The 230,686-nt window shown below is 45.2% G+C and carries 232 protein-coding genes, 16 tRNA genes, 4 rRNA genes, 1 other RNA gene and 1 riboswitch (2 of these 254 running past the window's edge); of the genes, 124 read left to right on the forward strand and 129 right to left on the reverse strand.

Annotated features, from left to right (window positions below; translation table 11 throughout):
• The 3 genes in view from OCU36_RS11565 to OCU36_RS11575 are tightly spaced (at most 24 nt apart) and all read right to left on the reverse strand, a layout consistent with a single transcriptional unit that may run on beyond the window.
• Positions 1 to 184, reverse strand: partial view of an FAD-dependent 2-octaprenylphenol hydroxylase gene (locus OCU36_RS11565; RefSeq protein WP_261838126.1) — the 5' end (the start) only. It extends 1,040 nt beyond the left edge of the window; only the first 184 of its 1,224 coding nucleotides appear in the window; it begins with the start codon at positions 182 to 184; its stop codon lies off the left edge, out of view.
• A gap of 11 nt (positions 185 to 195) precedes the next feature.
• Positions 196 to 1,374 carry a 2-octaprenyl-6-methoxyphenyl hydroxylase gene (ubiH, locus tag OCU36_RS11570; protein ID WP_261839734.1) on the reverse strand — a complete coding sequence of 393 codons (1,179 nt, stop codon included), beginning with the start codon at positions 1,372 to 1,374 and terminating at the stop codon, positions 196 to 198.
• A gap of 24 nt (positions 1,375 to 1,398) precedes the next feature.
• Entirely contained in the window at positions 1,399 to 1,974 is a 576-nt protein-coding gene (locus tag OCU36_RS11575) for a YecA/YgfB family protein (RefSeq protein WP_261838127.1), read from the reverse strand.
• Between the two features lie 306 nt (positions 1,975 to 2,280).
• Between OCU36_RS11575 and zapA the strand changes: the two genes are divergently transcribed.
• The 5 genes from zapA (at position 2,281) to serA (ending at position 5,636) form a co-directional block, all read left to right on the forward strand.
• The gene (zapA, locus tag OCU36_RS11580) at positions 2,281 to 2,589 is read left to right on the forward strand and encodes a cell division protein ZapA (RefSeq protein ID WP_261838128.1); all 309 of its coding nucleotides are present in this window, start codon (positions 2,281 to 2,283) and stop codon (positions 2,587 to 2,589) included.
• An 11-nt stretch (positions 2,590 to 2,600) separates the two neighbouring features.
• Positions 2,601 to 2,784: non-coding RNA, 6S RNA (gene ssrS, locus OCU36_RS11585), on the forward strand.
• A gap of 6 nt (positions 2,785 to 2,790) precedes the next feature.
• On the forward strand, positions 2,791 to 3,390 hold the full coding sequence (locus OCU36_RS11590) for a 5-formyltetrahydrofolate cyclo-ligase (RefSeq protein WP_261838129.1): 600 nt from the start codon (positions 2,791 to 2,793) through the stop codon (positions 3,388 to 3,390).
• Between the two features lie 102 nt (positions 3,391 to 3,492).
• Positions 3,493 to 4,149, forward strand: coding sequence for a ribose-5-phosphate isomerase RpiA (gene rpiA / locus OCU36_RS11595; protein WP_261838130.1), 657 nt, complete (start codon positions 3,493 to 3,495; stop codon positions 4,147 to 4,149).
• Between the two features lie 257 nt (positions 4,150 to 4,406).
• The gene (serA, locus tag OCU36_RS11600; RefSeq protein ID WP_261838131.1) at positions 4,407 to 5,636 is read left to right on the forward strand and encodes a phosphoglycerate dehydrogenase; all 1,230 of its coding nucleotides are present in this window, start codon (positions 4,407 to 4,409) and stop codon (positions 5,634 to 5,636) included.
• A gap of 111 nt (positions 5,637 to 5,747) precedes the next feature.
• Here serA and OCU36_RS11605 read toward each other — a convergent pair whose 3' ends face one another.
• Positions 5,748 to 6,461, reverse strand: coding sequence for an oxidative stress defense protein (locus OCU36_RS11605; RefSeq protein ID WP_261838132.1), 714 nt, complete (start codon positions 6,459 to 6,461; stop codon positions 5,748 to 5,750).
• Positions 6,462 to 6,570: 109 nt separating this feature from the next.
• Positions 6,571 to 7,467: a LysR family transcriptional regulator ArgP gene (locus OCU36_RS11610; protein WP_261838133.1), complete on the reverse strand. Its 897-nt coding sequence runs from the start codon at positions 7,465 to 7,467 to the stop codon at positions 6,571 to 6,573.
• Between the two features lie 142 nt (positions 7,468 to 7,609).
• On the opposite strand from OCU36_RS11610, the gene OCU36_RS11615 reads away from it, so the two are divergent.
• On the forward strand, positions 7,610 to 8,239 hold the full coding sequence (locus tag OCU36_RS11615; RefSeq protein ID WP_261838134.1) for a LysE/ArgO family amino acid transporter: 630 nt from the start codon (positions 7,610 to 7,612) through the stop codon (positions 8,237 to 8,239).
• A 10-nt stretch (positions 8,240 to 8,249) separates the two neighbouring features.
• Positions 8,250 to 8,732, forward strand: coding sequence for a YbaK/EbsC family protein (locus tag OCU36_RS11620; RefSeq protein WP_261838135.1), 483 nt, complete (start codon positions 8,250 to 8,252; stop codon positions 8,730 to 8,732).
• A gap of 54 nt (positions 8,733 to 8,786) precedes the next feature.
• Here the strand turns inward: OCU36_RS11620 and mscS are convergent, their stop codons facing one another.
• From mscS to epd, 4 genes are all read right to left on the reverse strand, one after another.
• Positions 8,787 to 9,653 (reverse strand): small-conductance mechanosensitive channel MscS, encoded by an 867-nt coding sequence (gene mscS, locus OCU36_RS11625; protein ID WP_261838136.1) that lies wholly within the window; start codon positions 9,651 to 9,653, stop codon positions 8,787 to 8,789.
• Between the two features lie 376 nt (positions 9,654 to 10,029).
• A complete protein-coding gene (gene fbaA, locus OCU36_RS11630; RefSeq protein WP_261838137.1) occupies positions 10,030 to 11,106 on the reverse strand; it encodes a class II fructose-bisphosphate aldolase in 1,077 nt (358 codons plus the stop codon).
• A gap of 155 nt (positions 11,107 to 11,261) precedes the next feature.
• On the reverse strand, positions 11,262 to 12,425 hold the full coding sequence (locus OCU36_RS11635) for a phosphoglycerate kinase (protein WP_261838138.1): 1,164 nt from the start codon (positions 12,423 to 12,425) through the stop codon (positions 11,262 to 11,264).
• A 165-nt stretch (positions 12,426 to 12,590) separates the two neighbouring features.
• Positions 12,591 to 13,640, reverse strand: coding sequence for an erythrose-4-phosphate dehydrogenase (gene epd / locus OCU36_RS11640; protein ID WP_261838139.1), 1,050 nt, complete (start codon positions 13,638 to 13,640; stop codon positions 12,591 to 12,593).
• Between the two features lie 200 nt (positions 13,641 to 13,840).
• Between epd and OCU36_RS11645 the strand changes: the two genes are divergently transcribed.
• Positions 13,841 to 14,077 (forward strand): hypothetical protein, encoded by a 237-nt coding sequence (locus OCU36_RS11645; protein ID WP_261838140.1) that lies wholly within the window; start codon positions 13,841 to 13,843, stop codon positions 14,075 to 14,077.
• 86 nt (positions 14,078 to 14,163) lie between these two features.
• On the opposite strand, the gene tkt is transcribed toward OCU36_RS11645, so the two are convergent.
• On the reverse strand, positions 14,164 to 16,158 hold the full coding sequence (tkt, locus tag OCU36_RS11650; protein WP_261838141.1) for a transketolase: 1,995 nt from the start codon (positions 16,156 to 16,158) through the stop codon (positions 14,164 to 14,166).
• A gap of 387 nt (positions 16,159 to 16,545) precedes the next feature.
• Between tkt and metK the strand changes: the two genes are divergently transcribed.
• The 9 genes from metK to OCU36_RS11695 all read left to right on the forward strand — a co-directional run bounded on the left by metK (position 16,546) and on the right by OCU36_RS11695 (position 23,541).
• Positions 16,546 to 17,700: a methionine adenosyltransferase gene (gene metK, locus OCU36_RS11655; RefSeq protein ID WP_065102940.1), complete on the forward strand. Its 1,155-nt coding sequence runs from the start codon at positions 16,546 to 16,548 to the stop codon at positions 17,698 to 17,700.
• Between the two features lie 367 nt (positions 17,701 to 18,067).
• Positions 18,068 to 18,865, forward strand: coding sequence for a DUF2189 domain-containing protein (locus OCU36_RS11660; RefSeq protein WP_261838142.1), 798 nt, complete (start codon positions 18,068 to 18,070; stop codon positions 18,863 to 18,865).
• A gap of 80 nt (positions 18,866 to 18,945) precedes the next feature.
• Positions 18,946 to 19,449 carry a SprT family zinc-dependent metalloprotease gene (locus OCU36_RS11665; RefSeq protein WP_261838143.1) on the forward strand — a complete coding sequence of 168 codons (504 nt, stop codon included), beginning with the start codon at positions 18,946 to 18,948 and terminating at the stop codon, positions 19,447 to 19,449.
• A 93-nt stretch (positions 19,450 to 19,542) separates the two neighbouring features.
• Positions 19,543 to 20,274, forward strand: coding sequence for an endonuclease (locus OCU36_RS11670; protein WP_261838144.1), 732 nt, complete (start codon positions 19,543 to 19,545; stop codon positions 20,272 to 20,274).
• Positions 20,275 to 20,426: 152 nt separating this feature from the next.
• Positions 20,427 to 21,158: a 16S rRNA (uracil(1498)-N(3))-methyltransferase gene (gene rsmE / locus OCU36_RS11675; RefSeq protein WP_261838145.1), complete on the forward strand. Its 732-nt coding sequence runs from the start codon at positions 20,427 to 20,429 to the stop codon at positions 21,156 to 21,158.
• Positions 21,159 to 21,167: 9 nt separating this feature from the next.
• Positions 21,168 to 22,118, forward strand: coding sequence for a glutathione synthase (gene gshB / locus OCU36_RS11680; RefSeq protein WP_261838146.1), 951 nt, complete (start codon positions 21,168 to 21,170; stop codon positions 22,116 to 22,118).
• 116 nt (positions 22,119 to 22,234) lie between these two features.
• A complete protein-coding gene (locus tag OCU36_RS11685) occupies positions 22,235 to 22,798 on the forward strand; it encodes a YqgE/AlgH family protein (protein ID WP_261838147.1) in 564 nt (187 codons plus the stop codon).
• Positions 22,799 to 22,858: 60 nt separating this feature from the next.
• Entirely contained in the window at positions 22,859 to 23,281 is a 423-nt protein-coding gene (gene ruvX / locus OCU36_RS11690; RefSeq protein WP_261838148.1) for a Holliday junction resolvase RuvX, read from the forward strand.
• A gap of 98 nt (positions 23,282 to 23,379) precedes the next feature.
• Positions 23,380 to 23,541, forward strand: coding sequence for a hypothetical protein (locus tag OCU36_RS11695; protein ID WP_261838149.1), 162 nt, complete (start codon positions 23,380 to 23,382; stop codon positions 23,539 to 23,541).
• Positions 23,542 to 23,606: 65 nt separating this feature from the next.
• Here OCU36_RS11695 and OCU36_RS11700 read toward each other — a convergent pair whose 3' ends face one another.
• Both OCU36_RS11700 and OCU36_RS11705 read right to left on the reverse strand, forming a co-directional pair.
• Complete coding sequence (locus OCU36_RS11700; protein WP_261838150.1) at positions 23,607 to 24,716, reverse strand: PilT/PilU family type 4a pilus ATPase; 1,110 nt, start codon at positions 24,714 to 24,716, stop codon at positions 23,607 to 23,609.
• A 14-nt stretch (positions 24,717 to 24,730) separates the two neighbouring features.
• Positions 24,731 to 25,768, reverse strand: a complete 1,038-nt coding sequence (locus tag OCU36_RS11705) for a type IV pilus twitching motility protein PilT (RefSeq protein ID WP_261838151.1) — start codon at positions 25,766 to 25,768, stop codon at positions 24,731 to 24,733.
• Positions 25,769 to 25,794: 26 nt separating this feature from the next.
• On the opposite strand from OCU36_RS11705, the gene OCU36_RS11710 reads away from it, so the two are divergent.
• From OCU36_RS11710 to hemW, 7 genes are all read left to right on the forward strand, one after another.
• Entirely contained in the window at positions 25,795 to 26,499 is a 705-nt protein-coding gene (locus OCU36_RS11710) for a YggS family pyridoxal phosphate-dependent enzyme (RefSeq protein ID WP_261838152.1), read from the forward strand.
• An 81-nt stretch (positions 26,500 to 26,580) separates the two neighbouring features.
• Complete coding sequence (proC, locus tag OCU36_RS11715) at positions 26,581 to 27,399, forward strand: pyrroline-5-carboxylate reductase (protein WP_261838153.1); 819 nt, start codon at positions 26,581 to 26,583, stop codon at positions 27,397 to 27,399.
• A gap of 75 nt (positions 27,400 to 27,474) precedes the next feature.
• Positions 27,475 to 28,032, forward strand: a complete 558-nt coding sequence (locus tag OCU36_RS11720) for a YggT family protein (RefSeq protein WP_261838154.1) — start codon at positions 27,475 to 27,477, stop codon at positions 28,030 to 28,032.
• 29 nt (positions 28,033 to 28,061) lie between these two features.
• Complete coding sequence (yggU, locus tag OCU36_RS11725) at positions 28,062 to 28,352, forward strand: DUF167 family protein YggU (RefSeq protein WP_009847703.1); 291 nt, start codon at positions 28,062 to 28,064, stop codon at positions 28,350 to 28,352.
• A gap of 28 nt (positions 28,353 to 28,380) precedes the next feature.
• A complete protein-coding gene (locus tag OCU36_RS11730) occupies positions 28,381 to 28,812 on the forward strand; it encodes a DUF4426 domain-containing protein (RefSeq protein ID WP_261838155.1) in 432 nt (143 codons plus the stop codon).
• A gap of 46 nt (positions 28,813 to 28,858) precedes the next feature.
• Positions 28,859 to 29,458 carry an XTP/dITP diphosphatase gene (locus tag OCU36_RS11735; RefSeq protein WP_261838156.1) on the forward strand — a complete coding sequence of 200 codons (600 nt, stop codon included), beginning with the start codon at positions 28,859 to 28,861 and terminating at the stop codon, positions 29,456 to 29,458.
• Positions 29,458 to 30,645, forward strand: a complete 1,188-nt coding sequence (gene hemW / locus OCU36_RS11740; protein ID WP_261838157.1) for a radical SAM family heme chaperone HemW — start codon at positions 29,458 to 29,460, stop codon at positions 30,643 to 30,645. The genes OCU36_RS11735 and hemW overlap by 1 nt, the downstream gene beginning before the upstream one ends.
• A 298-nt stretch (positions 30,646 to 30,943) precedes the next feature.
• On the opposite strand, the gene glsB is transcribed toward hemW, so the two are convergent.
• Positions 30,944 to 31,864 (reverse strand): glutaminase B, encoded by a 921-nt coding sequence (glsB, locus tag OCU36_RS11745; RefSeq protein WP_048605849.1) that lies wholly within the window; start codon positions 31,862 to 31,864, stop codon positions 30,944 to 30,946.
• Positions 31,865 to 32,212: 348 nt separating this feature from the next.
• Positions 32,213 to 32,932 carry a tRNA (guanosine(46)-N7)-methyltransferase TrmB gene (gene trmB / locus OCU36_RS11750; protein ID WP_261838158.1) on the reverse strand — a complete coding sequence of 240 codons (720 nt, stop codon included), beginning with the start codon at positions 32,930 to 32,932 and terminating at the stop codon, positions 32,213 to 32,215.
• 165 nt (positions 32,933 to 33,097) lie between these two features.
• Between trmB and mutY the strand changes: the two genes are divergently transcribed.
• The 17 genes from mutY to OCU36_RS11835 all read left to right on the forward strand — a co-directional run bounded on the left by mutY (position 33,098) and on the right by OCU36_RS11835 (position 39,362).
• The gene (mutY, locus tag OCU36_RS11755) at positions 33,098 to 34,159 is read left to right on the forward strand and encodes an A/G-specific adenine glycosylase (protein ID WP_261838159.1); all 1,062 of its coding nucleotides are present in this window, start codon (positions 33,098 to 33,100) and stop codon (positions 34,157 to 34,159) included.
• Between the two features lie 28 nt (positions 34,160 to 34,187).
• Positions 34,188 to 34,460 (forward strand): oxidative damage protection protein, encoded by a 273-nt coding sequence (locus OCU36_RS11760; RefSeq protein ID WP_010435637.1) that lies wholly within the window; start codon positions 34,188 to 34,190, stop codon positions 34,458 to 34,460.
• A 69-nt stretch (positions 34,461 to 34,529) separates the two neighbouring features.
• On the forward strand, positions 34,530 to 35,663 hold the full coding sequence (gene mltC, locus OCU36_RS11765) for a membrane-bound lytic murein transglycosylase MltC (RefSeq protein WP_261838160.1): 1,134 nt from the start codon (positions 34,530 to 34,532) through the stop codon (positions 35,661 to 35,663).
• Positions 35,664 to 35,766: 103 nt separating this feature from the next.
• Positions 35,767 to 35,842, forward strand: a tRNA-Phe gene (locus OCU36_RS11770).
• A gap of 73 nt (positions 35,843 to 35,915) precedes the next feature.
• A tRNA-Thr gene (locus OCU36_RS11775) sits at positions 35,916 to 35,991 on the forward strand.
• 7 nt (positions 35,992 to 35,998) lie between these two features.
• Positions 35,999 to 36,074: transfer RNA gene (locus OCU36_RS11780), tRNA-Phe, on the forward strand.
• Positions 36,075 to 36,097: 23 nt separating this feature from the next.
• Positions 36,098 to 36,173, forward strand: a tRNA-Asn gene (locus OCU36_RS11785).
• 70 nt (positions 36,174 to 36,243) lie between these two features.
• A tRNA-Thr gene (locus OCU36_RS11790) sits at positions 36,244 to 36,319 on the forward strand.
• Positions 36,320 to 36,326: 7 nt separating this feature from the next.
• Positions 36,327 to 36,402, forward strand: a tRNA-Phe gene (locus tag OCU36_RS11795).
• 57 nt (positions 36,403 to 36,459) lie between these two features.
• A tRNA-Asn gene (locus OCU36_RS11800) sits at positions 36,460 to 36,535 on the forward strand.
• A gap of 290 nt (positions 36,536 to 36,825) precedes the next feature.
• Positions 36,826 to 38,451 carry a methyl-accepting chemotaxis protein gene (locus tag OCU36_RS11805; RefSeq protein ID WP_261838161.1) on the forward strand — a complete coding sequence of 542 codons (1,626 nt, stop codon included), beginning with the start codon at positions 36,826 to 36,828 and terminating at the stop codon, positions 38,449 to 38,451.
• A gap of 235 nt (positions 38,452 to 38,686) precedes the next feature.
• Positions 38,687 to 38,762: transfer RNA gene (locus tag OCU36_RS11810), tRNA-Phe, on the forward strand.
• 56 nt (positions 38,763 to 38,818) lie between these two features.
• Positions 38,819 to 38,894, forward strand: a tRNA-Thr gene (locus tag OCU36_RS11815).
• 24 nt (positions 38,895 to 38,918) lie between these two features.
• A tRNA-Asn gene (locus tag OCU36_RS11820) sits at positions 38,919 to 38,994 on the forward strand.
• 36 nt (positions 38,995 to 39,030) lie between these two features.
• Positions 39,031 to 39,106 (forward strand) — tRNA-Thr (locus OCU36_RS11825).
• Between the two features lie 30 nt (positions 39,107 to 39,136).
• Positions 39,137 to 39,212: transfer RNA gene (locus OCU36_RS11830), tRNA-Asn, on the forward strand.
• Complete coding sequence (locus OCU36_RS11835) at positions 39,180 to 39,362, forward strand: hypothetical protein (protein ID WP_261838162.1); 183 nt, start codon at positions 39,180 to 39,182, stop codon at positions 39,360 to 39,362. The genes OCU36_RS11830 and OCU36_RS11835 overlap by 33 nt, the downstream gene beginning before the upstream one ends.
• 195 nt (positions 39,363 to 39,557) lie before the next feature.
• Here the strand turns inward: OCU36_RS11835 and OCU36_RS11840 are convergent, their stop codons facing one another.
• From OCU36_RS11840 to OCU36_RS11880, 9 genes are all read right to left on the reverse strand, one after another.
• Positions 39,558 to 39,953 (reverse strand): DUF2391 family protein, encoded by a 396-nt coding sequence (locus OCU36_RS11840; protein ID WP_261838163.1) that lies wholly within the window; start codon positions 39,951 to 39,953, stop codon positions 39,558 to 39,560.
• Positions 39,954 to 40,749: 796 nt separating this feature from the next.
• Positions 40,750 to 40,826, reverse strand: a tRNA-Asp gene (locus tag OCU36_RS11845).
• Between the two features lie 30 nt (positions 40,827 to 40,856).
• A 5S ribosomal RNA gene (gene rrf, locus OCU36_RS11850) occupies positions 40,857 to 40,972 on the reverse strand.
• A 42-nt stretch (positions 40,973 to 41,014) separates the two neighbouring features.
• Positions 41,015 to 41,091: transfer RNA gene (locus OCU36_RS11855), tRNA-Thr, on the reverse strand.
• A gap of 75 nt (positions 41,092 to 41,166) precedes the next feature.
• Positions 41,167 to 41,282 (reverse strand): 5S ribosomal RNA (gene rrf, locus OCU36_RS11860).
• Positions 41,283 to 41,400: 118 nt separating this feature from the next.
• A 23S ribosomal RNA gene (locus tag OCU36_RS11865) occupies positions 41,401 to 44,294 on the reverse strand.
• 333 nt (positions 44,295 to 44,627) lie between these two features.
• Positions 44,628 to 44,703: transfer RNA gene (locus OCU36_RS11870), tRNA-Ala, on the reverse strand.
• Between the two features lie 67 nt (positions 44,704 to 44,770).
• A 16S ribosomal RNA gene (locus OCU36_RS11875) occupies positions 44,771 to 46,325 on the reverse strand.
• The 16S, 23S and 5S rRNA genes sit together here with 3 tRNA genes alongside, the layout of an rRNA operon.
• Positions 46,326 to 47,436: 1,111 nt before the next feature.
• Positions 47,437 to 47,521, reverse strand: a tRNA-Leu gene (locus tag OCU36_RS11880).
• A gap of 195 nt (positions 47,522 to 47,716) precedes the next feature.
• Between OCU36_RS11880 and OCU36_RS11885 the strand changes: the two genes are divergently transcribed.
• Complete coding sequence (locus OCU36_RS11885; RefSeq protein ID WP_261838164.1) at positions 47,717 to 48,193, forward strand: RDD family protein; 477 nt, start codon at positions 47,717 to 47,719, stop codon at positions 48,191 to 48,193.
• Positions 48,194 to 48,257: 64 nt separating this feature from the next.
• Here the strand turns inward: OCU36_RS11885 and lptG are convergent, their stop codons facing one another.
• Both lptG and lptF read right to left on the reverse strand, forming a co-directional pair.
• Positions 48,258 to 49,328, reverse strand: a complete 1,071-nt coding sequence (gene lptG / locus OCU36_RS11890) for an LPS export ABC transporter permease LptG (RefSeq protein WP_261838165.1) — start codon at positions 49,326 to 49,328, stop codon at positions 48,258 to 48,260.
• Positions 49,329 to 49,331: 3 nt separating this feature from the next.
• Positions 49,332 to 50,432, reverse strand: a complete 1,101-nt coding sequence (lptF, locus tag OCU36_RS11895; RefSeq protein ID WP_261838166.1) for an LPS export ABC transporter permease LptF — start codon at positions 50,430 to 50,432, stop codon at positions 49,332 to 49,334.
• A 191-nt stretch (positions 50,433 to 50,623) separates the two neighbouring features.
• Between lptF and pepA the strand changes: the two genes are divergently transcribed.
• The 5 genes from pepA to OCU36_RS11920 all read left to right on the forward strand — a co-directional run bounded on the left by pepA (position 50,624) and on the right by OCU36_RS11920 (position 57,334).
• Positions 50,624 to 52,144: a leucyl aminopeptidase gene (pepA, locus tag OCU36_RS11900; RefSeq protein ID WP_261838167.1), complete on the forward strand. Its 1,521-nt coding sequence runs from the start codon at positions 50,624 to 50,626 to the stop codon at positions 52,142 to 52,144.
• A gap of 84 nt (positions 52,145 to 52,228) precedes the next feature.
• The gene (locus tag OCU36_RS11905) at positions 52,229 to 52,678 is read left to right on the forward strand and encodes a DNA polymerase III subunit chi (RefSeq protein ID WP_261838168.1); all 450 of its coding nucleotides are present in this window, start codon (positions 52,229 to 52,231) and stop codon (positions 52,676 to 52,678) included.
• Between the two features lie 103 nt (positions 52,679 to 52,781).
• On the forward strand, positions 52,782 to 55,655 hold the full coding sequence (locus OCU36_RS11910) for a valine--tRNA ligase (RefSeq protein WP_261838169.1): 2,874 nt from the start codon (positions 52,782 to 52,784) through the stop codon (positions 55,653 to 55,655).
• Between the two features lie 235 nt (positions 55,656 to 55,890).
• On the forward strand, positions 55,891 to 56,295 hold the full coding sequence (locus OCU36_RS11915; protein ID WP_261838170.1) for a DUF2061 domain-containing protein: 405 nt from the start codon (positions 55,891 to 55,893) through the stop codon (positions 56,293 to 56,295).
• Between the two features lie 133 nt (positions 56,296 to 56,428).
• On the forward strand, positions 56,429 to 57,334 hold the full coding sequence (locus tag OCU36_RS11920) for a bifunctional helix-turn-helix transcriptional regulator/GNAT family N-acetyltransferase (protein ID WP_261838171.1): 906 nt from the start codon (positions 56,429 to 56,431) through the stop codon (positions 57,332 to 57,334).
• Between the two features lie 61 nt (positions 57,335 to 57,395).
• Here the strand turns inward: OCU36_RS11920 and OCU36_RS11925 are convergent, their stop codons facing one another.
• The gene (locus tag OCU36_RS11925; protein ID WP_261838172.1) at positions 57,396 to 58,193 is read right to left on the reverse strand and encodes a glycosyl hydrolase 2 galactose-binding domain-containing protein; all 798 of its coding nucleotides are present in this window, start codon (positions 58,191 to 58,193) and stop codon (positions 57,396 to 57,398) included.
• A 126-nt stretch (positions 58,194 to 58,319) separates the two neighbouring features.
• The gene (rraB, locus tag OCU36_RS11930; protein ID WP_261838173.1) at positions 58,320 to 58,736 is read right to left on the reverse strand and encodes a ribonuclease E inhibitor RraB; all 417 of its coding nucleotides are present in this window, start codon (positions 58,734 to 58,736) and stop codon (positions 58,320 to 58,322) included.
• A gap of 576 nt (positions 58,737 to 59,312) precedes the next feature.
• On the opposite strand from rraB, the gene arcA (OCU36_RS11935) reads away from it, so the two are divergent.
• From arcA (OCU36_RS11935) to OCU36_RS11955, 5 genes are all read left to right on the forward strand, one after another.
• Entirely contained in the window at positions 59,313 to 60,533 is a 1,221-nt protein-coding gene (arcA, locus tag OCU36_RS11935; protein ID WP_261838174.1) for an arginine deiminase, read from the forward strand.
• 156 nt (positions 60,534 to 60,689) lie between these two features.
• Positions 60,690 to 61,694 (forward strand): ornithine carbamoyltransferase, encoded by a 1,005-nt coding sequence (locus tag OCU36_RS11940; protein ID WP_261838175.1) that lies wholly within the window; start codon positions 60,690 to 60,692, stop codon positions 61,692 to 61,694.
• Between the two features lie 266 nt (positions 61,695 to 61,960).
• On the forward strand, positions 61,961 to 62,890 hold the full coding sequence (pyrB, locus tag OCU36_RS11945; protein WP_261838176.1) for an aspartate carbamoyltransferase: 930 nt from the start codon (positions 61,961 to 61,963) through the stop codon (positions 62,888 to 62,890).
• Between the two features lie 12 nt (positions 62,891 to 62,902).
• Positions 62,903 to 63,364: an aspartate carbamoyltransferase regulatory subunit gene (pyrI, locus tag OCU36_RS11950; protein WP_004735320.1), complete on the forward strand. Its 462-nt coding sequence runs from the start codon at positions 62,903 to 62,905 to the stop codon at positions 63,362 to 63,364.
• Between the two features lie 136 nt (positions 63,365 to 63,500).
• Entirely contained in the window at positions 63,501 to 63,890 is a 390-nt protein-coding gene (locus tag OCU36_RS11955; protein ID WP_004735319.1) for a RidA family protein, read from the forward strand.
• A 124-nt stretch (positions 63,891 to 64,014) separates the two neighbouring features.
• Here the strand turns inward: OCU36_RS11955 and OCU36_RS11960 are convergent, their stop codons facing one another.
• The 8 genes from OCU36_RS11960 to mlaF all read right to left on the reverse strand — a co-directional run bounded on the left by OCU36_RS11960 (position 64,015) and on the right by mlaF (position 69,493).
• Positions 64,015 to 64,740 (reverse strand): 1-acylglycerol-3-phosphate O-acyltransferase, encoded by a 726-nt coding sequence (locus tag OCU36_RS11960; protein ID WP_261838177.1) that lies wholly within the window; start codon positions 64,738 to 64,740, stop codon positions 64,015 to 64,017.
• A 150-nt stretch (positions 64,741 to 64,890) separates the two neighbouring features.
• Positions 64,891 to 66,156 (reverse strand): UDP-N-acetylglucosamine 1-carboxyvinyltransferase, encoded by a 1,266-nt coding sequence (gene murA / locus OCU36_RS11965; RefSeq protein WP_261838178.1) that lies wholly within the window; start codon positions 66,154 to 66,156, stop codon positions 64,891 to 64,893.
• A gap of 8 nt (positions 66,157 to 66,164) precedes the next feature.
• Entirely contained in the window at positions 66,165 to 66,419 is a 255-nt protein-coding gene (gene ibaG, locus OCU36_RS11970; protein WP_261838179.1) for a BolA family iron metabolism protein IbaG, read from the reverse strand.
• Positions 66,420 to 66,432: 13 nt separating this feature from the next.
• Positions 66,433 to 66,741 (reverse strand): STAS domain-containing protein, encoded by a 309-nt coding sequence (locus tag OCU36_RS11975; protein WP_261838180.1) that lies wholly within the window; start codon positions 66,739 to 66,741, stop codon positions 66,433 to 66,435.
• Positions 66,742 to 67,401 (reverse strand): MlaC/ttg2D family ABC transporter substrate-binding protein, encoded by a 660-nt coding sequence (locus tag OCU36_RS11980; RefSeq protein WP_261839735.1) that lies wholly within the window; start codon positions 67,399 to 67,401, stop codon positions 66,742 to 66,744.
• Between the two features lie 22 nt (positions 67,402 to 67,423).
• Positions 67,424 to 67,915, reverse strand: coding sequence for an outer membrane lipid asymmetry maintenance protein MlaD (gene mlaD / locus OCU36_RS11985; protein WP_261838181.1), 492 nt, complete (start codon positions 67,913 to 67,915; stop codon positions 67,424 to 67,426).
• 2 nt (positions 67,916 to 67,917) lie between these two features.
• Entirely contained in the window at positions 67,918 to 68,697 is a 780-nt protein-coding gene (gene mlaE, locus OCU36_RS11990) for a lipid asymmetry maintenance ABC transporter permease subunit MlaE (protein ID WP_261838182.1), read from the reverse strand.
• 1 nt (position 68,698) lies between these two features.
• Positions 68,699 to 69,493, reverse strand: coding sequence for a phospholipid ABC transporter ATP-binding protein MlaF (gene mlaF / locus OCU36_RS11995; RefSeq protein WP_261838183.1), 795 nt, complete (start codon positions 69,491 to 69,493; stop codon positions 68,699 to 68,701).
• A 264-nt stretch (positions 69,494 to 69,757) separates the two neighbouring features.
• Between mlaF and OCU36_RS12000 the strand changes: the two genes are divergently transcribed.
• From OCU36_RS12000 to mgtE, 12 genes are all read left to right on the forward strand, one after another.
• Positions 69,758 to 70,726, forward strand: a complete 969-nt coding sequence (locus OCU36_RS12000) for a calcium/sodium antiporter (protein WP_261838184.1) — start codon at positions 69,758 to 69,760, stop codon at positions 70,724 to 70,726.
• Between the two features lie 34 nt (positions 70,727 to 70,760).
• Entirely contained in the window at positions 70,761 to 71,732 is a 972-nt protein-coding gene (kdsD, locus tag OCU36_RS12005) for an arabinose-5-phosphate isomerase KdsD (RefSeq protein ID WP_261838185.1), read from the forward strand.
• Positions 71,732 to 72,289, forward strand: a complete 558-nt coding sequence (gene kdsC / locus OCU36_RS12010) for a 3-deoxy-manno-octulosonate-8-phosphatase KdsC (protein ID WP_261838186.1) — start codon at positions 71,732 to 71,734, stop codon at positions 72,287 to 72,289. The genes kdsD and kdsC overlap by 1 nt, the downstream gene beginning before the upstream one ends.
• A complete protein-coding gene (gene lptC, locus OCU36_RS12015) occupies positions 72,286 to 72,849 on the forward strand; it encodes an LPS export ABC transporter periplasmic protein LptC (RefSeq protein ID WP_261838187.1) in 564 nt (187 codons plus the stop codon). Before kdsC ends, lptC begins: the two co-directional genes overlap by 4 nt.
• Positions 72,830 to 73,324: a lipopolysaccharide transport periplasmic protein LptA gene (lptA, locus tag OCU36_RS12020; protein ID WP_261838188.1), complete on the forward strand. Its 495-nt coding sequence runs from the start codon at positions 72,830 to 72,832 to the stop codon at positions 73,322 to 73,324. The genes lptC and lptA overlap by 20 nt, the downstream gene beginning before the upstream one ends.
• A 2-nt stretch (positions 73,325 to 73,326) precedes the next feature.
• Positions 73,327 to 74,052: an LPS export ABC transporter ATP-binding protein gene (gene lptB, locus OCU36_RS12025; RefSeq protein WP_261838189.1), complete on the forward strand. Its 726-nt coding sequence runs from the start codon at positions 73,327 to 73,329 to the stop codon at positions 74,050 to 74,052.
• A 54-nt stretch (positions 74,053 to 74,106) separates the two neighbouring features.
• Positions 74,107 to 75,567, forward strand: coding sequence for an RNA polymerase factor sigma-54 (locus OCU36_RS12030; RefSeq protein WP_261838190.1), 1,461 nt, complete (start codon positions 74,107 to 74,109; stop codon positions 75,565 to 75,567).
• Positions 75,568 to 75,639: 72 nt separating this feature from the next.
• Positions 75,640 to 75,927, forward strand: a complete 288-nt coding sequence (gene hpf, locus OCU36_RS12035; RefSeq protein ID WP_261838191.1) for a ribosome hibernation promoting factor — start codon at positions 75,640 to 75,642, stop codon at positions 75,925 to 75,927.
• A gap of 1 nt (position 75,928) precedes the next feature.
• Positions 75,929 to 76,390 carry a PTS IIA-like nitrogen regulatory protein PtsN gene (ptsN, locus tag OCU36_RS12040; protein WP_261838192.1) on the forward strand — a complete coding sequence of 154 codons (462 nt, stop codon included), beginning with the start codon at positions 75,929 to 75,931 and terminating at the stop codon, positions 76,388 to 76,390.
• 1 nt (position 76,391) lies between these two features.
• Positions 76,392 to 77,252, forward strand: a complete 861-nt coding sequence (gene rapZ / locus OCU36_RS12045) for an RNase adapter RapZ (RefSeq protein WP_261838193.1) — start codon at positions 76,392 to 76,394, stop codon at positions 77,250 to 77,252.
• Positions 77,253 to 77,263: 11 nt separating this feature from the next.
• Positions 77,264 to 77,539 (forward strand): HPr family phosphocarrier protein, encoded by a 276-nt coding sequence (locus OCU36_RS12050; RefSeq protein WP_261838194.1) that lies wholly within the window; start codon positions 77,264 to 77,266, stop codon positions 77,537 to 77,539.
• Positions 77,540 to 77,687: 148 nt separating this feature from the next.
• Positions 77,688 to 79,043, forward strand: coding sequence for a magnesium transporter (mgtE, locus tag OCU36_RS12055; RefSeq protein WP_261838195.1), 1,356 nt, complete (start codon positions 77,688 to 77,690; stop codon positions 79,041 to 79,043).
• 97 nt (positions 79,044 to 79,140) lie between these two features.
• Here the strand turns inward: mgtE and pmbA are convergent, their stop codons facing one another.
• Positions 79,141 to 80,484, reverse strand: a complete 1,344-nt coding sequence (pmbA, locus tag OCU36_RS12060) for a metalloprotease PmbA (protein WP_261838196.1) — start codon at positions 80,482 to 80,484, stop codon at positions 79,141 to 79,143.
• A 118-nt stretch (positions 80,485 to 80,602) separates the two neighbouring features.
• Between pmbA and yjgA the strand changes: the two genes are divergently transcribed.
• Positions 80,603 to 81,127, forward strand: a complete 525-nt coding sequence (yjgA, locus tag OCU36_RS12065; RefSeq protein ID WP_261838197.1) for a ribosome biogenesis factor YjgA — start codon at positions 80,603 to 80,605, stop codon at positions 81,125 to 81,127.
• Between the two features lie 125 nt (positions 81,128 to 81,252).
• On the opposite strand, the gene thiQ is transcribed toward yjgA, so the two are convergent.
• The 5 genes from thiQ to mpl form a co-directional block, all read right to left on the reverse strand.
• Positions 81,253 to 81,957: a thiamine ABC transporter ATP-binding protein gene (thiQ, locus tag OCU36_RS12070; protein WP_261839736.1), complete on the reverse strand. Its 705-nt coding sequence runs from the start codon at positions 81,955 to 81,957 to the stop codon at positions 81,253 to 81,255.
• Entirely contained in the window at positions 81,957 to 83,570 is a 1,614-nt protein-coding gene (gene thiP / locus OCU36_RS12075) for a thiamine/thiamine pyrophosphate ABC transporter permease ThiP (RefSeq protein ID WP_261838198.1), read from the reverse strand. The genes thiQ and thiP overlap by 1 nt, the downstream gene beginning before the upstream one ends.
• A gap of 119 nt (positions 83,571 to 83,689) precedes the next feature.
• Positions 83,690 to 84,682, reverse strand: a complete 993-nt coding sequence (gene thiB, locus OCU36_RS12080) for a thiamine ABC transporter substrate binding subunit (protein ID WP_261838199.1) — start codon at positions 84,680 to 84,682, stop codon at positions 83,690 to 83,692.
• Positions 84,683 to 84,735: 53 nt separating this feature from the next.
• A riboswitch (TPP riboswitch) is annotated at positions 84,736 to 84,855 on the reverse strand.
• A 43-nt stretch (positions 84,856 to 84,898) separates the two neighbouring features.
• On the reverse strand, positions 84,899 to 85,522 hold the full coding sequence (locus OCU36_RS12085) for a flavin prenyltransferase UbiX (protein WP_261838200.1): 624 nt from the start codon (positions 85,520 to 85,522) through the stop codon (positions 84,899 to 84,901).
• A gap of 37 nt (positions 85,523 to 85,559) precedes the next feature.
• On the reverse strand, positions 85,560 to 86,918 hold the full coding sequence (gene mpl / locus OCU36_RS12090) for a UDP-N-acetylmuramate:L-alanyl-gamma-D-glutamyl-meso-diaminopimelate ligase (protein ID WP_261838201.1): 1,359 nt from the start codon (positions 86,916 to 86,918) through the stop codon (positions 85,560 to 85,562).
• Positions 86,919 to 87,189: 271 nt separating this feature from the next.
• Between mpl and fbp the strand changes: the two genes are divergently transcribed.
• Complete coding sequence (fbp, locus tag OCU36_RS12095) at positions 87,190 to 88,200, forward strand: class 1 fructose-bisphosphatase (protein WP_261838202.1); 1,011 nt, start codon at positions 87,190 to 87,192, stop codon at positions 88,198 to 88,200.
• Between the two features lie 98 nt (positions 88,201 to 88,298).
• On the opposite strand, the gene OCU36_RS12100 is transcribed toward fbp, so the two are convergent.
• The 4 genes from OCU36_RS12100 to tamA form a co-directional block, all read right to left on the reverse strand.
• Complete coding sequence (locus OCU36_RS12100; RefSeq protein ID WP_261838203.1) at positions 88,299 to 88,655, reverse strand: DUF2799 domain-containing protein; 357 nt, start codon at positions 88,653 to 88,655, stop codon at positions 88,299 to 88,301.
• Positions 88,656 to 88,732: 77 nt separating this feature from the next.
• Positions 88,733 to 89,092: a gamma-glutamylcyclotransferase family protein gene (locus OCU36_RS12105; RefSeq protein WP_261838204.1), complete on the reverse strand. Its 360-nt coding sequence runs from the start codon at positions 89,090 to 89,092 to the stop codon at positions 88,733 to 88,735.
• Between the two features lie 53 nt (positions 89,093 to 89,145).
• Positions 89,146 to 92,898: an autotransporter assembly complex protein TamB gene (gene tamB / locus OCU36_RS12110; protein WP_261838205.1), complete on the reverse strand. Its 3,753-nt coding sequence runs from the start codon at positions 92,896 to 92,898 to the stop codon at positions 89,146 to 89,148.
• Complete coding sequence (gene tamA, locus OCU36_RS12115; RefSeq protein WP_261838206.1) at positions 92,895 to 94,607, reverse strand: autotransporter assembly complex protein TamA; 1,713 nt, start codon at positions 94,605 to 94,607, stop codon at positions 92,895 to 92,897. The genes tamB and tamA overlap by 4 nt, the downstream gene beginning before the upstream one ends.
• A gap of 195 nt (positions 94,608 to 94,802) precedes the next feature.
• Between tamA and msrA the strand changes: the two genes are divergently transcribed.
• Positions 94,803 to 95,432, forward strand: coding sequence for a peptide-methionine (S)-S-oxide reductase MsrA (msrA, locus tag OCU36_RS12120; protein WP_261838207.1), 630 nt, complete (start codon positions 94,803 to 94,805; stop codon positions 95,430 to 95,432).
• Between the two features lie 108 nt (positions 95,433 to 95,540).
• Here msrA and OCU36_RS12125 read toward each other — a convergent pair whose 3' ends face one another.
• Complete coding sequence (locus tag OCU36_RS12125; RefSeq protein ID WP_019821424.1) at positions 95,541 to 95,741, reverse strand: DUF1107 family protein; 201 nt, start codon at positions 95,739 to 95,741, stop codon at positions 95,541 to 95,543.
• Between the two features lie 252 nt (positions 95,742 to 95,993).
• On the opposite strand from OCU36_RS12125, the gene OCU36_RS12130 reads away from it, so the two are divergent.
• From OCU36_RS12130 to OCU36_RS12160, 7 genes are all read left to right on the forward strand, one after another.
• Positions 95,994 to 96,545: a YtfJ family protein gene (locus tag OCU36_RS12130; RefSeq protein ID WP_261838208.1), complete on the forward strand. Its 552-nt coding sequence runs from the start codon at positions 95,994 to 95,996 to the stop codon at positions 96,543 to 96,545.
• A 90-nt stretch (positions 96,546 to 96,635) separates the two neighbouring features.
• Positions 96,636 to 96,926 carry a DUF2607 domain-containing protein gene (locus OCU36_RS12135; RefSeq protein ID WP_261838209.1) on the forward strand — a complete coding sequence of 97 codons (291 nt, stop codon included), beginning with the start codon at positions 96,636 to 96,638 and terminating at the stop codon, positions 96,924 to 96,926.
• 42 nt (positions 96,927 to 96,968) lie between these two features.
• Positions 96,969 to 97,589, forward strand: a complete 621-nt coding sequence (gene zrgA, locus OCU36_RS12140) for a zinc uptake protein ZrgA (protein WP_261838210.1) — start codon at positions 96,969 to 96,971, stop codon at positions 97,587 to 97,589.
• 139 nt (positions 97,590 to 97,728) lie between these two features.
• Positions 97,729 to 98,445: an ABC transporter ATP-binding protein gene (locus OCU36_RS12145; RefSeq protein WP_261838211.1), complete on the forward strand. Its 717-nt coding sequence runs from the start codon at positions 97,729 to 97,731 to the stop codon at positions 98,443 to 98,445.
• Positions 98,442 to 99,701, forward strand: coding sequence for an ABC transporter permease (locus OCU36_RS12150; protein WP_261838212.1), 1,260 nt, complete (start codon positions 98,442 to 98,444; stop codon positions 99,699 to 99,701). Before OCU36_RS12145 ends, OCU36_RS12150 begins: the two co-directional genes overlap by 4 nt.
• Before the next feature lie 14 nt (positions 99,702 to 99,715).
• Positions 99,716 to 100,231, forward strand: coding sequence for a DUF3299 domain-containing protein (locus tag OCU36_RS12155; protein WP_261838213.1), 516 nt, complete (start codon positions 99,716 to 99,718; stop codon positions 100,229 to 100,231).
• Positions 100,232 to 100,581: 350 nt separating this feature from the next.
• Entirely contained in the window at positions 100,582 to 101,490 is a 909-nt protein-coding gene (locus tag OCU36_RS12160; RefSeq protein WP_261838214.1) for a TIGR03899 family protein, read from the forward strand.
• Positions 101,491 to 101,654: 164 nt separating this feature from the next.
• Here the strand turns inward: OCU36_RS12160 and cysC are convergent, their stop codons facing one another.
• From cysC to cysD, 4 genes are all read right to left on the reverse strand, one after another.
• Positions 101,655 to 102,275: an adenylyl-sulfate kinase gene (cysC, locus tag OCU36_RS12165; protein ID WP_261838215.1), complete on the reverse strand. Its 621-nt coding sequence runs from the start codon at positions 102,273 to 102,275 to the stop codon at positions 101,655 to 101,657.
• Positions 102,276 to 102,299: 24 nt separating this feature from the next.
• Positions 102,300 to 104,024 (reverse strand): SLC13 family permease, encoded by a 1,725-nt coding sequence (locus OCU36_RS12170; protein ID WP_261838216.1) that lies wholly within the window; start codon positions 104,022 to 104,024, stop codon positions 102,300 to 102,302.
• Between the two features lie 65 nt (positions 104,025 to 104,089).
• Positions 104,090 to 105,520 (reverse strand): sulfate adenylyltransferase subunit CysN, encoded by a 1,431-nt coding sequence (gene cysN, locus OCU36_RS12175; protein WP_261838217.1) that lies wholly within the window; start codon positions 105,518 to 105,520, stop codon positions 104,090 to 104,092.
• 18 nt (positions 105,521 to 105,538) lie between these two features.
• Complete coding sequence (cysD, locus tag OCU36_RS12180; RefSeq protein WP_261838218.1) at positions 105,539 to 106,447, reverse strand: sulfate adenylyltransferase subunit CysD; 909 nt, start codon at positions 106,445 to 106,447, stop codon at positions 105,539 to 105,541.
• A gap of 449 nt (positions 106,448 to 106,896) precedes the next feature.
• Here cysD and OCU36_RS12185 point away from each other — a divergent pair, with 449 nt between their 5' ends.
• The 4 genes from OCU36_RS12185 to OCU36_RS12200 all read left to right on the forward strand — a co-directional run bounded on the left by OCU36_RS12185 (position 106,897) and on the right by OCU36_RS12200 (position 111,124).
• Positions 106,897 to 108,873 carry a bifunctional 2',3'-cyclic-nucleotide 2'-phosphodiesterase/3'-nucleotidase gene (locus tag OCU36_RS12185; RefSeq protein ID WP_261838219.1) on the forward strand — a complete coding sequence of 659 codons (1,977 nt, stop codon included), beginning with the start codon at positions 106,897 to 106,899 and terminating at the stop codon, positions 108,871 to 108,873.
• Positions 108,874 to 109,199: 326 nt separating this feature from the next.
• A complete protein-coding gene (locus OCU36_RS12190) occupies positions 109,200 to 109,766 on the forward strand; it encodes a Crp/Fnr family transcriptional regulator (protein WP_261838220.1) in 567 nt (188 codons plus the stop codon).
• 57 nt (positions 109,767 to 109,823) lie between these two features.
• Positions 109,824 to 110,276: a GNAT family N-acetyltransferase gene (locus OCU36_RS12195; protein ID WP_261838221.1), complete on the forward strand. Its 453-nt coding sequence runs from the start codon at positions 109,824 to 109,826 to the stop codon at positions 110,274 to 110,276.
• On the forward strand, positions 110,276 to 111,124 hold the full coding sequence (locus OCU36_RS12200) for a DMT family transporter (RefSeq protein WP_261838222.1): 849 nt from the start codon (positions 110,276 to 110,278) through the stop codon (positions 111,122 to 111,124). The genes OCU36_RS12195 and OCU36_RS12200 overlap by 1 nt, the downstream gene beginning before the upstream one ends.
• Before the next feature lie 30 nt (positions 111,125 to 111,154).
• Here the strand turns inward: OCU36_RS12200 and OCU36_RS12205 are convergent, their stop codons facing one another.
• Complete coding sequence (locus OCU36_RS12205; protein WP_261838223.1) at positions 111,155 to 111,739, reverse strand: LysM-like peptidoglycan-binding domain-containing protein; 585 nt, start codon at positions 111,737 to 111,739, stop codon at positions 111,155 to 111,157.
• Positions 111,740 to 111,952: 213 nt separating this feature from the next.
• Between OCU36_RS12205 and OCU36_RS12210 the strand changes: the two genes are divergently transcribed.
• Positions 111,953 to 112,573, forward strand: coding sequence for an FKBP-type peptidyl-prolyl cis-trans isomerase (locus tag OCU36_RS12210; RefSeq protein WP_008220519.1), 621 nt, complete (start codon positions 111,953 to 111,955; stop codon positions 112,571 to 112,573).
• Positions 112,574 to 112,706: 133 nt separating this feature from the next.
• Complete coding sequence (locus tag OCU36_RS12215; RefSeq protein ID WP_261838224.1) at positions 112,707 to 113,201, forward strand: DUF2780 domain-containing protein; 495 nt, start codon at positions 112,707 to 112,709, stop codon at positions 113,199 to 113,201.
• A gap of 307 nt (positions 113,202 to 113,508) precedes the next feature.
• Here OCU36_RS12215 and rplQ read toward each other — a convergent pair whose 3' ends face one another.
• The 37 genes from rplQ to fkpA form a co-directional block, all read right to left on the reverse strand.
• Positions 113,509 to 113,889 carry a 50S ribosomal protein L17 gene (gene rplQ, locus OCU36_RS12220; RefSeq protein WP_004729812.1) on the reverse strand — a complete coding sequence of 127 codons (381 nt, stop codon included), beginning with the start codon at positions 113,887 to 113,889 and terminating at the stop codon, positions 113,509 to 113,511.
• Positions 113,890 to 113,913: 24 nt separating this feature from the next.
• A complete protein-coding gene (locus OCU36_RS12225) occupies positions 113,914 to 114,906 on the reverse strand; it encodes a DNA-directed RNA polymerase subunit alpha (protein WP_004729813.1) in 993 nt (330 codons plus the stop codon).
• A gap of 22 nt (positions 114,907 to 114,928) precedes the next feature.
• Complete coding sequence (rpsD, locus tag OCU36_RS12230) at positions 114,929 to 115,549, reverse strand: 30S ribosomal protein S4 (RefSeq protein WP_017076303.1); 621 nt, start codon at positions 115,547 to 115,549, stop codon at positions 114,929 to 114,931.
• A 31-nt stretch (positions 115,550 to 115,580) separates the two neighbouring features.
• Positions 115,581 to 115,970 (reverse strand): 30S ribosomal protein S11, encoded by a 390-nt coding sequence (gene rpsK / locus OCU36_RS12235; protein WP_004738778.1) that lies wholly within the window; start codon positions 115,968 to 115,970, stop codon positions 115,581 to 115,583.
• Between the two features lie 19 nt (positions 115,971 to 115,989).
• Entirely contained in the window at positions 115,990 to 116,346 is a 357-nt protein-coding gene (gene rpsM / locus OCU36_RS12240) for a 30S ribosomal protein S13 (RefSeq protein WP_261838225.1), read from the reverse strand.
• A gap of 148 nt (positions 116,347 to 116,494) precedes the next feature.
• Positions 116,495 to 116,608: a 50S ribosomal protein L36 gene (rpmJ, locus tag OCU36_RS12245; protein WP_000868186.1), complete on the reverse strand. Its 114-nt coding sequence runs from the start codon at positions 116,606 to 116,608 to the stop codon at positions 116,495 to 116,497.
• Between the two features lie 41 nt (positions 116,609 to 116,649).
• Positions 116,650 to 117,984 (reverse strand): preprotein translocase subunit SecY, encoded by a 1,335-nt coding sequence (gene secY, locus OCU36_RS12250; RefSeq protein WP_261838226.1) that lies wholly within the window; start codon positions 117,982 to 117,984, stop codon positions 116,650 to 116,652.
• Positions 117,985 to 118,004: 20 nt separating this feature from the next.
• On the reverse strand, positions 118,005 to 118,439 hold the full coding sequence (rplO, locus tag OCU36_RS12255) for a 50S ribosomal protein L15 (RefSeq protein WP_004736758.1): 435 nt from the start codon (positions 118,437 to 118,439) through the stop codon (positions 118,005 to 118,007).
• 5 nt (positions 118,440 to 118,444) lie between these two features.
• The gene (rpmD, locus tag OCU36_RS12260) at positions 118,445 to 118,621 is read right to left on the reverse strand and encodes a 50S ribosomal protein L30 (protein ID WP_004736756.1); all 177 of its coding nucleotides are present in this window, start codon (positions 118,619 to 118,621) and stop codon (positions 118,445 to 118,447) included.
• A 7-nt stretch (positions 118,622 to 118,628) separates the two neighbouring features.
• Positions 118,629 to 119,129 (reverse strand): 30S ribosomal protein S5, encoded by a 501-nt coding sequence (rpsE, locus tag OCU36_RS12265; protein WP_004738783.1) that lies wholly within the window; start codon positions 119,127 to 119,129, stop codon positions 118,629 to 118,631.
• Positions 119,130 to 119,143: 14 nt separating this feature from the next.
• The gene (gene rplR, locus OCU36_RS12270) at positions 119,144 to 119,497 is read right to left on the reverse strand and encodes a 50S ribosomal protein L18 (RefSeq protein WP_004738784.1); all 354 of its coding nucleotides are present in this window, start codon (positions 119,495 to 119,497) and stop codon (positions 119,144 to 119,146) included.
• A gap of 9 nt (positions 119,498 to 119,506) precedes the next feature.
• On the reverse strand, positions 119,507 to 120,040 hold the full coding sequence (gene rplF, locus OCU36_RS12275) for a 50S ribosomal protein L6 (RefSeq protein WP_261838227.1): 534 nt from the start codon (positions 120,038 to 120,040) through the stop codon (positions 119,507 to 119,509).
• Between the two features lie 10 nt (positions 120,041 to 120,050).
• Positions 120,051 to 120,443, reverse strand: coding sequence for a 30S ribosomal protein S8 (gene rpsH, locus OCU36_RS12280; RefSeq protein ID WP_004738788.1), 393 nt, complete (start codon positions 120,441 to 120,443; stop codon positions 120,051 to 120,053).
• Between the two features lie 29 nt (positions 120,444 to 120,472).
• Positions 120,473 to 120,778 carry a 30S ribosomal protein S14 gene (gene rpsN, locus OCU36_RS12285; protein WP_004738789.1) on the reverse strand — a complete coding sequence of 102 codons (306 nt, stop codon included), beginning with the start codon at positions 120,776 to 120,778 and terminating at the stop codon, positions 120,473 to 120,475.
• Between the two features lie 16 nt (positions 120,779 to 120,794).
• The gene (gene rplE / locus OCU36_RS12290; protein ID WP_004736744.1) at positions 120,795 to 121,334 is read right to left on the reverse strand and encodes a 50S ribosomal protein L5; all 540 of its coding nucleotides are present in this window, start codon (positions 121,332 to 121,334) and stop codon (positions 120,795 to 120,797) included.
• Positions 121,335 to 121,358: 24 nt separating this feature from the next.
• Positions 121,359 to 121,676 carry a 50S ribosomal protein L24 gene (gene rplX, locus OCU36_RS12295; RefSeq protein WP_004738792.1) on the reverse strand — a complete coding sequence of 106 codons (318 nt, stop codon included), beginning with the start codon at positions 121,674 to 121,676 and terminating at the stop codon, positions 121,359 to 121,361.
• Positions 121,677 to 121,687: 11 nt separating this feature from the next.
• Positions 121,688 to 122,059 (reverse strand): 50S ribosomal protein L14, encoded by a 372-nt coding sequence (gene rplN / locus OCU36_RS12300; protein WP_004736740.1) that lies wholly within the window; start codon positions 122,057 to 122,059, stop codon positions 121,688 to 121,690.
• Positions 122,060 to 122,220: 161 nt separating this feature from the next.
• Positions 122,221 to 122,475: a 30S ribosomal protein S17 gene (gene rpsQ, locus OCU36_RS12305; RefSeq protein ID WP_261838228.1), complete on the reverse strand. Its 255-nt coding sequence runs from the start codon at positions 122,473 to 122,475 to the stop codon at positions 122,221 to 122,223.
• Positions 122,475 to 122,666: a 50S ribosomal protein L29 gene (gene rpmC, locus OCU36_RS12310; RefSeq protein ID WP_005597119.1), complete on the reverse strand. Its 192-nt coding sequence runs from the start codon at positions 122,664 to 122,666 to the stop codon at positions 122,475 to 122,477. The genes rpsQ and rpmC overlap by 1 nt, the downstream gene beginning before the upstream one ends.
• Positions 122,666 to 123,076, reverse strand: a complete 411-nt coding sequence (gene rplP, locus OCU36_RS12315) for a 50S ribosomal protein L16 (RefSeq protein WP_004736736.1) — start codon at positions 123,074 to 123,076, stop codon at positions 122,666 to 122,668. The genes rpmC and rplP overlap by 1 nt, the downstream gene beginning before the upstream one ends.
• A gap of 11 nt (positions 123,077 to 123,087) precedes the next feature.
• Positions 123,088 to 123,786 carry a 30S ribosomal protein S3 gene (gene rpsC, locus OCU36_RS12320; RefSeq protein WP_004736734.1) on the reverse strand — a complete coding sequence of 233 codons (699 nt, stop codon included), beginning with the start codon at positions 123,784 to 123,786 and terminating at the stop codon, positions 123,088 to 123,090.
• A gap of 18 nt (positions 123,787 to 123,804) precedes the next feature.
• Positions 123,805 to 124,137: a 50S ribosomal protein L22 gene (rplV, locus tag OCU36_RS12325; RefSeq protein ID WP_004736732.1), complete on the reverse strand. Its 333-nt coding sequence runs from the start codon at positions 124,135 to 124,137 to the stop codon at positions 123,805 to 123,807.
• Positions 124,138 to 124,147: 10 nt separating this feature from the next.
• Positions 124,148 to 124,426, reverse strand: coding sequence for a 30S ribosomal protein S19 (gene rpsS, locus OCU36_RS12330; RefSeq protein ID WP_004736729.1), 279 nt, complete (start codon positions 124,424 to 124,426; stop codon positions 124,148 to 124,150).
• Between the two features lie 19 nt (positions 124,427 to 124,445).
• Positions 124,446 to 125,270: a 50S ribosomal protein L2 gene (gene rplB / locus OCU36_RS12335; protein ID WP_010435149.1), complete on the reverse strand. Its 825-nt coding sequence runs from the start codon at positions 125,268 to 125,270 to the stop codon at positions 124,446 to 124,448.
• Positions 125,271 to 125,284: 14 nt separating this feature from the next.
• The gene (rplW, locus tag OCU36_RS12340; RefSeq protein ID WP_004736765.1) at positions 125,285 to 125,587 is read right to left on the reverse strand and encodes a 50S ribosomal protein L23; all 303 of its coding nucleotides are present in this window, start codon (positions 125,585 to 125,587) and stop codon (positions 125,285 to 125,287) included.
• Positions 125,584 to 126,186 carry a 50S ribosomal protein L4 gene (rplD, locus tag OCU36_RS12345; protein WP_261838229.1) on the reverse strand — a complete coding sequence of 201 codons (603 nt, stop codon included), beginning with the start codon at positions 126,184 to 126,186 and terminating at the stop codon, positions 125,584 to 125,586. Before rplD ends, rplW begins: the two co-directional genes overlap by 4 nt.
• A 16-nt stretch (positions 126,187 to 126,202) precedes the next feature.
• Positions 126,203 to 126,832: a 50S ribosomal protein L3 gene (rplC, locus tag OCU36_RS12350; protein ID WP_261838230.1), complete on the reverse strand. Its 630-nt coding sequence runs from the start codon at positions 126,830 to 126,832 to the stop codon at positions 126,203 to 126,205.
• A gap of 14 nt (positions 126,833 to 126,846) precedes the next feature.
• Positions 126,847 to 127,158 (reverse strand): 30S ribosomal protein S10, encoded by a 312-nt coding sequence (gene rpsJ / locus OCU36_RS12355; protein ID WP_261838231.1) that lies wholly within the window; start codon positions 127,156 to 127,158, stop codon positions 126,847 to 126,849.
• 446 nt (positions 127,159 to 127,604) lie between these two features.
• On the reverse strand, positions 127,605 to 128,789 hold the full coding sequence (gene tuf, locus OCU36_RS12360; protein WP_261838232.1) for an elongation factor Tu: 1,185 nt from the start codon (positions 128,787 to 128,789) through the stop codon (positions 127,605 to 127,607).
• A gap of 147 nt (positions 128,790 to 128,936) precedes the next feature.
• Positions 128,937 to 131,033: an elongation factor G gene (gene fusA, locus OCU36_RS12365; RefSeq protein WP_261838233.1), complete on the reverse strand. Its 2,097-nt coding sequence runs from the start codon at positions 131,031 to 131,033 to the stop codon at positions 128,937 to 128,939.
• 167 nt (positions 131,034 to 131,200) lie between these two features.
• Complete coding sequence (gene rpsG, locus OCU36_RS12370; RefSeq protein ID WP_010435163.1) at positions 131,201 to 131,671, reverse strand: 30S ribosomal protein S7; 471 nt, start codon at positions 131,669 to 131,671, stop codon at positions 131,201 to 131,203.
• 106 nt (positions 131,672 to 131,777) lie between these two features.
• The gene (gene rpsL, locus OCU36_RS12375; protein WP_004737194.1) at positions 131,778 to 132,152 is read right to left on the reverse strand and encodes a 30S ribosomal protein S12; all 375 of its coding nucleotides are present in this window, start codon (positions 132,150 to 132,152) and stop codon (positions 131,778 to 131,780) included.
• Positions 132,153 to 132,334: 182 nt separating this feature from the next.
• Positions 132,335 to 132,610, reverse strand: a complete 276-nt coding sequence (gene tusB, locus OCU36_RS12380) for a sulfurtransferase complex subunit TusB (RefSeq protein WP_261838234.1) — start codon at positions 132,608 to 132,610, stop codon at positions 132,335 to 132,337.
• A gap of 8 nt (positions 132,611 to 132,618) precedes the next feature.
• A complete protein-coding gene (tusC, locus tag OCU36_RS12385) occupies positions 132,619 to 132,975 on the reverse strand; it encodes a sulfurtransferase complex subunit TusC (protein ID WP_261838235.1) in 357 nt (118 codons plus the stop codon).
• A complete protein-coding gene (gene tusD, locus OCU36_RS12390) occupies positions 132,972 to 133,361 on the reverse strand; it encodes a sulfurtransferase complex subunit TusD (protein ID WP_261838236.1) in 390 nt (129 codons plus the stop codon). The genes tusC and tusD overlap by 4 nt, the downstream gene beginning before the upstream one ends.
• A complete protein-coding gene (locus OCU36_RS12395; protein ID WP_261838237.1) occupies positions 133,355 to 134,080 on the reverse strand; it encodes a helix-turn-helix transcriptional regulator in 726 nt (241 codons plus the stop codon). The genes tusD and OCU36_RS12395 overlap by 7 nt, the downstream gene beginning before the upstream one ends.
• A gap of 205 nt (positions 134,081 to 134,285) precedes the next feature.
• Entirely contained in the window at positions 134,286 to 135,068 is a 783-nt protein-coding gene (fkpA, locus tag OCU36_RS12400; RefSeq protein ID WP_261838238.1) for an FKBP-type peptidyl-prolyl cis-trans isomerase, read from the reverse strand.
• Between the two features lie 131 nt (positions 135,069 to 135,199).
• Between fkpA and OCU36_RS12405 the strand changes: the two genes are divergently transcribed.
• Positions 135,200 to 136,177: a WD40 repeat domain-containing protein gene (locus OCU36_RS12405; protein ID WP_261838239.1), complete on the forward strand. Its 978-nt coding sequence runs from the start codon at positions 135,200 to 135,202 to the stop codon at positions 136,175 to 136,177.
• Between the two features lie 5 nt (positions 136,178 to 136,182).
• The gene (locus tag OCU36_RS12410) at positions 136,183 to 136,410 is read left to right on the forward strand and encodes a SlyX family protein (protein WP_017100010.1); all 228 of its coding nucleotides are present in this window, start codon (positions 136,183 to 136,185) and stop codon (positions 136,408 to 136,410) included.
• A gap of 128 nt (positions 136,411 to 136,538) precedes the next feature.
• Here OCU36_RS12410 and OCU36_RS12415 read toward each other — a convergent pair whose 3' ends face one another.
• The 5 genes from OCU36_RS12415 to kefG all read right to left on the reverse strand — a co-directional run bounded on the left by OCU36_RS12415 (position 136,539) and on the right by kefG (position 141,108).
• Positions 136,539 to 137,504 carry an isoaspartyl peptidase/L-asparaginase family protein gene (locus OCU36_RS12415; RefSeq protein WP_261838240.1) on the reverse strand — a complete coding sequence of 322 codons (966 nt, stop codon included), beginning with the start codon at positions 137,502 to 137,504 and terminating at the stop codon, positions 136,539 to 136,541.
• Positions 137,505 to 137,706: 202 nt separating this feature from the next.
• Positions 137,707 to 138,288, reverse strand: a complete 582-nt coding sequence (gene slyD, locus OCU36_RS12420) for a peptidylprolyl isomerase (RefSeq protein WP_261838241.1) — start codon at positions 138,286 to 138,288, stop codon at positions 137,707 to 137,709.
• A 96-nt stretch (positions 138,289 to 138,384) separates the two neighbouring features.
• Complete coding sequence (locus OCU36_RS12425; RefSeq protein WP_261838242.1) at positions 138,385 to 138,585, reverse strand: YheV family putative zinc ribbon protein; 201 nt, start codon at positions 138,583 to 138,585, stop codon at positions 138,385 to 138,387.
• 155 nt (positions 138,586 to 138,740) lie between these two features.
• Entirely contained in the window at positions 138,741 to 140,537 is a 1,797-nt protein-coding gene (gene kefB / locus OCU36_RS12430) for a glutathione-regulated potassium-efflux system protein KefB (protein WP_261839737.1), read from the reverse strand.
• Positions 140,524 to 141,108, reverse strand: a complete 585-nt coding sequence (gene kefG, locus OCU36_RS12435) for a glutathione-regulated potassium-efflux system ancillary protein KefG (RefSeq protein WP_261838243.1) — start codon at positions 141,106 to 141,108, stop codon at positions 140,524 to 140,526. The genes kefB and kefG overlap by 14 nt, the downstream gene beginning before the upstream one ends.
• Before the next feature lie 171 nt (positions 141,109 to 141,279).
• Between kefG and OCU36_RS12440 the strand changes: the two genes are divergently transcribed.
• The 6 genes from OCU36_RS12440 to crp all read left to right on the forward strand — a co-directional run bounded on the left by OCU36_RS12440 (position 141,280) and on the right by crp (position 147,031).
• Positions 141,280 to 143,202: an ABC transporter ATP-binding protein gene (locus OCU36_RS12440; protein ID WP_261838244.1), complete on the forward strand. Its 1,923-nt coding sequence runs from the start codon at positions 141,280 to 141,282 to the stop codon at positions 143,200 to 143,202.
• Positions 143,199 to 143,669, forward strand: coding sequence for a TIGR02444 family protein (locus OCU36_RS12445; protein ID WP_261838245.1), 471 nt, complete (start codon positions 143,199 to 143,201; stop codon positions 143,667 to 143,669). The genes OCU36_RS12440 and OCU36_RS12445 overlap by 4 nt, the downstream gene beginning before the upstream one ends.
• Positions 143,670 to 143,911: 242 nt before the next feature.
• On the forward strand, positions 143,912 to 144,904 hold the full coding sequence (locus tag OCU36_RS12450) for a hydrolase (RefSeq protein ID WP_261838246.1): 993 nt from the start codon (positions 143,912 to 143,914) through the stop codon (positions 144,902 to 144,904).
• A 95-nt stretch (positions 144,905 to 144,999) separates the two neighbouring features.
• Positions 145,000 to 145,212: a YheU family protein gene (locus OCU36_RS12455; protein WP_261838247.1), complete on the forward strand. Its 213-nt coding sequence runs from the start codon at positions 145,000 to 145,002 to the stop codon at positions 145,210 to 145,212.
• 77 nt (positions 145,213 to 145,289) lie between these two features.
• Positions 145,290 to 146,159: a phosphoribulokinase gene (locus OCU36_RS12460; RefSeq protein WP_261838248.1), complete on the forward strand. Its 870-nt coding sequence runs from the start codon at positions 145,290 to 145,292 to the stop codon at positions 146,157 to 146,159.
• 239 nt (positions 146,160 to 146,398) lie between these two features.
• Positions 146,399 to 147,031: a cAMP-activated global transcriptional regulator CRP gene (crp, locus tag OCU36_RS12465; protein WP_017036097.1), complete on the forward strand. Its 633-nt coding sequence runs from the start codon at positions 146,399 to 146,401 to the stop codon at positions 147,029 to 147,031.
• 210 nt (positions 147,032 to 147,241) lie between these two features.
• Here crp and OCU36_RS12470 read toward each other — a convergent pair whose 3' ends face one another.
• The 18 genes from OCU36_RS12470 to pilM all read right to left on the reverse strand — a co-directional run bounded on the left by OCU36_RS12470 (position 147,242) and on the right by pilM (position 167,835).
• The gene (locus OCU36_RS12470) at positions 147,242 to 148,033 is read right to left on the reverse strand and encodes a DUF1338 domain-containing protein (RefSeq protein WP_261838249.1); all 792 of its coding nucleotides are present in this window, start codon (positions 148,031 to 148,033) and stop codon (positions 147,242 to 147,244) included.
• 123 nt (positions 148,034 to 148,156) lie between these two features.
• The gene (gene astD, locus OCU36_RS12475; protein ID WP_261838250.1) at positions 148,157 to 149,614 is read right to left on the reverse strand and encodes a succinylglutamate-semialdehyde dehydrogenase; all 1,458 of its coding nucleotides are present in this window, start codon (positions 149,612 to 149,614) and stop codon (positions 148,157 to 148,159) included.
• 39 nt (positions 149,615 to 149,653) lie between these two features.
• The gene (gene astA, locus OCU36_RS12480; RefSeq protein ID WP_261838251.1) at positions 149,654 to 150,673 is read right to left on the reverse strand and encodes an arginine N-succinyltransferase; all 1,020 of its coding nucleotides are present in this window, start codon (positions 150,671 to 150,673) and stop codon (positions 149,654 to 149,656) included.
• Between the two features lie 105 nt (positions 150,674 to 150,778).
• Entirely contained in the window at positions 150,779 to 151,990 is a 1,212-nt protein-coding gene (locus tag OCU36_RS12485; RefSeq protein WP_261838252.1) for an aspartate aminotransferase family protein, read from the reverse strand.
• A gap of 464 nt (positions 151,991 to 152,454) precedes the next feature.
• Positions 152,455 to 153,033, reverse strand: a complete 579-nt coding sequence (locus OCU36_RS12490; protein WP_009848915.1) for an aminodeoxychorismate/anthranilate synthase component II — start codon at positions 153,031 to 153,033, stop codon at positions 152,455 to 152,457.
• Positions 153,034 to 153,241: 208 nt separating this feature from the next.
• The gene (locus tag OCU36_RS12495) at positions 153,242 to 155,836 is read right to left on the reverse strand and encodes an ExeM/NucH family extracellular endonuclease (protein WP_261838253.1); all 2,595 of its coding nucleotides are present in this window, start codon (positions 155,834 to 155,836) and stop codon (positions 153,242 to 153,244) included.
• Positions 155,837 to 156,221: 385 nt separating this feature from the next.
• Positions 156,222 to 157,238, reverse strand: a complete 1,017-nt coding sequence (trpS, locus tag OCU36_RS12500) for a tryptophan--tRNA ligase (RefSeq protein WP_261838254.1) — start codon at positions 157,236 to 157,238, stop codon at positions 156,222 to 156,224.
• A gap of 151 nt (positions 157,239 to 157,389) precedes the next feature.
• On the reverse strand, positions 157,390 to 158,076 hold the full coding sequence (locus tag OCU36_RS12505) for a phosphoglycolate phosphatase (RefSeq protein ID WP_261838255.1): 687 nt from the start codon (positions 158,074 to 158,076) through the stop codon (positions 157,390 to 157,392).
• A gap of 98 nt (positions 158,077 to 158,174) precedes the next feature.
• Positions 158,175 to 158,849 (reverse strand): ribulose-phosphate 3-epimerase, encoded by a 675-nt coding sequence (gene rpe, locus OCU36_RS12510; RefSeq protein ID WP_261838256.1) that lies wholly within the window; start codon positions 158,847 to 158,849, stop codon positions 158,175 to 158,177.
• 201 nt (positions 158,850 to 159,050) lie between these two features.
• A complete protein-coding gene (locus tag OCU36_RS12515; protein ID WP_261838257.1) occupies positions 159,051 to 159,899 on the reverse strand; it encodes a Dam family site-specific DNA-(adenine-N6)-methyltransferase in 849 nt (282 codons plus the stop codon).
• A gap of 69 nt (positions 159,900 to 159,968) precedes the next feature.
• A complete protein-coding gene (locus OCU36_RS12520) occupies positions 159,969 to 161,486 on the reverse strand; it encodes an SPOR domain-containing protein (protein ID WP_261838258.1) in 1,518 nt (505 codons plus the stop codon).
• Between the two features lie 79 nt (positions 161,487 to 161,565).
• On the reverse strand, positions 161,566 to 162,654 hold the full coding sequence (aroB, locus tag OCU36_RS12525) for a 3-dehydroquinate synthase (RefSeq protein WP_261838259.1): 1,089 nt from the start codon (positions 162,652 to 162,654) through the stop codon (positions 161,566 to 161,568).
• Between the two features lie 25 nt (positions 162,655 to 162,679).
• The gene (gene aroK / locus OCU36_RS12530; RefSeq protein WP_017061125.1) at positions 162,680 to 163,198 is read right to left on the reverse strand and encodes a shikimate kinase AroK; all 519 of its coding nucleotides are present in this window, start codon (positions 163,196 to 163,198) and stop codon (positions 162,680 to 162,682) included.
• Positions 163,199 to 163,374: 176 nt separating this feature from the next.
• Complete coding sequence (locus tag OCU36_RS12535) at positions 163,375 to 165,057, reverse strand: type IV pilus secretin PilQ (RefSeq protein ID WP_261838260.1); 1,683 nt, start codon at positions 165,055 to 165,057, stop codon at positions 163,375 to 163,377.
• Positions 165,058 to 165,117: 60 nt separating this feature from the next.
• Entirely contained in the window at positions 165,118 to 165,636 is a 519-nt protein-coding gene (locus OCU36_RS12540) for a pilus assembly protein PilP (protein ID WP_261839738.1), read from the reverse strand.
• Complete coding sequence (gene pilO / locus OCU36_RS12545) at positions 165,623 to 166,234, reverse strand: type IV pilus inner membrane component PilO (RefSeq protein WP_261838261.1); 612 nt, start codon at positions 166,232 to 166,234, stop codon at positions 165,623 to 165,625. Before pilO ends, OCU36_RS12540 begins: the two co-directional genes overlap by 14 nt.
• Positions 166,227 to 166,826, reverse strand: coding sequence for a PilN domain-containing protein (locus OCU36_RS12550; RefSeq protein WP_261838262.1), 600 nt, complete (start codon positions 166,824 to 166,826; stop codon positions 166,227 to 166,229). Before OCU36_RS12550 ends, pilO begins: the two co-directional genes overlap by 8 nt.
• Positions 166,810 to 167,835 carry a type IV pilus assembly protein PilM gene (gene pilM, locus OCU36_RS12555; protein ID WP_261838263.1) on the reverse strand — a complete coding sequence of 342 codons (1,026 nt, stop codon included), beginning with the start codon at positions 167,833 to 167,835 and terminating at the stop codon, positions 166,810 to 166,812. The genes OCU36_RS12550 and pilM overlap by 17 nt, the downstream gene beginning before the upstream one ends.
• Before the next feature lie 151 nt (positions 167,836 to 167,986).
• Here pilM and OCU36_RS12560 point away from each other — a divergent pair, with 151 nt between their 5' ends.
• Positions 167,987 to 170,548: a penicillin-binding protein 1A gene (locus tag OCU36_RS12560; protein WP_261838264.1), complete on the forward strand. Its 2,562-nt coding sequence runs from the start codon at positions 167,987 to 167,989 to the stop codon at positions 170,546 to 170,548.
• A gap of 137 nt (positions 170,549 to 170,685) precedes the next feature.
• Here OCU36_RS12560 and oxyR read toward each other — a convergent pair whose 3' ends face one another.
• Positions 170,686 to 171,579, reverse strand: coding sequence for a DNA-binding transcriptional regulator OxyR (gene oxyR, locus OCU36_RS12565; protein ID WP_261838265.1), 894 nt, complete (start codon positions 171,577 to 171,579; stop codon positions 170,686 to 170,688).
• Positions 171,580 to 171,781: 202 nt separating this feature from the next.
• Between oxyR and OCU36_RS12570 the strand changes: the two genes are divergently transcribed.
• Together OCU36_RS12570 and OCU36_RS12575 are read left to right on the forward strand one after the other, a co-directional pair.
• Positions 171,782 to 172,510 (forward strand): glutathione peroxidase, encoded by a 729-nt coding sequence (locus OCU36_RS12570; protein WP_261838266.1) that lies wholly within the window; start codon positions 171,782 to 171,784, stop codon positions 172,508 to 172,510.
• Between the two features lie 259 nt (positions 172,511 to 172,769).
• Positions 172,770 to 174,236, forward strand: coding sequence for a dihydrolipoyl dehydrogenase (locus tag OCU36_RS12575; RefSeq protein WP_261838267.1), 1,467 nt, complete (start codon positions 172,770 to 172,772; stop codon positions 174,234 to 174,236).
• Positions 174,237 to 174,412: 176 nt separating this feature from the next.
• On the opposite strand, the gene OCU36_RS12580 is transcribed toward OCU36_RS12575, so the two are convergent.
• The gene (locus OCU36_RS12580; protein WP_261838268.1) at positions 174,413 to 174,760 is read right to left on the reverse strand and encodes a RidA family protein; all 348 of its coding nucleotides are present in this window, start codon (positions 174,758 to 174,760) and stop codon (positions 174,413 to 174,415) included.
• A gap of 87 nt (positions 174,761 to 174,847) precedes the next feature.
• Here OCU36_RS12580 and OCU36_RS12585 point away from each other — a divergent pair, with 87 nt between their 5' ends.
• Entirely contained in the window at positions 174,848 to 175,096 is a 249-nt protein-coding gene (locus tag OCU36_RS12585) for a DUF3624 domain-containing protein (RefSeq protein WP_261838269.1), read from the forward strand.
• 242 nt (positions 175,097 to 175,338) lie between these two features.
• Here OCU36_RS12585 and argH read toward each other — a convergent pair whose 3' ends face one another.
• The 4 genes from argH to argC all read right to left on the reverse strand — a co-directional run bounded on the left by argH (position 175,339) and on the right by argC (position 180,692).
• The gene (gene argH / locus OCU36_RS12590) at positions 175,339 to 177,213 is read right to left on the reverse strand and encodes an argininosuccinate lyase (RefSeq protein WP_261838270.1); all 1,875 of its coding nucleotides are present in this window, start codon (positions 177,211 to 177,213) and stop codon (positions 175,339 to 175,341) included.
• A 348-nt stretch (positions 177,214 to 177,561) separates the two neighbouring features.
• A complete protein-coding gene (locus OCU36_RS12595; protein ID WP_261838271.1) occupies positions 177,562 to 178,773 on the reverse strand; it encodes an argininosuccinate synthase in 1,212 nt (403 codons plus the stop codon).
• Between the two features lie 113 nt (positions 178,774 to 178,886).
• Positions 178,887 to 179,675, reverse strand: coding sequence for an acetylglutamate kinase (gene argB, locus OCU36_RS12600; protein ID WP_261838272.1), 789 nt, complete (start codon positions 179,673 to 179,675; stop codon positions 178,887 to 178,889).
• Between the two features lie 12 nt (positions 179,676 to 179,687).
• Positions 179,688 to 180,692 carry an N-acetyl-gamma-glutamyl-phosphate reductase gene (gene argC / locus OCU36_RS12605; RefSeq protein WP_261838273.1) on the reverse strand — a complete coding sequence of 335 codons (1,005 nt, stop codon included), beginning with the start codon at positions 180,690 to 180,692 and terminating at the stop codon, positions 179,688 to 179,690.
• Between the two features lie 153 nt (positions 180,693 to 180,845).
• Between argC and argE the strand changes: the two genes are divergently transcribed.
• The 3 genes from argE to OCU36_RS12620 all read left to right on the forward strand — a co-directional run bounded on the left by argE (position 180,846) and on the right by OCU36_RS12620 (position 185,757).
• The gene (gene argE / locus OCU36_RS12610; RefSeq protein ID WP_261838274.1) at positions 180,846 to 181,982 is read left to right on the forward strand and encodes an acetylornithine deacetylase; all 1,137 of its coding nucleotides are present in this window, start codon (positions 180,846 to 180,848) and stop codon (positions 181,980 to 181,982) included.
• A 249-nt stretch (positions 181,983 to 182,231) separates the two neighbouring features.
• A complete protein-coding gene (gene ppc / locus OCU36_RS12615; protein ID WP_261838275.1) occupies positions 182,232 to 184,868 on the forward strand; it encodes a phosphoenolpyruvate carboxylase in 2,637 nt (878 codons plus the stop codon).
• A 349-nt stretch (positions 184,869 to 185,217) separates the two neighbouring features.
• Positions 185,218 to 185,757 (forward strand): PadR family transcriptional regulator, encoded by a 540-nt coding sequence (locus tag OCU36_RS12620; protein WP_261838276.1) that lies wholly within the window; start codon positions 185,218 to 185,220, stop codon positions 185,755 to 185,757.
• Between the two features lie 287 nt (positions 185,758 to 186,044).
• On the opposite strand, the gene metF is transcribed toward OCU36_RS12620, so the two are convergent.
• The 3 genes from metF to OCU36_RS12635 all read right to left on the reverse strand — a co-directional run bounded on the left by metF (position 186,045) and on the right by OCU36_RS12635 (position 190,800).
• Complete coding sequence (gene metF, locus OCU36_RS12625; RefSeq protein ID WP_261838277.1) at positions 186,045 to 186,944, reverse strand: methylenetetrahydrofolate reductase; 900 nt, start codon at positions 186,942 to 186,944, stop codon at positions 186,045 to 186,047.
• Between the two features lie 260 nt (positions 186,945 to 187,204).
• Positions 187,205 to 189,616 carry a bifunctional aspartate kinase/homoserine dehydrogenase II gene (locus OCU36_RS12630; protein ID WP_261838278.1) on the reverse strand — a complete coding sequence of 804 codons (2,412 nt, stop codon included), beginning with the start codon at positions 189,614 to 189,616 and terminating at the stop codon, positions 187,205 to 187,207.
• Between the two features lie 2 nt (positions 189,617 to 189,618).
• On the reverse strand, positions 189,619 to 190,800 hold the full coding sequence (locus OCU36_RS12635; protein ID WP_261838279.1) for an O-succinylhomoserine (thiol)-lyase: 1,182 nt from the start codon (positions 190,798 to 190,800) through the stop codon (positions 189,619 to 189,621).
• Between the two features lie 208 nt (positions 190,801 to 191,008).
• Here OCU36_RS12635 and metJ point away from each other — a divergent pair, with 208 nt between their 5' ends.
• Complete coding sequence (gene metJ, locus OCU36_RS12640) at positions 191,009 to 191,329, forward strand: met regulon transcriptional regulator MetJ (protein ID WP_004415993.1); 321 nt, start codon at positions 191,009 to 191,011, stop codon at positions 191,327 to 191,329.
• A 207-nt stretch (positions 191,330 to 191,536) separates the two neighbouring features.
• Here the strand turns inward: metJ and OCU36_RS12645 are convergent, their stop codons facing one another.
• A complete protein-coding gene (locus tag OCU36_RS12645; RefSeq protein ID WP_261838280.1) occupies positions 191,537 to 192,826 on the reverse strand; it encodes a malic enzyme-like NAD(P)-binding protein in 1,290 nt (429 codons plus the stop codon).
• A gap of 333 nt (positions 192,827 to 193,159) precedes the next feature.
• Positions 193,160 to 193,378, reverse strand: a complete 219-nt coding sequence (gene rpmE, locus OCU36_RS12650) for a 50S ribosomal protein L31 (RefSeq protein WP_004737142.1) — start codon at positions 193,376 to 193,378, stop codon at positions 193,160 to 193,162.
• A 343-nt stretch (positions 193,379 to 193,721) separates the two neighbouring features.
• Between rpmE and priA the strand changes: the two genes are divergently transcribed.
• From priA to rraA, 7 genes are all read left to right on the forward strand, one after another.
• A complete protein-coding gene (gene priA / locus OCU36_RS12655; RefSeq protein ID WP_261838281.1) occupies positions 193,722 to 195,923 on the forward strand; it encodes a primosomal protein N' in 2,202 nt (733 codons plus the stop codon).
• 240 nt (positions 195,924 to 196,163) lie between these two features.
• Positions 196,164 to 197,168 (forward strand): DNA-binding transcriptional regulator CytR, encoded by a 1,005-nt coding sequence (gene cytR, locus OCU36_RS12660; RefSeq protein WP_261838282.1) that lies wholly within the window; start codon positions 196,164 to 196,166, stop codon positions 197,166 to 197,168.
• Positions 197,169 to 197,290: 122 nt separating this feature from the next.
• Entirely contained in the window at positions 197,291 to 197,830 is a 540-nt protein-coding gene (locus tag OCU36_RS12665) for an SPOR domain-containing protein (protein WP_261838283.1), read from the forward strand.
• Between the two features lie 217 nt (positions 197,831 to 198,047).
• The gene (gene hslV, locus OCU36_RS12670) at positions 198,048 to 198,596 is read left to right on the forward strand and encodes an ATP-dependent protease subunit HslV (protein ID WP_076656768.1); all 549 of its coding nucleotides are present in this window, start codon (positions 198,048 to 198,050) and stop codon (positions 198,594 to 198,596) included.
• Between the two features lie 58 nt (positions 198,597 to 198,654).
• Positions 198,655 to 199,995, forward strand: a complete 1,341-nt coding sequence (gene hslU, locus OCU36_RS12675) for an HslU--HslV peptidase ATPase subunit (RefSeq protein ID WP_261838284.1) — start codon at positions 198,655 to 198,657, stop codon at positions 199,993 to 199,995.
• Positions 199,996 to 200,151: 156 nt separating this feature from the next.
• On the forward strand, positions 200,152 to 201,069 hold the full coding sequence (locus OCU36_RS12680; RefSeq protein ID WP_261838285.1) for a 1,4-dihydroxy-2-naphthoate polyprenyltransferase: 918 nt from the start codon (positions 200,152 to 200,154) through the stop codon (positions 201,067 to 201,069).
• Between the two features lie 73 nt (positions 201,070 to 201,142).
• A complete protein-coding gene (gene rraA / locus OCU36_RS12685; protein ID WP_261838286.1) occupies positions 201,143 to 201,658 on the forward strand; it encodes a ribonuclease E activity regulator RraA in 516 nt (171 codons plus the stop codon).
• 92 nt (positions 201,659 to 201,750) lie between these two features.
• On the opposite strand, the gene zapB is transcribed toward rraA, so the two are convergent.
• Positions 201,751 to 201,993 (reverse strand): cell division protein ZapB, encoded by a 243-nt coding sequence (zapB, locus tag OCU36_RS12690; RefSeq protein WP_261838287.1) that lies wholly within the window; start codon positions 201,991 to 201,993, stop codon positions 201,751 to 201,753.
• Positions 201,994 to 202,321: 328 nt separating this feature from the next.
• Here zapB and glpX point away from each other — a divergent pair, with 328 nt between their 5' ends.
• The 3 genes from glpX to OCU36_RS12705 all read left to right on the forward strand — a co-directional run bounded on the left by glpX (position 202,322) and on the right by OCU36_RS12705 (position 204,592).
• Complete coding sequence (gene glpX / locus OCU36_RS12695; RefSeq protein ID WP_261838288.1) at positions 202,322 to 203,329, forward strand: class II fructose-bisphosphatase; 1,008 nt, start codon at positions 202,322 to 202,324, stop codon at positions 203,327 to 203,329.
• A 179-nt stretch (positions 203,330 to 203,508) separates the two neighbouring features.
• The gene (locus OCU36_RS12700; protein WP_261838289.1) at positions 203,509 to 204,129 is read left to right on the forward strand and encodes a helix-turn-helix transcriptional regulator; all 621 of its coding nucleotides are present in this window, start codon (positions 203,509 to 203,511) and stop codon (positions 204,127 to 204,129) included.
• A 115-nt stretch (positions 204,130 to 204,244) separates the two neighbouring features.
• Positions 204,245 to 204,592 (forward strand): DUF3135 domain-containing protein, encoded by a 348-nt coding sequence (locus OCU36_RS12705; RefSeq protein WP_261839739.1) that lies wholly within the window; start codon positions 204,245 to 204,247, stop codon positions 204,590 to 204,592.
• Positions 204,593 to 204,674: 82 nt separating this feature from the next.
• On the opposite strand, the gene OCU36_RS12710 is transcribed toward OCU36_RS12705, so the two are convergent.
• Both OCU36_RS12710 and OCU36_RS12715 read right to left on the reverse strand, forming a co-directional pair.
• Complete coding sequence (locus OCU36_RS12710) at positions 204,675 to 205,097, reverse strand: DUF805 domain-containing protein (protein WP_261838290.1); 423 nt, start codon at positions 205,095 to 205,097, stop codon at positions 204,675 to 204,677.
• Positions 205,098 to 205,142: 45 nt separating this feature from the next.
• Positions 205,143 to 205,490, reverse strand: coding sequence for a 5-carboxymethyl-2-hydroxymuconate Delta-isomerase (locus OCU36_RS12715; RefSeq protein ID WP_261838291.1), 348 nt, complete (start codon positions 205,488 to 205,490; stop codon positions 205,143 to 205,145).
• 249 nt (positions 205,491 to 205,739) lie between these two features.
• Between OCU36_RS12715 and tpiA the strand changes: the two genes are divergently transcribed.
• Entirely contained in the window at positions 205,740 to 206,510 is a 771-nt protein-coding gene (tpiA, locus tag OCU36_RS12720; protein ID WP_146492416.1) for a triose-phosphate isomerase, read from the forward strand.
• Positions 206,511 to 206,661: 151 nt separating this feature from the next.
• Here the strand turns inward: tpiA and pfkA are convergent, their stop codons facing one another.
• From pfkA to OCU36_RS12735, 3 genes are all read right to left on the reverse strand, one after another.
• Positions 206,662 to 207,624, reverse strand: coding sequence for a 6-phosphofructokinase (pfkA, locus tag OCU36_RS12725; RefSeq protein ID WP_261838292.1), 963 nt, complete (start codon positions 207,622 to 207,624; stop codon positions 206,662 to 206,664).
• A 312-nt stretch (positions 207,625 to 207,936) separates the two neighbouring features.
• The gene (fieF, locus tag OCU36_RS12730; protein ID WP_261838293.1) at positions 207,937 to 208,845 is read right to left on the reverse strand and encodes a CDF family cation-efflux transporter FieF; all 909 of its coding nucleotides are present in this window, start codon (positions 208,843 to 208,845) and stop codon (positions 207,937 to 207,939) included.
• A gap of 161 nt (positions 208,846 to 209,006) precedes the next feature.
• Positions 209,007 to 209,525: a CpxP family protein gene (locus OCU36_RS12735; protein WP_261838294.1), complete on the reverse strand. Its 519-nt coding sequence runs from the start codon at positions 209,523 to 209,525 to the stop codon at positions 209,007 to 209,009.
• A 178-nt stretch (positions 209,526 to 209,703) separates the two neighbouring features.
• On the opposite strand from OCU36_RS12735, the gene OCU36_RS12740 reads away from it, so the two are divergent.
• From OCU36_RS12740 to OCU36_RS12750, 3 genes are all read left to right on the forward strand, one after another.
• Positions 209,704 to 210,393, forward strand: coding sequence for a response regulator (locus tag OCU36_RS12740; protein WP_261838295.1), 690 nt, complete (start codon positions 209,704 to 209,706; stop codon positions 210,391 to 210,393).
• Entirely contained in the window at positions 210,393 to 211,772 is a 1,380-nt protein-coding gene (gene cpxA, locus OCU36_RS12745; protein WP_261838296.1) for an envelope stress sensor histidine kinase CpxA, read from the forward strand. The genes OCU36_RS12740 and cpxA overlap by 1 nt, the downstream gene beginning before the upstream one ends.
• A 170-nt stretch (positions 211,773 to 211,942) precedes the next feature.
• A complete protein-coding gene (locus OCU36_RS12750) occupies positions 211,943 to 212,422 on the forward strand; it encodes a tRNA (cytidine(34)-2'-O)-methyltransferase (protein ID WP_261838297.1) in 480 nt (159 codons plus the stop codon).
• A 165-nt stretch (positions 212,423 to 212,587) separates the two neighbouring features.
• Here the strand turns inward: OCU36_RS12750 and OCU36_RS12755 are convergent, their stop codons facing one another.
• Entirely contained in the window at positions 212,588 to 213,112 is a 525-nt protein-coding gene (locus OCU36_RS12755; RefSeq protein WP_261838298.1) for an FxsA family protein, read from the reverse strand.
• A gap of 284 nt (positions 213,113 to 213,396) precedes the next feature.
• Between OCU36_RS12755 and aspA the strand changes: the two genes are divergently transcribed.
• The 14 genes from aspA to OCU36_RS12825 form a co-directional block, all read left to right on the forward strand.
• A complete protein-coding gene (gene aspA / locus OCU36_RS12760; protein WP_261838299.1) occupies positions 213,397 to 214,848 on the forward strand; it encodes an aspartate ammonia-lyase in 1,452 nt (483 codons plus the stop codon).
• A gap of 179 nt (positions 214,849 to 215,027) precedes the next feature.
• Entirely contained in the window at positions 215,028 to 216,335 is a 1,308-nt protein-coding gene (locus OCU36_RS12765) for an anaerobic C4-dicarboxylate transporter (RefSeq protein WP_261838300.1), read from the forward strand.
• Between the two features lie 499 nt (positions 216,336 to 216,834).
• Positions 216,835 to 218,283 carry a YfcC family protein gene (locus OCU36_RS12770; RefSeq protein ID WP_261838301.1) on the forward strand — a complete coding sequence of 483 codons (1,449 nt, stop codon included), beginning with the start codon at positions 216,835 to 216,837 and terminating at the stop codon, positions 218,281 to 218,283.
• A gap of 797 nt (positions 218,284 to 219,080) precedes the next feature.
• Positions 219,081 to 220,304 (forward strand): arginine deiminase, encoded by a 1,224-nt coding sequence (arcA, locus tag OCU36_RS12775; protein ID WP_261838302.1) that lies wholly within the window; start codon positions 219,081 to 219,083, stop codon positions 220,302 to 220,304.
• A 72-nt stretch (positions 220,305 to 220,376) separates the two neighbouring features.
• Positions 220,377 to 221,288, forward strand: coding sequence for a carbamate kinase (gene arcC / locus OCU36_RS12780; RefSeq protein WP_261838303.1), 912 nt, complete (start codon positions 220,377 to 220,379; stop codon positions 221,286 to 221,288).
• Between the two features lie 140 nt (positions 221,289 to 221,428).
• Positions 221,429 to 222,439, forward strand: coding sequence for an ornithine carbamoyltransferase (locus OCU36_RS12785; RefSeq protein WP_004729719.1), 1,011 nt, complete (start codon positions 221,429 to 221,431; stop codon positions 222,437 to 222,439).
• Positions 222,440 to 222,898: 459 nt separating this feature from the next.
• Positions 222,899 to 223,828, forward strand: a complete 930-nt coding sequence (gene pyrB / locus OCU36_RS12790; RefSeq protein WP_261838304.1) for an aspartate carbamoyltransferase — start codon at positions 222,899 to 222,901, stop codon at positions 223,826 to 223,828.
• A gap of 15 nt (positions 223,829 to 223,843) precedes the next feature.
• Complete coding sequence (pyrI, locus tag OCU36_RS12795) at positions 223,844 to 224,308, forward strand: aspartate carbamoyltransferase regulatory subunit (protein WP_261838305.1); 465 nt, start codon at positions 223,844 to 223,846, stop codon at positions 224,306 to 224,308.
• A gap of 319 nt (positions 224,309 to 224,627) precedes the next feature.
• Positions 224,628 to 225,116: an arginine repressor gene (locus tag OCU36_RS12800; protein ID WP_261838306.1), complete on the forward strand. Its 489-nt coding sequence runs from the start codon at positions 224,628 to 224,630 to the stop codon at positions 225,114 to 225,116.
• A 170-nt stretch (positions 225,117 to 225,286) separates the two neighbouring features.
• A complete protein-coding gene (locus tag OCU36_RS12805; protein WP_261838307.1) occupies positions 225,287 to 227,134 on the forward strand; it encodes a protein-disulfide reductase DsbD in 1,848 nt (615 codons plus the stop codon).
• 212 nt (positions 227,135 to 227,346) lie between these two features.
• Positions 227,347 to 227,982, forward strand: a complete 636-nt coding sequence (locus OCU36_RS12810) for a response regulator (RefSeq protein WP_261838308.1) — start codon at positions 227,347 to 227,349, stop codon at positions 227,980 to 227,982.
• Between the two features lie 189 nt (positions 227,983 to 228,171).
• On the forward strand, positions 228,172 to 228,798 hold the full coding sequence (locus OCU36_RS12815; RefSeq protein ID WP_261838309.1) for a MarC family protein: 627 nt from the start codon (positions 228,172 to 228,174) through the stop codon (positions 228,796 to 228,798).
• 355 nt (positions 228,799 to 229,153) lie between these two features.
• The gene (locus OCU36_RS12820; protein WP_261838310.1) at positions 229,154 to 229,420 is read left to right on the forward strand and encodes a DUF4212 domain-containing protein; all 267 of its coding nucleotides are present in this window, start codon (positions 229,154 to 229,156) and stop codon (positions 229,418 to 229,420) included.
• A gap of 10 nt (positions 229,421 to 229,430) precedes the next feature.
• Positions 229,431 to 230,686, forward strand: partial view of a sodium:solute symporter family protein gene (locus OCU36_RS12825; protein WP_261838311.1) — the 5' portion only. 448 nt of this gene lie beyond the right edge of the window; only the first 1,256 of its 1,704 coding nucleotides appear in the window; its start codon is at positions 229,431 to 229,433; the stop codon falls past the right edge of the window.

A 230,686-nucleotide genomic window follows, 5' to 3' on the forward strand; every position in this document is an offset into this window, starting at 1 on the left:
GTAAAATGACTTCACTAGAACGACTCAATGCAGACACTCGAACATCCGGCAGTTCACTCAGCCCTTCATTGGGTGCTCTGCCCTCTATGACGGCGACTCTTAAGTCACTGTCTTTCAGAGCAACAGCAAGCGCTAGGCCAACCATGCCACCACCAACAATCGCGATATCAACACTTTGCATCATTATTTTCTACCTTATCTTTTTACTAGGCCAAGCGTATGACGCAAAAGTGGACCTTTAAGTGGTGGAAGGTTATCGATTACCGCTAACCCAAGATTACGCCCAATGCGAGCGGTCAAAAAATTGTTTGAGAACAGATGAACTAGGCTTGAAGTCAGCGTGATCGTTGTGTCTCTATCTTGTTCTCTACGTTTTCTAAAGTTAACAAGACCACGGTAACGCCCCACATCATCTAACTGAGTACATAACTCTTCCGCTAAGGATGCCACATCTCGGATGCCGAGATTAAAGCCTTGACCCGCAATCGGGTGAAGCGTTTGAGCGGCATTTCCGACAATCGCAAAGCGATGAGAAATATTCTGCTGGCGGTGACGAAGAATCAGTGGGTAACTGGCACGCTTGCCGACTTTCTCTAGTCGACCAAGTCGCCAACCAAAGTCGCTCTGCAACCGTTCAAGAAATTCGTCGTCAGTTAAGGTCATCACTTTTTGTGCTTGCTCTGGGGGCAAACACCAAACCAGCGACAAACGGTTGTCACTCATCGGCAATAGAGCAACAGGTCCATGCTCAGTAAAGCGCTCAAAGGCGCGACCTTGATGGGGTTCACTCGCCATAATATTGGCGATCACAGCGACTTGCTCAAAGTCATGCTCATTCAATGAGATATTAAGTTGCTGACAACAGGTTGAGATAGCACCATCCGCTGCAACCAGCAACTGAGTTGTTACCGTTTGTCCACTTGTCATCTCAATCGTTATGAACGATTGCTCACGTTCAACTTTATTGACAGACTCAGGGCAAAGTATCGTAATTGCGGGTTCAGCCTCAAGCTTCTGCTGATAGATTCGTCCCACATCCGCCAATTCCACCACGTAGCCAAGCGCATCAACAGCCAGATTGTCACTGTAGATGTCCGTCATCCCGGCATGTCCTCGATCCGATACATGGATATCTTTAATCGGGGTTGCGACCGGAGCGATCGATTGCCACAAGTGTAAAGAATCAAGGATCTGCACCGTGCCATAAGACAAAGCGATCGAACGAGAATCAAAACCGGGGTGAGCTTGATGATCAACCTGATAAGGCTCCACTACTGCTATCGATAGTGAACCTTGGCTTAGGTGATTCAGAGCAAGGGCTAAGGTTGCCCCCGCCATTGCGCCACCAGCAATTACAACATCATACTGAGCCATCATAACCTCAAACAATCAAGCGAATTAGTGAATGGTTGGCGCCGAATCTTCAGATGGGCGAGCACCAAACTCAGCATGAATCGTTAATGCGCACGCTTTTACATGCTCAATCACGTGCTCTAGAAGCTGCGCTTGTTCTTCCATGTCATCATCTTCGTCAATGCCTAGCTTTGCCATCTCTTCAAGATCAGCTAACGCTTCTTTGGTATCGTCAGACGCTTTATTCAATTGAGCGCCAACCAGACCTAAACCTGAAATGAAATGGTTAATCCAATCTGATACACCGTCCGCAAGATCAAACAAGCTTGCACTTGCGTCTTCGTCTGGCAGTAACATAGACAATTCCATGCCTGAACCGGTGATTTCACTGCTCGTGACTTTGAGTGTCGCTTCCGCTAGCGTTAATGCGCGATCGGGCCAACCCATGCCTTCATTGGTGTAATCAAAGATCAGGGGTTGCCAGCTTTTATCTGCCAGGTTTAAGCCTCCGCTCAACATACCCGTTAACAGACCATGCATCTCAGCTGGGTTTACGGCTAGGCTCGCCGATTGAAGTTCAGTCGCAACCGTTAGATAATCAGGTAAAGTCGTTTCACTCATCAGTAGTTCGCTCAGTTATTCTTGATATCGATAATATAATCGTACCACTTCACCCCAATTCTGGTAAGCGTCGATACCAAGCAATTGAAGAGTGACTGACTACCAATTGTTCAATTTGCTGAATTACTGTGTGCTCAAGCTCTCATTTACAAACAGTCACTCTGAAAAGCTTGAATCTTAATAGCGGTTTACCTATAGTTTCTCCCTCAGAGGAGATTGCTTCCTCATCGGTACTTGCGCTTTTTCTTTTAAAAAAAAGATAAAGAGCAGAAGCCTTAAAATAGCGCGTTAAAGAGTTCATCCATCATGAGTAATCAAGCGGTAGACGTTGAAATATTAGGAAAACTGACTCGAGTGAATTGTCCTCCAGGGCAAGAAGAGTCATTGATTGCAGCTGCGGCCGATCTTGATAATCGATTGAAAGAGATGGCTGAACGTACTAAGGTAACTAATGAAGTGAAGCTGCTAACGATTGCAGCTCTGAATATTTGCTATGAATTACAAACGAAAAAGTTTGAAGCAAATGATGAACAAAACGCACTGACCGAGCGTATGGAATTGCTCACGACATCACTGTCAGATGTCCTCAGTAAAGTTAAGCACGGACAGCAATAGCGTACACAAAATTTACCCTGGAGTGTTTGTCAGAGGATTTACGTCCCCGAGCCGATAAGCAATCCCTAAGGGTTAGTACTTGAGTGCTATTGAGCATGCTCGGCCCGACCGAGAAGCCTACGGTAATCATTGCTGATCCGCCTTGAACTCGCTGGTTCAAGGGCCATCTATTCTCAACGGCACTTTGGGGTATCCCTTCTTATGCAGACGCTCACACGCAGCGAATTTCGCAAACAGATCCGCATCAAACGCAATGCCTTGTCTGGCGAACAGCAAACTCAATCCGCTTTAGATTTAGTCCAGCAGTGCGCTCAACTGACTGAGATCCAGTCAGCTCAGCATATAGCGCTCTATATCTCTATTGATGGCGAACTCGATACCCAACCTTTAATCGAGTGGTTATGGTCGCAAGGTAAACAAACGTATTTACCAGTATTGCACCCCTTCTCTAGCGGGCACTTATTGTTTCTGCACTACTCTCCAACCACTCCCACGGTATTAAATAAATATGGCATCGTAGAGCCTCAACTGAATCAAATGCTGGTTAAGCCTTGCCATCAACTCGACCTTATCTTCGCCCCCCTTGTTGGTTTTGACTCTCGAGGGCATCGCTTAGGCATGGGCGGCGGATATTATGATCGCACTCTGGCGAAGTGGTTTGAGACAGGCAGTGGCGCAACGCCAATTGGTTTGGCTCATGATTGCCAACATGTCGATACCTTACCGACAAAAGAGTGGGACATTCCGTTACCTAAAATAGTGACTCCGAGTAAAACTTGGCAATGGGAAAACAACCATTAAAGCGCTATAATCCCGCCGCAAACGTTAACCTCAATATAGAAACGTTAACTTCAATACGCGAACGATTAATTCAAAGCACAATACCTTATTCAGGAGAATGGCATGACTCAAGATGAAATGAAAAAAGCAGCGGGCTGGGCAGCACTTCAATATGTTGAAGAAGGCAGCATTGTCGGCGTTGGCACTGGTTCTACAGTAAATCACTTCATCGACGCGCTTGGCACAATGAAAGAGAAAATCAAAGGTGCGGTTTCAAGCTCTGTCGCTTCTACTGAAAAACTGGAAGCACTAGGCATCAAAGTTTTTGAGTGCAACGACGTTTTCAAACTGGATGTTTATGTTGATGGCGCAGATGAGATTAATGCTTCACGCGACATGATCAAAGGCGGCGGCGCTGCTCTCACTCGTGAAAAAATCGTCGCGGCTATCTCTGATAAGTTTGTGTGTATTGTTGACGGAACTAAAGCTGTTGATGTGCTGGGTAAATTCCCACTGCCTGTTGAAGTGATTCCAATGGCACGTTCATACGTTGCACGTGAACTGGTGAAACTGGGTGGTGACCCCGTTTACCGTGAAGGCTGCACCACGGATAACGGTAACATGATCTTAGATGTTTACGGTATGGCGATCGAAAATCCAAAACAGTTAGAAGACATCATCAATGGTATTGCTGGTGTTGTTACTGTCGGTCTATTCGCTCACCGTGGCGCTGATGTAGTGATCACTGGCACACCTGAAGGTGCAAAAATTGAGGAATAAATAAAAAATATTCATTTTTTGTTGTTTCATTACATACGGCGCCCAAGGGCGCCGTTATTTTTGCTTTTTCCCATAGAATTATGTCTTATTCCGTAATTTTCTTACCCAAAACATTTTTTTTTTGTTACTTTATTGTTCAGAAGACGCACAAGGAAACGTTTGTCTCCCAACAAAATGGTGAATTTGCTTCCCCTTTCTGCCATTTTGCAGCACGTGCGCCGCATTTGCCCAACCTTCCCATTTTAAGGACGAGAATAATGGCTAAAGTTTCACTGGAAAAAGAAAAGATTAAGATTCTACTTCTGGAAGGTCTTCACCCTTCTTCTGTAGAAGTATTGCAAGCCGCAGGTTACACAAACATTGAGTACCATAAAGGCTCTCTACCTGAAGAAGAGCTTCTTGAAGCGGTTAAAGATGCTCATTTCATCGGTATTCGTTCTCGCACGAACCTTTCCCAAAACGTTATTGATGCTGCTGAAAAATTGGTTGCTATCGGCTGTTTCTGTATTGGTACTAACCAAGTTAACCTTAAAGCGGCAGCAAAGCGCGGTGTCCCTGTGTTCAATGCCCCATTCTCAAACACTCGAAGTGTTGCAGAACTTGTTCTTGGTCAGATTCTATTGCTACTTCGTGGCATTCCAGAAAAGAACGCGCTTGCTCACCGTGGCATCTGGAAAAAAAGTGCCGACAACTCTAACGAAGCTCGTGGTAAGCGTCTAGGTATTATTGGTTACGGCCATATCGGTACTCAACTGAGTATTATTGCGGAAAACCTTGGTATGCGCGTTTACTTCTTCGATATTGAAAACAAACTGTCGCTAGGTAACGCAACTCAAGTTCACACCATGACTGAATTGCTGAACAAGTGTGACGTGATCTCTTTGCACGTACCCGAAACCAACGAAACGAAAAACATGATGGGTAAAGAAGAGTTCGAGCGCATGAAGCCTGGATCTATCTTTATTAATGCAGCACGCGGCACGGTCGTCGATATTCCTGCTCTATGTGGTGCTCTGGAATCTGGCCACCTTTCTGGTGCGGCGATCGATGTTTTTCCAACAGAACCAAAAACCAATGCAGACCCATTCGAGTCTCCATTAATACAATTCGACAATGTTATCCTAACGCCTCACGTGGGTGGTTCAACTCAAGAAGCGCAAGAGAATATTGGTGTCGAAGTGGCAGGTAAACTCGCAAAATACTCTGATAACGGCTCTACGCTATCGAGTGTTAACTTCCCTGAAGTATCGCTACCACTGCATACTGGCACATCTCGCTTGCTACACATCCACGAAAACCGCCCTGGTATTCTGACTCAAATCAATACCATCTTCGCTGAAGAAGGGATCAACATTGCAGGTCAATACTTGCAAACAACTGCTGATATGGGATACGTGGTTATTGATGTAGAAGCCGATCGATCAGAAGAAGCTCTGCTTAAACTGAAAGAGATCGAAGGCACCATTCGAGCACGCTTACTGCATTAATCATCGAATTCAATAGGCATAAAAAAGGCTCTCATCATGAGAGCCTTTTAGCATTTAGCCTATCGTAGGTAATGAGATCATCATGATCTAAAAACTGCGATAATGACCTCGTCACTCTTCTATATGGTAAATCACATCCACACGATCGCGAATCGTGATCGTTGAATCTTCATAAGAGTTTGATTCTGTTCTTGCATCCATTGCCATTGAACGCATAAGTACTGGCTGAGAAGGTTGTGCGTTGTAGTCTATACGCCATACGTCGCCGAGCTTACGCTCAAAACCACTCGCTAATGATTTCGCTTTTGATGTTGCATCTTTAATGGCTGCTAAGCGCGCTTGCTCTTGATACTTAGCTTGGTCGCGAACTTGAAGCTGGATGTTATCAATCTGATTAATACCCTCTCCAATGGCGATATCCATGTACTCATTGAGATTCGCGAGCTTAGTCACTTGAACCGTCACATTACGTGAGGCTCGGTAGCCAACTAATTCAGGTTTGCCACCTTTCGGGTAGTGGTATTGAGGCGACAAATACAAGTTCGAACTATGGACGCTCGCTTCTTCTACCCCCGCTTTATGAAGCTTATTTAAGAAACCCGTCACCACTTTATCAACGGTATTTTTCGCCTGTTCAGCGGTCATTGTCGATTCAACAACTCTCACAGAGAATGTCGCCATATCGGGTTTCGCGATCACTTCACCATAACCGGTCGTTGAAATATGCGGAAAGGATGGAGAGCCCGCTAAGGATGGAAAACTCACAACGCTCAATATTGCAGTGAAAGTAAGAGACGTTGCTAACATCTTTGGTACAAACTTCATGAGATAGACCTATGCTAAACAAATATACTTTCATCATAGAGCAATTTGCAGTTTAGCCAATTCAGATACGCACTTCTAACAGAACTTTGACGCTTGAAAAAGCAACGATTTACTGAGGTAAGTGATTGTGAGCAAAACTCAATATCGCTTGAGATATCTCTTTTAGGACTCCACTCTCTAGCTGCCAATGGTGCCAATAGATGCGATAAGACAACAGAAAGCCAGGGGTAATATCAATAAGAGCTCCTGATTCTAGCTCATCGATGATCTGTAATCGAGGAATCAGACAGTAGGCAACGCCCGACAACGCTAAACGTACGAACGCTTCCGAGCTACCGACCGTATGGTTAATGACACTGTCTCTTGGCACATTAAAATGATCATGCAGAAACTTTTTATGCAGATCATCGTACTGATCATACGAAACCGCCGGGGCTTTACTGAGTGTTGTGTAACTCACTCCCTCGGAGAAATAGCGGTCATAAAAATCAGAACTAGCCACACAGACATAGTCCATCCTACCAAGATAGTCGGCACTACAACCCGGAAGAGCTTGAGACTCCAAACTGATCGCCCCAGCAACCTCACCACTTTTGATCTTATCAAGGGTTCTAGACTCACCATGAATCGCGAGGTTCAACTCAACGTTACGAGACTTCATCACATCAGATAGAGCTGGCAGTAACCATGTCGCCAAGCTATCAGCATTAGTAGCAATGGAGATCGATAGTGGCTGAGTAACGTCTTCATTCATTAACTCAGGCACAAGCTCGTGCTCTAATAATCGAACCCGCCGGTACAAGCCCAGCAACTTTCTTCCGGCCGGTGTTGGCCTTGGTGGGCTTTCTCTCACGAGAGCCGGCTGAGCTAACCACTTTTCTAGCTGCTTGATACGCTGAGACACTGCTGACTGGGAGATATATAACTGCTCAGCAGCTCTCTCAAAGCTACGTTGTTTCACAACGGCATCCAGAGCTTCTATCCATTTATAATCCAATCCACGCATCAATTTGCTTCCTTTTTAAGCTAACTCACCATTACATTAGCAACTCTAATAATGGATTAAAATCATTAATTATACTTATTTAAATAGTCGGGGTATCTTCGCCCCATAGTCTGTGAATATCGTTAAATAAGTGGAGATTAAAATGAGTTTTTGGGTTTTATTACAAGGTTTTGGTCTAGGGGCAAGCATGATTATCCCGATTGGTGCACAGAATGCGTACGTCCTAAATCAAGGGATAAAACGTAACCATCACTTAACGACTGCGACAATCTGTAGCCTACTCGATACCCTGTTTATCTCATTAGGTATTTTTGGTGGTGGTGCTATCTTATCGAAAAATGAAGTACTGTTAACTTCAGTAACATTAGGTGGTATTGCCTTTCTAACAATGTATGGCTTGTTATCGCTTAGAAGTGCTTTCAGAGGGCATACCGGTGATGAATCAAAGAGGGAGATCGTGGCTCGTGGTAAACGAACCGTCATCTTAGGTGCTTTGGCGGTAACCGTATTAAACCCACACTTATATCTGGATACCGTGGTAATTCTTGGATCCATTGGCGGACAGTTTGAAGGCAATGACAGACTTGCCTTTGCGGTTGGGACGATCTTAGCTTCATTCGTCTGGTTTTACTCGTTATCATTAGGAGCTGCGAAGCTAGGCCCAACACTCTCGCAACCGAATGTTAAGAAAAGCATTGATATTGTGGTTGCGATCATGATGTTTGTTATCGCTTTTTTACTCACACAAGAATTGGCCGAAAAATACTGGTAAGGAACTCATCATGACCACGTTAGACAACATCTATCAGCACAACATTTCCCTATTAAAAAATGCAGGTATTGAGTTCAATGAATGGCAACACGAACCCATTTTAGATTTCGAAACCGATCTGATCGTTGCAAAACGACTAGGGTGGACAGGAACACACAGTAAGAGTTTGTTTTTAAAATTAAAGGGGGGCGGTTTTGCACTGTATCTTACCGATAAAGATAAACGCTTAGACAGTAAAAGGCTAAAGCAGGTGTTAGGAAAACGTCCATCCGTTTGTAGCGATGAAGAAATGATAAGTCAAACGCATTGTGTGCCAGGAGCGGTATGCCCATTTGTGATACCAAGTGATATTCCAATCGTCGTCGACCAGCAACTCTATCAATGTGAAGAAATACTTTATACCCCCGGAGAGCCAACCATCACTATCGGCTTTGCAGGATCATCATTACCCATTTTACTCAGCAAACTGGACAACACTATTATTCAAATATAAAAAAACGAGGCTCAAGCCTCGTTTTTTATTAATAGTATCAAAGAGAACCTTAATTTAAGATTCTACTTTATTCATATGTACATCCATTTGCGGGAATGGGATTTCGATACCTTCATTATCCAAGCCTTCTTTGATGGCTTGCATAAGATCGAAATAGACACTCCAGTAATCAGCAGTGTTCACCCATGGGCGAACCACAAAGTTAACCGAAGAGTCAGCAAGTGTATGAACACCAACTAGCACACCAGGCTCTTTCAACACACGTTCATCAGACTCACAGATCTTAGTCAGCAACGCTTTTGTTTTCTGAAGATCGGCCTTGTAAGAGACGCCTATCATCAAATCAATTCGACGCGTTGTGTGACGTGAGTAGTTGGTAATTGGGCTACCGATAACACTACCGTTAGGTACTACGACCATTTTATTATCAGGTGTTGTAAGGACGGTTTGGAAGATTTGAATCGAATCAACCGACCCCGCTACACCACCAATTTCCACATAGTCACCTGACTTAAATGGACGGAAGGCAACAATAAGGACACCTGCCGCAAAGTTAGACAGTGAACCTTGCAGTGCAAGACCTACCGCTAAACCAGCAGCACCAATAACCGCTACCACAGATGCTGTTTGAACCCCTAAGCGACCAAGTGCAGCAATAAGAACAATAACAAACAATAAGTAACGAACTAAACCATGGATAAACTCTATAACGGCTCTATCCATATCCTTTTTCTCTAGAACCTTAGAGATACTATTGGCTACCGCTTTCACAATCAGGTTACCAATAAATAGGATAACCAATGCTGAAATGATATTTACGCCGTATTGGATAAAGAGATCTGAATTATTTGTTAACCACTGATTTGCAAGAGACAAACCATCCACCATTGGGGTATCAGTCGCTGTCGAACTATCAGCCATAATGTGTATCCTCTATATAATATACTTTAAACTAAACTGCCTTAAGCCAAACCTGCTCAACAAAAAAACAGTTCGAATCCTGTTAAGTTACTGTGTTAAAAGCAAATTAAAGCCTAGTCCTTTTTTAGAAACTAAACCAAGTTTAGTTTTTCGGCACGATATCCTATCTTTGACAGATTGCAAAGCCATATTTATGTAAGCATTTGAATTAATAACACTTACCAATAAACACAAATACCGATAACTAAAAGACTACGAAATTTATTTACCGTAGGCTAGGTTTTTCACATATTTAATACAAGTTTTTGTCACGCATAAAAAAACCCGCTCAATGAGCGGGTTTTTTAAAACTTAAAGAGTACTTAAATTCAAAGAATTATAGTACGTCGATAGCGTTAAGGTCAGCAAATGCTTTCTCAAGACGAGCAACCATTGAAGCTTGACCAGCACGTAGCCATACGCGTGGATCGTAGTACTTCTTGTTTGGCGCAGCTTCGCCAGTTGGGTTACCGATTTGACCTTGTAGGAAATCAAAGTTTTCAGCAGAGTAAGTACGGATACCATCCCAAGTAGCCCACTGTGTATCAGTATCGATGTTCATTTTGATAACACCGTAACCGATAGACTCTTGAATTTCTGCTTCAGAAGAACCAGAACCACCGTGGAATACGAAGTTTAGAGCGTTAGGTGCGATACCAAACTTCTCTGCACAGTATGCTTGAGAGTCACGTAGGATAGTAGGAGTCAGTACAACGTTACCCGCTTGGTAAACACCGTGTACGTTACCGAAAGATGCAGCGATAGTGAAACGTGGGCTGATAGCTGTTAGTTTCTCGTATGCGTATGCAACATCTTCAGGAGAAGTGTAAAGCTCAGATGCGTCCATATCAGAGTTATCAACGCCGTCTTCTTCACCACCAGTACAACCTAGTTCGATTTCTAGAGTCATGTTCATCTTAGCCATACGCGCAAGGTATTGGCCAGAGATTTCGATGTTTTCTTCTAGAGACTCTTCAGAAAGGTCGATCATGTGAGAAGAGAATAGAGGCTTACCAGTTTGAGCGAAGAACTCTTCACCAGCGTCTAGTAGACCGTCGATCCATGGAAGAAGTTTCTTCGCAGCGTGGTCAGTGTGAAGAATAACTGGAACACCGTAAGATTCAGCAACAGCGTGTACGTATTTTGCACCCGCTACAGCACCAAGGATTTGTGCACCTTGACCTTCAAGTTTAACGCCTTTACCAGCGAAGAAACCAGCACCGCCGTTAGAGAACTGAACAACAACAGGAGCTTTAACTTTAGCCGCTGCTTCTAGAACACCGTTGATTGAATCTGTGTTAACAACGTTTACAGCAGGAAGTGCAAATTTGTTTTCTTTTGCTACTTCAAATACTTTCTGTACGTCATCGCCAGAAATTACACCAGGTTTTACAAAATCGAAGATCTTAGACATGGAAATAGTCCTATTTATTCTATCGTTTTAAGATTAAAAAACTTAAGTTCAAAAACTTGCAATCGTTTGCTCACAACTTGTGCCATTCTAGCAAAAAAGTGTGATACGCAGCAAACGATAAAAGGCGAGATTCACATCTCGCCTTTCTAAATCAATTATGCTTTAGCGCGCTCTTCAAGCATTGCTACTGCAGGAAGTACTTTACCTTCAACAAACTCAAGGAAAGCGCCACCACCAGTAGAGATGTAAGAAACGTCAGCTTTGATACCGAACTTGTCGATAGCTGCTAGCGTATCACCACCACCAGCTACAGAGAAACCTGCAGAGTCAGCGATTGCTTTAGAAATACCCGCTGTACCCGCTTCGAAGTTCTTAAATTCGAATACGCCTACAGGACCATTCCAAAGAATAGTTTTTGCGTTGCCGATGATTTCAGCTAGTGCCGCAGTTGAATCTGGACCAAGGTCGAAGATCATGTCGTCGTCTTGAACTTCAGAAACGAGCTTGATTTCAGCTTCTGCGTTTTCGTCAAACGCTTTAGCACATGCAACGTCTGTTGCTACTGGGATAGCACACTCTTTCATTAGCTTTTGAGCCGTTTCAACTAGGTCAGCTTCGTATAGAGACTTACCGACGTTGTGGCCTTCAGCAGCGATGAATGTGTTCGCGATACCACCACCAACAACAAGTTGGTCAGCAATTTTAGAAAGAGATTCTAGAACCGTTAGTTTAGTAGAAACTTTAGAACCACCAACGATAGCCACTAGTGGACGCTCAGGGTTATCCATTGCTTTACCTAGTGCTTCAAGTTCAGCCGCTAGTAGAGGACCAGCACACGCGACAGGAGCGTAAGTACCCACACCGTGTGTAGACGCTTGAGCACGGTGAGCAGTACCAAATGCGTCCATCACGAAGATGTCACATAGTGCAGCGTATTGCTTAGAAAGTGCTTCTTCGTTCTTCTTCTCGCCTTTGTTAAAGCGAACGTTTTCAAGAACCGTTAGTTCACCCGCGTTTAGCTCTAGGCCGTTTACGTAATCTTTCGCTAGTTTAACGTCGCAGTCTAGTGCGTCGTTTAGGTAGTTAACTACAGGAGCTAGAGAGAACTCTTCGTTGTATTCGCCTTCAGTAGGACGACCAAGGTGAGAAGTAACCATTACCTTTGCGCCAGCTTCTAGACAAAGTTTGATAGTTGGTAGTGATGCTAGGATACGTGCATCTGAAGTTACTTTACCGTCTTTTACTGGTACGTTTAGGTCAGCACGGATGAATACGCGTTTACCTGCAAGTTCCAGGTCAGTCATCTTGATCACAGACATGATTTGTCCTCTCAAATTTAAATAAATATAAAGTTTTGGAAACTCAGCAACCCTGCTAAGTCTATAAATTATTCAACTGGTAATACTTTAGCTGCTTATAATATGTGGATACTTTGCATTTATTTCAAGCTAAAAATAAATAATCCGCATATTTGCTTCTAGGCCTTACTTCTTACCTTCAGAAGCTTGCATTGCAAGAACCGTATCCAGCATTCGGTTCGCAAAGCCCCATTCATTGTCACACCACACGAGCATTTTCACTAGGTGGCCATTACTCACTCGAGTTTGTGAACCATCAACGATTGCGCTATGGGGATCGTGATTAAAGTCGATGGAAACGAGCGGCGCTTCAGTATAGTCAACTATATTGTGTAATGTACACTGGGAGGCATTAACAATGGTTTGATTTACGTCATTAACTTTCACATTTGCATTAATTGTGACACTTAAATCCATCGCTGTGACGTTTACCGTCGGCACGCGCACAGATATCGCTTCAAATTTGTTAGAAAATTTCGGGAAAATTCTTTCAATACCTTTATGCAATTTGGTATCAACAGGAATGATAGATTGGCTTGCCGCTCGAGTACGGCGCAAATCACTGTGGTACGCATCGATAACTTGTTGATCATTCATTGAAGAGTGAATGGTTGTGATGGTACCGGACTCAATGCCAAAGGCGTCATCAAGTACCTTAATGATCGGGACAATACAGTTGGTAGTACATGAACCGTTAGAAACGATTCTGTGGTCAGCTTCGATAGTATCGTGATTGACACCGTAGATAATGGTGTTGTCTAGGTCATTAGCACCTGGGTGTGAAAACAACACCTTTTTAGCACCAGCAGCAATGTGCGCTAGACCATCATCTCTACAGCCATAAACACCTGTACAATCGAGAACAATATCCACCTCAAGGTCACGCCACGGCAACAGCTCGATATCAGCAAGGTGCAAAATACGAATCGTATCGAACTCACCTTTATCTTCCACACCGATGCCATGGTGAACATAGATGTGTTCTTGGTCGTTGGAGATCTTCTTACCGAAGCGGCCGTGACTGGTGTCGTACTGCAATAGGTGAGCCATAGCGTCCGGCTGAGCAAGCTCATTGACCGCTACTACTTTGATTTGTTGGCTTTTGCCACTTTCATAAACAGCACGCAATACATTACGCCCTATTCTTCCAAATCCGTTTATCGCGACTTTTAGCATGATTCCATCGCCCTACATGATTTTCATGCCACAAATAGTAACCGATAGCCATCTAAAGCGCATTAAATTCGTGATATGTATCGAAGCATTACCTCTATAAAACTTGATTAATATTTCAATGATATGCATTTTAGCTGAAAGATAAATTATTTTTCTGTTGGCTATTTCTTTTCTCGTTTCATCACCCAAAGGAAATGACTATGTCAGGTTACCCAGCGACCCACTTTTGTAAGCAATGTTCACAAGAAACGCCTCATAGCGAAATCTTAGTGAGAAAAACGAGCAGCTACGACAGGGATCGTTCGTTACTTGGAAGAGTTAAGCTAATGGCTCACACCTTTATCAATGGTGGGCATTACTACGACATGGATCGATACGTGACGTGTAAAATCTGTGGCCGCAAAGAAAAAGATAACCGGGGTAATGAGTTTGAGTAAATCTTAAACTCATAGAATCCAAAATAAAAAACCGAGCAACATGGCTCGGTTTTCTCTTTTCTATACTCAAAATAATTTAAAGAGTATTAAGCTAAAAGCTCTTTCGCTGTGTTTACAACGTTTTCAGTCGTGAAACCGAACATTTTGAACAGCTCGTCTGCTGGTGCAGATTCGCCGAACGTTGTCATACCGATGATCTTGCCACCAAAACCAACGTACTTGTACCAGAAGTCAGCGATGCCCGCTTCAACAGCGATACGTGCCGTTACGTCAGATGGAAGTACAGATTCACGGTACTGCGCATCTTGCTTGTCAAATGCGTCAGTGGCAGGCATAGAGACTACGCGTACTTTCTTACCTTCAGCCGTTAGCTCAGCAGCAGCGTTAACCGCAAGCTCAACTTCAGAACCCGTTGCAATGATGATTAGCTCTGGCTTACCAGCACAATCTTTCAGGATGTAACCACCCTTAGCGATGTTAGCCACTTGCTCAGCGTCACGATCTTGTTGTGCCAGGTTTTGACGAGAGAAGATAAGTGCAGAAGGACCCTCTTTACGTTCGATTGCCAGTTTCCAAGCCACGGCAGACTCAACTTGGTCACATGGGCGCCATGTGCTCATGTTTGGAGTCAAACGTAGAGAAGCGATCTGCTCCACCGGTTGGTGAGTCGGACCATCTTCGCCTAGGCCGATAGAATCGTGTGTGTAAACTTGGATGTTCTGAACTTTCATCAGAGCCGCCATACGCATTGCGTTACGTGCGTATTCCATGAACATTAGGAACGTTGCGCCGTAGGGTACGAAACCACCGTGAAGGGCGATACCGTTCATGATCGCTGTCATACCGAATTCACGTACACCGTAGTGGATGTAGTTACCAGAGAAGTCAGTTGCTTCAAGCGACTTAGAACCCGACCACATAGTCAGGTTAGAAGGCGCAAGGTCAGCAGAGCCACCCATGAATTCAGGTAGCATAGCACCAAACGCTTCTAGTGCATTTTGAGAGGCTTTACGTGAAGCGATGTTTGCTGGGTTAGCTTGAAGATCAGCAATGATTGCCGATGCTTTCTCTTCCCACTCAGCGGGTAGTTCGCCGTTAGTACGACGTTTGAATTCTGCTGCTAGTTCTGGGTAAGCCGCTGCGTATGCGTCAAATTTAGCATTCCACGCCGCTTCTTTTGCTGCGCCTGCTTCTTTTGCATTCCACTCTGCTGCGATATCCGCTGGGATTTCAAAAGGACCGTGTTCCCAACCCAGTGCTGCTTTCGTTGCTGTGATTTCATCAGCGCCTAGTGGAGCACCGTGACAGTCGTGCGTACCGGCTTTGTTTGGCGAACCAAAACCGATGATCGTTTTAGTACAGATAAGAGTTGGACGAGGGTCCGCTTTCGCCGCTTCAATCGCTGCGTTGATAGCGTCAGAGTCGTGACCATCTACCGCTGGGATTACATGCCAACCGTAAGCTTCAAAACGCTTAGGTGTATCGTCAGAGAACCAACCTTCCACTTCACCATCGATAGAGATGCCGTTGTCATCCCAGAAAGCGACTAGCTTACCAAGACCAAGCGTACCGGCTAGAGAACAGGCTTCGTGAGAGATACCTTCCATCAGACAGCCATCACCCATGAACACGTAAGTGAAATGATCGACGATGTCGTGGCCTTCTTTATTGAACTGTGCCGCCAGTGCTTTCTCTGCCATCGCCATACCAACAGCGTTAGTGATGCCTTGACCTAGTGGACCCGTCGTTGTTTCGATGCCCGGTGCGTAACCATACTCTGGGTGACCTGGAGTCTTAGAGTGCAGTTGACGGAAATTTTTCAGGTCTTCAATTGAAAGCTCGTAACCTGCAAGGTGAAGCAGAGAATAAATCAACATTGAACCATGACCGTTAGATAGGATAAAACGGTCGCGGTCAGCCCACTCTGGGTTTGCTGGGTTGTGGTTCAAGTGGCCACGCCAAAGCACTTCAGCGATGTCAGCCATACCCATAGGTGCGCCTGGGTGGCCTGAATTTGCTTGTTGAACACCGTCCATGCTGAGTGCGCGGATTGCATTGGCTAGATCTTTACGAGAAGGCATGTCTGCTCCTGAGTACATAAGCGAATTAAAAAAGAGATAGATGCTAAACTTTTCATTTTTATTAGCGCGGGTATTCTCTCAAACGACTTTAGCGACTGCAAACGTTTTACTGGCATTTTAATGTTCATTTTTCGCAACTTTCGAACATTTATGTCAGCCAACAACAATAAACCTCAACGCCACGCAAACGTTTAGTTATGGCATATCATAAAAAAGAGCTTGTAATTCAACCGCTGGAATTTAGAATAGCCGTCTAGATGTAGAAACACCTACAGAACATACTGTATTGAGTGGCAGCGCTTCCTAGCTTGCGACGCCTAAAATTATTTGCATATCACTGTTTGCAACCAAAACTATTTGCAACCAAAAACTAAAAGTGGAGCTCTCATGGCTAAGCACCTATTCACTTCTGAATCTGTTTCAGAAGGTCATCCAGATAAAATTGCAGACCAAATCTCTGATGCTGTTCTTGATGCCATCTTGGAACAAGATCCGAAAGCACGCGTTGCTTGTGAGACTTACGTAAAAACCGGCATGGTTATGGTTGGCGGTGAAGTAACAACATCGGCATGGGTTGATATCGAAGAAATCACTCGTGAAACAGTACGTGAAATTGGTTACGTTCACTCTGATATGGGCTTTGATGCTGACTCTTGTGCAGTACTAAACACCATTGGTAAGCAGTCTCCAGACATCAACCAAGGTGTTGATAAAGCTGACCCTAAAGATCAAGGCGCGGGCGACCAAGGTATCATGTTTGGTTATGCGACCAACGAAACACCAATCCTAATGCCTGCACCAATTACTTACTCTCACCTTCTGGTTAAGAAGCAGGCTGAAGTACGTAAGAGCGGCAAGCTTGATTTCCTTCGCCCAGATGCGAAATCACAAGTAACATTCCAGTACGACCAAGGTAAAATCGTTGGTATCGATGCGGTTGTTCTTTCGACTCAACACTGTGATTCGGTAACCACACCAGACCTACGTGAAGCGGTTATGGAAGAGATCATCAAGCCAGTACTTCCTGCTGAGTGGATCAACAAAGACACGAACTTCTTTATCAACCCAACCGGTCGTTTCGTTATCGGTGGCCCAATGGGTGACTGTGGTCTAACCGGTCGTAAGATCATTGTTGATACCTACGGCGGCGCGGCTCGTCACGGCGGCGGTGCATTCTCTGGTAAAGATCCATCAAAAGTTGACCGTTCTGCAGCTTACGCAGCGCGTTACGTTGCAAAAAACATCGTAGCGGCTGGCATGGCTGACCGTTGTGAGATTCAACTGTCTTACGCTATCGGTGTTGCAGATCCAACATCTATCATGGTTGAAACGTTTGGTACTGAAAAAGTAGCGCACGAGATCATCATTGAAGCCGTTCGTCAAAACTTCGACCTACGTCCATACGGTCTTCAAGAGATGCTGAACCTGCTTCAACCTATCTACAAACAGACAGCTGCATACGGTCACTTTGGTCGTGAAGAGTTCCCTTGGGAAGCGACAGACAAAGCCGCAATCCTTGCGGATTTCGCAGGCCTAAAATAATTTAGCGACTGCAATTTGTTTCTTTAAAGCCCTGACTTCTGAGTAAGGGCTTTATTTTTATGCACTTACCAGCTCTTTCTCGGTATCCCCGACTCTACCGACCTCTTTTACCGTTAACCACTTAGTATAAAAAAACGCCGATAATTTGTATTTTCCATCACTACTGACAATAGTTAAGGTAACTCCTAAGCGATCAAGCTCACATTTAACTTAAATTAATTCAGTCTGATAACGCTCGTTAAATGCACGCTAGAACAATAACTGGGATGACAAAGAGCCATTGAGCTCAACACCATAGCTCTCACACAAGCCACATCGGTGAGCCTTATGGAATTATAACTAGGACGTTATTTAACTAGGGGGATCTATGCCTCGTACCGCTCACACATCCGAACTCAACGAGAAAAAAGACAAGGTCAGCGACCAAGATTACGCTCGAACTATTCCTTGCAACCAAATCAGTATTTCCGCGCCCTTCCATTGGTTGTCGCTTGCTCTGCATGACTTAGTAAAAATGCCGTTAATCAGCGCATTTTACGGACTGTGCTTTATGGTGGCCGCTATCGCCATTGTTCAACTGGTTCAATGGCAAGGAACGCACCTTGTTGTGATGCCAAGCCTGATCGTCTACATGCTGATAGGCCCATTTCTTGCTCTGGGTTTGTATGATGCCGCTTGGGAAAGAGAAAAAGGGCACAACACCAACCTACTGCACTCGATGAAAGCCATCACTCGCAACTCTACCCATCAATGGGCCTTTGCAGTGGTATTGATGGTCGCGATGATATTTTGGATGCGTATCGCGGCGTTATTGCACGCACTTTACCCTTCAGTGCAAGGTGCGCCATTGACTGAGTTTGCTCCCTTCTTAATCACCGGTTCAGTGATTGGTTTTGTTATCGCAAGCCTGATATTCAGCATATCGGCATTTTCAATTCCATTAATGATGGAAAGACGCGTTGATGTAATGAGTGCCATTTTCACTAGCTTTAATGCGGTAAGGTCAAACATCCCTGCGATGGTGGTGTGGGCGAGCATTATTTGCGCTGGAATTTTAGTGGGGTTTGCGACTTACGGAATAGGTATGATTGTCACGATGCCGCTGCTTGGTTATGGTACATGGCATGCTTATCACGCGATCATCAAGAAGAATCACCATCTATAAATAATCGCCATAGTAACGAGCAATGTTATGATGAGGCCTTAGCTTAAACGCTGAGGCCTTTTATTTGGAGTTAACAACGTTTGTCTTACACCCCGCAACAACATCGAGCAAATAAGAAATTGGCCGAGTGCCTAGCTATCGCAAATCAACATTTCTCTCGTGAATTTCCACACCCAATTATCACCTATAAGTTAAGAGGTAAGGCGGCGGGAAAGGCCTACCTTCAGCTCAACGAAATTAAGCTCAACCCTGTGCTATTTACCGAGAATGAAGAAGCCTTCATCAATGAGGTTGTGCCTCATGAGCTTGCACACTTAATTACTCATCAGGTATTTGGCCGAGTGAGACCTCACGGCAATGAGTGGAAATACGTCATGGAAAAGGTATTCAACGTACCGGCCAGAACAACTCACCGTTTTGAAATCACTTCAGTTCAAGGAAAAACCTTTGAATATCGATGTGAGTGCGCCACTTACCCATTATCAATCCGACGACACAACAAAGTACTTCGAAATCAATCGACCTATCGCTGCCAACGGTGCCAGCAAACCTTAGCTTTTACTGGAACTCAACTAAGCGAATAACCGATTGATTGGCTCGTTAGAATAAATCTAATAGAGCGACCTGATATTTGAGTGATAGACTTACGTTTATCATACTTTTATCAGTCTTTTTCTATGCAAAAACTCACCTTCAAAGCATTTGGCCTATCAGTGTCTTATTTCTTATCAATAGTATTGGGCCTACTGGTAACCCAAAGCGTTTTCGCCGCTCCGCCGAGCTCATTTTCCAAAGCAAAAAAAGAAGCGGTGAAAATTTATCTCGACCATCCAACCTCTTTTTATTGTGGTTGTGACATCACTTGGAAAGACAAAAAGAAAGGTATCCCAGATCTGAACAGCTGTGGCTATCAAGTTCGAAAGCAACTAAAACGAGCAAGTCGAATTGAGTGGGAACACGTGGTTCCAGCTTGGCAATTCGGTCACCAGCGTCAGTGCTGGCAAGACGGTGGGCGCAAGAACTGCACTCGCCATGATAAGGTATTCAAGTCCATGGAGGCCGACCTTCACAACTTGACTCCCGCGATTGGAGAGGTGAACGGAGATCGATCCAATTACAACTTCAGCCAGTGGAATGGCGTGAATGGCGTGAGCTACGGTCAGTGTGAAATGCAAGTTAACTTCAAGCAGCGTAAGGTTATGCCGCCAGACAGAGCAAAAGGCTCTATCGCTCGCACTTATCTTTACATGAGCCAAGAGTATGGTTTCAAGCTCTCTAAGCAACAAACCAACCTAATGATGGCGTGGAACAAGCAATTTCCTGTCGACAAGTGGGAATGTACTCGTGATCAGAAAATCTATGCCATCCAAGGTAATCACAACCCATTTGTTTACCCTGCTTGTCAATAACCCCTTTCGTTGCAGCACTATTCCTGACTGTCTCAAAAAAGAGTTTCAGAATTGCCCTGAAACTCTTGCTCTCCCCTTGTTTTTTCAACGAAAAGCATCCATGTTAGGCAGAGACAAAATACCCAAATGAACATATTTATAGGTTTACCAGCATGAGAATCCCTCGTATCCATCACCCAGAACGCATCCATCAGTTAGGTTCACTCGCTTTAGGCGAAGATGCCGCGGGTCATGTTGGTCGCGTCCTTCGCATGAAAGAAGGCCAAGAAGTTATTCTATTTGATGGCAGTGGTGCTGAATTCCCTGCGACGATAGCTGAAGTATCAAAGAAAAATGTCACCGTTAATGTTTCTGAACGCATCGAGCACAGCAGCGAGTCTCCGTTAGACTTACATTTAGGCCAAGTGATTTCACGTGGTGACAAAATGGAGTTCACGATTCAGAAATCGGTTGAGCTTGGTGTGAACACCATTACCCCTCTAATTTCAGAGCGCTGTGGCGTTAAGCTGGATACAAAACGCTTCGAGAAAAAACTCGCACAGTGGCAAAAGATTGCTATCGCGGCGTGTGAACAGTGTGGCCGCAATACGGTTCCTGTCATTCGTCCAATTATGCAACTTGAAGAGTGGTGCAGCGAACCAAGCGAAGCATTAAAGTTAAACCTGCACCCTCGTGCAAAGTACTCAATTAACACCCTTCCAGAACCCATCAGTAAGGTGCGCTTACTGATTGGCCCTGAAGGTGGCTTGTCAGCTGAAGAAATCGGCATGACAGAACAATACAAATTTGAAGAGACGCTACTCGGCCCACGTGTACTTCGTACCGAGACAGCTGCTCTAACCGCAATTACTGCCTTACAAGTCCGTTTTGGCGATCTAGGCTAGGAGAAAAAAATGATCAAACTTGGCATCGTAATGGATCCAATTTCATCCATTAACATCAAAAAAGACTCTAGCTTTGCCATGATGCTTGAAGCTCAGCGTCGTGGTTACGAAATCCATTACATGGAAATGGATGATCTACATTTAGATCAAGGCGTAGCCATTGCTGACACTAAGGTGGTAGAACTCAAAGAAGATCCAAACGGTTGGTACGAATTTAAGTCAGAGCAAACTATTGCACTATCAGATTTAGATGCGGTACTGATGCGTAAAGATCCTCCGTTTGATACAGAGTACATCTACGCAACTTACATTCTTGAGCGCGCTGAGGAAAACGGTGCACTGATCGTCAACAAACCGCAAAGCCTGCGCGACTGTAACGAAAAACTGTTCACTGCTTGGTTCCCAGAACTGACCCCAACGACCATCGTGACTCGTAAAGCAGAAAAGATTAAAGAATTCCGCGAGAAGCATGGGGACGTGATTCTAAAACCCCTTGATGGCATGGGTGGCGCGTCTATCTTCCGCGTGAAGGAAGGCGATCCAAACGTATCGGTGATCATTGAAACCTTGACCAACCACGGTCAGAACTACGCAATGGCACAAACCTTTGTTCCAGACATCAGCAATGGTGATAAGCGTATTCTTGTGGTTGACGGTGAGCCAATGCCTTACTGTCTCGCTCGTATCCCAGCAAAAGGGGAAACTCGAGGTAACCTTGCCGCTGGCGGTACCGGTGAAGCTCGTCCGCTAAGTGACACCGATTGGGCTATCGCAAGAGCCGTGGCTCCTGCACTAAAAGAGAAAGGCTTAATCTTTGTAGGCCTGGATGTTATTGGCGACAAGCTGACAGAAATTAACGTGACTAGCCCTACTTGTATCCGTGAAATTGAAGCCGCTTTTGATATTTCAATTACGGGTAAATTAATGGATGCAATCGAGCGTCGCGTTAACACTAAATAGCCTAAACTAAAGAAAGCCTTTGCTATTGCAAGCACAGACGTCATTAGGCACAGAATTGATGAGCGGCTCTACGCCGCTCTTTTTCCTTTACTGGGAACACACTGGCAGGAGGCTCTATGAATTTAACGAACCACTTTCTGGTCGCTATGCCCGGAATGAAAGACCCTTACTTTCAAAATTCGGTGATCTACCTTTGTGAACACAACGATGAAGGTGCGATGGGCTTAATGATCAACGCCCCTATCGACGTCACTGTTGGTAGCATGCTTAAACAAGTTGAGGTTGATTCTGAGCAACCGAAATCCAATCAAGCAAGTCTTGAGAAACCGGTATTGAATGGTGGACCAGTCGCAGAAGACCGTGGGTTTATTTTGCACAAACCTAAAGGCAACTACCAATCCAGCATCAAGATGACTGATCAAATCTCGGTAACCACCTCAAAAGATATCTTGATGGTGTTAGGGACAGAAGATGAGCCGATGAATTATTTAGTCGCACTCGGTTATGCAGGATGGGAACCGGGACAACTGGAAACCGAACTGACCGAAAACTCATGGCTAACCGTTGAAGCCGATCCAAAGGTCATCTTCGATACGCCTATTTCTGAACGCTGGAAAGTCGCCGTGCAGATGCTAGGTATTAATGCGGCTCAGCTTTCAGCAGACGCTGGTCACGCCTAGCTCAAATCGGCTAAATAAAATAAACAGACACTCTCAAACACAGATAAATTTGGAATCCCCATGTCACGAACAATTATGGCATTTGACTACGGTACAAAAAGTATCGGCAGTGCGATAGGACAAGAAGTCACAGGCACCGCAAGCCCTCTCAAAGCTTTTAAAGCCAAAGATGGTATCCCAAACTGGGACGATATCGAAAAGCAGATTAAGGAGTGGCTGCCTAACCTAATTGTGGTTGGTCTTCCGACCGATCTTCATGGTAAAGATCTAGCTGCGATCACACCAAGGGCGAAAAAGTTCGCCAACCGTCTAAAAGGACGCTTTGGTATTGATGTGGAACTGCATGATGAAAGACTTTCTACGACAGAAGCAAGAGCCGATCTTTTTGAAATGGGCGGTTATAAAGCGCTAAGTAAAGGTAATGTCGATAATCAATCCGCCGTTGTTATTCTAGAGAGCTGGTTTGAAGCACAATATTCTTAATGAGAATTAAGTGAGCGAAATTTAAGCTAACTTGTGATCCCACTCGAATTTCACATCGTAATGTCGGTGCAATTCAAAATCAGAATGTGGGAGTTCACATGAAAATTTTTCTAGCCATCTTCGCCGCTCTAGCATTATCAGCATGCAGCTCAATGGGTGGTGGATCTGCCGGTTATACTGGCGAACAATATCCGACTAAAATCAAATTAGAAAAAGAACGTGGTTACTCAAGTGACAACAACCGTTTCGGTATGTACTGAGCGTCACTTTGAATGAACGAAAACCCGCCTAGATGCGGGTTTTTATTGGTACCAATAAAGTACTTCTAATCCATATCAATCTTAACGTCTGCCAATGGTCCCGTTCCATAATCTATATCACCACATCGAGTTTTTAGCATTAAGCGTAAGTCATTAGCAGAATCGGCACCATGAAATGCATCTTCTTCGCTGATCTTGCCTGCAACCACTAAATGATACAAAGCTTGATCAAAGGTTTGCATACCAATTTCCTTCGATTTCGCCATGGTTGCTTTTAGCTCATGGAGATCGCCACGACGAATCAAGTCAGACACTCGTGGGCTATTCAACAGAATTTCAAATACACCATGGCGCCCGCTGCCATTCTTATCGCGAATGAGTTGCTGAGCCACGACACCACGTAAATTCATCGACAGATCAAACAAGAACTGCTCTTTTTGCTCTTTCGGCACCAAGTGAAGAATACGTTCTAACGCTTGGTTGGCATTATTGGCGTGCAGCGTTGCAATACACAAGTGACCCGTTTCAGCAAAGGTCATCGCATACTCCATCGTTTCGCGGCTACGGATTTCGCCAATCAAGATCATATCTGGTGCTTGGCGTAATGAATTCTTAAGCGCAATTTCATAACTATCAGTGTCGAGCCCGACCTCACGCTGAGTCACAATGCACTTCTTGTGCTCGTGGACGAACTCAATTGGGTCTTCAACGGTCAATATGTGCCCTGAGCGGTTAGCGTTACGATAACCTGTCATCGCAGCCATTGAGGTTGATTTACCAGAACCTGTTGCCCCAACCACCAGCACCAGTCCACGCTTCGCAATAGAAAGATCTTGTAGTACATCTGGAAGCTTTAACTGTTCAAACGTTGGGATATCGGTCTCGATGCGTCGAATAACCGCGCCTGGAAGCTCTCGTTGAAAGAATGCACTAACACGAAAGCGACCAAAGTCCCGCACAATGGCATAGTTCGCCTCACGCGTTTTTTTATATTCATGACGCTTCTCTTGATCCATCATCATATCAAGTAGCCGAGTAACCTGAGTGACATTCAGCTTCTCTCCTTGAGGCCGTAATTCACCATCTACACGAAACAGGAGCGGTGCATCAACGGTGATATAAAGATCCGACGCTTTTTGAGACAGCATTCCCTCAAGGATTTGATTCAATTCCATTTTGCTCACCTTGATTAAAACATGGAGGATTCAATTTCGATCTTTTTCTCGACTTCCTCTGGATCAACCAAGCCTTGCGCCATCAGTTGTTTCGCATTTTGCTCCATGGTTTGCATACCATGAGCTGCGCCCGTTTGAATGATCGAGTACATCTGTGCAACTTTATCTTCACGGATCAAGTTTCTGATCGCAGGTGTCGCCATCATGATTTCATGGCAAGCTACACGGCCACCACCGACACGCTTTAACAGCTTCTGAGCAATCACTGAGCGCAATGATTCAGACAGCATGGAACGAACCATACCTTTATCGCTACCCGGAAATACATCGATAATACGATCTATGGTTTTTGCCGCAGAACTGGTGTGTAGAGTTCCGAAAACTAAATGCCCTGTTTCAGCAGCGGTTAGCGCTAAGCTAATGGTTTCTTGATCACGAAGCTCCCCCACAAGGATCACATCAGGATCTTCACGCAGAGCACTGCGCAACGCCGCTTTAAAGCTGTGTGTATCACGGTGTACTTCTCGTTGGTTAATGAGACATTTATTGTTGGTGTGAACAAATTCAATCGGATCTTCGATCGTTAATATGTGCTTATTATGATGACGGTTTACATAATCGACCATCGCTGCCAGTGTTGTTGATTTACCCGAACCTGTTGGCCCAGTGACGAGCACTAAGCCTTTTTCGTAGTTAGCAATTTTTTCAAATATTTCAGGTGTGCCTAACTGCTCTAAAGTTGGAATTTCCACTGGGATGGTTCGAAAAACAGCCGAGCAACCACGAGATTGATGAAAAGCATTCACACGAAAACGACCAACGTTGGGCAATTCAAAAGAGAAGTCGACTTCCAGCTTCTCTTCAAACTCACCACGCTGTAGATCGTCCATAATATCAAACACCAAACGATGCACATCTGCATGACTCAAAGCTGGGATTCCAAGCTTCCTTACTTCACCATCTATACGTACCATTGGAGATACACCCGCAGAAAGATGTAGATCTGACGCGTTATGCTTTACACTAAAATCTAGTAACTCAGTGATATCCATTTATTTTCCCTTAAGTAAAGTCAGCTATGAGTAGTATTCAACAAAATATCGAACAAATCACCTCACAGATTCGTAGTGCTGAGCAAAAGTGCGGACGATCTCCAGAGTCCGTGCAACTTTTAGCCGTCAGCAAAACGAAACCTATTGATGTGATTCTAGAAGCGGCACTCGGAGGCCAAGTTGCCTTTGGTGAAAACTATGTTCAAGAAGGTGTCGATAAAGTAAAACACTTTTCAGAACAACATTCTAACCTAAATTTGGAGTGGCATTTTATTGGTCCAATTCAATCCAATAAAACCCGCCCAATTGCGGAAAGCTTCCAATGGGTACATTCTGTCGACCGCGATAAAATTGCCCAAAGGCTCAATGATCAACGCCCAAGCGGACTTCCGCCTCTACAAGTCTTAATTCAAGTCAATACCAGCGGCGAAAAATCGAAGTCCGGAACATCTGAAGAGACAGTTTTTGCGCTCGCAGAGTTGATTTCGTCGCTTCCAAACCTCACTTTAAGAGGGTTGATGTCGATTCCAGCAAATGTCTCTGACTATCAATCACAACTTAATGCATTTTCTCAACTGGCCGAGCTTCAACAAAAGCTTGCTGCGAAATATTCAAACATTGATACCCTTTCGATGGGCATGAGTGGCGATATGGATGCTGCCGTTGAGGCTGGTAGCACCATGGTTCGTATTGGTACAGCTATCTTTGGTGCTCGAGATTACGTGAAATAGTGACAACAAGTCGCGACGAAAACGATAAGTATTGATATCGCTTCGCTTTGACCGCGCAGCGACACGCTCAGGATTGTATATATGGAACATAAGAACATCGCCTTTATTGGGGCGGGAAACATGGTTCGCTCAATTGTAGCGGGCTTAGTGGCGAGTGGTTATCCAGCGCAAAAGATTACAGCAACAGCGCCCTCAGACATTAGAAGGCTGCCGTTAGAACAAAAGTATGGCATCAATACCACCAGCGATAATATTGCCGCAGCACAACAAGCAGACGTTGTTGTACTGTCAGTGAAGCCACAAATGATGGCTGATGTATGTAAACCCTTACAAGATATCGACTTCAGCAACAAACTGGTTATCTCGATTGCTGCGGGTATTAATGCGAAACGACTCAATGAGATGTTAAACTGCCAGCTGAACCTTGTTCGTGTCATGCCAAACACACCATCATTGCTTGGTAAAGGGATGAGCGGTCTATATGCCGATGCAACCGTTAGCCAAGGTGATAAAGAGTTCGCTTCTCAGCTGATGCAAGCCGTAGGTGAAGTCAGCTGGGTTAAGCAAGAGTCTGGAATCAACAACATCATTGCGGCGGCGGGCAGTGCTCCGGCTTACTTCTTCCTGTTTATGGAAGCGATGCAAGCTGAAGCAATCAAGCAAGGCTTTGACCAACCAACCGCTCGTAAATTAGTGCAGCAATCTGCATTGGGTGCGGCAGAGATGGTCGTAGCAAACCCAGAGACTGAATTATCAACACTGCGTGAGCAAGTGACTTCAAAAGGCGGCACCACCGCGGAGGCACTGCGCACGTTTAACGAGCATCAACTCTCAGATATCGTAGCAAAAGCCATGCAAGCGGCTGTTGCTCGCGCTGAAGAGATGGAAAAACTGTTTTAATACTCATTACTGTACAAAGCATTTTGTCGCTTGAGTTATACCTAAGTGGCAAGTCAATCCGAAAAAGGAAACAATATGAACTCGATGAGCTTTTTGATCTCGACCGTTTTTGATCTCTACATCATGGTTGTGATCTTGCGTATCTGGCTACAAGCATCACGTGCTGATTTCTACAACCCATTCTCACAATTTATCGTTAAAGCGACACAACCGGTTGTTGCCCCACTACGCCGAGTTATTCCATCAATCGGCAGCCTCGACCTTGCAACGGTTGTATTCGCTTATGTACTGTGTGTACTGAAGTTCGTCGCTCTAAACCTGATTATCTCTGGCGGGGCTGCAGTATTTGATATCAGCTTCCTGATCTTTGGCGCACTGTCTCTAGTTAAAGCCGCGGGAGGGTTAATCTTCTGGGTTCTACTTATCCGTGCAATCCTAAGCTGGGTAAGCCAAGGCCGTAGCCCTGTTGAATACGTATTTCATCAGTTGACTGAACCAATGTTAATGCCGATTCGTCGTATCCTACCGGACATGGGTGGTTTCGACTTAAGCGTATTGGTTCTGTTCATTGTTCTACAGTTCGCCAACTTTTTAATGGGCGACATGGTTGGTCCTATTTGGTATCAACTATAATTTAAGTACGAACCTCAGGTACTTTGACGATGCCAAAAGCGGTTTGGGCCGAGGAGGACGATATTCTTCTTAGGCTCTATATTCAACCCAAAGCAAGCCGCGATAAAATCGTCGGCTTGCACGGTGAGGAACTGAAAATTGCCATTACCGCTCCGCCGGTTGATGGCAAAGCCAATGCCCATTTAGCGAAATATCTTGCCAAGCAATTTAAGGTCGCTAAAGGACAAATTAAGATAGAAAAGGGAGAACTCGGTAGGCACAAGCAAGTTCGAATATGCTCGCCAAGCCAAATCCCAACTGAAGTCAAAGCCATCCTATGATGGCTTTTTGCTATTTATTGGAGTCATTATGCGTTTATGGATAACAGCACTACTTACTGCTCTTGTTGCCTTACCCAGCTGGGCTGGGCAGTTTAAGAATATCAAGGATGTCGAGGTTCACTACTCAGCTTTCAATTCCACGTTTCTAACGGCACAAGTCGCTAAGCAATACAAACTGAAACGAAATGGTTACTCAGCCATTCTCAACATCAGCGTGTTAGACAAAGCATCCCTAGGCAAGCCGGCGACAACGGCTAAAATTACCGGAACAGCAAAGAACCTCGTGGGAAACACCCGTACTTTGAAGTTTCGTGAAATAAAGGAAGGCGATGCCATTTATTACCTAGCAGAGTTCCCTATCACTCACGAAGAAAACATCACCTTTAACATTGAAGTTAACGCAGGCTTGAAAGGCACAGGCCCACTGCGCTTCACACAAAAATTTTATATAGAAGAGTAAGATCCTCTTACTTTCCTATTCACTCACTTATTAGAGTCACATTTCCATGAATAAGATTGTTTTAGCAACAGGTAACCAAGGTAAAGTTCGCGAGATGGCAGATATTCTGTCTGAGTTTGGTTTCGACGTTGTCGCGCAAAGTGAATTTAACGTTTCAGAAGTCGCTGAAACGGGCACAACGTTCATTGAAAACGCCATCATCAAAGCTCGCCACGCCGCGAAAGAGACCGGCCTCCCTGCCATTGCGGACGACTCTGGTTTAGAAGTCGATTTCCTTAATGGTGCACCTGGCATTTACTCAGCGCGTTACTCTGGTGAAGGGGCGACCGATAAGCAGAACATCGAAAAACTATTAGATGCGATGCAAGGTGTCGACGTTGAAAAGCGTACTGCACGTTTCCACTGTGTGTTGGTGCTAATGCGTCACGAGAATGATCCAACCCCTCTAGTGTGTCACGGTAAATGGGAAGGTCGCATCCTTACTGAAGAACACGGTGAGAATGGCTTTGGCTACGATCCTATCTTCTTTGTTCCAGAAGATAATTGCGCATCCGCTGAGCTTGAATCGTCACGTAAGAAGCAACTATCACACCGTGGCAAAGCGCTTGCGTCACTGTTCAAAGCCCTCAAGGAGCAAGCTCTGTAATGCACAATGCAGCGCTAATACCACCAGCACTTAGCCTTTATGTGCACATCCCATGGTGTGTACAAAAGTGCCCGTATTGTGATTTCAACTCGCACGCACTGAAAGTCGAGATCCCAGAAAAAGAGTACATCGATGCGCTGCTTGAGGATCTCAATACTGACATCGAAAAATATCAACTCAATGATACGCCTCGCCCATTGCATTCAATCTTTATTGGCGGCGGCACACCGAGTCTATTTTCTCCTGAAGGAATTGGTCGATTGCTGCAAGGCATTGAACAACGTATCCCGTTCAAACCTGAAATAGAAATCACCATGGAAGCCAACCCGGGGACCATCGAAGCAGAGCGCTTTGCCGGTTACCAAAAGGCAGGGGTAAGTCGAATCTCGGTGGGCGTGCAAAGCTTTGAGCAAGAGAAACTGGAAAGACTTGGCCGTATTCATGGTCAAGATGAAGCGGTCAATGCTGCTCATTTAGCACATAAGATCGGATTAAATAGCTTCAACCTAGACTTAATGCACGGCTTACCCGATCAGAGTATTGATCAAGCGTTGGCTGATTTAGACAAAGCGATCGAGCTCGCTCCTCCGCATTTATCTTGGTATCAGCTAACAATAGAACCTAACACCATGTTCTATTACAAAACGCCAACCCTGCCTGATGATGATGACCTTTGGGATATCTTCGACCTAGGCCATAAGAAGCTCGCTGACGCGGGTTATGTGCAGTACGAAATTTCAGGCTACAGTAAGCCGGGATATCAGTGCCAACATAACCTCAACTATTGGCGCTTTGGTGACTACTTAGGTATCGGCTGTGGCTCTCATGGCAAGCTGAGTTTTGCAGATGGACGCATTGTTCGCACCACTAAAGTTAAGCACCCGAGAGGCTACCTAGCGGCGTACCAGAACATGGTAAAGCCTTATCTATCCGATGAATTTGAAGTGCCGAATGAAGACCGCCCTTTTGAGTTCTTCATGAACCGCTTTAGGTTAATGGAAGCGTGTCCAAAGCAAGATTTCATCGATACGACTGGGCTTGATTTTGACTCGATTCAAGAAACGATTGAATGGGCAAAAGAGCTAGGCTACTTGAATGAAACCGACAGTCATTGGCAGATCACTGAAAAAGGAAAACTGTTCCTCAACGATTTGCTGGAAGCCTTTATGGCAGAAGAAGACGAATAGTTCGAGATTCGAGATTCGAGATTCGAGATTCGAGATTCGAGATTCGAGATTCGAGAAGTATTACGTAAGGGTTGGCTTTAGGGTCAACCCTTTTCTAATTTGCGCGTCAACAAATAATAGATTCCCGATTACGCTCCTGCGTCGCTATTGGGAATGACGGGCATCAAACAAGTCTTATCCCCAAAAAGTTAGGGGCCAGTGCGTCGAAAGTTAAAAACAACACCGTCATCCTCAAGAACGAGGGGCGAGTGAGTTGGGGAGCTCTTGCAAATGTCCCCCCCCCAACTTAAAAGCGCTTTTAGAAAATAGAACGCCCAATACGCTCAGAAAGCAGCTCTAATGCCTTAGTGCCAGCTAAAGAGTTACCAGAAGGATCCAGTTCTGGAGACCACACCGCAATCGTCATTTCGCCAGGTACGATAGCAATAATACCGCCGCCAACACCCGATTTACCAGGCATGCCAACACGATAAGCAAACTCACCCGCTCCATCGTACAAACCACATGTCGCAAGTAACGCATTCAATTGCTTAGTCTGAACTGGGGTGATGATCTCTTTCTTGGTTTGAACCGACACACCTTTGTTTGCCAAGTAGCTAAAGGTTTTTGCCAAGTCCACACACGTCATTTTAAGCGCACAGGCATGAAAGTAGTTATTCAGAACAGGGATAACATCATTTTCAAAGTTACCAAATGAACGCATCAAGTACGCGATAGCCGCATTACGATCGCTGTGCATCATTTCTGACGCCGCTACAACCTTGTCATACACAATATGCGTATCGCCTGATAGCTGACGCACAAACTCCAATAAACGGTGTCTCGGTGCTGACAGGCGGCTTTGTAATAGGTCTGCTACGACAATAGCACCCGCATTGATAAACGGGTTGCGGGGAATCCCCTGCTCCATCTCAAGCTGAATCATCGAGTTAAAGGCTTGACCAGAAGGCTCTTTGCCTACTCTTTGCCAAATCTCTTCAGGCTTATATAGCACCATAGCTAGCGTCAGGCTCAAGGCTTTAGAAATAGATTGCACAGAAAATGCTTCTTCAGCATCGCCTGCTTTAATCACCTCACCTTCATTGGTGTATACCGCGATCGCCAGTTTCTGGTTCGATACACGAGCCAGTGCAGGGATATAATCAGCGACCTTTCCCTGTCCAATTAAAGGACGAACTTCGTCTAAGATCTCGGCCAAAATAGCTTGAGTTGGTTTCATGTGCGCTTACTTCTATATTGTTATTTTTGTAGGGGTGTAACATATACTAATCGTAGTAAATAACTGCTCACTCTAGCTTGTTAAAATACTCGATAACTGCGTTAGAATTTTTGATTGTAGAGTAACTACTTATCGAAAAATGCTGCCTTGTTCTCAAGCCTTTTTCCTACGCTATTTCTGATCACTTACTTACTGTGATTGGTATTAATTTCTGTCGTTAAGCCTTTACTGGTATAAAAGCCTAAGGACAAAAAAGCCAACATTACAATAATGTTGGCTTTAATCAATCCCATAAAGTGTCGGGGTTAAATCCTAAATCGGACTACCCTTCACTCATTTGATTCGGAGTTACTTAGTACGCTTGAACTTAATGTCCCAAACACCATGGCCTAAACGGTGGCCACGTGCTTCAAACTTCGTTAGCGGGCGCTCATCCGGACGAGGGATGTAATCGCCATCTTCAGCGATATTCTCGAAGCCTGGAGCTGCGTTCATCACTTCAATCATATGTTCGGCGTAGTTTTCCCAGTCTGTTGCCATGTGGAAAATACCAGTATCAAGTTGAAGCTTACCGCGAACCATCTCTGCAAACTCAGCCTTAACGATACGACGCTTATGGTGACGAGCTTTGTGCCATGGGTCAGGGAAGAACAGTTGCAGCGTATGCAGGCTGCTATCTGGAATCATGTGTTCGAATACTTCTACTGCATCATGACACATGACACGTAGGTTAGTGACACCAGCATCGCGAGCAGTACCTAAACACGCCCCCACACCCGGGCTATGAACTTCAATCCCTAAGAAATTTTTCTCAGGTGCGTTCTTTGCCATTTCAACCAGTGATGCACCCATACCGAAACCAATCTCGAGTACAACCGGGTTATCGTTGCCAAAGACTTCTTTCCAGTTAAGAAGCTCTGGGTTGTAGTCGATACCCATTGTTGGCCAACATTCATTCATCGCGTTCTCTTGGCCTTTTGTTAAGCGGCCTTCGCGGCGAACAAAACTACGGATCTTACGAACCAGTTTGCCGTCTTCAGTATATTCGTTAGTGGTCACTTCACTCATTGATTTTTGCCTGCACATTGATTAATCAAAGCGGGGATTATCCAAAGAATTGCCTCCGGTGCAAGTCTTTCCGTGGATAAATTCCCACACAATTTGTCTGTTTTACATCCAACGTTAAGTGTGGTGCAATTTCGCTTCTAATAATAGCAAAGCATAGAGCATGTCGTGACTCCTTTCGCAACCGCCATATTAAAGTGGTATGACGCCTACGGGCGTAAAGAATTACCTTGGCAACAAAACAAAACCGCCTACACCGTTTGGCTATCTGAAATTATGCTTCAGCAGACTCAAGTCGCCACGGTGATTCCATACTACCAGCGCTTCTTGGAGCGTTTTCCTACGGTTATCGATCTAGCGAATGCCGAACAAGATGAGGTACTCCACTTATGGACAGGACTTGGTTATTACGCACGGGCTCGTAATCTACATAAAGCAGCCAAAATAGTTGCTGAGCAATATGGTGGGGAATTTCCGCTGTCTATCGAAGAGATGAACGCGCTACCGGGCATCGGTCGCTCAACTGCAGCTGCCGTGCTGTCATCGGTTCATAAGCTGCCTCATGCGATTCTTGATGGCAATGTAAAACGAACGCTTGCGAGAAGCTTTGCCGTTGAAGGTTGGCCGGGGCAAAAGAGAGTCGAGAACCAGCTTTGGGAATATGCAGAGGCACACACTCCGAACAAAGATGTCGATAAGTACAACCAAGCAATGATGGACATGGGTGCGATGGTTTGTACCCGTAGCAAGCCTAAGTGCACCTTGTGCCCAATTGAAAGCATGTGTGAAGCCAAGAAGCTTGATAGACAGCTCGACTTCCCAGGCAAAAAGCCCAAGCAAGAAAAGCCAGTAAAAGAAACATGGTTTGTGATTCTGTATCACGACAACCAAGTGTGGCTCGAACAGCGCCCTCAATCAGGTATCTGGGGCGGATTGTTTTGTTTCCCTCAAAATGAAAACGCAGAGATCGAACATCAACTGGATCTTCGTTCGATCAAAGACACTCAAACAGCTTCGATCAAGACAATGATTGCGTTTAGGCACACTTTCAGCCACTACCACCTCGATATCACTCCCGTATTAGTGAAATTAGATAAACAACCAGATTTGATAATGGAAGGGACTAAAGGTCTCTGGTATAACTTATCAAAACTGGAAGAAATTGGCCTAGCCGCTCCTGTAAAGCTGCTTATTGAGAGCCTACCCTTTGAACTGAACGACGACGTTTGAATCAACGAACGCGATAAGAGGAACCACTATGAGCCGCACTGTATTTTGTGCTCGCCTTCAAAAAGATGCTGAAGGCCTAGATTTTCAACTTTACCCAGGTGACTTAGGTAAGCGTATCTTTGACAACGTATCTAAAGAAGCTTGGGGACAATGGCAAAGCAAGCAAACTATGCTTATCAATGAAAAGAAGCTAAACATGATGGATCCTGAGCATCGTAAACTTCTAGAAACAGAGATGGTAAACTTCCTTTTCGAAGGTAAAGATGTCGTTATTGATGGCTATACTCCGCCAAGTGAATAAGGCATTTATTTAAGCAATTTTTAATGACATCATGGTTAACGCTGCGATGTCATTTTTGTTTGAGGAACTATGAAAAAGCTAAGTTACTTCCTAATAACCATGTTGTTAACTGGGTGCAGTCGTGAATTTGTCGAAAGCCTTTATGATGTGAATTACGAGCCCACCAACCGATTTGTAAGTAATTTGGCAGAACTCCCTGGTCAATTTGAAAAAGACACCGGAGCACTAGATGCTTTGATTAATAGCTTTTCAGGTAATATCCAAAAGCGCTGGGGCAGCAGTGAAGTAAAGATGGCAGGTAAGAGTAACTATGTGAAATACATAGACAATTACTTAAGTCGTTCTGAAGTCAACTTTAGTCAAGGTCTGATCACCGTTGAAACCGTCTCTTCAACTGAACCGAAAAAACACCTCAAAAATGCGATTATAACGACACTTCTCACACCAGATGACCCCGCTAATGTCGATCTATTTTCGTCTAAAAGCATTAAGTTAGAGGGGCAACCTTTTCTCTACAATCAAGTCGTTGATCAAGAAAAAAAACCGATTCAATGGACATGGCGAGCCAACAAATTTGCCGACTACCTGATCGCCCATAACTTAAAAGTTAAGGAAGTCGACTTTAAAAAAGCCTACTACGTTGAGATTCCAATGGTGGCCGATCACGCCAACAGACGAAGCTACAAATACGCTGATATTGTTCATCGCGCATCCCAACGTTACGACATTCCTGAAGACTTGATTTACGCCATCATCAAAACAGAAAGCAGTTTTAACCCCTACGCTGTGAGCTGGGCGAACGCCTATGGCCTGATGCAAGTGGTTCCTAAAACCGCCGGCCGAGATGTATTTAAACTCGTAAAAAACAGGTCTGGAGAGCCAAGTCCTGAGTATTTATTCAATCCAGAAAACAATATTGATGTTGGCACCGCATACTTTTACATACTTAAAAATCGTTATTTGAAAGGCGTAAAGCACCCGACAACTCTCGAATACAGCATGATCTCAGCATACAATGGCGGCACAGGAGGTGTCCTTAACACCTTTAGCAAAGACAGAAAGCGAGCAATGCGAGACTTAAATTCGTTGCAACCTAGCCAAGCTTACTGGGCTCTGACAAAGAAACACCCAAATAAAGAGTCACGACGATACTTAGAAAAAGTAACAAAATTCAAGAAAGACTTTAACCAAGGTAAAACGTAAGCCTCACTTTTGAATAAAAAAACAACGAATGAACGTTTTTTTTAATTATTTTAAAAAAAGGTGTTGACGGTTATGCAGAAAATCCGTTTAATAGCGCTCCGTTGCCCGGATAGCTCAGTCGGTAGAGCAGAGGATTGAAAATCCTCGTGTCGGTGGTTCGATTCCGCCTCCGGGCACCACAGTTTGAATTGTTGGTGTCATAACCCTTTTAAAAGAGTCACTACACGAACAAAAGCATAAAGAATTTAGTGTGCCGACTTAGCTCAGTAGGTAGAGCAACTGACTTGTAATCAGTAGGTCACCAGTTCGACTCCGGTAGTCGGCACCATTCTTTTGCCTCGATAGCTCAGTCGGTAGAGCAGCGGATTGAAAATCCGCGTGTCGGTGGTTCGATTCCGCCTCGAGGCACCATTATTTGGTGCTTAACGAATAATTCCCCTTTAGTTCAGTTGGTAGAACGGCGGACTGTTAATCCGTATGTCGCAAGTTCAAGTCTTGCAAGGGGAGCCAATTTAAAGAACTTCATTGTATATGAGGTTTTCGTTGAAGAGTTTGACTCTTCAAGCAAAGAATTTAGTGTGCCGACTTAGCTCAGTAGGTAGAGCAACTGACTTGTAATCAGTAGGTCACCAGTTCGACTCCGGTAGTCGGCACCATTCTTTTGCCTCGATAGCTCAGTCGGTAGAGCAGCGGATTGAAAATCCGCGTGTCGGTGGTTCGATTCCGCCTCGAGGCACCATTATTTGGTACTTAGCAAATAATGGTCTTTAATAGACCTGATGTTGACACAAATAATTCCCCTTTAGTTCAGTTGGTAGAACGGCGGACTGTTAATCCGTATGTCGCAAGTTCAAGTCTTGCAAGGGGAGCCACATTTAAAAAAGCCAAGTCGAAAGACTTGGCTTTTTTGCATTTCAGCGTAAGCCCTCTCTAGATCACCAATCACATCTAAGACCTTCACAATAGCAACTAAATTCCCCTTAAACCTCAACGCATTTAAACTCGTTGATTATCACAAAAAAGTAACAAGCCCTCGTTCTATTACTTTTTTTTCTTCGAGAATTTAATCTATATCATGTTTTGTTACCTTTCTAATATCTGCCCTAGACCACTTAGATTAAGATTCAATGAATTATATTATTGAATCGCGGCTCGGGAAAATATGAAACTAAAAACGCAAGCTTACTTACTATCGGGCATCATCTTGATAGCTCTACTAGCACTAACTGCCACTGGTTTATGGACCTTGAGAGTCGCTAGCAACATGGACAACGAAGCTCGCGTGACAGAGCTATTTAAGAGTGCATACAGCATCCTCACTGAAGTTGAGAAAATGGCAATTGATGGCACACTAGAAGAAGAACAAGCTAAACAGCTTGCTATTCGCCTTCTACGTAACAACATCTATAAAGACAATGAATATGTCTACGTTGCGGACGAGAACATGACGTTTGTCGCGACACCATTAGATCCTCAACTACATGGGACCAGCTTTAACGATTTTAAAGATGGCAACGGTAATAGTGTTGGCCAACTGATCCAAAGAATACTTGGTAATCGTACTGGCCAAATCATTGAGTACACTTGGACACAAAAACTACCAGATGGAACGATTGAAGAAAAACTGTCTATTGCAGAAAAAACGCCACATTGGGGCTGGGTTGTAGGTACAGGTATCGGCTTCAACGAAGTGAACGCACGTTTCTGGTCTACCGCTCAATGGCAACTATTACTGTGCGTCGTTATTGCAGGTCTAATTCTTTCTAGTTTAATCGTATCTATTAAACGAATGCTAGCGCTTCTTGGTGGTGAGCCTAAAGACGTAAGAGAGGCTGTACAAGCCGTAGCACAAGGTCGAATTCAAACCTCTTTCGAAACTCAGGCAACGGAGGGTAGTATTTACCACGCCGTACAAAAAATGAGTCAATCTCTGGCAGAGCTCGTCTCAAACCTTGACTCTTCTATGCTGGCATTGAGAGGAGAACTGCAACGCGTAGAAGATCGTGCCGGCTCTATCGCTCAACTGACAGAAACGCAACAACAATCAACTGAGATGATCGCGACAGCAATGACCGAGATGGCCTCTTCAGCCAATAACGTTGCCGATTCAGCTAGCGATACCGCACGAAACACTGATGAGGCGGATAAACAGAGCCTACACACTCAACAGCTGATCCACAACACAGTAGATAACATTCAAGGCTTAGCAGGCCAACTAGGGACAGCGAGCCAAGCTGTCGCTAACCTAGACAACGATGTAAACAACATTGTGAAAGTCTTAGATGTGATTGGTGATATAGCGGAGCAAACTAATTTGCTAGCACTTAACGCAGCCATTGAAGCAGCTCGAGCGGGCGAACAAGGTCGTGGATTTGCGGTTGTGGCAGATGAAGTTCGAAACCTTGCAGGCCGAACACAATCAAGCACCAAAGAAATACAGTTAATGATTAATAACCTTCAAGAAGGATCTCGCAACGCAATTCAAACTATGGAAGTTTGTGCTGCGACCAGTGAAAGCACTGTGACAGAGTCTCAAAGCGCCTCTGAAGCACTACAACAGATTGTCATCGCATTAGAGTCTATTTCATCAATGAGTCATCAAATCGCGACAGCGGCCGCTGAGCAGACTCAGGTGAGCGATGATATATCAAAACGTATCAATATGATCGAAGAAAGTGGTAACCAACTGAGCAATGTCGTGACAGAAAGTCATAACAGCACCCAAACTCTCAGCTCCCTTTCCAACGAATTAGAAGCTTGGGTTAATCGGTTTGAAGTAAAACACTAAACTCTCGAAAAAATTCGTAGATATAAAAGCACGTTTTCATACGTGCTTTTTTTTATTTCGCACCCATTCCGTGTAGTTAACCGTACTTTTACTATCTTTTAGGGCATGCTAGAACTAGGCTTTTCACCCCAAATGACCAAAAACAACCCACTAAGTATAGAAAAACATCAAACGATACTTTTTTTGCAATTTAATGTTGACCCAGAACGCGAAAACACGTTTAATACACCTCGTCGCCCGGATAGCTCAGTCGGTAGAGCAGAGGATTGAAAATCCTCGTGTCGGTGGTTCGATTCCGCCTCCGGGCACCACAATTTATTTGTTGGTGTCTCAGACAACAACAGTAAAGCACAAAGAAATATTATGTGCCGACTTAGCTCAGTAGGTAGAGCAACTGACTTGTAATCAGTAGGTCACCAGTTCGACTCCGGTAGTCGGCACCATTTCTTTAAAGCTTTAAGAATAATTCCCCTTTAGTTCAGTTGGTAGAACGGCGGACTGTTAATCCGTATGTCGCAAGTTCAAGTCTTGCAAGGGGAGCCAAGTTAATCATCAAGCATAAGCTTTTTGATTCATGATGCCGACTTAGCTCAGTAGGTAGAGCAACTGACTTGTAATCAGTAGGTCACCAGTTCGATTCCGGTAGTCGGCACCATTCTCTTTGATTAGAGACGAAACAATCTATTCCCCTTTAGTTCAGTTGGTAGAACGGCGGACTGTTAATCCGTATGTCGCAAGTTCAAGTCTTGCAAGGGGAGCCAATTAAAAAAAGCCGCATCATTGATGCGGCTTTTTTGCGTCTAAAGATCCCAACTTCTCAATACAACTACCCTCACCTTTCAAATACCATATTCACTTCAGAAACCAGCCGTTCTCATATCCTTCCAAAGCTACAAATCTTCGCTACTTAACGCTCTTCAGTATCTCCCAGCAAAAAACGCCTCATTCACGTAAGAGTCACTCATAGTAACGTTACTACTCATTTGATTGATGAAGAGAGCGGTTAAACAAATCAATGCTAAGCCTGGAAGTGAGAAAGCTAAACAACGAATCAAATAAGCGCTAGAAAAGCTCTGTAAGGCACTTCAATCTAAATGACACACTGGTCACTCTTTATCAAAACTATCCACTACAATAGCGCCCATAGAGGCTGGCATTGAAATAACAATCACTCTTTTGATCGATACTACGGGATCACTCAATAGAGGTAATTTGTCCAGGCAAGTCAGTACCAAAGCAACGACCAATGCCGTCATAACATAAGCAATAATTATTCTGAAAATAAACACTGGCAACCGTGCAACAACATCTTTTTGAAAGACACTCTCATACGTATAGAAGCCTAGGAACACCGCAGACAACAAAAATAGCAGCAATAGATTAGCGGTAGGTAAAGTCTCCCCTAACTTCCAAGCCTCTTCAGAAAAAGAAATCGGCACGGCCAAGGCAAAAGATCCGACAAAGATCTGGCTCGCATCTTCAAAGTTAAAACTCAATTTCATAGTTCGACCCATTAGCTTTAAAGGCTTTATCTATTTCTTAAAATAATCACAAAACTATACGCGATGATTTCGGGAACTTTCTATTCTTACCAAGCAAGCAGCAATGACACTTCATAGCCTTATATTACTTGGAACGCAACCTAGCGACTCTCACCTTCAAAGTGAATCAGGCCCACCTTCCCCTTTGGAATGCTTCGAACAAGGCGCTCAATGCATAAAAACAGGCATTATGTCGAGTTCGGAAGCCTCCATGATAGAGCCCTAATTACACATCAGAGGTATCCTCTAGATTTACAGATGAGCCAGAAATCAAGCTTCGTAGACGAGGCCAGCAAACAAGGCTTTAGGAGCACTTGCATAACCTACGAGCGCAAAGCAGATAGGATAGATTGTAAGGCTTTTATAGTTTCAGGCAATGAGAAGGGATATGCAGAATCAGATCAGTCTCATAAACCTAACTTACAACGCGTATGGTACAGGTACTCGGCACTGAGGTTAAAGCTGTATGCTTGTTTCAACTTCCAACTGGAGTCTGAAATGATGTAACTCTAATCGTAGGGTTGGGGAGCACCTAGGCTAAGAGCTATGGGATACGGGAATCTTTTGTGCAAGTTATTCGACTGACGTGCGAAGCACTATGATTTAGATGTAAAAAAGCCCCACTACTTCTAGCGAGGCTTCTTATAAGTAGCGGAATTGCTGGATCTCAGGTGACCGGTACTCGCTGGTCGGAGATCAAATTATCGGTCCCCAGAAACGACGAAAGCCTAGTCATAAGACTAGGCTTTCTAATAAGTGGCGGAGTGGACGGGACTCGAACCCGCGACCCCCGGCGTGACAGGCCGGTATTCTAACCAACTGAACTACCACTCCGCAGTGTCTATTCAGCTTAAAGCAATTTGAGCCTGACGATGTCCTACTCTCACATGGGGAAGCCCCACACTACCATCGGCGCTATTGTGTTTCACTTCTGAGTTCGGCATGGAATCAGGTGGGTCCACAATGCTATGGTCGTCAAACAAATTCGGTTATTAACTTGATGAATCAAATCAACTAAATAGTGGTGCTGATACCCAGACTCGAACTGGGGACCTCACCCTTACCAAGGGTGCGCTCTACCGGGCTGAGCTATATCAGCAATTCGAAAACCGTTTAAAAACGATTTTGGAAACTTTTTGTCTTCACTTTTCAAAAAAGTGAAAATAAATTTGGAGCCTGGCGATGTCCTACTCTCACATGGGGAAGCCCCACACTACCATCGGCGCTATTGTGTTTCACTTCTGAGTTCGGCATGGAATCAGGTGGGTCCACAATGCTATGGTCGCCAAGCAAATTGGGTTAATTGACGCCTACGCGACAATTAATAACTCGGAAAGCTGTTAAATTCTCTTCAAACGCATTCAAGGTCTGTCTTTCTATTGAGCCCACAAAACCCCTTGGGTGTTGTATGGTTAAGCCTCACGGGCAATTAGTACAGGTTAGCTCAATGCCTCGCAGCACTTACACACCCTGCCTATCAACGTCGTAGTCTACGACAACCCTTTAGGACACTTATAGTGCCAGGGAAAACTCATCTCAAGGCTCGCTTCCCGCTTAGATGCTTTCAGCGGTTATCGATTCCGAACTTAGCTACCGGGCAATGCCATTGGCATGACAACCCGAACACCAGAGGTTCGTCCACTCCGGTCCTCTCGTACTAGGAGCAGCCCCTTTCAATTTTCCAACGCCCACGGCAGATAGGGACCGAACTGTCTCACGACGTTCTAAACCCAGCTCGCGTACCACTTTAAATGGCGAACAGCCATACCCTTGGGACCGACTTCAGCCCCAGGATGTGATGAGCCGACATCGAGGTGCCAAACACCGCCGTCGATATGAACTCTTGGGCGGTATCAGCCTGTTATCCCCGGAGTACCTTTTATCCGTTGAGCGATGGCCCTTCCATTCAGAACCACCGGATCACTATGACCTGCTTTCGCACCTGCTCGAATTGTCATTCTCGCAGTCAAGCGGGCTTATGCCATTGCACTAACCACACGATGTCCAACCGTGTTTAGCCCACCTTCGTGCTCCTCCGTTACTCTTTGGGAGGAGACCGCCCCAGTCAAACTACCCACCAGGCACTGTCCGTAATCCCGATTCAGGGACCAACGTTAGAACATCAAAACTACAAGGGTGGTATTTCAAGGACGACTCCACCACATCTAGCGACGCGGTTTCAAAGTCTCCCACCTATCCTACACATGTAGGTTCAATGTTCAGTGCCAAGCTGTAGTAAAGGTTCACGGGGTCTTTCCGTCTAGCCGCGGGTACACTGCATCTTCACAGCGATTTCAATTTCACTGAGTCTCGGGTGGAGACAGCGTGGCCATCATTACGCCATTCGTGCAGGTCGGAACTTACCCGACAAGGAATTTCGCTACCTTAGGACCGTTATAGTTACGGCCGCCGTTTACCGGGGCTTCGATCAAGAGCTTCGACCGAAGTCTAACCCCATCAATTAACCTTCCGGCACCGGGCAGGCGTCACACCGTATACGTCATCTTACGATTTTGCACAGTGCTGTGTTTTTAATAAACAGTTGCAGCCACCTGGTATCTGCGACTCTCGTCTGCTCCATCCGCAAGGGACTTCACTGATAAGAGCGTACCTTCTCCCGAAGTTACGGTACCATTTTGCCTAGTTCCTTCACCCGAGTTCTCTCAAGCGCCTTGGTATTCTCTACCCGACCACCTGTGTCGGTTTGGGGTACGATTCCTTACAATCTGAAGCTTAGAGGCTTTTCCTGGAAGCATGGCATCAATGACTTCACTACCGTAGTAGCTCGACATCGTATCTCAGCGTTAGTAGCGGTCCGGATTTACCTAAACCACCCGCCTACGTACTTGAACCTGGACAACCGTCGCCAGGCCCACCTAGCCTTCTCCGTCCCCCCATCGCAATTGTAAGAAGTACGGGAATATTAACCCGTTTCCCATCGACTACGCCTTTCGGCCTCGCCTTAGGAGTCGACTTACCCTGCCCCGATTAACGTTGGACAGGAACCCTTGGTCTTCCGGCGAGGGAGTTTTTCACTCCCTTTATCGTTACTCATGTCAGCATTCGCACTTCTGATACCTCCAGCAGCCCTTACAGACCACCTTCAACGGCTTACAGAACGCTCCCCTACCCCACATACCCTAAGGTACGTAGCCGCAGCTTCGGTGTATAGCTTAGCCCCGTTACATCTTCCGCGCAGGCCGACTCGACCAGTGAGCTATTACGCTTTCTTTAAATGATGGCTGCTTCTAAGCCAACATCCTGGCTGTCTGAGCCTTCCCACATCGTTTCCCACTTAGCTATACTTTGGGACCTTAGCTGGCGGTCTGGGTTGTTTCCCTCTCCACGACGGACGTTAGCACCCGCCGTGTGTCTCCCGGATAGTACTTACTGGTATTCGGAGTTTGCAAAGGGTTGGTAAGTCGGGATGACCCCCTAGCCTTAACAGTGCTCTACCCCCAGTAGTATTCGTCCGAGGCGCTACCTAAATAGCTTTCGGGGAGAACCAGCTATCTCCAGGTTTGATTGGCCTTTCACCCCTAGCCACAAGTCATCCGCTAATTTTTCAACATTAGTCGGTTCGGTCCTCCAGTTGATGTTACTCAACCTTCAACCTGCCCATGGCTAGATCACCTGGTTTCGGGTCTAATCCTAGCAACTGTACGCCCAGTTAAGACTCGGTTTCCCTACGGCTCCCCTAAACGGTTAACCTTGCTACTAAAATTAAGTCGCTGACCCATTATACAAAAGGTACGCAGTCACACCACGAAGGTGCTCCTACTGCTTGTACGTACACGGTTTCAGGTTCTATTTCACTCCCCTCACAGGGGTTCTTTTCGCCTTTCCCTCACGGTACTGGTTCACTATCGGTCAGTCAGTAGTATTTAGCCTTGGAGGATGGTCCCCCCATATTCAGACAGGATATCACGTGTCCCGCCCTACTCGTTTTCACTGATTATGATGTGTCGGTTACGGGGCTATCACCCTTTACTGCGAGACTTTCCAGACTCTTCACCTGCATCATTAAAAGCTTAAGGGCTAATCCAATTTCGCTCGCCGCTACTTTCGGAATCTCGGTTGATTTCTCTTCCTCGGGGTACTTAGATGTTTCAGTTCCCCCGGTTTGCCTCCTGTTGCTATGTATTCACAACAGGATACTTACTTATGTAAGTGGGTTTCCCCATTCAGGAATCCCAGACTCAAAAGGTTATTACTACCTAATCTGGGCTTATCGCAAGTTATTACGCCTTTCATCGCCTCTGACTGCCAAGGCATCCACCGTGTACGCTTAGTCACTTAACCATACAACCCGAAAGGGTCTTGTGTATGATACAAATTTGCTTTCACTTTTAAAAAGTGAAGACAAAAAGCAACCAAGGTTTTTGGTTGTCATTAAGAAGGGTTAATTCTCAATGACTGTTTGCCGGACTCAATTGTGATTCAAACAAGTTTGAATCGAATACAAGACACTTGAATGTGTTTGTTGTGTCTATCTAATGAAAGATAAACATTGAGAACTTTTAAATTTGATTGAATTACTCGCAAGTAATCAATCAGTCAGCTTTCCAAATTGTTAAAGAGCTTGATTTCTTTCGAAACCATTTTTAAAGATTCTTAGGGAAAAACCCTTAAAGATGGTGGAGCTATGCGGGATCGAACCGCAGACCTCCTGCGTGCAAGGCAGGCGCTCTCCCAGCTGAGCTATAGCCCCAATATCATCTCTTAACTTTTCTAAACCTAATCAATCTGTGTGGACACTCATCGTAAGTATCTTCGTATAAGGAGGTGATCCAGCCCCAGGTTCCCCTAGGGCTACCTTGTTACGACTTCACCCCAGTCATGAACCACAAAGTGGTGAGCGTCCTCCCCGAAAGGTTAAACTACCCACTTCTTTTGCAGCCCACTCCCATGGTGTGACGGGCGGTGTGTACAAGGCCCGGGAACGTATTCACCGTGACATTCTGATTCACGATTACTAGCGATTCCGACTTCATGGAGTCGAGTTGCAGACTCCAATCCGGACTACGACGCACTTTTTGGGATTCGCTCACTATCGCTAGCTTGCTGCCCTCTGTATGCGCCATTGTAGCACGTGTGTAGCCCTACTCGTAAGGGCCATGATGACTTGACGTCGTCCCCACCTTCCTCCGGTTTATCACCGGCAGTCTCCCTGGAGTTCCCGACATTACTCGCTGGCAAACAAGGATAAGGGTTGCGCTCGTTGCGGGACTTAACCCAACATTTCACAACACGAGCTGACGACAGCCATGCAGCACCTGTCTCAGAGCTCCCGAAGGCACGCCTGTGTCTCCACTGGCTTCTCTGGATGTCAAGAGTAGGTAAGGTTCTTCGCGTTGCATCGAATTAAACCACATGCTCCACCGCTTGTGCGGGCCCCCGTCAATTCATTTGAGTTTTAATCTTGCGACCGTACTCCCCAGGCGGTCTACTTAACGCGTTAGCTCCGAAAGCCACGGCTCAAGGCCACAACCTCCAAGTAGACATCGTTTACGGCGTGGACTACCAGGGTATCTAATCCTGTTTGCTCCCCACGCTTTCGCATCTGAGTGTCAGTATCTGTCCAGGGGGCCGCCTTCGCCACTGGTATTCCTTCAGATCTCTACGCATTTCACCGCTACACCTGAAATTCTACCCCCCTCTACAGTACTCTAGTTCACCAGTTTCAAATGCAGTTCCGAGGTTGAGCCCCGGGCTTTCACATCTGACTTAATGAACCACCTGCATGCGCTTTACGCCCAGTAATTCCGATTAACGCTCGCACCCTCCGTATTACCGCGGCTGCTGGCACGGAGTTAGCCGGTGCTTCTTCTGTTGCTAACGTCAAGAGATAGCGCTATTAACACTACCCCCTTCCTCACAACTGAAAGTACTTTACAACCCGAAGGCCTTCTTCATACACGCGGCATGGCTGCATCAGGCTTGCGCCCATTGTGCAATATTCCCCACTGCTGCCTCCCGTAGGAGTCTGGACCGTGTCTCAGTTCCAGTGTGGCTGATCATCCTCTCAGACCAGCTAGGGATCGTCGCCTTGGTGAGCCATTACCTCACCAACTAGCTAATCCCACCTAGGCATATCTTGACGCGAGAGGCCCGAAGGTCCCCCTCTTTGGCCCGTAGGCATTATGCGGTATTAGCCATCGTTTCCAATGGTTATCCCCCACATCAAGGCAATTTCCTAGGCATTACTCACCCGTCCGCCGCTCGACGCCCATTAACGCACCCGAAGGATTGTTAGTGTCGTTTCCGCTCGACTTGCATGTGTTAGGCCTGCCGCCAGCGTTCAATCTGAGCCATGATCAAACTCTTCAATTTAAGATTTTGTCGACTCAACGAATACTGACTTCAAAACTAATATTCATTCGCCTATTCGAAAATAAACAAAGAACATGTAATTCTAAAGCTATTACCCCTCTCTTCTTAAATAAATAGGAACAGAATGATAATGAATTGACTGTGCTCTTATTGGTTTTCACTTTTGAAAAAGTAAAACAAAACAGCTCAAGGCTGAACCCAATTTGAATTGGTCACTCAGTTCATTGAAATCAATTTTGATTCCGAAGAATCTGTTTTATCTAACGATAAAACGTTTTGATATTCATCAACGAGTGCCCACACAGATTGATAGGTTTAAATTGTTAAAGAGCTTCACTTGTTGAGCGTTCCTTTTAAATAAGGTACCTCTCGAAGTGGACGGCCATTCTAGCGAATTAACATTCGGTGTCAAACACTTTTTGAAAATTAATTTCTCATCATTTGCCGTCTTACTGATTGTTGCTGAAGCCTTGTGGCGCCTGCCGTCTCAGTGGGGTCGCATTATAGAGACGCAACCATTATTGGCAAGCACTAAATGCGTTTTTTATTAAAAAAAGGGGGTAAGCAAAGTTATTCAACCCAAGAGCTTATTTATACCAATTACCTACCAACTTTTAAACAAAATACCCACAAACACCTGTGGATAACACGTATAGCTAATTGAAAAAGGTTGGGAACATAAATGAGAAAATTCGAATAAACCTAGGTTTTACGTTACCTGATATAGCTTAAAAGAATAATTTCCCCTCCTAAGCCCATAGGCCACTCTCGGAACCGCGACATTTATTCTATGCCATTGCATTTCAGAATCTTACTGCAAAGTAAAAATCCATAAGAAACAGCCATGCACTAATTAGGGTTATTGATACTTGAGAATGAATAAAGAGGTGATAAGAAGAGCGACTCAATGCAAACAGACTAAGCGAGATACACCTAGTTGATTCATTCATCTACTTATCACAATCCCGCGCACAGTAAAATGTATCTTCTTCTATATAACGACAGGGGGTAGGAATTGAGTTGATAGCAGAAATAATAAATCCAGAGCCACTTTTGATTGCGCTAGATACAACAAAGCCCCGACTTTCGTCGAGGCTTTGTCATTTAAATATGGTACCGGTAGGCGGACTTGAACCGCCACGCCCGAAGGCAACGGATTTTGAATCCGTCGTGTATACCAATTTCACCATACCGGCATTATCTTGGGGCTTTGCCCTTTCGATGTTTGGCATTATACGTATGCGAACTGAAGTGGCAAGTATAAAAACTTGAATTCATGTGTGTTTGCCGATAATTTCGCCACTAAGTGATAAGCTGTGCGTTATGTCTCTTTTCACGCCAAGCCTTAGACTATATTCTGACGCCTCAATTTTTGAAGAAGTAATAACACCATGACATCAACAAACACAATGCCACCCGCAGGAGTCATGCGCCGATTTGGTGCTTTGTTCTATGACGCCCTTATCGTAATCGCTATTGAGATGTTGGCGGCTGGCTTTATTGTCGCTCTATTACACGCTCTCATGGCTCTTGGCATTTTTAACCATAGTGGTTATGCCGATGTCAGTGACTTCTTAACCAACCACCCGATTTGGAGCCCTGCTTACACCTTTTATTTAGTGGTCGTTTGGATGTCTTTCTTTGTTTTCTTTTGGACAAGAGCTGGCCAAACACTTGGAATGAGAGCTTGGAAGCTTCGCGTTCAAAATAAAGATGGCTCCGCGATTACCGTAACCCAAGCGCTGATTCGTTTAGGAACCTCCGGATTTGGACTGGCAAACTTATGTGTACCATTCGACCCTCAAAAACGTGGCTTCCACGATATCTGGGCGAAAACGGAAGTGGTCGTATTAGCTCAACCTCACTAGTTCGATGCAAGCAAATAATTAGTAAGATCAAAAAAGGAAGGTGTTATGCCTTCCTTTTTTCTATTTACAATTTGCGTCTCAACAATAGGACCGCAATTCCGAGGAACACCACACTCGGGGCGAGCGCGCCAAAGGCTGGAGGTATCTGATAAACCAAACTGACGGGACCGAAAAACTCACTGGATATATAGAAGGTAAAACCTGCAATAACACCAGACAAAATCCTAGCCCCCATCGTCACACTACGCAAAGGTCCAAAGATAAACGACAATGCCAACAACATCATGACCGCTATCGAGATCGGTTGAGTTATTTTTCGCCATAACGCCAATTCATAACGCGAAGCGTCTTGCTCTGACGCTTTCAGGTAAGAAACATAATCATACAACCCACTTAACGACAGCTCTTCTGGTTTAACAGTCACTATCGCTAACTTATCTGGAGCCAGTGACGTTTCCCAAGTGTAAGTCGGTAGACTCTCTTTAGTAATTTGAATTTCATTTTCGAACGACGTGATTTCGACCTCCTTCATCGTCCAAACGTTATCTCCAACATAGTCGACTTCTTTTGAATATATTGCCTTCTTCAATACCTTATTTTCATCAAAGCGCCACATGTTTAGACCATATAGTTTTTCATTGTCAATTTTGACAATGAATATAAAGTCATTGGCATCACGTGCCCATACCCCACTTTGGGTAGAGATAATATTACCACCAGCAATCGATATGGTTCTTAAATCACGAGCCATTTTTTGTGCTTGAGGAGCCCCCCACTGACCAAGCAGTGTTACAACTATCATTAGTGGTATCGCGGTTTTGAGAACCGATAGGCCAATATCTAACTTAGAAAAACCCGCCGCCTGCATGACCACGAGTTCAGAACTCGCAGCTAGCATACCTAGCCCAATCAGAGCACCAAGCAGGGCCGCCATTGGAAAAAACATTTCGATATCACGAGGGACACTCAATAGAACGAAATACAGCGCTTGTAATAGATCATAGGTACCACGACCAACCTTTCTCAGCTGTTCTACATACTTGATGATCCCAGAGAGGCCAACAAACGTCACCAATACTAATGACGTCGTTGCGATGATGGTTCTGCCTATATATAAATCGAGAATCTTAAACACGGCTTAAGCCAACCTCTTATTCTTAAATTTTTCTTTCAAATTTCTGACCGGCAAGCTATCCATAAAATTGGCACCAATCGCGACACATAATAATAACGCATTGATTGGCCACATGCCGACGACCGCCGGGATACTCCCCTCCTCGATCGCAGATTTGGTTGCACTAATAGCTAAGAAGTAAGTCAAATAAATCAGTATTGCTGGGCCGATTTTTGCGAAACGACCTTGCCGAGGATTCACTGCCGACAAGGGTACAACGAGCATGGTTAACAATGGAATACAAAGTACTAATGACATACGCCACTGCAACTCAGCTTTCGCCCTATTATCAGGGTTACCAATAAGGTCTAGGGTTGGAATCGCTTCCCAGTCTCGACCTTTTTTCTCAACTTCGCGTTGCCCTATCAGACCTTCGTATTCTTTAAAATGCGTCACCATATAATCTAAACGAGTAGGGACACCCTCATGGCGAATCCCATCGTACATAACAATCACTTGTCGGCCATCACTGAGTTCTTTTACGTCTCCCGACTGAGAAAACATTACACTAGGAAGTACCGATCCTCTAGGGCGCATTTGAGCAACAAATACATTTTCTAACTTATTGCCGTCAATATCATCAATGAAGACCACAGAGGAACCATCGGGAGTGCCTTCGAACTTCCCCTTAGGCAGCAAGTCAACACTGTTCTGTGCAGCCACCTCCTCGTACATTTGCTCAACTTTATCCTGTGACCAGGGAGATAACCAAAATGAGTTAAATGCAGCAATCGATGCGGTAATCAAAGCCAAGTAAAGCGCAGATTGGATCAGGAATTTATTACCAATACCTGTCGCGTTCATTACCACTATTTCACTTTCGGCATAAAGGCGCCCAAAAGTCAGCAAAATACCAATATAGATACTGAGAGGAAGCATCAATAAACCCATTGCTGGCATATTAAGACCAACAATCGATAATATGAGACGCGCCGGAATATCACCATCAGACGCATCCGCTAAAACACTGATGAATTTTTGGCTGAGAAACACGAGAAAAAGAACAAAAAAGATCGCAAATTGGCTCTTGATTGTCTCTCGGATCAAATATCTAACAATAATCACACTCAAATTACCTATACAAAACTTGTTTTTTTGATTGAATCACTATAATTTCCCGTTGAACCTTTTATTTTTTTAATTTCTAGCTAAGTGTTAGCGCTCTTCATTAAGGTTAGTTCCATTATAGGATCCAACAAGTAAGAGTCTATTATCTAACATTTAGTTTGATTTGTCTTCAGGATGTAGGAGTACGCATGGAGTTCAGTGTAAAAAGTGGCAGCCCAGAGAAGCAGCGCAGCGCATGTATCGTTGTTGGTGTGTTCGAACCGCGCCGCCTTTCTCCAGTGGCCGAGCAATTAGATAAGATTAGCGATGGCTACATTAGCTCACTGCTTCGTCGCGGTGATCTAGAGGGTAAACCTGGCCAGATGCTACTACTGCATCAAGTACCGGGTGTACTTTCAGAACGAGTTTTACTGGTTGGTTGTGGTAAAGAACGTGAGCTAGGCGAACGTCAATACAAAGAAATTATTCAGAAAACCATCAGCACACTCAACGAAACAGGTTCTATGGAAGCAGTATGTTTCCTAACAGAACTGCACGTTAAAGGCCGAGACACTTACTGGAAAGTTCGTCAAGCGGTAGAAGCGACTAAAGATGGTCTTTACACATTTGACCAATTCAAGAGCAACAAGCCAGAAACTCGTCGTCCACTGCGTAAATTGGTATTCAACGTACCGACGCGTCGTGAATTGAGCCTGGGTGAGAAAGCGATTTCTCACGGTCTTGCTATTGCTTCAGGTGTCAAAGCATCTAAAGACCTTGGCAACATGCCACCAAACATCGCTAACCCAGCTTACCTTGCTTCTCAAGCTCGTCGTTTAGCCGACGATTACGAGACAGTGAAGACTAAGATCATTGGCGAAGAAGAGATGGAAAAACTGGGTATGACATCATACCTAGCGGTTGGCCGTGGCTCGAAGAACGAATCTATGATGTCTATCATGGAATACAAAGGTGCTGCTGACCCAGATGCAAAACCTATCGTCCTCGTCGGTAAAGGTCTGACTTTTGATTCAGGCGGTATCTCACTCAAGCCAGGAGAAGGCATGGATGAGATGAAGTACGACATGTGTGGTGCTGCGTCTGTATTTGGTACAATGAAAGCATTGGCAAAACTTAACTTGCCGATCAACGTTGTCGGTGTTTTAGCCGGTTGTGAAAACATGCCAGGTAGCAACGCCTATCGTCCGGGTGATATCCTAACGACAATGTCAGGTCAAACGGTTGAAGTACTCAATACTGATGCTGAAGGTCGCTTAGTTCTGTGTGATGCTCTAACGTACGTTGAGCGTTTTGAACCAGATTGTGTTGTCGACGTTGCAACACTAACTGGCGCGTGTGTTATTGCTCTAGGTCACCACATCAGTGGCGTTCTATCAAACCACAACCCACTTTCTCATGAACTTGTTAATGCTTCAGAGCAAGCAAGCGACCGCGCATGGCGTCTACCTATGGCTGACGAGTACCATGAGCAACTGAACAGCCCATTTGCTGATATGGCAAACATCGGCGGCCGTCCTGGCGGTACGATTACTGCGGGTTGTTTCCTGTCTAAATTCACTAAAAAGTACCATTGGGCACATATAGATAGTGCAGGTACGGCGTGGAAATCAGGCGCTGCAAAAGGCTCGACAGGTCGCCCTGTCTCAATGCTAGTCCAATTCTTATTGAACCGCAGCGGCCAAGAAACTGAAGAGCAATCTTCAAAATAATGAGAAGGGCCTACGGGCCCTTTTTTCATAACCACTATTGCTGAGTAAGATTGGTATCCACGATTTTCAGTTAGAGTATTCAAGATGCAGACTGCCACGTTTTACATAGTGTCTTCAGACAGCCCACAAGCAAGTGAAGCCGGTCTCGCTCACTATGTACTGTTTCTTGCGCAGCACTTTGCAAAACAAGGCGCTAAACTTTACCTCAACTGTAACGATCAAGCTCATGCTGAGCGTATCGCTGAAGTTTTTTGGCAGGCAGAGCCTAATGAATTCATCGCGCATAACTTAGTTGGCGAAGGCCCAAAGTATTCAACCAACATCGAAATTGGCTATCAAGGCGTAAAACATAATTGGAATCGCCAACTGGTAATAAATCTGGCCGATAATCATACAACCTTTGCGAACGCCTTTGCTCAGGTGATAGACTTCGTTCCTTGCGAAGAAAAAGCTAAGCAACTCGCTCGAGAAAGGTATAAAATTTACCGTCAGGCTGGATATCAGCTACAAACTATCGAGATTCAACATCCATAGTCAAACCTCATAGTTAAAGCTATCTTTGGATTTAGATTCAAGAAGCTTCACTTATGAAGTTTGACCACGATTAACCATTCACAGCATCCGTTATAAGAGCACTATGGAAAAGACATACAACCCAACATCAATCGAACAAGCTCTGTATAAGACTTGGGAAGAGAAAGGCTACTTTAAGCCACACGGTGACACATCAAAAGAAGCTTACAGCATCATGATCCCGCCACCGAACGTCACTGGTAGCCTACACATGGGTCACGCGTTCCAAGATACGATCATGGATACGCTTATCCGTGCTCAACGTATGAAAGGTAAAAATACGCTTTGGCAAGTCGGTACTGATCACGCTGGTATCGCCACTCAAATGGTGGTTGAGCGTAAGATCGCCGCTGAAGAAGGCAAAACTAAGCACGACTACGGCCGTGAAGCTTTCATCGACAAGATCTGGGAATGGAAGAACGAGTCTGGTGGCACTATCACTCAACAGCTTCGTCGCCTTGGGGCATCGGTAGACTGGGACCGTGAGCGCTTCACGATGGATGATGGCCTATCTAATGCCGTTCAAGAGGTGTTTGTTCGTCTATACGAAGATGACCTCATCTACCGCGGTAAACGTCTAGTTAACTGGGATCCAAAACTGCACACGGCGATTTCAGATCTTGAAGTTGAAAACAAAGACAAAAAAGGCTTCATGTGGCACTTCCGCTACCCGCTAGCAAATGGTGTGAAAACCGCTGAAGGTAAAGACTACATCGTTGTTGCGACGACACGTCCTGAAACTATGCTGGGTGATACCGGTGTTGCGGTAAACCCAGAAGATCCTCGTTATAAAGATCTTATTGGTAAAGAGATCCTATTACCTATCGTGAACCGCCTAATTCCTATCGTAGGCGATGAGCACGCGGATATGGAGAAAGGTACGGGTTGTGTGAAGATCACACCGGCTCACGACTTTAACGACTACGAAGTGGGTAAACGTAATAACCTACCAATGATCAACATCCTAACGTTCAACGCTGATATCCGTGATGCAGCCGAAGTCTTCACCACCAACGGCGAAGAAAGCGACGTTTACTCAACAGATATCCCTGCTAAGTACCAAGGCATGGAGCGTTTTGCTGCGCGTAAGGCTATCGTTGCTGAATTCGACGAGCTTGGTCTTCTTGAGGAGATTAAAGATCACGACCTAACGGTACCTTACGGCGACCGTGGTGGCGTGGTTATCGAGCCAATGCTGACTGACCAATGGTACGTACGCGCTGCACCTCTTGCTGAACCAGCGGTTAAAGCGGTTGAAGATGGTGACATCCAGTTCGTTCCTAAGCAGTACGAAAACATGTACTTCTCTTGGATGCGTGACATTCAAGACTGGTGTATCTCACGTCAACTGTGGTGGGGTCACCGTATCCCAGCATGGTACGACAACGATGGCAACGTGTACGTAGGCCGTACTGAAGAAGAAGTACGTGCTAACAACAACCTTGCTCCAGTAATCGTTCTACGCCAAGACAACGACGTGTTAGACACATGGTTCTCTTCGGCACTATGGACTTTCGGTACACAAGGCTGGCCTGAGCAAACTGAAGATCTGAAGACATTCCACCCTTCAGACGTTCTAGTCACAGGTTTCGACATCATCTTCTTCTGGGTTGCACGTATGATCATGATGACCATGCACTTCAACAAAGATGAAAATGGTAAAGCACAAGTCCCATTCAAGACAGTTTACGTAACGGGCCTAATCCGTGACGAAAACGGCGACAAGATGTCTAAGTCTAAAGGTAACGTGCTTGACCCTATCGACATGATCGATGGTATCGACCTTGAGTCTCTAGTTGAAAAACGTTGTGGCAACATGATGCAGCCTCAGCTTGCGAAGAAGATCGAGAAAAACACACGTAAGACTTTCGAAAATGGTATCGAACCCTACGGTACTGATGCACTGCGTTTCACACTTGCCGCTATGGCTTCAACTGGCCGTGACATCAACTGGGATATGAAGCGTCTTGAAGGTTACCGTAACTTCTGTAACAAGCTATGGAACGCAAGCCGTTACGTACTGATGAACACAGAAGAGCACGATTGTGGCATGTCACTGTCGGCTGAAGACCGTGCAAACATGGAATTCTCTCTAGCAGATAAGTGGATTGAATCTCAGTTTGAACTCGCAGCGAAAGAGTTTAACGCCCACCTAGACAACTACCGTCTAGACATGGCGGCAAACACGCTTTACGAATTCATCTGGAACCAATTCTGTGATTGGTACCTAGAGCTAACTAAGCCTGTTCTTTGGAAAGGTACTGAAGCTCAGCAACAAGCGACACGTTACACATTGATCACGGTTCTTGAGAAGACACTGCGTCTTGCTCACCCAGTGCTGCCTTACATCACTGAATCTATCTGGCAGAGCGTTAAGCCACTCGTCGACGGTGTTGAAGGTGAGACGATCATGACTCAAGCGCTTCCTCAGTTTAACGAAGCTAACTTCAATGCTGAGATCGTAGAAGACATCGAATGGGTGAAGACTTTCATTACTGCTATCCGTAACCTACGTGCGGAATACGACATTGCACCAAGCAAAGGTCTAGAGGTCATGATCAAGGTTGCTAATGAGAAAGACGCTACGCGTATCGAAGCAAACAAGATCGTTTTGACTTCGCTAGCGAAACTAGATGATATTAACGTTCTCGCTGATGGTAAAGAGACTCCACTTTGTGCAACTAAACTGGTTGGCAAATCTGAGCTGATGATCCCAATGGCGGGTCTTATCGACAAAGATGCTGAACTTGCTCGTCTAGATAAAGAAGTCGCTAAAATCCAAGGCGAAATCAAACGTATCGAAGGTAAGCTAGCTAACGAAGGTTTCGTAGCTAAAGCCCCTGAAGTTGTTATCGCCAAAGAGCGTGAAAAGCTTGAAGGCTACCAAGAGACTCTTGTGAAGCTTGAAGAGCAAAAAGCGACCATCGCTGCGCTTTAAAGCTGATGGAATGAGAAGGCTTCGAACTTCTTGCTCTCACTAGAAAGGTTGGTCCTCGTGACCAACCTTTTTTTATACCTCTGATTCCAATATTCCAATATTCCAATGCTTCTCACTCTAGCCTCACTTATTGATAGGTTTCATCTATCAAATTAATCTCCACTTCCCATTACACTTAATGATAATAATTCTCAATAATAGAACTATCAAAACAACACAAGCTCGAGTCATTATCATGAAAAAGACACTCACCTTTGCTGCATTACATTTTACTATCGCATTTAGTGTCGCTTATCTACTAACAGGCGACATCTTAATTGGTAGCTTAATCGCGATGATTGAGCCCTCTGTGAATACTGTTGCCTTCTATTTTCATGAAAAGGCGTGGGCTCAAGTTCCGGCTCTTAAAGCTCGTCAGTGGATGACCAAATTAAAAACAGCAAGCTTTGCTAGCATCCACTTTAGTGTTGCCTTTACCGTTGTCTACTTGTTGACTGGGGATGCCTTTATCGGCGGTGTAATGGCTTTGCTCGAACCCAGTTTGAATACCATTGCATACTACTTCCACGAAAAAATTTGGTTAAAAAGAGCAGAAAGCCCGAATACACCACCTCAGTTTTGTGGACACCAACATGCGTAATCTCAAGCGCGCTGAGCCATCAAGGTAAACCGCATCGAATAACAAAATTCAGCTAACTATTGACAAAGTTGCGTAGCGCAATTAAATTAATTGCGGTGCGCAACTTTATTTCTTAATCCAAAGGTAGGTAGTTATGAATTCTCAACAGTTAAGAGACTATTCTCGTCAAACGGTTCGTTTACTTGGCATGCTTGATAAGCAGTGTGGTGATGTCGACCTCACTCCAGTTCAGGCTCATGCTCTTGGTGAGATCCAGTTGCAGCCAGTCACCATCAACCAATTGGCGCAGCAACTCAACGTCGATAAATCGAATGCAAGCCGCACTATCACAGGGCTAATCAAACTTGGCTTAGTTGAAAGCCTAGAGAATCCAACCGACAAACGTAGCCAATTAATCGCTCTGACCACTCAAGGTGTGGATGCGTTATCTCAACTCGACCAACAACAAAGCCTTTTCTTTGAAAAAGTACTGTCGACTCTGAATGACAGCGAACAACAACGACTGAAACAAGGGCTCGAGAGTTACTTAAAAGGGCTAACGAAAGTATGCCAAGCCGATGAGTTTGTATTACGCCCACTCACCGAGTCAGATAACCAACAATTAGCAGAAGTCATTCGCCAAGTTTCAGCAGAACATGGCTTAACTGAAGATAAAGGTTATGGCGTGGCTGATCCAACCCTCGATGATATGTACTCTGTCTATAGCCAAGCGAATGCTATGTACTGGGTTATCGAACACAATGGAAAAATCGTCGGAGGAGGTGGCTTTGCCCCTTTAGCTGGGAAACCTAATGTATGTGAGCTACAAAAAATGTACTTCTTACCGCAAACTCGCGGGCATGGCCTAGCTAAGCGAATTGTAGGTTTGAGCTTAAAGCAAGCGAAACAACTTGGGTATCAACACATGTATTTAGAAACAACAGAGTGCTTAGGTGCTGCGGTCAAACTCTATGAAAAGCTAGGATTTGAGCACCTTGAGTCAGCTTGGGGTGATACAGGCCACGACGCTTGTGAGGTTGTCATGGCCAAAACGCTATAATGTGTCTTAAAATTGGGGTTAGCGTTGGGGTTAATTAATTGAAAAACCTATTTAAAACAAGCTAACAACGTAAAAAATTGCTGACGCAAGAAGCAGGGTTCAAGGCAACAAAGGAACTCTCTTCTTGTCCATCAAGTACCACTTCTAACGAATATAAATGTGTAGGGTTAGGATTCTCAATATCAAAAAGGATCGGCGCCTCAACCTGGAACACAACACCGGTATGGTCTGCGCGCACATCTATCGGCATCACTAATGTCATGCCATTAAACTTGATAGAGGCAGACACCAGTCCCGGCTTTAGCGTCTGATAAATAACATCCACTTTAAACTCACACCCCCCACCGTGGTGCCAGATTTGCTCTGTGACAACTTGCTCTAGCTTGACGTTTCGAACGAACTGCAAATATGGCACTTGCCAGATCCCGATACGAGAATCAGATTTAACGACCGCCGATGAAGAGACTGACTTATCTATATCCTCTTCAAGCAATAAGCTCTCCTCCTCTTCAAGGAAAAGGATTTCAAAACGGTTACGGCCTAGCTGCATGTAAGGTCGAATATCTTTACAGTATTTCGCTTGGCTACCATCACAATCAAATACAGCGACACCATTGAGTCGCACTTCAGCAAAATAATCAATGCCAGCCATCACTAACTCAACAAACGGACACGCCAACATCGCATCATCCACTTCGATATCATGCATCAGATGCCACTCTTGCTCTGCAATCTCACTTTCACTCAAGTTATCAGGAAGCTTGGAACTTAACGGAGCCGGAAAGGTAATATCATCTTGTGGAATAGAGAGATCCGTCAATGGCGATATTTGCCAAAGACCATCGAGAGGTAATCGCATAGCATTCCTTGAGCTAGATCAATTTTGAACGCATTATAATGAATGAATGCCGATAAAGACATTCATTTTTCTGAGGATAAAAAAAATGCCAGCTCATGGCCGGCATTCTTAAAAACAGGGAAGAAATTACTCTTCGTCTTCATCATCTTCGTCTGGGTAGATAGCATCTTCACCTTCGTAGTAAGTGCCCCATCCGTCATAGATAATGTCAAACTTCTCAGCAAGATTGACAAGCTTCTCAACTTGCTCATCAATCACTTCGGCATTCAGAGTACATTGCATCGTTGCATCACAGCAAAGTAGCTTGTTGCCATCTTCGTCTTCTGTCTCTTCAGCTTCAAGCACTTCAAAACCCATTTTGAACGCTTCAACAACAGCTTTCTCAAGTACTGAGAAATCTTCAGCAAATAGATGATGCTCGATATCGTATAGAGCTTCAGGATCGCTACCATCTTCAATGAGTGCTTCAATGATGTCGCGAGTCTCTCCTTTTTGAAATTCAATTAATTCCGCTACTGATAGATATTCATCTTCGTGAGACATGTGTCTGCTCCAGAGTGTTGACTATGAAAAGATCAAATTTGATTGCCACGAAATATGGCATGGATCGCTCAAAAAAGCCACCCAGAACAGCCCTTGAAAGGTAAGTTTATCGCGGGATAACAGGCGTATTATCAATTAAAAAGTGAAATCAAAATCACAGAAACAAATCTCCAACATTTTATTAACCAAGGCGTGTTTTAGCATTTCGTTTTTATTGCCACTTGAAGACTTATTGAATAAAACTTGCGTGATTAGTCAAGTTAGATGCATATGCTCAATCGGTTTGGGGGTGCATAAATGCTCAGGTTACTATCGGAAAATGCATAATAGCGCATAATAAGTCACGATTAATAAGCAAAATCCAATTCTACCGCCCCTTAGCTTGGGCATAGATAGTCAAAAATTCAGTTCCATTCGCAATGACCATAATTGGAGTTTGCTATCTAAATTTTCGAAAAATACAGTATTTATCACCAAAAAAAGGAGAAACACCTTGTATTAACTCAAGCCGAGAAACTTGCATATTACCAACAAGCTTGTCATAAATAGACGCTGGATTAATAGTAAGGATGCAAAATGAGTAAGCTGTACGTTGGCTCCGAAGTCGGTCAATTAAGACGAGTTCTCCTAAATCGACCTGAAAGGGCACTCACCCACCTCACCCCTTCTAACTGTCATGAGCTGCTTTTTGATGATGTACTTGCAGTAGAAGCGGCAGGTGAAGAACACGATGCCTTTGCAACAACACTTCGTAATCAAGATGTTGAAGTGTTGCTACTGCATGACCTACTGGTTGAGACGCTCACTGTTGCTCAAGCTCGTGAGTGGCTGCTTAATACTCAAATCTCAGATTTCCGTTACGGTCCTATATTCGCTCGTGATTTAAAAGCATACCTTGCTCAAATGGACAATGAGCACTTGGCCACGATCCTACTTGGTGGTTTAGCTTATTCAGAGCTTCCGATTAAATCTTCTTCAATGCTACCGAAAATGCACCGCCCGCTCGATTTCGTTATTGAGCCGCTCCCCAACCATCTATTTACCCGTGATACGTCTTGCTGGGTTTATGGCGGTGTCTCTCTAAACCCTATGATGATGCCAGCTCGTCAACGAGAAACGAATCACTTGCGAGCAATATACCGCTGGCACCCTGTATTCGCAGGTCAAGATTTCATTAAGTATTTTGGTGATGAAGATCTTCACTATGACAATGCAAACATTGAAGGTGGTGATGTACTGGTTATCGGTAAAGGTGCCGTTCTTATCGGTATTTCAGAACGAACGAAACCACAAGGGGTCGAAAATCTAGCGGCCAGTTTATTCAAATCCGGTCAAGCGAAAGAAGTGATTGCAATAGATTTACCCAAGCATCGCTCTTGTATGCACCTTGATACAGTGATGACGCACATGGATATCGACACTTTCTCTGTCTATCCAGAAATCGTTCGTAAAGATCTCGACACGTGGCGCTTAACGCCGCAAGAAAAGGGTGAAATGCGAGTTGAAAAAGCCGACAACTACCTATCCGCGATTGAAGGCGCTCTTGGGCTCGATCAACTGACGATCATTACGACCGGTGGTGATAATTACGAAGCTGAACGCGAACAGTGGAATGACGCTAACAACGTACTGACCGTGAAACCCGGAACCGTAATCAGTTACGAGCGCAATGTTTACACCAATGAAAAATACGACAAAGCAGGTATCGAAGTTCTGACGATTCCAGGTAACGAACTCGGCCGTGGTCGTGGTGGCGCTCGCTGTATGAGCTGCCCTATCGAAAGAGACGGTATCTAAGTCAAAGAGCTCAGTTAAACAGATGCAAAAACTTATCTAGGCCAGTACCATCATACTGGCCTTTTATATCAAACCAATAAAATAAGTATTCACAAATACAGCATTTTTATGTTTAACTAAGTTCTTCTTTGATTCTATATACGCAAGGAGCGAGAGATGGCCTTTAATCTTCGCAATCGTAACTTTCTAAAACTTCTCGACTTTACCCCTAAAGAGATTCAGTTTTTACTCGACCTGTCTGCCGACTTAAAAAAAGCAAAGTATGCAGGTACAGAACAGAAGAAACTCAACGGCAAGAACATTGCTTTGATCTTCGAGAAAGCATCAACTCGAACACGATGTGCGTTTGAAGTGGCCGCCTTTGATCAAGGTGCTCAAGTCTCTTACCTTGGCCCTTCTGGCTCCCAGATTGGTCAAAAAGAATCAATGAAAGATACGGCGCGTGTTTTGGGGCGTATGTACGATGGTATCGAATACCGTGGTTTTGGCCAGAGTATCGTTGAAGACTTGGGCGCTTATGCGGGCGTGCCGGTTTGGAATGGCTTAACCGATGAGTTCCACCCTACTCAGATCTTAGCTGATTTCCTTACGATGCTTGAGCATGGTCGTGGTAAACATCTACACCAAATCCGCTTTGCTTATCTAGGTGATGCACGCAATAACATGGGTAACTCTCTGTTAGTCGGTGCTGCGAAAATGGGCATGGATATTCGCTTGGTCGCGCCAAAAGCGTTCTGGCCAGAAGAACAGCTCGTTGAAGAGTGCCAAGCTATCGCACAAAGTTCAGGGGCTAAAATCACTCTAACGGAAGACGTGGCGAAAGGCGTGAAAGGATGTGACTTCCTATACACCGATGTTTGGGTTTCGATGGGTGAAGCGCCAGAAGCTTGGGACCAACGAGTTGCGCTGATGACTCCTTACCAAGTAAATATGGATGCCATTAAGCTCACCGGTAATCCTCAAGTAAAATTCATGCACTGCTTACCCGCTTTCCACAACAATGAAACCGTGATCGGCCAGCAAGTCGCAGACAAGTATGGAATGAACGGTTTAGAAGTGACGGATGAAGTCTTTGAATCGGATTACTCGATTGTGTTTGATGAAGCAGAAAATCGCATGCATACCATCAAAGCAATAATGGTGGCGACATTAGGTCAATAGAGAATAACTTACATCAATAAAAGCTTGATGTAATCGCTTGCGCTCACAAATTGAAAGCGTATAATTCTCGGCAATTTGTCTGAGAGTAGTGAAAATGACGCCAACCAATATTGTAAAAACACATAATAACATTGTGAAAACACCCAATATTGCTCGTAAGCTAAGATGCTTATCAGGCCGTCTATTCTGCTTTTCAGCACTTTTTTAAAGCCTCCCATTATGGGGGGCTTTTTTATGGCCAATACATTATTGTGAGGAAGAAGATCATGGCGAATTCGCTCTATCAAAAGCACATCATCTCAATTCCAGAGCTTTCTCGTGAAGAGCTAGAATTAATTGTTCAAACGGCAGGTCAGCTGAAAGCTGAACCAAACCCAGAACTCATCAAAAACAAAGTTGTTGCCAGCTGCTTCTTCGAACCTTCAACGCGAACTCGTCTCTCTTTTGAAACGGCGATTCAACGCATCGGTGGTGATGTGATTGGTTTCGACAGTGGTGGTAACACTTCTTTAGCAAAAAAAGGTGAAACGCTAGCGGACTCGGTACAGGTTATCTCTTCCTACGTTGACGCTTACGTGATGCGTCACCCTCAAGAAGGTGCAGCACGTCTGGCTTCGGAGTTCTCAAACGGTGTACCGGTTATTAACGCGGGCGACGGCGCAAACCAACACCCAACACAAACGTTATTAGACCTGTTCTCTATAGCTGAAACACAAGGCCGCCTCGACAACCTAAACGTAGCCTTCGTTGGTGACCTTAAGTACGGCCGTACGGTTCACTCGCTGACTCAAGCACTCGCGAAGTTCGACAACATCTGTTTCTACTTCATCGCTCCAGAAGCACTGGCGATGCCTGACTACATTTGCGAAGAGCTTGATGAAGCGGGCATCAAGTACCAACTGTTGACGGAGATGGAAGATGTCATTCCTGAGCTGGATGTCTTGTACATGACTCGAGTTCAAAAAGAACGCTTTGATGAATCGGAATACGCGCACATCAAATCCGCATATATCCTGACCGCTCCGATGCTGGAAAATGCCCGTGACAACCTAAAGGTTCTGCACCCTTTACCACGCGTTGACGAAATTACCGTTGATGTCGATAAGACGCCTTACGCATACTACTTCCAGCAAGCTGAGAACGGTGTTTATGCGCGCGAAGCATTGTTAGCCCTTGTTCTTAATGAAACGCTGTAGAGGAGAGATATCATGTCTAAAGAGACTCAATTAAAAGTTGAAGCCATCAAAAACGGAACGGTTATCGACCATATTCCCGCGAATATCGGGATTAAGGTGCTCAAACTGTTCGACATGCATAACTCGAATCAACGAGTAACGATCGGCCTAAACTTACCCTCCTCTGCACTAGGCGGAAAAGATCTACTCAAGATTGAGAATGTTTTTATCACAGAAGAGCAAGCCAGCAAACTGGCTCTTTACGCGCCTCATGCGACCGTTAACCAAATCGAAGATTACGAGGTAGTTAAGAAGCTACCACTAGAGCTTCCTGAGCAGATCAACGATGTGTTTGAGTGTCCAAACACCAACTGTATTACTCACAATGAACCGGTTGAAAGCAGCTTTAAGATCTTTGAAAAGAAAGAAGATATTCGATTGAAGTGTAAGTATTGCGAAAAAGTCTTCTCTCGCGAGATCGTGACAGAAAGATAACGTCATACGGCAAAGTAAACCGAATGTAAAAACCATCAAATACCTCGCCTGTGCGGGGTATTTTACGCTTTACCTATCTAAAGTTTGAAGGCACACTGAAAGTTGATTTTTATCTAATAACTGATGGAATAAACCAATGACTAAAGTACTTCACACAGAATCTGCTCCAGCTGCAATCGGCCCATACGTACAAGGCGTTGACCTTGGCAACATGGTACTGACTTCTGGTCAAATCCCAGTAAATCCAGCAACTGGTGAAGTATCTGCTGATATCGCAGAGCAAGCTCGCCAATCTCTAGACAACGTTCAAGCGGTTGTTGAAGCTTCAGGCCTGACAGTAAAAGACATCGTAAAACTGACGGTATTCGTTAAAGACCTCAACGACTTCGGCACAGTAAACGAGGTTTACGGCAAATTCTTCGATGAGCACGGTGTGGCAAACTACCCGGCACGTTCATGCGTTGAAGTCGCTCGTCTACCAAAAGATGTCGGTATCGAGATCGAAGCTATTGCGGTTCGCAAATAGGTTTTGCTCTCTAAAATAAACAGTCTCAAGTAAACGAATTAGCAAAATGCTGGACGTTTATCAGAGACAAAAAAGGTTGCCCAGTTGGCAACCTTTTTTATTGTTCATCGTTTCGCTTAGATAATTACTTTTTATTAAGCTCAACCACTTCTTTGTCTAACACTTCCAGTTTGACAGCCATTTGCTCACGAGCTAGGTTAGCGAGTTGACGAACATTAGACTTATCGTAACCTTCAGTGCTGATAGGTGGCAGCATTTCAACAATCACATGACCATTATTCCAACGGTTTAGCTTTACGCCACCGGTTGAACTGCACACGATAGGAATGATCGGTAAGCCAGCACCAATCGCTGCATGGAAAGCGCCGGTCTTAAATGGCAATAAGCCACGGCCACGAGATCGAGTGCCCTCAGGAAACATCCACACTGATACATCGCTCTCTTTTAGGCTCGTCACGACCTGATCAATCGTACCGACCGCTTTACTGCGGTTAGCTCGGTCAATGAGGATATTACCCGTCAACCAGTACAACTGACCAAAAAGAGGCATCCACGCTAGGCTCTTCTTACCAACGGTGACAACCTTAGGTGTGACGGCTGATGAAATCGTGAATAAGTCCCAGCTATTTTGATGGTTAGCAACGTAGACGTGTTGACCACGAGAATAAGCATCTTCTGGGATACGAAGCTCTAATTTGATGCCGAATATTTTCGACATACGACCGAAATAACGGCCAAAGGTAAATACGTGCTTCGGATTACGTGGACTCAGTAGACAGTAACCACATCCAAATACAAACATAAGAATCGCAAATATCGCCACAGCGAAAATACGTAATATTGCTATCATTTTGTTCCTCACCAACCGTAAAGCTCATTCATCGAGTCACACTGAGGTGTACAACAGAGTCATTTGCGGTAAATACAACGATAAAAAAGCCGAAACCAAGGTTCCGACTTTTGTGTTTTTATCTTACGGATTCATGAATCACTAACCAAGTTAGCTCGACTCACGAAATCGTGTAATGTTTGCGCCTAAAGCGGAAAGCTTATCTTCAATCTTATCGTAACCACGATCGATGTGATAAATACGGTCCACGATGGTTTCACCTTGAGCAATACAACCCGCAATAACAAGGCTTGCAGATGCGCGAAGATCCGTTGCCATAACTTGAGCACCACTCAATTTATCGGTTTCGCCACAAATCGCCGTGTTACCTTCGATTTCAGCTTTTGCCCCCATTCTCTGTAATTCAGGAATGTGCATAAAGCGGTTTTCAAAGATAGTCTCAGTGATCACACCACTGCCCTTTGCCATCATGTTAAGCAGCGTAAACTGAGCTTGCATGTCCGTTGGGAAACCCGGGTGAGGTGCCGTTACGATTTTCACCGCTTTCAACTCACGATCTGTCATATCAAGACTGATCCAATCTTCCCCCGTTTCAACCTTCGCCCCCGCTTCTTCAAGCTTGGCTAATGCCGCTTCAAGAAGATGAGCATGGGTGTTACGACAAACCACTTTACCGCCAGAAACCGCAGCCGCCACCAGGAACGTACCGGTTTCAATACGGTCAGCAACCACAGAGTGGTAACCCCCACCAAGACGCTCAACGCCTTCGATCGTAATTGTGTCTGTGCCTGCGCCAGAAATTTTAGCACCTAACGTATTAAGAAAATCAGCCGTATCGACAATCTCAGGCTCACGCGCCGAGTTATCAAGAACCGTTTTGCCTTCCGCTAAAGTTGCAGCACACATGACCGTAATGGTGGCACCCACACTGATTTTATCCATTACGATATGCGCACCTTTTAGGCGGCCATCAACACTTGCTTTCACATAGCCATCTTCCAACACAATGGTCGCACCTAGCTGTTCTAGGCCATGGATATGCAGGTCAACAGGTCGAGCACCAATGGCACAGCCACCAGGGAGTGACACTTGCCCCTCACCAAAGCGAGCAACGAGAGGACCCAAAGCCCAAATAGAAGCGCGCATGGTTTTCACTAAATCGTAAGGCGCACAGAACTCGTTGATTTCACTGCCATCAACATGAACACTACCATTGCGCGTTACTTTAGCACCTAAACGCTTAAGCAGCTCCATCGTAGTATCGATATCACGTAAGTGAGGGACATTACTCACTTCAACTGGCTCTTCAGCAAGGATTGAAGCAAATAAGATAGGTAGCGCTGCATTTTTTGCGCCTGAGATCGTCACTTCACCGCTTAACGGTTTGTTTGATCCTATAACTCGAAACTTTTCCATCATAAACCTTAAAGTGACATCAGTTTCTTATCGCGTTCCCACTCTTCTGGCGTGAAAGCCTTAATAGAAAGAGCATGGATGTCATTGCGTTGAATGTATTCCATGAGTGGGCCGTAGATGAGCTGCTGCTTCTTAACTCGATTCATGCCATCAAAACATGCATCAACCGCAACAACTTCGTAATGACTGCCTTCTCCCTTCACGATAATTTCCTGAAGGTTCAGTGCTTCTGCTAATAATTCTTGTACTTTTGTGCTGTCCACCAATAGCTCCTGCCTAATTTTTTATGTGTTCTGCCATCATTGGCTGGATATTGCTCAATTGGAACAACGTTCGTAATTGTTCTGGCACGAAACTGAGCATTATATGACAGTTTTGATTTTTTGCATGCTCTAATAAGTGAATTAGCATCACCATTCCTGCTGAATCGACTCGATTGATATGGCTAAGGTCAATTTCAACGCTTGGCTCACTTGTTTGCCATTTTTCCAATACTCGCCAGATTGCCGGAACACTATCGCGATCGATATCTCCAATCAGCTGATAATTTTTAGCGCTTAATCGCTGCCATTGAGAGTGACTCATTTATTTCTTACTCTCAAAATGAATCGGTTGTGCCGCCAGTTTTTCTAGTTCACCAGCAACAGACAAGATACCCTCTTGACGAATCTTAGTGTTCCACTCTGATTGCTTACTCGACAGCAAACTTATGCCTTCTGCAACCATATCAAATGCCTTCCATTCGCCCGATTTTTTGTCTTTGCGCAGCTTAAATTCAAGCGTAATATTGGGCCGCGGCGTATCAATGATATCCACCTTAATCGTGGTAATACGGCTGTCAGGTTTCACTTTTGGTTCTGGGCCAAACTTAATGATTTGATCCGTGTATTGAGTCAGTACTTGGGCGTAAGAAGAAACAAGATATTGACGGAATGCATCAATAAATACACGAACATCTTTTCTATCCGCACCTTTCAAGTTTGGTCCCAATAGCTTAAGGGCTGCATATTGAGCATTCACATAAGGCATCAACTCTTCTTCCACGATGACCTTAAGTAACTCCGGATGTTGGTGAATGTTCTCTTGCTCACGCTTCAAACGTTCGAAGGCCACTTCGGCAACTTGAGTCATCATTTGATAAGGCTGTGTACGATCAATCGACTCCGCGGCAAAGGCGTGAGTTGATATCAGTAAAGCAACCAGAGTGAGAAAGGCTTTTTTCAATAGATTATTCGTCTTCAACATAATATTGTTTTTTAACACAAGACTACTCCTTCGCATCTTTATCATCCGATCCACCAACGCTGTACAACACTTGACCGATTAAATCTTCTAGCACTAATGCTGATTTGGTGTCTTCGATCGAATCACCGTCAACTAACATCTCTTCATCTTCAAAAATGAATCCAGGAACCAGACTGATGTACTGCTCACCGATTAAACCCGATGTTAATATTTGAGCACTAGAGGTATCAGGAAACTGCGAGTACTGACTATCAATCGACATTTCCACGACCGGAAGATAACTTTCAGTATCCAGCTCAATACTTTTCACTCGACCAACAACGACGCCACCAACTTTCACTGGAGAGCGAACTTTTAAGCTGCCAATATTATCAAAAGTCGCTTTCAAGTTGTAAGTATGGTTTGAACCGAGACCTTTTACGTCAGCGACTTGAAAGATCATGATTAAGATTGCGCAAATTCCGGCAATGACAAAGCTGCCGACCCATAATTCTAATTTTCGAGTTTGTTGCATGATTAATTCCCAAACATCAATGCGGTAAGAACAAAATCTAGCCCTAATACCGCTAGAGAAGAGTGCACAACTGTGCGTGTGGTTGCTTGACTAATCCCTTCCGAGGTCGGTACCGCATCATAACCATTGAAAAGCGCAACCCATGTTACGGTAATAGCAAAGACCATACATTTGATCATACTGTTGCCAATATCTCGACCTAACTCCACCGAAGACTGCATCGCTGACCAAAAGCTACCGTGGTCAATGCCTTTCCAATCGACACCCACTAACTGCGCTCCCCAAATACCGACCGCCATAAAGATCATCGCCAGCAGAGGCATCGAAATAAGACCCGCCCAAAGACGTGGTGCAATAATGCGTTTAAGGGGATCTACCGCCATCATTTCAAGGCTAGAGATTTGCTCCGTCGCCTTCATTAGTCCAATTTCCGCCGTCAATGCTGAACCAGCTCGTCCGGCAAATAAAAGCGCCGTCACCACTGGGCCGAGTTCACGAAGCAACGACAATGCAACCATTTGCCCGAGATTACCCTCAGCGCCGTAATCAATTAATACGACATAGCCCTGCAGGCTGAGCACCATGCCGATGAACAGACCCGAAACTAAAATAATAGCCAATGACTGAACGCCAACGCTATAAAGTTGTTTAACGAATAAAGGGAAGTTTTTTAGTCGCGGAATGCCAAACAAAGCCCCAAATAACATCAAGCTTGCTCGACCAAACGACTCACAGATCGCTAGTGTGCGCTTACCGACACCCGCAATGGCTTTAACAATCATATTAAAACAAATCCTTTTCTAAGCTCTTTGCAGGGAATCTAAATGGTACCGGACCATCGGCTTCGCCTTGCAAAAATTGCTGCACTCTCGGATCGCTATTATTGTACAACTCTTCAGGAGACCCCGCTGCGATGATTTTGCTATCAGCCATGAGGTAAACCCAGTCAGCAATACTCATCACCTCAGGCACATCGTGAGAGACAACAATGGAGGTTAAGCCCAAAGCTTGATTGAGATTCCGTATCAGTTCAACTAAGACCCCCATGGTGATAGGATCTTGACCGACAAAAGGCTCATCGTACATGATAAGTGCCGGATCCAAGGCGATCGCACGAGCCAATGCTGCACGTCTCGCCATTCCACCAGACAATTCGCTTGGCATTAATTGTGCCGCCCCTCGTAATCCTACCGCTTCAAGCTTAAGTAATACGATGGTACGAATGAGTTTTTCGTTCAGTTCTGTGTGCTCTCGCAGCGGAAACGCCACATTATCAAAGACATTAAGATCCGTAAAAAGCGCCCCTGATTGGAAAAGCATGCTCATTTTTTTACGCGCTTGATAGAGTTTTCGACGCGATAAGGCTGGGATATTATCCCCATCAAACCAAACTTCACCACTATCTGGCGGCAGTTGCCCACCAATCAAACGCAATAAGGTGGTTTTACCTATCCCTGATGGCCCCATGATTGCGGTTATTTTCCCTTGAGGAACGTCTAAACTGATGTCATCAAAGATAACGCGCTCACCTCGAGAGAAACTTAGGTTCTTCACTTTTACAAGCTCAGTATTCAACATGATCTTGTTGTTTCCTTGCTCTAAAAAACGCCAATTATGGCTGCAATAATAATGAGTCTACTTTAGAATTAAAAGCACTGTTCAATTAATTACAAAAATCAGAAAACCATGGCGGAGATCTGAAAGCATTGAGAAATTGCTTATTCAGCGACATTTCTTTACGACTAACTGGCAATTAATTTGTTGAGTGGCTTCCCTTTTACCCAGCAACAAGTCAAAATTAGCGGTTAATTCTCCGTTTTTATTATTTTTTTAGGAACCATTATGCTTCTTGAAGCGATTGCTTTTCTCGTTATCGGCCTAGGTTTTTTGGTGTGGAGTGCAGATAAGCTAGTTTACGGCGCTGCGGCTCTTGCTCGCAATGTCGGTATCTCACCATTAGTTATCGGCATGACGATTCTTGCAATGGGATCTTCGGCTCCTGAAATGATGGTTTCTGCAACCGCCGCCCTAGATGGCAAAACAGATACGGCTGTCGGTAATGTTTTAGGCTCGAACATCGCCAACATCGCACTGATTTTAGGCATTACAGCGCTAATTAAGCCGCTCTCTATCAGTTCTGGTATCATTCGCCGTGAACTTCCATTAATGATAGGTGTTACCGTATTAGCAGGCGCACTGCTTTGGGACAACCATTTAGGCTTTTATGAAGGCGTGTTGTTGTTTGTTCTTTTTGCCGCTTTCTTATTTGCCATGTTACAAATCAGTCGCAATGAAAAAAAGAATGGCGACGCCTTTCTTGAAGAGCAAGAGTCAGAGATCCCTGAAGGTGTCAGTAACCCTAAAGCTGTAATGTGGGTGATCATTGGCCTAATCGTTCTGCCTTTGTCGGCGAATATGCTGGTGGATAACGCGGTTGTTATCGCAAAATACTTTGGTATGAGTGATCTTGTAATTGGTTTAACCATCATTGCGGTTGGTACCAGCCTACCTGAACTTGCAGCATCACTTGCCGGCGTGATGAAGGGAGAAGACGACATGGCCGTGGGTAATATCATTGGTTCGAACGTGTTTAATATCCTTGCCGTTATGGGGATCCCAGGCATCCTCAACCCTTCAATGTTGAATGAGTTTGCAATGGGGCGTGACTTCTGGGTAATGCTAGGTGTATCCCTTCTCCTGGTGATTATGGCACTCGGCAAGTCTCGCAGAGTGAATCGAATTGAAGGTGGTATATTGATTGCGACGTTTGTGGCCTATCAAAGTTATCTACTCATGAACATGTCAGCTTAATTATTGATTTAACCTCCCGCATTTGGAGTATTTTATGTCTCAGCCATTCGATTATTGCAGTGTTGCAAAACAAGTTTTAGAAACCGAAGTTGCAGGTCTTACTCAATTAGACCAATATTTTAATGATGATTTTAGCAAGGCTTGTGATCTGATCCTAAACAACGAAGGCAAAGTGGTTGTGATGGGCATGGGTAAATCCGGTCACATTGGCAACAAAATAGCAGCAACGCTAGCAAGCACAGGAACATCCGCTTTCTTTGTACACCCAGGAGAAGCGGCGCACGGCGATTTAGGTATGATTGAACCGGGTGATATTGTGATTGCCATATCCAATTCAGGCGAATCAAATGAAATCCTCGGCCTATTCCCGGTATTAAAACGCTTGAACATCAAGATCATCAGCATGACAGGCAAGCCAGCATCAAACATGGCGACCTTCTCTGATATCCACTTACAAATTTCGGTACCGGAAGAAGCATGCCCACTCGGCTTAGCGCCAACAACCAGTACCACCGCGACTTTGGTTATGGGTGATGCATTAGCCGTTGCACTTTTGCAGGCTCGAGGCTTTACCGCTCAAGACTTTGCTCTGTCTCATCCCGGTGGTGCTTTAGGTCGTCAATTGCTGTTAAAACTCGATGATATAATGCACACAGGTGACGCTCTTCCTGTTGTCGCGCCAGATGCGCTAGTTCGAGACGCTCTATTAGAGATATCTCAAAAAGGCTTAGGCATGACGGCAATCGTTGGTAAAGATGGTCAAATGGCCGGTATTTTTACCGATGGTGATTTACGCCGTATCCTAGACAAGCGTGTTGATATTCATAACACCAAAATCGGCGATGTGATGACATTGAACCCGACGGTAGCTGAACCAAACATGCTGGCAGTCGAGGGATTAAACTTGATGCAAGCGAAAAGCATTAGTGGCCTGATGTTGTGCCATGAAGGTAAGCTGGTTGGAGCCTTAAACATGCATGACTTACTGAAAGCAGGAGTAATGTAATGACACAGACAATCGACACCCTATACGGCACCGTTGATGCTGATGTATTCGCTGTAGCAAAAGAGATCAAACTGCTGATCTGCGATGTCGATGGCGTCTTCTCTGATGGTCGCATCTACATGGGTAACAACGGTGAAGAGCTGAAAACCTTTCACACTCGTGACGGTTACGGCATTAAATCACTGATGAACGCGGGTATTGAAATCGCAATCATCACCGGCCGTCAATCTCAAATTGTTGAGAATCGAATGACCGCTCTCGGCATCAAGCTGATTTATCAAGGTCAAGACGATAAAGTTAAAGCATACCAAGACATTTGCGATAAGCTTTCAGTTAACCCTGAAAATACAGGTTATATTGGAGATGATTTGATCGACTGGCCGGTAATGGAAAAAGTTGGCTTGAAAGTCTGTGTAGCAGATGGTCACCCACTGCTAGCAAAACGAGCCAATTACGTAACAACCATTAACGGTGGCCACGGCGCGGTACGTGAAGTTTGCGACCTTATTTTACAAGCCAGAAATGAACTCGACGTGCACAAAGGTTTAAGCATATGAGTTTTACTCGTATTATCTATTTAATACTCATATTTATCGCTTGTTGGTCAACCTACTACTTGTTTGACAAACAGCAAACATCGACGATACAAGTGCCTCCGAATGTAGAGCTCCCTTCATTTAGTGGCAAGAGTTTGAACAACATTAGCTATAGCCAAACCGGTATTCGTAGCTATCTGGTTGAATCAACATATTTAGAGCACTACTCAGAGGTTGGCGATACACATTTTCAAAATCCGGTTCTCTCGGTATACCGAGATGGACAAACTATTGAATGGCGAATCACCGCTGATCGCGCAATTATGGATAAAAATCAAGTCGTCACTTTTTATGGCAATGTTGTAGCAAAGAACCTGTTGCCAGAAGCCAGTTTCGATACCATGACCACGGATAAGATGGTTGTTGAACTGACTAGCCGAGATTTTTATTCAGAGACTCCGGTCCATATGATCGGTACATTTTTTGAAACTGAGGGACAAGCAATGAAAGGTAATTTCGGTACCAACAATGCGACCCTCTTTAATTCTGTTCAAGGTAGATATGAAACTCTTACACCTTAGTTTATTCGCTTTGGCCCTTGCTGCACCAAGTGTCTATGCCCTATCTTCAGATAGCGAGCAGCCCGTCTACATCGACTCAGACAGCCAGCAATTGGACATGAAAAGTAACCAAGTGACATTTCTTGGCGATGTAAACCTGAAACAAGGTAGCATCAATATCAATGCCGATAAGGTTATTGTTACCCGTAATGCTGCCAACGGCGAAATCGAAGCCATTCAAGGCTTTGGCAAGCCCGCAACCTTCTCACAACTGACTGATGAAGGAAAAACACTTTACGGTGAAGCTAACGACTTACATTACCAACTGGTTGCTGACACATTAATCATGACTAAGAATGCGATGCTGTCTCAAGATGGCAGTATCATTCGCGGTTCTAAAATTACTTATGAGATCGGCTCTCAGAAATTAGTCGCTGACAGTGGTAAAAACAAACGTGTGTCAACGGTTTTACAACCAACGGAAGTGAATAAGTAACGATGGCTGTTCTAAAAGCAAAAAACCTAGCGAAAACCTACAGCAAGCGTAAAGTGGTCACCGATGTAAGCTTGCAAGTCGAATCGGGTCAGATTGTGGGTCTGCTTGGACCGAATGGTGCAGGCAAAACCACATCGTTCTATATGATTGTTGGTCTGGTTGCGCGAGATGAAGGCACCATCAGCATTGATGACCGAGACATCAGTATCTTACCCATGCACAGTCGCTCTCGTCTTGGTATCGGCTACTTACCTCAAGAAGCTTCTATTTTTCGTAAGTTGTCTGTAGAGGACAACATCATGGCGGTTTTACAAACGCGTGATGAAATGACCAAAGAACAGCGCCAAGATAAGTTGGAAGACCTGCTGGAGGAGTTCCACATTCAACATATCCGCACCAGCAATGGTATGGCTTTGTCCGGTGGTGAACGTCGTCGCGTTGAAATAGCTCGAGCTCTGGCAGCCAATCCGCAGTTCATTCTACTGGACGAACCCTTTGCCGGCGTTGACCCAATCTCTGTTATCGATATCAAAAAAATTATCGTTCACCTGCGTGATCGTGGTTTGGGTGTTTTAATCACTGACCACAACGTTCGTGAGACATTAGACGTATGTGAAAAAGCTTACATCGTAAGCCAAGGACACCTGATCGCTGAAGGTACGCCTGAGGACGTTCTCAATAACGAACAAGTTAAACAAGTTTATCTAGGCGAACAATTCCGTCTATGATTAGATAGAGAGTATCGAGAGTTCTAAGAATAATAACTAGGTAAGTAATACTGAATGAAACCCTCATTACAACTTAAGTTAGGCCAACAGTTAGCAATGACGCCTCAATTGCAGCAAGCGATTCGTTTGTTGCAATTGTCGACATTAGATTTGCAGCAAGAGATTCAAGAAGCACTTGAGTCTAATCCACTACTCGATGTCGAAGAAGGCAATGAAGAAGCACCGACGTCAGAAGAAAAACCTAGCAGTGACGAGAAAGAATCAGTTGATACCACAGAGCAAGACTTACCCGATAGCTCAGACTTAATCGAAAAATCAGAGATTGGCAACGAACTCGAGATCGACACAACTTGGGAAGACGTTTACAGCGCAAATACTGGGAACACTGGCATTGCTCTTGATGACGATATGCCTGTGTACCAAGGTGAAACGACGGAAAGCCTGCACGATTACCTGCTTTGGCAACTCGACTTAACACCATTTACAGAAACAGATAGAAGCATAGCTTTAACACTGATTGATGCGATTGATGACTACGGCTACCTCACTGTAACTTGTGAAGACATCCTTGAAAACTTCGCCAATGAAGAGATCGAGCTGGATGAAATTGAAGCCGTACGTAAACGAATTCAGCAGTTTGATCCGCTAGGGGTCGCTTCAGTCAATTTGCAAGATTGCTTGTTACTGCAACTGGCCACCTTCCCTCAAGATACGCCTTGGCTCAACGAAGCTAAGTTAGTACTGACTAGCCATATCGATCAGCTTGGTAATCGCGATTACAAACTGGTGATCAAAGAGACCAAGTTGAAAGAAGCAGAACTGCGTGAAGTTTTGCAACTGATTCAACAACTGGACCCTCGCCCTGGTAGTAAGATTACTCCGGATGAAACTGAGTATGTGGTTCCGGATGTATCGGTATTTAAAGACCTTGGTAAATGGGTCGTGACCATAAACCCGGATAGCGTGCCGAAGCTGAAAGTGAATCAGCAATACGCCAGTCTGAGTAGCAAAGGCAACAGCGCCGACAATCAATACATCCGCTCAAACTTGCAAGAAGCTAAGTGGCTAATTAAAAGCCTAGAGAGCCGAAATGAGACGCTACTCAAAGTTGCGAGATGCATTGTTGAACATCAACGTGATTTCTTCGAACATGGCGAAGAAGCGATGAAGCCAATGGTTCTAAACGATGTTGCACTCGCCGTTGATATGCATGAGTCGACAATATCTCGTGTTACGACTCAAAAATTCATGCATACGCCACGTGGTATTTTCGAACTCAAATACTTTTTCTCAAGCCATGTCAGCACTGACAATGGTGGTGAATGTTCATCGACAGCAATTCGCGCGCTCATTAAGAAACTTGTCGCGGCAGAAAATACGGCGAAACCTCTCAGTGATAGTAAGATTGCTGCCCTACTGGCTGACCAAGGGATACAGGTCGCTAGACGTACGATAGCGAAGTACCGTGAATCTCTGGGCATCGCCCCATCGAGTCAGCGTAAACGCCTACTATAAGTAAATTACGTTCGCTGTTTAGTCAGCGATGTGTTTGCTTTTAACCTGGCAACTAACTGAAAAGGAAAGTCTATGCAAATCAATATTCAAGGCCATCACGTTGATCTTACCGATTCAATGCAAGACTATGTTCACACGAAATTCGACAAACTTGAACGCTTTTTTGAACATATAAATAGCATTCAGGTTGTTTTAAAAGTTGAGAAAATCAATCAAATTGCAGAAGCGACCCTTCACATAAATCAAGGTGAGATTCATGCCGCAGCAACAGATGAAAATATGTATGCTGCGATTGATTCACTGGTTGACAAACTCGTCCGTCAACTCAACAAGCACAAAGAAAAACTAAGTAATCACTAACATGCAATTAAGCGAAGTACTTTCATTGGACTGCACCAAAAGTGCAGTCCAATGCACAAGCAAAAAAAGAGCCCTTGAGCTCATTAGTCAGATCGCAGCAGAAAGCTGTGGTCAAGATTCAACAGAACTGTTTGAGTGCATGTTGAGCCGCGAAAAAATGGGCACTACCGGTATTGGAAATGGTATCGCGATTCCCCATGCGCGTATGAACGTCAGTGACAAAGCCATTGCTGTGTTAATGCAATGCCAAGATCCCATTGAATTTGATGCGATTGACAATCGGCCTGTCGATCTACTCTTTGCTCTGTTTGTTCCAAGTGAGCAGTGCAAGGAACACCTAAAAACCCTTTCTTGTATGGCAGAACGACTTAACAACAAACAGGTACTTAAACAATTGCGCAATGCTCAAAGTGATCAAGAGCTTTACGACATCATGGTTCAAGTACCCACTGGCGAGCAATAACATGCGACTAATCGTGGTTAGTGGCCAATCAGGGGCCGGAAAAAGTGTAGCGCTAAGAGTCCTTGAAGACTTGGGGTATTATTGCGTTGATAACCTACCCGTCAACCTATTAAACGACTTTGTAGAATCAGTAAATGAGAGCAATCAAAACGTTGCCGTTAGCATTGATATCCGCAACCTGCCGAAAGATCCTCAGTTGGTCTCCGAAACACTAGAACAGCTTGAATCTGTCCACGGCATTAACATGAACGTGCTGTTTCTCGATGCAAGCAAGCAGACCCTACTCAAGCGCTATAGCGAAACACGCCGAATTCACCCTCTGTCTATTGGCCAAGACAAGCTCTCTCTTGAACAAGCGATTGATATTGAAAAGACGCTCTTGGCACCTCTTGCAGAGCAAGCTTGCATTGTTATTGACAGTAGTGACTGCAACCTCTACGAATTGAGCGAAAAGGTTCGATTTAAAGTGGAAGGTAAAGAGAGGCAAGAGCTGATCATTGTCTTTCAATCTTTCGGCTTTAAATATGGCCTGCCAAGTGATGCTGACTACGTATTTGATGTTCGCTTTTTGCCTAACCCTCACTGGGAACCTTCTCTACGCCCATTAACGGGCCTTGATGCTCCCATCCATTCATTTTTAGAGAAGCACCCTGAAGTTCTTGAACTCAAACAACAGATCCAAAGCTTTATTGAGCATTGGCTGCCTATGTTAGAAAAAAATAATCGTAGCTATTTAACCGTTGCGATTGGCTGTACTGGCGGTAAGCACCGTTCAGTGTACCTTACTCAAAAAATAGGTGATCACTTCGAACAACTTGGCCATCAAGTTCAAATCCGACATGCCTCATTAGAGAAAAATTAGCAGGGCTCGCCATGGAATTAACTCGTACTGTACTGATCCAAAACCGTTTAGGTCTTCACGCGAGAGCGGCCGTCAAATTGGTTGAGCTTGCACAAAGCTATGATGCCACTATCACCATCCATAGCGAAGAAGATAAAGTCGCGACCGCAGATAGCGTTATGGGGCTACTGATGCTGGAATCAGCACAAGGGCAACACATCACGATTCAAGCAGCAGGCAGTGACTCACAACAAGCACTGGATGCCGTCTGCCATCTTATTGAAGATAAATTTGATGAGGGTGAGTAGCAAAAACGCTTCACTCACAACACCTAAAACTCAAACAACGAACTAACCAATATTAAATCTTAGTTCTATCTAAGTTTATGATTTAAATAAGACCCAGAATTAAGTTACTATTCCACGCATTGTTAGAATAATGAGATAGGAGGAAAATATGGCAGAGCAATTAGAATTCGACCAAGCTCACCAAACCCTCCAAGAAGTCAGCGAAGCCCTAGAAAACGGCCGATTTGTTCACGTACGCCGACAACTTCAGGACATGGAACCTGAGGATATTGCACACCTTTTAGAAGCCTCCCCTCGCAAAAGTCGTGACGTACTCTGGCAACTCACCGATCCTGAAGACTACGGTGAAATTCTTGATGAACTAAACGAAGACGTCAAAGATGCTCTTGTGTCGAAAATGGCACCGGAGACCTTAGCTGAAGCAACCGAAGGCATGGAAACCGATGACGTCGCGTACGTACTTCGAAGCCTACCTGACGATGTTTCTCGCGAAGTCCTTTCTCAAATGGACTCCGTCGATCGTGCATTAGTTGAAACCGCCCTATCGTACCCAGAAGATTCAGCGGGTGCGCTGATGAACACCGATGTGATCACCATTCGTGGTGATGTCGATGTCGACGTTGTATTGCGCTACATGCGTATGCGTGGCGAACTGCCCGATGCAACCGATGCTCTGTATGTTATTGATGAAGAAGAACGTCTTATCGGTAACCTCTCGCTTACGACACTGGTAACGACTCAGCCTGATGTGGCGGTTTCCGAAGTGATGGAGGATGCCGACGAAGCAATTGCGGTTGAAACCAGCGCTTCTGACATTGCAAGCCTGTTCGAACGTCGTAATTGGGTTTCAGCGCCAGTTGTCGATAGCAATCAACACCTTGTTGGTCGTATCACTATCGATGACGTGGTTGATGTTATCCGTGAAGATGCCGAGCACTCAATGATGAGTATGGCGGGTATGGACGATGACGAAGATACCTTCGCCCCTGTCGTCAAATCCGCTCGCCGTCGCAGTGTGTGGCTTGGTGCTAACGTACTCGCGGCCCTTGCTGCGGCATCAGTATCGAATATGTTTGAAGCAACGCTCGACCAAATGGCCGCGATTGCGGTACTGATGACCATTGTACCGTCAATGGGTGGTGTCGCCGGCAACCAAACCGTTGCTCTGGTCATTCGTGGTTTGGCACTCGGCCATATCGGTGACAGTAACAAACGCGAACTACTACTCAAAGAGGCGGCCATCGGCTTCCTAAATGGCGTTCTCTGGGCTGTTATCATTGGTGGTATCGTGGTCGCTTGGAAAGGCAACTGGATATTGGGAGGCATCATCTCCGCAGCGATGATGACCAATTTGATTGTCGCAGGTATTGCCGGGGTCACTATCCCTGTGATGCTGAAGAAGATGAATATCGATCCAGCCCTTGCTGGCGGTATGGCACTGACCACAGTAACCGATGTAATTGGCCTATCGGTGTTCTTAGGCTTAGCCACCATACTTATCTAGCTTGATTACCGACCCAGTTAATACAGAAAGGGAGCCATCGGCTCCCTTTTTAATGCATCAGATTTAAGCTTCAGGCTCATGTTTAAACTGAAGCAAATTACTCACCCGCGACTTTCATCGACTCAAGCAGGATAGAACCGGTTTGAATTTGCGAACGTGTTTCAACGTCGTTGCCAACCGCAACAATCTGAGTAAACATCTCTTTTAGGTTACCTGCGATTGTGACTTCTGAGACTGGGTATTGGATCTCTCCGTTCTCGACCCAGAAACCCGCTGCGCCACGAGAGTAATCACCCGTTACGGTATTAACGCCTTGGCCCATCACTTCAGTCACTAGGAAACCCGTACCCAACTCTTTTAGCATCTGCTCAAAATTTTGGCCGGTCGATTTAACGAACCAGTTATGAATACCACCCGCATGGCCTGTTGGTGTCATGTCCATTTTACGTGCTGCGTAACTCGTCAGTAGATAAGTCGCCAGAACACCATCAGTGATGATTTCACGATCTTGAGTGAACACACCTTCGCTATCAAATGGGCTTGAAGCCAAACCACGCAAGATATGTGGTCGCTCAGAAATGTTAAACCAGTCAGGTAAAATTTTCTGACCGAGATGATCCAATAAGAACGATGATTTACGGTAAAGATTACCGCCACTGATCGCCATCACAAGGTGGCCAATCAAGCCAGTAGCAACATCGTTAGCAAACATAATTGGGTATTGGCCTGTTGGTAGCTTTTTCGCATCCAAACGGCTAATGGTCTTTTCTGCGGCTTCTTGACCTACGCGCTCAGGCGTCCATAACTCATCACGGTGACGTGCAACGGTGTAGCTGTAGTCTCGTTCCATTTCACCGTTAGCGCCTTGTCCAATTACACAGCAGCTCGTGCTATGACGGCTTGAAGCGTAGCTTGCTAGTAAGCCATGGCTGTTACCATAAACCTTAACGCCATAGTGGCTGTCGTAGCTTGCGCCATCACTCTGTTTGATCTTATCGCTATAAGCTAACGCTTGCTTCTCAGCAGCAATCGCAATCTCCGCGGCATAGTCAGGGTTTGGTTCATCAGGGTGGAAAAGATCCAAGTCTGGAATGTCTTTTACCATGTATTCTTTTGCTGCAGGACCGGCGAATGGGTCTTCAGAAGTGTACTGCGCGATATCAAGCGCAGCCGCGACGGTTTGAGCAATCGCCTTTTCACTCAGATCAGATGTAGATGCGCTGCCTTTTTTCTGGCCGCGATAAACAGTAATACCTAGCGCACCATCACTATTAAATTCAACGTTTTCCACTTCACACATACGTGTTGAAACACTTAAACCCGTTGACTTAGTAATCGCGACCTCAGCGGCGTCAGCACTCACTGATGCCATATCCAACGCTTTAGCTACTGCGGCTTCTAGCTCAACTCTTTGCTGGGCGACTTGCTGTTTTACATCCATATCTATTCTAATTTTTTAGGTCAATATTACGTAGGATAACAAGAATTTCGCTTTCTCCCCAAGATTCTTGCTAAAATAGGCAATATATTCGTTTGAGATAGTGACATAGGCAGAAAAGATGGCTCGCAAAAACCAAAAAGCCCCATGGGAACCAGAAGAAGAAATCATCTGGGTAAGTAAGACAGAAATGAAAACGGACATGGATGCCCTGCAAAAGCTGGGAGAAGAGCTTGTTGGTCTTAAGCCTTCGGTATTAGACAAATTTCCGCTGTCTGAAGATTTGGCACAAGCGATTAAAGATGCACAACGCTTTAAAAATGAAGCAAAGCGCCGTCAACTTCAATACATTGGTAAAGTAATGCGTAATGTCGATCCAGAGCCTATTCAAGCGGCTTTGGATAAGATTCGTAACAAGCACTCACAAGCAACCGCCGAGCTACATAAGCTTGAGCAACTGCGTGATCGTGTTGTTGCAGAAGGTGATGCGGCTATTTCAGAAGTCATGGAAATGTACCCTGAAGCAGACCGTCAGCGTCTTCGTCAGCTGGCTCGACAAGCTAACAAAGAAAAATCCGCGAACAAGCCTGCGAAGTCTTCTCGTGAGATCTTCCAAATCTTAAAAGAGCTAAAGCTAGAAGACTGATCGTTATCTCGCTTTGCTCATAGAGTGAATAAAAGACCTAGCATGCGCTAGGTCTTTTTGTTTTTGACGCACTCGATATCAAGAAGCACTCAATATCAATAAGTACTCACAAGAGTGCTAAATCGTCACTCACCCGCTTTAATAAATGAGCTTAACTCAGGCTGCGGATGATCCGTCGTCAGTGCCTCTATCGAGTCTTCAACCAACACCTTACCTAGCGCCACAAACACAAACTTATTCGCGATACTGCGTGCGTCACCTAAATGGTGAGTCACCATCAAAACCGTAATATTCCGCTCTGCTGCTAATCGTTTTACTAAGCCAAGCATCTCTTCACGCAGCAAAGGATCAAGCGCAGAGAAAGGTTCATCAAGCAGCCAAATATCATGAGGTTGGACAAAACAACGCGCTAACGCGACACGCTGTCGTTGACCGCCGGATAAGTGCTCTGGCAATCTATCCAAATACTCAGCGACGCCAACTTGCGCGGCAGCTTGTTCCACAGCTTGCTTTTGGGTTGCGCTAAGCTTCAAACCTGGATGCAACCCTAAGCCAATATTTTCACGCACAGTCAGATGAGCAAACAGGTTGTGTTCTTGAAACAACATCGCCAACGGGCGTTGGTGTGCCTCTTTACCAATAAGCGATTGGCCAGCCACTGAAATCTCCCCCGATGTAGGCTCGATGAATCCAGCAACTAACGCTAACAGTGTGGATTTACCAGCACCACTCGGTCCCATCAGTGCCACAATATCGCCCTGCTCCGCTTGAAAATCAAAGCGAAACAACTCTCGGTGATAGTGGTAATCCACCGCTTTCATTACTAACATCATCGGTTCCTCAACTCTTTAGCATCGAGCTTAGATCTTCGAGTAAATAAAAATTCAATCAGGCTAAAGCTGCCGACACTCAGTAACAGTAAGCTCACCGATACGACCGCCGCCGCTTCCATTTGATAGCTGCCTAACAATTGGAATAGGTACAAAGGCAGAGTTCTAAAATCTTGGCTACCAAACAAAGCAATCGCGCTTAGGTCACCCATCGCTAGCATAAAGCTAATAGAGAAAGCTTGCGCCATCGGCTTACGCAATGCCCGCCACTCGACTAGCCTAAAACGCGTAAAACCTGCCATTCCTAAGCTTGCGCACACATACTGGTACTGCTGAGACAAATGCAGCATAGGTTGAGCTAAGGTTTTAATGACATAAGGCAGCGCCATTAAGCTGTTAACGGCAATCACAATAAAGAAAGCCAAGCTAAAAACATCGGTGAATGAACGCAGCAATAAGAAGATACCCGTACTGATCACCAGCCCCGGAGTCACTAAGATAATAGTGCCAATCAACTCAATTTTATCGGCTTTAAAATTCTGATTCTGTAAGCGCCATGCTCGGCTGGTCAGCAGTATCGCAATCCCAATACCAACCGCGATAACACTGGCCAAGGACGCGACTTTAACTGAGGTCATTAACGCTGCCCAAAACGGCTCGCTGCTGAGTACAGTCAGTGCTTGCGAATTAATACCACTGACGATAACCATGGCTAATGGCGGCAATACCAGCATTGAGACTAGGATGATCCAAAAGCCATCCCAAGCTTTTGACCACCCGCTGTCCTTAACCAAATATTTCTCTTCCGACAATTGACTGGCCGTTACTGAAATAGGTTTCGATAGCCGTTGAATGCTCACCGCGAGTACACCACACAGCAGCATTTGCCATATCGCGAGCAAAGCACCAGCCTGTAGGTCAAAGTCGAATTTAATCGCCTGATAAATGGCCAGCTCGATGGTGGTTGATTTCGGACCGCCACCGAGTGCCATCACGGTAGCAAAGCTAGTAAAGCACAGCATGAAGACTAAGCCACACACATGAGGCAGTTGTTGTCTTAAACGAGGCCATTCGACCCACCTGAATTTATTCCAGTGACTCATACCCAAATGAGCACACAGCTTATGTTGCTCGGCAGGTACGCTATCTAAGGCTTGTAAAAGTAAGCGACTGGCATAGGGCAGGTTAAAGAAGACATGTGCGAGCAAAATGCCAGTCAATCCATAAATCGAGAATGGCAGTTCAATATCGAAATTCGCCAAAAATTTAGCTAACCAACCACTATTGCCATAAATGGCAAGCAAACCAAACACACCGACTAACACCGGCAGGACTAAGGTCGAGGCGAACAGCCTTAACAACAAAGCACGTCCCCAAAATTGCCTGCGACACAACGCATGAGCAATAGGTATAGCAAAGCCAACGCTCAGCACTGTTGAGAGTGTCGCTTGATAAAAGCTGAATTTCGTCACATGCCAATAGTAAGGGTCTGACCATACTTGGCTGATATCAAGAGAAGGGGCATTGCTAAGCAATGCCCCAACTGCTGAAACCACGAAGGCGGTAATGAGTAGTGCAACCCATACCCCAACCTTAGGTGTTTTCTTTATCATAAATTGATTTTTTACCGTAAATGGTCCACTCAGTGAATATCGAATGAACCTTTAAATACAGAAGTCAGAAAGCTGAGTTTTTTAATGTCAGTCAAAAAGCTCATTGTTTAAATAGTCAGTTAAAAAGTCAGTGCACTCTGCCATTCACGAATCCAAGGCTTACGCTTAGCGGCAATTTCTTCAGACGTAAAGCTTAACGCTTTCTGCGGTACCGTTAGTTGTTCAAACCCTTTTGGCAAATCAATGTTGGTGACTGGGTACATCCAGTTACCTGTTGGTATCGCCGATTGAAACTCGTCACTTAAGATAAACGCCATAAACTCATCGGCAAGCTTTTCATTCTTGCTACCTTTGACCTTAGCTGCAACTTCCACTTGCATGTAATGACCTTCTTCAAAGTTAGCGGCGGCGTACTTAGTGTCACCTTCTGCAATGATGTGGTAAGCAGGAGATGTTGTGTAAGACAATACTAAGTCCGACTCACCCTTTAAGAACATAGAGTAAGCTTCAGACCAACCTTTCGTCACCGTCACTGTTTTCTGCGCCAGCTTTTTCCACGCGGCAGGCGCCTGATCACCGTATACCGACTTCATCCATAACATCATGCCTTGGCCCGGCGTTGAAGTTCGAGGGTCTTGGTAAATAACCTTGAGGTCATCCCGCTGCTCAACCAGTTCTTTCAAGCTCTTAGGTGGGTTTGCTAATTTCTCTTTGTTATAGATAAACGCAAAGTAGCCAAAGTCGTAAGGGACAAAAGTGCTATCGTTCCAACCATTAGGAAGTGTCACTGAAGACGTATCAACATTATGCTCAGCCAATAAGCCCGTCGCTTTCGCTTCCGCCATCAGATTGTTATCCAAACCTAAAACGATATCTGCTTTGCTATTACCGCCTTCAAGGCGCAAGCGGTTGAGAATCGACACACCATCTTCTAGTGCGACAAAATTCACATCACAGCCACACTTTTCTTCGAATGCTTTTTCAATGACTGGACGAGGGCCCCAATCGGCTGCAAAAGAGTCATAGGTGTACACGGTTAAGGTGTTATCTGCGGCAAAGGCAGAAAAAGAGATGGCTGTAGTAACAGCAAGAGTTGTTAATGTGAATTTCACTGGACGCTCTCCATGGTCTGAGCGGCACAGGTTTGAGGGAGGAGAACGGTAGAGGTTGTTCCTAACTCAATTCCTACGCCAGCATTATCTGGTTCAGGTTTACGGGTCCCAAGCGCTTGCTTGATCTCAGCTCGCATTCATTATTTGAATGGTCTGCTCCCCGATGAGTGTTCAGAATTGTAATTCGATTTTTAACAATAAGCTATCAAGTTTAGATCAAAGACGTTGATCGTACCCCCAACGTGGCACTAAACCTTGTTCGATACCCAGATGATCGAGGATGCGAGCGACCATAAAATCAACCAGATCTTCGATCGACTGAGGTTGATGATAAAACCCCGGAGCCGCAGGCATAATCGTCACCCCCATCGTTGAGAGCTTGTGCATATTCTCTAGATGCAGTGTCGAAAATGGCGTCTCACGAACCACCAACAACAGTTGACCTCGCTCTTTCATGACAACGTCGGCCGCTCGTTCAATCAAGTTATCCGACAAACCATGAGCAATGGAAGCCAAGCTGCCCGCAGAACATGGACAAACCACCATCTGCTTCGGTGCGGCTGAGCCAGAGGCAACGGGTGAGAACCAATCATCTTTGCCACACACCACCAGCTTTTCTGGATCGCAACTTAAATGCTTAACCAAGGCTTGTTTTGCCGCATCAGGCCCAGCAGGTAACTTAAGTTCATGCTCTGTTGCCAATACAACGCGCGCTGCAGATGATATCAATAAGTAGACTTGATAATCAGCGGCCAATAGGCATTCAAGTAAACGCAGTCCATAAGGCGCACCGGATGCGCCAGTGAAAGCGAGTGTTATCGCTTTATTGTGTTTTGTCATGTTCTCAATTACTTCAAATAATAAGGTTATGGGCCTGTTAACCTTTGAGTGCCAAGGCATCCAACAGTTTCTGATGAATACCACCAAAACCACCATTACTCATGACCAATATTTGGTCGCCCGCTTGTGCTTCTGAGACAATTTGAGCAACAAGTGCCTCCATGTCATTATTGACATGCGCAGGTTGGTGACAAGCGTCTGCGACATCTTGTACCGACCAATCAATGTTATCCGGTTGGAATAAGTAGGTAGAATCCGCTTGCTTCAACGAATCGGCTAGTGTTTCTTTGTGCACACCACGTTTCATAGTGGCAGAACGAGGCTCCAACACGGCGATGATCTTCTTAGTGTCAACCTTATTACGTAAGCCGCCGAGTGTAAGTTCAATCGCCGTTGGGTGATGAGCAAAGTCGTCATAAACAGAAACACCAGCGACTTCGCCTTTAAACTCCAAACGACGTTTCGTATTAATAAAGGTTGCCAACGATTGACAAGCGAGATCAGGAGTCACACCCACGTGTCGCGCCGCGGCAATTGCCATCAAGGCATTATTGACGTTATGGTCGCCCACTAAATCCCAGTTTACCGTTCCAACACATTCATTTTGGAAGTAGACCTCAAATTGAGAGCCATCTTTAACCAACTTTTTGGCATCCCAGTCACCCAGATCGCCACTCGATTCCGTTTCACTCCAGCAACCGCGAGCGAGAACATCTTGAATAGCAGTATCTTGCTTAGGTGAGAAAATGCGACCGTTGCTTGGCACAGTGCGCACCAAATGATGGAACTGTCGCTTAATCGCTTCAAGATCGTCAAAGATGTCCGCATGATCGAACTCTAGGTTATTCATCACCAAGGTTCTTGGGTGGTAATGAACGAACTTAGATCGTTTATCGAAAAAAGCACTGTCATATTCGTCGGCTTCGACCACAAAGAACATGCTTTCACCAAGACGAGCAGAGATACCAAAGTTACCTAACACACCGCCAACTAAGAAGCCTGGCGCATAGCCACAGTCTTCTAAAATCCAAGCGAGCATGCTTGATGTCGTGGTCTTGCCATGTGTGCCGGATACCGCCAGAACCCAGCGGTCATGCAGTAGAAATTCTTGCAACCACTGAGGACCAGAGGTGTATCTAAGATTATTATCCAATACATACTCAACACATGGATTACCACGACTCATCGCATTGCCAATCACCACCAGATCAGGCCTAGGCTCTAATTGGCTTGGGTCAAACCCTTCAATAATTTCAATCCCTTGAGATTCCAACAAGGTACTCATTGGAGGATAAACATTCGCGTCACTCCCCGTAACCTTGTGGCCTAATTGACGAGCCAATACCGCAGCACCACCCATGAAGGTGCCACAAATTCCTAAGATATGAATATGCATATATTGTTTCCAAACGCTTGGCTCAATGAACCATGTCTAAATCAAACTACTTATGCCCATTATCATTAAATGGTGATTAAAAGCGAGTAGCAATGCAAAACAAATTGAGTCGACATAGTAAGTGAGATCTGTATCGCTTAGTTCATTACCATTAAAAAGATCTTAGCTTTAGAATTTAGGGTAAGCGTCTAGATGAATAAAGCCCACTCAAGAGGCCAATTCTACTGTGCTCAAATCCCCCCTAATATTCAGAGAAGTTTAAGGAAATAACATGTCTGAGATTCGCACCCTTGGTGAGTTCATTGTTGCAAAACAAAATGACTTTCCCCATGCAAGTGGTGATCTTTCATCCCTTTTGTCATCCATTCGTCTTGCTGCAAAAATTGTTAACCGAGAAATCAACAAGGCCGGCCTGGTCGACATTACTGGCGCTGTTGGTACAGACAACATTCAAGGTGAAGAGCAACAAAAGTTAGACCTTTACGCCAATGACAAATTTAAAGCGGCTCTAGAAGCTCGAGACCAAGTTTGTGGCGTAGCAAGTGAAGAAGAAGATGAAGCCGTTGCTTTCAATAAAGAGCTCAACAAAAATGCAAAATACGTGGTTCTAATGGACCCACTTGATGGCTCTTCAAACATTGACGTGAATGTATCGGTTGGTACCATTTTCTCAATCTATCGTCGAGTCTCCCCTATTGGTACTCCACCCACACAAGAAGATTTCCTTCAACCCGGACACAAACAAGTCGCCGCAGGCTACGTGGTTTACGGCTCTTCTACCATGATTGTCTACACAACCGGGGCCGGAGTGAATGGTTTTACCTACGACCCATCGCTGGGGACATTCTATCTATCTCATGAAAACATGATGATTCCAGATAAAGGTCAGATTTATTCGATCAACGAAGGGAACTACTTCCGCTTCCCGACAGGGGTTAAAAAATACATCAAATACTGCCAAGAGAATGAGCCTAACGATAACCGTCCTTACTCATCCCGCTATATCGGTTCGCTGGTCTCAGACTTCCACCGTAACCTTCTAAAAGGCGGTATCTATTTATACCCAAGTACTCAAAGCCACCCTCAAGGCAAGCTACGTTTACTTTATGAGTGCAACCCAATGGCATTTATTATAGAACAGGCCGGTGGTATCGCTTCAGATGGAGTTCAACGCATTCTGGATATTAAGCCAACCGAACTGCATCAACGAGTTCCTTTCTTTGTCGGTTCAACCAGTATGGTACGAAAAGTCGAAGAACTTCTTGAGCTTTACCCGGACTAATTATCTCGCTTATTGATCGAAATGAGCGCCATTAAAAAGCCAGCATTCACATGCTGGCTTTTCGTTGTTCGTGATATCTTTTTTAGGGTAAAGCCGGGTTATCGAACACTATATTTTGATTCTGCCCCCCGCTCAAAGTGGAAGCGGAACCATTTATCGATATCATCACAGATACCAAAGTAACTCTCACCGCGACGCCCTAACGCTCTTGGGTTTTGAGAGCAATACTGAGTTTTTCCCACTTCATAGCCTTGACCATAAGCAGCATACAAGTTTGCATCAATGGATGGTGTAGACGCCGCTTCAGCCAGGCTGGCTTCCGTTTGTTTGGTTTTGCCTTTCAACGCTGTTTCTTCACCAAAAGTCTGCCAATCCATGGTATTAGATGACGTTGGGGGTGGAGTTTGCGCACAACCAAATAGCATTACCGATAATACTACTAGTAGATATTTCATAATTTCCTCCTAATGAAAATATGATTAGCCTATGTCGAGACTGTTCACTAATACGTCAGAATGCTCTCAGTAGTTCATCAACTAAAGCGGTTGTTTGACTTACACCAGTCACCTGAAAGTATTGGTTCATTCCTTGTGAGATCACGCTGATATAAATATACCCACGCTACTCCAAATATAGTCTCGATTTGCTCACGACGATACTCAACCGGAACTTCTTCTAACCGATCGAGTAATGCCAAAACGTCGTCGTTAATGAGATAGACCTCGCCAACGATACTTTTATTTCCAGAAATCATCGCCGGATATGCACCTAAATCAAAAAGCGCATAACTTTCTGGCGTGTTAAACGTGCCTAAATACTCAGACTGTTCCAAATAGTGATGGTTAGATTGCGCTTTTCTCAATGTTCCATAGACGAAAACAAGATGCTGCATAAATACTCCATAAGCCTTTCGATTTACATGCCAACAAGTGGATGCCGATGCCTCTACTCGAATTCAAATTGATAAAGAAGGTCAACGGCACTGTCTAAGCCCGATACCGCTTCAACGTAAAGGTCCTGCATCAATCGATAACGCACCGTAAACTCCCCTAACGAGTTAAAGATACCCACACCATACTTCACCTGTAAGCCTGGAAGAATATAACCACTCACTGTCACTTGAGAGTCATCCCCCGAGCCTGCTGTATCCAGTTGTAAGTCCTGTACACCAAATGCTTCACCGATTTCACCAACCACCTTACCGCTCTTCGCTAAGCTTAAGCCAATTAAAGTCGTTGTCATCGCGCTCCCTGACTCTCCATCGATATCTTGACCACGCAAAAGATAAGATAGCGCGTTCGCTTGTGGCATGGCGGGTTCAGAATAAATCTCGATGTTCGGTTCTGTCGCCGGGCCTGTCACCCGAATCCCAGCAGTCACATCATCTTGAGTATTATCTGGGTTGCGTATCGCACTGATTGCTACGTAGGGCTGATCCGGAGGTCCATTCATTAAAATCTTACCCTTTTCGATCAACAGATCTTGTCCAAATGATCGATAAGTACCGTTGACGATGTTCACTTCACCCGTGATAAATGGGCCTTGATCTTTTTGAGCGACATTCAGCTTACCGACTAAGCCCCCCTTGAGGCCAAAAGCAGAAAGTTTAACGTCATTACCAATCAAAAGATTAATATTGGTCACCACATCAAATGGCATCGTATCTTCGTTTGCTGGCTTAAGATCTTTATTCAAGATGACTTGATCAGAAGAAACACCCACCGCAGAAGGCGGTAAGTCTTCGACAACAATTCGCCCCCAAGGTAAAGCAATATCACCCGTAATTTTCGCAAGGCCCGGAGTGACATCAATAGTCATATCAGGAACGACCTTGACCTTAACCATAGGGGGAATATCAACCATCAACCCATCAGCAAAAACTCTAACATTGGAGTGCCATGCTTGAAGGTCTTGCCAATCCCCTCCACCTTCGATATCGAGGTGACCATCAGGCGTCTCAATATTGGCATCCAGCTTTGCACGATAGCCGTCAAAGTCGAGGTCAATCCGGCCATCTTCAATATCAACGGGTGTGAAATCACCATGAACCTGAATCTCATCAACGGCAAATTGACCAAAGACTTGAGGGTGCATCAAAGAACCTTTCACTTTGAGATCGCTCTCAAGAACCGCTTTCAACCGACTATATTCGCCGAGAATAGGCTGTAAGAAATCCAAATGAAATGCCGTCAATTTAATTGCCGCATCGAGCTGTTTGTCTTCAACACGAATATCCGGTAACGACACCACTCCTGATAAATCACCATTATCAGACACATCCAGGTTAAAGTCGGCTTTCAACTGGTTGTCTTTTAATTGAGCATTCAATACAACGCTGTCCCAACCGAGCGTGATCGTCTCTCCGATTTGTTGAGTAACCTGACCTTTTGGCATATCAACACTTACGGTTACCTCTGGTTGCTGTTGTTGCGACCATTTGGCATGGGCCGTGGCATTGACGAAACCTTGCAGTTGCGTCTCTTTAGGTAAAAAGGCTTTAATCTGCTCGAAGTCGAATTGTTTAATCGTCAACTTCACCTCACCTGACTGACCAACATGAACATCTTCATCCAAACACACGCGCGAATTAGACTGTTTCCAACAATGTGCTTGTACATCGGCAAACTGCTTGTCGACATCAGCCTTAATCGCGACGGGTTGCTCTAATACCCAAGGTCCCTGCTCTGTGGTGATTTTGACTCGATCTAATGAGCCATTCCAAATAAGAGACGGTTTTTGAATCAGCTCACCAGAGACCGCCAAACTTGCAGACACAATGTCCGATACGACGTCCAGTGCCACGGTGTGTTGTTTCTCGCCCCCACTCACCGTTAAGTCGATGCTTTCTACACTTTGGTCTTGATAAGTTAAGTGCTTGGCTTTTAATTCGAGATCGGCCAGAGGGTGCGGCAGTGGCACAAAAGAACCATTAAGCGACAGCGAATCAAGTGTCGCTTCGTTCTTCCAATCAACCTGATTAACATTTAAAGCCAGATTGACTTCCGGCTCTTGTGTGGGGCCGCTCAATTGAATGTTCCCCATCACTTTACCTTTCAGATCAGGGATACTTTTGGCGAGTTCAGGGAAATGAACAGCAATCCCCATATTCCATTGCTTATCAAGTTGCCCCTGCGCCGTAATCGAGTTCACACCATGAGCTATGCGCAAACCACTGGTTTTCAGTTTCGGTTCACCACTCGCATTGCGATCCGATGCCGACAACTGCCCTTCAATGTCCAGTGGGTATTCTCGCAAAATCCCTTCAATATCGAGTTTAGGCAACTCAACCGCCCATCCTCCAGCTTCCGTCAGTTCGCCCGAAGTCACAATGCTTCCACTCATTCTACCTTCGGCTTCAGGCCACTGTATCCCTGGTTGAATGTCGTGTAATGTCACCTTGGCTTGCCAGTGAACTAATGTTTTCCAATTGGCTTTGACCACACCATTTAGCTCCCCCCCCAAAGTCTTCAGGTTAAGGCGCTCAAGATCAATATTCTCCTTTGAACCTTTGCCTTGTAGGTCGATGGCGAGAGCCGGAATATCCTTACCATCCGCTTCGCCTTTAAGCTGCACATTAAAACCATCTAACGTTCCATCGGCTTTGAGTTTCTCAATCGCCGCTTGGTAATCACTTTTACCGGTAAGAGGCCACTGCGCTTGGCCACCTTCTAAAAGGAGGTCAAATGGCAGTGTCGGTTCTAAAGGTTGAATATCACCCGAAATTTTTGCCTCAATCAATTCAGAAAGTTGAGAATCAAGGCTCAGCTTAGCCACGCTGCCGTGCGCGTTCAGCGATAATTTCTGGCCAGCAAGATCCGTTTCTTTGACTAATGCATCTAAAGAAAGATCTAGTGGGTAGCCCCCTTTGAGCTCAACCTTCGTCGCTAGGTTCGCGTTTATTTGTGGCATATCGAGTTCAAGCATTGACACATCCACCGTATGTTTACCCGCGCGCGCCTCAAGCCCAAGGTGGTTCACAACAATGGGGGTTTCTTGCTCTAAGGTAAAACGGTTGAGATCAAATCGCTCTAACACGACCTGTAAAGGTATCCAGACTTCAGGCAATTCAATAGCTGTTTTAGTGGCGGTCTCAGGCTCCACCGTTTCTGCTTGTGGTTCTTCTGTCGATTCAGCAAGCTTAACCTTGAGGTCATTGAATAAGGTGGGTGATACCGTCAGCTTTTCACCCTGCATGCTCAAAGCGGTAGAAAACAGACCCCACTCAATTTTATTCCCCAAAATATTCAGCTTAATATCAGACAAGGCAATACGATTAATCACAATCGGTAGCGGAATTTTAACCGAGGTTACCGGCGGAGTGGGTTCGGTGTCTTCAGAAGAGGCTGGTGGCTGTTTCGTTAAGGTAAAGTCGAGCCCTTGAATGGCGAAGCGGTCAACACATAGCTTAGGGTCAAGCAGGCAACGAGGGTTAATAGCCAAGGCCAATTTTTCAACCTTAGTATCGATATGCAGGCTGTCATCTTTGAATTGGACATTATTCAGCGTAAAGCTTGGGAACAGAGCCCCTTTAGTACTTTCAACCTTGAGTTGTGGTAATGCTTTTTCTGCGCCCCAAAGTACAGTGTTCAACCCTGGGTTGGTGAACAAAACAAAACCGATCAGGGCGATCAACAACAGCAAAATAGACGTCAATGAAATCGACGTCCACTTAATGTATTTGCCCATCACTTTGATCATAATTCTGGCCCTAAACTAAAGTGTAACCGGAACTCATCACCTTTCTCCGCATCTAGGCCCCAAGCAAAGTCTAAACTCACGGGACCGACAGGCGATGCCCAACGAACCCCAACCCCAGTACCATGCTTCCATTCCGGTGAATCATTGAATGCGTCACCCATATCATAGAAGACGGCCCCCCACCAGTTTCCTACCAAACGATATTGGTATTCAAACGAACTGGTTGCTATGTATTTTGCTCCCGTCAATGCACCACTTTGATCTCGAGGAGAGATAGACTCATACCCATAACCACGGATACTGTTATCCCCCCCGGCAAAGAACCTCAGTGAGGGCGGCAGTTTGTCAAACTCATCAGCAAAGTTTCCGCCAAACTGAAGTCGAGTTAAACCTCGGTGATTGTTACCGAGACTTCGGATCCATGCCGTTTGCCCTTGAAAACGTACGACTCTAGTTTCAGACAACAAGGAGTCATCGCCGGCTTCAACCATGATGGTTTGCTTATCTCCCCACATTGGCATAGCCCCCCCACGAGTTCGAGTTCGAGAGAAAGAGATACCCGGCAACACAAATTGTGCTAAATCGTCTTGTAAACCTTGCTCATAGTTCTCGACCAAATATCGAATGGACACCGTGCGTTGCCAACCATTATCGAGACGCCAATGTCTTTCTAACGCCAGGTTTGATTCCAAGCTCTTCGTATCACGATTATCCAAGTTTTTCATGCCGTACTTGATTTGATAATAGTCATGAAGCACATCATCCAACGGAATTTTATAAGTTGCCGTAATGGTCTGCTCTGGCTTAGAAATAGATAGGCTACTATTGAAACTGTGACCTTGTTCGTTAACCCAAGGCTTCTTCCATTTGAGGGTTCCTTTGATACCAAGGTCGGTTGAAACCCCGATGCCGGTTTCGATTTGATTACGCGCCTGCGGTGCAAGACTTACCCTCATTGGAATTTCTCGACCGCCACCCAATTGGCTTAAATCAGGCTCAACAAACACAGAAGAGAACCAATCCGTATTAGATAAGTTTTGGTTATACTCGCCAACTTTAGTAATCGAATAAGGTTCGCCATCTTCAAAGGGTTTGAGTGATTGAACCTTATCATCATTGATTTGGCTTCCGGTAACCTGAGTCGCACCAAAGTGATAACGAATGCCACTGTTATAATGAAGACGAACATAAGCACGATTTAATTCGGGAGCCACCTCTAGCTTACTGAGTTCATACGCACCATCAAAATAACCTTTCGCTAATCCAAGGTTACGTATTGATGATTTCAAAGAATCATAATTTCCATGATTCAGGGTCGAACCTTTAGACAGTTGACTCTTAGCGATCAACGCTAGGAAATCAGGATCATCGCTCGCTTCACCACTCAGAACGATATCCGAAACATAGATAAGAACAGGAGCGCCAGGTTCAACGGTAACAGTAAGCTCAGTGCCATCTTCTGAAGGAAAAAAGGTGATACTCGGTTGGTAGTAACCCAACGCACTCAACGCATCTTTAATCATAGATTCCAAGCGAGATTGGAACCTTAATGAAACCGAATAGTCTTCTTCAGGGATCGCACTCAGATAAGCATCGACATTATCCTCAAGCGCGCCATCAAGCCCTTGAATATCTAGGGATGTGTCAGCATAAGCAAGTGTCGATGACAGTAGAGTGCCAATCAGAACTGGTAAAGTTTTTCTTATCATGTTTAATTGGTGAAGACGTTCTCAAAACGTTAATAAGTGAAAAGAAATAATACCGCTAAAAAGGCATTGAGTCTGTAATAAATCCGGGAATAACACGGTCTAATTTCAAGGCTTATTCAATATTGACCGACCGTTAATATGAGCTCACAGTAAATAAAAGACAGCGCGGTAAACCTATGCGAAAAGGAATATAACATGCTAAATAAACAACAACGGGTTTCTGCAGCAACCGCATTACCGGGGAATGCTGACCCAATCCAGATCACCGAACGTCATTTCGTCAATCAAACTGACCTACAGGACTCGCCAACAGGCTCTCAACAAGAAGTCCTGATCGGTATGGGGTGCTTCTGGGGAGCTGAACGTTTGTTTTGGCAATTGGATGGCGTTATTTCAACATCCGTTGGTTACGCTGGGGGGTACACAGCGAATCCCACATATGAACAAGTATGTACAGGGCAAACCGGTCATACCGAAGTGGTTCGCGTGATTTTCGATAACGAAAAAACTTCATTAGCAACGTTGCTTGAGACCTTTTGGGAACGTCATGATCCCACTCAAGGGATGCGCCAAGGCAACGATTTAGGAACTCAATATCGCTCCGCGATCTACACCTTCAATGAAGAGCAACAGGCTATCGCTGAGCACTCTAAACTTCAATATCAACAAGCCATAACTGAATCATTAGGCAACGAGATCACCACGGAAGTTCTGCCTGCTGGAAAATATTTTTTCGCAGAAACATACCACCAGCAATACTTAGCGAAAAACCCGAATGGTTATTGCGGGTTGGGTGGAACGGGGGTCTGCTTCCCGCCACAATAAAGTGCAGCTAGCATACCAACAAGAACGACACGCATTAAAAAAGGGCTTCCATTAGAAAGCCCTTTTCGCTGTTCATCTATTTGATAAAAACCACTCAATGAACGTCAGTTACACTGGCAGTGCTGCAATTGTGCCGTTCACTTCTTTAAAAATCGTGAGCTTTTGTTTGTCAGAGACTTCAGGAAGCAACACCTTGCCTTGATCAAAGCGAAACTCTCCCACACCTTCAATCGCAAACTGGCCCTTGAACAGGACTTTAACGAAACGCGCCACCTGATGTGGGCGGTAAGTCGAAAATTTTCTTAACATAAGCAACCTCAATTCCATTTGAGTACAACAGTGATCAACCAGGCACCATCACCAAGTTCCAAGCACATACAATCGCTAAATCCGTTAGCAAACAGCGAGATAATCTATGGTTCATCTCGACATTGATGCATTATACATTCCAGCAACATATATGCAACTTGCTTTCACATCGTACGATAAAAAGTTAAAGAGGCATTTTTAAAATTTCATATTATACTTCCAGAGCAACCCCATAAGCGGAACAAAAATATAATGAAAAACAAAACTCTACTGGCTTTATTAGCCGCAGCCTCTCCACTCTTTGCTAATGCTCACAATCTATCAGTAGGGGCTCCCCTACCAGCGGTTGATGTTAGTCGCTATGGTGAAATCATCCTCAACGATGGAAAGACCGATTATCAATCTTGGTCAACCCATGATCTTTTAGGTAAAGTTCGCGTCATTCAAGCTATCGCTGGCCGCAGCAGCTCTAAAGAACTTAATGCACCATTGATGGCAGCCATTACAGCATCGAAGTTTTCAGAAGACAGCTACCAAACCACCACCATCATCAACCAAGATGATGCGATTTGGGGGACAGGGTCTTTTGTTAAATCTTCTGCCGAAAGTAGCAAAGAAGAGTTTCCATGGTCTTCTATGGTCCTAGATGAAGACGGTACCGTCGCGTCATCATGGGCATTAAAAGAACAAAGCTCAGCGATTATCGTGCAAGACAAGCAAGGTAACCTCTTGTTTGTTAAAGAAGGTGTATTGAACGAATCAGAGGTCAGTCAAGTGATTGAGTTGATTAAAGCGAATCTTTAATCAGATATTCACGTCTTTTTCGAGACCTGACCAAAGGATATTGTTATATTATAACAATATCCTTTTTAAATTCTGTGGTTAATCATCCTCATGTGGCAAAACACACCGAACAATGTGAAACGCAAAACAGGCTTCTTGCTTGGGTTGATGCTCATGCTCAGTGTGCTAGCAGCAACACACATTGTAGATATCATCCCAGAGCACCATACTTCGCATCACTGTGAGCTATTTTCGATAAATCAGCTCATTACGCCACACTCACTTCCCCAGCTTCCAGAATTTCCTTCAGCATTTACGGTCGCTATCACAGAGTCTGTCATTCCGTTACAGCGCCTGTATTTCGCTTATTTAGCCCGTTCACCTCCTGTCAAGATCGCTTAATTACCACTATTTTTTAATTAATCTTTATTCAGGAAAAAAAACATGAAACCTACTATTTTAGCCGTTGTTATCGGCATGACTGTCTCAACAAATGTGCTAGCTAACGAAGAATTCCGCTCTCACGAAGCACACGAGCACGGTAAAGTTGAAGTGAATATTGCTCAAGATGGACAAGAATTGCTTGTTGAAGTGACGGCTCCCGGTGCTGATGTCGTAGGCTTTGAGCATGATCCAAAAACTGCGGCGCAAAAGACAGTGTTTAAACAAGCTGTCGCGCAATTAAACAAGCCAGAAGAGCTCTTTGCTTTCAACAATGCAGGCTGTACGCTGAAGTTCAAGTCGGTGACGAACACCTTGGAGAGCGAGCATGATGACCATGAAGGCCATGACCACGCTGAACACGATCATGACGATCACCAGAGCCATGACCATGCAGAGCACGATCATGACGACCACGAAGGCCATAATCACTCAAAAGACGGTCACGGCGAGTTCACTGCCGAGTATCACTACCAATGCTCAGACATTGCGAAGCTGGATACCGTGAGCACTCAATGGTTCTCTCAATTCAGCAACACAAAATTAATGACTGTGAACCTGCTTACTGACAGTGCACAAATTCAAGAAGTGCTTAACGCAGAGCGTGTTAGTTTTCGATTCTAACCAGTCTTAGATTGAATTAAACGTAGATAAACAGCCAAGTTAGTGAACACTTACTTGGCTGTACAGATCGGTGTTGTCTGAGTATTGATTATGTGAATCACACTCCAGTCGCGACACCGCTTTAATTATTGGAGCGAATATGTCTTCTGACCGTTCATCACTCGTGGTCAAACTCGAAAATATCAGCTTTCGTTGGAAACCAGAATTGCCGCCAACGCTAACGATCCCTGCACTGCATATCCAAGCCCAAGAGCACCTTTTCATCAAAGGGCCTAGTGGCTGTGGAAAATCAACATTGTTAGGACTACTGACTGGAATCAACCAAGCCGAGCAAGGGGTAGTATCTATCCTTGGCCAAGATCTCACACAGCAAACTCCTCGCCAAAGAGATAAATTCAGAGCCGACCATATTGGTTATATTTTTCAACAGTTTAATCTACTTCCTTACTTGTCAGTAATCGACAACGTGACACTTCCTTGCCAGTTTTCAAAGATTCGCAAACAGCAAGTAACAGAAAGTAACCACAGCCTACAAGCCACCGCTCAAGATCTATTATTACGACTAAAACTTCCTCAATCCTTAATGGATAAACCCGTTACCGAGTTGAGTATTGGCCAACAACAACGGGTCGCGGCAGCACGAGCCTTAATCGGCCAACCCAAAATCATCATTGCTGATGAACCAACCTCCGCTTTGGATCACGACAACCGAGAAGCCTTTATTGAACTGTTGCTAGAACAAGCCAATCAAGCAGGGTCGACTCTGATCTTTGTGAGTCACGATCCAACACTAGAAAAACTGTTCACTCGAAGCATAGATTTAAAAACCCTTAACCAAGCTAAGGTCGTCGTATGAAAGTTATTACTCACTTAGCCTTAAAAAGCGTGCTCAACCGTAAAGCAACTGCCATTCTCACGATTCTCACCGTCGCGGTGTCCGTCATTCTGTTACTCGGTGTAGAACGTGTCAGAACCGAAGCCAAGAGTAGCTTTGCGAACACCATTTCAGGTACAGACCTGATCGTTGGAGGCCGCTCTGGTCAGGTAAACCTGCTGCTTTATTCAGTATTTCGAATCGGTAATGCAACCAACAACATCGACTGGAAAAGTTACGAGGAATTTAGCCAACACAAAGCCGTAAAGTGGACGATACCCATTTCATTGGGGGATTCACACAAAGGCTTCCGTGTCATGGGAACAAACCACAGCTACTTTGAAAACTATCGCTATGGAAGTAAGCAACCACTTACTTTTAAACAAGGGAAAGAGTTCAACCAATTATTTGATGTGGTAATTGGTGCCGATGTTGCAAAGAAGTTGGATTACAAGATCGGTGATCACATCATTCTGGCACACGGTATCAGTGATGTTGCCTTCAGCCGCCACGATAACCTTCCCTTTACGATTGTGGGAATACTGGCGCCCACTGGAACACCAGTAGATAAGACCGTGCATGTCTCATTGGAGGCAATAGAAGCGATTCACGTTGGCTGGGAATCCGGTGCCAACCTGGGGCACACGCCAGATGCAGAAACATTAAAAACTTTTGATTTCCAACCCAAGCAAATTACCGCAATGATGCTTGGGCTTAACTCGAAGATCCAAACCTTCGCACTGCAACGAGAAATTAATAACTATCGCAAAGAACCATTGAGTGCCATTATACCAGGCATTGCGCTGCACGAATTGTGGGGCATGATGGCCGTGGCAGAACAAGCTCTGCTGATTGTTTCAGGATTTGTTGTTGTCGCCGGTTTATTGGGTATGCTCAGCAGTCTACTCACGAGCTTACAAGAAAGACGCCGAGAGATGGCCATTCTGCGTGCGATGGGCGCGAGACCTCGTCATGTGTTTGGTTTATTGATCAGTGAAGCCAGCACCTTGACCTTCCTTGGCATAACATTAGGTGTTGCGGTGTTGTTTGCACTGATTGCTGTGGTTGCTCCTATTGTGCAGCAAAGTTATGGTATCAACATATCACTATCAGCCATCACATCGCATGAGTGGACACTGCTTATGCTGGTACAAGTGGCCGGAATCATTATCGGCTTTATTCCCGCTTTCAGGGCTTACCGTCAGTCATTATCTGATGGTATGACGATTCGAATCTAAAATAGGAACCTATAATGCAACGCAAATTCCTACTGATACTTGGACTACTTCTGTTCCCGTTTATCAGTACTGCTCATGCAGACACCACTTCGACTGACGAGTCAGTATTAACTCTCGACTGGATTGACTTGATTCCCGAGTCAGAGCGAGCACAACTCGATTCGGTTGGCATGCCGATAGTCAACCACAATAGTATGGATAAACCCCAGCAATCGACAATTGGCGCGGTTCGCCCAGAGCTGAATGGCAGCACAGTCAAGATCCCCGGTTTTGTGATTCCATTGGAAGGTGATGAGAACATGATCACTGAATTTCTTCTGGTTCCATACTTTGGCGCATGTATCCACGTTCCGCCACCGCCACCGAACCAAATCATCTATGTAAAGTTTCCCAAAGGTGCCCCAATCCAGCAACTATGGGATGTGATCTATGTCGTCGGTACACTGAAAACAGAATCCATAAGCCATGACTTGGCTCAAACAGGTTATCTTATTGAAGGGACTGCGATAGAAGAATATGATGACATGTGATGATTAAAAGGATAGCTCAAGGATGAGCTCCCTTTACTGTAAAATACACAATAAAACAACATTTAAGCAACAAGGCTATTTGTCTAAATTATACGATGTAATGAGATAAATAGGCTAGAGCAACCACATAAATAGCCAGTAACACCCCTATTCCTAGCTGTTTTTTTAGCCTATTATTATTAACCTGGCTCATAACCCCTCCTTAACAAGGTCATTTAAATTTAACATCTTATTAGCATTATCAAAAGTAAAACTTGGTTAAACTCTTCAACTTTGCATGCAAAATCTAGCCACCAATAAGATAAAGAGTTACATTTTAGACAGTTAAGTCGTCTCCTAACGGTACTCTTATGTCAGAAACCCAAAAGCCAGTAATCATTGAGCATGCCAGTAATACACAGCACAAGCATGAAAAAAAACCTCATCTTGCTGACAGCGCAAGTAGAATGTTGCACATCGCACAAAGCTTCGGTTTAGATGCCTTAATTACTCCTAATGCAAAAGCTAATGATAAAGGTGAGATCACTCTTATCGAGCGGGCGCTATTGCGAGAGAAAAAACGCAAAGAGCTCCGCCAAAAGAACCTCGAACAGATTCTAAAACTGGCGCACTCTTCCTGTAAGGATGAAGCCGCCGGAGAACCCGATCAGGATTGGCTGTACCGCTTCTTCGATATGGCACAAGAGATTCATAATACGTCTATGCAAAGGCTTTGGGGGCAAGTATTAAAAAGAGAGGTAACTAACCCAGGCTCGACGTCAATGAAAGCACTGAAGCTCTTACAAGACATGACACCAAAAGAAGCGCTGACCCTACAAAGAGCAGCATCGCTTGGCTGTTGTTTTGGGGGGGATAACAGCAGAAAATTATTACTCGGTTTTAAATCTCATACTGGGATATTCGGATTTGGTAAAAGAGACACAACCAATGCCATCAACCTTGGTGGGCACAACCTTCCCTACTCTAGCTTACTCCACTTGATAGAGCTTGGGATTATTCTGGGCACAGAATTAGAATCCGGAGAGATTGATTTCGATCCAGCCCTACACCTAACCTATCAGGGTAAGAGCATGTCACTGGCACCGTTATCAAAAGGGGTGAAGCTGATTTACTATCGATTCAGTCCAACAGGCAATGAGCTTTGCTCCTTGCTTGGCAACAAGCCAAACACGCAATATTACGACCAACTGATTGCGCTCTTAAGCCAAAAATTCACGATTCAGACCGAAGTGAAAAGCAGTGTGAATTACACCGTCTAAACAATCGACAGTGCAATAAATAGACGGTGTAAAAAGCGAAGAGTATTGATAGGAATCAAGAGGTCTAGAAGATAGGTTTCTTGTCTCGGTAAACTAAGGCTGTACGACTTATCGTTATGGATAAGTCGATAAGTAAGTAAACAGCCTCAGTCATACCAACGATCTCAATTGGCTAAAATATTTCGCTTCTCCAACGCGTCAATACACAGTTCGACCAATTCATCGAGTGTCTTCTCTCCTGCAGGCAAATCAATCTCAGGGCTCTGAGGCGCTTCGTAAGCCGAACTAATACCAGTGAAGTTCGGGATTTCTCCAGCACGTGCTTTCTTATACAGACCTTTCGGGTCACGCTGCTCGCACACTTCCAGTGGTGTATTGACAAACACCTCAAGAAATTCTCCTTGCGGCAGTAAGTCTCGTACCAACTGTCTTTCCGCTTGATGCGGAGAAATAAAAGCAGACAACACGATCAGGCCTGCATCTGCCATCAATTTAGCCAACTCACCAATTCGGCGAATATTCTCGCGGCGATCTTGCTCAGAGAAACCCAAATCGCTGCATAATCCATGACGGACATTATCGCCATCCAACAAGTAAGTATGGTAACCAAGTTGTGCCAAGCGATTCTCTAATGCTCCAGCAATGGTCGATTTCCCAGAACCGGATAACCCCGTGAACCAAAGCACCGCTGGTTTTTGTGATTTCAGTTCTGAACGGAATGTTTTATCAATCGAGTGTTGATGCCACACAACATTCTCATCTTTGGGTTTGAGTACTGCGGTCATAATTAGTCCTTTAAATAAACAGCATTAAAATGGGAAAAAATAAGGAATTAGCGTCAATACCAAACCCGAATAAACAATCGAGATTGGAATGCCGATACGTAGATAATCCGTTAAATGGTAATTACCCACACTGTAAACCAATAAATTGGTTTGATAGCCGTATGGCGAAATAAAACTGGCACTGGCCCCAAACAGTACTGCCATAATGAACGGCATTGGGTCGACGCCATAGCCCACCGCCATACTGTAGCCAATCGGAAAGGAAAGCGCTGCCGCTGCATTATTGGTCACCAGTTCGGTCAAAACCAGAGTCATGAAGTAGGTCGCGACTAACGCGCCAAACACGCCCCAACCATTAAAAGCCTCCATAAACATCTGCCCCATACGCTCAGATAATCCCGATGAAATCATCAACTGAGCAATAGACAGAGCAGAGCCCACGATCACCACAATATCAACAGGAAAACGGCGGCGCAGCTCACTCAGTTGGACGACACCAAATACCACCAGCAGTAATATAAATCCCGCTAGCCCTTTTATAATCGGGACCACATCAGCGAGCGATAATCCAATAACACTGGCAAAGCCAAGCAGAACTAACGTTGATTTATCGACATCAAGTTTGGCACTTGAGTCCAAATCATTCATCAATACAAACTCTTTATTATGTTGCTGGCGCTGTTCTTCAAAGCGTTTGCCGGGAACTAAAATTAGGGTATCACCAGCGGTTAATGTGATATTCCCTAGCCCACCTTCAAGACGTTCATGGCCACGACGAATAGCCACCACAACCGCATCGAAACGGTCTCTAAACTGGCTGGTTTTTAGGGTTTTGTTACAGAAGCTTGCTGACGAGCTCACCACCACTTCAACAAAGCTCTGGCCGTTCAGATGGTGCTGACCAAACAGAGTCAGTCCTTGGATTTCTTGCAGTGTCGCCACACTCTCGACATCGCCACAAAACAGCAATCGGTCACGAGCTTGAAGTATGAAGTCAGGGTCAATCGACGCGGTGGTTTTACCGTCTCGAATCACTTCCGCTAAGAACAGTTTTCTCAATGCTCTGAGGTTATTCTCGCTAACACTACGGCCAACTAGCGGTGAGCCGGGCTCAACTCTTGCTTCTAAGAAGTAAGGCAGATCGTCTTGCGATCCATCATCGTAGCTGGGTAAGAAGTAACTCAAAGGAATGAGGATCAACACACCACCGACCAAGACGGCTAAACCGATCAAAGTAGGCGCAAAGAAATTAAGGCTGGGAAGCCCTGCATCTTCAACAAAACTATTGATGATCAAGTTGGTAGAAGTACCGATCAATGTCAGGGTGCCACCTAAAATGGCAGCGTAAGACAAAGGGATAAGCAGTTTAGAGGGCGCATGTTGTTGATTACGTTTGATCGCTCCGATCAAAGAGACCACCACCGCCGTGTTATTGGTAAAAGAAGACAATAGCGCTGTGGAAATACCCAACTTAGCCACTACAGTACCGAGTCGACCTTCTGATATATTACGGCTAACCCAGCTGATTAAGCGAGTTTTCTCCAACGCACTTGATGCGAGGATCAGAAGAATTAAAGTCAGTAACGAGGAGTTAGTGAAGTTATTGGCTAGGCTCGACAAATCGATCATACCAGCCATAAAAGCAATAAACGCCGCGCCAGCGAAGATAAAGCTTGGCTTAATACGGGTAACGAGCAGGCAAGTAATGATGCCGAGCAAAATCGCCAATACAAATCCTTGTTGCCACATATACCCGTCCTTTATGGCGGAAACGATCGGTTTCCGCCTGATTCAATCAGCTGTTACTTGGTCGTTTATGACTTCAGTAATTGGCTTAGATCTTTGGCATCCCAATGAGGGAAATGTTTGCGAACCAATGCGTTGAACTCAAGTTCAAATGCAGAGAAGTTAGCGACTTGCTGTTCAACAGAGCCCAACCGGTCTCGAATTAAACCCGCACCAACCGTGACGTTGGTAAGACGGTCAATAATAATAAAACCACCGGTGTCAGCACTCTCACGGTATTTATCCAGCGCAACAGTCTCGTTCAACGACCACTCACACAAGCCAATACCATTCAGTGGCAACTCATCGCCAGCGTGAGTCGATAAGTTATTGATGTCATACTGATGACGAACCGCTTCAACCTGACCGACAGTTTTCTTGCCTGCTATCTTGATGTCGTAAGCTTTGCCCGGTTGCAATGGTTGTTCTGTCATCCACACGGTGTCGGCCAATACATGGTTAGTGGATTCAATCTGCGCGTTTTCCAGCACAATCAAATCACCACGGCTGATATCGATCTCATCTTCAAGGGTCAGTGTTACTGCCAAGCCCGCTTGTGCAGAGTCCAAGTCACCATCAAAAGTCACAATGCGTGCAATTTTCGAGGTTTTACCCGACGGCAGCGCCTTGATCTCATCACCGACACTGACACGGCCAGAAGCAACCGTGCCTGCAAAACCACGGAAGTCTAAGTTGGGACGGTTTACATACTGCACTGGGAATCGGAATTCACCCGCAGAGCGTTTTTGGTCGATGTCGACGTTCTCTAACACTTCGAGTAGAGATGGGCCTTCGAACCATGCAAGCTCTTTACTTGGCGCTGCAACATTAATACCTTCAAGTGCCGATACGGGCAGAACCTGAATATTGGTTTCGCCTTCTAGGTTTTCTGCAAACGCTAGGTATTGATCGCGAATTTCTTCAAAACGATCTTGCGAGTACTCCACAAGATCCATCTTGTTTACAGCGACGATGAAATGCTTTAAACCAAGCAGGTTAGAAATAAACGAGTGACGACGGGTTTGATCCAGAACGCCCTTACGCGCATCAATCAAGATCACGGCGAGATCACACGTTGAAGCACCGGTTGCCATATTGCGCGTGTACTGCTCATGCCCTGGAGTATCAGCAATAATGAATTTACGCTTTTGAGTCGAGAAGTAGCGGTAAGCCACATCGATGGTGATCCCTTGCTCACGCTCAGCCTGTAAGCCATCAACAAGCAGTGCCAAATCAGGTTTCTCACCTGTGGTACCCACTCGTTGGCTATCCGAGTGAACCGCCGCTAGCTGATCTTCATAAATCTGTTTTGTATCATGGAGTAAGCGACCGATTAACGTACTTTTACCGTCATCTACCGAGCCACATGTTAAAAATCTAAGCATAGATTTATGCTGATGCTGACTTAGATAACCTTCAATCCCGAGTTCAGCCAATTCGGCTTCTACTGCACTATTCATTTTTCTTTCCTTAGATTCTTAGAAATAACCTTGGCGTTTTTTCAGCTCCATAGAGCCCGACTGATCATGGTCAATCGCTCGGCCTTGACGCTCACTAGACGTCGCCACCAGCATCTCTTCAATAATGCCAGTTAGCGTATTCGCCTCAGATTCAACCGCTCCGGTTAGTGGGTAACAACCTAAAGTACGAAAACGAACGCTTTTCTCTTCAATCACTTCACCTTCTTGCAGCTCCATGCGGTCATCATCCACCATAATCAGCATGCCATCACGCTCAACCACAGGACGTTTGTCTGAAAGGTAAAGTGGTACAATATCGATGCTCTCTAGGTAGATGTATTGCCAGATATCGAGTTCAGTCCAGTTAGATAGTGGGAATACTCGAATACTTTCGCCCTTATTCACCTGACCGTTGTAGGTATGCCAAAGCTCTGGGCGCTGGTTTTTTGGATCCCATGTGTGGTTCTTATCACGGAAAGAGTAAACACGCTCTTTCGCTCGAGATTTCTCCTCATCACGACGCGCACCACCAAAAGCGGCATCGAACCCATACTTGTTTAACGCTTGTTTAAGACCTTGAGTTTTCATGATGTCGGTATGCTTAGAAGAACCGTGTACAAATGGGCTACACCCCATTGCCAGACCTTCAGGGTTCTTATGGACCAAAAGCTCAAAACCGTACTTTTCTGCTGTGCGGTCACGAAATTCAATCATCTCGCGGAATTTCCAATCCGTATCAACGTGTAATAGTGGGAATGGAATCTTACCTGGGTAAAACGCTTTGCGAGCTAAATGAAGCATCACAGAAGAATCTTTACCGATGGAGTACATCATCACGGGGTTATCAAACTCAGCCGCGACTTCACGGATAATATGAATACTTTCCGCTTCGAGCTGTTTTAGGTGGGTTAAACGTTCTTGGTCCATTTCAGTGCTTCCTTTGAGGCTCGCGTTACGAGCAATTCATTACTTGGTCTTGCCAAGTAAGGGATTTAACTCATCCATTTGAGTGAATGGGAGTATTGGCACTAGAAGAAAACAGAAGCTGCGTGTTGAGCGATCCTTGCTATTCATCTGCCTGATACGTCCTTGATATAGGCATTATGACGAGCTCTTCATATTACTGGAAATTCTAAAATTTCATTTTTTATTCGAAAAGCTGATAAGGGATTAAATTTATAGGCAAGCGGATGAAATGAATAGGCTCATCTATCAATGCTATTGCTGCATTGGTTAATCAGCTTTGGGAGGCGCCTTGCAGAACACCATAAAGTAATCGATCCAAGTCACGATTTAACATTCGATGTCATCATTGTTTCATTGTATTTTGTTACATTACGCAACGAATTTTATACTACCCACTTTGGAGCTACAAAATGAACGTTGCAATGAAACCTTTATCATTGGCTGTACTTGCAGGCCTTGGTTTGATGCTAGCTGGTTGTACAACAACACCTGATACTGATGAAGTGATTAAGCTACGTGTCGTAGAAACGACGGACATCCATGCCAATCTAATGGATTACGACTACTACAAGGACAAGCCATCGAAAAAAATCGGCTTAGCACGTACTGCGACTCTAGTAAAAGAAGCTCAAAGTGAAGTAACCAACAGCGTATTAGTCGATAACGGTGATTTACTGCAAGGTAGCCCTATGGGTGACTATATGGCAGACAAAGGCATCAAAGCGGGCGAAGTTCACCCTGCATACAAAGCAATGAATCAGCTCAGCTACGATGCTGCAAACCTAGGCAACCACGAATTCAACTACGGTCTTGATTTCCTTGAAGAGTCGATCAACGACGCTGATTTCCCATACATCAATGCCAACGTTTATGATGCAGAAACCAAAGAACACTACTTCACGCCTTACATTATCAAAACACACACATTCACGGATACAGCTGGTGTCGAGCATCAAGTAAAAGTCGGCTACATCGGCTTTGTACCACCACAAATCATGACGTGGGATAAGAAAAACCTTGAAGGCAAAGTCATCGCTCGTGACATCATTGAGACAGCTAACGAATTAGTACCTCAAATGAAAGCAGAAGGCGCCGAAGTTATCGTTGCGATCCCTCACTCAGGCGTATCAACGGACCCATATAAAAATGGCGAAGAGAACTCAACTTTCTACCTATCTGAAGTCGATGGCATCGATGCAATCGCATTCGGTCACTCTCACGCCGTATTCCCAGGTAAAGGTTTTGATGACATTCAAGGGATCGACAACAAAACGGGCACCATGAACGGCGTTGCGGCAGTAATGCCTGGACGTTGGGGCAGCCACGTTGGGGTTATGGATCTAACACTTGCACAAAAAGACGGCAAGTGGGAAGTGGTTAAAGGCCAATCAGAAGCACGCCCTATTTACGACAAGATCGAGCAAAAATCGCTTGCTGCCGCTGATAAAGGCATTGTCACGGCACTAGAAAAAGACCATGCAGGTACTCGTAAGTTTGTTAACCAACCCATTGGTAAAGCAGATGACGTGATGTACAGCTTCCTATCTCTAGTACAAGACGATCCAACCGTACAGATTGTTAACCTGGCACAGAAAGATTACGTTGAACAGTTCATCCAAGGTGACCCAGACCTAGACGGTACACCTGTCCTTTCCGCGGCGGCACCATTCAAAGCGGGCGGCCGTAAGAATGACCCAGCAAACTTCACTGAAGTTGAATCTGGTCAACTGACATTCCGTAACGCGGCTGATCTGTACCTTTACCCGAACACGCTCGTTGCGATGAAGGTAACAGGTCACGAAGTCAAAGAGTGGCTTGAGTGCTCAGCGGGTCAATTCAACCAGATTGACGTGAACTCCACAGCACCACAACATCTGATCGAGTGGGACAACTTCCGTACTTACAACTTTGATGTTATCGACGGTGTGGATTACCAAATCGACGTCACTCAACCTGCGAAATACGATGCAAACTGTAAAGTGGTTAACCCTAATTCACAGCGTATTGTTGACCTAACTTACCAAGGTAAGCCAATCGACATGAAGCAAGACTTCCTGATCGCAACCAACAACTACCGTGCATACAGCGCTAAATTCCCAGGTACAGGTGAAGACTTCATTGCATTTGATGCACCAGATGAAAACCGTACTGTACTGGCTAACTACATCTCTCGCGTAAGCAAAGAGCAAGGTCAAGTTAGCCCAACGGCTGATAACAACTGGTCATTCGCACCAATCAAAACGGATAACAAGCTGGATATCCGCTTTGAAACATCACCAAGTGAGAAAGCCGCTCAATTCATCAAAGATAAAGGTCAATACCCGATGAAACGTGTTGCGACTGACGATGTTGGCTTCGCTGTTTACCAAATCGACCTCACTAAATAGATGACTTAACTCATCAAGAGTTAACCTTCTAAAGGCTGAGTTTTACGACTCAGCCTTTTCTTATTTAAACACCTAAATCAAAAATGCGGTTCAGCGTAAACGCTCATAAACTCCGACCGAGTCGCCCGCCCTAAATGGATCGATATTTTAGAAGCTGAAAAACAGTATAAATCTAATGGGAAGCCATCAGATCTTACTCGACATTCTGTAATCAATGACTTGATACCGACTACAATGTTACTGTCAGTGTTATTCCCATCAATATCATCGTAAACAATATTAGTTGACCGCTGTATTTCAGCACTAATTTGGGTTAGGTTATTTTCATGTACACCTCTTTTATCGAACAACTACGAAGCTTTGACTTCTCTGAAAGTCAGATTGAATCTCTAGTCGCCATCGCCAAGCCTCTTGAGTTACCAACCAGACACATCCTGATCAACCAAGGTGAGATGGCGAACTCAATCTACTTTGTGCTTAAAGGCTTATGCCACGCTTGCTATCTAACAGACAACGGAAAGCAATACAGCAAAGAGTTCTATTGGGAACAAGACTGGATCATTGGCTTTGAGAGTTTGATAAAAAACCAAGCCTCTCCTTATCTATTAGAAACGCTGACACCGATCACCTTGCTCGAGTTGCCAATGAACGCAGTAATTGAGTGGCGTGCATCAAATAATCCTCTGTATTTAAAGCTGTTAGAAACACAACTGATGCATAAGGAAAAAAAAGAACGTTTCATGCTGCTCTATACCCCAGAGCAACGCTATCAGCTGTTCTGCGAACATTTCCCCGATCTTGAACAGCGCTTGAACGACAATCAAATTGCCGCTTACCTAGGAATAACCGCAATCAGCCTGAGCAGAATTAAAGGTCGAATTAACAATAGTTAATGCCAACAATCATCGCGCATAGTACATTCAGAGCATCGATAACCTCTGGATGTAAACATGATCACTTGGCACTCAATTCCCTTTTCTGAACTCTCAACACAACAGCTTTATCAACTACTTAAATTAAGAGTCGATGTATTTGTGGTTGAGCAAACTTGTCCTTATCCAGAACTCGACGGAAAAGATACACTCGCGGGTGTTGAGCACCTACTTGGCTATTCCGATGAAGAGTTGGTTGCGTGTGCTCGCTTATTACCACCAGGCACCTCTTACAACAACACCAGCATCGGCCGAGTAGCCACTAAGCAATCAGCAAGAGGTAGTGGCTTAGGGCATCAATTGATAAAGCAAGCGTTAACACGCTGTGAGGCTCTTTGGCCTAATACGACCATTGATATTGGTGCACAGCAACACCTAGAAAACTTCTACGCAAGCCACGGATTCAAGACGATCTCGGACATGTACCTCGAAGACGATATTCCACACCTTGATATGAGATTAGAGAAGTAATGTCGAAGATCACTGTCGGTATCCTATTACTGATTGCAGGCAACCTGTTTGCTTCGCTTTCCGACGTCGCGGTAAAACTATTGAATGGCGAAGTACCGCCTCTTCAATATATTTTTTTCCGACAGTTAATCTCTCTGCTTATCATTACGCCTTTGTGGCTGAAACAGAAAAAAGAGCAGCGACACTTGCAACAAACCACAGTGACCATCATACGAGGTCAACTCATATTGATCGGCAGTGGATGTATGGTGGTCGCAATCACTCACTTGTCTTTAGCAACCGCTAACGCAGTATTTTATGTCGCGCCTCTATTGATGCTGCCGCTCTCAATGTTTCTACTAAAAGAACAACCGGCACTTGGCAAGGTTATCGCCACGACCATAGGTTTCATTGGTGCATTGATTGTCTTGAGGCCATCACAATTTCATTGGGCAGCACTGTTTGCTTTGGGTACCGCACTCACTCTCGCACTATTTAATGTACTCGTAAGAAAACTTCCTAGTGAGCAAACCGTCGTCACGACCTTATGGTGGACGACGCTATTCTCGATTCCAGTATCATTCGTACTCAGTTTCCTATTCTGGCAACCAATATCGACAGAACATTTGGGGTACATAGCGCTCAGCGCGACGCTCATATTGAGTTATAACGGTCTGGCTGTGGCCGCCTATCAAAAAGCGCATTCAAGCCAGATCGCTCTGGCTGAATATTCGGGATTGGTGTTTGTTGCGTTAATAGGGGCAATATGGTTCGATGAGATTCCAGATACGTTAACCCTGCTTGGTATTATGCTCATCATTTTACCTCTCGTCCCTTTCAAGCGCCCAAAAAAAAGAGCTACCCTTTAGCTCTTTTATCTTCTAGCCTGCTGGAGCAGGCTACTTACTGCGGCCAAAGCCACCATCAGACAAGCGGAAAAACATCACTGAAGTATCGCCTTTCTCCAGTTGAAGAATATCCAACTGACCGGTTTCAGCAAGTTTGAAGCGAACTAACTGGCCTTTTCGAATATGACTGAGTGGCTTGTCTGCACCTTCAATACGCACTAATGCATTCAAGTCAGACAAAGGTAAATCGTTATTTCGAAAAACTTGCGCTAACGTGTCGCCTTGCTTAACCAGGTACTCCTGCCAATTTTTGTTGCTCGGTTCTGATGAACTGCTCGTTGTATTTTGCTGTTCGCTTAAGCCGACGGTATTGATTTCAAGTTCAACGCGCGATGTTGTTGGAGCTGTCTCTAACTTAGGTTCTGGTAGCGGCACAAAAAGTAATATCAGTACGATCGACGAAATCACCATCAACAATCTCTGGTGTAATTTCGGTAATATCCCCCAAGTTTGCTTCACAGAGGTTTTCATTTTTTTTACATCGATCGAACTTAATTTCTCTTTGACCTGATTCACTCGATCCTTGAACTCTGCTAAGTGGTCTACTTTCTGTTTTTTCTTTTGACGACGATTCATGCCACTGCGTCCTATACATTGAATAACTACAGTATAAAAACCAAAGTACCAACAGTATAGATATTTCCGTCACAACACTGGGCAAAGCAAGAAAATTGACATCCCTGTGATTTGGACACGGTAAAGTACAAGGGATCAGAGGCTAGCCGTTTCTTCACGCTGCCAATACTGGTATTCTTACCCTTTTCGTACTGACAAAAAGAGTGACTTTTCATGTCTGAAGTAAAATTTGAAACTGTAGAGCAAAAAGCTAGCTACGGTATCGGTCTACAAATGGGCCAACAACTTGCTGGTTCTGGTCTTGAAGGCCTAAACGTTGACGCAATCGCTGCTGGTATCGCAACCGCTCTAGTTGGTGACATGCCAGCTATCGAAGTTGACGAAATCAACAACGCACTACAAGAGCTACACACTCGCGGTGAAGCTGCGCGTCAAGAACTGGCTAAAGCTGCTGCGGCTGACGGCGAAGCTTTCCTAGCTGACAACGCTCTTCGTTCAGAGGTAACGGTTCTTGAGTCTGGTCTTCAGTACGAAGTGCTAACTGAAGGTACTGGCGAAATCCCAACGGCAGACAAGCAAGTGCGTGTTCACTACCACGGCGAACTAACTGACGGTACTGTTTTCGACAGCTCTGTATCTCGCGGTCAACCTGCAGAATTCCCAGTGACTGGCGTAATTCAAGGTTGGGTACAAGCTCTACAAATGATGCCTGTGGGCTCTAAGTGGAAGCTATACATCCCTCAAGACCTAGCATACGGTGAGCGTGGCGCAGGCGCGGCAATCCCACCATTTGCAGCTCTAGTATTTGAAGTAGAACTTCTAGCTATTCTTTAATCTTTATAAAAACCTTGAGTAACGCAAAATACTTGAGACTATAAAATTGAAAGAATCCAACGGCGATGTCACTACATCGCCGTTTTTCGTTTATAGTGAATAGGAAGATTGCTTTATTACTTAAGGAAGAATAATGAAGAAAATACTCATCACTATATTCAGCAGCCTTGCTGTAGTCTCTTGTGCAAACACGAGCGACACAGAAAAAAACAGTTCATCACCAGAGACCAACTATTCCCAACTATCACAAACAGCACTAATGGCAGCCGTGAATATGTGGTCTCAACAGAACGAAACAACACCGCTTGCAGATACGGTCGCAGACCAAGCTTCTGTTACCAGCGATCAAGCAATTGGCGGTATCGGTTCCATGCTAGCACTTGCACAAAACTCACTTGGTACTGCTGACAACAAAGAGCTCGCAACGCTGATTCCAGGCATGTCTAGCCTTGAATCTACTGGTCTATCATCGCTATTAAGCTCACAAGGTGCCGTTGAAAGTGCATTTTCTGGATTAGGTATGGATCCCTCAATGATGACGACATTTGCACCAATCATCCTTCAAGCATTGCAATCACAAGGCGCAACGAGTGGCCTGATGGATTCACTTGCGGCTATTTGGCAATAATCGTAATAGCTAGCTTAAAATCGGATTAGGGCACTTCGGTGCTCTTTTTTGTGCGGGGAAGAAAAGAGATATGAGATATGAGATATGAGATATGAGATATGAGATATGAGATATGAGATATGAGATATGAGATATGAGATATGAGATATGAGATATGAGATATGAGATATTTTTGAAATATGGAGCAGGCAAGACAAGCAAAAAATGCCAAACATCATGGTGCAATTTCTGTTATCTGTTTCTTATTCTACAGAAACAAAAAAGCCGAGCTAATGCTCGGCTTTTTATATTAATAATCCAGTATAGATTACTCAGCAGCTTCTTCAGCAGCTGGGCGGTCTACAAGCTCAATGTAAGCCATTGGAGCTTTATCACCAGTACGGAAACCACATTTAAGAATGCGAGTGTAACCACCTTGGCGAGCCGCAAAACGCGGGCCTAGTTCATTAAATAGTTTTGCTACTACTTCGTTATCACGAGTGCGAGCAAATGCAAGACGACGGTTAGCAACACTGTCTGTCTTAGCTAGGGTAATCAACGGCTCAATTACGCGACGTAGTTCTTTTGCTTTTGGCACGGTAGTTTTAATTACTTCGTGACGAACAAGAGAGCTAGCCATGTTGCTGAACATCGCTTTGCGATGACTGCTGTTGCGGTTGAGTTGACGACCACTTTTACGATGGCGCATGACCTAATCCTTCTAACTTTTCGATTAATCTTCAGCGATTGACGCTGGTGGCCAATTTTCTAGGCGCATACCTAGAGAAAGACCACGTGAAGCAAGCACATCTTTAATCTCTGTAAGAGATTTCTTACCAAGGTTTGGCGTTTTAAGTAGCTCAACCTCAGTGCGCTGTACAAGATCACCGATGTAGTGAATCGCTTCTGCTTTCAAACAGTTAGCAGAGCGAACTGTTAGTTCAAGATCGTCTACAGGACGTAGTAGGATAGGATCGAATTCTGGCTTCTCTTCCTTCTCCTCAGGTACACGTACATCACGAAGATCTACGAACGCATCCAGTTGTTCAGCTAGAATAGTAGCTGCACGACGGATTGCTTCCTCAGGTTCTAGAGTACCGTTCGTTTCCATATCGATAACAAGTTTGTCTAAGTCAGTACGTTGTTCTACACGTGCCGCTTCTACAGCATAAGCGATTTTATCAACCGGGCTGTAAGTAGCGTCAACAAGTAGACGACCGATTGGACGCTCATCTTCTTCAGTATGGATACGAGCTGAAGCTGGAACGTAACCACGACCACGTTCTACTTTGATACGCATAGCGATCTCAGCATTGTCATCCGTTAGGTGACAAATTACGTGCTCAGGGTTAGCGATCTCTACATCACCATCGTGGGTGATGTCACCTGCAACAACAGGGCCTGAGCCTGATTTGTTCAGTGTAATAAACACTTCATCTTTGCCCTCTGCAACGCGTACAGCCAAACCTTTTAGGTTTAGAAGGATTTCTAGGATATCTTCCTGAACACCTTCTTTAGTACTGTATTCGTGTAGCACACCTTCGATTTCAACTTCTGTTACGGCACAACCCGGCATAGAAGATAGAAGAATGCGGCGAAGAGCATTACCTAGAGTGTGGCCGAAACCGCGCTCTAATGGCTCAAGAGTTACTTTCGCGTGTGTCGTATTGATCTGTTCAATGTCAACAAGACGCGGCTTAAGAAATTCTGTTACAGAACCCTGCATTGTGTCCTCTCTTTTTTTAACCTTACTTAGAGTAAAGTTCGACGATCAAGTGTTCATTGATGTCAGCTGACAAGTCAGAACGTTCAGGCATACGCTTGAATGTACCTTCCATTTTGCTAGCATCTACTTCAATCCAAGTTGGCTTTTCACGTTGTTCAGCAACTTCTAGAGCCGCTTTAATACGAGATTGCTGTTTAGCTTTCTCGCGGATAGAAACAACGTCGTTTGCCGCTACTTTGAAAGAAGGAACGTTTACAACTTTACCGTTAACTAGAATAGACTTATGGCTAACTAGTTGACGAGATTCAGCACGAGTAGCGCCAAAGCCCATACGGTAAACTACGTTATCAAGACGACCTTCAAGAAGTTGAAGCAGGTTTGCACCCGTGTTGCCTTTAAGACGTGCAGCTTCTTTGTAGTAGTTGCGGAATTGTTTTTCTAGAACGCCGTAGATACGACGAACTTTTTGCTTCTCACGAAGCTGAACGCCATACTCAGATAGACGACCGCGACGAGCGCCGTGTACACCTGGTGCGTTATCAATTTTACACTTGGTATCGATCGCACGGACACCAGACTTAAGGAATAAGTCAGTACCTTCGCGACGGCTAAGCTTCAGCTTAGGACCCAAATATCTTGCCATGATCTTTCTCCAATATTCCTAGAAACGAAACTTAAACGCGACGTTTCTTAGGTGGACGACAACCGTTATGAGGGATTGGTGTCGCATCAACAATGTTAGTGATACGGAAACCAGCAGCGTTCAGTGCGCGAACAGTAGATTCACGACCTGGACCTGGACCCTTAACCATAACTTCCAAGTTCTTTAGGCCATATTCTTTAGCCATTTCCCCACAACGCTCAGCTGCAACTTGTGCTGCGAACGGAGTAGATTTACGAGAACCACGGAAACCTGAACCACCTGCTGTAGCCCATGCAAGAGCGTTGCCTTGACGGTCAGTGATAGTTACGATTGTGTTGTTGAAAGAAGCATGAATGTGCGCTACGCCATCAGCTACTTGCTTGCGTACGCGCTTACGCGCGCGAGTTGGTTGTTTTGCCATTGTACTCTACCTTATCCGACTATTTCTTGATCGGCTTGCGCGGACCCTTACGGGTGCGAGCGTTGGTTTTAGTACGCTGTCCACGTAGTGGTAGACTGCGACGATGACGAAGACCGCGGTAACAGCCAAGGTCCATAAGACGCTTGATGTTCATCGATACTTCACGACGTAGATCACCTTCTACAGTGTATTTAGCTACACCATCACGCAGTTGATCGATCTGCTCTTCAGTTAGTTCACTGATCTTAACATCTTCAGCAATACCCACTTCAGCTAAAATAGCTTGAGAGCGAGTTTTGCCAATACCGTAAATTGCAGTAAGTGCAATTACAGAATGTTTATGATCAGGAATGTTAATGCCGGCTATACGGGCCATTATTCACTCCTAAGGGGTTCATAAAAGAATTATCCGCAGCAAAGCCCGTTATGGATACGCTGCGGCATACTACTTCTTTTGCACGCAAAAGGTAGGCCGAGGAATATACTCGACTCTACCTAGTATTTCAAGTAAAAATTTCTGCTGATTAGCCTTGGCGTTGCTTATGCTTTGGCTCACTGCAAATCACGCGAACGACACCGTTACGCTTGATAACTTTACAGTTACGGCAGATTTTTTTAACGGAAGCACGAACTTTCATTGCTAAACTCCGTAAATGGAATCGAAATAATTACTACCGAATTAACGGCCGTAACCTTTCAGATTCGCTTTCTTTAACACAGAATCATACTGTTGTGACATCAGATGAGTCTGTACCTGTGCCATAAAATCCATGATAACAACCACTACGATTAGTAGTGATGTACCGCCGAAGTAGAAACGTACGTTCCACGCGACCATCATGAATTCAGGAATCAGACATATAAAAGTAATGTATAGAGCGCCCGCTAGGGTTAATCTAGTCATCACTTTATCGATATATCTCGCTGTCTGCTCACCTGGGCGGATACCGGGTACGAATGCACCAGACTTCTTCAAGTTATCAGCTGTTTCACGTGGGTTAAACACCAACGCTGTATAGAAGAAACAGAAGAAGATTATAGCTGCTGCATAAAGCATTACATACAAAGGTTGACCTGGGCTAAGAGCTAATGACACGTCAGTTAACCAACCGAACGCGCTGCTTTCACCATTTTGACCAAACCACTGCGCTAATGTTCCTGGGAACAAAATAATACTTGATGCAAAAATCGCTGGAATAACACCTGCCATATTAATCTTAAGAGGCAAGTGAGAGCTTTGTGCTGCAAAAACTTTACGACCTTGTTGACGTTTCGCATAGTTAACGACGATACGACGTTGACCACGCTCCATGAAAACCACGAAGTAAATAACAGCAAAAGACAATACAGCAATCAACAGCAGAAGAAGCACATGCAATTCACCTTGACGCGCTTGCTCGATTGTTTGACCGACTGCAGAAGGCAATCCAGCAACAATACCTGCAAAAATCAGAATGGAAATACCATTACCGATTCCTCGCTCAGTGATTTGTTCACCTAACCACATTAAAAACATGGTACCAGTTACTAAACTCACGGTAGCAATAAGCGTAAACATGGTTTGGTTGATAACAACCAGATTGTCGACCATGTTTGGTAAGCCTGTTGCGATACCAATAGCTTGGAATATTGCAAGTACAAGCGTGCCATAGCGCGTATATTGGCTTATCTTACGACGGCCTGCTTCACCCTCTTTCTTGAGTTCCGCTAACGCTGGATGAACTACAGTTAGCAATTGGACTACAATCGATGCCGATATGTACGGCATGATACCCAATGCTAATATAGATGCACGCTCAAGGGCACCACCGGAGAACATGTTAAACATTTCAACGATGGTACCTTTTTGCTGATCGAACAAATCGGCAAGTACAGCTGCGTCAATACCAGGGATCGGCACAAAAGAGCCAGCTCGGAATACTAAAAGTGCACCAATTACGAATAGTAAGCGTGACTTTAGTTCACTTAAGCCGCTCTGAGCACTACGAAAATCTTTTCCTGGTTTCTTAGCCATCTGTACCTCGTTCCTCGAGATTATTCCTCGATTTTACCGCCTGCAGCTTCGATTGCAGCTTTAGCGCCTTTAGTCACGCGTAGACCTTTAACAGTTACCGCTTTGCTTAGGTCACCAGAAAGAACAATCTTAACAAACTCGATGTTCTTAGTGATAACGTTAGCAGCTTTAAGGCTGTTAAGATCAACTACGTCACCTGTTACTTTCGCTAGCTCAGCTAGACGAACTTCAGCAGACACTAGGCTCTTACGAGAAGTGAAACCGAATTTAGGTAGACGTTGTTTTAGAGGCATTTGACCGCCTTCAAAACCTGGACGAACAGAGCCGCCAGAACGTGACTTTTGACCTTTGTGACCGCGGCCACCTGTTTTACCAAGGCCAGAACCGATACCACGACCTACACGCTTCTTAGAAGGTTTAGAGCCAGCAGCCGGTGATAGAGTATTCAAACGCATTCTGATTACTCCTCAATCTTAACCATGTAGTAAACCTTGTTGATCATACCGCGTACGCACGGAGTATCTTCAAGTTCTACTGTATGGTTGATGCGACGAAGACCTAGACCTTTAAGACACGCTTTGTGCTTAGGTAGGCGACCAATTGAGCTTTTAGTTTGAGTTACTTTAATAGTTGCCATCGTGTGCTTACTCCGAAATAGATTCAACAGTTAGACCACGTTTAGCAGCAACCATTTCTGGTGACTTAACGTCTACTAGAGCACCAATCGTTGCACGAACGATGTTGATCGGGTTCGTTGAACCGTATGCTTTAGAAAGTACGTTATGTACGCCCGCAACTTCAAGTACAGCACGCATTGCACCACCGGCAATAACACCTGTACCTTCAGCAGCTGGCTGCATGTAAACTTTAGAGCCCGAATGACGACCTTTCACCGGGTGGTGAAGAGTGCCTTCGTTCAGCGCAACAGTAACCATGTTACGACGCGCCTTTTCCATTGCTTTTTGAATCGCTGCAGGTACTTCACGAGCTTTGCCGTAACCGAAACCTACGCGACCGTTACCGTCACCAACTACTGTTAGTGCAGTAAAGCTCATGATTCGACCACCTTTAACCGTTTTTGATACACGGTTAACTGCGATCAGCTTTTCTTGCAAATCATTAGCTTGTTGTTGTTCTTTAGCCATCTTCCAACCCTACCTTAGAATTTCAGACCAGCTTCGCGAGCAGATTCTGCTAGCGCCGCTACTCGACCGTGGTATTGGAAACCAGAACGATCGAATGCAACCGAAGCTACGCCTTTTTCAAGAGCGCGCTCAGCAACAGCTTTACCAACTGCTTTAGCTGCATCAACGTTACCAGTGTTCTTAACTTGCTCACGGATCGCTTTTTCTACAGTAGAAGCAGCTGCGATAACCTCAGAGCCGTTTGCCGCGATAACTTGTGCGTACACGTGGCGAGGAGTACGATGTACTACCAGGCGAGTCGCACCAAGTTCTGCAATCTTACGACGTGCACGTGTAGCACGACGGATGCGAGATGCTTTCTTATCCATAGTGATACCTTACTTCTTCTTAGCTTCTTTAGTACGCACATTTTCATCTGCGTAACGAACACCTTTACCTTTATAAGGTTCAGGAGCACGGTAAGAACGAATGTCAGCCGCAACTTGACCTACTACTTGCTTATCGCAACCAGTAATAATGATCTCAGTTTGGCTCGGGCACTCAGCTTTAACACCTTCAGGTAGAGCGTGCTCTACTGGGTGAGAAAAACCAAGAGTTAGACCTACAGCGTTGCCTTTCATAGCAGCACGGTAACCAACACCCTTAAGAGTTAGCTTCTTAGTGAAGCCCTCAGTAACACCCACAACCATGTTATTAACTAGAGCGCGAGCTGTACCAGCTTGTGCCCATGCGTTAGCAACACCTTCTTTCGGACCGAAAGTTAGGTTGTTTTCTTCCTGTGCAATAACTACGGCGCTGTTAAGAACGCGAGTAAGCTCACCTTTGCTACCTTTTACAGTAACTTCTTGGCCGTTTAGTTTCACCTCTACGCCAGCTGGAATAGCGACAGGTGCTTTAGCAACACGAGACATAATCTACTCCTTAAGCTACGTAACAGATGATTTCACCGCCAAGACCTGCTTTGCGAGCAGCACGGTCAGACATCAGACCCTTGGAAGTAGAAACAACTGCAATACCAAGACCACCCATCACTGTAGGTAAAGAGTCTTTATTTTTATAAACTCTTAAACCAGGACGTGATACGCGCTTGATTTGCTCGATTACAGGTTTAGCTTGGAAGTACTTAAGAGTAACTTCTAGCTCAGGTTTTGCTTCGCCTTCAACAGCGAAGTCTACGATGTAACCTTCAGCTTTAAGTAATGCAGCAATTGCAACTTTAAGCTTTGAAGAAGGCATTTTTACAGCAACTTTGTTTGCTGCCTGACCGTTGCGAACGCGGGTCAGCATATCCGAAATCGGATCTTGCATGCTCATAAGATTTACTCCAAATGATTAAGTGGCAATTACCAGCTAGCCTTACGAAGACCCGGAATCTCGCCTTTCATGCAAGCTTCGCGAACCTTAATACGGCTTAGACCGAATTTACGTAGGTAACCGTGTGGACGACCAGTTTGGTTGCAACGGTTGCGCTGACGTGATGCACTCGAATCACGTGGAAGAGATTGCAGTTTAAGAACCGCATTCCAACGATCTTCTTCAGATGCGTTTACATCGCTAATGATAACTTTTAGCGCAGAACGCTTTTCAGCGAACTTAGCTACTAGTTTTGCACGTTTAGCTTCACGTGCTTTCATTGATTGTTTAGCCATAACAGTAACCCTACCCTTACTTACGGAATGGGAAGTTAAAGGCAGCCAGCAGAGCTCGGCCTTCCTCATCGGAACCCGCAGAAGTCGTGATAGTGATATCAAGACCGCGGACGCGATCGACTTTATCGTAGTCGATTTCCGGAAAGATGATTTGCTCGCGAACGCCCATGCTGTAGTTACCGCGTCCGTCAAAAGACTTAGCGCTAACACCACGGAAATCACGTACACGTGGAAGTGCGATAGAGATTAAACGCTCTAAAAATTCCCACATGCGCTCACCACGCAAGGTTACTTTACAACCAATTGGGTAGCCTTCACGAATTTTGAAACCAGCTACAGATTTACGCGCTTTAGTGATAAGTGGCTTTTGACCAGAGATCGTTGCCATATCAGATGCTGCGTTTTCTAGTAGTTTCTTATCGTTGATAGCTTCACCAACGCCCATGTTTAGGGTGATTTTCTCAATCCTAGGGACTTGCATGACGCTTGTGTAGCTGAACTCTTTGGTAAGCTCAGCGACTACAGACGACTTGTAGTAATCATGCAGTTTCGCCATAGTAGAACTCCAAATTACTTCTAATTAGTTAGAAACAGTTTCGCCGTTAGATTTGAAGAAACGAACTTTCTTACCATCTTCGATACGGAAACCGATACGGTCTGCTTTACCAGTAGCCGCGTTAAAAACAGCAACGTTAGAAGCATCAATAGCTGCTTCTTGTTCAACGATGCCACCTTGTTGACCTAGAGCCGGAACCGGCTTTTGGTGTTTTTTAACAAGGTTGATGCCTTCAACGATAACTTTACCAGTTGTCAGAACCTTAGTTACTTTACCTTTCTTGCCTTTATCTTTACCAGCAAGAATGATTACTTCGTCATTACGACGGATTTTAGCTGCCATGTTGCCGCTCCTTACAGAACTTCAGGTGCTAGTGATACAATCTTCATGAATTTCGCGTTACGAAGTTCACGAGTCACAGGACCAAAGATACGTGTGCCGACTGGTTGCTCAGTAGTGTCATTTAACAATACACAAGCATTACTGTCGAAGCGAATGACAGAACCGTCTGGGCGACGAACGCCTTTACGGGTGCGCACTACTACCGCCTTCAGAACATCACCTTTCTTTACTTTACCGCGAGGAATCGCTTCCTTCACTGTAACCTTGATGACGTCACCGATATGTGCATAACGGCGGTGAGAGCCACCCAGAACCTTAATACACATTACCTTGCGCGCGCCAGAGTTATCTGCTGCGTCAAGTGTACTTTGCATCTGGATCATTGTTAGTGCTCCGCTAAATATTAAAACTAGACCCTCTCGGGTCGGGCTGCCTCTTTAAAAGGGACGCGAATTGTACCACCCTTTTTTTAAATTGGGTAGACAAAAAATAAACGGCTCCAAAAATAATTTGGAGCCGTTTATAAGTTATAGAATCACAAAGATTAAATCTTCGCTTTTTCTAGAACTTTAACCAATGTCCAAGACTTAGTCTTAGACAGAGGACGACACTCAGCGATTTCAACTTTGTCGCCTAGGCTACAAGTGTTGTCTTCGTCGTGTGCGTGTACTTTAGTCGTGCGTTTAACGTATTTACCGTAAATTGGGTGTTTTACAGTACGTTCGATAGCAACAACGATAGACTTGTCCATCTTGTCACTTACTACACGGCCTTGCTGGATGCGGTTAGTTTCGCTCATTATGCGCCTGCCTTTTCAGTCAAAACAGTTTTCACACGTGCGATGTCACGGCGTACAGCTTTTAGAGTATGAGTTTGCTGAAGTTGACCAGTTGCAGCTTGCATGCGCAAGTTGAACTGTTCACGTAGCAAAGTCAATAGCTCAGCGTTAAGCTCTTCAACGTTCTTTTCGCGTAGATCTTGTGCTTTCATCACATCACCTGCTTAGTTACAAAAGTAGTTTTAACAGGCAGTTTACGTGCCGCTAGGCGGAACGCTTCACGTGCCAACTCTTCAGGTACGCCGTTCATCTCGTACATAACTTTGCCTGGTTGGATTTGAGCAACCCAGTACGCAACTGAACCTTTACCTTTACCTTGACGAACTTCAAGAGGCTTTTCAGTAATCGGTTTGTCTGGGAAAACACGGATCCAGATTTGACCTTGACGCTTAATGTGACGTGTCATAGCACGACGTGCCGCTTCGATTTGACGTGCAGTCAGACGACCACGGCCAACAGCTTTAAGACCGAATTCGCCGAAGCTTACTTCAGTACCTTTAGCTAGACCACGGTTACGACCAGTCATAACCTTGCGGAACTTAGTACGTTTTGGTTGTAGCATCGTTCGACTCCTTACTTACGGCCTTTACGCTGCTTCTTAGGCTTATCGCCTTTAGGCTCTACTGCGTTAGCAGCTGGCATACCGCCTAGAATCTCACCTTTGAAGATCCAAACTTTAATGCCGATCACACCGTATTGAGTGTGAGCCGAAGAAGTTGCGTAATCAATGTCTGCACGTAGAGTGTGTAGAGGCACACGGCCTTCACGGTACCACTCTGAACGTGCGATTTCAGCACCGCCAAGACGGCCGCCTACTTGTACTTTGATGCCTTTAGCGCCTAGACGCATAGCATTTTGTACCGCACGCTTCATTGCACGACGGAACATAACACGACGCTCTAGTTGAGACGCGATGCTATCAGCTACAAGCTGACCATCTAGCTCAGGCTTACGTACTTCAGCGATGTTAATTTGCGCTGGTACACCTGCGATTTTAGCTACAGCTGCGCGTAGCTTCTCTACGTCTTCACCTTTCTTACCGATAACAACACCAGGACGAGCTGTGTGAATAGTCACACGGATGCTCTTCGCTGGACGTTCGATAACGATACGAGATAATGATGCTTTTTGTAGTTCCTTGGTAAGGAACTGACGTACCTTGAAGTCGCCGTCTAGGTTGTCAGCGAATTCGTTGGTATTAGCAAACCATGTAGCATTCCAAGGCTTGACGATGCCAAGACGAATACCATTAGGATGTACTTTCTGACCCATTGCTTACTCTCCTAGTCTTTAGCGATCTGCTACAACAATAGTGATGTGGCTTGAACGCTTCAAGATACGATCCGCACGACCTTTAGCACGAGGCATAATGCGCTTCATGATAGGGCCCTCATCTACGAAGATTTTAGCGACATTTAGATCGTCGATATCTGCACCTTCGTTATGTTCCGCGTTAGCGATAGCTGACTCAAGAACTTTCTTAACCAATACAGCAGCTTTTTTGTTGCTGAAAGTTAGAATTTCTAGAGCCTGGTCTACCGACTTACCGCGAATTTGGTCTGCAACTAAGCGAGCTTTCTGTGGAGAAATACGAGCAAAGTTATGTTTAGCTAAAGCTTCCATCATCTACTCCTTATTTCTTCTTAGCTTTCTTATCTGCAGCATGACCGCGATAAGTACGAGTTGGTGCAAATTCGCCCAGTTTGTGACCGATCATTTCTTCGGTAACGAAAACTGGAACGTGCTGACGACCATTATGGACAGCGATGGTCAAACCAATCATTGTTGGGATGATCATTGAGCGACGGGACCAAGTCTTAATAGGCTTTTTGTCTCCGCTTTCCACCGCTTTCTCTACCTTCTTCAGCAAGTGTAGGTCAATAAAAGGACCTTTCTTGAGAGAACGTGGCATGGCGATTCCTCTTTATAAATTATTTAGTGCGACGACGTACGATGTACTTGTCAGTGCGCTTGTTCTTACGAGTCTTGAAGCCCTTAGTAGGAACGCCCCAAGGAGATACTGGGTGACGACCACCAGATGTGCGGCCTTCACCACCACCATGTGGGTGATCCACCGGGTTCATTACTACACCACGTACGGTTGGACGTACGCCGCGCCAGCGTGAAGCACCAGCTTTACCAAGTTCACGTAGCATATGCTCAGAGTTACCAACTTCACCGATCGTTGCACGACCTTCAGAAAGTACTTTGCGCATTTCACCAGAACGTAGACGAATAGTTACGTATGCACCATCGCGAGCGATGATTTGAGCATAAGCACCAGCCGAACGAGCTAGTTGAGCACCTTTACCAGGCTTAAGTTCAACACAGTGTACAGTAGAACCTACTGGGATGTTGCGCATCGGCAGAGTGTTACCTGCTTTGATTGCAGCATCTACGCCAGATTGAATCTGGTCGCCTGCGTTAACACCTTTAGGTGCAATGATGTAACGACGCTCACCGTCTGCGTACAGAACTAGAGCGATGTTAGCACTACGGTTTGGATCGTATTCTAGACGCTCAACTTTCGCTGGAATGCCATCTTTAGTACGTTTGAAGTCAATTACACGGTAATGGTGCTTATGACCACCACCGATGTGACGTACTGTAATACGACCGTTGTTGTTACGACCACCGTTCTTAGAGTTTTTCTCTAGAAGTGGTGCGTATGGCTTACCCTTGTGTAGGTCAGCGTTAACAACTTTAACGACGTGACGACGACCAGGGGAAGTCGGCTTACATTTAACAATAGCCATTTTTACTACTCCTGTTATTCCGCGCCGCCAACGAAGTCAAGATCTTGACCTTCTTTCAAAGTAACGTAGGCTTTCTTAACGTCTGAACGACGGCCTTCACGCATACCTTGACGTTTGGTCTTACCCTTTAATACAAGAGTATTTACAGACTTAACTTCAACTTCAAATAGCTTTTCTACAGCTGCTTTGATCTCTTTCTTAGTTGCATCTTTAGCTACTTTGAAAACGATAGTGTTCGCTTTCTCAGCTGCCATAGTTGCTTTTTCAGAGATGTGCGGAGCACGTAGAACTTTTAAGATACGCTCTTCAGTGATCATGCTAGCATCTCCTCAACTTGCTTAACTGCGTCAGCAGTCATTAGAACCTTGTCGAAAGCGATTAGTGACACTGGATCAATACCAGCAACATCACGTGCATCTACTTTGTATAGGTTACGAGCAGCTAAGAATAGATTTTCATCTACTTCGCCAGTCACAATCAGAACGTCGCTTAGCTCAAGCTCTTTAAGCTTAGCTGCAAGTTCTTTTGTTTTTGGTGCTTCTACAGAGAAGTTATCAACAACGATTAAACGCTCTTGACGAACTAGCTCAGAAAGAATGCTCTTCATAGCACCACGGTACATTTTTTTGTTTACTTTTTGGCTGTGATCTTGTGGTTTCGCAGCAAAAGTAACACCACCTGTACGCCAGATTGGGCTACGAATTGTACCAGCACGTGCGCGGCCAGTACCTTTTTGACGCCATGGCTTAGCGCCACCGCCAGATACTTCAGAACGAGTCTTTTGAGCACGAGTACCTTGACGAGCACCTGCTGCATATGCAACAACTACTTGGTGTACAAGAGCTTCGTTGAAGTCACGTCCGAAAGTAGTCTCGGAAACAGTTAGTGCATCAGCACCTTTAACCATCAATTCCATTACTTACTCCTAGACGTTATGCTTTAATAGCCGGTTTTACGATCACGTTTCCGCCTGTTGAGCCCGGTACTGCACCTTTAATAAGGAGTAGATTGCGCTCAGCGTCAACACGTACGATCTCTAGGTTTTGAGTCGTTACACGCTCAGCACCCATGTGACCTGCCATTTTCTTGCCTTTAAACACGCGGCCTGGAGTTTGACATTGGCCAATTGAACCCGGTGCGCGGTGAGACAAAGAGTTACCGTGAGTCATATCTTGAGTAGAGAAGTTCCAACGCTTGATAGCGCCTTGGAAGCCTTTACCTTTAGATGTACCAGTAACGTCTACTTTTTTAATTTCGTTGAAAAGTTCTACGTTTAGCTCAGCGCCAACTTCAAACTCTTCGCCGTTTTCTAAACGGAATTCCCAAAGACCGCGACCTGCTTCTACACCCGCTTTCGCGAAGTGACCAGCTTCAGGTTTAGTTACACGGTTAGCTTTCTTAGCACCAGTAGTTACTTGGATTGCTGCGTAGCCGTCTGTCTCAAGAGTTTTAACTTGAGAAATACGGTTCGCTTCAACCTCAACAACAGTTACTGGGATAGAAACGCCTTCTTCAGTAAATACGCGGGTCATACCCACTTTACGTCCGACTAGACCAATCATTATTCTTATCTCCCTTAACCTAGGCTGATTTGAACATCAACGCCAGCTGCAAGATCAAGACGCATTAGAGCATCAACAGTTTTATCTGTTGGCTCAACGATGTCGATCAAACGCTTATAAGTACGAATTTCGTACTGGTCACGTGCATCTTTGTTGACGTGTGGAGAGGTAAGAACAGTGAAACGCTCTTTACGAGTAGGAAGTGGAATAGGACCACGAACCTGTGCGCCAGTACGTTTTGCTGTTTCAACGATTTCCGCAGTTGAAGCATCGATTAGCTTGTAATCAAACGCTTTAAGGCGGATACGAATACGTTGGTTCTGCATGAGACAGAGCTCCAATTATTAAAAATTACACAAACAATATCGCCACTCAAGCTCGAAAGAACGAGAGAATGCCGATTGATTTATGTGAAACCGTAGCATCCAAAATCAGGACGCATTGTCAGTTAACTTTTGAAGCAAGCACGAAGCTTACTATTTTTATTAACCGCGAACATAAGCTGAGTATACGTTACTAGGTAAGACCTACTCCTCAGTGCTCATTGGTTCACAAACCGGCGTTAGCCAGTGCGATGCATTATACAGATCACACTTTAGTATGCAAGTGGTGTTAGGAAAATAATCGGAATATATTGAAAAAGGAGCTTGGGGAAATGTGGAGTATCACGCGATAAAAGAATGTTTCTCTCTAAATAACAAAAGGGAAGCCGAAGCTTCCCTTTTCAGATGCGTGCTCTTCTAATGAAGAGTGTGCAAAAATCTAAATGCTATTAAGCGAAGATTTTAGCTACAACACCAGCACCAACTGTACGGCCACCTTCGCGGATTGCGAAACGTAGACCTTCGTCCATTGCGATTGGAGCGATTAGCTCAACCGTCATTTGAACGTTGTCACCTGGCATTACCATTTCTACGCCTTCTGGTAGAGTGATGTCGCCTGTTACGTCAGTTGTACGGAAGTAGAACTGTGGACGGTAACCTTTGAAGAAAGGTGTGTGACGGCCGCCTTCGTCTTTAGAAAGTACGTATACTTCAGACTCAAACTTAGTGTGTGGGTTGATAGAACCTTTCGCAGAAAGTACTTGACCACGTTCAACGTCATCACGCTTAGTACCACGTAGAAGTGCACCAACGTTCTCACCTGCACGACCTTCGTCAAGCAGTTTACGGAACATTTCAACACCAGTACAAGTAGTAACAGTCGTCTCTTTGATACCAACGATTTCTACTTCGTCACCTACGCGTAGGATACCACGCTCGATACGACCAGTTACAACTGTACCACGACCTTGAATTGAGAATACATCTTCAATTGGTAGTAGGAACGGTTGGTCTACTGCACGCTCTGGCTCAGGGATGTAAGAATCTAGTGCTTCTGCAAGCTCAATGATCTTGTCTTCCCACTGCTTCTCGCCGTTTAGTGCGCCAAGTGCAGAACCTTGGATAACTGGTAGGTCATCACCAGGGAAGTCGTATTCAGAAAGAAGTTCACGAACTTCCATCTCAACTAGCTCTAGAAGCTCTTCGTCATCAACCATGTCACATTTGTTCATGAATACGATGATGTAAGGGATACCAACTTGACGACCAAGTAGGATGTGCTCACGAGTTTGAGGCATAGGGCCGTCAGTCGCAGCAACAACTAGGATACCGCCGTCCATTTGTGCAGCACCAGTGATCATGTTTTTAACATAATCCGCGTGTCCTGGACAGTCTACGTGTGCGTAGTGACGTGCTGGAGTGTCGTACTCAACGTGAGAAGTTGCGATTGTGATACCGCGCTCACGCTCTTCTGGAGCGTTATCGATAGATGCGAAATCTTTAGCAACACCGCCGTATACTTTTGCAAGAGTAGTACAGATAGCAGCAGTTAGAGTTGTTTTACCGTGGTCAACGTGGCCGATAGTACCAACGTTTACGTGCGGTTTCGTACGTTCAAATTTTTCTTTAGACACAATCGTGTTCCTTCCTAGTTATGATTCGCCACGTTCATTATTGAGCGAGACGCGCCAGAAATTGCTATTTTATGCGCCAACTCTCGTTAGCGCAATATTTGGACGCATTGTTCTTTCAAAAAATGAAAAAAAATGCCTTCCTTTTGTTTAACCACGCTCTGCAATGATTGCTTTTGCAACATTGTTAGGCACTTCAGCGTACTCACTAAACTCCATAGAGTAAGAAGCACGACCTTGTGTCGCAGAACGTAAATCAGTTGCGTAACCGAACATGACAGACAACGGAACTTGTGCACGAATTATCTTCAGGCCAGCTGTCCCCTCGTCCATACCTTCGATGATGCCGCGACGACGGTTAATATCGCCAACAACGTCACCCATCCAGTCTTCTGGAGTCGTTACTTCAACTTTCATCATAGGCTCAAGCAGAACCGGTTGCGCTTCAAGTGCACCCGTTCTGAAAGCCATAGAGGCAGCGATTGTAAACGCCATCTCACTTGAATCTGTTTCATGGTAAGAACCATCATATAGTGTAGCTTTGATATCCAAAACTGGATAGCCCGCAAGCACACCATTGTTCATCTGCTCTTCAACGCCTTTAGCCACTGAAGCGATAAACTCTTTCGGTACGATACCATTGGCAATTTCATCCACAAATACAAAGCCTTCGCCAGCTTCTGATGGTTCCAGTTTCAGCCATACGTGACCGTACTGACCTTTACCACCATGTTCACGGATAAATTTACCTTCCGCTTTCGCTGTACCACGAATAGTCTCACGGTAAGCCACTTGCGGGTTACCAACGTTGCAGTTCACGCTAAATTCGCGCTTCATACGGTCAACGATGATATCTAAGTGTAGTTCACCCATACCAGAAATCAGAGTCTGGCCAGTTTCCGCATCCATATCAACGCGGAACGATGGGTCTTCCGCTGCTAGTTTACCTAGAGCGATCGTCATTTTATCTTGATCAGCTTGAGAGCTTGGCTCTACAACGATCTGAATCACTGGATCTGGGAACTCCATGCGCTCAAGAACAATCTTATGGTTCTGGTCACAAAGGGTTTCACCCGTAGTCACATCTTTCAAGCCAATGATGGCTGCGATGTCACCTGCTCGTACTTCTTTTACTTCTTCACGCTTGTTTGAGTGCATTTGAACAATGCGACCTAAGCGTTCACGTTGTTTCTTCACAGAGTTGTAAGCTGTTTTACCGCTTTCAACAACACCAGAGTAAACACGGATGAAAGTTAAAGTACCAACGAATGGGTCTGTTGCAATCTTGAATGCTAGCGCCGAGAACGGTTCTTTATCGTCGGCATGACGCTCTACTTCGTTCTCGTCTTCATCGATACCTTTAATTGCAGGTACATCGACTGGAGAAGGAAGAAAATCAACCACTGCATCGAGAACAGCTTGTACACCTTTGTTTTTGAATGCACTACCACAAGTAGCAAGTACGATTTCATTATTCAGGGTACGAGTACGAAGACCTTGTTTGATTTCAGCTTCGGTTAGTTCACCTTCTTCAAGGTACTTATCCATCAGCTCTTCATTTGCTTCTGCAGCAGCTTCAACCAATTCCGTACGATATTCTTCAGCCATTTCTTGCATGTCTGCAGGAATATCTTCGTACGTAAAAGTCATGCCTTGGTCAGCTTCGTTCCAGTTAATTGCCTTCATCTTGATAAGATCGACAACACCTTGGAAGTTTTCTTCAGCACCAATGTTTAGTTGAATTGGAACAGGCGTTGCGCCTAGGCGGTCCTTGATCTGTTCAACTACGCGCAAGAAGTCGGCGCCGGTACGGTCCATTTTATTAACGAAAACCATACGTGGAACTTGGTACTTATCAGCTTGACGCCATACGGTCTCTGACTGAGGTTCAACACCAGATGAGCCACAGAACACAACAACGGCACCATCAAGTACACGCAAAGAACGTTCTACTTCGATTGTGAAGTCAACGTGTCCAGGAGTGTCGATAATGTTGATACGGTGGTCCGAGAACTGAGCTTCCATACCACGCCAAAACGTAGTGGTTGCTGCTGAAGTGATCGTAATACCGCGCTCTTGCTCTTGCTCCATCCAGTCCATGGTTGCTGCACCATCGTGAACTTCGCCGATTTTGTGAGAAAGGCCAGTATAGAACAGAATACGTTCACTTGTGGTTGTTTTACCTGCATCTACGTGAGCAACGATACCGATGTTACGGTATTGCTCTATAGGAGTTTTACGAGCCACGGTTGAATCCTCTTATTAGAGACTTAGGGACTATTGCTATGCCTAGATTATGCGTTTAAAGCGATGCTTTAACTAAAAAGTGCTTGCCCTAGAAATAGCAATAGTTCCTAGCATAAGCATAGGAACTAAAGAAGTGCTGCAAGGAACCTTGCAGCACTATAAAGGTATTACCAACGGTAATGTGCGAACGCTTTGTTTGCGTCAGCCATGCGGTGAACGTCTTCACGTTTCTTAACCGCAGTACCTTTGTTCTCAGACGCATCTAGCATTTCAGCAGCTAGGCGTTGAGCCATAGATTTTTCACCACGCTTACGCGCAGCTTCAACTACCCAACGCATAGCAAGAGCGTTACGGCGAACCGGACGAACTTCTACAGGTACTTGGTAAGTTGAACCACCCACACGGCGAGATTTAACTTCTACCGCTGGGCGAACATTTTCAAGAGCTTCTTCAAATACAGCTAAGTGGTCTTTACCAGACTTCTCAGCCATTGAATCTAGTGCAGTGTAAACGATTTTTTCTGCAGTAGATTTCTTTCCGTCAACCATAAGGATGTTAACGAATTTTGCCAGCAATTCAGATTTGAACTTAGGATCTGGAAGGATCTTACGCTGACCTATTACGCGACGACGTGGCATGGATATTCTCCGTTGTCTTCTTCAGGTTTTTTCCAAAACTTTTCAGAATAATAAATAAAATAGTGTTTGGCCTTACTTAACGCTTTCTTTTAAAAAAGAAAATGCATTAAGACTTAGGACGTTTCACACCGTACTTAGAACGACCTTGTTTACGGTCGTTAACGCCAGCACAGTCTAGCGCGCCGCGAACAGTGTGGTAACGAACACCCGGAAGGTCTTTTACACGACCGCCACGGATTAGTACAACACTGTGCTCTTGAAGGTTGTGACCTTCACCACCGATGTACGAAGTTACTTCGAAACCGTTGGTTAGACGTACACGACATACTTTACGTAGTGCCGAGTTAGGTTTTTTAGGTGTAGTAGTGTAAACACGAGTACATACACCACGTTTTTGTGGGCACGCTTCTAGTGCAGGCACGTTGCTTTTAACAACTTGCTTTACACGAGGCTTGCGAACCAACTGGTTAATAGTTGCCATTAACTAGCTCCTGAAATTTACTTGAAAGTAAGCTTTGTGAAAAATCTATTCCTAACTACAAGTCGTAATTAGGGACGCAAAATTCTATGCAGCAGTGGGAGGTGTGTCAAGAAATATACGGATCTTTTTTAGCCATCCAGAGCTCAGGACGGTAAAAAATTGACCAAAAGGATACAAGACAGTTACCAAGTCACTGATTTATCGTTTAAAACCGTCAGTTCAACAAACCCGTCAAAGTCCACCTGAGTAAATGAACTTGCCGCGAGCTGTTGTAAACCTCGACTATCGAGATCCGGTTTTAATACCGACACTTGCTCTACTGTGCAGATTTGAGTGAATAACTCATGATTAGGAAGACAAACATACACTGAATCTTCAACCAAAAGGAATTGATCTTGTGGCTGAGAATAGGTCAATGCGAGTTTCAGTTTGTCGACTGATTTTACGATATGAAGCATAGCGTCCCCTAGAAAGTCAGGATCTGTTGGCACTGAGCTAACTTTTGCGTCAGCTCATCCACATCGAGTGTCGTCACATCGATCAACAGATTCTCAGATGAGAGGCCAAAATCACTTAGGCTACGTTGACATACATACACTTGTTCGATGTCGTATAGGTCCATCAGTTTAAAAGCTGAGATGTAGTCACGTGATAGTGTTTCGTCTGGCTGTTGAGCCTTGAGAAGCTGTGTCACCCCATCCCCGACAAAGAACACGGCAATATCTTCACTATAAGCGGAAGCGGCAAGCAATGCGTCTAGCCCTTCTCTACCGGCTGCGGTTGTGTGAGGAAAGCTGTTAAATATGAAGGCTAATTGACTCAAAACTGGACAACCCTATCTTGTGTTAACAAAGCCTCCGCTAAGCTTCCCAATCCAGCTTGCGTGAAACCCGCGGCTAAATTAGAGCTGCTTAACTGGTGTTGTGCTGCTTCTTCTGAACTCACTACGCCTCGTCTTAATGCCGCGGCAACGCAAGTTTCGAGACTAATATCGTGTTCAATTGCAAACTTTTGCCATGCCGTGGCCAAATCGAATTCATCATTGGCCGGTACAGTAAGGTCAGAGCCATTACTGACGCCATCTTGATAGAAGAACACACTGTGAAGCTTGTGGCCCTGTTTGATTAGAGCCACGGCAAACTGATAAGCACTTCTTGCGGATTGCGTACCATAGACCGATCCATTGACTAAGAGCGTGTAGCTTAACACCCCTCTTCATCCTCTGTTTTACGCTGACGGATATACAAGTACACCGTATGCTTAGAGATATTCAATCGCTCAGCAACACGGTTAATCGCATCTTTGATATCGAAAATACCTTTATCATATAGCTCCATCACGATTTGACGGTTCTTGGTATTGTTCGAGACTGACTTGTCTGCATTGATCTCTTCAATGGTGCGTTCAACCGTTTGATCAACAAGTTCTTCAACATCACTTGCGAAGTTAACCGAAGACGCAGCTTCATCTGCGTCTTGCGTCGGCATGAAAGATTGCAGTACTTGGGAGAAAGGCGCATCTAAGTTCACGTTAATACACAGTAAACCAATCACTCGGTCGTCACCATTGCGGATAGCAACCGTGATCGACTTCATTAAGACTCCACCTTTAGCGCGAGTAAAATATGAACGCGAGAAGTTACGCTTAGAACCTTCAATATCTTTTAGCATCTTCAATGCAAGATCAGTGATTGGCGAGCCGACTTGACGGCCTGTGTTTTCACCATTGGCAATTTTAATTGCCGAAGTATTGAGATCTTCTAAAGAGTGTAAAACGATTTCACAAAATGGGCCGATCAAACTCGCAATACCGTCAACCACGGCCTCGTAAGATCTTAAGATGATTTTATCGTGTTCACTGAATGGCGTGACGTGGACTGATTCCATTTCGAGCAACACATCGGCATTTACTATTTCTGTAGTAGTCACTTATTCCTTACCTTCGTGTGAAAAATCAACAAATTTATGTAAGTTTATCAGAAAATTTTAATTGCACACCTAGCTAACATTACAACTAGTGATTTAGAACAAGTTTAAAAATTAAATACTGACCGTCAAATCGCAAAAAAGCCTAACTTTGAAGTTAGGCTTTTTATTCAATCAACGTATTTTGCTACGAAGCGTTTCGCTGATATTACTTAGCTGGAGCCGCTTTAGTGTTATCAATTTTTAGCAGTTCAACTTCGAATACTAACGTTGAGTTAGCTGGGATCGTTGGCGTGTCTTGCTCACCGTATGCTAGCTCTGGCGGGATAACGAACTTGTACTTAGAACCCACTGTCATCAGTTGTACACCTTCTGTCCAGCCTGGAATTACGCGGTTTAGTGGGAATGTCGCCGGTTCGCCACGATCGTAAGAGCTGTCAAATTGAGTGCCGTCGGTAAGTGTCCCTTTATAATGAACTTGAACAGTATCGGTGTCTTTCGGCGATTGACCTTTACCAGCCGTCATAACTTGATACATTAAACCCGATTCTGTCGTTTTTACGCCTTCCTTTTTAGCGAATTCAGCTCGGAAATCATCACCGGCTTTCTTCGTTGCTGCCGATTTTTCTGCCGCCTGTGCTTTCATCTTTTCCGCAACACGCTTGTCTAGCCCTTCAAGTGCAGCGCGAGTTTCTTCTTCATTAAGCGCTGTCTTGTCCGCGAATACGTCTTTGATGCCTTGAAGAACAATGTCTTTATCTAGGTTAATACCGAGCTCACTTGGCTTATCAATACTTGTGCTCAAGTAGTTTGCGAAAGATACACCAATGGCATACGCCGCTTTGTCATCTTCTGTTTTAAAGTTTACTGCATCTGCTGCTACTTTAACTTCTTCTACCTGTGGCGCTTCTGCCTTTGGTTCTTCTTTTTGACAACCAACTGCCAACATAACCGTTGCGGCAAGCAGTGATACTTTTAAAACTGATTTCATTGAATTCTCCAATTAATGGCCAAGCCATTGGTTATTGTGCACAAATCTAATGATTAGATTGGTGTGAATACGTTAGTTATAACAATATACTCGTTATATGTCTTTCGACACAAACTGGATTATTAGATGTGATGCGAATATTTTTTCACTCATTGCTATATGCAATTGTCATCACCTTGTTAAATGGTTGCTTTTTCTTTCAAGGTGATGCCCAACGCTGGGAAATCGAACCCAATGGTGCTACCAGCTTTGCACTCAGCAGAGATGGACGCTTTGCTTTGCTCTACTCTCAACAAAAAAAGTTACTCCTTTGGGATTTAGAACAAAACAAAGAGTTAGCTCAACTCGGCCCACAAGACCAAGACGAAAACCAAGTATCGCGAATACGCATTTCGGACAATGGCCGCTTTGCCATTACCGCTAGCCAGATGAACTTCGCCGTTTGGGACTTATCTTGGACGCAAGCTGAAGGGCTATGGTCTATTTCCGACGGCTTGATTCGTGATGTTGACATATCGAGTAACGGTGAAAAAGTATTACTCGGTCTGTCTAACGGCAAAGCTATCTATGTGGACTTAGTCACCGGACGCCGTCTGGAGTTCCTAGCCCACAGAGAAAAAGTTAATTCCGTTGCCCTTTCTTCAAATGGACGTTATGCACTAACGGGGGGAAACGACTACAAAGCTTACCTATGGGATACCGAATCAGGCTTAATAATGCGCACCTTTGAACATGAACAGAGAGTAGTACGTGTTGCCCTACAACGTGATGGCAAAATGGCGTTTACTTCAGATGGTGGTAATCAAGCGACAATCTGGAATCTGGAGACAGGAGAACCTCAGGCACAACTACAAAGCTGGTCTCGACAACTGATCTTCTCTAGCGCCCGCTTTTCTGACGATGGTAATTTGTTGGTGACGGGCTCACCATCAAGCCAAGTAAGTGTTTGGGATACGCATGATGGTCAACGAATTTCTCGCTACGATGCCGAGCCATTAAAAGATGCTCGCCCTCCCCGCGCGGTAGTGTATGATGCAGCCTTTGATGATAATAACCGTGTGATATCGGGCACCTCTGCGGGCATTGCCCAAGCTTGGAATGTGGATTAAGAACGATGACAGAAAAGCGAGTTGAACAACTAGAAAGCCGCGTAAATGACCTAGAGTGTCAGCTGGCTTTCCAAGAACAGACCATTGAAGAACTCAATGAAGCGCTTAGCCAACAACAGATGTTAATCTCGAGAATGCAAGATCAGATGAAGTTCGTGGTGGGCAAAGTGAAAAATATGGATGGCTCTAACCTAGCAGACGCATCGGAAGAAACGCCACCACCACACTATTAAATTCGACTCAAAATGACGAATTGATTCTAGTGATATAGATCGTTAGAAATCTGAAAAATCAAAGGGCGGCAGAGATTATCTGTCGCCCTTTTATCTGTTTGATCGATGTGGATTAAGCCAATACCAACTTAATCATCCGCATAAATCTTCATTTCGATACGGCCTTGAGTATCAACGCTTGCACGATACATCCCCGAACTGTTCATACTAAAATGAATATCGCCTAGGCCATCGATAGCAATCAAACCGCCTTCCCCGCCCATGGTTTTCAATTCACCTTGAATGATCGTTTCGCAAGCGGTGTGCACATCCTCTTTCAGATAACGCATGCGTGCTGCTACATCACCTGCAACCATTTTACGTAGAAAGAACTCGCCCATGCCGGTTGTTGAAACCGCAACATTGCCATTTTCAGCGATGGTTCCCGCACCAATGATCGGAGAATCCCCCACCCGACCGTACTTCTTATTGGTTACGCCACCAGTACTCGTGGCGGCCGCTAAGTTACCCGCTTGATCTAATGCTACTGCACCGACCGTGCCGTACTTTTTGTCGTCAGGATATTTTTCAGCTTGCTGTTCATCATATTTCGCTTCAGACAAAGCGAATATGCCTTTCTCTTTCATCGACTGAAGTTGGTCATAGCGTCGCTCAGTAAAGAAGTAGTCTTGCTCGGTAAAGGTATAGTCGTGCTCAAAGGCAAACTTCTCAGCGCCCTCACCGATCAATAATACGTGGTCGCTCTTTAGCATCACATCACGTGCGAGCTCAATTGGGTTTTTAATATGACGAACACCCGCAATGGCACCGGCGTCCATTTCGCGGCCGTGCATCACAGAGGCATCCATCTCTACACATTCATCATGCGTGAGAACGGAACCCTTACCGGCATTGAAGTGAGGGCTGTCTTCCATCACTTTGACCGATGCGACCACCGCGTCCAGAGCATCACCACCGGCTTGCAAAACTTGATAGCCAGCCAAAACCGACTTCTCCAAAACCTGAGTAATGCCTGTTTTTAATTCATCGCTCATTTGCTCTCGTAAGATGGTTCCTGCACCACCATGAATGGCAATTGAAAAAGGCTGTGACATGCAAACTCTCCACTGACGTACTCTTATAATGTTACGCTATCAATACCATATTCATGGTTCGATGTCTGATAGCGAAAACCAAACTCTTTATGAAGACTCAGTTCGATAGAGTAAAAGCCCCCAAAAAAACTCGGCGCCAATAGCAAAAAACCTCCGCAAGGGAGGTTTTTCAGCATTCTAAATCTAAACCGTTAATTCGGTATTAGTGAGAACCACAGCCACCGCCGCCGCAGCAGCCGTCTTTTTTCTCTTCACCATCATGGCCTTCGCCACCACAGCAACCGCCTTCGTGGTCATGGTCGTGACCGCCACAGCCACCTTCTTGGTGTACGTGACCGTGTTGAATTTCTTCTTCCGTCGCTTCACGAACTGCAACCACTTCAACGTCAAACGTTAGAGTTTGGCCAGCTAACATGTGGTTGCCGTCTACAACAACTTCATCGCCATCGACTTCAGTCACTTCAACAGGGATAGGACCTTGGTCTGTATCCGCGAGGAAACGCATGCCAACTTCGATTTGCTCAACACCTTGGAATACATCAGCAGGAACACGTTGTACTAAGTCGTCGTTGTGTTCGCCGTATGCGTCTTCTGGCGTAACGGTTGCAGAGAACTTGTCGCCAGCGACTTTGCCTTCAAGCTCTTTTTCAAGACCTGTAATTAGGTTGTTGTGACCGTGAAGGTAATCGAGTGGAGCTTCTGCAGTTGATTGGTCAACGACTACGCCATCTTCAAGCTTTACTTGATATGCAACACTAACTACTACGTTCTTTTCAATTTTCATGAGAGCTCCAAGGAGGTTTGGACTAGGCTCGAACAGTTGAACCTAGGAATAAATTTTATACCCCCGCTATTATGGGGATGAATTAGTGAAACTCAATCATTCTGGTTTAAAAATACCAATCATTTCTTGATTCGCGTGTTCAGATTTCTCTACAGCTTTCGGTTTACGCTGCTCGGTGAAATCACAATCGACACATTCCACTAGCTCGATATTGTTTTCAATCCACCAACGGAGTGTGTCTTGAGTGTTGCAACTTGGGCAGCTTGCCCCTGCGATAAAGCGTTTTTTCTGTTTCACGTTCATGTCCTTTACTACTCTGGATTCGCGGTTCTTCTCACTCACTCAATTAGACATTAAGCAGAGACCGCGTTTATTATTAGATGGCTGCTTTTAAGTGATTATTTTTAGCTCAAGCTATATTGCTAGACTCAGCGGTTAACTCTAAACGAAGGTTACTGCCAATAGTTTCGAGATTGGTGATCGTTTTCCATCTCGTGTCCAAAAATTTCCTCAAGCTCTTTACGAGCTTCTTTGGCCCTTTGAGTTAACTCGGCGTCTTCGTTATGCTGAGGCAGCAACTCTTTGAGCATACCATTATCCAACTTTCTAAAGTGTGCCTCTGCTCGCTTCGCTTTGTATGGGTGCATACCCAGTTCAGTCAATGTTTGACGACCGAGATCCAATGCCCCAAGGAAGGTTTCACGAGAGTAGTGACTCACACCGTGGTTAAGTAATTGATACGCCTCAACACGGCTTCGAGCGCGCGCTAAAATCTTCAAGCGTGGGAAGTGCTGCTTACACAAATCGACGGTTTTCATGATTTCGTCTGGTGAATCGGTACACAGCACAATCGCCTCTGCTTTATCAGCACCGGCCGCGCGTAACAACTCTAAGTGAGTAGAGTCACCGTAAAAAACTTTGTAGCCGAACTTTCTAAGAATGTGAATTTGGCTAGCATCACTTTCTAGGATAGTGATGCGAATCTTATTGGCGTACATCAAACGACCAATAATCTGACCGAAACGACCAAAACCCGCAATAATCACTCGCGGGCTACGATCGACCACATCTGAAGACATCGCACTTTCACTGATTTGGTTGAGTTGACGAGCAAAAAACCGATCTTGCAGCTTAAGCATCAATGGCGTGGTTACCATCGACAAACTCACCACGACCAGTAAGAACGACACCTGGTCGCCACTTAAGATGCCTTGAGCACTCGCCGCGGTAAAAATAACAAACGCGAACTCACCACCTTGACTGAGAATCATCGCCATGCGGCTACGCGCTTTTGCCTGAGTGCCAAAGATACGAGCGAGTACGTACAGCACTAAGCCTTTCAACACCACCAAAGCCAATACTGCAATCAGTATCGCGAATGGACTTTCGGCAAGTAAGCCTAAGTTCACCGCCATACCCACCGAGATAAAGAATAGACCAAGCAATAACCCTTTGAATGGATCGATGGCGACCTCAAGCTCGTGTCGATATTCACTTTCAGCCAGAAGCACTCCCGCGAGGAAAGTACCCAGTGCCATCGACAAACCAATCTGTTGCATGATGACAGCAATACCAATCACCAGTAACAACGCGGCGACCGTAAACAACTCGCGTACGCCACTCATCACGACGTATCGAAACAGTGGCCTCAACAAGAAGTGACCACCCACAAGTAGACCAACAACCCCGCCCAACATCCACAACATGTCAGCCCAACTACCGCCGGTATTACCGGCAAGCAAAGGCAGCATTGCGAGCATTGGAATAACGGCAATATCTTGGAAAAGTAATACCGCAAAGCCTGACTGCCCCGCTTCTTTTCCACCCAGCTCTCGCTCTTCAATAACACGTAAGGCGATAGCCGTAGAAGAGAGCGCTAAGCCCATCCCAATCACGAGACTGGTTTGCCACGTTAATCCAAACATGCTGGCAATGGCGGTAATAATCAGAGTGGTGATCAGCACTTGCGCACCACCCAATCCGAGAATAGGCGCCCGCATCTGCCACAGCTTTTTCGGGTTAAGTTCAAGACCAATCAAGAACAGCAGCAGTACCACCCCGAATTCGGAGAAATGTAGAATCGCTTCAACGTCACTGATTAAACCCAGCCCCCAAGGGCCAATCGCGACCCCCGCTAATAAATAACCGAGTACCGAACCGAGCCCCGCTCGCTGAGCGATAGGAACTGCAACCACAGCCGCCGCTAAGAATATAACGCCACTTTGCAGAAAATCGTTAGTCAGAGCCATCATTTGTTCCTATACCTTGTAACGGGTCTCGCAACCAATTCCGATAGTCTTCAGCGTGTTGGTAACGCGCCATGTCCGGGATATTCCTCGCCCAGTGTAAAACCAAGGGTGGCATCCAGTGCATTTGACACAAAGCAGCGGTTAACTCAAATGGTTGTAAGATCTCTTGTAGTGGATATTTATTATAGCCTGCAGCACCAAACGCCTCTGCTTTACCACCGGTTGTGATCACACTGCGCCAGTACTTACCTTTGAGCGCACTTTGCTCACCAAACGCAAAGCCCTTGCCTAATACGCGATCAAACCACTCTTTCAATAACGAAGGGCAGGAATACAAAAACAAGGGATGCTGAAACACAATCACATCGTACTGAAGGAGCAGTTGGTGCTCATAAGGCACATCAATAAAAAAATCAGGGTAAAGGGCGTAAAGATCGTGAACTTTGACATGTCCAAGCGACTCTATCTTTTTAACCATAATTTGATTAGCGATAGAGGTTTGTGGATCTGGGTGTGCATAAATCACTAACACCTTTGGTACGGGTTTGTCTATTGAGGGAGTAATACTCATTCCTTTAAAACTCTCCTTTAAGAGCTAAACAGTAGCAAAGCCACTAAAATTTAAAAAAAAGTTACCAATATGTTATTGGCATAATAACCCAAATTGCATTGTGATCGACTTTTATCTGGTTTCAGCCTACTATGCAGGCGTCTGTTCACCTCAAATTTCTATGCTACTTCTATGATTACTTTCTCTGATATTCAATTGCTCCGCGGTGGTAAGCCACTTCTTGACCAAGCATCTGCGACTTTTCACCCTGGCGACAAGATCGGTTTGGTTGGTAAAAACGGTTGTGGTAAATCTACACTATTCGCCTTAATTAAAGACGAACTGTCTATTGATGCCGGCTCATTCAGTAAGCCAACCCATTGGGAGATGGCTTGGGTTGCTCAAGAGACCCCAGCGTTAGAAAGAACAGCCATTGAATATGTGATTGATGGCGATCGAGAATACCGTGGCCTTGAAGATCAACTAGAAAAAGCCGAACAAGCCGACCAGGGCACATTGGTCGCAGAGATCCACGGCAAGATTGAAACCATTGGTGGTTACAGCATCAAGGCCCGCGCGGCTGAGTTACTGGACGGCCTAGGCTTTAGTCAAGAACAAATGACATGGAACCTGACTCAATTCTCAGGGGGTTGGCGTATGCGTTTGAACCTAGCGCAAGCCCTACTGTGTCGCAGTGACCTACTGCTACTTGATGAACCGACCAACCACTTGGATTTAGACGCGGTAATGTGGCTAGAGCGCTGGCTACAAAGCTACCCTGGCACACTAGTACTGATCTCGCACGATAGAGACTTCTTAGACCCTATCGTCAACCGCATCGTGCACGTTGAAAATCAACAGCTCAATGAATACACGGGCAACTACTCATCGTTTGAAACCCAACGAGCGCAAAAGCTGATTCTGCAACAAGCAATGTACCAAAAGCAGCAGAAACAGATGTCTCACATGCAGAGCTACATTGACCGTTTCCGTTACAAAGCGTCAAAAGCTCGCCAAGCGCAAAGCCGTATTAAAGCGTTAGAGAAAATGGAACAAGTGCTGCCCGCTCAGTTTGACAACCCATTTAGCTTTCAATTTAGAGAACCGGACGCGTTACCCAACCCAATCATGATGATGGACGAGGTATCCGCAGGTTACGATGACAACTTAATTCTAGAAAAAATTCGCCTCAACCTAGTACCTGGCAGTCGCATTGGTCTGCTTGGTCGAAATGGGGCCGGTAAATCAACGCTAATTAAACTGCTTTCCGGAGAGTTGAAACAACAAGGTGGTGAGCTAAGCTATTCGCAAGGCGTTAAGATGGGTTACTTTGCTCAACATCAATTAGAGACGTTGCATCCAGAAGAGACGCCACTGCAACACATGATGCAGATTGCGCCTAAGCACACCGAGCAACAACTGCGAGATTACTTAGGCAGTTTTGGTTTCCAAGGTGAGAAAGCACTCGATAAAGTGGCCCCCTTCTCAGGTGGTGAAAAAGCCCGTTTAGTACTGGCTCTGTTGGTATGGCAAAAACCGAACCTGTTGCTCCTCGATGAACCGACTAACCACTTGGATCTCGATATGCGTCAGGCATTAACCTTCGCCTTGCAAACATTTGAAGGCGCGATGGTTATCGTATCGCACGACCGTTACTTGTTGCGAGCAACGACGGATGACTTGTATCTGGTACACGATCGCCAAGTAGCACCGTTTGATGGCGACCTTAGCGATTATTACAAATGGCTAACCGAACAACAGAAAGTCGAGCGTAAAGAAGCGCAAGCACTGGCTCCAGCAAAAGACAACACCAACAGTGCCGCTTCGAAAAAAGAGCAGAAACGTAAAGAAGCCGAGTTCCGTAAACTGACGGCACCCCTGCGTAAAAAGCTCACTCAATTTGAAAAGCAGATGGATAAACTCACGCAGGCTCTTGAAGAAGCCGAGCAAGAATTATCCGACACTTCACTGTATGAAGCTGAAAATAAGGCTAAACTGAATAAAGTACTCGCTCTACAAGCGAGCAGTAAGTCACAGCTAGAAGACGTTGAAATGGATTGGATGTCCACTCAAGAAGAGCTTGAGCAGATGGAACAGGATATGAATAGCTTATGAGCCCAGAGCACGCCCCAATATCACTAACACTGGAACGACTGTGGCAGTTTAGCCTCCAGTATTACAGTGTGCGTGGTGTAAAGGATGCGTGCTTAGCTTTGCAAAACCAGTTCCATGGCAACGTCAATCTACTGCTGCTTCTCAAATGGCTTGATGAGCAGCAATTGTCTTTTGCTGAAGAAGAGTGGCACAAAGTTCAACAGTGCTTGAGCCGCTCTGAAAGTCTACTGCATAGTTATCGAGAGCTACGTAAACACCTCAAAGCACACGTTATCGACTCACTCTACCGTGAAGCCCTACAGTTTGAGTTACAGCTTGAGAAACAACAACAATCTGATCTCGTCGACTGTATAAACTCCCTAAAGCTGTTCGCTAGCCAGCAATCACCGCTCGCGTTTCAGTACTGTCGTTTATTAGGAGCAGAAAACCTCTACGACGCTTTTTCTGAACCCGCCCCTCTCCCCTAACGCGTTGCCTTTCCTTTTGCTTCATTAAAGTTCAACACTTCCAATACACTAACGTGAAGTACGTGACTCCCCTAATTCACACAAAGAGGGACTGACTCCATTGTTATTCACAACTTTAAAACTCCACAGGTAAAAGACTTGCGCTCAATCCGAGGATCCATCAAGCTCAAATTAACATGTGGGCGTTTCGCTAGAAGCTCAACACGTTATCAATGCCCATAAAAAGAAGCATGGATCGTTTTATGACAATATTTACCGCAGCCACCGGCCTATCGAATCCGCACTTACAAACATTAGTACCCAGATTCATTAGAAAACAGGCATTATTTACTCCTCACTGGCAAACCTTAGACACCCCCGATGGTGACTTTCTCGATCTTGCTTGGAGTGAATCTCCAGACAGTGACAACATAAGTAGCAACAACCTCGGTAGTAAACCCATTTTCGTGCTATTCCACGGTTTAGAAGGCAGCTTTGAGAGCCCTTATGCCAACGGACTGATGAATGCATTTGCGCAAGATGGTTGGTTATCAGTGATGATGCACTTTAGAGGCTGTAGCGGCAAACCTAATCGTTTGGCTCGCGCATATCATTCCGGTGAAGTCGAAGATGCACGCTTCTTCTTAAGACATCTGCACGCTCAGTTTCCCCATAACCCGAAGGTTGCGGTTGGTATTTCCTTGGGCGGAAACATGTTGGCCAACTACCTCGCTGAATATGCGGATGACCCGTTACTGTCGGCTGCTACGATTGTATCAGCACCCTTCGACCTTGCTTGTTGTTCCAGTCGTATTGAACAAGGCTTTTCAAAGCTCTATAAGAAGTACCTGCTCAACTCGCTAAAATCGAATGCATTGAAAAAGGCCAATCTGCTACAAGAGAAGCTCGGCATTACCACTGAAACCATTCACAACATCACCAAACTGTATGAGTTTGATGAACGCATTACCGCACCTTTGCATGGATTCAAAAATGCTCAAGATTATTACGCACAATGTTCAGCGCTTCCTAAACTGACTAAGATCAAGCTGCCAACTCAGATCATTCATGCCAAAGACGATCCGTTTATGACCGATGACGTCATCCCCAAATTCGTACTACCGGACAACATCGATTATCGGCTGTTTCAAAAAGGTGGCCATGTGGGGTTTATTACCGGCAGCACACTCAAACCAAGATTTTGGTTAGAAGAAGCGTTACCGGCCTACTATGAAAGCATTCTAAATTCGGCATAATGACTGAGCCTTAGTCAATAGAAGTAAAAACATTGCTGAGCACACTCATTACTCATGAATGAACATATCCATGAACATAAAAGAGAGAAGTATTTATGATCATCCCATGGCAAGACATCGCCCCAGAAACGCTGGAAAACCTGATTAAAGAATTCGTACTGCGTGAAGGCACAGACTACGGTGATGTAGAGGTTTCACTTCAAAACAAGATTGACCAAGTAAAAAATCAATTGGCCTCAGGAGAAATCAGTATCGTATTTTCTGAGCTACATGAAACCGTTGATATTCAGGTCACAAAACGCTTCTAGGCTGCGCTCATTAAGGAGCCGTGTTATAGTAGTAACCGATTGCTAACAAGTAAGTTACTCAAAAGACAAGGGTTGTCATGTCCGCTAAACATCCAATAATTGCGGTGACGGGTTCATCAGGAGCCGGCACCACCACCACCTCAGAAGCCTTCCGTAAAATGTTCAATATGATGAACGTCAAGGCTGCTTGGGTTGAGGGGGATAGCTTCCATCGCTTCACTCGACCAGAGATGGATGTCGAAATCCGTAAAGCGCGCGAGCAAGGTAAGCACATCAGCTACTTTGGTCCGCAAGCCAACGATTTTGGCGCATTAGAGGAGTTCTTCCGTCAATACGGTAACGAAGGCACAGGTAAGGTACGTCGTTACCTACACACCTTCGATGAAGCCGTGCCGTACAATCAAATGCCGGGCACCTTTACGCCATGGCAAGAGATCCCTGAAAACTCCGATGTGATGTTTTATGAAGGCCTGCATGGTGGTGTAGTTGATGGTGACATCAATGTTTCCCAACATGTCGATTTGCTGATCGGCATGGTGCCCATCGTCAACCTTGAGTGGATCCAAAAATTTGTTCGTGACACTCGCGATCGTGGTCACTCCCGTGAAGCAGTAATGGACTCCATTGTTCGTTCGATGGATGATTACCTTAACTACATTACCCCACAATTTTCACGGACCCATATCAACTTTCAGCGTGTTCCAACCGTAGATACCTCAAATCCACTGAACGCGAAAGGGATTCCAAGTTTAGACGAAAGCTTCGTAGTGATACGTTTGCGTGGCATAAAAAACGTCGATTTTCCCTACCTTTTGGCCATGATTGATGGCTCATTTATGTCTCGCCATAACACGCTAGTCGTGCCGGGGGGGAAAATGAGTTTTGCTATGGAGCTCATCGTAAGACCGATCCTACAACAACTCATCGAAACCGGAAAAATTGGTTAACAAAACAACGTTTTTATTGATTACTTTTCATACCGTGATCATGTGCACAGTTTTGCGTAAAAAATCGTGGCTTGGTCACGATTAAAATCAAGAAATAGTCTCGGAAAAAGGATACTATTCTTAGACGAAACACAAGATAGCTTGCAGCGCTCAACGAGTGCTCTTACCCTACAAGTCAATCCAGGCTTAGCTAAAATACGGAAAGCAGCAAGCATACCCTGCAGAGGAAGTAAGATATTATGGTTCTAGGTAAACCCCAAACCGATCCAACATTAGAGTGGTTCCTTTCACACTGTCATATTCATAAGTACCCTTCAAAGAGTACTTTGATTCATGCTGGTGAAAAGGCAGAAACCTTGTATTACATCGTTAAAGGTTCTGTGGCAGTTCTTATCAAAGACGAAGAAGGTAAGGAAATGATTCTTTCTTACTTAAACCAAGGTGACTTCATTGGTGAGCTTGGCCTCTTCGAAGAAGACCAAGAGCGTACTGCATGGGTTCGTGCAAAATCTCCTTGTGAAGTTGCTGAAATTTCTTTCAAGAAATTCCGCCAACTTATCCAAGTGAACCCAGACATCCTGATGCGCCTTTCATCGCAAATGGCAAACCGTTTACAAGTAACGAGCCAAAAAGTTGGTGACTTAGCGTTCCTTGATGTAACAGGTCGTATCGCTCAAACGCTACTAAATCTAGCGAAACAGCCCGATGCCATGACTCACCCTGACGGCATGCAAATCAAGATCACTCGTCAAGAGATTGGCCAGATCGTTGGTTGTTCTCGTGAGACAGTAGGTCGTATCTTGAAGATGCTAGAAGAGCAGAACCTAATTTCTGCACACGGTAAAACTATCGTGGTCTACGGCACTCGTTAATCTCGATTAACCGCTAAAATTTTAAAAGCCACCAATGGAGACATTGGTGGCTTTTTGTTTATTTGCGTCATCCCCAAAAAGGAGGGACGACCGAGTTGGGGAGCTCTTCAAACAAGTGGGTAAATCTATAAAGATTCCCTACTCCTTCGTCGGTCTATGGAATGACGATTTGTCTCTCGCAGGGAGAAGCCCGAACCTCAACTCTTATATCTACCCGTTAGTACTCTCAAAAATTTTATCTGCTGATGCCGCCACAAACCCAGTGTATAGCTCACCATTATCCATCACATAACGCTTCGCAAACTCATAGAAGCCACCAGGAATCATCTCATTGCCATCAACAAATGATACTGGGACTTTATCCGCCATTGTTGATGATTGCTCTAATAAAACCTCTGGAGAGCCTTTAACCTCACCTCCAGATGCATTGATTGTGAAGCCCGACTCTCTCAAATAGTCATTCACACTCTGTACCTCCTCGAAGTGCTTAAGCTGATTCACACTCACCGTAAAGTGATTTGCACCATAGCCATGAGCCGCTAACCAAGAAGCATATTCGCTCTCTTTTGCTAACACTTGGAAATCCGCGAAGCTCAGATCCCAAAGTCGGCCACCAAACAAGAACTCATAACCTTGAAGCTTGCTTGCGTCCACTTGCTCAACCAACTTAGCCACGATCTGCTGTAAATCACTGGAACACGCTTCGACCTTCAACTCACTAATAAACACTTTAGGTTGGGTGGGATCTGGGTGCTCATAGTGCTTAGCCACCAACTTCTTGCTTTCAAACAAGTAATCGCCACACGCCTTATAACCTAAAGCCAGAAAAGGCTTAGCGAGTGTGTCAATCCCCAAAGGATCAACATTGAAAGTACGCAGTGCAATGTGATCATTAATCAGCGCTTCGTCTTCTTTCAGTAGACGATGAACTTTTTCTGCCGATGGGCAAAGCCTATCAATGTAATCATCCCATAGTGATTTAAAGAGTAGATCGGGTGTCATGGAGACTCCTTATCAAAGATTCTAGCAAGCTAGTCATTTGGATTAGAAAAGGCGAGGCTTAGACACAAAGTCAGCAGCCTTTATTTCATAAGCCAGTCAGTCATTCTGTCACTTAAATTTAAACTAAAGCTCAATTCCCGGGCTAAACGTGGCTGGCAGTTGAGTTTCACTGCCTTCCATTGAAGCCATCGGATACGCGCAGTAATCCGCCGCGTAGTAAGCACTTGGACGTAAGTTACCGGAAGCTCCCGGGCCGCCAAATGGTGCGTCGCCGCTTGCGCCAGTCAACTGACGGTTACGATTAACAATGCCCGCGCGGATATGGTCAACGAAGTATTCCCACTCTGAATCGTCGGTTGAAACTAAACCAGCAGATAAACCAAAGCGCGTGTCGTTCGCTAGCTCAACCGCTTGCTCTAGTGACTGGTAACGAACCACTTGTAGCAATGGACCGAAGTACTCTTCATCCGGCAGTTCAGCAATGTTGGTTACATCGATGATGCCAGGAGAAACAAACGCCGCTTGACCCGCTTTTGCTTCGACTAGGCTGACACCGCCTAACGATTGCAGATTCGCTTGCGCGTCCAGAATGAACTTAGCCGCAGCTTCAGAGATCTGCGGACCCATGAAGGGTGCTGGCTCAGCGAATGGCTGATCGACACGAATCTTCAAGGTCGCAGCAACGAGCTTATCCAGTAGTTGATCGCCCTTCTCTCCAACAGGCACATACAAGCGACGTGCACATGTACAACGTTGACCCGCACTGATGAAAGCCGACTGGATAATGGTGTAAACCGTCGCGTCAACATCCCCAAATTGATCACTGATCACCATCGGGTTGTTGCCGCCCATCTCTAGCGCCAGCATCTTGCCCGGTTGGCCCGCGAATTGACGGTGAAGGATATGACCGGTATTAGCACTACCGGTAAATAGCACACCATCAAGACCTTTAGCCTCAGCCAGTGCGATGCCTGTCTCTTTAGCGCCTTGTACTAGGTTAATCACACCAGCTGGAAGACCCGCCTCTTGCCACAGCTTCATGACGAACTCCCCCGTCCAAGGTGTTTGCTCTGACGGCTTAAATACCACGGTATTACCCGATAGCAGCGCAGGAACAATATGACCGTTTGGTAGGTGACCCGGGAAGTTATAAGGACCAAATACCGCCATCACGCCCAATGGACGATGACGCAGTACAATCTGGTTGCCAGCGGCTTCACGTGATGCCCCACCGGTACGTTCATGGTAAGCACGAATAGAGATAGCGATTTTGCCTGCCATCGCACCCGCTTCAGTGCGCGTTTCCCAAATCGGCTTGCCTGTCTCTTTTGCGATGATTTGTGCGATTTCTTCGCTGTTCTCTTTTACCTTCTCGGCAAAGTTCAACACGATCGCTTCACGCTCTGTAAAGCTCAGCTTCTTCCAAACTAAGAAAGCCTCACGAGCGGCTGTTACAGCAGATTCAACCTGTGCTGGTGTTGCGCTATCGCCCTGCCACACAACTTCATTATTGTATGGGCTTACCGATGTCATGGCGTCACCTTGACCTGCTACCCATTGTCCTGCTATCCACTGAGTCATATTTTTATCCTTAACATCTTCGACAGATAATCGCCGCTATTATTGAGCCAATATACGAACGAATTCGCCTTCCTTTACTTCAAGAGCGCTTGCGACTTCAGGTGATAAAATCACGGTGTTAGTCACTTGGTCATACGCCGCTTTCGCCGCGACAGCGCGGAAGTTCTCAAACGAGGTATTGCCAATTAGGAAATCTTTAGAGCTGGCGTGATCTGCAATTTGAACTTGAGAGCGAATTGAGTGCCGCACTGATTCGATGTTTCTTAGATCACACTCAACCGTTGGGCCTGCATCAAAGATGTCGACGTAGCCGCGATTAGTGAAACCTTCACGCTCCAGCAGTTTAAGCGCCGGACGCGTATTATCATGTACCTCTCCGATTACCGCCTGAGCTTCTTGGCTCAATAGGTTCACATAAATAGGCAGTTTCGGCATGAGGTCAGCAATGAAGCCTTTTTTGCCAATACCGGTTAGATAATCCGCAAGCGTGAAATCAATCGAGAAAAAGTGCTCTTGCAGCCATTGCCAAAAAGGCGAGTTACCTTCCGCATCAGAAACACCACGCATCTCAGCAAAGATGGTTTTCGAGAAACGCTCTGGGTGTTCAGCCATAAGCAAAAAACGGCACTTCGACATCAAACGACCATTCAATCCACCCCGAAAGTTAGGGCGTAAGAACAGCGTACAGATCTCACTGCATCCGGTATAGTTGTTACCAAAAGTCAGTAGCTTAACGATGTTATTCACGCCGAGTTTCTGTGATGAATGGACAACCTTGCTAATATGGTAAGAATAAAACGGGACGTCCCAACCAATCGCAGCTTCAACGCCAGTCGTACCGGCGACTTCACCGCTTTCGGTATCGTAGCCTACCATTAAGTAACCTTCGTCACCGGGTTCGGTTACGTCTTGTTTTGCGAAGCTGTATTCTGAGTGAGCAATGCGGTTGGTTAACAGTTCTTCGTTAATCGGAAGAGATGTAAATCCATGTCCTGACTCAACCGCACAAGTATGCAGCGCGTCGTAATCAGATTGTTTAATTGGGCGAATAACTAGCATCAATATTCCCTCCAGATGCAAAATAGGCCCAAAACAAAAGCTTGGGCCTTTAGCAAAACGTCATCGGATCGCTTTATTGGTGATCATTCCATGACGCCGCTCAGGCTAAACTAGCGTAGCAATTGCTTTGTCTAGTTTTGATAAGCCTTCTTCAATATCTTGTGTCGTGATAACCAGTGATGGCGTGAAACGAATCACGTTTGGCCCTGCAACCAACACCATCAGACCTTGCTCGCCAGCGGCAACTAATACGTCACGCGCTCGACCTTGCCACTCTTCGTTAAGCGCAGCACCTAGTAGTAGGCCTTTACCCCGAATTTCACTGAAGATTTGGTATTTATCGTTGATCTTAGTAAGACCATCACGGAACAAGGCTTCACGCTCTTTCACGCCAGCTAATGTTTCAGGTTGGCTAACCACATCAACAACCGCTTCTGCAACAGCACACGCCAATGGGTTACCACCGTATGTAGAACCATGAGTCCCGATTTTCAGATGTGTCGCGAGTTCTGTGGTTGTTAGCATTGCGCCAATAGGGAAACCACCACCCAGTGATTTCGCAGTACTTAGAATATCGGGGGTCACACCTAGCCCTTGGTAAGCATAAAAGTTACCAGTACGACCATTACCCGTTTGCACTTCATCAAAGATGAGCAGTGCATTGTGTTTGTCACACAGTTCGCGAACGGTGTTCACGAATGCAGAGGTTGGAGAGATGATTCCGCCCTCACCTTGCAGAGGTTCCATCATGATGGCACAAGTGCGATCAGAGATGTGCGCTTCTAGCGCTGCAATATCGTTGTAAGGCAGATGAGTAATATCGCCCGGTTTAGGACCAAAACCGTCAGAGTAAGCCTCTTGGCCTCCCACCGTCACGGTAAAGAAGGTACGACCATGGAAACCTTGTTTGAATGCAATAATTTCAGATTTCTCAGGGCCGTGAACATCCGCCGCCCAACGACGAGCTAGCTTCAATGCGGCTTCATTCGCTTCTGCGCCAGAGTTGGCAAAAAAAACTTTTTCTGCAAAACATACGTCGGTGAGCTTCTTCGCTAGACGCAGTGCTGGCTCATTGGTCATCACATTGCTTAGATGCCAAATCTTGTTTGCTTGCTCAGTAACCGCATTCACCATTGCTGGGTGACAGTGACCCAAACAGCTCACGGCGATACCACCAGCAAAGTCGATATACTCTCGGCCTTGTTGGTCCCAAACACGTGCGCCTTGCCCTTTTACTGGGATCATTTCCATTGGGTTATAACAAGGCACCATCACCTCATTAAACAGACTACGTTCTACTTTATTTTCCACTGTCATCGTACATTCCTTCTCGATACCGCAAGCTTCGCAAATTAAGCGCACTGGTTTATCAGTGAGCCAAAGATATTTTGTCTCGCCATAATCCCAATGAAGCATTATATTTACATTTAATTAACCTTTACAATAGTGGATTATTCTTTAACCATCTAAAACAACGGACCAAACGTCACCACCATGACTATTTATGCATTAATTAATCTTTTTTATGAAGCTTTTTTTACCAAAAGGTATCACCAGCAACAGCAAAGCCTTGCTGGTATTACAGCACATTGAGGGCGAGAGGAAATAAGGCGCATAATTTTGCATAGGCTAAAAACTTAGCCTGACGAGAGAAAAATGTTATAAAAAGTGATCGATGTCAGAACGATGAAGGCGCACATAGCCCAAATTGAGACGTTTAATCAGTGATGGAATACGTTTAACTGGCTTATCTAGACGATGAAAGCGTCAAATTAAAACACTCAGCGTGCAAGGAAGTTAGCGAGAAGCTGGTGTCCTTGCTCTGTTTTAATCGATTCAGGGTGGAATTGTACGGCATCAATTGGCAAGGTTTTATGTTGATAACCCATAATCTCATCCATACTGCCATCTTCAAATTCTGTCCAAGACGTCAGTTCAAAGCAGTCTGGTAATGTGCCGTTTTTCACCACTAAAGAGTGGTAACGCGTGACAGTTAAAGGGTTATTAAGACCTTGAAAAACGCTCTTACCGTTATGACGGATCGGCGAGGTTTTACCATGCATCACTTGTCTGGCTCTCACCACTTCACCACCAAAGACTTGAGCAATGGCTTGATGGCCAAGACACACACCTAAGATCGGTAACTTACCGACGAAGTGTTCAATCACCTGTAGAGAGATACCTGCATCATCCGGTGTGCAAGGACCCGGCGAGATAACAAGATGACTAGGATTTAGCGCTTCAATGCCCGCAATATCAATCTCATCATTGCGAACGACTTTTACAGTGACCCCTAACTCACAGAAATACTGATACAAGTTATAGGTAAAAGAGTCGTAGTTATCGATGATAAGTAACATGGGTAGAAATCGTTTGCTAAATACTAAAGGATTGGGAGATATAGGGGCGGTATTGTGCAATACCCATGGCGAAAGGCAAGTGGAAACTGCATTTAGCCAATAATTAAGGCCAACCTACGTTGACCTTAATTGTTTACAGATAGCGTTAAGTTATCTGAATTGGCTTGCTTGTATGGCTTGCCAATCTATTTGCGAATTTGCGATTGAGTTACTTGTGACGACGCCACATTGCTAAGCCAAATAGTGACATCAAAGCACCGAAGCTAAATGAACCACCGACTCGCAGCTCAAGAACCGCAGGGTCATGATCCGATGAACGGAAGTGATCTTGGTACTTAGGCAGATCGCCTTTGTACTCTTCATTGTAATCAAACAACGTCGACTCACCACCATTGATGTGCCAATCGGTAGCATCAACCACCCTATCTTTCAGGCTGTCACTGATCAGCAGGTGGTCCAAAGCGCCTACCTCATCATTGTATGAGTAGCTCCAGCTGTCTGGGTGCTTTTGAGCCACAGCATTGATGTAACCGTAGTTCTTCGTAATCACCGCACCGCTATCACCAAACTGCTCAACACCATCAATGTAAGTATTACGAGCTGCTTTGATTTGCTTACCGTATTTCTCTTCCGAGTAATCGGTTAGCACCAGCATTGGATCTTCCATGCCGTACGAGTTCATATCACCCAGAATCACTTTATGGCCTTTGATGCCGTCTAGCGCTTCACCCAGTGCAACTGCCGCAGCAACACGGAAGTTCTCACATGATCCTTGCTTATCGGCATCAACGCCACCTTGGCCGCCCTGCTCAACCGGTGCTGCATCTTCCCAACACTTAGAGCCTTTTGACTTAAAGTGGTTAATCGCTACGGTGAGCTTCTCTTTGGTGCCTTTAACTTTAAAGGTTGGCGCCAATGAGTCACGTTGGTAGTTCTTACCGTCTTCAATCACCTTACCTGAATCGTCTAACACCTCTGGTGCTTGTTGGCTTGGCATCGCGATAACACGGCTGTCTTTAAGCTTCACCACCTTCTTACGGTAGATAACACCGGTTGTGATTACGTCAGTACCAATCGAGTCCATCTCGTCGGTTACGCCATCTTCGTTCGAGTCGACAGCCACAAAGGTATAACGGTCTTTCTTACGTTCAATACGATCATTCAGTTGGTTAACAAGCTGTTGAATCGCTGAACCTTCACCAAAGCCGTTGTTCTCAATTTCCATCAAACCAATGATGTCAGCGTCTAGACGAAGAATCGCGTTCACAATCTTCTCTTGCTGCATTTCAAACTCAGTGATGGTGTTCGCGCCACGGTTATTACCGTGCTGATTCGCGTCGCCACCAAATGGAGAGTTAAAGTAGTTCAATACGTTAAAGGTCGCGATACGTAGGTCGCCTTCATCCATGTCTGGTTTGTCGGTACGCGGATCGTTACGAACGAAGTTTTCAGCCGAGATCTGGTTGGTCGCAATTAAACGGTACTCACCGTAGCTGTAGGTCAGAACACCTTCTAGACCAACAATGGTGTCATCAATGCGGATGTAATCTTCTGTTGAACCATCTTGGTCGATATCAGTGCGGCCAAAATCTGGGTAGAAAGGGACTTGTCCATCCGCCGCTTTTTGATCGGTTTCAACGAAAAGACGGCGGTCTGCGTTGTCTTCCGTTTGCTGCTTTGCTTCGTCAGATCCCGCGGCGAAAAGCTGGTTCGGCTGCATGTTGATACGCTCGTGGGCCAATACCATATTGTTACGACGACCGGCGTAGTCATAACCAAAAGTACGCGTCACACGCATATCAAGCGCTTCGGTTGTTTTCACCAACATGCCTTCATAGCGCTCAAGCGTTGCTGCGAAGTTTTCATCACTGTCTAGCGCTTCAATCGCTGTCGCTTGTGGCGCTTGCTGCTCACCCTGCTTTATCCATTGGTTGTTTTCAACTTTAAGCTGAGTGTGGCTGTAGTATTCTTGAACCTTACCTTTCACACACACCACATCACCCGCCGCTAATTCTGAGTTCGACTGGTTGGTATGAATAAATAAGCCTTCAGAAGTGCTTGAATTAACATCGTCCTCAAGTGCCTGCAGGTAGAAGCCTTTAGTTAGGCCCGTTGTCACCGCACTTACTACACCTTTGACGAAGTATTCATCGTCGGTGATGTACGGGTAGCCATCAATGAACGGTGATGTTGCACCCTCACCTTGGATTTCTTGAATGGTGGTGAATACCGGGTCTGAACCATCTTGTGTACAGGTAAACGCTTCTGGCAGTTCAACACTGTCCAGTGAACCTAAGCCTTCAATGCTGTCTTTTGGTAGCGATACCCATTGTGAAGCGTCAAACGTCGCAGAAGGTGTTTGTGTCGCACGAACCAAAGTAACATCTTTACCCCAGTCCACATCGCCCATCAAACCAACAACATCATGTACCGTTCCATCTGAATTCAAGATAGCCAGCGGGTCATCACCATTATGATTGGCCAGCGAAGCATTGAGAATGTCAGCGACCGCTTTGATCTCATCACTTGCACTCGAGTGCGCGACCACAAGTACTTCACCGGGCGCTAAAACGTGGCCATCTAAAGGTAAAGTGGCACCCCATGATCCGTTGCCATTGGCAGACTTCGCCAACGAGTAACCATCTAAATTAATGCTGCTATCGCCACTATTGGCAATCTCAACCGCTTTGTTATAGCTGCCGCCTTCCACATATTGTGAAATAAACAAATCAGCGTGTGCACTTGTGGTTAACAAGCTACCGATTGCCACTGCTAGCAATGAAGGTTTGTGTAAAAGAGCCATCCGTTTCACCTGAGTTCATCGATTTATAGTCACTGCCATCTATGGGCAGTCATGTATTTGGTGGTCACTATCAGGTTTATTTATGAAAGGAATAAGTCCATTGGCAAGAAAATGAGGAGCTTATCACTTTGGAATCATCAATTGTTTGGCACGTTATATATTTTCAACATAAATAGAAATGAGCTTGATGGTATAAAGCTTGAAGGGAATGAATAAGATCAATAACACAACGTTAATGAGATGAATGTGTTAACGATTTAATGTGTAAATCATCAATTAAAACAATGCATTTGTGGGAAATTCAAAGAGAAAAGACATAAAAAAGCCCAAAGTAAACAAAAGCGACTTTGGGCTCAAATTCTCAAGCGAGGTGTGTTAATTCACCCTATGGGCGAGTAACAAAGCCAACTGCTTCATATGCTTTTTTCAGTGTGACTGCAGCACGCTCAGAGGCTTTTTCAGCACCCGCTTTCATAACAGCGTCCATGTAAGCACGGTCAGCACGAATACGGTGGTATTCAGCTTGAATCGGATCAAGCATTTCAACCAATGCTGCGCCTACGTCTTTCTTGAACGGACCGTACATTTCAACGCCTTGGTACTGCGCTTCGATCTCTTCGAACGTTTTCCCCGTCGCTGCAGAGTACAGACCCATTAGGTTAGAGATACCCGCTTTGTTTTCCCACTCGTGAGCAATGCGTGGTGGTGTTTCTGCATCCGTTTGCGCTTTGTTGATCTTCTTGATGATCGACTTAGGCTCTTCTAGCAGAGTAATCACGTTCTTACGGTTGTCGTCCGACTTAGACATCTTCTTCGTTGCATCTTGCAGACTCATGACACGTGCATTCACTGTTGGAATGTAAGGTTCTGGTACTTGGAAGATTGGCGTTTCAGGGCCGTAGATGTTGTTAAAGCGAGTTGCGATATCACGCGCTAGCTCTAAGTGTTGTTTCTGGTCGCTACCGACCGGTACTTGGTGAGCACCGTAAAGCAGGATGTCTGCTGCCATCAACACTGGGTAGTCGTATAGGCCGACGTTGACGTCGTTTGAGTGACGTGCAGACTTGTCTTTAAACTGAGTCATACGGCTCAGCTCACCCATTTGTGTGTAACAGTTAAGAAGCCAACCAAGTTGAGCATGCTCTGGTACGTGTGACTGAACAAATAGCGTGCTCTTCTTTGGATCAACACCGACAGCAAGACAGATTGCTAGTGCGTCGAGAGTCGCTTCATGCAGGGCTTTCGGATCTTGGCGAACCGTAATTGCGTGAAGGTCTACAACACAGTATTGGCAATCGTAATCATCTTGCATCTGTTGCCATTGACGTAGAGCACCCAAGTAGTTACCGATACTTAGTTCACCAGATGGTTGAACACCACTCAATACGATGGGCTTGCTCATGGTTTTAATTCCTTTGCTTATTCGCTAAGTTTATTGATCGCTTAGCTTCTTAACTTAAATATAGAAAAGCCGCACAGCTCTTTCTGCGCGGCTCATCCAGTGTACTCATTGATAAGTATTTTGCTAGTAGGTTCGCTAACTTTTGTCCGCTTTATGCTGAAACGAGAACGACATCGAGTAATTGCGCGATGTTGTCTGCGATATAGTCAGGGGTTGATGCTGAAATCGGTTCGCCATGGTTATAGCCGTAAGTCAGACCCAACGAGTGACAGCCTGCATTCTTCGCCGCTTTAATGTCGTTGCTGGAATCGCCAACCATCAGCATCTCTTCCGCTTTAACATTGTGCTTTTCTAGCAACCAGTTCAGCGCGACAGGATTCGGCTTTTTCTCTGGAAAAGAGTCGCCACCCAACACATCAACAAAGTACTGTTCAATACCGTGTTGCGCCAGAACGTCTGGGACAAACTTCGAAGGCTTGTTGGTGACCAGCGCCATCGTGAAGCCCGCTTTGTCTAGCTCAGCCAATGTCTCTTTAACCGATGGATAAAGATGACTTAGCTGGTGCCCCCCCTGCTCGTAGAAATCATCAAACAAGATGCGCGCTTTTTTCAGTAGCTCTGGCTCAAGGTTAGGATCAACCGTCATGTTACAGCTCAATGAGCGTCCGATAAGTACGTCAGCCCCATTACCCACGTAGTCGCGAACTTGTTCTTCACTCACTGAAGGGAAGCCTAACGCCTGACAAGCTTGGTCAGCAGCAACGGCCAAATCAGGCACGCTATCTAACAAGGTTCCATCTAAATCAAAGGCGATCAGTTTTATTGCGCTTAATGACATCTTACTTTCCTATTTATTATGCTCGTCTTATGAGTTGAGCGATAAGACGTAAAAAAGGGGCCAATGAGCCCCTTAATATTCAATCTGTAGTTTTACGATTATGCGTTTACTTTTGCAAGTTCTGCACGCATCTCATCAATCACTGCTTTGTAATCCGGTTGATTGAAGATAGCTGAGCCAGCAACGAACATATCTGCACCCGCTTCTGCAATTTCACGGATGTTATCCACCTTGACACCACCATCAATCTCAAGGCGAATATCACGGCCTGACTCATCAATCAGCTTACGAACAGCACGCAGTTTATCTAGCGTGTGAGGAATGAAAGATTGACCGCCGAAGCCAGGGTTCACAGACATCAGTAGAATCATGTCTACTTTGTCCATAATATAATCTAGGCAAGAAAGTGGCGTTGCAGGGTTAAGAACCACACCCGCTTTACAGCCGTGCTCTTTGATTAGCTGTAGAGTGCGATCGATGTGCTCTGACGCTTCAACGTGGAAGGTAATCATTGATGCACCCGCTTTCGCAAACTCAGGCACGATGCTGTCCACTGGCTTAACCATAAGGTGAACATCGATAGGAGCCGTAATACCGTAGTCACGTAGCGCTTTACAAATAGGCGCGCCAAAAGTCAGGTTAGGTACGTAGTGGTTGTCCATCACATCAAAGTGCACAACCTCGGCACCGGCTGCGAGTACTTTTTCTACGTCTTCACCAAGACGAGCAAAATCTGCAGACAAAATTGATGGAGCGATGAGAAAATCTTTCATACCAAACCTCTTAAGAGTGAGTAAATTGCGAATATCACCGCCTTGGTGACATCTCATACACAAATATAAGACTCAATCCCAAGACTATTTGGTGTGCAATTCTACCTAAGCAGTTAAGCAGATCCTAGCAGTTCGAAAGATTAGTTTAAGAAAGTATCCGTTGGTCACTCAATTTAATGAGTTTGGCGGAGATTCTGACCATTACTGTTCCGCTGATGCGTGCTGCTGGTTTTTCTCTTTATGGAAAAGCGCCAATAGCTCATCAACTTTATTACGCCCTGCGCCATTGCGGCTGATGGTGCGTTTCACCTTAACCACGTTCAATTCCGCGCCATGGTATAAGCGACGGGTTAATGTCGTGTCGTGGTTTGAAATTAACACTGGGATACCGCGCTCCATTGCCGCTCTTTCAGCCACATCCGCCAAAGCGGCTTGATCATCTAAGCTAAAGCCATTACCGGCGTAAGAGGTAAAGTTAGCCGTGTTCGACAGTGGTGCGTATGGAGGATCACAGTAAACCACACAACCTTTGCGCGCGCGGCTAAAGGTTTCATGGTATCCCTCACAAACAAACGTGGCTTTCTTCGCTTTTTCGGCAAAAAACTCCAGCTCAGCTTCTGGAAAGTATGGCTTTTTATAAGAGCCAAACGGAACGTTAAAACCGCCCTTCTTGTTATAACGACACAGGCCATTGAAGCCAAATCGATTCATATACAAAAAAGCCAGCGAGCGATACATAACATTATCGGTAGCGTTAAACTGCGCGCGAATATCTAAGAACACTTCTTTGCGATTATTCTCAGGGCAGAACCAACGCTTCGCTTCTGTAATGTAGGTTTGAGGATCGGTTTTTAGAAGGTTATACAAGTTGATAAGATCGGGATTGATATCCGCAAGTAGGTACTGTTCAAAGTCAGTATTCAAAAACACTGAACCAGCACCCACAAACGGTTCGACCAATTTACGAGCAGGTGGCAGGTGACGTTGGATGTCTTCAACTAGGCCATATTTACCACCAGCCCATTTTAGAAAGGCACGCTGCTTTTTCATTTACTGCTCTATCTATCAACACAAAAATAAGGCTGCGGAATGTAACATATTTTGAGGCGAAGCTCAGGGTTATTTCGCACGTTCTATCTCTCGATGTACTTGATTCATCGATTTTGCCCAAGGCTGCAACTCTTGAAGTGCTTTCGGTAGCGAGCTTACTGCATCTCGCGCCACCTGGATCGTTGGGTAATCTTGATAAGTGATAATAAACCACTTTCTATCATTGCGAAGCGTTGGATAGATACGAACCTTGTTCTCAAGGTCATACTCTTCAATAAAAGATTGCACATCTTCTAATGATGTCATCGCACTCAACTGCAAGGTGTAAGCTCGCGGCGAGATAGCTTGTAACGCTTCACGAGCAAATGAGAATGTAATTTTTTTCGTCGGCGGTGTCGATTGAGTTAAATCGGACTCTTGATCAACTGACGATGGTGTCTCGGCTTCTGTTGATTCTGGTTGCGAGTTCACAGCAGCGTCGGCATTGTCTTCAACAGCCGCATTAATCGCACTGGTATCGGCACTTTTCGGCTTATCATCAAGTAAAGCATCAACCACATCAGAGGTAATGACGACACGCTGCTGATCTTGTGTTATCTCACCAACACTGGCTGTCTCTTCAACCACAACCGGTGGCAAAGATGAACTGTCGTCGTCAGCACCATGGTAACTCAGGTCGGTTGTTGTATCAGAATCAACCGTTCCATCCGGGCCAGTTTGCTCACGACCCTTTTCTAGTTCGAAACTCGGTATGGCTGTCTGTTCAATTGGCGTGATAAAAGACTGCGCTTTATCGTCAGGTGTTGGTTGACTGAACATCCACCAATAGCCACCACCAATTAAAACCAACAACAAGGCGACAACCATCGCAATATTGATGGGTGAGCCAATAATTGAGCGAATAATAATCCTTTTTTCCACTTTCAATTCTCCTAGAGCCATTAACTCTCCGGGCAGAGGCTGCGCTTTATTAAACGCACGTCGCACACGAGTTTCAGACTCATCATCAACATATCGAATCACTAATGATTCAAAGAAATGTTCTGCTTCTGGTTGCGAAAGATCATCGATCTCGAACTCGATAGGCTTGTGTGGTTGACCGTAACTCAAACGCGTTAATAGCGTCTCTAGCTGGCCACTCTCCGAGAAGAGAACGATATTGATCGTCCATTGAGGGTTTGATTGAGCTTCCAGTACCAACATCCATAATTCGGATACCAATAGCTCAGAGAGTCGTTGGGCATCATCGACGACGATAACCACATGACACGGCTCTCCATCCAGCAACCTTGTTAGGCTATCGGATAAAGCATCGTGTTGATTAAACAAGGGGTCAGAAACAATTTGGCTAAGAATAATCGCGCGGCGTTGTTGATCATCTTGGCTTGGATGACAAAGCAGTAAACACTGATTTTTTTCTGTCGACCATGCTTCAAGATAACGTTGAGCTAACCAAGAACGGCCAGAGCCAGGTTTGCCTGCAACCGTCACAAGGTTTGAACCAAAGTTCGTCAAAAGCTGTAAACGCTCTAGCAGTTCAACTTGAGACTCTAACTCTAATACTCTTAATTCATGAGCCAAACTCATTGGGGATCCCTACTGATAAGACCGATCAGTAAAACGCTTCAGTTGCCCAGCACTTGGCTAAGCAACCTCACAACCAAATTTAAAGAGTACGGCAGAAATCGATCGCTTGTTTAATGATGTCTTGAGGCACATCAGCAACCACTTCAGCAGTACCAATACTTGTTGGCAATACCAAACGCAACTGACCAGACAGCACTTTTTTATCGCGCATCATGTGCTTTATAAAGTCTTCAAAAGACATGCTTTCTGGCGTATGGATTGGCAGTTTCGCATTCTTGAGTATAGAAATAATTCGCTCAAGTTGCGGCTGAGAGATCAGTCCCTGTAATTGAGCTGTTTTCGCTGCCATTACAGTGCCTGACGACACAGCTTCACCATGTAGCCAATTACCATAGCCTAGTTCGGCTTCAATCGCATGACCAAATGTATGACCTAGGTTCAATAACGCTCGGATTCCGGACTCTTTTTCATCCAGAGCAACCACTTCAGCCTTAATTGCACAACAACGAGCAATCGCGGTAATCAGTGCCTCTTCATCAAGTTGATAAAGTTTCTCTAGATTCTGCTCCAACCAACCAAAGAAGGCTTCATCGTAAATAATGCCATATTTGATCACCTCCGCCATACCCGCGGCGAACTCACGCTCGGGAAGCGTTGATAAACAGTTGGTATCAATGATGACCGATTTGGGTTGATAGAAAGCACCGATCATATTCTTACCAAGAGGATGGTTCACGGCGGTTTTACCACCGACAGAGGAGTCCACTTGAGACAGAAGGGTCGTCGGAATTTGAATGAAATCAATACCACGCTGGTAACAAGAAGCAGCAAAACCGACCAAATCACCGATAACACCACCACCTAAAGCAATCACCACCACATCGCGGCTGTAATTTCCTTCAAGCATATAGCTCATCACTGAGTTGAACGTTTCCAGCGTTTTGTACTGCTCGCCGTCGGGCAACTCTAAAAGAGAAGTTTGACAACCGACTTGATCCAGTAACGATAAAATTTTATCGGCATAAAGAGGCGCGACTGTCACATTACTGACAACAACAACTTTCTGTTTGCCGGATAAAAAAGAAAGGTACGCCGGGTCTTCAAATAACCCGGCGCCAATAGAGATAGGGTAGCTACGCTCAGCTAGATTGACCGTAATCCGTTCCATGGGTTTGCTCTCCGAAAAAATGAACTTAACGTTCTTCTAGCATTTTTACGATCTGGTTGGCTACCACTTTTGCACTTTGGTCATCAGTACGAACGGTGTAGTCCGCCACTTCTTCGTATAGTGCGTTGCGAGATACCGCTAGATCTTCTAGCACATCACGCGGGTTGTCTGTTTGAAGTAGAGGGCGTTTCTTGTCGCGGTTAGTGCGAGCAAGTTGCTTTTCAATTGTTGTCTCTAGGTATACAACAATGCCTCGTGCAGATAGACGGTTACGGTTTTCTTTGCTCAACACTGAACCACCACCTGTCGCAAGAACAATACCTTGTTCTTCTGTCAGATCATTGATTACAGATTCTTCGCGCTTACGGAAACCTTCTTCGCCCTCAACATCAAAAACCCATGCGATGTCTGCGCCAGTGCGCTCTTCGATCACAGTGTCAGAGTCTAGAAACTCCATATGAAGTTGGGAAGCTAGGTGTCTACCAATTGTACTTTTGCCGGCGCCCATTGGGCCAACAAGAAAAATATTGCGTTTCTCAGCCATGTTTTTAGCAGTAATTTACAACGTTAATTCAATGACATCGCCACAAGGTAGGTCAGTACAAGTACTGAAATTAAAAGGCCTGTGGCACCGATTCCTCACAGATAATTCGTGATAAGACCCGAAATTATCAAGGTTAGGTGCCACTAATGCAACTTTATTTTTAATCTAATTGTTCATTACTGAATCACAACTTTAGGTGTAACGAAAATAAGCAGTTCACTTTTGCCGACATTTTCATAGCTGCGACGGAACAATGCGCCTAAAACAGGCAGGTCTCCCAACAGAGGAACTTTATCAACGGTACTGCTCACACTGTGTTGAAAAATCCCACCAAGCACGACGGTTTCACCATTATTAACAAGCACTTGCGTGCCAATCCTTTGAGTGTTGATGGCCACGGCTTCACCCGTTCCGGTTTTAACAACTTGCCCAGGCCTATCTTGAGTCACACTTAAATCCAACACTAAGCGATTATCTGGAGTGATCTGCGGTGTCACCTTGAGGCTCAATACTGCTTTCTTAAATGCGACCGATGTTGCACCACTTGAAGATGACTCTAAATAAGGGATTTCAGTACCTTGCTCAATATAAGCGGGCTTTTTGTTGGTCGTGATTAAGCGTGGGCTAGAAATAATCTCGGCTTTCGACTCTTGTTGCAGTGCCGACAGTTCAAGGTCGAGTAAGGTATCAGAACCGAGTTTGGCGACCTGAAATGCAATACTCGACGCGTTCGGAGAAGTCGCTCCCAAGTTCACATTGAGATAATCATCAACCGCGTTATTTCCGACATAAGGAGCAATTGAAGAGCGGTGATTGCCCTCTATAGATCCGCCAACAGTGAAGCTTCCGTTGGTTGAGGAAACACCCCAACGCACCCCTAACTCATCAAGGTTCCCCTCCGTAATGGTGACAATCCGAGCTTCTATCTGCACTTGCTTCACAGGAATGTCCAAAGATTCAATGATACTTCGTATCACCGCAATGTTCTCTGCTAGCTCACGAATCAATAGTGAGTTGGTACGCTCATCAATCGTAATTGAACCGCGATCAGACAACATACTCACCGAACTCTCACCACCAATCATGTCGGCAATGTCGGTGGCTTTAGCAAAGTTGATCTTAATGATTTCCGATGTCAGCTCTCCCAACTCCTCTTCCAAACGAGATTTCTCTAGCGCTTGCTGTTCACGAAGGTCGAGTTCGGCTTTGGGCGCAACCAAGATAACATTGCCATCAACGCGTTTATCTAAGCCTTTAACTTGCAAGATAATGTCGAGAACTTGCTGCCAAGGTACGCCATCTAAGCGTAAAGTCAGGTTTCCGGCTACCGAATCAGATACCACTAGGTTAAAATCGTTGTAGTCAGCAATGAGCTGAAGAACATTACGAACAGGGATGTCTTGAAAGTTAATTGAGATGAGTTTGCCCTTTTTCTCTAACACACTCTTCTCAGGCTCACCTTCTTTAACTAAAGGCTTACGCACGATAACCTCGATAAAGCGACCTTCTAGGTTGTACTCGTATTGATAATCATCAGTGATTGTGGCGAGCAATCGAGTACTTGGCGCCTCTCTAATAACCTCTATCTCTGCCACTAAAGTGGCAAAGTCTTTTACATCCAACAAATTAACCTTGTCGTCATCAACCTCAGTATTGAGCAATTCAATACTCAACCCTTCTTGAACTTTTTGAACATCGACGACAGCGGTACTGGTCGCCAGCTCGATAATGATGACGGCATCTTGATCCTTGTTGACCCTAAAATCGATATTCTCCAATCGGTTGGTGGTTTCTGCATAACTCATTACTGTAAAAAACAACATTACGGACAACACTATACCTTGCAGTCCTTTGCTCATCGTGCCACCTATTCCTTTAATCATAATTGCATCTCATATCCACATCATGTGACATTGGGGTTACTTCAGGGCAAGCCTAACATTGCGCTTATGCCAACAACCTAAGCCATCTGGAAGCGTTTCATTGATCTGAACGTATTGGCTTGTCACTTTGGTAACTCGACCATTGTTTAACCCAATAAACTGACCTTTCTTGACATTCACCACGTTGCCCCTCGGTGTTTGCACTAAACCAAACACACTGGAGCCATTGCCCATAACGCCTTTTAAGCGCAATTGACTCAGCGGGTACTTTTCTAACTTTCCATGGCGAGGGCGAGAGCGAGGTTGCCAACAGTTTGTCTTAACCAACGGTTGGTTTTGCACAATGGCTTCTTGAGGGAGCTCAAAGGGAGCGCGAGAGGCTCTTCGTTGATAAATAGCGGCGGAAAATTCACTGGCAGGAACAAGCTGCCCAACCTCTTTTTTTGCCTTGGCTTCCACCTGTACCACAAAACTTTCTAACGAATCTTCACTCGCTTTACAGCCCGACAATATAAGCAGTAACAGCATAACGCAGAGTGATTTACTGGGCTTCATCATTCACCTCCGGCTTGAACTGGTAGGTATAAGCTCTAACCCTGAAATGCAGCGTGCTACTTTCTTGGCTGACTCGCTGCCAATTCACATCACTAAAGCTAATAATGCGCGGCAACTTTGCGATGGCCGCAGAGAAATCACCAATGTCATGGTAATCACCGGTCAACTCGATATTGAGCGGTAAACGATAGAGAAAAGCTTGGTTCTGCTTTTGTCCCCAATCAATCCGTGTAAACGTCAATTGGTTATCCAAGCCAAGCTCATTGACTGAGGCCAACATACTGGCCAGTTCCTTTTGAGCGGGGAGCTGCTCTAATAAGTAATCGTAGCGGCTGGTCAACTCACCCAGTTGGCTCTGTAGCTTAGGTAAGGCTGCAACCTTATTCGCTTTGATTCTCAAAGTGGCTTTAAGCGTCTGCTCTTGTTGTTTCATCTGCTGCAGTTCATCGTTCAATGGCAGAATATAAAGCCAAACCCCAACCCCTTGAATGAGCACTATCAATACGAAAATCACCACCAACTGGGGCACTAATGGCCATTCGGTGATCTCATCAACATCGAGATCCCTTAAGCTGACCTGATTTTGAAAGCTAACCATGATTAGCCCCCTTCTCTTCTAGGTTTGCGGCGGTATTTTCTAAAGACATGGGGCTAAATACAAAAGAGACCTTGAAGGTTTGGAACTCCTTGTTGAAACGTTTACGATTGTGAACAATAGAATGCATCTCAACCCCTTTCAGGGAATCGGAACGCTCTAAGTTATCTAACATAGTGGCAAGACGAGCGGTACTGTCACTGATCCCCGCCATCTCAATCTCCTGACCATTCATTTTGATCTTGTCGACATAAACGCCTTCAGGGATCAGCTCTGGCATCAAGTTCATAAAATCGGTGGTTTTATTACGGCCGCGCTGTAAAGATTCCACCACATCGAGTCGAGTCAGAATGGTTTTATGTTCTTGCTCCGCGACTTTTAACAACTGAATTTGTCGTTCGAGATCCGCAATGTATTGACTGAGATAACTAAGGCGATGTTGCTGCTGTACTTGCTGGTGATGAAAATAGCGTCCCACCGCCCATTGCCCAACAAAAGCGATGATCGCCCCAAGAATCAGCAAATGAATAAAACGTCTTTTATGCTGAACACGAATCTCATCGCGCCAAGGTAATAGGTTAATTTGATGCAACATACCTTTCTCCTTGCCACTTAAGACCAGTCAAAGCCATCCCTGCCGCAATACCAAACCGTTTCCAATCCAGCTCCGGCTGACGTTTCTTGATCACTTTATTCTCAAACAGAGATAAAAGATTCAACGACTCACAACTCAACTGAAAGTGACGCTCTAGCGCTTCAGTTACCATAGGAATACTGGCTCCTTCGCCCATGAGCCAAATGCCTGAGATAGGCTCAACGCCATTGACGGAAGAGTAGAGCTGCAACTGACGTTTGAGCTTTTCGATCAAATTGACCATAAACCGATGTGTATCCTCAACCGTCCCAAATGTCCCCTCGATCTCACTCGGGGTCTCTGAGCCGTAAAGATCTTGAGTACCAAAAGCAATGTCTTTATAAAACGGGACTGCGCCTTGTGGAATCATGCCTAACGAGGTTTGTTCAACCCCTAAGTCCACCAGCAACCAGTTCTTTTTTTCGGGATGCGTACGCGAAGCCAGCTGCCAGATATTAAGCAATCCATGTGCCTGTGTATCGACCACCACAGGCTTAAATCCTGCTTTGGTTAGAGCATCGGATCGGCTATCAACCACCTCTTTGCGAGTTGCGTAAACTTGGTAACTCGTTGTCGATCTTTGATTAAATCGTTTGTCTTCGAGCTTCACAAAATCTAAACTCAGATCCTCAATAGGAAAGGGAGACTGGTGAGCAAAGGTTTGATAGATCGAAAACTCCTTTTCTCGGTCGTCTAACTCACTCTCTATTTGCAGTACTTTGCTGATCACAGTGTTATCCGGTACAGAAATAGCGACATTGCGGCTACCAAAAGGCAACCCTTTCCTAAGTTCTTTGAGTTTCTTAACAGTTTTCTGATACTCCAGAGTATGGTTGGCTGTAAAAATGTCGTCTAAAATCGGCAGCTCTTTGTATCCCACTAAGGCATACAATTCCCCAACGGGTTTTAGAACCACGGCTTTGATGCTGTGTTGATTTATATCTATACCTGTAATTGATGATGAACCCATTTGACCTAGCTCCTGAAGTGCCAAGCATTTCGTTGATTATCTAGGGGTTGTGATTATTAATTAAATAAGCGTTAATAAACGAAAGCTAAGTTTTTAACCTAGAGTACAAGGGTTTGCTGCCTATCAGCCTCAACTAATCAGGGATTATCCGGTGAAGTTCATAAAGCGATTATTCATATTTACATTGGTTTGCATGATTCTTGGAGTCAGTACAATTTTCGGGGTTTATTATTACTTAAAACCAGAATTGCCTGATGTGGCCACTCTGCGCAATGTAGAACTCCAAACTCCAATGCAAATCTTCAGTCAAGACGGCAAATTGATCTCTCAATTTGGTGAAAAACGCCGTATCCCAGTCACTTATGACGAGATTCCACCTCACTTAGTTGAGGCTTTGATCGCCACCGAAGACAGCCGTTTTTATGAGCACCATGGTATCGATCCTATCGGCATCGCTCGTGCAGCATTTGTGGTGGCAATATCCGGCTCAGCGAAACAAGGGGCGAGTACCATTACTCAACAGCTTGCGCGTAACTTCTTCTTATCTAATGAGAAAAAGATCATGCGAAAAGTCAAAGAGATATTTATTGCCATCCACATTGAGCAGTTGCTAAGTAAAGAAGAGATCATGGAACTGTACGTGAACAAGATTTTCCTTGGTCACCGTTCTTATGGTTTTGGCGCAGCTGCGCGCGTTTATTTTGGCAAAGATCTTTCAGAGCTGACACTCAGTGAAATCGCGACGCTCGCTGGCATGCCAAAAGCCCCCTCCACGATGAATCCGATTTACTCGATTGAGCGCGCGACTCACCGTCGTAACGTCGTATTAGGTCGTATGTTGGAGGAGCAATACATCACTCAGGCAGAGTACGATGAGGCTCGTAATGAAACACTAGTCTCGAAATACCACGGTGCAGAGATTGAACTCAGTGCTCCGTATGTTGCTGAAGTAGCACGTGCTTGGATGGTCGAACACTACGGTGAGGCCGCTTATACATCGGGCATGAAGGTCTACACGACCGTTAATTCAAAACTGCAAAAAGCAGCAAACCAAGCAGCGATCAAGAACCTACTTGGCTACGATGAGCGTCATGGCTACCGCGGTGCAGAAAAAGTATTGTGGCAAACCGAGCAATCGACTTGGGATCATGAAAAAATTGTTAAACACCTTAAATCTCAACCTACCTACGGTGACTTAATCCCTGCCGTTGTGACAGCCGTTGGTGCAAAAAGCGCACAAGTTTGGGTTAAGAACCAAGGTGAAGGCACTATCGAATGGCAAGGCATGAACTGGGCACGTAAATTCCTTACCGATGATCGCCAAGGTCCAGCGCCTTCTCAAGCGAAAGAGATTCTAGCTGTTGGTGAACAAATCTGGGTTCGCCATGAAGCCGTTACCGGTGATGAGGTCTCTGAAGAGCCAACTGAAGCGTCAACGACGGCAGAATCAGAAACACCGGTTGTATGGCGACTCAGCCAAGTACCGAATGCGAACACCGCATTTGTTGCAATGAACCCGAACAACGGCGCGGTATTGTCGATGGTGGGTGGCTTTAACTTTGTTCACAACAAATTTAACCGTGCGACGCAATCTCTTCGTCAGGTCGGTTCTGGTATTAAACCGTTTATTTACTCAGCCGCGATCAACAAAGGCCTAACGTTGGCATCATTGATCAACGATGCGCCAATCAACCAATGGGATAAGAGCCAAGGTACAGCGTGGCGACCAAAGAACTCGCCACCAACCTACGTGGGTCCAACTCGTTTACGTATTGGCTTAGCTCAATCTAAAAACGTAATGGCGGTTCGAGTGTTACGTGAAGTGGGCTTGGATGATACTCGTAATTACCTCACTCGCTTCGGTTTTGATATTGATGATGTACCTCGCTCTGAAACGATTGCTCTGGGTGCTGGCAGCTTAACACCGATAAAAGTGGCGCAAGGTTATTCCGTATTCGCCAATGGCGGTTACTATGTAGAACCTTTCTATATCAGTCGTGTTGAAACGCCATTTGGAGAAACGGAATACAAAGCAACACCGAAAGTCGTGTGCAAGAAAGATTGCAAACAGACCGTTACCACAAACTCAAAGGCAGATGAATTTTCTGAACAAGATGTGGATACTCAAGTGCAATACGCACCTCAAGTGATCTCTGAACAGAATGCATTCCTTGTGCGTGAAATGATGTACAGCAACATCTGGGGCGGCGGTAATTGGAGAGCAGGAACAGGCTGGAACGGTACGGGATGGCGTGCTCAAGCGTTGAAGCGTCGTGACATTGGTGGCAAAACCGGTACCACTAATGACTCGAAAGATACTTGGTACAACGGCTATGGCCCTGGCATTGTTGCAACCGTATGGGTCGGTTTTGATAACCACAACCGAAACCTAGGTAGAACCAAAGCCAACTCCAATCTTGGTAAGAACCAAATTACAGGTGCTGAAGCTGGTGCAAAAACAGCAGAACCCGCATGGATTGATTTTATGGCGACTGCCGTTGCGGGAGTGCCTGCTAAGCATAAAACACTTCCGGATAACATCATCCGAGTTCGTATAGACCGTGAAACCGGCTTGCTAACGAATAAGTTCGATAGCTCATCAAGATTCGAGTACTTCGAAAAAGGCACAGAACCAACCGAGTACGTCACTGAACGTTTCTCTAATGATATCTATTCCACCTCATCTGGCGAAACGGTAGAAGAACTCTTCTAGTTGACGACGGTATGAGTGAACAAAAAGGGTTGATATGTATTCATATCAACCCTTTTTTCTAATAGTCAGCTTAACTATTAACTATTAACTATTAACTATTAACTATTAACTATTAACTATTAACGAAGGCTAGATAGCTAAACTACTTTCTCTAGTTGCATTCGGATAGTGTCAGCCAATTGCTCGAAACGCCCCTTCAATGGAGAACCAGGGCGGTACGCAACAACAATACGACGTGAAGGTGTTGGATTCACTGCGGGCACATAGCATACACCATCTTTCTGCTTTTCTTTTGGCACTGAGAGCTGAGGTAATAAGGTGATCCCGGCTCCTGCCGCAACCATGTTACGCAGTGTTTCTAAACTGGTCGCCTTAAAACGCTCATCATCTTTTGCTCCTGCGGCAAAACAGAAGCCCAAGGCTTGATCTCGTAAACAATGACCATCCCCTAACGCTAGTACCGTTTTACCATTGAGTTGTAACATATCAACACTGTCTTGTTGCGCCCATTCATGATCACACGGTACAGCAACACTTAACGGCTCGTCATACACATCAATTTCTTTGAACGCTGCGGTCTCATCGACAGCAGCCAGTACCAAACAGTCGAGCTTACCATCTTCTAACTGACTCACCAGTTGATGAGTCTGAGCTTCATGCAGGTAAAGTTCAAGATCTGGGAAGCTGTCTTTAAGGTGCGGAATAATCTTAGGCAAGATATAAGGACCAACCGTTGGAATGAAGCCAATATGCATTGGTCCTGTCATTGCTTCACCGTGACCACTCGCCATATCTTTAAATGTTTTTATTTCATTAAGAATACGTTTGGCTTGATCCACGAGTTGTAAACCCGAATCGGTAAAAATGACCTTCCTTGGGCTACGCTCGGTTAACTGAAGACCGATTTCATCTTCAAGTTTGCGTATCTGCCCACTCAAAGTAGGTTGACTAACGAAGCACGCCTCTGCCGCTTTTCTAAAGTGCTTATGCTCTGCGAGCGCCACCAAGTATTCAAAATCACGAATGTTCATGATCAACCTCTTATCTAAAGTCTTAATCGAAGCATTTTACAATAAAACGCTGTTGATAGAATTTGCCTATCAAAACCATAACATTAAACGATTAGAGCTATCAAAGAATTTATCTAATAATGGGCTCAACGAAACGAAAAAGAGCAAAGAAAAACGTTAAGCTCTGCTAGAACAAAATTTAAAAAAATTAAAGGAAAACATTATGTTTGCATCTAAAGAAGGTCAATCAATCCCTCAAGTAACATTCCCAACTCGCCAAGGTGATGCGTGGGTTAACGTAACGACTGAAGAGCTATTCAAAGACAAGACTGTTATCGTATTCAGCCTACCAGGTGCGTTTACGCCAACATGTTCTTCAAGCCATCTACCTCGTTACAACGAGCTATACTCTGTGTTCAAAGAGAACGGTGTTGATGACATTCTGTGTGTTTCAGTAAACGACACATTCGTAATGAACGCTTGGAAAGCCGACCAAGAAGCTGACAACATCACATTCATCCCAGACGGTAACGGTGATTTCACCGATGGCATGGGCATGCTCGTTGAGAAAAACGACATCGGCTTCGGCAAGCGTTCATGGCGCTACAGCATGCTGGTTAAAAACGGCGTGGTTGAGAAAATGTTCATCGAAGAAGACGTACCAGGTGACCCGTTCAACGTTTCTGATGCTGATACTATGCTGAACTACATTGCTCCTGAACACAAAGAGCAAGAGTCAATCACAGTATTCACCAAACCAGGCTGCCCTTTCTGCACGAAAGCAAAGCAGAACCTCATCGATAAAGGTCTGAACTACGAAGAAGTCGTACTCGGTAAAGACGCAACAACAGTGAGCCTGCGTGCCATCTCTGGTCGCACAACCGCTCCGCAAGTCTTCATCGGTGGTAAGCACATCGGTGGCAGCGAAGAACTGGAAGCTTTCCTAGGCTAATAACCTAAGTCCTGCAATCCGCTAACCCACCCTCTTGTGGGTTAGCTATTCCAAACGCTCTTATCTGAGTTTTGGAAAAAGAATATAGCGTGTGACTCGCCCGTCTTTAACTAACCTATCGTTAGCAATAAAAGCAGAGTCACAAGCTAAACCGAATAAAACAGAATCACAAAACTGCCCCACTATCCTGACTCTCAAAAAATCACCAGAGTTGGAGGGGGTCGTTCACACTAAATTTAGCCATTGCGAGAAAATTATTATGAAACAAGTCAATGTAGATGTCGCAGTTATCGGGGGCGGTACGGCAGGTCTAGGGGCTTACCGCGCTGCAAAAGCACACACTGACAGTGTCGTGATGATTGAAGGCGGCCCTTACGGTACAACCTGTGCTCGTGTTGGTTGCATGCCATCGAAACTGCTTATTGCAGCAGCGGAAAGCGTACACCAAATCGAGAAAGCACCGGCTTTTGGTGTTCACCCACAAGGTGATATCGTGATTAACGGCCGTGAAGTGATGGAGCGAGTGAAGTTTGAGCGTGATCGTTTTGTGGGTTTTGTTTTAGAAGGTGTTGATGAAATTCCAGAGCAAGACAAGATTTCTGGCTACGCAAAATTCTTAGACGACCAGACGCTACAGGTTGATGATCACACGGTTGTCACCGCTAAGCGTATTGTTATCGCCACCGGTTCTCGTCCTGCATACCCAGCCGTTTGGAATGAACTTGGCGACCGTCTAATCATTAACGACGACGTATTCAACTGGGATGATTTACCAGAATCCGTTGCGGTATTTGGCCCGGGCGTTATTGGCCTTGAACTTGGTCAGTCACTGCACCGCTTAGGTGTCAAGACCAAACTGTTTGGTTTGGGCGGTCAAGTGGGCCCAGTAACCGACCCAGAGATCATGGCTTACGCAGATAAAGCCTTCAATGAAGAGTTCTATCTCGATGCCGACGTAAAAATCGAAAGCATGAAACCTATTACCACTGAATCGGGAGAGCCACGTGTCGAAATCCAGTTCATTAATAAACAAGGTGAATTAGAAACGAACATCGTTGAGTACGTGCTAGCAGCAACAGGTCGTCGCCCTAACACTGACAAGCTTGGCTTAGAGAATACCTCTCTTGAACTTGATGAGCGTGGTGTGCCAGTTGCAGACCATTACACGCTACAAACATCGCGACCATCAATCTTCATTGCAGGTGATGCCAGCAACCAACTGCCTCTGCTACATGAAGCAGCAGACCAAGCGCGTATTGCGGGTGACAACGCAGGTCGCTTCCCTGAGATTCGTGCCGGCCTACGCCGATCTAAAATCTCAGCGGTATTCTCTGACCCACAAATCGCGATGGTGGGCGAAACTTACAAAGAGATCACCACCCGTTTAGGTACATGTGGTTGTTTCGCAACGGGTGAAGTCTCTTTCGAGAACCAAGGTCGTTCACGAGTGATGCTGCGCAACAAAGGTATTCTGCACGTATACGGCGAGCAAGGTACCGGTCGCTTCCTTGGTGCTGAGATGATGGGACCCAACGCAGAACACTTGGCTCACTTGTTAGCATGGGCACATCAGAACAAAATGACGGTTTCTGAAATGCTAGACATGCCATTCTACCACCCAGTAATTGAAGAGGGTGTGCGCACTGCGCTGCGTGACCTGAATGCGAAACTGCACTTAGGTCCAGAGATGGTGAAACACTGCCTAGACTGTGGTCCGGGTTGTTAATCTCGCTTGATTGAGACAGAACAGATAGATTAGAGACTAAAAAGGAAAGCCATTGGCTTTCCTTTTTTTTTAGCTAAACGCGTCAGTAAGTCAAAATCAAACCCGTCATTCCAGAACCGAGGTGCGAGGTATCTGGAACCTCTTAAAACCGTTACCTATCGCTAAAAACGAGAGAATCACTTCTCAGCAGCAATCACAGAGATCTCAACCAGTAACGCTTCGCGAGCCATGTCGCCCGTCACACATGCGCGAGCTGGAGCGTGACCTTCTGGAACCCATGCATCCCAAACCGCATTCATTTCTTGGAAGTCTTTCATATCTTTCAAATAAATCGTGGCTGACAGCATGTGCTCTTTATCACTGCCAGCTTGTTCCAGTAGGGCTTCCACTTTATCCAACATCGTTTGTGTTTGTTCTGTGATGTCTTTGGTTGCATCAGTACACACTTGGCCACACAGGTAGATAGTACCGTTGTGTTTAACAATACGGCTCATGCGTTGCTTGGTTTCTTGGCGCTCAATCATCAACTTTCTCTCTCAGTGTCACCCTGACCTAATATCTTGTGACGTGTTATTATTAAGGCAACAAGCATAACGCGAACCAAACCCAATATGACATGCCTTCAGTGCAATAAAAGTGAAAAAATCCGTAACAAACTCGGTCGTTGTCAGCGTTGCATGAATCAGCTGATGGTGTTGTCAATTTTGAGTTGGGGAGCATGGTGGCTATTTTTCAGAGAAGATCCAAAAACCATCAATGCCATCGCATTGATGATAGCTGCTAGCGCATTCAGTGGTTTGCTGTCATTGCATTGGATAATGAAGTTTTTCGTGTTGCCTTTCAGAAATAAAAAGCGTTAACGGATAGCCTTTATAACCCAATGCGAGCGATTCAATAGTCCGATAATTCAGCATAATTATCGATCTATCATCACTTTCCAAACCGAAAATAGAAAAAAGCCCCAGAACCAATCGATTCTGGGGCTTTCTTAGAAAATTCTAAGAAAAAGCAGTGGTACTTTAATAGACCGGGCTTTTCTTCGTTGGTTCCCAAAAAAGAGCAGATTTTTGATCTTTTTTGGGAAGACTATAAAATCAACCTCTTATGCGACATTCACCTTAGCGATAATCTGCTCGACCAAGTTCACTTCCAACGCCACTTCATCACATGCATGTTGACGAGGACACTGGTCGCAGTCTTTCAGCACTTTCTCTGGCAGTAGAGATTTTGACGTTGGTAAGAAGTCATGCTTCATAAAGAATTCAGGCGTACGAGTCAGTACAAACACCTTCTTGATCGCCATTTGTCGCGCTTTCTCAACCAAGTGCTGCACAATCGCGGTACCCTGACCTTGGCCTTGCCAACCTGCCTCAACACCGAGCGAGCGAATCTCCGCTAAACCAGAGTCATACACATAAAGTGATGCACAACCAGTCACCTCTCCATGATGCTCTGCGACCGCAAACGAGCCAATATCACGCACCAGTTCATTACGAGAGCGAGGTAGGTTTTCCCCCATGTTCGCCCAGTAAGCGACCATACCTTCCAATGCTTCAATATCCGTTAGACGAGCAGGACGAACCTTAACTATGGAGGTGTCACGCTGTGATAAACGCTTCTCCGCTTGGTCAACCGCGTAAGCCACTTGTTGTGGTGATACACCGCCTAGCGCGCTACGTTTTTCAAGACACGATTCAATGGTTAGGATGTCATACACATCCTCTTCGATCACCTCAGAGAACTCTTTCATCTCTGTGATGGTTAACTCTTCTAATGCGCAGCCTTTGGCAATCGCCGCGACGACCGTGACACCGACAATATGGTGAGCTTCACGGAAGGGAATGCCTTTTGCGACTAAGTAATCCGCCAGCTCTGTCGAGTTTGCATAACCTTGTTTCGCCGCTTCAAGTGTACGTTCGCCGTTCACTTTAATGCCATCGAAACACAGCGCTGCCATTTCCATGCAATCATTCCAAGTGTCTAAAGCGTCGAACAGACCCTCTTTATCTTCTTGCATATCCTTATTGTACGCCAAAGGCAGAGCTTTCACTGTCATCATCATTGCCGCTAATGAACCGTATACACGGCCAGTTTTGCCACGAATCAGCTCTAACGCATCAGGGTTTTTCTTTTGTGGCATCAGAGAAGAACCTGACGTCACGGTATCGGCTAACTCGATGAAGTTTGATTCACCTGAGTTGTAGAAAATCATATCTTCGGCAAGACGAGAAAGGTGAAGCATAGAGATAGAAGCAATCGACATCAGCTCCATCACATGGTCACGGTCAGAGACAGAATCTAGCGAGTTGCGCGTAGCACGATGGAAACCTAAGTTGTGAGCTAACTGTTCACGGTCCATCGGGTAGGCTGTTCCAGCAAGGGCACCAGAACCCAGCGGACATGTATCTAGACGCTTAATCGCATCACTTAAACGTGAATAATCACGCTCGAGCATTTCAACGTACGCCAAGCACCAGTGAGCAAAAGTGACCGGCTGAGCACGTTGTAAGTGAGTGTAACCAGGCAGCACGGTTTCTTGGTGCTGAGAAGCCACATTGACCATTTGGCTTTGTAGGCGATCCAATGCGAGCAATAGTTGGTTACCTTGTTGACGACACCACAGTTTAAGATCGGTCGCCACTTGGTCATTACGAGAGCGCCCCGTGTGAAGCTTTTTACCCAAATCACCGACTTTACCGATAAGTTGTTGCTCAACCCAGCTGTGAATATCCTCTGCATCAGAACGTAGAATCTGTTCCGGATCTTCCATCACTTCGAGCTTAAGCTCGTTCAGTGCTAACTCTAATCTCTGCTGTTCTTCTTCGGTTAAAACCTTGACCGACTGTAGAGCTTTTGACCAGGCAATAGAGCCCACAATGTCTTGCTCAGCCAATCGGTAATCAAAACGAAGAGAATCGTTAAAATCTTTGAACCGGGTGTCTGCTGCTTGGGTAAATCTACCGCCCCATAATGCCATTGTGTCTCTCCTAATTGCACAGTGCTCACTGTTTTTGCAAATAATAAGTCTGACTAATATTCAGTCTTTTTCTGATGGTTTAAACTTACGGCAATTCAAAATAAAAATAAAGTATTAATTCACTATTTCTACATATTTATTCACAGCGACCTACCTACTAACGGATCATGCCGTAACGCGAAAATTATAGAGCTTCAATACTCAAAACCGAAACGGATTTATTGGGCCAATCGATAAAAAATAAAAAAGCCCAATCACTAACCAGTAGTGAATGGGCTTTGATCATAATGTCTTGTTTGCTGTCCTAGAATGTTGCGCTAAAGGCTCGCTTCGTAAACCATTTTAGAATTATTTTTGGTTATTCAGAGCGCGAATACGGCTTGATAACGAGTAAAGACGAATGAAACCTTCAGCGTGGCTTTGGTCGTAAACTTCATCTTCACCAAAGGTTGCAAACTCTTCTGAATACAAGCTGTTGTCAGAACGCTTTTGAGTCACCGTTGCTTGCCCTTTATAGAGCTTGATAACCACTTCACCATTCACGTCTTGTGCTAACTCTTCTGTCGCGGCAAGAATAGACTTACATAGTGGAGTGAACCAACGACCATCGTATACCAGGTGAGAAGCCTTAACACCCAGCTCTTCACGGAATTCAAAAGCCGTTTTATCAAGAACCAGTTGTTCTACTGCACGCAGTGCTTCCATCATGATAGTGCCACCCGGAGTTTCGTAACAACCACGAGATTTCATACCCACAAGACGGTTTTCTACGATATCGATACGACCAACACCGTGCTTAGCACCTTTCTCATTGAGGTAAACCAGTGCGTTGTATGGCGTCATTGTTTCGCCATCAACCGCAACCACTTCGCCTTTTTCAACTTTCAATGTCACTGTTTCGGATTCGTTTGGCGCTTGCTCTGGGTCTACAGTCCAAGCCCAGCAATCTTCGTTAGGTGCGTTCCATGTATTTTCTAGAACACCACCTTCTGTAGAGATATGCCATGCGTTGGCATCACGCGAATAAATCTTGGTAAGAGAAGCCGTACAAGGGATGTTGCGCTCTGCAAGGTAGTCTAGACACTCTTCACGGCTCACAAGATCCCACTCACGCCATGGTGCAATGACGTGGAGGTCGGGGGCAAGCGCTGCGAATGCACCTTCAAAACGAACTTGGTCATTACCTTTACCTGTACAGCCGTGACACAGTGCGTCTGCACCGACTTTACGCGCCACTTCCACCTGTGCTTTCGCAATGATTGGACGAGCCATCGATGTACCCAGTAGGTATTTACCTTCATAGCAAGCGCCCGTTTTTAGCGTTGGGTAGATGTATTCAGCCACCATCTCTTCTTTAAGGTCTGCGATGTAACACTCAGAAGCACCCGACGCTTTTGCTTTCTCTTCGATACCAACTAGCTCTTCATCACCTTGACCTACATCCGCGACAAACGCGATAACTTCACAGTCATAGTTCTCTTTCAACCATGGAATGATGACTGATGTGTCTAGACCGCCAGAGTAGGCTACTACAACTTTCTTTACGTTAACTTTGCTCATTTTCTTTCTCCTAGTTTCCATACTGCACATGGCGGTCAGCGTTGGAAATGACTTCATAATTATATGTTTATTTAATTCGTCTAAATTCTTTAAGTAGTGACTCGTTGTGAGGCCTACTGAGGTAAAAACTGCGTCCCTATGCTTTTACCTGAAAACAGTTGTGTGAGTTTTTCTGGATATCGCCAAGTAGCAACTTCGATTGGTCGTCCAAGGTCGTTAGCGGCTTCTAGTGCGGCTTGAACCTTAACGATCATGCCGTCGGTAATCACTTTACCTGTAATAAGGTCATCCGCTTGTTGTTGATTAAGGCTCGGAATCAGGTGGCCTTTACCATCCAACACACCACTGACATCAGAAAGCAGCACTAATTCAGCATCAAGCGTGCCTGCAACCGCAACCGCAGCTTGATCGGCATTGACGTTCATCAGTTGGCCTTGTGACGTTAAACCAATCGAACTAATGATGGGCAGTGCGCCCGCATTGAGAATGGCTTGCAGAACCGTTGAGTCACCCGGCTCTGCCTTACCTACCGCACCCAGTTCAGGGTTCAGCTCACTCACTCTGCACAAACCACCATCGGCTAGGCTCAAACCAACGGCGTTGATACCGTCTTTAATGGCCTGACCTTGAAGCAGTTTGTTGGCCGTGCCCGCGAGCGCACCGGCGATCACTGGGATCTGGTCATAAGGGGTAACACGAAGCCCTTCTTTCTTAACGGTTTCGAGGTTCAACTTATTCATCAGGTCATCAACAAGGTAACCACCGCCGTGAACAATCACGATGGGTCGCTGTGCCTGTTGTCGATAAGCAGAGATGGCACCAAATAACTTGCTCAATGTTTCACCACAAGATAGCGCAGCGCCACCTAACTTTATGATTAATGGTTGATTATTAAGGGTCATATCTAGATTTCCTTACACTAATGCCGTTAATGGTGCAAAACCATACCGTAAATTCAAACACTGCATCGCTTGGCTAGATGCACCCTTTAATAAGTTATCAATCGCTGAAACAACGATGATGTGTTGACCTTGTACCTTCCAACCTAAGTCACAAAAAGGCGTCTGTTCTACATCTTGAATTCTTGGCAATGTCTCTTCGAGTAATCTCACCGCAGGTTTAGCTTGGTAAGCTTGCTCAAAGGCCTCTTGTATCTGTTGTTCTGTCACGCCTTCAGCCAGTTTCATGGTGATGGTTGCTAAGATACCGCGCTTAAAGTTGCCGAGGTGCGGAGTGAAAATCACATCACATCCTAAATGTGCAGCGATTTCAGGTTGATGACGGTGATTGAATACGCCATAAGCTTGCAGACTCACTTCGCAGAAGCTATTCACCATAGTCGCCTTGCGACCCGCTCCAGTCACACCGCTGGTTGCGTTAATCACAGGCCACTGGTTCTCATCCAGTAACTTGGCTTCAACCAAAGGCTTAATCGCCAGTTGTGATGCGGTTGGGTAACAACCTGCGACTGCAACAAGTTGAGCCGCTTTGATTTCTTGTTCGTTCCACTCAGCTAAACCGTAAGCCGCTTTATCTAGCCATTGTTCGTGTTGATGTTCAAACCCGTAGAACTTTTGGTAAAAGTTCTCGCCTTTAACTCTGAATGCACCCGATAGGTCAAACACTTGGCAATGGTTCTCTAGAAAGATTGGCGCTAAGTCATGACTGACCTCATGTGCCGTTGCGAGAAAAATCACGTCAGACTGCTTAGCCACTTCTTCTGGATTCGTTAATGGCTGTACTGACATATCAATCAAACCCGCCAACTTACCGTGCAGTGCCGCAATAGGTTTACCTGCGTCGACACTATTGGCTGAGACATATAAACCTGATAGCGTGAGCTCAGGGTGTCTGTTTATCATTAGAGCCAGTTCTGCTCCTGTGTAGCCGCTTGCGCCAATGATCGTGGTTTTCAACATCTCAACACATCCATTTTTGAGGTAAGTTACATTTCAAATTTGACTATTAATACTTAATTTTAGGCTTTATCTGATTTCTTATGCATAAAATATGATTTAATATGTGTTTTACCGACTTATAGTTTTCCTGTCAATAGTAGAAGTGAAGTAATTATGCAATTACCCAGTTTTCTTGAGGTCTATAAAGGCCTAATATCCACCGACTCTATCAGTTCCACCGACCCAAGCTGGGATCATGGCAATGAGAAAGTGATCGAAAAAATGGCTCAGTGGTTTACCGACTTGGGCTTTAGCGTAGAGGTCGTGGAAGTCGAACCCGGCAAGCATAATATGATCGCGAAGATGGGAACCGGTGAAGGGGGGTTATTGCTTGCTGGACACAGCGATACCGTGCCATTCGATGAAGGACGTTGGAACTTCGATCCTCACGCACTGACAGAGCACAACAACCGCTTCTACGGATTAGGCACCGCCGACATGAAGGGCTTTTTCGCTTTTATCTATGAGGCCGCGAAACAAATCGATTGGCGCAACCAAACTAAGCCGCTTTATGTGCTCGCGACCTGTGACGAAGAAACCACTATGTTGGGGGCTCGTCACTTCACTGAAAATGCACCGTTTAAACCGGACTACTGCATTATTGGTGAGCCAACCAGCCTTGTACCGGTTCGAGGACACAAAGGCCACGTAGCGAATGCTGTGCGAGTCACGGGTAAATCCGGTCACTCTTCTGATCCCGCATTGGGTGTCAACGCCATCGAGATTATGCATGAAGTGTTGTTTGCTTTAATGCAACTGCGTGACAAGTTAGTCAAAGAGTACCATCACCCGGGTTTCGCGATTCCAAGCCCGACTTTGAACCTTGGTCATATTCACGGTGGCGACAGCGCTAACCGAATTTGTGGCTGTTGTGAACTGCATTATGACGTTCGTCCTCTACCAGGAATTAGCCTCGATGGTTTGGATAATATGCTGCGTAACGCACTTAAAGAAGTAGAAGCAAAATGGCCAGGCAGAATTGAAATAACTCCCCTGCATGAGCCGATCCCTGGCTATGAGTGCCAACACGATCATCCATTTATCGGCGGAATGGAATCGGTGAGTGGGATTGAATCGCAAACGGTAAACTACTGTACTGAGGCTCCTTTCCTTCAAGAGTTGTGTCCAACCTTAGTGTTAGGCCCGGGGTCAATAGACCAAGCTCACCAACCGGATGAATTCTTAAGCTTTGATTTTATTGACCCAACAATTGATGTTCTGAGAAAGTCGATCCGTCAATATTGTTTCTAGCGATTATGCTAAATCCGAACATTCTAATGAAAGCCCACATAAAAAGTGGGCTTTATTCTGTTATCCCTGACATAGCCTGATCTTGTAATTAAATTTCACTTTATTCCAAGACATTGAAACGTTTACTTATCCTGTATTTTGAAAACAGATAATTGCAAATTTAGAATGCTTTATTTGACTAGATACGACACTTTTCGCTAGATTGTGTACTGACAAGGAACAATGGATGTAATTTTTTTACGAGGCAGGATGACAATGAACGAGAAATACGCCGCTCTTAAGAGTAACGTAAGCATGCTGGGACGCTTGCTAGGTAACACAATTCAAGATGCACATGGTGATGTCATTTTAGAGAAAGTGGAAACTATCCGTAAACTTTCCAAATCCGCCCGCGCAGGCAACAAGGCTGACCGAGACAGCCTAGTTGAAGAAATCAAAAACCTGCCGAACGAACAACTCACACCAGTGGCTCGTGCATTTAACCAATTTCTCAACCTCACCAACATGGCAGAGCAGTACCACACCATCTCTCGCCACTGTGAAGAACATGTTTGCGAACCTGATGTGTTGCAATCACTCTTTTCTAAATTAAACCAGAACAACATTAGCCAGCTAGATGCAGCACAAGCTGTTCGCGATCTGAATATAGAGCTTGTGTTAACCGCGCACCCAACAGAAATCACTCGTCGCACCATGATCAACAAACTGGTCAAGATCAACGAGTGTTTATCTAAATTAGAACTCAGCGACCTATCACAAAAAGAACGCGTGAAAACCGAACGTCGTCTAGAGCAGCTTATCGCTCAAGGTTGGCACTCAGATGTGATTCGTCAGCAACGCCCGACCCCGTTGGATGAAGCTAAATGGGGCTTTGCGGTTGTTGAAAACTCACTTTGGGAAGCGGTGCCAGATTTCCTACGTGAAATGGACGGTCGACTTAAGGGCTACCTTGGTGAAGGCCTGCCAATTGATGCACGCCCAGTACATTTCTCATCTTGGATGGGCGGCGACCGCGACGGTAATCCATTCGTCACGCACACCATCACCAAAGAAGTACTGCGCCTATCTCGCTGGAAAGCCGCTGATCTTTACCTAGGTGACGTAAACGAGCTGATTACCGAACTGTCGATGACTAAGTGTAATGATGCCGTTCGTGAGCTAGCGGGTGATGAGCACGAAGCATATCGCGCAATACTGAAGAGTTTACGCACTTTACTTCGCAACACACTCGAAGTATTAGATGCTGAAATTCAACACGTCGACGTGCCAAAGAAAGCAACACTACAAAACATCGACCAATTGTGGACACCACTTTACGCGTGTTACCAATCACTGCACGAATGTGGCATGGGCGTCATTGCAGACGGTTCTCTGCTTGATACCCTACGACGCCTAAAAGCATTTGGTGTGCATTTGGTTCGTCTCGACATTCGTCAAGAAAGTACACGTCACTCCGATGTTCTGTCGGAACTGACTCGCTACTTAGGTATTGGCGATTACGACCATTGGAGCGAGCAAGACAAAATTGCATTTTTAACCAATGAATTAAGTTCAAAACGTCCACTATTGCCTCGTGACTGGGAGCCTTCTGAACAGGTCAAAGAAGTTTTAGACACCTGTAAAGTGATTGCAGCTCAACCTCGCGAAGCCTTTGGTGCTTACGTCATTTCCATGGCTCGTACCGCATCGGATGTACTGGCAGTGCATTTACTCCTGCAAGAGTGTGGTTGTCCGTACCGCATGGATGTATGCCCACTGTTCGAAACCTTAGATGACTTGAACAACTCAGAAGCCGTCATGAAACAGCTTATGAGCATCGACTTATACCGTGGCTTTATCCAAAATCACCAAATGGTCATGATCGGTTATTCAGACTCCGCAAAAGATGCTGGCGTGATGTCTGCTGGTTGGGCTCAGTATGACGCAATGGACAAGCTGGTTAAGGCTTGTGAAGAAGAAGGAATTGACCTGACCTTATTCCACGGTCGTGGTGGTACGGTCGGTCGTGGTGGCGCTCCCGCGCATGCCGCACTTCTTTCACAGCCACCTAAGAGCTTGAAAGGCGGTCTACGTGTAACTGAGCAAGGCGAAATGATCCGCTTTAAGCTTGGTTTACCAGATGTTGCTGTAAACAGCTTTAACCTGTACGCCAGTGCGATTCTAGAAGCGAACCTTCTGCCGCCACCAGAGCCTAAACAAGAGTGGCGCGACCTAATGGTAGTGCTGTCTGAAGTATCTTGTGAGGCGTATCGTAATGTCGTTCGTGGTGAAGAGAAGTTCGTCCCTTACTTCCGTCAAGCAACGCCAGAGCTAGAGCTAGGTAAATTGCCTTTGGGTTCTCGCCCTGCGAAACGTAACCCGAATGGTGGCGTAGAAAGCTTACGTGCGATTCCATGGATCTTCTCTTGGAGCCAAAATCGCTTAGTACTCCCAGCTTGGTTAGGTGCAGGTGAAGCCATTCAATATTCGGTAGACCAAGGCCACCAAGCCCTACTGGAAGAGATGTGTCGCGAATGGCCATTCTTCTCAACTCGCCTGGGTATGCTAGAAATGGTGTACACCAAGTGCAACATGGAAATTGCTAAGTACTACGACCAACGTTTGGTTGATAAAGAGTTATTGCCGCTAGGTGAGTTACTGCGTGAACAGCTGCAAAAAGACATCAAAACGGTACTGAATGTAGAAAACAATGAGAACCTGATGCAAAGCGACCCTTGGGGGCTTGAGTCAATTCGTCTACGTAACATCTACGTTGAGCCACTAAATATGCTTCAAGCTGAACTGCTTTACCGAACTCGTAAGAGTGAAACACCACCAGCAGAGCTTGAAGAGGCGCTAATGGTGACGATAGCAGGCATTGCAGCAGGCATGCGAAATACAGGTTAACCAGTAATTACCACCACAAAAAAGACAAAAGGTCGCACTTAGCGACCTTTTTATTTGGCAAAACAGCCAGTAAAGAATATTTTATTATTTTTTTGGGTTATTTTGTCCATGTATTCTACTTTATGCTTATTATTTAGATATACTACCGCTCCACTGCAGAAGCACACCATAAAAATAATCTGCAGCATCTTGACCAACAACTTGGTCAACCTAGGTGATAAACGGCTTTATAAGGTGACATAACCAACAATGATGTTGGTAGCACTTAAACATAATCAATATAACGTGCCATTAGAAGCACACTTGTTGTTTAAGTATTTGTTCACTGTTTACCATTTGGATTTCAGACATGTCATTACCACACGTAATTCTAACCGTTTTAAGTACACGCGATGCTACTGGTTACGATATCACAAAAGAATTCTCAGCAAGCATTGGTTACTTCTGGAAAGCGAGTCATCAACAAGTTTATCGCGAACTCAATAAAATGGCTCAGAACCATCAAGTCACTTGCGTGCTTGAGCCTCAAGAAGGCAAACCTGATCGTAAAGTTTACTCTATCACTGACGCTGGTCGTGGCGCTTTAGGTGAATGGTTTGAGCAACCAACCGCACACCCAACAGTGCGCGATGAGTTTTCAGCAAAACTAATGGCTTGCGCAGTACAACCTTCTGGCGCGTACCGTATACAACTTGCTGAACTAGTAGAAGAATCTCGTAAATTGGTTTCTCACTACAAAGAAATTGAAGCGGCTTACTACGCAACACCATCAACGCTAGACAAGCAAGCACGCCTTGAGCGTCTGACTCTTCGTCGTAACCTACTCATCCGTGAAGCATGGATTATATGGGCTGAAGAAGCATTGTTAGAACTGGGCGCTATTGCTTAAGCAAGCTAGCAGCTAGAAAAATAAAAGGCTTGGACTGTTAAAGTCCAAGCCTTTTTTGTCTCTGTAGAATGTGTGATCCTATCGCCGATGGCGTTTTGCCAACCGTTTTAATACTAACCACAGTAAGTAAGTGTTCAGAAATAGCGCAAGAAAAAAGCTGGAGAACAAGGCTGCTCTTTTCGACAAGCAGCCTCGGTCAGTCGTTATTCTACAATCAAAAATTCTAACGAAGTTATCGAGGCTTTTAACAAGCTAGGATGACCCGTCATTTACTCCGATGGGTATAACTACAGCGTCGCAACTTGTGGGCGAACACCTAACGTATGACAAAGCGCATACGTCATTTCAGCTCGGTTTAACGTGTAGAAGTGGAAATCTTTTACGCCTTCACGGCTCAATGTACGAACCATATCAATCGCTTGGCTCGCACCAACTAACTGACGAGTGGTTGGATCATCATCCAAGCCTTCAAACTGCTTCGCCATCCAACCTGGAACTTTTACGTTATTCATGGCGGCAAAACGGGACGCCTGCTTAAAATTCGATACGGGTAGGATCCCCGGTATAATCTCAACCTCAATACCAGCAGCAACACAACGATCACGAAAGCGTAGGTAGCTTTCTACATCGAAAAAAAACTGCGTAATGGCACGGTTAGCACCGGCATCCACTTTACGTTTTAGGTTAATAAGATCAGATTGAGCACTTTTGGCTTCAGGGTGAACCTCTGGGAATGCTGCCACTGAGATATCAAAGTCGTGACGAGATTTAAGCAATTCAACAAGATCAGAGGCGTACATATCGGGAGCACCACCGCCAGGCGGAATATCACCACGCAACGCCACAATACTTTCAATGCCATTTGCCCAATAATCATCGGCTATTTGAATCAACTCTTCACGATTTGCATCAATACACGTTAAGTGTGGTGCTGCAACTAGACCCGTTTGGCTCTTGATCTCTTTAATAATTGAGTGGGTACGATCACGTTCACCCGAGTTTGCACCATAAGTGACTGATACAAACTTAGGTTGAAGAGTCTTTAAACGATGAACGGAATTCCACAAAGTCTCTTCCATCTTTTCACTGCTTGGTGGAAAAAACTCAAATGACACATTGATGTTGTCAGAAAGTTCAGCGATATTCTGATTCAAAGCGTCGATATGACTGGCGTGTGTGTATCCCATCTTACTCTCCCTGTGGCAAAAGCAACCACTAATCTCAAATTCCCAAACGACGTATAGACGTCTATATGTCCATAGAATGTATTGAATACGATTTAATGTCAACAGATCGATTATGAATTTTTCTCAAGAAGATCGTGAGTAAAACTTAAGATACTAAGTGGGGACACCAAGCAAAAAAAGCTGAAAACACATTGTGCTTTCAGCCTAATCGATACTAGTGAATAGTCGGTTGTTTACGCCATAAATAAGCTGATTACTTATTAAAACAAGCTCGACATTCTGTTTAAGTCAGATTGAATGGCGCCTGCGGTGACTTCACGTCCAGCTCCGGGACCTCGAATAACCAATGGATTGTCTTTATACCATTTGCTCTCAATAGCAAAAATATTGTCACAAGGCAGTAAATTCGCCAATGCGTGATCTTTTGACAACGCCTCGACCCCTACGGTGGCTTTACCACTCTTTTCTAAACGCGCGACATAACGTAGCACTTTTTGTTGAGCGTGCGCTTTTTCCAAGCGTTCAGCCAGTTCTTCGCTTAGCACTGAAGCTTTATCAAAAAACTCATCGACCGACAGGTCTTTCAACTCTTCAGGAACCAATGATTCTACTTTTACATTCTCAGGTTCAATCTCTAAACCCGACTCACGCGCCAAAATCACCAATTTACGCATCACGTCAGAGCCATCTAGGTCAGCACGAGGATCTGGCTCTGTCAGCCCTTGCTGCCATGCCAAATCAACCAATTCGCTAAACGGCACTGAGCCATCAAACTGTTGGAACAACCAAGATAGAGTCCCCGAGAAGATACCAGACAGTGCCAGGATGTCATCGCCACTTTCACGTAAATCACGTACGGTATGGTTAATCGGTAAGCCGGCTCCTACCGTTGCATTGTACAACCAGTGACGGCTGATCTTAGCAAAGGCACTTTTCACTTGGTGGTAATACTCGCTGGATGCCGAGCCTGCCACCTTGTTGGCTGAAATAAGGTGGAAGCCGTGTTGGGCAATTTGCAGGTATTTTGCTGCAAGCGCTGGACTCGCAGTGACATCAAGTACCACCACTTCATCATAGCCCTGAAGAGAACCCAAACGGTCAAGCCAATCGTCACCATTATTGGCAATGGCTTCATCATCAAAACGTTGACTGACGGAATTCGCATCAATACCTTGCTCATCAAACCAATACGTTTGGCTATCAACCACCGCAACCAAGTTAAAATTCATTCCATGGCGCTTTTCAAGTTCAGCCTTTTGCTCAGCGAACAGACTTAACCAACTTGATCCAATGTTACCCTTGCCACACAAAGCTATCGCAATACGCTTTTGCGCTTGAAATAGTTGAGAGTGTATACCTTTCACTAAACCCGATGTTTCACTTTTACGAAGCACAGCCACCAAGCTCAAGCCTGAATGAGCTTCCGAGATAAACTCAACCGGAGAACCCTTAAGCTGTTGGTAGAAACCGTAACAATGATTTGGATTTTTAGTGACTCCCGCCCCCACAGCAGCAATTAAAGAGAAACCTTCTTTAAGCTTAATTTCGGCTTCAATAGCATGATCTTGTAGGTACTCTAATGCACTGCCTGCTATCTCTTCGGTGTAGGCTAAGCGCAAGCAGTTTTGATCAGGTTCAAGCTCATAAGCTAGAGGCTCTAATTGAGCACGCTGAAGTCCTTCAAGAACTTCATTTTCTAGACGACCGAAATCATGTCCATGGCCGAAAGTTAGCTGAACAATGAAGACTTCATCCAAAGAGGTTATGATTTTTGCACCACGACCTGATGCCAGTACTCGCTCTATCTGCGTAGAGCCGGCTTCTGGCTGATAGCTGCAACGTAAGCTGAGATCCATAGCACTTTGAGCCACAGGTTGAAGCGTTCGGCTATGCAGCACTGGAGCCGCTAGGCGAGCCAATTCACTCGCTTCATCAAGGCGAAGCAGAGGCAATAAACACGCATCAGACACTAAACGAGGATCGGCGCTGTACACGCCAGCCACATCACTCCAAATGGTCACGCGCTCCACCTCAGCTAAAGCACCAATCACGGTCGCTGAGTAATCCGACCCATTACGACCAAGCAGTACCGTTTCGCCCTCACTGTTCTGAGCCATAAAGCCCGTAATCACCACACGGCAATGTGCATGCTGTGCCAGGACTTCTTTAATCAGAGGGTAAGAACGGGCACGGTCAACTTCCGGTTGAGCCCCCACGTCAGCTCGTAAAAAGGCACGCGCATCTTGAGCAACCGCTTGTAAGTCATGCTGGCACAACAAAGCCGCGAGTAGACGTGAAGACCAAACCTCACCGTGTCCAAGCACCTGGGCTTTTTGCGCTTCGCTCAAAGGGGCGGTTAGCTCACCCAAAGCGGTAAATTCCTGTTGAATGGTTGCCGTGAGCTGAATGGCAGCCTCACCTTCAAGCAGTGCTTCAATCAGTCCAAGCTGGAACTGACGAAGTGTTTGCAGACATTCATGTGCGATACGACCATCTTTATCAAGCGCTTCAACAAATTCAATCAAACGGTTGGTTGTTTTACCTGCGGCTGATACAACAACTAAGTCCGTTGCGGATGAGTAGTCTCTGAGAATATTGACCACACGTTGGTAACATTCAGGATTGGCTAAACTGCTACCACCAAATTTATGTAGCTGGCGAAAGTTTGTCATTATTAGGCCTCCCCTTCAGTGATAAAGTGCTGTGTTTTTTCAAAAGCTTGCTTGAGATCGTCAATGAGGTCTTCCGCATCTTCAAGGCCAACCGAAAGACGCAGCAGTTGCTGAGATACACCAGCCTCAGCCAATGCTTCTTCCCCCATAGCTCGGTGAGTCATAGACGCAGGATGACAAATCAGACTTTCAACACCGCCCAATGATTCTGCCAAAGAAAACAGCTCTAACTTATCAACAAAGTATTTAAGCGCTTCAAAAGAACCCGCAAATTCAAAACTCAACATACAACCAAAGCCCGATTGTTGTTTCTTTGCTATCTCGTGCCCCGGATGTTCAACAAGGCTTGGGTGATAAATAGTCCCCACCAGTTCTTGTTGTTGTAGGGCCGTCAGAATGTCACGAGAACTTTCTTCGTGAACACGCATACGCGCCCCCAACGTGCGAATACCACGGAGCGTCATGTAGCTATCAAATGGTGTGCCGGTCGCACCAATACAGTTGCCCCACCATGCTAGCTCTTCAGCATGCTCTTCTGTCTTAGTGACCACAACGCCACCAATCACATCTGAGTGTCCGTTGATGTACTTGGTTGTCGAGTGAATAACAAAATCAGCCCCCAGCTCTAATGGCTTTTGGAACACTGGGGTCAAAAATGTGTTGTCGACAGCAACCAGAGCACCCACTTCTTTCGCTTTACGGCAAGTTTCTGCAATATCAACCACACGAACCAATGGGTTCGATGGGGTTTCGATTAAGATCAACTTTGGCTTGAGCGCGATCGCCGCATCCAGTGCAACTTGATCCGATTGATCAACAAACAGAACGTTGAAATCACCTTTTAATGAGCGAGTGTTAAACAGACGGTAAGTACCACCGTAGCAATCGTGTGGTGCGATAATAAGATCATCACCACCTAGGAAAGCAGAAACCCATAAGTTAAGCGCCGAAGTACCACAGTTAGTGACAACCGCGCCTTTGCCCGACTCAAGCTCAAACAGTGCCGTTTCTAATAAACCGCGGTTTGGATTACCAGAACGAGTGTAATCGTACTTTGGCACTTCACCAAAAGCGGGAAAACCATAGTTAGTCGACAGATAAATAGGTGGGACAACGGCATGATGTTGCTTGTCTGACTCGATGCCCGTCCGTACTGCTATTGTTGCTGGCTTCCGGCTGCTCATAGGTGCTTCCTTACAAGTTTTGCGTCTGAGAATCACAGCGGCTGATCGGCATTTTGCGGCTGTGCTAGATATAGGTTATTCACTTTACTTCCATAAATGTGAGACGTCAACACTTCTAGACGTCCATATGTCTTTGCTTATGGCAGTAAATCCCGCTAAAATCACCACTATTAATTTATTCTAACAACTAAAGTGATGAAGGTACGCAATGGCCGACTGGAATGGTGAATACATAAGCCCATATGCTGAGCATGGAAAGAAAAGCGAACAAGTAAAGAAGATTACAGTTTCTATCCCTCTAAAAGTGTTAAAGGTTCTGACTGACGAGCGAACTCGCCGCCAGATTAATAACCTACGCCATGCCACAAACAGTGAGCTACTGTGCGAAGCCTTTCTACATGCGTACACAGGCCAACCACTACCTACGGATGAAGACCTTCGTAAAGATCGTCCTGACGATATCCCTGCTGAAGTGAAAAAACTGATGACAGAAATGGGCATCGAATTCGAAGCGTTTGACGAAGAATAAAAACAACTCAGTCACTGCCTTCATTATTGATTCGCTATCGCTGAACTCTATTTTTTGCATCACTGACTAGTTTTATCAGTGTGCTGTGAATCAGAGACATAAAAAAACCGACTCCCGATGAGTCGGTTTTTTATTATTCGTTTTCGTCTCGATAACGAAACGACGATATCAGACAACTATGTCATCCAGTTTCTATACTATATGTCTCTATGCCATATAATTAGCTGGCATCTCGATACGAGCTACGCCAGATTCAACCGCCGCTTCCGCTACAGCTCGTGCTACGCGAGGAAGTAGACGTGGGTCCATTGGCTTAGGAATGATGTAACCCTTACCAAACTCCAGTGTAGTCTCACCGGCAGCTGCCAATACTTCAGCTGGAACGTCTTCTTTTGCCAGTTCACGAATCGCTTTCACCGCCGCCAGCTTCATTTCGTCATTGATTTCGCTCGCACGTACGTCTAATGCACCACGGAAAATAAATGGGAAACACAGTACGTTGTTGACTTGGTTAGGGTAGTCACTGCGGCCTGTCCCCATGATTAGGTCAGAACGGACTTCGTGTGCAAGCTCAGGCTTGATCTCTGGGTCTGGGTTTGAACATGCAAACACAACGGGATTATCAGCCATCAGCGTTAGAGCTTCAGCAGGCAGTAGGTTAGGCCCCGATACACCCAAGAACAGGTCTGCGCCTTCGATAACCTCTTCAAGCGTGCGCTTGTCCGTGTTGTTTGCGAACAGCGCTTTGTATTCATTTAGGTCATCACGACGTGTATGGATCACCCCTTTACGGTCAAGCATGTAGATTTTTTCACGCTGAGCGCCACATTTAATCAGTAGTTCCATGCATGCTACAGCCGCTGCGCCAGCACCCAAACAGACGATCTTACACTCTTCAAGCTCCTTACCTTGAAGTTCAATCGCATTCAGCATACCCGCAGCCGTTACAATCGCCGTACCGTGTTGGTCATCATGAAATACCGGTACATCACAACGTTCAATCAGGCGACGTTCAATCTCAAAACAGTCTGGGGCTTTGATGTCTTCCAGGTTAATACCGCCGAATGTATCTGCGATATTCGCAACCGTATCAACGAACTCATCGATTGTGCGGTGTTTTACTTCAATATCGATAGAATCTAAACCAGCAAAACGCTTAAACAGGAGCGCTTTACCTTCCATAACAGGTTTAGAAGCAATAGGGCCAAGGTTACCGAGACCAAGAATCGCCGTACCGTTAGAGATAACAGCAACCATATTGCCTTTACCTGTGTACTTATAAACGTTATCGACGTTCTGTGCGATCTCGCGAACAGGCTCAGCCACGCCAGGGCTGTATGCAAGTGCCAGATCTTCTGCAGAGTTTGCAGGCTTCGTCAGGGCGACGGCAATTTTACCTGGCATTGGGAACTCATGGTAATCAAGAGCTTGCTGACGGAATTGTTCTTGAGGTGATAAATCTTGAGAGGATTGAGCTTGGCGGCTGTCTTCAGACATGGGTGTTAGTTCCTAGGATATTATTATTTGGGGGATCTTGTTCATGTTAATGGATGTACTTCAAAGTTCCTAGATGGCTACAGCTTCTGTCTCATTAAAAAACGAGATTTCACTACTAATAAGACCAGTGAGCAGTTGAAATTACTGCCACTTGTTGAACTTTTGAACGGATACTTATCGTGCATAATATGGGAAGCACATATAAGAATAAGCCTTCGCCATTGATGATGAATTGGCGCAGAATTCGAGCGGCCTAATATTCATGGCTTTCTCAAAGGCTAAACAACAAAAAAGGACACCGAAGTGTCCTTTTTTATGTCTAAATAGCGAGAATTACTTCTTGCTAGAAAGAGCACCAAAACGCTTGTTGAAGCGATCAACACGGCCGCCTGTATCTACGATACGTTGCTTACCAGTGTAGAATGGGTGACATTTGTCACATACGTCTAGGTGGATTGATTCTTTTGCTAGCGTTGAGTTGAACTCAAATGTGTTGCCGCAAGAACAAGTTGCAGTAACTGCTTTGTATTCTGGGTGGATTCCAGCTTTCATGGGATAACCTCAAGTAGGCCGTGTCGCTATACGATTCTAAGCCGCACACCACACGTAGTTAAAAAATAAATAAAGATACCGCTGCATCACTCAATCGCGATAAAGCCATACCTTTAAGGCGCAGTATAGTAATGAATCTGTGAGGTAGGATCAACTGATTTGATACATTTTTCACCAATAGTGTCTTTATTTCTTTTGTCGCAAAGATGATGGTGATGAATATTTGAGGAGGTGAGTCGTCTTCATGGGGCGACTTAGCCTTCTCTTGCAAACTGTTTCTCGAATTTAGCCGCCTTATCCTTTAGACTGTTCACTCTCGTCATCTCAGCAAAGCCGTCCCTTTATGCGTCCAATGATTGCCCGTGTGGCGCTGCCTGTCCCACTCGACAAGCAGTTTGATTACAAGATTCCCAACCACCTATTTCCGATTATTGGTGGTCGAGTCTCTGTGCCTTTTGGACGGCAAACCTTAACTGGGATTGTGACGGCCCTGGTTAACGAATCTGAATTCGAGCTAGACAAGCTCAAGCCCATTAAAGCTTTGTTAGACAATCAACCCGTTTGGCCTGAATCGGTCTACGCACTCTTGGTATGGTGCAGTCAGTTTTACCAATACCCACTGGGGGAAACCTTAGCCAATGCTCTGCCAAGCGCCTTACGAAAAGGCAAAGCGGCCGACTTTGCGACGCTTGTCGAATGGCAACTGACGCCATCAGGTCGAGATCAACTGATGCAAGGCTTTGGTCGTGCTGTCAAGCAAGCCAAAGTGATGCACATGCTTGAGCACGGCCCGGTTTCTCATCAAGAATTCATTGATGAAGAGGTGGGCAGCGCGGTACTTAAGACGCTGGAAGAAAAAGGCTGGATTGAATCGGTAGAGAAAAAGCCAAAACGCCATGCATGGCCTGTCGAACTCGAAAACGACCAAGACAAACCAAAACTCAATGCAGAGCAAGCCATCGCGATTGCGACCGTCAATAGCCAAACCGACTTTGGTTGCTTCTTGTTAGAAGGTGTCACCGGATCAGGTAAGACTGAGGTCTACTTAAACATGATCAAACCGATCCTTGACCAAGGCAAACAAGCGTTAGTTTTGGTTCCTGAGATTGGCCTAACCCCACAGACCATTAACCGCTTTAAGCGACGCTTTAATGTGCCGGTAGAGGTTATCCACTCGGGATTAAACGACTCCGAGCGATTGAATGCTTGGCTATCAGCACGAGATCAGATTGCTGGCATCGTCATTGGTACCCGTTCAGCGCTATTCACCCCCTTTGCTGATTTAGGCATTATCATTGTTGATGAAGAACATGACGCTTCTTATAAACAGCAAGATAGCCTGCGCTACCACGCTCGTGATGTCGCGATCATGCGTGCTCATAAGGCGCAAATCCCTGTCGTTCTTGGTTCAGCAACCCCCGCTTTTGAAACGCTGCACAATGCTCAAATCGGTAAATACAGTTACCTAACCCTCACCTCACGCGCAGGGGTCGCTTTGCCGACCACCAATAAAGTGTTGGATGTGAAGGGGGAATACCTGGAAAGTGGTTTATCTGCATCACTCATTGCAGAAATGCAAAGACACCTCAAAGCAGGCAACCAAGTGATGCTGTTTCTCAATCGACGAGGGTTTTCTCCGGCATTGATGTGTCATGATTGCGGTTGGACCGCCGAATGTAAACGCTGTGACGCTTACTACACCTATCACCAATACAGTAATGAAATGCGCTGCCACCATTGCGGCTCGCAGCAACATATCGTGCACCATTGCCAAAGCTGTGGTTCACAGAACTTGGTGACAGTCGGTGTCGGTACCGAGCAACTGGAAGCTCAACTAGGTCAGTTATTTCCTGAATACAAAACCGTTCGTATTGACCGAGACAGCACCCGCCGTAAGGGCAGCCTAGAGAGCGCGCTAGAGTCTATTCGTCAGGGGAAATACCAAATACTTATCGGTACACAGATGCTGGCTAAAGGCCACCACTTCCCTGACGTGACACTTGTGGCATTATTGGATGTTGATGCTTCTTTATATAGCAGTGATTTTCGCGCTTCAGAAAGATTGGCTCAATTATTCACTCAAGTTGCCGGTCGAGCAGGGCGTGCTAGTAAACCGGGTGAGGTAATCTTACAAACTCACCACCCAGAACACGGCTTGTTACAAGCGCTTCTTCACAAAGACTATAACCACTTTGCTCAAACAGCACTGGCGGAACGCAAACAGGCGATGTTACCGCCTTATACCTTTATGACTCTGTTTAGAGCAGAAGCGAATGACACGCACTTGGTGGAAGAGTTCTTACGTCAGGTACGTCACACATTGGAATCGCACCCTTTGTTTGACGACTATTGTATGGTGCTCGGTCCAACGCCAGCGCCATTAGCCAAACGAGCAGGTAAATCTCGCTGGCAGTTAATATTGCAAACACAAACGCGCTCGCTTATGCAGAAGCTATTAATGAGTGCAAAACCTGCGATTAATCTATTACCCGCTGCAAAAAAAGTGCGTTGGTCGCTCGATATTGAACCGCAAGATTTAAGCTAAACCCATCATGGTTAAAATTAATGGTGGGTTTATTCAAAAATATTTCATCTTTTTCATGACCCACCTCACACCAGTCGTGTGATTTTTGTTAATCTAACCGTAACTTTACTCGGATGAAACAAATAAAATATTGTCATGAAAAAAGGGTTAGCAACACTTTCATGATATTTGTTCAATCACACTTATTATTCGTGCCTTAGACAATTAGGCAGCAAAGGAACTTAAAAGAGGGTTTAATTTATGGCGACAATGAAGGATGTTGCCCAGTTAGCAGGCGTCTCAACAGCCACGGTATCACGTGCATTGATGAATCCTGAGAAGGTCTCCGTGTCTACTCGTAAACGAGTCGAGACAGCAGTGCTTGAAGCTGGATACTCCCCCAACACATTAGCTAGAAACTTACGTCGCAACGAATCAAAAACCATCATCACTATCGTTCCTGATATCTGTGACCCTTATTTCGCCGAGATCATTCGTGGTATTGAAGATGCCGCAGTAGAAAATGACTACCTTGTTCTGCTTGGTGATAGCGGCCAACAAAAAAAGCGCGAATCCTCATTTGTTAACTTAGTCTTTACCAAGCAAGCCGATGGTATGTTATTACTTGGCACTGATCACCCATTTGATGTCAGTAAGTCTGAACAAAAAAACTTACCCCCGATGGTAATGGCGTGTGAATTCGCCCCTGAACTTGAACTCCCCACCGTGCACATCGATAACCTAACGTCTGCATTTGAAGCCGTAAACTACCTCGCTCAGCTCGGTCATAAACGTATTGCTCAAATCTCTGGACCAGTATCGGCAACGCTATGCAAATTCCGTCAACAAGGTTACCAACAGGCACTGCGTCGAGCTGGGATATCAATGAACCCAGCATACAGCACCATTGGTGACTTTTCCTTTGACGCTGGCGCTCAAGCGGTTCGTCATTTACTGGCACTGCCAGAGCAACCCACCGCCATTTTCTGTCACAACGATGCGATGGCGATCGGGGCCATTCAAGAAGCAAAAAGGTTAGGTTTACGTGTTCCTCAAGACCTCTCCATTGTTGGCTTCGATGACATCCAATTTGCTCAATACTGCGATCCACCGTTAACCACGATTTCTCAACCTCGTTATGAAATTGGACGCCAAGCGATGTTAATGATGTTGGATCTACTGAAAGGCAATGATGTACAAGCGGGTTCTCGTCTACTTGAAGCAAAATTGGTCGTTCGAGGCACGACGGCACCACCACGACTATAAGCTTTCGAAATACCGATATCAGTCTGCAGCACATTTTAATATGTCGCTTCGATTTCTAGACTATTATCCTCATGCGATCTGGATTACCATGAGAGCAGAATCATCAACTATTGAATTGTCTTGTGGCTAAGAAAGATTATGTAACGCGTGGTCGTGGCACAAAAAAAACGACTAAAAAACAAGCTCCTCGCCGTAAACCTTGGCGCAGTGGCCTTTTAGCGATCCTCCTTGTCGGTGGTTTTGTTTATGGGCTTTACTTACTGAGTAATGATCCTGAGCCGCCAGCACCGGTTCCAGTCGTAAGTAAACCAACACCGAAGCCAAAACCAACGAAAGTGATCCCGCCCCCTCCTGAAGAGAAGTGGGACTACGTTGAAACATTGCCAAGCCGTGAGATTAAAGTACAAGCCAAAGAACAAACGGTCTCCAAGATCCCTTACGTCATGCAGTGTGGGGCTTACAAAACCTCAGCACAAGCCGAAGCTCGTAAATTGGATATTGCCTTCCAAGGCCTCTCGAGTGAAATCCGTAAAAAAGAAGGGAGCAGTTGGTATCGTGTGGTTCTAGGACCATACAAGTTTAAGCGCGACGCAGAGCGAGCTCGTCATAAGCTGCAACGAGCAAAAATCGAACCTTGTGCAATTTGGAAGGATACCGATTAGCGACGACGGCAATAACGCCGTTACATCTGCCATCGCCATACAACACCAAAAACCTCCTATTGTGGAGGTTTTCTTTTGTTCCCCCGCTTTAAACCCAATATCTTGACGACTTCCGTCGATAAGTTGCGCGACATCACTCGTGGTTCCTTGAATTATCCAACTATCATCCTCATATACTTTTCATACCCAAAGATAAGAATATTAAGAGGCCCTACTCGTGACTACCATAGTATCTGTACGTCGTAATAATAAAGTCGTCATCGCGGGTGATGGACAAGTATCTCTAGGCAATACTGTAATGAAGGGCAATGCCCGTAAAGTACGTCGCCTATACAACAACAAAGTACTGGCAGGTTTCGCTGGCGGTACGGCTGATGCTTTCACGCTATTCGAAAAATTTGAAAGCAAACTGCAAATGCACCAAGGCCACCTAACCAAAGCTGCCGTTGAGCTAGCGAAGGATTGGCGTAGCGATCGCGCGCTCCGTAAATTAGAAGCCTTGCTGGCGGTTGCGGATGAAACTGCGTCACTGATCATTACAGGTAACGGCGATGTTGTTCAGCCTGAAAATGACCTGATTGCGATCGGTTCGGGCGGCAACTTCGCTCAAGCTGCAGCGACTGCACTATTAGAAAATACAGATTTAGATGCGCGTGAAATCGCAGAAAAATCGCTGAATATTGCTGGCGATATCTGTGTGTTCACCAACCATCACCACACTGTTGAAGAACTAGAAAGCACCGTTGAGCTGCCAAAGCCAGAGTAACGAACGCTTCCATCAACAACCTTGTATTCAACCGTGATTAAAGAATTAAGGAAAAACCATGTCTGAGATGACTCCTCGCGAAATTGTTCACGAACTCAATCGCCACATTATCGGCCAAGACAACGCTAAGCGTTCCGTGGCTATCGCTCTGCGTAACCGCTGGCGTCGTATGCAGCTTGAAGAAAGCTTGCGTGTTGAAGTATCACCAAAGAACATCCTAATGATTGGTCCAACGGGTGTTGGTAAAACTGAAATTGCTCGCCGTCTAGCGAAACTAGCCAACGCGCCTTTCATCAAGGTAGAGGCGACTAAGTTCACCGAAGTGGGTTATGTTGGTAAAGAAGTGGAAACCATCATCCGTGATCTAACGGACGTTGCCATCAAGATGACGCACCAACAAGCGATGGAAAAAGTACAGTACCGCGCGGAAGAACAAGCTGAAGAACGTATTCTAGATGCCCTTCTACCGCCAGCACGTGATGCTTGGGGTCAGAACGAGCAATCAACTGAAGACACCACTTCTTCCAACACTCGCCAGATTTTCCGTAAGAAACTGCGTGAAGGTAACCTCGACGATAAAGAGATTGAAGTTGATGTCGCTGCACCGCAAATGGGCATTGAAATCATGTCACCTCCTGGCATGGAAGAGATGACGAACCAACTGCAAGGCATGTTCCAAAACCTAGCTGGCGACACCAAGAAAAAGCGCAAGATGAAAATCAAAGACGCATTCAAGGCACTGACAGAAGAAGAAGCTTCAAAGCTTGTCAATCAAGAAGAGTTAAAAGAGAGCGCAATCTTCAACGCTGAAAATAACGGCATCGTATTCATCGATGAGATCGACAAAATCTGTAAGCGTGGCGATAGCTCAGGCCCAGATGTCTCTCGTGAAGGCGTTCAACGTGACCTACTGCCTCTTATTGAAGGCAGTACAGTATCCACAAAGCACGGTATGGTGAAAACGGACCACATCTTGTTCATCACATCAGGCGCATTTCAAGTGGCTAAACCCTCTGATCTGATCCCTGAACTACAAGGTCGTCTGCCTATTCGTGTAGAACTTGAAGCCCTGTCAGCGAATGACTTTAAACGCATTCTGACTGAACCCAAAGCCTCTCTAACAGAGCAATACATTGCCCTAATGAAAACAGAAGATGTCAACATCGAGTTCACTGAAGATGGCATCAACCAAATTGCTGACGCAGCATGGCGCGTAAACGAAACCACTGAAAACATTGGTGCTCGTCGTCTACACACAGTAATGGAGCGTCTGATGGATGAGATTTCATTCAACGCAACAGACAAAGCTGGCAGCAAACTCGTGATTGATGAAGCTTACGTAACATCGAAACTTGGCGAATTCGTAGAAGACGAAGACCTAAGCCGCTTCATTCTGTAGCACACGAAATACCAACTTAATTGCTCTATCTCAAAGAAAGAGCAGCTAATCGGTGAATTCAAGGCCCACTTTCGAGTGGGCTTTTTATTACTCGAAAAATGGGCGTATACTCCAATCACAGCATGAAATGAATACTTACAAAGAAATTGACCTAAGATGAAACAATCTCTACTGATTTGGCTTGATGCCGCACGACCGAAAACACTGCCTCTCGCACTTGTCTCTATTCTTACAGGAAGTAGTTTAGCGTTCGCCAGCGATCAGTTTTCTTTATCAATAGCACTACTGGCCTTGTTAACCGCGACGCTATTACAGATATTATCGAACCTAGCCAATGATTATGGTGATGCGGTTAAGGGGACAGACAACGACAAGCGCCTTGGGCCGACACGTGCGATGCAATCTGGCGTGGTGACCGCAAAAACCATGAAGCAAGCAATCGTGATCAACATCGCCTTGACCATAATTGTAGGCCTAATCCTGATTTTCTATGCGTTAAACTCCATTGAAAGTATCTTATCTTTCATCGCATTAGGCGTATTAGCGATCGTTGCCGCTATCGCTTACACCGTCGGCAATAGGCCTTATGGGTATATTGGACTTGGCGATCTATCTGTCTTTATTTTCTTTGGCTTATTAGGGGTTTCCGGCACGTATTTTTTATATACAGGCCATGTTGAACCCAGTCTGTTTTTACCCGCGCTCGGTTGTGGATTGATGGCCGTTGCAGTGCTCAATATCAACAACATGCGTGACATCGAAAACGACAGCGAGTGTGGTAAGCGTACGATGGCAGTTCGATTAGGCCAGCGCAAAGCCAAACACTACCATTTCGCACTGCTTGGTTTTGCCCTTGTGTCTTTTGCTCTTTACCTACTGATTCAAGAAAAACCGATCTGGATTAGCCTACCGTTTTTACTCAGTGCGGTTATTGTCTACAAGCATGGTAAGGCTGTTTGGAAAACAGAGGAACCCGCACAGATCGCGCCAATGATGCCTGCTATTGTCAAATGCTCACTGGCCACTAACCTATTGTTTGCAGGGGTTGTTGTAGCTCAAACTCTATTGAGTTAGTGGCGACTAATCATTGCAAAGGGATCCAACGCCGATATACTCAAAGTAAGCTCATTGTTCAAAAGGTACGCTAATGGAATACAACACTTCAGCACTGTGCGACATCTATTTAGATCAAGTCGATGTCGTGGAGCCAATGTTCAGCAACTTCGGTGGACGAGCATCTTTCGCCGGGCAGATAACGACATTAAAGTGTTTTGAAGATAACGCTTTGATTCGCTCCGTATTAGAACAAGATGGCTTGGGACGAGTGCTGTTAATTGATGGCGGCGGCTCATTACGTAAAGCGCTGATCGATGCTGAGATTGCCCTACTTGCCGAAGACAATGAGTGGGAAGGTATTGTGGTTTACGGCTGCGTTCGTGAAGTCGATGAGCTTGAAGACATGAACCTAGGTATCCAAGCCTTGGCTTCTATCCCTGTCGGTGCTGGACAAGAAAATATTGGCGAGGTTGACGTACCAGTCAACTTTGGCAGCGTAACCTTCTTACCTGAAGATTACCTCTACGCCGACAACACCGGCATCATTCTTTCGGCAGAGCCTTTAGATGTAGAACTTGATCTGGATGTTGAAGAAGAGATCGAGTAACTCACTCAATCAATCAATCACCAAGGACAAGAACACAAACAAAAACGCCCGCTACTCAGTAGCGGGCGTTTTTGTTAAATCCGAAGAGCCAATTACTCTACGTCATCCATTTTACCAAGAAGGTTACGGATACGATCTTGCCATGCCGAGTGCTCTTCCTGCATTTGCTGAGTTTTTTGCTCTAGCTCGTAACGGCTTGCTTTAAGCTCACCGGCTTCTGTTGCTAGTGCTTGTTTCTCTTCTTTAAGCTCTTCGACTTCCATTTGAAGAAGTGCAATAGTATCTACTGCTGTTTGAATTTTTGCTTCTAGCTGCTCTAGTACTTCAAAAGACATTCTGGCCTACCTTTAAGTTATCCGTTTGATGGTGGAAGTTCACTCCACTTATTCCCCATTCTACTCAGCAGCGCAAGGATAAACACTTAATATATTCGATATTTTGCACTATTCGATGAAAAAAACAGCGTATTTTACCGAATATTGACGTGGGCTATCACCGACACAACGACAGGCTGAGTATTTTGAAGCTAATTCACGGTTTTCCAATACAAATTGATCAAGAGCAATCCTCAAAAAACAAAAAGGCAAACGTTTACTTTTGGATATGGTAAAATTCGCCGCGAGATTTCTATCCCCCCCTCTTTTTTTTAATTTTGGAGCCCGCATGAAACGCGATTTAGCAATGTCATTCTCTCGTGTCACAGAAGGTGCCGCATTAGCTGGTTATAAGTGGCTTGGCCGTGGTGATAAAAACGCTGCCGATGGCGCTGCTGTAGAAGTCATGCGTAGCCTACTTAACAAAACCGAAATCAGCGGTGAGATTGTTATTGGCGAAGGTGAAATCGATGACGCCCCTATGCTGTACATCGGCGAGAATGTCGGTATTGGTGGTGATGCAGTCGATATCGCCGTTGACCCAATTGAAGGAACACGCATGACAGCAATGGGCCAATCGAATGCATTGGCTGTATTAGCGGCTGGTGAAAAAGGTAGCTTCCTTAAAGCGCCTGACATGTACATGGAAAAACTGGTGGTTGGCCCTGGCGCAAAAGGGGCGATTGACCTAGAACTGCCACTCACAAAAAACCTAGAAAACATCGCCAAAGCTTTGGGGAAAACACTTGATACACTGGTTGTAACAACACTTGCTAAGCCACGTCATGCTCAAGTGATTGCTGACATGCAAGCGATGGGCGTACGTGTATTCGCAGTGCCAGACGGTGATGTTGCCGCTTCAATCCTAACCTGCATGCCAGACAGCGAAGTGGATGTCATGTACTGCATCGGCGGCGCACCTGAAGGGGTAGTTTCTGCGGCTGTGATTCGCGCACTCGACGGCGACATGCACGCCCGCCTTCTTCCTCGCCATGAAGTAAAAGGCGATACAGAAGATAACCGTAAACACGGTGAGCTTGAACTCGAGCGTTGTGCTGAAATGGGCGTAACGGCGGGTATTGTGTTGAAGATGGAAGACATGGCTCGTAGCGATAACGTTGTATTCTCGGCAACAGGCATCACCAAAGGTGACTTGCTAGAAGGCATTACTCGTCAAGGCAATATTGCAACGACTGAAACGCTACTTATCCGTGGTCGCTGTCGTACCATTCGTCGCATCAAGTCTATCCACTACCTAGAGCGTAAAGATCCTGAAGTTGTAGGCCACATCCTGTAAACCTATACTAGATTCAACAGAATACGCAAAGGCTGATACTTGGTATCAGCCTTTTGTTTTATGACCCTAAAAGCATCGCACCATTCACTGTCGATGCCGTAAGCGGAGTTAACATAGTAAATAGTTTGCTTTATAAACACCTTACCCCATAATAGTAAGGTTCATAAGGTAGGGATAATATGAAAACAAGCGACAAAATCTTACAAACCATTAAACGTAAAGGCGCGGTAACCGCAAAGCAACTGTCAGAAGAATTTGGCATAACTACAATGGGAGCTAGGCAGCACCTACAAAGTTTGGAAGATGACGGTATTCTTGCGTTTCATGACGTCAAAGTAAAAGTAGGTCGCCCAACTCGCCATTGGTCACTGACTCAGCAAGGTAATAGCCTGTTTTCAGACCGACATGGCGTCCTCACCATTCAAGTGATTGATGCTGTAGAAAGCCTATTCGGTAAAGAAGGCTTGGCTAAAGTGACCGCTGAGCGTGAACAACATACGTTCAAGCAGTATCAAACCGCCCTATCTGGCTGTAATAATCTGTACAGTAAGCTTGAAAAACTCACTCAGCTTCGCGAAGAAGAAGGTTACATGGCAGAGCTTCAAGCACATGACGATCATTACATCTTGATTGAAAACCACTGCCCTATCTGTAAAGCGGCAACTCGTTGTCCTAGCTTATGCCAGTCAGAACTCAATGTTTTTCAAAAATTGCTCGTAGGCGAGTGTCATGTAAGTCGCACTGAACATATTATTGCTGGAGAGAGACGCTGTACCTATACTTTAACGCCAGTCCTCTAACCGTACATTATTCAACGTGTCTCAAAATTAAGAAAACGCAAAGCGTTCAACATTCACACCACTTTCTCTCTTAAGCTTAAACAATACAACACAGATTTAAGCGAAGGGAAGAATGATGCGACCTCCCCACCCAGATCAAAAACTGCCTCCTTTTGATGAACTCGTCCAACTCGCAAAAAGCAACCCGACTGCGTTCAATCAATTCAAACACAAGATGTGTGAACAAATGATTTGCTCAGCATCAGAGACCATGCAAGACAGGCTTCGCGCTCAACAAAGTCATATCGATTTAGTGGTTAGCCGTTGTAAAAACCCACACCACACCAATGTCGTGCTCATGCAAGAGTTGCGCTGTCAGGTCTGTAAATTCCAAGCGGCTCTCAAAGGTCATTGCGGTTTTAAAGAACCTGAACCTAAAAATGTGGTGCCTTTTAAGCCGAATACCGAACCCAAAATGTACTAAAAGTCGAAATAAGTTAAAAACAAAAACGCCTTAAAAGAAAAGGGAGACAATGCTCCCTTTTCACTTATCTACCATTCCGCTTTTAAACGGGAGCCTCACCGTAATTATTGCGGCCCTCTGTGCCTTTCAACAAGCCACACTCAATCAAAATCCATAAGCCACACACGAGTGCCGCAACCGTCGCTACCATATTCATTGGCGATACCGAGTCGGTTGTGGTCGCAGCCATTGGCGAAGCTAAACGACCCAGTACTAGAGGCACATTCAACAGCAACCAGTAGTTTGACTTATTGCGATCATGCCAACGCTTAGCGGTCACGGCAAGGTCTGGGACCGCAAGCAAGATTAAGAAGGTTGGTAGTAGGATATAAGAATAAGCTGGGAACAAAACAGAAATACCGGAAGCAAAGCCAGTGATCGCTATGTAATAGAAAATATTCCAAATCCAATAAGTCTTACGACCAATTCTCCCTCTGAAAGAGAGCAGTAAATCTTTCATCGACATCTTAAATACTCAAATTTGTACGCCGCTAAAAGTCAGCAGCAATGGTTAGTTGATTACTTTTTGAAAGCACGCTTTGTCCATATCACGAATGTTCACCGTTAAACTTCTCACATGGCTAGCTTGCTCTTGTAAGGTTATCATCAATGCACGTGACAATTCTCGCTTTTGCTCTTCCGTTCGTCCCGAAAGTAGCTCAAAGCTGATATGAATAAAGTCTACACTATCTTCCTCCTCACCGACCAACCAATTATGACAACGCAATGAACGCGACTTAATCGATGGGATATCAAACAAGCCACAAGTGAGTGCAACTTGATGGAGGTCTTCCAGTAAACCTTGAATATTCACTCGCTCATCCACTGAGTTGGAGTACTCCAGAACTAAATTCGGCATGGTTACTTCCTGTTATTAATGCAATCGTTTGTCCCTTAATAGCAACTAACGATGAAAAATCCGAGAAGTTCGCTATTATTCTGTCTGTCGGATCACTGATATATGCTCAAAATCTACTCTGACCAATGAGTAAGATCCAAGAAAGTCATGACCACAGTCATGATCTGTTGGTATTAATCTGTTATATTATTTCGTAATAAAGTTTACTTTTTTACATTCGATTTATTTAAATACTTTGGAGATATCCTTATGCGTCATCCTGTAGTTATGGGTAACTGGAAACTAAACGGCAGCAAAGAAATGGTTGTTGAACTACTAAACGGTCTTAACGCTGAACTTGAAGGCGTAACAGGCGTAGACGTAGCAGTTGCTCCACCAGCACTTTTTGTTGATCTTGCGGAACGCACACTGACTGAAGCGGGCAGCGCGATCATTCTAGGTGCTCAAAACTCTGACCTAAACAACAGCGGTGCTTTCACTGGCGACATGTCTCCAGCTATGCTTAAAGAGTTCGGCGCTTCTCACATCATCATCGGTCACTCTGAGCGTCGTGAATACCACAACGAATCAGACGAGTTCGTCGCTAAGAAATTCGCTTTCCTAAAAGAAAACGGTCTTACTCCTGTTCTTTGTATCGGTGAATCTGAAGCTCAAAACGAAGCAGGCGAAACGGTTGCAGTATGTGCTCGTCAACTTGACGCAGTTATCAACACTCAAGGTGTTGAAGCTCTTGAAGGCGCTATCATCGCTTATGAACCAATCTGGGCTATCGGTACTGGTAAAGCAGCGACAGCTGAAGATGCACAACGCATCCACGCTCAAATCCGTGCACACATCGCAGAGAAATCTGAAGAAGTTGCTAAGAAAGTTGTTATCCAATACGGCGGTTCTGTTAAGCCAGAAAACGCAGCAGCTTACTTCGCACAACCAGACATCGACGGTGCTCTAGTTGGCGGCGCAGCTCTAGACGCGAAAAGCTTCGCAGCTATCGCTAAAGCAGCGGCTGAAGCAAAAGCTTAATGTAAACGTCACCGTTTAGATTAGATGAAAGGTCAACTTAGGTTGGCCTTTTTTATTACCTGTCATTCCTGAAACCTCAGACGACAGGCACAAAAAAACCGCTGAACAATCAGCGGTTTTTAAATACTTTTAAGCAAATGCTAAGCGTGGCTTAGAACAACTCTTCTGCAACGCGGAACAGCTCAGAACGGTCTGGGTTCTGCATGTTCTCGATACAATCGATGATGTCGTGGTGAACCAGTTCTTCTTTCTCGATACCAACACAACGACCACCGTGACCTTCTTGAAGAAGGTGAACAGCGTAGTTACCCATGCGAGAAGCCAGTACACGGTCAAATGCAGTAGGACGACCACCACGTTGGATGTGACCAAGAACCGTTGCACGCGTTTCACGACCCGTTGCAGATTCGATCTCTTTAGCCAGTTCGTTAGCATCCATCATTAGCTCAGTTAGAGCAATGATTGCGTGCTTCTTACCTTTCGCAATACCATCTTGGATATTGTTGATAAGCTGTTCTTTATCTAGGCCAGTCTCTGGAGTAATGATGTACTCACAACCACCCGCGATTGCTGACATAAGCGTAAGGTCACCACAGTGACGACCCATGATTTCAACAATCGAAATACGTTGGTGAGAAGAAGACGTGTCACGTAGACGGTCGATTGAATCAATAACAGTATTAAGCGCTGTTAGGTAACCGATTGTGTAGTCAGTGCCCGCGATATCGTTATCGATTGTGCCTGGAAGACCGATACATGGGTAACCCATCTCAGTCAGCTTCTTAGCCCCCATGTAAGAACCGTCACCACCGATAACAACCAGTGCTTCGATACCGTGCTTCTTAAGGTTCTCGATGCCTTTCTCACGAACGGCAACATCTTTGAACTCAGGGAAACGTGCCGAACCTAAGAAAGTACCGCCACGGTTGATCACGTCAGATACGCTTGAACGGTCAAGCTTTTCGATACGATCTTCAACAAGGCCTTGGTAGCCATCGTAAATGCCGTAAACTTCAATGCCAACGGATAGTGCTGTACGAACTACACCGCGAACTGCTGCGTTCATGCCTGGAGCGTCACCACCACTGGTCAAAACACCGATCTTCTTAATCATGCTCACCCTCGATTTTTGGGAATCTATTATTCAATTCTTATTATTGCTGATTGTATATCAACAAGATTTTAAATCTATATTTGTGCGTTATGTTACATTTCCTCAACAGGAATAGCACTCAAATCGCGTAAAATTATGTAACATTTCTACTTCTGTAAGAGTATTACAGTTTTACTCAATAACTTTGTTGATTCATATCAGAATCAACATTAATTGTTATATGGTGTTTTTCTCACCAACGAATGGGGTTTCGTTACTCACTCTAGTTGAAAAGCACCCGACTTGCCATTTACGAACACCTTTTGAAAATCATTACCATGAATGCAATTTCTGCTGTTTCTCTGGTCCAAATACAACCGAATACGGATCTTGATGAATTAATACATCAGCATCCGGAAAAACTGAAATAAGCTTAGCTTCTACTTCGTCAGAAATACGGTGTGCTTCAATCAAAGGGATATGGTCCTCAAGCTCTAGATGCAATTGAATGAATCGAATCGGCCCCGAACGGCGCGTCCGTAATTGATGGACACCCAACACGCCTTCCACCCTCAACGCCGTCTCCTTGATCTGTTTAAGCTCTTCATCAGGTAGTTTTCTATCTAACAGTGATTGGATCGCTTCCATCGCCATTTGGTAAGCGCTGTAAAGAATGTAGATACCGATACCAATCGCAAACACCGAGTCCGCTTGACCAATGCCAAACCAGCTCAGTGCTAACGCAAGCATAATCGCCGCATTCATATAAAGGTCTGATTGATAATGAAGTGAGTCGGCTGCGATCGCTTGGCTGCCCGTTTTTTTCACGACATACTTTTGAAACCGAACCAGACCAAAAGTCATTACAATTGCGAAGACGCTGACGTAGATACCAATTTCAGGAGAATTCAACTCGTGGGGTCTAAAGAAGCGTTCAATACCATTAAGAATAAGAAAACAAGCGGAGCCAGAAATAAACATGGCTTGTGCTAATGCGGCGAGAGACTCCGCCTTACCATGGCCAAAGGTATGTTCTTTATCGGCCGGCTGTAGAGAGTAACGAACGACCACAAGATTAACCACTGAAGCGGCAATATCCAACAATGAGTCAACCACAGAAGCGAGTAAGCTGACGGAACCGGTCACCCACCAAGCTGCAACCTTCACAACCAATAATATAGAGGCGATGATGGTGGCAGCCCAAGCGGCGAGCGTAACTAAACGTGCGTATTCTTGTTTCATAAACTGACTATAAAGTGACTGATATTACGAAGTATAACTTGCAAATACCCAATTGAATATGACGGCCATGATGTAATACATTCATTTTTCAGGATCAAAAAAAGCAGCACACGGCCGCTTATTTTTGAGACTGTCATTCAGTCAGTTTTGTATCGCATGAATTATTTCTTTTTGTTCATGCGCTTTTCCATTTTATCAGTACACTGAGTCATGCGTTCTTGTTGGATTTCTTTCAGTTGCGTTTTTTGCTCAGCGGTTAGTACGCTCATCATTTGATGTTGCTTCTTAAGCATGGCGACGCGACGCTCAGTTTGCTTTTTAACCATTTGGCTTGCAAGGTCGTTTGCTGCAGCCTCATCAAAGTTGTCGGCCAAAACCAATGCTTGAACTTTTTCATGGTGAGCTTTCATTTGCGCCATTTTTCCAGCTCTGTTTTCACCGCGCTGTGCTTTCATCTCGGCACGATTAGCCTCACGCATCTCTTTTAACTGGTCTTTTTGAGCATCAGTCAAGTCTAGTTGGCGCATCATTTTCTTATCGAAATCACCACACTTACTGTGCATACCATGCATACCTTTATGGTCACCTTTATCGCCACCGCCGTATGCATACGCACTTGCTGTGCCTAACATCAGTGGAAGTGCCGCAGCGACTAGTACAAGTTTCTTCGTCATTTTCATAATCTTTGCCTCAATTCAGTATAATCATTCATGTGTTGCGTTTTTCTCAGCGCGTAGATATAGATTAGTCTTTCTCTCGTAAAGTGACGTTTAGAAAGCGTAAAGAATCGTAAAGAGTACAAGCTGACGAATAATTAGCAGTATTATTAACACGTAAATAACCGATTAAGGCTTCCCTATGGCAAACATTCTTCTGATTGATGACGACACAGAATTAACCAGCTTACTTAACGATATTCTGAGCTTTGAGGGCTTCACTGTTTTTGAAGCTAATGACGGCTATGCCGGACTCGAAGCCATTAATAATAAGATTGATCTGATTCTGTTGGATGTGATGATGCCGCGCCTCAATGGCATGGAGACACTAAAGAAACTGAGAGAAAACTGGGAAACGCCAGTGCTGATGCTGACCGCAAAAGGCGAAGAGATCGACCGTGTCATAGGGCTTGAGTTAGGTGCAGATGATTACTTACCAAAACCGTTCAGCGACCGTGAACTGCTCGCGCGCATTCGAGCTATCTTGCGCAGAACGCAGAACAACGCGACACCTAAATCGAACAACGACACCATCCAATACCAAGACATCGAGGTCTTTCCGGGGAAACAAGAGGCTTACTGTAACGGTCAAATCATTGATCTCACCACGACTGAATTTGCCTTGCTGAGCCACCTAATCCAAAACCCGGGGCAAGTGATCACGAAAGAGGTATTAAGCTTAGATGTGTTAGGTAAACGACTGGCGGCATTTGACCGCGCGATTGATATGCATATCTCTAATCTGAGAAAAAAAATTCCAGCACGAAGTGACGGTAAATCTCGTATCAAAACCTTACGTGGCCGCGGCTATTTATTGGTGGAGGAGGATTAATGCGTATCCCCAAAATCACCAGCTTATATGGACGTATCTTTGCCATCTTTTGGTTCACCATGTTACTGGTGCTTATATCGGTACTGTCATTGCCACATTTAGACCCAAGAGTCGCTCGCAGTGTCCCTACCGATCATCTCAATAAATTAGAACGCATCGCTAAGGGTGCAGAAAATCGCTACGCAAGGGAGCCAAACTTGGGCAAGATTATCTTCCAGCTCGAAATGCATCAGAACCACAAAGACTCTCGCCCACGTATCTACTTAACGGACCGAGAAGGTAATGTTCTGACCTCGAAAAGACAGTCTGACTACAAGCAAAAAGCGATTCGTAACTTTGTTACCTTGATAGATAATCCAGAGGAACCAAAACAAAAGCTGTACGGACACTACATGATCGCGGGGCCTGTTCCAATCACACTCGCCGGTGAAGAGCTACTAATGTATGCTGGAATAAAGTGGAATCAGCCCCCACCGTTTTTACTGAGGCTGTTTGATAAACCGTTACAACTATTACTTGCCGTGATGCTGGCGAGCACCCCACTATTACTTTGGTTAGCTTGGGCACTAAGCCAACCCGCACGACGGTTAGAACTCGCAGCACAACGCGTTGCGAAAGGTCAGTTTGAAGTCGATCCTCTACTGGAAAAAGGCACTTCAGAGTTCAGACAAGCCGGTGAGAGTTTTAACCAAATGGTCGAAGCCGTGAATCAGATGATGTCAGGGCAGCAACGTTTACTGTCTGATATATCCCATGAATTACGCTCTCCATTAACTCGACTACGCATGGCCAATGCACTAGCAATACGTAAGCAAGGCGACAGTCAAGAACTCGAACGTATCGATACTGAAGCACAACGTTTAGAGCAGATGATCAGTGAGCTTTTAACTTTATCTCGTATGCAAGTCGATAGTCATATCACTCGAGAAGTGCAACCCTTGTCGAGCTTATGGGAAGAGATCTTAAAAGACGCAGAGTTTGAAGCAGAACAAATGGGTAAGCAGCTAGTCTTCTCAGACATCCCAGATCGCTCTATTTCAGGCAACCCAAAGTTGTTAATGAGTGCGCTAGACAATATTACTCGCAATGCCATCTACTACGGTAAAGACCACGTGGATGTGCAATTCAGTGTTCAACAAGACCAGTTGACGATTTGTGTCAATGATAATGGGGATGGTGTGTCAGAGGATGAACTGGACTCTATCTTTAGACCTTTCTACCGTGTATCTACCGCTCGTGATCGTAACTCAGGCGGCACTGGGCTTGGCCTAACCATTACAGAAAGTGCGATTCGCCAACACAGCGGAACCATCGCGGCAAGCCATAGCCAGCTCGGTGGGTTACAGCTAAAGATCTGTCTACCGATCTTACCCGTGTAATAACCCGATATGACTTCCCAAAATAGAGAGTGTGGTCATTGTCCAAGTTAAGGCCAGTCATCAATGGTCAATGAAGACCTCATTCTCACTGAACCGCGAGGTGGTAAACTGTACTCACTCAGCTTGCCACCGTATACTCAGACTATCTTTGATTATTCTTGTGAAACAACATGTTTGATATCGCTCTATACGAACCAGAAATTGCGCCCAATACGGGTAACATCATCCGCCTATCGGCTAATTGTGGCGCGAACCTACACCTAATTGAGCCACTTGGTTTTGATTTTGAAGAGAAGAAAGTACGTCGTGCTGGTTTGGATTACCATGACCTTGCGCGAGTGCAACGCCACAAGAATCTAGACGCCTTCCTTGAGTACCTAGAGAATGAGCGTGAAGGTGACTTCCGCATCTTTGCTTGCACCACGAAAACGACAGGCCACCACGTTGATGCGACATTCCAGCCCGGCGATGTACTGATGTTTGGCCCTGAAACACGCGGCTTGCCTGCAGAGTTCATCGAAAGTATGCCAATGGAACAACGCATTCGTATTCCAATGATGCCAGATGCGCGTAGCCTAAATCTGTCTAACGCCGTTGCCATCATCGCGTTCGAAGCGTGGCGACAAATGGGCTTTGAAGGCGCGGTATAACCGAAAGCTCACTCGCTTCCATATCGGCACCCGCTGGCCATATCCAGCAAACGCAATAAATGGTCAGCAAACGCAATCAAAAAAGACGCTTCCCCTTATCACAATCTGGCGAAGGATAAAGGTAAGCGCCTTTTCTGTTTTTCTCTATATTAAAGAGAGATGCAATTAATTTAAGCGGTTGCGATCATTGTCGTCGTCTTTCTTCTCAAACTCACCCTCAAAGGTGTTGCCATTGTTTGATTGGTCAGATGGGTCGCGATTAAATGGGTCTTGTCCAAATGGACTTTGACCAAATCCACCTTGACCTCCGGTATGGAAGCCGCCAGACATATTTTTAACCACCATTTTTTCCATCATTTTCTTCGCGAGCATCGCTCTTGGTGCTGGTAGTAATACCAACATCCCCATAGCGTCCGTCATAAACCCCGGAGTCAGCAGCAATACACCGGCAACCGCAAGCATCACACCTTCAATAATCTGCTGCGCTGGCATTTCACCTTGTTGTAGTCGACCTTGCACAGACATTAGTGTCTGAATACCTTGGCTACGCACAAGCGACGCACCCACAAAAGCCGTCACCAATACTAACGCAATCGTTGGCCACAATCCTAAGAAGCCACCAACTTGAATAAATAGCCCAATCTCAATGATGGGTACGAAGATAAAGAGTAATAATAAGATAGGAAACACACGCCCTCCTTTGTTGCATCCAGTGTACGCTTAAAGCCCTCATAATCTCAAATTTATCCTGTAAATAGACGTATTTATTGACCCGGAATAAGTTTGTTAAATATTGACGAAACAAAAACCAAAAAGGTGATCAAGTTACTTTTTTTATACGCTAAGTACAGTATTATGTGCCACATAAGTCAGGACGGATTTATCAGCCCAATATTCTAGCGAACGGAGTATTTGCACACAGAATAGGCTAATAACTTACTAAATACTCAGAATAATTCTCTAAGGATCCTGTTATGGCTACTCTATCAGAAGCTCACATTGATGCTCCACAAGCCACTCGTCTCGAAGAAGATCTTTTAGGTCAACGTCATGTTCCCGCTGATGCTTATTACGGCATCCACACTCTACGCGCAGTTGAAAACTTCAATATCTCAAATGTAACGATTTCAGACGTGCCTGAATTCGTTCGCGGCATGGTGATGACTAAGAAAGCGGCGGCTTTAGCAAACAAAGAGTTAGGTGTCATTCCAAGCGACGTGGCTAAATACATCATCGAAGCTTGTGACCTCATTCTAGACACAGGTAAGTGCATGGATCAGTTCCCATCGGACGTATTCCAAGGTGGTGCAGGTACTTCTGTAAACATGAACGCGAACGAAGTTGTTGCGAACGTGGCACTTGAACTTATGGGCAAAGAAAAAGGCCAATACGAGTTCATCAACCCGAACGACCACGTAAACCGCAGCCAATCTACAAACTGTGCTTACCCAACGGGTTTCCGTATCTCGGTTTACAACAGTGTTCGTAAACTGATTGACTCTATCGAATATCTAAAAGGAGCATTCGAACTTAAGAGCCAAGAATTCAACACGATTTTGAAGATGGGTCGTACTCAACTTCAAGACGCAGTTCCAATGACGGTAGGCCAAGAGTTCCACGCTTGGGCGGTAACCATCAATGAAGAAATCAAAAACCTAGAATATACGTCAAAACTACTGCTTGAAGTAAACCTAGGCGCAACAGCTATCGGTACCGGTCTGAACGCAGCTCCGGGTTACCAAGGCCTAGCCGTTAAACACCTCGCAGAAGTAACCGGCCTAGAGTGTGTTGCAGCTGAAGATTTAATCGAAGCAACCTCTGACTGTGGCGCATACGTAATGACGCACGGTGCACTTAAACGTCTAGCGGTTAAACTGTCTAAAATCTGTAACGACTTACGCCTGCTTTCTTCTGGCCCACGCGCCGGCCTGAACGAGCTAAACCTACCGGAACTGCAAGCGGGTTCTTCAATCATGCCTGCTAAAGTAAACCCAGTAGTGCCAGAAGTCGTAAACCAAGTTTGCTTCAAAGTTCTAGGCAACGACAACACGGTTTCTTTCGCTGCAGAAGGCGGTCAACTGCAACTGAACGTAATGGAACCCGTTATTGCACAAAGCATGTTTGAGTCTCTAGACATCCTGACCAACGCTTGTGTGAACTTGCGCGACAAGTGTGTAGACGGCATTACGGTGAACAAAGAAGTATGTGAAGCACACGTATTTAACTCTATCGGAATCGTCACTTACCTCAATCCATACATTGGTCATCACGAAGGTGACATTGTTGGTAAGATCTGTGCAGAAACAGGTAAGAGTGTACGTGATGTGGTTCTAGAACGCGGTTTATTAACCGAAGAAGAGCTTGATGACATTTTCTCTGTTGAAAACTTGATGCACCCTCAATATAAAGCAAAACGCTACGAGTAAGTCTGTCGACAGGGCTCCAAACGGAGCCCTTTTTTAGACAACGACACAATTAACACCATTGTCCTTATGCGCTTCACTTAGCCGCCCTTTTGCTCCATTCAATCTGAACAATCGAACTATTATGTCAATATTCCATCGACGAATCTTCACATAATAAAATCTAAAATGAGGTATTACTTATGATTGCAGTAGAACTGTTTGTCGTCCTGCTCTTTATCTTTTTGGGGGCCAGAATTGGCGGTATCGGTATCGGTTTTGCCGGCGGTGCTGGCGTCATTGCCCTATCTCTTGTTTTGGGAGTTCCAACCAGCCAATCTTTCATTCCGGTTGATGTCATCTTGATCATCATGTCGGTCATTACTGCGATTGCGGCCATGCAAGTGGCTGGGGGTATGGATTGGTTAGTACAAATTGCGGAAAATTTTTTACGAAAACATCCTGAACGTATCACCTTTTATGCGCCAATGGTGACCTTTGTCATGACACTCATGGCAGGCACGGGTCACACCGCATTCTCAACACTTCCTGTCATCGCTGAAGTAGCAAAAGGCCAAGGCATTCGTCCTTCTCGTCCCCTTTCTATCGCAGTTGTTGCCTCTCAAATCGCTATCACAGCCTCACCGATTTCAGCCGCAGTTGTCGCTTTCGCAACGATGCTTGCCCCTTTTGGTGTCGATTACCTAACCCTGTTAATGATTTGCATCCCGACGACTTTCGTCGCTTGTATGGTTGGTGCGATTGTCGCGAACTACATGGGCAGTGAACTCAAAGACGATCCTATTTACCAAGAACGTCTAGAGAAAGGTTTGATCAAGCTTGCAACTGAAGAGAAGCGTGAAATTCTACCAACAGCGAAGAAGGCGACCTACATCTTCCTAGCAGCGATCGGTTTTGTTGTCTGCTACGCGGCGGCCATCTCGAATTCTGTTGGCTTGATTGAAAACCCTGCGCTCGGTCGCAACGAAGCGATCATGTCGGTGATGCTGGCAGCGGCAGCGGCAATCGTTCTATTCACTAAAATTGATGCCGCGAAGATTTCTTCGGCACCAACCTTCCGCTCGGGTATGACGGCGTGTGTATGCGTATTGGGTGTGGCTTGGCTTGGCTCTACGTTTGTCAACGCGCATGTGGCTGAAATCAAAGATGTTGCTGGTGCTCTGCTGGCTGACTACCCATGGATGCTCGCTCTCGTTCTGTTCTTCGCCTCTATGCTGCTTTACTCTCAAGGTGCAACAACCGTAGCACTGATGCCAGCCGCGCTAGCGATTGGCGTGGCCCCACTAACAGCAGTCGCTTCTTTTGCTGCGGTCAGTGCGCTGTTCGTATTACCAACCTACCCAACGTTGCTTGCTGCAGTAGAAATGGATGATACGGGATCAACACGCATTGGTAAGTACGTATTTAATCACCCATTCTTCATTCCAGGTGTGGCGACAATCAGTACGGCCGTTGCATTGGGCTTTGCATTCGGCGGCTTATTTATCTAATACTCATTACAACTTAAAACTCAAAAAGGAAGCTTCGGCTTCCTTTTTCATTTTGAGCAATGCGTTTATTTGATGCGCATCAAATAAACATTATAAAATTTAAAAACCTAACAAAAGTAATGTTTGAATAAAATTCCAAGATTATTCAAACAGACACTCCAAAAGGCCTAACAAACCAATCTCTCCACGCATTCAAACATCCCAACTCGAATATTAATCCAAGCTAACTAACCAAAAAACCTTGCCGTTTTTTTTCAATGTTCTCACCCATTTATGGACCGCTATTTTTGTGAACAGACCCAAACTTAAATAACATCATAAAGAATAAAATAGCTGCAGATAAATTAATACATCTTCATTCGGGTTACTAAATATAAAACAGCTTAAATTTAAATCTAACAACGTTAGGTTATTTATAAGTTTAACTATATTTACGATCTATAAATCATTATTCGCTAATTCACATCAATCCTATTTTAGATGATGTAAGGAGATAGCCATGACGACTCAGACGATACCAAGCGAGAAAAAAAAGGGCGGCTTCTTTGCCAACTTTAAATTCCCTTCTGCCTACACCATCTTATTCATTCTTATTGCACTCGTAGCCCTACTTACCTGGATTGTTCCAGCAGGCCAATACGACCGAACCATGAATGAAGAATTAGGCCGAGAAGTCCCGGTTACCGGAACCTATCAAGCGGTAGAAGGCAACCCTCAAGGTGTGATTGACGTACTGCTCGCACCGATTGACGGTTTCTACGACCACAATAGCTATGAAGCCGCAGCTATTGACGTCTCTCTGTTCATCTTGATCATTGGTGGCTTCTTAGGCCTCGTGACTAAAACCGGCGCCATTGATGCCGGTATTGAACGCGTCACCGCCCGACTCGAAGGGCGAGAGGAGTTGATGATACCGATTCTGATGGCACTGTTTGCTGCTGGCGGTACCGTCTACGGCATGGCGGAAGAATCACTGCCCTTCTATACATTGCTAGTGCCTGTAATGATGGCAGCACGTTTTGACCCTCTAGTAGCGGCTGCGACCGTGTTACTTGGTGCAGGGATTGGGGTGCTAGGCTCAACCATTAACCCATTTGCAACCGTTATTGCCGCCAACGCCTCTGGTATTCCATTTACTGACGGTATTGTTTTACGTATTGTCATGCTCATTATTGGTTGGGGCATCTGTGTCGCCTATGTTATGCGTTATGCAAGAATGGTCCAAGCAGACCCTTCTAAATCCATTGTGTATGACAAATACGAAGAGAATAAAGCCCACTTTCTTGGCAACACCGGCGGAGAAAAACTGGAATTCACCACAACGCGTAAGTTGATTCTCACTATCTTCGGTGGCTCTTTCGCCGTGATGATTTACGGTGTATCGGTTGCTGGATGGTGGATGGCTGAGATCTCAGCGATGTTCTTAGCTGCAACCATTATTGTCGGTATTGTGTCTCGAATGAGCGAGGAAGAGTTTACTTCTAGCTTTATTGATGGTGCGCGAGACCTACTGGGTGTTGCACTTATCATTGGTATCGCACGTGGTATTGTGGTCGTAATGGACCGCGGTATGATCACTGACACCATTCTCTTCTCTGCAGAACAAATGGTCACCGGACTTTCTTCCGTTATCTTTATTAACGTGATGTTCTTATTAGAGATTTTACTTTCATTCTTAGTGCCGTCAACGTCTGGTTTAGCCGTGCTCACCATGCCAATCATGGCACCACTGGCCGACTTTGCGGGTGTAGGTCGTGAACTTGTTATCACCGCTTACCAATCGGCATCTGGCTTGGTGAATTTGATTACTCCAACCTCTGCGGTCGTCATGGGTGGCTTGGCGATTGCTCGCGTGCCTTATGTACGATGGGTTAAATGGGTGATGCCATTAATCGGTATTTTAATGGTGTTCTGTATTATTGCCCTCAGTATTGGTGCGCTAATCTAAGCCAGCCCCATCTAATTTACCTTCTTACTCAAAGCCGCTGTCTCAGCGGCTTTTTTATTGCTATCAAATCCAACACCAATCACCGAAACAGTCTCACAGGCGTCACACACTTCATTTAAAGCCTCTCTACTCTCCACCTCAGTCGCATACATTGAAACGGTTCTAACACCTGCAGCAGAGAATAAATCAGCACTTAATCATCAACATTGATGTCCCCAAAATACCGACTATTCTTTGCCATTATATTTAGGGGGATATTTATTCACTTATTATCTCTAATTATATTTAGCACAAAAAAAACATAGGTAATAGACAGGAACTTTTATAGTTAAACAGCTTAAAACACTCATTTATAAAGTGTGATCACAATAACTTAATTAACATTTAAATTGTTAACGAATAATTAATTCAGCTTTGAAAATTAAATATATAAATACTAACATTGCATACTTCCACTCTAATCCAGACCTTATCAATAAGGTCATCTTGCATATAATCCCTAACAAATTACATTCTAGCGAGTTTAGCGAACAATACATGCATAATATTCCCCCTCATTTAACTATTTAGAGTCAGCACACAATAAACCAAAGTGAATAAAGTTTGTTAAAACCCTTATTCTTAAAGGGCTGCGGGATAAAAAACGATTTGTGATAGATCTCTAAGAATACCTGACCAACAGGCGTAATATTAATTCCAGACAAGAGATATGAATAAATAATTCATTATTCTCAACTGAAAATAAATAATTACTCTTAGCGATAAAAGTAATTCAAATATATAAGAGAGAGACGATCATGAGTAAGTTCTATGTTGGTTCTGAAATAGGTCAATTACGCCGCGTTCTAGTTCACCGCCCGAGACGTGCACTGACTCACCTAACACCCTCTAACTGTCACGATTTGCTATTTGATGACGTACTGGCTGTTGAGCGTGCAGGTCAAGAGCATGACGTATTTACTCAAACGTTACGTGATCAAGGTGTCGAAGTTCTTCTTCTTACTGACCTGCTCGCTGATACACTAGCAGTGCCAGAAGCGAAAGATTGGCTATTAAACTGCCAGGTATCTGATTACCGTTTGGGTAAAACCTTCGCCAATGATGTGCGCTGCTACCTAGGCGATCTGCCAAATTTGGAATTAGCCAAAATTCTAACCGGTGGCCTGTCTTACGCTGAAATGCCAATGACGTCTTCTTCGATGATGCAAGGCATGCACGCACCAACAGACTTCATTATCGAACCTCTACCAAATCACCTATTTACACGCGACACCTCTTGCTGGGTATACGGTGGTGTCTCTATCAACCCGATGGCGAAACCTGCTCGTCAACGTGAAACAAACCATGTTCGCGCAATTTACCGCTGGCACCCAACATTCGCCGGCCAAGACTTCATCAAATACTTTGGCGATGACGAAAACATCCACTACGACAACTCAACCATCGAAGGCGGTGACGTATTGGTTATCGGTCGCGGCACAGTACTTATCGGTATGTCTGAACGTACCACCGCACAAGGTGTTGAGCACTTAGCATCAGGCCTATTCAAACATGGCCAGGCGAAGCAGATCATTGCGATGGAGCTTCCGAAACACCGTTCTTGCATGCACCTAGATACCGTAATGACGCACATGAACGAAGACACCTTCTCTGTCTACCCAGAAGTGGTACGTAAAGATGTGAAGTGCTGGAGCCTAACTGGCGATGAGTCGGGCGCAGTTAACGTCAAAGAAGAAGGCTACTTCGTAACGGCTATCGAGAAAGCACTTGGCGTAGACAAGCTAAACCTTATCACAACCGGTGGTGACAACTTCCACGCAGAACGTGAGCAGTGGAATGACGCGAACAATGTTCTTACAGTGAAACCAGGCGTAGTTATCGGCTACGAAGGCAACACTTACACCAACGAGAAATACGACAAAGCAGGCATCACCGTTCTTCCTATTCCAGGAGATGAACTGGGCCGCGGTCGCGGTGGCGCACGCTGCATGAGCTGCCCAATTGAGCGTGATGGTATCTAATCACTAAGACGAAACGGTCAAGTTGAACGATCTTAAATCGTTTCAACTTGGCCAAAATGAGAGAACACAATTATGACTAAGCAAACAGTTGTTGTTGCACTCGGCGGTAATGCCCTACTTCGTCGCGGTGAACCGTTAGAAGCCGATGTTCAACGCCGTAATATTGAAACCGCTGTTAAAACCATCTCTGAAATCGCGAAAGTGTACAACGTGGTTCTAGTACACGGTAATGGCCCGCAGGTTGGCCTACTTGCTCTGCAAGGTTTGGAATACAAAAAAGTAAACCCGTATCCGCTGGATGTCTTGGGCAGTGAAACACAAGGCATGATCGGCTATATGCTGATGCAAGAGTTCAAGAATTACCTGCCTGACCGCAACATCTCGTGCATGTTGACGCAAATGACCGTTGATCCAAACGATCCTGCATTCGCTGATCCAACCAAGCCGATTGGCCCGATCTACGAAGAAGCGGAAGCGCGTGAATTAGCTGAGAAATTCCACTGGATCGTAAAACCCGACGGCCAACACTTCCGTCGCGTGGTACCAAGCCCACGTCCTACTGGCATTGTTGAGCACGAAGCGATCACCCAACTTATCGATGCGGGCCATCTTGTGATTTGTACTGGCGGTGGTGGCATCCCAGTGAAGAAAGAAAACGGCAAATTAGTCGGTGTCGAAGCGGTTATCGATAAAGACATGTCTGCGGCTTTCTTGGCAAAACAACTGGATGCGGATGCGCTGCTTATCTTGACTGATGCGGACGCGGTTTACCTTGATTGGGGCAAACCAACTCAACACGCACTGCGTAGCACCACACCAAGTGAACTGGCGCAATTCGAATTTGATGCCGGCTCCATGGGGCCAAAAATTGAAGCATCGTGCGAATTCATTCAGCAAGGCGGCAAGGTGGTCGGTATCGGCGCACTCGAAGATGGTTTGCAAATCCTGCAAGGCCTAGCGGGTACCAATATCACTAAAGATTAATGTGCTAACAAGTTTCTATAACCTTGTAAAAAAATAGAACCAATCGAACAAAATAAATTTAACTTAAAAATTGAATCGCGCTTTCTTGACTTTTCTTTCCCTGTAACAAGAAAGCGCCTAAATCTAAGAAGGAATACATCATGGCTTTTAACCTACGCAATCGTAACTTCCTAAAATTACTAGATTTCACTCCACGCGAAATTCAACACTTGTTGGATCTTTCAATGGAACTCAAAAAAGCGAAGTACAACGGTTACGAACAGCCAACACTGACTGGCAAGAACATTGCGCTTATCTTTGAGAAAACATCAACTCGTACTCGCTGCGCATTTGAAGTAGCGGCATTCGACCAAGGCGCTCGCGTTTCTTACTTAGGCCCATCAGGCTCTCAAATTGGCCACAAAGAATCAATGAAAGACACTGCTCGCGTTCTTGGCCGTATGTACGATGGCATTGAATACCGTGGCTTCGGTCAAGAAATCGTTGAAGAGCTAGGCGCTTACGCTGGTGTGCCAGTATGGAATGGCCTGACTGATGAATTCCACCCAACACAAATCCTGGCTGACTTCCTCACTATGACGGAATACGGTCGTGGTAAACAACTGCATGAAATCAGCTTTGCTTACCTAGGTGATGCTCGCAACAACATGGGTAACTCTCTGATGGTAGGCGCGGCGAAAATGGGCATGGACATTCGCCTTGTTGCTCCAAAACAATTCTGGCCACAAGAAGAGCTATTGGCTCAATGTCGTGAAATCGCAGAACACACGGGCGGCAAAATCACGCTAACAGAAGATGTTCAAGAAGGCGTGCAGGGTTGTGACTTCCTATACACCGATGTTTGGGTATCGATGGGCGAAGCAAAAGAAGCATGGGCTGAGCGTATCAACCTAATGATGCCTTACCAAGTCAACATGGATATGATCAAGGCAACAGGCAACCCGCATGTGAAATTCATGCACTGCCTACCGGCGTTCCACGGCGAAGATACTACGGTTGGTAAACAGCTTGCTGCTGAATATCCGCAACTAAAAGATGGCGTTGAAGTGACCGATGAAGTGGTTGAATCTGAATACTCAATCGTCTTCGATGAAGCAGAAAACCGCATGCACACTATCAAAGCAGTCATGGTAGCGACATTAGGTAGTTAAGAAATGAAGCACGCACTTGTTCACAAGACATTGACAAGTGAAGTGCCTTAGCAGGGAAATGCGGGTGGCGTTCTTGGGATTTTGACCTTGGATAAAACCCGCATTTTTTTTCACACACCCGAAGATGTTACGACCCGATAAACCTAGAGATTTTTAGTCCTAACAAAGACTTAAACAGCCTCAACAAATAGACACTATCTCGCATAAAAATCTATTAAATGAATACTTTACAGAAAGTATTGCATGGTATTTTTATCTCAGTATAATCCTCCGCAATTTGTCTTAAGAGAGCAAAAAATGAACCGCAATTCTGTCGCACATAATTGTCAAACGACACGTCAAAGAATGGCGTTGGTATCATTTTTATTTTGCTCTATTGATCGTTTCGAAGCCTCCTATTTTTAGGGGGCTTTTTTTTGTCCGCAATTTGACTGTATGCATAAAAAAGGAAGACCCGTTATGGCGCATTCGTTATTTAACAAGCACATCATCTCCATTCCAGAGCTCTCTCGCGATGAACTGGAGCTTATCGTCGATACTGCAGCAAGACTCAAAGCCGAGCCAAATCCAGAGCTGTTGAAAAATAAGGTGGTGGCAAGCTGCTTCTTTGAGCCTTCAACTCGAACTCGCCTTTCATTTGAAACCGCTGTTCAACGCCTAGGCGGTACCGTCATCGGTTTTGATAATGGCGGTAACACGTCATTGGCGAAAAAAGGCGAAACCCTGGCCGATTCGGTGCAGGTTATCTCTTCTTACGTCGATGCCTTTGTGATGCGTCACCCACAAGAAGGCGCTGCACGCTTAGCCTCTGAATTTTCTAACGGTGTTCCGGTTGTCAATGGCGGCGATGGTGCAAACCAGCACCCGACTCAAACCTTGTTGGATCTGTTCTCGATTTACGAAACGCAAGGCACACTCGACAACCTCAATGTGGCATTCGTTGGTGACCTAAAATATGGCCGCACCGTGCACTCGTTGACACAAGCACTGTCAAAATTCAACAACGTACGTTTTTTCTTTATCGCACCAGAAGTGTTAGCCATGCCGGATTACATCTGTGAAGAACTGGAAGAGATGGGCATTCAATACAGCATGCACAGCAGCATTGAAGATGTGGTGCCAGAGCTGGATGTTCTGTACATGACACGCGTACAGAAAGAGCGCTTTGATGCGTCAGAATACGCTCATATGAAATCCGCTTACATTCTAACGGCTGATACGCTGAAAGACGCTCGCCAAAACATGAAGGTGCTGCATCCACTACCACGTGTCGATGAAATCACAACCGACGTCGATAAAACACCACACGCTTACTATTTCGAACAAGCTGAAAACGGTGTGTATGCACGTGAAGCTTTACTAGCCCTAGTTCTTAACGACACTTTATAAGCAGGAGAAACAGTCATGGTTAAACAAACTCAGCTACAAGTAGAAGCCATTCGTAACGGCAGTGTCATTGACCACATCCCTGCTCACCTTGGGATCAAGATCCTCAAACTGTTTAAATTACACAAAACCGAGCAACGCATCACGATAGGGCTAAATTTGCCTTCATCCGCACTGGGCCATAAAGATCTGATCAAGATTGAGAACATCTTTCTGACTAAGGAACAAGCCAATCAATTGGCTCTGTATGCTCCGCAAGCGACCGTGAATCAAATTGAAGAGTACAAAGTCGTCAATAAGCTAACCCTGGTGCTGCCAGATCAAATCAACAGTGTGTTCGCTTGCCCAAATAGCAACTGTATTTCACACGGTGAGCCTGTCGAAAGTCACTTTAAAGTGCAGCTAAAACAGGAAAATGTGCAGCTAAAATGCCATTACTGTGAAAAAGTATTCTCTCGCGAGATCATGAGTGAAATTCGCTAACCCTTAGCACTATTATCACGCACACCACAGTCCCCTAATATCAATGGATATTTATGCCAAGTTCCTCGGAATAAATATCCATTCCACCGAAGAGTAAAAATCCAACTTAAACCGAATCAAATAGAATTTTATTTGGTGATCGCCCTCAAAAAGATAACTATCCTTTAGTGGTAGACTGCATATGCAGGAGATAACACATCATACATACCTTCTGCCATTTACTTGGGAATTCATCTTTAGAATCGCACTCTATGGCTTTAAGAGTGTGTTTAACACTATGGATGAGCAATATCCACACCGTAACTTTAAGGGGTTGTTCATGAACCAAATCACTGAGCACGGTTGTTTGTATTCAGCGGAAGATAAAACACTGACGGCTGCGTGTAAGCGCTTACTGCAACAACAAAGCTTCTCGACCCAAAATCAACTTCGAGAGAAGCTCGTCGACATTGGCTATAATGGTATAAGCCAATCAACCGTCTCGCGCATTTTGTCACAGTTAGGTGTCGTAAAAATTCAAAACGCCTGTGGGAAAAAGGTGTACTGTATCACCGTGGAAAGCGCACCGGTCCGTGTTGATGCGTCAATCTCATCGCAAATCGAACTGATTACTCACAATCAAGCCATGGTGATCGTCAAGACAAATCCAGGTTGCGCGCAACTGGTGGCAAGGTTAGTTGATATCGATCCACATACCGAAATAATCGGAACGGTTGGTGGTAACGATACGGTATTAATTATTCCGAAAGACACGAGTAATATTGAAGCTTGCGAACAAGTCGTAAGGGCACGCTTGGGCGTTGCCTAAACGTTGTATTGACAAGGACTAAAGGCGCATGTCGGACTCCAAGTCCTGTCTCGAATCCCCAAGAAAATAACCCCGTCACCTTAAAGGGTTGTTCGTCGATGAAACTAATCGCAAACTATTACGGTCTGATGAGTTAAGATATCTCTAACCCCACTTTTATGACTGATAGTATGCGACGACTTGCCACATTACTTTTTGTTTGTGTTTCCCTATTCACTCAACCAGTCTTGGCTGCTTTTGGGAACAATAACGCCCAGCCAAGCTTTGGCGCCAATAACAATGGCTTTGTCCCTGTCGACCAAGCTTTTCCTTTCAATTACTACCAAAAAGATGGCAAGGTCCTTCTCGACTGGCAAGTAAAGGAGGGCTACTACCTCTACCAACACAGCCTCTCTTTTAGTGGCAAAAACCTCGCGATCGGCCCTGTTGAAATGGAAGATGGCCAACCACACCAAGATGAATTCTTTGGTGAGGTGAACATCTACACTCAACCATTATTCGTACAAGTTCCATTACAGAATTACCAAGATGGCTCTCAGCTGATCGTTCAATATCAAGGTTGTGCAGATGCGGGTTTCTGTTATCCACCAGAAACCCGCATCATTAATATTCAGCCATTTACAGCAACGGGTTCTCCTAATTCGCAAGGTAGTGACTCACAAGCTTCATTTTCTGCTAGCCACGAGACCGATGTTTCTACGCAACCAACGTCTCCAAAAGCAGACGTTGTAAGTAACACGACTCAACCGCCAAGCGCCCCTGTTTCAAAGGAAGTAAGCTTAGCCGATAAGCTCGGTGACAGTTGGTGGACCCCCCTCTTATTCTTAGCGCTCGGTGTTGGTTTAGCCTTTACGCCGTGTGTACTGCCTATGTATCCGATTCTGACGGGTATCGTTTTAGGTGGTGGCAAGCTCAGCCAAGGTCGTGCGCTGATGCTGTCCTTTATTTATGTGCAAGGCATGGCGTTAACCTACACCTTATTAGGTTTAGTCGTTGCTTCAGCAGGCATGCAGTTCCAAGCCGCCATGCAGCACCCATATGTGTTAATCACACTGAGTGTTCTGTTCGTGGCGTTAGCCATGTCGATGTTTGGCGTTTATAACCTGCAACTGCCGAGCAGCATCCAAACTTGGCTTAACAATCAAAGCAACAAGCAGCAAGGTGGTAATACCTTGGGCGTATTCGCAATGGGCGCGATCTCTGGCTTAGTCTGCTCGCCTTGCACCACGGCACCATTGTCAGGCGCGCTGCTGTATGTGGCTCAAAGTGGCGACCTATTGACTGGAGCGATTGCTCTGTATGCCTTAGCGATAGGTATGGGTATCCCGCTGATCTTGGTTGCCGTCTTTGGGAACAAGCTACTGCCGAAAGCGGGAAGCTGGATGGAGAAAGTGAAGGTCGTATTTGGTTTTGTCTTGCTTGCGGCACCGATCTTCTTACTAGAACGCATCATTCCTGAATTATGGGCGACGGTGCTTTGGTCTGGCCTTGGCTTCATCGCATTTGGTTGGCTTTACCACACTAAAAATGCACTGCCTTTCGGTGGCTGGAAACAGAGTTTCGTTGGTATCCTCGCGATGCTCGGCCTATTCGCATCAGCTCAACCTGCGTTGAATTACTGGTTCGCAGAAAAGAACAGCGTGGCAGAGCAACAGGTACAGTTTTCTCGTATTCACACCGTTGAAGAATTAGAGATGCAACTAAGCGAAGCAAGAAAACTGGGGAAACCGGTGATGCTCGATTTCTACGCGGATTGGTGTGTGGCGTGTAAAGAGTTTGAGAAGTACACCTTCCATCAAGCGGATGTTGAGAACAAGCTTTCTGACTTTGTACTACTTCAGGCCGATGTCACCAAGAATACACCTCAAGACATTAAGCTACTGAAGCAGCTACAGGTACTCGGTTTGCCAACGATAGAGTTTTGGGATAGCGAAGGCACCCCTATTCCCAGCGCTCGAGTGACGGGGTTTATGCCTGCTGATGAGTTCTTAAAACACCTGCAACACCACCAGCTATAACGTCGTAATTCGTCCGAATATAAGCATTGACGAAAGCCACACCGCTGCTCAGTAACGAGATAGCTGTGTGGCTTTTTTGCGATTAAGAGTAACCGCGTCTTATTCTGAGGATAAAACTCGATATGGTTCAGACTTTTAATGGATAAATATTGTCCACCCACTCAATCAAGATGATAATAAATATTAACTAAATTGTTAAAAGTATGAATGTCATGGACTCGACCTATACCATCATTATTGCTGATGACCACCCACTCTTTCGCAACGCCCTGTTTCAGTCAGTTCATATGGCGATCAGTGGCGCGAACCTGCTTGAGGCTGATTCTCTTGATGGCCTATTGGCGCTATTAAAAAAAGAAGATGAACCAGACCTACTGCTTCTTGATCTAAAAATGCCGGGCGCAAATGGGATGTCAGGCTTGATTCAACTGCGTGCTGAATACCCAGAGTTACCGATTGTGGTGATTTCTGCCAGCGAAGATTCCAGCGTTGTCAGCCAAGTTAAAAGTCATGGTGCTTTTGGCTTCATTCCTAAATCAAGCGATATGTGTGAGTTAGTGAACGCACTCAATCAAGTGCTGAATGGCGACCCGTTCTTCCCTGAAGGGCTGATCACCAATAATGCAGCGTGTAGCGACCTTGCGGAAAAGATTTCCACATTGACGCCTCAGCAGTACAAGGTATTAGGGATGCTTTCTGACGGTTTGCTGAATAAGCAAATCGCGTATGAATTGAATGTTTCAGAGGCAACGATCAAAGCGCATATGACGGCCATCTTCCGTAAACTGAATGTCAAAAACCGAACTCAAGCGGTTATCTTGCTGCAACAGATGGAAACCCAAGGTTAGCCACTCAAGATAAAAGCAATTAAAATTCATGAAAAGTAGCGAACTACCAATAAAATGGCGCCATTAACGTTAAATTAGCATGAACCTCTCACACAAAAATGACTTAAAGAGAATAATAAACACTATAATGGATTCGGTGGCTATCTAGACACCTTTTGTCCCTCTGTCACTAACTCTGGGAGATTTTCCTTGCTTACTAGCCTTATTGTTACTCAATTTGTTGTTTTATGGGCCGTTATCGACCCAATCGGTTCTGTTCCCGTCTACTTATCTCAAACTCAACGCCTCACTCCAAAACAAAGACGCATTGTTGCACTCAAAGCTGTCGCTATCGCAACAGGGGTTCTCTTGTTTTTCTTGATTGCTGGTCAACTGTTACTAGAAGCAATGCAAATCCCACTTCCAGCCTTTCAGGCGGCGGGAGGATTAGTCCTGTTATTGTTCGCATTGACGATGATTTTTGGTGAAAGCAAACCAGAGCAAGAACAAAAAATATCAGAAGAAATCTGTCATTCTGAGTTGGCGGATTTAGCCGTCTACCCTTTAGCGATACCATCGATTGCATCTCCAGGGGCGATGATGGCCATTGTGATGCTTACCGACAACAACCGCTACTCTCTGATCGACCAGAGCATCACGGCCGGTGTCATGGTCGCTGTTTTAGTCATTACCCTATTGCTTTTATTTGGTGCCACTAAGATCCAGAAAGTGATTGGTAATGTAGGCGCTGCGATCATAAGTCGAGTGATGGGGCTGATCCTTGCTGCCGTCGCGGTCAATAACCTCCTAATGGGCATTAAAAACTTTTATCTTTAGTCCTTCATCCTAGCAATTGGAAGCGCCCAAGACGGTCATGCGCCTTTAGAGCTTCCAATTGCTCCAGTGCATCAAGCCGTCAATAGTACCAATTTAGACTCTTTTCTATTCGCCTCACTGCAAATCCATCCGAAACTTAGACTTTTGGCTAATTTAACAAGATTGCAACATCACACTTTTGTGCAGTTCTGTCTCCTATGTCCCATATTTCAGTCAATGAGTGCTAATGCACTCCCTACTAAAGTTGCACAGATCCCTTGACTTATTCTTGCTACATTCTAAATCGTAACATTACGTTAACACGGTAATATTCGACAGAAACGATTTCTACGAAAACGGAATAAAGGAGAAGGCAATGGCGTTCGAATCGACAGAACATGCTCAAGCCTACTGGAAGGAAAACTTGGGAATTATGGGAACACTGCTCGCGGTTTGGTTTGCAGTGTCTTACGGCGCTGGCATCTTATTTGTGGATGCCCTCAATGCCGTTCAATTTGGCGGGTTCAAGCTCGGCTTTTGGTTCGCTCAACAAGGTTCGATATACACCTTCGTGGCGCTGATATTTATATACGTTGTTCGCATGAATGCGCTCGACAAAAAATACAACGTACAGGAAGACTAGAGGCTAGAATATGGATATTCAAACTTGGACGTTTATTCTCGTCGGTATTACTTTCGCGGTATATATCGGCATCGCAATCTGGGCTCGTGCAGGGTCAACCAGTGAGTTCTACGTTGCTGGCGGCGGCGTACACCCAGTAGCAAACGGCATGGCGACCGCCGCTGACTGGATGTCAGCAGCATCATTCATTTCAATGGCAGGTATCATCTCATTCGTAGGTTACGACGGTGCGGTTTACCTAATGGGTTGGACCGGTGGTTATGTACTGCTTGCGCTATGTTTGGCCCCTTACTTACGTAAGTTCGGTCAGTTTACGGTTCCTGATTTTATCGGCGAGCGTTACTACTCGAAAACAGCACGCATGGTCGCGGTCTTCTGTGCGATCTTTATATCGTTCACATACGTGGCCGGCCAGATGCGTGGTGTGGGTGTTGTATTCTCCCGCTTCCTAGAAGTCGATATTAATCTGGGCATCATCATTGGTATGGGTATTGTGTTCTTCTACGCTGTACTGGGTGGTATGAAAGGCATCACTTACACGCAGGTAGCGCAATTCTGTGTCCTCATTTTCGCCTTTCTGGTTCCTGCAATCTTTACCTCAATCATGATGACAGGTAACCCGCTTCCACAAGTTGGTATGGGTTCAACGCTGTCAGGCACGGATGTTTACTTACTTGATAAACTGGATGGACTCACCGAAGAACTCGGATTTACCGCCTATACCGAAGGTAACAAGAGTATGGTAGATGTCTTCTTCATCTGTGCCGCTCTCATGGTCGGTACTGCGGGTCTTCCACACGTAATCATTCGTTTCTTCACGGTACCAAAAGTACGTGATGCTCGTATCTCTGCGGGTTGGGCTCTACTGTTCATCTCATTGCTATACACCACCGCACCCGGCGTTGCAGCATTCGCTCGTGTCAACATGATCGAAACAATCAACGGCCCTGACATGCAAGGTGTCACAGCAGCAGATGCACCAAGCTGGTATAAAAACTGGGAAAGCACTGGCCTAGTCGGTTGGGAAGATAAGAACGGCGATGGCAAAATGTTCTACTCGGGCGATGAACGCAATGAGATGAAGATTAACCGTGACATCATCGTACTGGCATCTCCAGAGCTAGCGAAACTACCAAACTGGGTGGTCGCACTACTGGCTGCAGGTGGCCTAGCAGCTGCACTATCAACAGCCGCAGGTCTACTATTGGTCATCTCAACATCTATCTCTCATGACTTGTTGAAGAAAGGCTTCAGACCCAACATGAC

It is taken from the genome of Vibrio artabrorum, from assembly GCF_024347295.1.
Classification (GTDB): Bacteria; Pseudomonadota; Gammaproteobacteria; order Enterobacterales; family Vibrionaceae; genus Vibrio; species Vibrio artabrorum.

Bases quoted from the DNA above. Each gene is read 5' to 3' on its own strand.
- OCU36_RS11980 (WP_261839735.1), bottom strand. From the start codon at position 67,401: ATGTTGAAGACGAATAATCTATTGAAAAAAGCCTTTCTCACTCTGGTT.
- pepA (WP_261838167.1), top strand. From the start codon at position 50,624: ATGGAGTTCAGTGTAAAAAGTGGCAGCCCAGAGAAGCAGCGCAGCGCA.
- lptC (WP_261838187.1), top strand. From the start codon at position 72,286: ATGAGTTTTACTCGTATTATCTATTTAATACTCATATTTATCGCTTGT.
- rpsG (WP_010435163.1), bottom strand. From the start codon at position 131,671: ATGCCACGTCGTCGCGTAATAGGTCAGCGTAAGATCCTTCCAGATCCT.
- cysN (WP_261838217.1), bottom strand. From the start codon at position 105,520: ATGAATAGTGCAGTAGAAGCCGAATTGGCTGAACTCGGGATTGAAGGT.
- OCU36_RS11835 (WP_261838162.1), top strand. From the start codon at position 39,180: ATGTCGCAAGTTCAAGTCTTGCAAGGGGAGCCAATTAAAAAAAGCCGC.
- cpxA (WP_261838296.1), top strand. From the start codon at position 210,393: ATGCGTATCCCCAAAATCACCAGCTTATATGGACGTATCTTTGCCATC.
- kefG (WP_261838243.1), bottom strand. From the start codon at position 141,108: ATGAGTATTACTCCCTCAATAGACAAACCCGTACCAAAGGTGTTAGTG.
- thiP (WP_261838198.1), bottom strand. From the start codon at position 83,570: ATGATAAAGAAAACACCTAAGGTTGGGGTATGGGTTGCACTACTCATT.
- rplF (WP_261838227.1), bottom strand. From the start codon at position 120,040: ATGTCTCGTGTTGCTAAAGCACCTGTCGCTATTCCAGCTGGCGTAGAG.
- pyrI (WP_261838305.1), top strand. From the start codon at position 223,844: ATGGTTAAACAAACTCAGCTACAAGTAGAAGCCATTCGTAACGGCAGT.
- epd (WP_261838139.1), bottom strand. From the start codon at position 13,640: ATGCTAAAAGTCGCGATAAACGGATTTGGAAGAATAGGGCGTAATGTA.
- OCU36_RS11710 (WP_261838152.1), top strand. From the start codon at position 25,795: ATGAGTAGTATTCAACAAAATATCGAACAAATCACCTCACAGATTCGT.
- yjgA (WP_261838197.1), top strand. From the start codon at position 80,603: ATGGCTCGCAAAAACCAAAAAGCCCCATGGGAACCAGAAGAAGAAATC.
- OCU36_RS11955 (WP_004735319.1), top strand. From the start codon at position 63,501: ATGACTAAAGTACTTCACACAGAATCTGCTCCAGCTGCAATCGGCCCA.
- OCU36_RS12440 (WP_261838244.1), top strand. From the start codon at position 141,280: ATGATTACTTTCTCTGATATTCAATTGCTCCGCGGTGGTAAGCCACTT.
- secY (WP_261838226.1), bottom strand. From the start codon at position 117,984: ATGGCTAAGAAACCAGGAAAAGATTTTCGTAGTGCTCAGAGCGGCTTA.
- cysC (WP_261838215.1), bottom strand. From the start codon at position 102,275: ATGACCGCAGTACTCAAACCCAAAGATGAGAATGTTGTGTGGCATCAA.
- gshB (WP_261838146.1), top strand. From the start codon at position 21,168: ATGATCAAACTTGGCATCGTAATGGATCCAATTTCATCCATTAACATC.
- mlaD (WP_261838181.1), bottom strand. From the start codon at position 67,915: ATGCAACAAACTCGAAAATTAGAATTATGGGTCGGCAGCTTTGTCATT.
- mlaF (WP_261838183.1), bottom strand. From the start codon at position 69,493: ATGTTGAATACTGAGCTTGTAAAAGTGAAGAACCTAAGTTTCTCTCGA.
- lptA (WP_261838188.1), top strand. From the start codon at position 72,830: ATGAAACTCTTACACCTTAGTTTATTCGCTTTGGCCCTTGCTGCACCA.
- OCU36_RS12635 (WP_261838279.1), bottom strand. From the start codon at position 190,800: ATGAGCAGCCGGAAGCCAGCAACAATAGCAGTACGGACGGGCATCGAG.
- pilM (WP_261838263.1), bottom strand. From the start codon at position 167,835: ATGGGTTCATCATCAATTACAGGTATAGATATAAATCAACACAGCATC.
- OCU36_RS11645 (WP_261838140.1), top strand. From the start codon at position 13,841: ATGTCAGGTTACCCAGCGACCCACTTTTGTAAGCAATGTTCACAAGAA.
- OCU36_RS12145 (WP_261838211.1), top strand. From the start codon at position 97,729: ATGTCTTCTGACCGTTCATCACTCGTGGTCAAACTCGAAAATATCAGC.
- OCU36_RS11620 (WP_261838135.1), top strand. From the start codon at position 8,250: ATGACCACGTTAGACAACATCTATCAGCACAACATTTCCCTATTAAAA.
- OCU36_RS12470 (WP_261838249.1), bottom strand. From the start codon at position 148,033: ATGACACCCGATCTACTCTTTAAATCACTATGGGATGATTACATTGAT.
- zapA (WP_261838128.1), top strand. From the start codon at position 2,281: ATGAGTAATCAAGCGGTAGACGTTGAAATATTAGGAAAACTGACTCGA.
- lptB (WP_261838189.1), top strand. From the start codon at position 73,327: ATGGCTGTTCTAAAAGCAAAAAACCTAGCGAAAACCTACAGCAAGCGT.
- cytR (WP_261838282.1), top strand. From the start codon at position 196,164: ATGGCGACAATGAAGGATGTTGCCCAGTTAGCAGGCGTCTCAACAGCC.
- tamA (WP_261838206.1), bottom strand. From the start codon at position 94,607: ATGATAAGAAAAACTTTACCAGTTCTGATTGGCACTCTACTGTCATCG.
- tamB (WP_261838205.1), bottom strand. From the start codon at position 92,898: ATGATCAAAGTGATGGGCAAATACATTAAGTGGACGTCGATTTCATTG.
- OCU36_RS12160 (WP_261838214.1), top strand. From the start codon at position 100,582: ATGTCAGAAACCCAAAAGCCAGTAATCATTGAGCATGCCAGTAATACA.
- rapZ (WP_261838193.1), top strand. From the start codon at position 76,392: ATGCGACTAATCGTGGTTAGTGGCCAATCAGGGGCCGGAAAAAGTGTA.
- yggU (WP_009847703.1), top strand. From the start codon at position 28,062: ATGCCAAAAGCGGTTTGGGCCGAGGAGGACGATATTCTTCTTAGGCTC.
- OCU36_RS11590 (WP_261838129.1), top strand. From the start codon at position 2,791: ATGCAGACGCTCACACGCAGCGAATTTCGCAAACAGATCCGCATCAAA.
- OCU36_RS12130 (WP_261838208.1), top strand. From the start codon at position 95,994: ATGAAAAACAAAACTCTACTGGCTTTATTAGCCGCAGCCTCTCCACTC.
- glpX (WP_261838288.1), top strand. From the start codon at position 202,322: ATGAAACGCGATTTAGCAATGTCATTCTCTCGTGTCACAGAAGGTGCC.
- OCU36_RS12515 (WP_261838257.1), bottom strand. From the start codon at position 159,899: ATGAAAAAGCAGCGTGCCTTTCTAAAATGGGCTGGTGGTAAATATGGC.
- OCU36_RS11670 (WP_261838144.1), top strand. From the start codon at position 19,543: ATGCAAAAACTCACCTTCAAAGCATTTGGCCTATCAGTGTCTTATTTC.
- argH (WP_261838270.1), bottom strand. From the start codon at position 177,213: ATGGCATTATGGGGCGGTAGATTTACCCAAGCAGCAGACACCCGGTTC.
- argC (WP_261838273.1), bottom strand. From the start codon at position 180,692: ATGTTGAAAACCACGATCATTGGCGCAAGCGGCTACACAGGAGCAGAA.
- arcA (WP_261838302.1), top strand. From the start codon at position 219,081: ATGAGTAAGTTCTATGTTGGTTCTGAAATAGGTCAATTACGCCGCGTT.
- rraA (WP_261838286.1), top strand. From the start codon at position 201,143: ATGGAATACAACACTTCAGCACTGTGCGACATCTATTTAGATCAAGTC.
- mltC (WP_261838160.1), top strand. From the start codon at position 34,530: ATGAAAAAGCTAAGTTACTTCCTAATAACCATGTTGTTAACTGGGTGC.
- OCU36_RS12580 (WP_261838268.1), bottom strand. From the start codon at position 174,760: ATGATTGAGCGCCAAGAAACCAAGCAACGCATGAGCCGTATTGTTAAA.
- OCU36_RS11805 (WP_261838161.1), top strand. From the start codon at position 36,826: ATGAAACTAAAAACGCAAGCTTACTTACTATCGGGCATCATCTTGATA.
- aroB (WP_261838259.1), bottom strand. From the start codon at position 162,654: ATGGAACGGATTACGGTCAATCTAGCTGAGCGTAGCTACCCTATCTCT.
- rpmD (WP_004736756.1), bottom strand. From the start codon at position 118,621: ATGGCAACTATTAAAGTAACTCAAACTAAAAGCTCAATTGGTCGCCTA.
- rpsQ (WP_261838228.1), bottom strand. From the start codon at position 122,475: ATGAGCGAAACTAACCGCATCCAGCAAGGCCGTGTAGTAAGTGACAAG.
- OCU36_RS12770 (WP_261838301.1), top strand. From the start codon at position 216,835: ATGACGACTCAGACGATACCAAGCGAGAAAAAAAAGGGCGGCTTCTTT.
- rpe (WP_261838256.1), bottom strand. From the start codon at position 158,849: ATGAAAGATTTTCTCATCGCTCCATCAATTTTGTCTGCAGATTTTGCT.
- thiQ (WP_261839736.1), bottom strand. From the start codon at position 81,957: ATGTTAGTAATGAAAGCGGTGGATTACCACTATCACCGAGAGTTGTTT.
- pyrB (WP_261838176.1), top strand. From the start codon at position 61,961: ATGGCGAATTCGCTCTATCAAAAGCACATCATCTCAATTCCAGAGCTT.
- rpmC (WP_005597119.1), bottom strand. From the start codon at position 122,666: ATGAAAGCACAAGATCTACGCGAAAAGAACGTTGAAGAGCTTAACGCT.
- metK (WP_065102940.1), top strand. From the start codon at position 16,546: ATGGCTAAGCACCTATTCACTTCTGAATCTGTTTCAGAAGGTCATCCA.
- rplW (WP_004736765.1), bottom strand. From the start codon at position 125,587: ATGATCACTGAAGAGCGTATCTTAAAAGTTCTACGTGCTCCGCACATC.
- OCU36_RS11915 (WP_261838170.1), top strand. From the start codon at position 55,891: ATGAAAAAGACACTCACCTTTGCTGCATTACATTTTACTATCGCATTT.
- kefB (WP_261839737.1), bottom strand. From the start codon at position 140,537: ATGGCTCTGACTAACGATTTTCTGCAAAGTGGCGTTATATTCTTAGCG.
- OCU36_RS12205 (WP_261838223.1), bottom strand. From the start codon at position 111,739: ATGAATCGTCGTCAAAAGAAAAAACAGAAAGTAGACCACTTAGCAGAG.
- metJ (WP_004415993.1), top strand. From the start codon at position 191,009: ATGGCCGACTGGAATGGTGAATACATAAGCCCATATGCTGAGCATGGA.
- OCU36_RS12645 (WP_261838280.1), bottom strand. From the start codon at position 192,826: ATGTCTGAAGACAGCCGCCAAGCTCAATCCTCTCAAGATTTATCACCT.
- OCU36_RS11615 (WP_261838134.1), top strand. From the start codon at position 7,610: ATGAGTTTTTGGGTTTTATTACAAGGTTTTGGTCTAGGGGCAAGCATG.
- OCU36_RS12520 (WP_261838258.1), bottom strand. From the start codon at position 161,486: ATGAGTTTGGCTCATGAATTAAGAGTATTAGAGTTAGAGTCTCAAGTT.
- priA (WP_261838281.1), top strand. From the start codon at position 193,722: ATGCGTCCAATGATTGCCCGTGTGGCGCTGCCTGTCCCACTCGACAAG.
- arcC (WP_261838303.1), top strand. From the start codon at position 220,377: ATGACTAAGCAAACAGTTGTTGTTGCACTCGGCGGTAATGCCCTACTT.
- arcA (WP_261838174.1), top strand. From the start codon at position 59,313: ATGAGTAAGCTGTACGTTGGCTCCGAAGTCGGTCAATTAAGACGAGTT.
- OCU36_RS12540 (WP_261839738.1), bottom strand. From the start codon at position 165,636: ATGAAGCCCAGTAAATCACTCTGCGTTATGCTGTTACTGCTTATATTG.
- mgtE (WP_261838195.1), top strand. From the start codon at position 77,688: ATGGCAGAGCAATTAGAATTCGACCAAGCTCACCAAACCCTCCAAGAA.
- OCU36_RS12410 (WP_017100010.1), top strand. From the start codon at position 136,183: ATGACAGAAAAGCGAGTTGAACAACTAGAAAGCCGCGTAAATGACCTA.
- OCU36_RS11705 (WP_261838151.1), bottom strand. From the start codon at position 25,768: ATGGATATCACTGAGTTACTAGATTTTAGTGTAAAGCATAACGCGTCA.
- hpf (WP_261838191.1), top strand. From the start codon at position 75,640: ATGCAAATCAATATTCAAGGCCATCACGTTGATCTTACCGATTCAATG.
- proC (WP_261838153.1), top strand. From the start codon at position 26,581: ATGGAACATAAGAACATCGCCTTTATTGGGGCGGGAAACATGGTTCGC.
- OCU36_RS12595 (WP_261838271.1), bottom strand. From the start codon at position 178,773: ATGAGCAAAGTTAACGTAAAGAAAGTTGTAGTAGCCTACTCTGGCGGT.
- rsmE (WP_261838145.1), top strand. From the start codon at position 20,427: ATGAGAATCCCTCGTATCCATCACCCAGAACGCATCCATCAGTTAGGT.
- OCU36_RS12405 (WP_261838239.1), top strand. From the start codon at position 135,200: ATGCGAATATTTTTTCACTCATTGCTATATGCAATTGTCATCACCTTG.
- pilO (WP_261838261.1), bottom strand. From the start codon at position 166,234: ATGGTTAGCTTTCAAAATCAGGTCAGCTTAAGGGATCTCGATGTTGAT.
- rraB (WP_261838173.1), bottom strand. From the start codon at position 58,736: ATGTCTCACGAAGATGAATATCTATCAGTAGCGGAATTAATTGAATTT.
- OCU36_RS11885 (WP_261838164.1), top strand. From the start codon at position 47,717: ATGACATCAACAAACACAATGCCACCCGCAGGAGTCATGCGCCGATTT.
- OCU36_RS11720 (WP_261838154.1), top strand. From the start codon at position 27,475: ATGAACTCGATGAGCTTTTTGATCTCGACCGTTTTTGATCTCTACATC.
- slyD (WP_261838241.1), bottom strand. From the start codon at position 138,288: ATGAAAATTGAAAAGAACGTAGTAGTTAGTGTTGCATATCAAGTAAAG.
- rpiA (WP_261838130.1), top strand. From the start codon at position 3,493: ATGACTCAAGATGAAATGAAAAAAGCAGCGGGCTGGGCAGCACTTCAA.
- hslU (WP_261838284.1), top strand. From the start codon at position 198,655: ATGTCTGAGATGACTCCTCGCGAAATTGTTCACGAACTCAATCGCCAC.
- OCU36_RS12680 (WP_261838285.1), top strand. From the start codon at position 200,152: ATGAAACAATCTCTACTGATTTGGCTTGATGCCGCACGACCGAAAACA.
- rplN (WP_004736740.1), bottom strand. From the start codon at position 122,059: ATGATCCAGATGCAAAGTACACTTGACGCAGCAGATAACTCTGGCGCG.
- argE (WP_261838274.1), top strand. From the start codon at position 180,846: ATGCAATTACCCAGTTTTCTTGAGGTCTATAAAGGCCTAATATCCACC.
- rpsK (WP_004738778.1), bottom strand. From the start codon at position 115,970: ATGGCAAAACAACCAACTCGCGCGCGTAAGCGCGTACGCAAGCAAGTA.
- OCU36_RS11635 (WP_261838138.1), bottom strand. From the start codon at position 12,425: ATGTCTGTGATCAAGATGACTGACCTGGAACTTGCAGGTAAACGCGTA.
- OCU36_RS12705 (WP_261839739.1), top strand. From the start codon at position 204,245: ATGCGACCTCCCCACCCAGATCAAAAACTGCCTCCTTTTGATGAACTC.
- OCU36_RS12785 (WP_004729719.1), top strand. From the start codon at position 221,429: ATGGCTTTTAACCTACGCAATCGTAACTTCCTAAAATTACTAGATTTC.
- OCU36_RS12185 (WP_261838219.1), top strand. From the start codon at position 106,897: ATGAACGTTGCAATGAAACCTTTATCATTGGCTGTACTTGCAGGCCTT.
- OCU36_RS12200 (WP_261838222.1), top strand. From the start codon at position 110,276: ATGTCGAAGATCACTGTCGGTATCCTATTACTGATTGCAGGCAACCTG.
- OCU36_RS11910 (WP_261838169.1), top strand. From the start codon at position 52,782: ATGGAAAAGACATACAACCCAACATCAATCGAACAAGCTCTGTATAAG.
- OCU36_RS12740 (WP_261838295.1), top strand. From the start codon at position 209,704: ATGGCAAACATTCTTCTGATTGATGACGACACAGAATTAACCAGCTTA.
- tkt (WP_261838141.1), bottom strand. From the start codon at position 16,158: ATGCCTTCTCGTAAAGATCTAGCCAATGCAATCCGCGCACTCAGCATG.
- OCU36_RS11700 (WP_261838150.1), bottom strand. From the start codon at position 24,716: ATGGAATTGAATCAAATCCTTGAGGGAATGCTGTCTCAAAAAGCGTCG.
- OCU36_RS12800 (WP_261838306.1), top strand. From the start codon at position 224,628: ATGAACCAAATCACTGAGCACGGTTGTTTGTATTCAGCGGAAGATAAA.
- OCU36_RS11695 (WP_261838149.1), top strand. From the start codon at position 23,380: ATGAAAATTTTTCTAGCCATCTTCGCCGCTCTAGCATTATCAGCATGC.
- cysD (WP_261838218.1), bottom strand. From the start codon at position 106,447: ATGGACCAAGAACGTTTAACCCACCTAAAACAGCTCGAAGCGGAAAGT.
- OCU36_RS12495 (WP_261838253.1), bottom strand. From the start codon at position 155,836: ATGGCTCTTTTACACAAACCTTCATTGCTAGCAGTGGCAATCGGTAGC.
- OCU36_RS12575 (WP_261838267.1), top strand. From the start codon at position 172,770: ATGAAACAAGTCAATGTAGATGTCGCAGTTATCGGGGGCGGTACGGCA.
- rpmJ (WP_000868186.1), bottom strand. From the start codon at position 116,608: ATGAAAGTTCGTGCTTCCGTTAAAAAAATCTGCCGTAACTGTAAAGTT.
- OCU36_RS12135 (WP_261838209.1), top strand. From the start codon at position 96,636: ATGTGGCAAAACACACCGAACAATGTGAAACGCAAAACAGGCTTCTTG.
- OCU36_RS12085 (WP_261838200.1), bottom strand. From the start codon at position 85,522: ATGACAAAACACAATAAAGCGATAACACTCGCTTTCACTGGCGCATCC.
- zrgA (WP_261838210.1), top strand. From the start codon at position 96,969: ATGAAACCTACTATTTTAGCCGTTGTTATCGGCATGACTGTCTCAACA.
- OCU36_RS12210 (WP_008220519.1), top strand. From the start codon at position 111,953: ATGTCTGAAGTAAAATTTGAAACTGTAGAGCAAAAAGCTAGCTACGGT.
- OCU36_RS11735 (WP_261838156.1), top strand. From the start codon at position 28,859: ATGAATAAGATTGTTTTAGCAACAGGTAACCAAGGTAAAGTTCGCGAG.
- glsB (WP_048605849.1), bottom strand. From the start codon at position 31,864: ATGAAACCAACTCAAGCTATTTTGGCCGAGATCTTAGACGAAGTTCGT.
- OCU36_RS12535 (WP_261838260.1), bottom strand. From the start codon at position 165,057: ATGAGCAAAGGACTGCAAGGTATAGTGTTGTCCGTAATGTTGTTTTTT.
- OCU36_RS12190 (WP_261838220.1), top strand. From the start codon at position 109,200: ATGTACACCTCTTTTATCGAACAACTACGAAGCTTTGACTTCTCTGAA.
- pyrB (WP_261838304.1), top strand. From the start codon at position 222,899: ATGGCGCATTCGTTATTTAACAAGCACATCATCTCCATTCCAGAGCTC.
- rplQ (WP_004729812.1), bottom strand. From the start codon at position 113,889: ATGCGCCATCGTAAAAGTGGTCGTCAACTCAACCGCAACAGCAGTCAT.
- rplR (WP_004738784.1), bottom strand. From the start codon at position 119,497: ATGGATAAGAAAGCATCTCGCATCCGTCGTGCTACACGTGCACGTCGT.
- msrA (WP_261838207.1), top strand. From the start codon at position 94,803: ATGCTAAATAAACAACAACGGGTTTCTGCAGCAACCGCATTACCGGGG.
- OCU36_RS12450 (WP_261838246.1), top strand. From the start codon at position 143,912: ATGACAATATTTACCGCAGCCACCGGCCTATCGAATCCGCACTTACAA.
- OCU36_RS12150 (WP_261838212.1), top strand. From the start codon at position 98,442: ATGAAAGTTATTACTCACTTAGCCTTAAAAAGCGTGCTCAACCGTAAA.
- pyrI (WP_004735320.1), top strand. From the start codon at position 62,903: ATGTCTAAAGAGACTCAATTAAAAGTTGAAGCCATCAAAAACGGAACG.
- rplC (WP_261838230.1), bottom strand. From the start codon at position 126,832: ATGATTGGTCTAGTCGGACGTAAAGTGGGTATGACCCGCGTATTTACT.
- rpsJ (WP_261838231.1), bottom strand. From the start codon at position 127,158: ATGCAGAACCAACGTATTCGTATCCGCCTTAAAGCGTTTGATTACAAG.
- OCU36_RS12810 (WP_261838308.1), top strand. From the start codon at position 227,347: ATGGACTCGACCTATACCATCATTATTGCTGATGACCACCCACTCTTT.
- OCU36_RS12710 (WP_261838290.1), bottom strand. From the start codon at position 205,097: ATGTCGATGAAAGATTTACTGCTCTCTTTCAGAGGGAGAATTGGTCGT.
- OCU36_RS12460 (WP_261838248.1), top strand. From the start codon at position 145,290: ATGTCCGCTAAACATCCAATAATTGCGGTGACGGGTTCATCAGGAGCC.
- argB (WP_261838272.1), bottom strand. From the start codon at position 179,675: ATGACCCTTAATAATCAACCATTAATCATAAAGTTAGGTGGCGCTGCG.
- kdsD (WP_261838185.1), top strand. From the start codon at position 70,761: ATGTCTCAGCCATTCGATTATTGCAGTGTTGCAAAACAAGTTTTAGAA.
- OCU36_RS12455 (WP_261838247.1), top strand. From the start codon at position 145,000: ATGATCATCCCATGGCAAGACATCGCCCCAGAAACGCTGGAAAACCTG.
- mlaE (WP_261838182.1), bottom strand. From the start codon at position 68,697: ATGATTGTTAAAGCCATTGCGGGTGTCGGTAAGCGCACACTAGCGATC.
- mscS (WP_261838136.1), bottom strand. From the start codon at position 9,653: ATGGCTGATAGTTCGACAGCGACTGATACCCCAATGGTGGATGGTTTG.
- OCU36_RS11575 (WP_261838127.1), bottom strand. From the start codon at position 1,974: ATGAGTGAAACGACTTTACCTGATTATCTAACGGTTGCGACTGAACTT.
- trmB (WP_261838158.1), bottom strand. From the start codon at position 32,932: ATGAGTGAAGTGACCACTAACGAATATACTGAAGACGGCAAACTGGTT.
- OCU36_RS11940 (WP_261838175.1), top strand. From the start codon at position 60,690: ATGGCCTTTAATCTTCGCAATCGTAACTTTCTAAAACTTCTCGACTTT.
- fkpA (WP_261838238.1), bottom strand. From the start codon at position 135,068: ATGAAATCAGTTTTAAAAGTATCACTGCTTGCCGCAACGGTTATGTTG.
- OCU36_RS11975 (WP_261838180.1), bottom strand. From the start codon at position 66,741: ATGAGTCACTCTCAATGGCAGCGATTAAGCGCTAAAAATTATCAGCTG.
- OCU36_RS12765 (WP_261838300.1), top strand. From the start codon at position 215,028: ATGATTGCAGTAGAACTGTTTGTCGTCCTGCTCTTTATCTTTTTGGGG.
- OCU36_RS12735 (WP_261838294.1), bottom strand. From the start codon at position 209,525: ATGAAAATGACGAAGAAACTTGTACTAGTCGCTGCGGCACTTCCACTG.
- ubiH (WP_261839734.1), bottom strand. From the start codon at position 1,374: ATGGCTCAGTATGATGTTGTAATTGCTGGTGGCGCAATGGCGGGGGCA.
- ruvX (WP_261838148.1), top strand. From the start codon at position 22,859: ATGTCACGAACAATTATGGCATTTGACTACGGTACAAAAAGTATCGGC.
- OCU36_RS12620 (WP_261838276.1), top strand. From the start codon at position 185,218: ATGTCATTACCACACGTAATTCTAACCGTTTTAAGTACACGCGATGCT.
- OCU36_RS11840 (WP_261838163.1), bottom strand. From the start codon at position 39,953: ATGAAATTGAGTTTTAACTTTGAAGATGCGAGCCAGATCTTTGTCGGA.
- metF (WP_261838277.1), bottom strand. From the start codon at position 186,944: ATGGGATACACACACGCCAGTCATATCGACGCTTTGAATCAGAATATC.
- OCU36_RS12505 (WP_261838255.1), bottom strand. From the start codon at position 158,076: ATGTCATTAAGCGCAATAAAACTGATCGCCTTTGATTTAGATGGAACC.
- fbp (WP_261838202.1), top strand. From the start codon at position 87,190: ATGTCTGAGATTCGCACCCTTGGTGAGTTCATTGTTGCAAAACAAAAT.
- OCU36_RS12170 (WP_261838216.1), bottom strand. From the start codon at position 104,024: ATGTGGCAACAAGGATTTGTATTGGCGATTTTGCTCGGCATCATTACT.
- rpsH (WP_004738788.1), bottom strand. From the start codon at position 120,443: ATGAGCATGCAAGATCCGATTTCGGATATGCTGACCCGCGTTCGCAAC.
- OCU36_RS12225 (WP_004729813.1), bottom strand. From the start codon at position 114,906: ATGCAGGGTTCTGTAACAGAATTTCTTAAGCCGCGTCTTGTTGACATT.
- OCU36_RS12700 (WP_261838289.1), top strand. From the start codon at position 203,509: ATGAAAACAAGCGACAAAATCTTACAAACCATTAAACGTAAAGGCGCG.
- OCU36_RS12630 (WP_261838278.1), bottom strand. From the start codon at position 189,616: ATGACAAACTTTCGCCAGCTACATAAATTTGGTGGTAGCAGTTTAGCC.
- OCU36_RS11760 (WP_010435637.1), top strand. From the start codon at position 34,188: ATGAGCCGCACTGTATTTTGTGCTCGCCTTCAAAAAGATGCTGAAGGC.
- OCU36_RS11960 (WP_261838177.1), bottom strand. From the start codon at position 64,740: ATGATAGCAATATTACGTATTTTCGCTGTGGCGATATTTGCGATTCTT.
- OCU36_RS11920 (WP_261838171.1), top strand. From the start codon at position 56,429: ATGAATTCTCAACAGTTAAGAGACTATTCTCGTCAAACGGTTCGTTTA.
- fieF (WP_261838293.1), bottom strand. From the start codon at position 208,845: ATGAAACAAGAATACGCACGTTTAGTTACGCTCGCCGCTTGGGCTGCC.
- rpsD (WP_017076303.1), bottom strand. From the start codon at position 115,549: ATGGCAAGATATTTGGGTCCTAAGCTGAAGCTTAGCCGTCGCGAAGGT.
- OCU36_RS12195 (WP_261838221.1), top strand. From the start codon at position 109,824: ATGATCACTTGGCACTCAATTCCCTTTTCTGAACTCTCAACACAACAG.
- OCU36_RS12570 (WP_261838266.1), top strand. From the start codon at position 171,782: ATGTTTGCATCTAAAGAAGGTCAATCAATCCCTCAAGTAACATTCCCA.
- rplP (WP_004736736.1), bottom strand. From the start codon at position 123,076: ATGCTACAACCAAAACGTACTAAGTTCCGCAAGGTTATGACTGGTCGT.
- trpS (WP_261838254.1), bottom strand. From the start codon at position 157,238: ATGAGCAAGCCCATCGTATTGAGTGGTGTTCAACCATCTGGTGAACTA.
- OCU36_RS11905 (WP_261838168.1), top strand. From the start codon at position 52,229: ATGCAGACTGCCACGTTTTACATAGTGTCTTCAGACAGCCCACAAGCA.
- rpsM (WP_261838225.1), bottom strand. From the start codon at position 116,346: ATGGCCCGTATAGCCGGCATTAACATTCCTGATCATAAACATTCTGTA.
- OCU36_RS12125 (WP_019821424.1), bottom strand. From the start codon at position 95,741: ATGTTAAGAAAATTTTCGACTTACCGCCCACATCAGGTGGCGCGTTTC.
- rplD (WP_261838229.1), bottom strand. From the start codon at position 126,186: ATGGAATTGATGGTTAAAGGTGCTGATGCACTAACTGTTTCCGAGACT.
- ppc (WP_261838275.1), top strand. From the start codon at position 182,232: ATGACAATGAACGAGAAATACGCCGCTCTTAAGAGTAACGTAAGCATG.
- murA (WP_261838178.1), bottom strand. From the start codon at position 66,156: ATGGAAAAGTTTCGAGTTATAGGATCAAACAAACCGTTAAGCGGTGAA.
- OCU36_RS12000 (WP_261838184.1), top strand. From the start codon at position 69,758: ATGCTTCTTGAAGCGATTGCTTTTCTCGTTATCGGCCTAGGTTTTTTG.
- ptsN (WP_261838192.1), top strand. From the start codon at position 75,929: ATGCAATTAAGCGAAGTACTTTCATTGGACTGCACCAAAAGTGCAGTC.
- tusB (WP_261838234.1), bottom strand. From the start codon at position 132,610: ATGCTTCATATCGTAAAATCAGTCGACAAACTGAAACTCGCATTGACC.
- oxyR (WP_261838265.1), bottom strand. From the start codon at position 171,579: ATGAACATTCGTGATTTTGAATACTTGGTGGCGCTCGCAGAGCATAAG.
- OCU36_RS12215 (WP_261838224.1), top strand. From the start codon at position 112,707: ATGAAGAAAATACTCATCACTATATTCAGCAGCCTTGCTGTAGTCTCT.
- rpsL (WP_004737194.1), bottom strand. From the start codon at position 132,152: ATGGCAACTATTAACCAGTTGGTTCGCAAGCCTCGTGTAAAGCAAGTT.
- rpsE (WP_004738783.1), bottom strand. From the start codon at position 119,129: ATGGCTAAAGAACAACAACAAGCTAATGATTTGCAAGAAAAGCTGATC.
- OCU36_RS11610 (WP_261838133.1), bottom strand. From the start codon at position 7,467: ATGCGTGGATTGGATTATAAATGGATAGAAGCTCTGGATGCCGTTGTG.
- rplE (WP_004736744.1), bottom strand. From the start codon at position 121,334: ATGGCGAAACTGCATGATTACTACAAGTCGTCTGTAGTCGCTGAGCTT.
- mpl (WP_261838201.1), bottom strand. From the start codon at position 86,918: ATGCATATTCATATCTTAGGAATTTGTGGCACCTTCATGGGTGGTGCT.
- crp (WP_017036097.1), top strand. From the start codon at position 146,399: ATGGTTCTAGGTAAACCCCAAACCGATCCAACATTAGAGTGGTTCCTT.
- astD (WP_261838250.1), bottom strand. From the start codon at position 149,614: ATGACTCAGTGGATAGCAGGACAATGGGTAGCAGGTCAAGGTGACGCC.
- zapB (WP_261838287.1), bottom strand. From the start codon at position 201,993: ATGTCTTTTGAAGTACTAGAGCAGCTAGAAGCAAAAATTCAAACAGCA.
- OCU36_RS11925 (WP_261838172.1), bottom strand. From the start codon at position 58,193: ATGCGATTACCTCTCGATGGTCTTTGGCAAATATCGCCATTGACGGAT.
- OCU36_RS11685 (WP_261838147.1), top strand. From the start codon at position 22,235: ATGAATTTAACGAACCACTTTCTGGTCGCTATGCCCGGAATGAAAGAC.
- rplX (WP_004738792.1), bottom strand. From the start codon at position 121,676: ATGGCAGCTAAAATCCGTCGTAATGACGAAGTAATCATTCTTGCTGGT.
- OCU36_RS11660 (WP_261838142.1), top strand. From the start codon at position 18,068: ATGCCTCGTACCGCTCACACATCCGAACTCAACGAGAAAAAAGACAAG.
- rplB (WP_010435149.1), bottom strand. From the start codon at position 125,270: ATGGCTATTGTTAAATGTAAGCCGACTTCCCCTGGTCGTCGTCACGTC.
- OCU36_RS12105 (WP_261838204.1), bottom strand. From the start codon at position 89,092: ATGCAGCATCTTGTTTTCGTCTATGGAACATTGAGAAAAGCGCAATCT.
- OCU36_RS12155 (WP_261838213.1), top strand. From the start codon at position 99,716: ATGCAACGCAAATTCCTACTGATACTTGGACTACTTCTGTTCCCGTTT.
- pmbA (WP_261838196.1), bottom strand. From the start codon at position 80,484: ATGGATGTAAAACAGCAAGTCGCCCAGCAAAGAGTTGAGCTAGAAGCC.
- kdsC (WP_261838186.1), top strand. From the start codon at position 71,732: ATGACACAGACAATCGACACCCTATACGGCACCGTTGATGCTGATGTA.
- OCU36_RS12415 (WP_261838240.1), bottom strand. From the start codon at position 137,504: ATGTCACAGCCTTTTTCAATTGCCATTCATGGTGGTGCAGGAACCATC.
- pfkA (WP_261838292.1), bottom strand. From the start codon at position 207,624: ATGATTAAGAAGATCGGTGTTTTGACCAGTGGTGGTGACGCTCCAGGC.
- OCU36_RS12550 (WP_261838262.1), bottom strand. From the start codon at position 166,826: ATGTTGCATCAAATTAACCTATTACCTTGGCGCGATGAGATTCGTGTT.
- OCU36_RS12820 (WP_261838310.1), top strand. From the start codon at position 229,154: ATGGCGTTCGAATCGACAGAACATGCTCAAGCCTACTGGAAGGAAAAC.
- OCU36_RS12485 (WP_261838252.1), bottom strand. From the start codon at position 151,990: ATGACAGTGGAAAATAAAGTAGAACGTAGTCTGTTTAATGAGGTGATG.
- serA (WP_261838131.1), top strand. From the start codon at position 4,407: ATGGCTAAAGTTTCACTGGAAAAAGAAAAGATTAAGATTCTACTTCTG.
- OCU36_RS12750 (WP_261838297.1), top strand. From the start codon at position 211,943: ATGTTTGATATCGCTCTATACGAACCAGAAATTGCGCCCAATACGGGT.
- OCU36_RS12805 (WP_261838307.1), top strand. From the start codon at position 225,287: ATGCGACGACTTGCCACATTACTTTTTGTTTGTGTTTCCCTATTCACT.
- rplO (WP_004736758.1), bottom strand. From the start codon at position 118,439: ATGCGTTTGAATACTCTATCACCGGCTGCTGGCTCTAAACCTTCTAAG.
- OCU36_RS12100 (WP_261838203.1), bottom strand. From the start codon at position 88,655: ATGAAATATCTACTAGTAGTATTATCGGTAATGCTATTTGGTTGTGCG.
- rpsS (WP_004736729.1), bottom strand. From the start codon at position 124,426: ATGCCACGTTCTCTCAAGAAAGGTCCTTTTATTGACCTACACTTGCTG.
- OCU36_RS12445 (WP_261838245.1), top strand. From the start codon at position 143,199: ATGAGCCCAGAGCACGCCCCAATATCACTAACACTGGAACGACTGTGG.
- OCU36_RS12490 (WP_009848915.1), bottom strand. From the start codon at position 153,033: ATGTTACTTATCATCGATAACTACGACTCTTTTACCTATAACTTGTAT.
- OCU36_RS12030 (WP_261838190.1), top strand. From the start codon at position 74,107: ATGAAACCCTCATTACAACTTAAGTTAGGCCAACAGTTAGCAATGACG.
- OCU36_RS11605 (WP_261838132.1), bottom strand. From the start codon at position 6,461: ATGAAGTTTGTACCAAAGATGTTAGCAACGTCTCTTACTTTCACTGCA.
- OCU36_RS12715 (WP_261838291.1), bottom strand. From the start codon at position 205,490: ATGCCGAATTTAGTTCTGGAGTACTCCAACTCAGTGGATGAGCGAGTG.
- OCU36_RS12585 (WP_261838269.1), top strand. From the start codon at position 174,848: ATGACATGCCTTCAGTGCAATAAAAGTGAAAAAATCCGTAACAAACTC.
- fbaA (WP_261838137.1), bottom strand. From the start codon at position 11,106: ATGTCTAAGATCTTCGATTTTGTAAAACCTGGTGTAATTTCTGGCGAT.
- rpmE (WP_004737142.1), bottom strand. From the start codon at position 193,378: ATGAAAGCTGGAATCCACCCAGAATACAAAGCAGTTACTGCAACTTGT.
- OCU36_RS12050 (WP_261838194.1), top strand. From the start codon at position 77,264: ATGGAATTAACTCGTACTGTACTGATCCAAAACCGTTTAGGTCTTCAC.
- astA (WP_261838251.1), bottom strand. From the start codon at position 150,673: ATGCTAGTTATTCGCCCAATTAAACAATCTGATTACGACGCGCTGCAT.
- aroK (WP_017061125.1), bottom strand. From the start codon at position 163,198: ATGGCTGAGAAACGCAATATTTTTCTTGTTGGCCCAATGGGCGCCGGC.
- OCU36_RS11730 (WP_261838155.1), top strand. From the start codon at position 28,381: ATGCGTTTATGGATAACAGCACTACTTACTGCTCTTGTTGCCTTACCC.
- hemW (WP_261838157.1), top strand. From the start codon at position 29,458: ATGCACAATGCAGCGCTAATACCACCAGCACTTAGCCTTTATGTGCAC.
- rpsC (WP_004736734.1), bottom strand. From the start codon at position 123,786: ATGGGTCAGAAAGTACATCCTAATGGTATTCGTCTTGGCATCGTCAAG.
- aspA (WP_261838299.1), top strand. From the start codon at position 213,397: ATGGCTACTCTATCAGAAGCTCACATTGATGCTCCACAAGCCACTCGT.
- tpiA (WP_146492416.1), top strand. From the start codon at position 205,740: ATGCGTCATCCTGTAGTTATGGGTAACTGGAAACTAAACGGCAGCAAA.
- rpsN (WP_004738789.1), bottom strand. From the start codon at position 120,778: ATGGCTAAACAATCAATGAAAGCACGTGAAGCTAAACGTGCAAAACTA.
- rplV (WP_004736732.1), bottom strand. From the start codon at position 124,137: ATGGAAGCTTTAGCTAAACATAACTTTGCTCGTATTTCTCCACAGAAA.